183 protein-coding genes and 2 pseudogenes (1 of these 185 cut by a window edge) are annotated in these 230,686 nt (G+C 73.5%); 96 read left to right on the plus strand and 89 right to left on the minus strand.

Annotated elements, in window-relative coordinates; genetic code table 11:
- Window positions 1–453: 453 nt before the first annotated feature.
- From AL2_RS37555 to AL2_RS19495, 5 genes are all read left to right on the plus strand, one after another.
- Window positions 454–2,787, plus strand: a complete 2,334-nt coding sequence (locus AL2_RS37555) for a hypothetical protein (protein WP_157438254.1) — start codon at window positions 454–456, stop codon at window positions 2,785–2,787.
- Window positions 2,774–3,220: a hypothetical protein gene (locus tag AL2_RS19480; RefSeq protein ID WP_067635407.1), complete on the plus strand. Its 447-nt coding sequence runs from the start codon at window positions 2,774–2,776 to the stop codon at window positions 3,218–3,220. The genes AL2_RS37555 and AL2_RS19480 overlap by 14 nt, the downstream gene beginning before the upstream one ends.
- Window positions 3,220–3,741, plus strand: a complete 522-nt coding sequence (locus tag AL2_RS19485; protein ID WP_067635409.1) for a hypothetical protein — start codon at window positions 3,220–3,222, stop codon at window positions 3,739–3,741. The genes AL2_RS19480 and AL2_RS19485 overlap by 1 nt, the downstream gene beginning before the upstream one ends.
- A gap of 523 nt (window positions 3,742–4,264) precedes the next feature.
- The gene (locus AL2_RS19490) at window positions 4,265–5,146 is read left to right on the plus strand and encodes a helix-turn-helix domain-containing protein (protein ID WP_067635411.1); all 882 of its coding nucleotides are present in this window, start codon (window positions 4,265–4,267) and stop codon (window positions 5,144–5,146) included.
- Window positions 5,143–5,337 carry a DUF397 domain-containing protein gene (locus AL2_RS19495; RefSeq protein WP_067635413.1) on the plus strand — a complete coding sequence of 65 codons (195 nt, stop codon included), beginning with the start codon at window positions 5,143–5,145 and terminating at the stop codon, window positions 5,335–5,337. Before AL2_RS19490 ends, AL2_RS19495 begins: the two co-directional genes overlap by 4 nt.
- 76 nt (window positions 5,338–5,413) lie before the next feature.
- On the opposite strand, the gene AL2_RS38075 is transcribed toward AL2_RS19495, so the two are convergent.
- Window positions 5,414–5,707: a hypothetical protein gene (locus tag AL2_RS38075; protein WP_169806471.1), complete on the minus strand. Its 294-nt coding sequence runs from the start codon at window positions 5,705–5,707 to the stop codon at window positions 5,414–5,416.
- Window positions 5,708–6,127: 420 nt separating this feature from the next.
- Between AL2_RS38075 and AL2_RS19500 the strand changes: the two genes are divergently transcribed.
- A complete protein-coding gene (locus AL2_RS19500; protein ID WP_067635415.1) occupies window positions 6,128–8,197 on the plus strand; it encodes a UvrD-helicase domain-containing protein in 2,070 nt (689 codons plus the stop codon).
- Here AL2_RS19500 and AL2_RS19505 read toward each other — a convergent pair.
- Window positions 8,175–9,686 carry a serine/threonine-protein kinase gene (locus AL2_RS19505; protein WP_067635417.1) on the minus strand — a complete coding sequence of 504 codons (1,512 nt, stop codon included), beginning with the start codon at window positions 9,684–9,686 and terminating at the stop codon, window positions 8,175–8,177. The two genes, AL2_RS19500 and AL2_RS19505, sit on opposite strands and share 23 nt — an antisense overlap.
- A gap of 39 nt (window positions 9,687–9,725) precedes the next feature.
- On the minus strand, window positions 9,726–11,744 hold the full coding sequence (locus AL2_RS19510) for an N-6 DNA methylase (RefSeq protein ID WP_245666738.1): 2,019 nt from the start codon (window positions 11,742–11,744) through the stop codon (window positions 9,726–9,728).
- Between the two features lie 206 nt (window positions 11,745–11,950).
- On the opposite strand from AL2_RS19510, the gene AL2_RS19515 reads away from it, so the two are divergent.
- The 3 genes from AL2_RS19515 (at window position 11,951) to AL2_RS19525 (ending at window position 15,347) form a co-directional block, all read left to right on the plus strand.
- On the plus strand, window positions 11,951–12,817 hold the full coding sequence (locus tag AL2_RS19515) for an RNase H family protein (protein WP_067635419.1): 867 nt from the start codon (window positions 11,951–11,953) through the stop codon (window positions 12,815–12,817).
- A 151-nt stretch (window positions 12,818–12,968) separates the two neighbouring features.
- Window positions 12,969–13,475: a hypothetical protein gene (locus AL2_RS19520; RefSeq protein WP_067635421.1), complete on the plus strand. Its 507-nt coding sequence runs from the start codon at window positions 12,969–12,971 to the stop codon at window positions 13,473–13,475.
- A 12-nt stretch (window positions 13,476–13,487) separates the two neighbouring features.
- Complete coding sequence (locus tag AL2_RS19525; RefSeq protein ID WP_067635423.1) at window positions 13,488–15,347, plus strand: ATP-binding domain-containing protein; 1,860 nt, start codon at window positions 13,488–13,490, stop codon at window positions 15,345–15,347.
- 28 nt (window positions 15,348–15,375) lie between these two features.
- On the opposite strand, the gene AL2_RS19530 is transcribed toward AL2_RS19525, so the two are convergent.
- The 4 genes from AL2_RS19530 to AL2_RS19545 form a co-directional block, all read right to left on the minus strand.
- Window positions 15,376–15,711: a hypothetical protein gene (locus AL2_RS19530; protein WP_067635425.1), complete on the minus strand. Its 336-nt coding sequence runs from the start codon at window positions 15,709–15,711 to the stop codon at window positions 15,376–15,378.
- A gap of 16 nt (window positions 15,712–15,727) precedes the next feature.
- Window positions 15,728–17,437, minus strand: coding sequence for an AbeC-like domain-containing protein (locus AL2_RS19535; RefSeq protein ID WP_067635427.1), 1,710 nt, complete (start codon window positions 17,435–17,437; stop codon window positions 15,728–15,730).
- Window positions 17,438–17,886: 449 nt separating this feature from the next.
- Window positions 17,887–19,344, minus strand: coding sequence for a serine/threonine-protein kinase (locus tag AL2_RS19540; RefSeq protein ID WP_067635429.1), 1,458 nt, complete (start codon window positions 19,342–19,344; stop codon window positions 17,887–17,889).
- Between the two features lie 99 nt (window positions 19,345–19,443).
- On the minus strand, window positions 19,444–19,890 hold the full coding sequence (locus AL2_RS19545; RefSeq protein WP_174550861.1) for a limonene-1,2-epoxide hydrolase family protein: 447 nt from the start codon (window positions 19,888–19,890) through the stop codon (window positions 19,444–19,446).
- Between the two features lie 50 nt (window positions 19,891–19,940).
- On the opposite strand from AL2_RS19545, the gene AL2_RS19550 reads away from it, so the two are divergent.
- The 7 genes from AL2_RS19550 (at window position 19,941) to AL2_RS40265 (ending at window position 28,251) form a co-directional block, all read left to right on the plus strand.
- Entirely contained in the window at window positions 19,941–23,036 is a 3,096-nt protein-coding gene (locus AL2_RS19550) for an AfsR/SARP family transcriptional regulator (protein ID WP_174550862.1), read from the plus strand.
- 66 nt (window positions 23,037–23,102) lie between these two features.
- Entirely contained in the window at window positions 23,103–24,650 is a 1,548-nt protein-coding gene (locus AL2_RS19555; RefSeq protein ID WP_067635433.1) for an MFS transporter, read from the plus strand.
- Between the two features lie 76 nt (window positions 24,651–24,726).
- Window positions 24,727–25,641: an SPFH domain-containing protein gene (locus AL2_RS19560; protein ID WP_067635435.1), complete on the plus strand. Its 915-nt coding sequence runs from the start codon at window positions 24,727–24,729 to the stop codon at window positions 25,639–25,641.
- 10 nt (window positions 25,642–25,651) lie between these two features.
- Entirely contained in the window at window positions 25,652–25,903 is a 252-nt protein-coding gene (locus AL2_RS19565; protein WP_067635437.1) for a type II toxin-antitoxin system antitoxin, read from the plus strand.
- Window positions 25,904–25,905: 2 nt separating this feature from the next.
- A complete protein-coding gene (locus AL2_RS19570) occupies window positions 25,906–26,532 on the plus strand; it encodes a GOLPH3/VPS74 family protein (protein ID WP_067635439.1) in 627 nt (208 codons plus the stop codon).
- A gap of 110 nt (window positions 26,533–26,642) precedes the next feature.
- A complete protein-coding gene (locus AL2_RS19575) occupies window positions 26,643–27,332 on the plus strand; it encodes a lysophospholipid acyltransferase family protein (protein WP_083946694.1) in 690 nt (229 codons plus the stop codon).
- 70 nt (window positions 27,333–27,402) lie between these two features.
- Window positions 27,403–28,251: an ATP-binding protein gene (locus AL2_RS40265; RefSeq protein WP_376741361.1), complete on the plus strand. Its 849-nt coding sequence runs from the start codon at window positions 27,403–27,405 to the stop codon at window positions 28,249–28,251.
- Between the two features lies 1 nt (window position 28,252).
- On the opposite strand, the gene AL2_RS19585 is transcribed toward AL2_RS40265, so the two are convergent.
- On the minus strand, window positions 28,253–29,671 hold the full coding sequence (locus AL2_RS19585; RefSeq protein ID WP_245666740.1) for an MFS transporter: 1,419 nt from the start codon (window positions 29,669–29,671) through the stop codon (window positions 28,253–28,255).
- 109 nt (window positions 29,672–29,780) lie between these two features.
- Here AL2_RS19585 and AL2_RS19590 point away from each other — a divergent pair, with 109 nt between their 5' ends.
- On the plus strand, window positions 29,781–30,359 hold the full coding sequence (locus AL2_RS19590) for a TetR-like C-terminal domain-containing protein (RefSeq protein ID WP_067635441.1): 579 nt from the start codon (window positions 29,781–29,783) through the stop codon (window positions 30,357–30,359).
- Between the two features lie 4 nt (window positions 30,360–30,363).
- On the opposite strand, the gene AL2_RS19595 is transcribed toward AL2_RS19590, so the two are convergent.
- Entirely contained in the window at window positions 30,364–31,440 is a 1,077-nt protein-coding gene (locus tag AL2_RS19595; protein ID WP_067635443.1) for a mechanosensitive ion channel family protein, read from the minus strand.
- Between the two features lie 161 nt (window positions 31,441–31,601).
- On the opposite strand from AL2_RS19595, the gene AL2_RS19600 reads away from it, so the two are divergent.
- Window positions 31,602–33,242, plus strand: coding sequence for a CocE/NonD family hydrolase (locus AL2_RS19600; RefSeq protein ID WP_312032906.1), 1,641 nt, complete (start codon window positions 31,602–31,604; stop codon window positions 33,240–33,242).
- Between the two features lie 28 nt (window positions 33,243–33,270).
- Here AL2_RS19600 and AL2_RS19605 read toward each other — a convergent pair whose 3' ends face one another.
- Both AL2_RS19605 and AL2_RS19610 read right to left on the minus strand, forming a co-directional pair.
- Window positions 33,271–33,732: a peroxiredoxin gene (locus AL2_RS19605; protein ID WP_067635447.1), complete on the minus strand. Its 462-nt coding sequence runs from the start codon at window positions 33,730–33,732 to the stop codon at window positions 33,271–33,273.
- Entirely contained in the window at window positions 33,719–34,345 is a 627-nt protein-coding gene (locus tag AL2_RS19610; RefSeq protein ID WP_218003683.1) for a histone deacetylase, read from the minus strand. Before AL2_RS19610 ends, AL2_RS19605 begins: the two co-directional genes overlap by 14 nt.
- Before the next feature lie 194 nt (window positions 34,346–34,539).
- On the opposite strand from AL2_RS19610, the gene AL2_RS19615 reads away from it, so the two are divergent.
- The 3 genes from AL2_RS19615 to AL2_RS19625 all read left to right on the plus strand — a co-directional run bounded on the left by AL2_RS19615 (window position 34,540) and on the right by AL2_RS19625 (window position 39,933).
- The gene (locus tag AL2_RS19615) at window positions 34,540–35,769 is read left to right on the plus strand and encodes a glycosyltransferase (RefSeq protein ID WP_245666742.1); all 1,230 of its coding nucleotides are present in this window, start codon (window positions 34,540–34,542) and stop codon (window positions 35,767–35,769) included.
- 106 nt (window positions 35,770–35,875) lie between these two features.
- The gene (locus tag AL2_RS39790; protein WP_067635454.1) at window positions 35,876–38,824 is read left to right on the plus strand and encodes a helix-turn-helix transcriptional regulator; all 2,949 of its coding nucleotides are present in this window, start codon (window positions 35,876–35,878) and stop codon (window positions 38,822–38,824) included.
- 281 nt (window positions 38,825–39,105) lie between these two features.
- Window positions 39,106–39,933, plus strand: coding sequence for a nitroreductase/quinone reductase family protein (locus AL2_RS19625; RefSeq protein WP_067635456.1), 828 nt, complete (start codon window positions 39,106–39,108; stop codon window positions 39,931–39,933).
- Here the strand turns inward: AL2_RS19625 and AL2_RS19630 are convergent.
- Window positions 39,930–40,997, minus strand: a complete 1,068-nt coding sequence (locus tag AL2_RS19630; RefSeq protein WP_067635458.1) for an NAD(P)H-dependent amine dehydrogenase family protein — start codon at window positions 40,995–40,997, stop codon at window positions 39,930–39,932. The genes AL2_RS19625 and AL2_RS19630 overlap by 4 nt on opposite strands.
- Window positions 40,994–41,842 (minus strand): SDR family oxidoreductase, encoded by an 849-nt coding sequence (locus AL2_RS19635; protein ID WP_210748796.1) that lies wholly within the window; start codon window positions 41,840–41,842, stop codon window positions 40,994–40,996. Before AL2_RS19635 ends, AL2_RS19630 begins: the two co-directional genes overlap by 4 nt.
- 167 nt (window positions 41,843–42,009) lie before the next feature.
- Here AL2_RS19635 and lanKC point away from each other — a divergent pair, with 167 nt between their 5' ends.
- The 4 genes from lanKC to AL2_RS19650 all read left to right on the plus strand — a co-directional run bounded on the left by lanKC (window position 42,010) and on the right by AL2_RS19650 (window position 48,332).
- Entirely contained in the window at window positions 42,010–44,565 is a 2,556-nt protein-coding gene (lanKC, locus tag AL2_RS19640) for a class III lanthionine synthetase LanKC (protein ID WP_067635462.1), read from the plus strand.
- Between the two features lie 5 nt (window positions 44,566–44,570).
- A complete protein-coding gene (locus AL2_RS37565) occupies window positions 44,571–44,681 on the plus strand; it encodes a SapB/AmfS family lanthipeptide (protein ID WP_089315262.1) in 111 nt (36 codons plus the stop codon).
- 61 nt (window positions 44,682–44,742) lie between these two features.
- Window positions 44,743–46,500, plus strand: coding sequence for an ATP-binding cassette domain-containing protein (locus tag AL2_RS19645; protein ID WP_157438256.1), 1,758 nt, complete (start codon window positions 44,743–44,745; stop codon window positions 46,498–46,500).
- Window positions 46,497–48,332 carry an ATP-binding cassette domain-containing protein gene (locus tag AL2_RS19650; RefSeq protein WP_067635466.1) on the plus strand — a complete coding sequence of 612 codons (1,836 nt, stop codon included), beginning with the start codon at window positions 46,497–46,499 and terminating at the stop codon, window positions 48,330–48,332. The genes AL2_RS19645 and AL2_RS19650 overlap by 4 nt, the downstream gene beginning before the upstream one ends.
- Here the strand turns inward: AL2_RS19650 and AL2_RS36515 are convergent.
- The 3 genes and pseudogenes from AL2_RS36515 to AL2_RS19660 all read right to left on the minus strand — a co-directional run.
- Window positions 48,264–48,800, minus strand: a pseudogene (locus AL2_RS36515) (response regulator); the annotation flags it as partial. The gene AL2_RS19650 and the pseudogene AL2_RS36515 sit on opposite strands and share 69 nt — an antisense overlap.
- Before the next feature lie 255 nt (window positions 48,801–49,055).
- On the minus strand, window positions 49,056–50,009 hold the full coding sequence (locus AL2_RS19655) for an ornithine cyclodeaminase family protein (protein ID WP_067635468.1): 954 nt from the start codon (window positions 50,007–50,009) through the stop codon (window positions 49,056–49,058).
- A gap of 32 nt (window positions 50,010–50,041) precedes the next feature.
- Window positions 50,042–51,034, minus strand: a complete 993-nt coding sequence (locus tag AL2_RS19660) for an ABC transporter ATP-binding protein (protein WP_067635470.1) — start codon at window positions 51,032–51,034, stop codon at window positions 50,042–50,044.
- A gap of 353 nt (window positions 51,035–51,387) precedes the next feature.
- On the opposite strand from AL2_RS19660, the gene AL2_RS19665 reads away from it, so the two are divergent.
- On the plus strand, window positions 51,388–52,446 hold the full coding sequence (locus tag AL2_RS19665) for a S1 family peptidase (RefSeq protein ID WP_067635472.1): 1,059 nt from the start codon (window positions 51,388–51,390) through the stop codon (window positions 52,444–52,446).
- Window positions 52,447–52,586: 140 nt separating this feature from the next.
- Here the strand turns inward: AL2_RS19665 and AL2_RS19670 are convergent, their stop codons facing one another.
- The 7 genes from AL2_RS19670 to AL2_RS19700 form a co-directional block, all read right to left on the minus strand.
- Complete coding sequence (locus AL2_RS19670; protein ID WP_083946697.1) at window positions 52,587–53,318, minus strand: thioesterase II family protein; 732 nt, start codon at window positions 53,316–53,318, stop codon at window positions 52,587–52,589.
- Window positions 53,315–53,935 (minus strand): GNAT family N-acetyltransferase, encoded by a 621-nt coding sequence (locus tag AL2_RS19675; RefSeq protein WP_245666744.1) that lies wholly within the window; start codon window positions 53,933–53,935, stop codon window positions 53,315–53,317. The genes AL2_RS19670 and AL2_RS19675 overlap by 4 nt, the downstream gene beginning before the upstream one ends.
- A gap of 34 nt (window positions 53,936–53,969) precedes the next feature.
- The gene (locus AL2_RS19680; protein ID WP_067635476.1) at window positions 53,970–54,179 is read right to left on the minus strand and encodes an MbtH family protein; all 210 of its coding nucleotides are present in this window, start codon (window positions 54,177–54,179) and stop codon (window positions 53,970–53,972) included.
- A gap of 11 nt (window positions 54,180–54,190) precedes the next feature.
- The gene (locus tag AL2_RS19685; protein ID WP_067635478.1) at window positions 54,191–58,084 is read right to left on the minus strand and encodes a non-ribosomal peptide synthetase; all 3,894 of its coding nucleotides are present in this window, start codon (window positions 58,082–58,084) and stop codon (window positions 54,191–54,193) included.
- On the minus strand, window positions 58,081–65,832 hold the full coding sequence (locus AL2_RS19690) for a non-ribosomal peptide synthetase (protein ID WP_067635480.1): 7,752 nt from the start codon (window positions 65,830–65,832) through the stop codon (window positions 58,081–58,083). The genes AL2_RS19685 and AL2_RS19690 overlap by 4 nt, the downstream gene beginning before the upstream one ends.
- The gene (locus tag AL2_RS39795; RefSeq protein ID WP_067635482.1) at window positions 65,829–78,542 is read right to left on the minus strand and encodes a non-ribosomal peptide synthetase; all 12,714 of its coding nucleotides are present in this window, start codon (window positions 78,540–78,542) and stop codon (window positions 65,829–65,831) included. Before AL2_RS39795 ends, AL2_RS19690 begins: the two co-directional genes overlap by 4 nt.
- 462 nt (window positions 78,543–79,004) lie before the next feature.
- Window positions 79,005–80,555, minus strand: coding sequence for an amino acid adenylation domain-containing protein (locus AL2_RS19700; RefSeq protein ID WP_067635483.1), 1,551 nt, complete (start codon window positions 80,553–80,555; stop codon window positions 79,005–79,007).
- A gap of 237 nt (window positions 80,556–80,792) precedes the next feature.
- Between AL2_RS19700 and sbnA the strand changes: the two genes are divergently transcribed.
- A complete protein-coding gene (gene sbnA / locus AL2_RS19705) occupies window positions 80,793–81,770 on the plus strand; it encodes a 2,3-diaminopropionate biosynthesis protein SbnA (RefSeq protein WP_067635485.1) in 978 nt (325 codons plus the stop codon).
- A gap of 27 nt (window positions 81,771–81,797) precedes the next feature.
- The gene (sbnB, locus tag AL2_RS19710) at window positions 81,798–82,823 is read left to right on the plus strand and encodes a 2,3-diaminopropionate biosynthesis protein SbnB (RefSeq protein WP_067635487.1); all 1,026 of its coding nucleotides are present in this window, start codon (window positions 81,798–81,800) and stop codon (window positions 82,821–82,823) included.
- Window positions 82,824–82,990: 167 nt separating this feature from the next.
- Here sbnB and AL2_RS19715 read toward each other — a convergent pair whose 3' ends face one another.
- Window positions 82,991–84,478 (minus strand): MDR family MFS transporter, encoded by a 1,488-nt coding sequence (locus AL2_RS19715; protein ID WP_067635489.1) that lies wholly within the window; start codon window positions 84,476–84,478, stop codon window positions 82,991–82,993.
- Between the two features lie 88 nt (window positions 84,479–84,566).
- Here AL2_RS19715 and AL2_RS19720 point away from each other — a divergent pair, with 88 nt between their 5' ends.
- Window positions 84,567–85,184, plus strand: coding sequence for a TetR/AcrR family transcriptional regulator (locus AL2_RS19720; protein ID WP_067635491.1), 618 nt, complete (start codon window positions 84,567–84,569; stop codon window positions 85,182–85,184).
- Between the two features lie 3 nt (window positions 85,185–85,187).
- Here AL2_RS19720 and AL2_RS19725 read toward each other — a convergent pair whose 3' ends face one another.
- The gene (locus AL2_RS19725; RefSeq protein ID WP_245666745.1) at window positions 85,188–86,108 is read right to left on the minus strand and encodes an NADP-dependent oxidoreductase; all 921 of its coding nucleotides are present in this window, start codon (window positions 86,106–86,108) and stop codon (window positions 85,188–85,190) included.
- A 123-nt stretch (window positions 86,109–86,231) separates the two neighbouring features.
- Here AL2_RS19725 and AL2_RS19730 point away from each other — a divergent pair, with 123 nt between their 5' ends.
- Window positions 86,232–86,474, plus strand: a complete 243-nt coding sequence (locus tag AL2_RS19730; RefSeq protein ID WP_067635493.1) for a hypothetical protein — start codon at window positions 86,232–86,234, stop codon at window positions 86,472–86,474.
- A 74-nt stretch (window positions 86,475–86,548) separates the two neighbouring features.
- Window positions 86,549–87,664, plus strand: a complete 1,116-nt coding sequence (locus AL2_RS19735; RefSeq protein WP_245666746.1) for an acyl-CoA dehydrogenase family protein — start codon at window positions 86,549–86,551, stop codon at window positions 87,662–87,664.
- Here the strand turns inward: AL2_RS19735 and AL2_RS19740 are convergent.
- On the minus strand, window positions 87,639–88,049 hold the full coding sequence (locus AL2_RS19740) for a DUF2000 domain-containing protein (RefSeq protein WP_067635497.1): 411 nt from the start codon (window positions 88,047–88,049) through the stop codon (window positions 87,639–87,641). The two genes, AL2_RS19735 and AL2_RS19740, sit on opposite strands and share 26 nt — an antisense overlap.
- 63 nt (window positions 88,050–88,112) lie before the next feature.
- Between AL2_RS19740 and AL2_RS19745 the strand changes: the two genes are divergently transcribed.
- Together AL2_RS19745 and AL2_RS19750 are read left to right on the plus strand one after the other, a co-directional pair.
- A complete protein-coding gene (locus AL2_RS19745) occupies window positions 88,113–88,913 on the plus strand; it encodes an AraC family transcriptional regulator (protein ID WP_245666747.1) in 801 nt (266 codons plus the stop codon).
- A gap of 15 nt (window positions 88,914–88,928) precedes the next feature.
- Window positions 88,929–89,927, plus strand: coding sequence for an ADP-ribosylglycohydrolase family protein (locus tag AL2_RS19750; protein WP_245666748.1), 999 nt, complete (start codon window positions 88,929–88,931; stop codon window positions 89,925–89,927).
- A 5-nt stretch (window positions 89,928–89,932) separates the two neighbouring features.
- On the opposite strand, the gene AL2_RS19755 is transcribed toward AL2_RS19750, so the two are convergent.
- From AL2_RS19755 to AL2_RS19765, 3 genes are read right to left on the minus strand one after another with little or no spacing between them, the layout of a single operon-like run.
- Window positions 89,933–90,352 (minus strand): TIGR03668 family PPOX class F420-dependent oxidoreductase, encoded by a 420-nt coding sequence (locus AL2_RS19755; RefSeq protein WP_067635501.1) that lies wholly within the window; start codon window positions 90,350–90,352, stop codon window positions 89,933–89,935.
- A 19-nt stretch (window positions 90,353–90,371) separates the two neighbouring features.
- A complete protein-coding gene (locus AL2_RS19760; protein ID WP_067635502.1) occupies window positions 90,372–91,175 on the minus strand; it encodes an enoyl-CoA hydratase in 804 nt (267 codons plus the stop codon).
- Window positions 91,176–91,211: 36 nt separating this feature from the next.
- Window positions 91,212–91,856, minus strand: coding sequence for a class II aldolase/adducin family protein (locus AL2_RS19765; RefSeq protein WP_067635504.1), 645 nt, complete (start codon window positions 91,854–91,856; stop codon window positions 91,212–91,214).
- A 71-nt stretch (window positions 91,857–91,927) separates the two neighbouring features.
- Between AL2_RS19765 and AL2_RS19770 the strand changes: the two genes are divergently transcribed.
- Window positions 91,928–92,845 (plus strand): carbohydrate kinase family protein, encoded by a 918-nt coding sequence (locus AL2_RS19770; RefSeq protein WP_067635506.1) that lies wholly within the window; start codon window positions 91,928–91,930, stop codon window positions 92,843–92,845.
- Between the two features lies 1 nt (window position 92,846).
- On the opposite strand, the gene AL2_RS19775 is transcribed toward AL2_RS19770, so the two are convergent.
- Entirely contained in the window at window positions 92,847–94,397 is a 1,551-nt protein-coding gene (locus AL2_RS19775; protein ID WP_067635508.1) for an AMP-binding protein, read from the minus strand.
- Window positions 94,398–94,655: 258 nt separating this feature from the next.
- On the opposite strand from AL2_RS19775, the gene grpE reads away from it, so the two are divergent.
- The 7 genes from grpE to AL2_RS19810 all read left to right on the plus strand — a co-directional run bounded on the left by grpE (window position 94,656) and on the right by AL2_RS19810 (window position 105,895).
- Window positions 94,656–95,357, plus strand: a complete 702-nt coding sequence (grpE, locus tag AL2_RS19780) for a nucleotide exchange factor GrpE (RefSeq protein WP_067635510.1) — start codon at window positions 94,656–94,658, stop codon at window positions 95,355–95,357.
- A 7-nt stretch (window positions 95,358–95,364) separates the two neighbouring features.
- A complete protein-coding gene (locus tag AL2_RS19785; protein ID WP_067635512.1) occupies window positions 95,365–96,948 on the plus strand; it encodes an Hsp70 family protein in 1,584 nt (527 codons plus the stop codon).
- A gap of 26 nt (window positions 96,949–96,974) precedes the next feature.
- Window positions 96,975–99,608 (plus strand): SaeA-related protein, encoded by a 2,634-nt coding sequence (locus AL2_RS19790; protein WP_067635514.1) that lies wholly within the window; start codon window positions 96,975–96,977, stop codon window positions 99,606–99,608.
- On the plus strand, window positions 99,605–100,843 hold the full coding sequence (locus AL2_RS19795) for a TRAFAC clade GTPase domain-containing protein (RefSeq protein ID WP_083946699.1): 1,239 nt from the start codon (window positions 99,605–99,607) through the stop codon (window positions 100,841–100,843). Before AL2_RS19790 ends, AL2_RS19795 begins: the two co-directional genes overlap by 4 nt.
- Window positions 100,843–102,840 (plus strand): GAP1-N2 domain-containing protein, encoded by a 1,998-nt coding sequence (locus AL2_RS19800; RefSeq protein ID WP_067635518.1) that lies wholly within the window; start codon window positions 100,843–100,845, stop codon window positions 102,838–102,840. The genes AL2_RS19795 and AL2_RS19800 overlap by 1 nt, the downstream gene beginning before the upstream one ends.
- A 4-nt stretch (window positions 102,841–102,844) precedes the next feature.
- Entirely contained in the window at window positions 102,845–104,572 is a 1,728-nt protein-coding gene (locus AL2_RS19805; protein ID WP_067635520.1) for a TRAFAC clade GTPase domain-containing protein, read from the plus strand.
- An 81-nt stretch (window positions 104,573–104,653) separates the two neighbouring features.
- Window positions 104,654–105,895 carry a multidrug effflux MFS transporter gene (locus AL2_RS19810; protein WP_067635522.1) on the plus strand — a complete coding sequence of 414 codons (1,242 nt, stop codon included), beginning with the start codon at window positions 104,654–104,656 and terminating at the stop codon, window positions 105,893–105,895.
- Window positions 105,896–106,397: 502 nt separating this feature from the next.
- Here the strand turns inward: AL2_RS19810 and AL2_RS19815 are convergent.
- On the minus strand, window positions 106,398–107,009 hold the full coding sequence (locus tag AL2_RS19815; protein ID WP_245666749.1) for a TetR/AcrR family transcriptional regulator: 612 nt from the start codon (window positions 107,007–107,009) through the stop codon (window positions 106,398–106,400).
- A 111-nt stretch (window positions 107,010–107,120) separates the two neighbouring features.
- Here AL2_RS19815 and AL2_RS19820 point away from each other — a divergent pair, with 111 nt between their 5' ends.
- The 3 genes from AL2_RS19820 to AL2_RS19830 all read left to right on the plus strand — a co-directional run bounded on the left by AL2_RS19820 (window position 107,121) and on the right by AL2_RS19830 (window position 111,606).
- Window positions 107,121–108,101, plus strand: a complete 981-nt coding sequence (locus tag AL2_RS19820; protein WP_067635524.1) for a phosphotriesterase family protein — start codon at window positions 107,121–107,123, stop codon at window positions 108,099–108,101.
- A gap of 89 nt (window positions 108,102–108,190) precedes the next feature.
- Window positions 108,191–109,276 (plus strand): S1C family serine protease, encoded by a 1,086-nt coding sequence (locus AL2_RS19825; protein ID WP_245666750.1) that lies wholly within the window; start codon window positions 108,191–108,193, stop codon window positions 109,274–109,276.
- Between the two features lie 53 nt (window positions 109,277–109,329).
- The gene (locus tag AL2_RS19830; RefSeq protein WP_067635525.1) at window positions 109,330–111,606 is read left to right on the plus strand and encodes an FdhF/YdeP family oxidoreductase; all 2,277 of its coding nucleotides are present in this window, start codon (window positions 109,330–109,332) and stop codon (window positions 111,604–111,606) included.
- A 22-nt stretch (window positions 111,607–111,628) separates the two neighbouring features.
- Here the strand turns inward: AL2_RS19830 and AL2_RS19835 are convergent, their stop codons facing one another.
- Genes AL2_RS19835 through AL2_RS19845 form a run of 3 tightly spaced genes read right to left on the minus strand, consistent with a single transcriptional unit; the run spans window position 111,629 to window position 112,886 of the window.
- Complete coding sequence (locus AL2_RS19835; RefSeq protein WP_067635527.1) at window positions 111,629–111,928, minus strand: helix-turn-helix domain-containing protein; 300 nt, start codon at window positions 111,926–111,928, stop codon at window positions 111,629–111,631.
- The gene (locus AL2_RS19840; protein WP_067635529.1) at window positions 111,925–112,224 is read right to left on the minus strand and encodes a type II toxin-antitoxin system RelE/ParE family toxin; all 300 of its coding nucleotides are present in this window, start codon (window positions 112,222–112,224) and stop codon (window positions 111,925–111,927) included. The genes AL2_RS19835 and AL2_RS19840 overlap by 4 nt, the downstream gene beginning before the upstream one ends.
- Window positions 112,182–112,886 (minus strand): TetR/AcrR family transcriptional regulator, encoded by a 705-nt coding sequence (locus AL2_RS19845; protein WP_067635531.1) that lies wholly within the window; start codon window positions 112,884–112,886, stop codon window positions 112,182–112,184. The genes AL2_RS19840 and AL2_RS19845 overlap by 43 nt, the downstream gene beginning before the upstream one ends.
- 128 nt (window positions 112,887–113,014) lie before the next feature.
- On the opposite strand from AL2_RS19845, the gene AL2_RS19850 reads away from it, so the two are divergent.
- Entirely contained in the window at window positions 113,015–114,028 is a 1,014-nt protein-coding gene (locus AL2_RS19850) for an alcohol dehydrogenase catalytic domain-containing protein (RefSeq protein ID WP_067635533.1), read from the plus strand.
- Here AL2_RS19850 and AL2_RS19855 read toward each other — a convergent pair.
- Together AL2_RS19855 and AL2_RS19860 are read right to left on the minus strand one after the other, a co-directional pair.
- A complete protein-coding gene (locus AL2_RS19855) occupies window positions 114,015–115,412 on the minus strand; it encodes an amidase (protein ID WP_067635535.1) in 1,398 nt (465 codons plus the stop codon). The two genes, AL2_RS19850 and AL2_RS19855, sit on opposite strands and share 14 nt — an antisense overlap.
- 2 nt (window positions 115,413–115,414) lie before the next feature.
- Window positions 115,415–116,431 (minus strand): D-2-hydroxyacid dehydrogenase, encoded by a 1,017-nt coding sequence (locus tag AL2_RS19860; protein ID WP_174550863.1) that lies wholly within the window; start codon window positions 116,429–116,431, stop codon window positions 115,415–115,417.
- A gap of 266 nt (window positions 116,432–116,697) precedes the next feature.
- Here AL2_RS19860 and AL2_RS19865 point away from each other — a divergent pair, with 266 nt between their 5' ends.
- The 5 genes from AL2_RS19865 (at window position 116,698) to AL2_RS19885 (ending at window position 120,819) form a co-directional block, all read left to right on the plus strand.
- A complete protein-coding gene (locus AL2_RS19865; protein WP_174550865.1) occupies window positions 116,698–117,180 on the plus strand; it encodes a DUF3830 family protein in 483 nt (160 codons plus the stop codon).
- A gap of 16 nt (window positions 117,181–117,196) precedes the next feature.
- A complete protein-coding gene (locus AL2_RS19870) occupies window positions 117,197–117,958 on the plus strand; it encodes a maleate cis-trans isomerase family protein (RefSeq protein WP_067635539.1) in 762 nt (253 codons plus the stop codon).
- 35 nt (window positions 117,959–117,993) lie between these two features.
- Window positions 117,994–118,806: a maleate cis-trans isomerase family protein gene (locus tag AL2_RS19875; protein ID WP_067635541.1), complete on the plus strand. Its 813-nt coding sequence runs from the start codon at window positions 117,994–117,996 to the stop codon at window positions 118,804–118,806.
- Between the two features lie 17 nt (window positions 118,807–118,823).
- The gene (locus AL2_RS19880; protein ID WP_067635543.1) at window positions 118,824–119,489 is read left to right on the plus strand and encodes a GntR family transcriptional regulator; all 666 of its coding nucleotides are present in this window, start codon (window positions 118,824–118,826) and stop codon (window positions 119,487–119,489) included.
- A 76-nt stretch (window positions 119,490–119,565) separates the two neighbouring features.
- On the plus strand, window positions 119,566–120,819 hold the full coding sequence (locus AL2_RS19885; protein ID WP_067635545.1) for an aspartate aminotransferase family protein: 1,254 nt from the start codon (window positions 119,566–119,568) through the stop codon (window positions 120,817–120,819).
- A 54-nt stretch (window positions 120,820–120,873) separates the two neighbouring features.
- Here the strand turns inward: AL2_RS19885 and AL2_RS19890 are convergent, their stop codons facing one another.
- The 3 genes from AL2_RS19890 to AL2_RS19900 form a co-directional block, all read right to left on the minus strand.
- Entirely contained in the window at window positions 120,874–121,731 is an 858-nt protein-coding gene (locus AL2_RS19890) for an alpha/beta fold hydrolase (RefSeq protein WP_067635547.1), read from the minus strand.
- Window positions 121,732–121,979: 248 nt separating this feature from the next.
- The gene (locus AL2_RS19895; protein WP_067635549.1) at window positions 121,980–123,125 is read right to left on the minus strand and encodes a CaiB/BaiF CoA transferase family protein; all 1,146 of its coding nucleotides are present in this window, start codon (window positions 123,123–123,125) and stop codon (window positions 121,980–121,982) included.
- A gap of 75 nt (window positions 123,126–123,200) precedes the next feature.
- Window positions 123,201–124,688, minus strand: coding sequence for a hypothetical protein (locus AL2_RS19900; RefSeq protein WP_067635551.1), 1,488 nt, complete (start codon window positions 124,686–124,688; stop codon window positions 123,201–123,203).
- 349 nt (window positions 124,689–125,037) lie between these two features.
- Between AL2_RS19900 and AL2_RS19905 the strand changes: the two genes are divergently transcribed.
- Complete coding sequence (locus tag AL2_RS19905) at window positions 125,038–126,618, plus strand: serine/threonine-protein kinase (RefSeq protein WP_067635553.1); 1,581 nt, start codon at window positions 125,038–125,040, stop codon at window positions 126,616–126,618.
- A gap of 9 nt (window positions 126,619–126,627) precedes the next feature.
- Here AL2_RS19905 and AL2_RS19910 read toward each other — a convergent pair whose 3' ends face one another.
- The 3 genes from AL2_RS19910 to AL2_RS38600 all read right to left on the minus strand — a co-directional run bounded on the left by AL2_RS19910 (window position 126,628) and on the right by AL2_RS38600 (window position 129,925).
- Window positions 126,628–128,676, minus strand: coding sequence for a fibronectin type III domain-containing protein (locus AL2_RS19910; RefSeq protein WP_067635555.1), 2,049 nt, complete (start codon window positions 128,674–128,676; stop codon window positions 126,628–126,630).
- Window positions 128,677–128,795: 119 nt separating this feature from the next.
- Window positions 128,796–129,731, minus strand: coding sequence for a threonine ammonia-lyase (locus AL2_RS36520; RefSeq protein ID WP_210748409.1), 936 nt, complete (start codon window positions 129,729–129,731; stop codon window positions 128,796–128,798).
- The gene (locus AL2_RS38600) at window positions 129,728–129,925 is read right to left on the minus strand and encodes a hypothetical protein (RefSeq protein ID WP_067635557.1); all 198 of its coding nucleotides are present in this window, start codon (window positions 129,923–129,925) and stop codon (window positions 129,728–129,730) included. Before AL2_RS38600 ends, AL2_RS36520 begins: the two co-directional genes overlap by 4 nt.
- 18 nt (window positions 129,926–129,943) lie before the next feature.
- Between AL2_RS38600 and AL2_RS19925 the strand changes: the two genes are divergently transcribed.
- Window positions 129,944–130,582 carry a hypothetical protein gene (locus AL2_RS19925; RefSeq protein ID WP_067635560.1) on the plus strand — a complete coding sequence of 213 codons (639 nt, stop codon included), beginning with the start codon at window positions 129,944–129,946 and terminating at the stop codon, window positions 130,580–130,582.
- Here the strand turns inward: AL2_RS19925 and AL2_RS19930 are convergent.
- From AL2_RS19930 to AL2_RS19940, 3 genes are read right to left on the minus strand one after another with little or no spacing between them, the layout of a single operon-like run.
- Window positions 130,563–132,803 carry a transglutaminase TgpA family protein gene (locus AL2_RS19930; protein WP_157438257.1) on the minus strand — a complete coding sequence of 747 codons (2,241 nt, stop codon included), beginning with the start codon at window positions 132,801–132,803 and terminating at the stop codon, window positions 130,563–130,565. The two genes, AL2_RS19925 and AL2_RS19930, sit on opposite strands and share 20 nt — an antisense overlap.
- Entirely contained in the window at window positions 132,800–133,921 is a 1,122-nt protein-coding gene (locus AL2_RS19935) for a DUF58 domain-containing protein (protein ID WP_067635564.1), read from the minus strand. Before AL2_RS19935 ends, AL2_RS19930 begins: the two co-directional genes overlap by 4 nt.
- A gap of 14 nt (window positions 133,922–133,935) precedes the next feature.
- Entirely contained in the window at window positions 133,936–134,919 is a 984-nt protein-coding gene (locus AL2_RS19940; protein WP_245666752.1) for an AAA family ATPase, read from the minus strand.
- A 189-nt stretch (window positions 134,920–135,108) separates the two neighbouring features.
- Here AL2_RS19940 and AL2_RS19945 point away from each other — a divergent pair, with 189 nt between their 5' ends.
- The 6 genes from AL2_RS19945 to AL2_RS19970 all read left to right on the plus strand — a co-directional run bounded on the left by AL2_RS19945 (window position 135,109) and on the right by AL2_RS19970 (window position 143,269).
- Window positions 135,109–135,834 (plus strand): M50 family metallopeptidase, encoded by a 726-nt coding sequence (locus tag AL2_RS19945; protein ID WP_157438268.1) that lies wholly within the window; start codon window positions 135,109–135,111, stop codon window positions 135,832–135,834.
- A 43-nt stretch (window positions 135,835–135,877) separates the two neighbouring features.
- The gene (locus tag AL2_RS19950; RefSeq protein WP_067635566.1) at window positions 135,878–137,188 is read left to right on the plus strand and encodes an SWIM zinc finger family protein; all 1,311 of its coding nucleotides are present in this window, start codon (window positions 135,878–135,880) and stop codon (window positions 137,186–137,188) included.
- A complete protein-coding gene (locus AL2_RS19955) occupies window positions 137,185–138,702 on the plus strand; it encodes a DUF5691 domain-containing protein (protein ID WP_083946701.1) in 1,518 nt (505 codons plus the stop codon). The genes AL2_RS19950 and AL2_RS19955 overlap by 4 nt, the downstream gene beginning before the upstream one ends.
- Window positions 138,699–139,784, plus strand: a complete 1,086-nt coding sequence (locus AL2_RS19960; protein WP_067635568.1) for an ATP-binding protein — start codon at window positions 138,699–138,701, stop codon at window positions 139,782–139,784. Before AL2_RS19955 ends, AL2_RS19960 begins: the two co-directional genes overlap by 4 nt.
- Complete coding sequence (locus AL2_RS19965; protein WP_245666754.1) at window positions 139,781–142,009, plus strand: DUF5682 family protein; 2,229 nt, start codon at window positions 139,781–139,783, stop codon at window positions 142,007–142,009. Before AL2_RS19960 ends, AL2_RS19965 begins: the two co-directional genes overlap by 4 nt.
- Window positions 142,010–142,096: 87 nt before the next feature.
- Complete coding sequence (locus tag AL2_RS19970; protein WP_067635570.1) at window positions 142,097–143,269, plus strand: VWA domain-containing protein; 1,173 nt, start codon at window positions 142,097–142,099, stop codon at window positions 143,267–143,269.
- A 71-nt stretch (window positions 143,270–143,340) separates the two neighbouring features.
- On the opposite strand, the gene AL2_RS19975 is transcribed toward AL2_RS19970, so the two are convergent.
- The gene (locus AL2_RS19975) at window positions 143,341–145,089 is read right to left on the minus strand and encodes a serine/threonine-protein kinase (RefSeq protein ID WP_067635572.1); all 1,749 of its coding nucleotides are present in this window, start codon (window positions 145,087–145,089) and stop codon (window positions 143,341–143,343) included.
- Window positions 145,090–145,190: 101 nt separating this feature from the next.
- Between AL2_RS19975 and AL2_RS19980 the strand changes: the two genes are divergently transcribed.
- From AL2_RS19980 to AL2_RS19990, 3 genes are read left to right on the plus strand one after another with little or no spacing between them, the layout of a single operon-like run.
- Window positions 145,191–146,234 (plus strand): DUF6777 domain-containing protein, encoded by a 1,044-nt coding sequence (locus AL2_RS19980; protein ID WP_067635574.1) that lies wholly within the window; start codon window positions 145,191–145,193, stop codon window positions 146,232–146,234.
- A gap of 26 nt (window positions 146,235–146,260) precedes the next feature.
- Window positions 146,261–146,662: an ArsR/SmtB family transcription factor gene (locus tag AL2_RS19985; RefSeq protein WP_067635576.1), complete on the plus strand. Its 402-nt coding sequence runs from the start codon at window positions 146,261–146,263 to the stop codon at window positions 146,660–146,662.
- Window positions 146,659–147,657 carry a cation diffusion facilitator family transporter gene (locus tag AL2_RS19990; protein WP_067635578.1) on the plus strand — a complete coding sequence of 333 codons (999 nt, stop codon included), beginning with the start codon at window positions 146,659–146,661 and terminating at the stop codon, window positions 147,655–147,657. The genes AL2_RS19985 and AL2_RS19990 overlap by 4 nt, the downstream gene beginning before the upstream one ends.
- A gap of 61 nt (window positions 147,658–147,718) precedes the next feature.
- Here the strand turns inward: AL2_RS19990 and AL2_RS19995 are convergent, their stop codons facing one another.
- From AL2_RS19995 to AL2_RS40115, 5 genes and pseudogenes are all read right to left on the minus strand, one after another.
- Entirely contained in the window at window positions 147,719–149,707 is a 1,989-nt protein-coding gene (locus tag AL2_RS19995; protein ID WP_083946703.1) for a glycoside hydrolase family 44 protein, read from the minus strand.
- A 1-nt stretch (window position 149,708) separates the two neighbouring features.
- The gene (locus AL2_RS20000) at window positions 149,709–151,238 is read right to left on the minus strand and encodes a cellulase family glycosylhydrolase (RefSeq protein WP_067635580.1); all 1,530 of its coding nucleotides are present in this window, start codon (window positions 151,236–151,238) and stop codon (window positions 149,709–149,711) included.
- A 150-nt stretch (window positions 151,239–151,388) separates the two neighbouring features.
- Complete coding sequence (locus tag AL2_RS20005; RefSeq protein WP_067635582.1) at window positions 151,389–152,276, minus strand: amidohydrolase family protein; 888 nt, start codon at window positions 152,274–152,276, stop codon at window positions 151,389–151,391.
- Complete coding sequence (locus tag AL2_RS39285; protein WP_245666756.1) at window positions 152,257–152,613, minus strand: alpha/beta hydrolase; 357 nt, start codon at window positions 152,611–152,613, stop codon at window positions 152,257–152,259. Before AL2_RS39285 ends, AL2_RS20005 begins: the two co-directional genes overlap by 20 nt.
- A 23-nt stretch (window positions 152,614–152,636) precedes the next feature.
- A pseudogene (locus tag AL2_RS40115) lies at window positions 152,637–152,849 on the minus strand (alpha/beta hydrolase-fold protein); the annotation flags it as partial.
- Between the two features lie 97 nt (window positions 152,850–152,946).
- Here AL2_RS40115 and AL2_RS20015 point away from each other — a divergent pair.
- On the plus strand, window positions 152,947–153,948 hold the full coding sequence (locus AL2_RS20015) for a diacylglycerol/lipid kinase family protein (RefSeq protein WP_245666758.1): 1,002 nt from the start codon (window positions 152,947–152,949) through the stop codon (window positions 153,946–153,948).
- Window positions 153,949–153,969: 21 nt separating this feature from the next.
- On the opposite strand, the gene AL2_RS20020 is transcribed toward AL2_RS20015, so the two are convergent.
- Together AL2_RS20020 and AL2_RS20025 are read right to left on the minus strand one after the other, a co-directional pair.
- Window positions 153,970–154,533 (minus strand): PadR family transcriptional regulator, encoded by a 564-nt coding sequence (locus AL2_RS20020; RefSeq protein ID WP_067635586.1) that lies wholly within the window; start codon window positions 154,531–154,533, stop codon window positions 153,970–153,972.
- Between the two features lie 58 nt (window positions 154,534–154,591).
- Window positions 154,592–155,452 carry an aldo/keto reductase gene (locus tag AL2_RS20025; RefSeq protein ID WP_067635588.1) on the minus strand — a complete coding sequence of 287 codons (861 nt, stop codon included), beginning with the start codon at window positions 155,450–155,452 and terminating at the stop codon, window positions 154,592–154,594.
- 83 nt (window positions 155,453–155,535) lie between these two features.
- Between AL2_RS20025 and AL2_RS20030 the strand changes: the two genes are divergently transcribed.
- Entirely contained in the window at window positions 155,536–156,201 is a 666-nt protein-coding gene (locus tag AL2_RS20030; protein WP_067635874.1) for a helix-turn-helix domain-containing protein, read from the plus strand.
- A 15-nt stretch (window positions 156,202–156,216) separates the two neighbouring features.
- On the opposite strand, the gene AL2_RS20035 is transcribed toward AL2_RS20030, so the two are convergent.
- Complete coding sequence (locus AL2_RS20035) at window positions 156,217–156,492, minus strand: hypothetical protein (RefSeq protein ID WP_067635590.1); 276 nt, start codon at window positions 156,490–156,492, stop codon at window positions 156,217–156,219.
- A 301-nt stretch (window positions 156,493–156,793) separates the two neighbouring features.
- Here AL2_RS20035 and AL2_RS20040 point away from each other — a divergent pair, with 301 nt between their 5' ends.
- From AL2_RS20040 to AL2_RS20070, 7 genes are all read left to right on the plus strand, one after another.
- Complete coding sequence (locus AL2_RS20040) at window positions 156,794–158,245, plus strand: flavin-containing monooxygenase (RefSeq protein WP_067635592.1); 1,452 nt, start codon at window positions 156,794–156,796, stop codon at window positions 158,243–158,245.
- A 26-nt stretch (window positions 158,246–158,271) separates the two neighbouring features.
- Complete coding sequence (locus tag AL2_RS20045; protein WP_067635594.1) at window positions 158,272–159,039, plus strand: SDR family NAD(P)-dependent oxidoreductase; 768 nt, start codon at window positions 158,272–158,274, stop codon at window positions 159,037–159,039.
- 118 nt (window positions 159,040–159,157) lie between these two features.
- Window positions 159,158–160,144: a DMT family transporter gene (locus AL2_RS20050; RefSeq protein ID WP_067635596.1), complete on the plus strand. Its 987-nt coding sequence runs from the start codon at window positions 159,158–159,160 to the stop codon at window positions 160,142–160,144.
- Window positions 160,114–160,890 (plus strand): serine protease, encoded by a 777-nt coding sequence (locus AL2_RS20055; protein ID WP_067635598.1) that lies wholly within the window; start codon window positions 160,114–160,116, stop codon window positions 160,888–160,890. Before AL2_RS20050 ends, AL2_RS20055 begins: the two co-directional genes overlap by 31 nt.
- A 32-nt stretch (window positions 160,891–160,922) precedes the next feature.
- Window positions 160,923–161,831, plus strand: coding sequence for an NAD-dependent epimerase/dehydratase family protein (locus AL2_RS20060; RefSeq protein WP_067635600.1), 909 nt, complete (start codon window positions 160,923–160,925; stop codon window positions 161,829–161,831).
- Window positions 161,832–161,841: 10 nt separating this feature from the next.
- Complete coding sequence (locus tag AL2_RS20065) at window positions 161,842–162,162, plus strand: GroES family chaperonin (protein WP_067635602.1); 321 nt, start codon at window positions 161,842–161,844, stop codon at window positions 162,160–162,162.
- Between the two features lie 67 nt (window positions 162,163–162,229).
- Window positions 162,230–163,036, plus strand: coding sequence for a helix-turn-helix transcriptional regulator (locus AL2_RS20070; RefSeq protein ID WP_067635604.1), 807 nt, complete (start codon window positions 162,230–162,232; stop codon window positions 163,034–163,036).
- Between the two features lie 73 nt (window positions 163,037–163,109).
- On the opposite strand, the gene AL2_RS20075 is transcribed toward AL2_RS20070, so the two are convergent.
- From AL2_RS20075 to AL2_RS20090, 4 genes are all read right to left on the minus strand, one after another.
- Complete coding sequence (locus AL2_RS20075) at window positions 163,110–163,592, minus strand: hypothetical protein (protein WP_067635606.1); 483 nt, start codon at window positions 163,590–163,592, stop codon at window positions 163,110–163,112.
- A 20-nt stretch (window positions 163,593–163,612) separates the two neighbouring features.
- The gene (locus AL2_RS20080; protein ID WP_083946706.1) at window positions 163,613–165,115 is read right to left on the minus strand and encodes a multicopper oxidase domain-containing protein; all 1,503 of its coding nucleotides are present in this window, start codon (window positions 165,113–165,115) and stop codon (window positions 163,613–163,615) included.
- A 75-nt stretch (window positions 165,116–165,190) separates the two neighbouring features.
- The gene (locus AL2_RS39800) at window positions 165,191–166,273 is read right to left on the minus strand and encodes a multicopper oxidase family protein (protein ID WP_067635608.1); all 1,083 of its coding nucleotides are present in this window, start codon (window positions 166,271–166,273) and stop codon (window positions 165,191–165,193) included.
- Between the two features lie 273 nt (window positions 166,274–166,546).
- Complete coding sequence (locus tag AL2_RS20090; protein ID WP_067635878.1) at window positions 166,547–167,551, minus strand: SMP-30/gluconolactonase/LRE family protein; 1,005 nt, start codon at window positions 167,549–167,551, stop codon at window positions 166,547–166,549.
- Between the two features lie 104 nt (window positions 167,552–167,655).
- Here AL2_RS20090 and AL2_RS20095 point away from each other — a divergent pair, with 104 nt between their 5' ends.
- The 4 genes from AL2_RS20095 to AL2_RS20110 all read left to right on the plus strand — a co-directional run bounded on the left by AL2_RS20095 (window position 167,656) and on the right by AL2_RS20110 (window position 170,987).
- Window positions 167,656–168,108, plus strand: a complete 453-nt coding sequence (locus AL2_RS20095) for a MarR family winged helix-turn-helix transcriptional regulator (RefSeq protein WP_210748408.1) — start codon at window positions 167,656–167,658, stop codon at window positions 168,106–168,108.
- Window positions 168,109–168,175: 67 nt separating this feature from the next.
- Window positions 168,176–168,541: a PH domain-containing protein gene (locus AL2_RS20100; protein ID WP_067635610.1), complete on the plus strand. Its 366-nt coding sequence runs from the start codon at window positions 168,176–168,178 to the stop codon at window positions 168,539–168,541.
- A 41-nt stretch (window positions 168,542–168,582) separates the two neighbouring features.
- A complete protein-coding gene (locus AL2_RS20105; RefSeq protein ID WP_210748407.1) occupies window positions 168,583–170,043 on the plus strand; it encodes an MFS transporter in 1,461 nt (486 codons plus the stop codon).
- Entirely contained in the window at window positions 170,040–170,987 is a 948-nt protein-coding gene (locus AL2_RS20110; RefSeq protein ID WP_067635612.1) for a sigma-70 family RNA polymerase sigma factor, read from the plus strand. Before AL2_RS20105 ends, AL2_RS20110 begins: the two co-directional genes overlap by 4 nt.
- On the opposite strand, the gene AL2_RS20115 is transcribed toward AL2_RS20110, so the two are convergent.
- On the minus strand, window positions 170,977–174,000 hold the full coding sequence (locus AL2_RS20115; protein ID WP_067635614.1) for an AAA family ATPase: 3,024 nt from the start codon (window positions 173,998–174,000) through the stop codon (window positions 170,977–170,979). The genes AL2_RS20110 and AL2_RS20115 overlap by 11 nt on opposite strands.
- Window positions 174,001–174,079: 79 nt before the next feature.
- Window positions 174,080–175,207 carry an exonuclease SbcCD subunit D gene (locus AL2_RS20120; protein ID WP_067635616.1) on the minus strand — a complete coding sequence of 376 codons (1,128 nt, stop codon included), beginning with the start codon at window positions 175,205–175,207 and terminating at the stop codon, window positions 174,080–174,082.
- A 108-nt stretch (window positions 175,208–175,315) separates the two neighbouring features.
- Between AL2_RS20120 and AL2_RS38080 the strand changes: the two genes are divergently transcribed.
- From AL2_RS38080 to AL2_RS38605, 8 genes are all read left to right on the plus strand, one after another.
- Window positions 175,316–176,002: a RibD family protein gene (locus AL2_RS38080; RefSeq protein ID WP_218003685.1), complete on the plus strand. Its 687-nt coding sequence runs from the start codon at window positions 175,316–175,318 to the stop codon at window positions 176,000–176,002.
- Window positions 175,995–176,423, plus strand: coding sequence for a cytidine/deoxycytidylate deaminase family protein (locus tag AL2_RS38085; RefSeq protein ID WP_067635618.1), 429 nt, complete (start codon window positions 175,995–175,997; stop codon window positions 176,421–176,423). Before AL2_RS38080 ends, AL2_RS38085 begins: the two co-directional genes overlap by 8 nt.
- Before the next feature lie 128 nt (window positions 176,424–176,551).
- Window positions 176,552–177,994: an aldehyde dehydrogenase gene (locus AL2_RS20135; RefSeq protein WP_067635620.1), complete on the plus strand. Its 1,443-nt coding sequence runs from the start codon at window positions 176,552–176,554 to the stop codon at window positions 177,992–177,994.
- A gap of 101 nt (window positions 177,995–178,095) precedes the next feature.
- Window positions 178,096–179,307 carry a hypothetical protein gene (locus AL2_RS20140; RefSeq protein WP_067635622.1) on the plus strand — a complete coding sequence of 404 codons (1,212 nt, stop codon included), beginning with the start codon at window positions 178,096–178,098 and terminating at the stop codon, window positions 179,305–179,307.
- Window positions 179,304–179,867, plus strand: a complete 564-nt coding sequence (locus AL2_RS20145; protein ID WP_245666760.1) for a hypothetical protein — start codon at window positions 179,304–179,306, stop codon at window positions 179,865–179,867. Before AL2_RS20140 ends, AL2_RS20145 begins: the two co-directional genes overlap by 4 nt.
- Entirely contained in the window at window positions 179,864–180,508 is a 645-nt protein-coding gene (locus AL2_RS20150) for a DprA-like winged helix domain-containing protein (RefSeq protein ID WP_067635624.1), read from the plus strand. The genes AL2_RS20145 and AL2_RS20150 overlap by 4 nt, the downstream gene beginning before the upstream one ends.
- Window positions 180,505–183,633, plus strand: a complete 3,129-nt coding sequence (locus tag AL2_RS20155) for a coiled-coil domain-containing protein (protein WP_067635626.1) — start codon at window positions 180,505–180,507, stop codon at window positions 183,631–183,633. Before AL2_RS20150 ends, AL2_RS20155 begins: the two co-directional genes overlap by 4 nt.
- A 198-nt stretch (window positions 183,634–183,831) precedes the next feature.
- A complete protein-coding gene (locus AL2_RS38605; protein WP_067635628.1) occupies window positions 183,832–185,532 on the plus strand; it encodes a serine/threonine-protein kinase in 1,701 nt (566 codons plus the stop codon).
- 7 nt (window positions 185,533–185,539) lie between these two features.
- Here AL2_RS38605 and AL2_RS20165 read toward each other — a convergent pair whose 3' ends face one another.
- Genes AL2_RS20165 through AL2_RS20175 form a run of 3 tightly spaced genes read right to left on the minus strand, consistent with a single transcriptional unit; the run spans window position 185,540 to window position 189,077 of the window.
- Entirely contained in the window at window positions 185,540–186,895 is a 1,356-nt protein-coding gene (locus AL2_RS20165; RefSeq protein ID WP_067635631.1) for an MFS transporter, read from the minus strand.
- Window positions 186,892–187,737, minus strand: a complete 846-nt coding sequence (locus AL2_RS20170) for an SDR family NAD(P)-dependent oxidoreductase (RefSeq protein ID WP_067635633.1) — start codon at window positions 187,735–187,737, stop codon at window positions 186,892–186,894. The genes AL2_RS20165 and AL2_RS20170 overlap by 4 nt, the downstream gene beginning before the upstream one ends.
- Window positions 187,734–189,077: a flavin-containing monooxygenase gene (locus tag AL2_RS20175; RefSeq protein WP_067635635.1), complete on the minus strand. Its 1,344-nt coding sequence runs from the start codon at window positions 189,075–189,077 to the stop codon at window positions 187,734–187,736. The genes AL2_RS20170 and AL2_RS20175 overlap by 4 nt, the downstream gene beginning before the upstream one ends.
- Before the next feature lie 124 nt (window positions 189,078–189,201).
- Between AL2_RS20175 and AL2_RS20180 the strand changes: the two genes are divergently transcribed.
- Window positions 189,202–190,329 (plus strand): PucR family transcriptional regulator, encoded by a 1,128-nt coding sequence (locus tag AL2_RS20180; protein ID WP_067635637.1) that lies wholly within the window; start codon window positions 189,202–189,204, stop codon window positions 190,327–190,329.
- Here the strand turns inward: AL2_RS20180 and AL2_RS20185 are convergent.
- From AL2_RS20185 to AL2_RS20210, 6 genes are all read right to left on the minus strand, one after another.
- A complete protein-coding gene (locus AL2_RS20185) occupies window positions 190,326–191,147 on the minus strand; it encodes an ATP-binding cassette domain-containing protein (protein ID WP_067635639.1) in 822 nt (273 codons plus the stop codon). The two genes, AL2_RS20180 and AL2_RS20185, sit on opposite strands and share 4 nt — an antisense overlap.
- Window positions 191,144–192,205, minus strand: coding sequence for an ABC transporter permease (locus tag AL2_RS20190; RefSeq protein WP_067635641.1), 1,062 nt, complete (start codon window positions 192,203–192,205; stop codon window positions 191,144–191,146). The genes AL2_RS20185 and AL2_RS20190 overlap by 4 nt, the downstream gene beginning before the upstream one ends.
- Complete coding sequence (locus tag AL2_RS20195) at window positions 192,202–193,191, minus strand: sugar ABC transporter substrate-binding protein (RefSeq protein ID WP_245666762.1); 990 nt, start codon at window positions 193,189–193,191, stop codon at window positions 192,202–192,204. Before AL2_RS20195 ends, AL2_RS20190 begins: the two co-directional genes overlap by 4 nt.
- A gap of 112 nt (window positions 193,192–193,303) precedes the next feature.
- Window positions 193,304–194,161, minus strand: a complete 858-nt coding sequence (iolB, locus tag AL2_RS20200; RefSeq protein WP_067635645.1) for a 5-deoxy-glucuronate isomerase — start codon at window positions 194,159–194,161, stop codon at window positions 193,304–193,306.
- Entirely contained in the window at window positions 194,158–195,093 is a 936-nt protein-coding gene (iolC, locus tag AL2_RS20205) for a 5-dehydro-2-deoxygluconokinase (protein WP_067635647.1), read from the minus strand. Before iolC ends, iolB begins: the two co-directional genes overlap by 4 nt.
- Window positions 195,090–196,094 carry a Gfo/Idh/MocA family protein gene (locus AL2_RS20210; RefSeq protein WP_067635648.1) on the minus strand — a complete coding sequence of 335 codons (1,005 nt, stop codon included), beginning with the start codon at window positions 196,092–196,094 and terminating at the stop codon, window positions 195,090–195,092. The genes iolC and AL2_RS20210 overlap by 4 nt, the downstream gene beginning before the upstream one ends.
- A 168-nt stretch (window positions 196,095–196,262) precedes the next feature.
- On the opposite strand from AL2_RS20210, the gene AL2_RS36535 reads away from it, so the two are divergent.
- Complete coding sequence (locus tag AL2_RS36535) at window positions 196,263–197,774, plus strand: nitroreductase family deazaflavin-dependent oxidoreductase (protein WP_083946707.1); 1,512 nt, start codon at window positions 196,263–196,265, stop codon at window positions 197,772–197,774.
- Here the strand turns inward: AL2_RS36535 and AL2_RS20220 are convergent.
- From AL2_RS20220 to AL2_RS20230, 3 genes are all read right to left on the minus strand, one after another.
- Window positions 197,771–198,256 carry a VanZ family protein gene (locus tag AL2_RS20220; protein WP_245666764.1) on the minus strand — a complete coding sequence of 162 codons (486 nt, stop codon included), beginning with the start codon at window positions 198,254–198,256 and terminating at the stop codon, window positions 197,771–197,773. The two genes, AL2_RS36535 and AL2_RS20220, sit on opposite strands and share 4 nt — an antisense overlap.
- A gap of 122 nt (window positions 198,257–198,378) precedes the next feature.
- On the minus strand, window positions 198,379–200,778 hold the full coding sequence (lon, locus tag AL2_RS20225; protein WP_067635890.1) for an endopeptidase La: 2,400 nt from the start codon (window positions 200,776–200,778) through the stop codon (window positions 198,379–198,381).
- 136 nt (window positions 200,779–200,914) lie between these two features.
- A complete protein-coding gene (locus AL2_RS20230) occupies window positions 200,915–201,829 on the minus strand; it encodes a LysR family transcriptional regulator (RefSeq protein WP_067635651.1) in 915 nt (304 codons plus the stop codon).
- A 159-nt stretch (window positions 201,830–201,988) separates the two neighbouring features.
- Between AL2_RS20230 and AL2_RS20235 the strand changes: the two genes are divergently transcribed.
- The 3 genes from AL2_RS20235 to AL2_RS20245 all read left to right on the plus strand — a co-directional run bounded on the left by AL2_RS20235 (window position 201,989) and on the right by AL2_RS20245 (window position 204,568).
- Window positions 201,989–203,293, plus strand: coding sequence for an FAD-binding oxidoreductase (locus AL2_RS20235; RefSeq protein WP_067635653.1), 1,305 nt, complete (start codon window positions 201,989–201,991; stop codon window positions 203,291–203,293).
- 85 nt (window positions 203,294–203,378) lie between these two features.
- Complete coding sequence (locus AL2_RS20240) at window positions 203,379–204,008, plus strand: TetR/AcrR family transcriptional regulator (protein WP_067635655.1); 630 nt, start codon at window positions 203,379–203,381, stop codon at window positions 204,006–204,008.
- Entirely contained in the window at window positions 204,005–204,568 is a 564-nt protein-coding gene (locus AL2_RS20245) for an SRPBCC domain-containing protein (protein WP_067635657.1), read from the plus strand. Before AL2_RS20240 ends, AL2_RS20245 begins: the two co-directional genes overlap by 4 nt.
- 25 nt (window positions 204,569–204,593) lie before the next feature.
- On the opposite strand, the gene AL2_RS20250 is transcribed toward AL2_RS20245, so the two are convergent.
- Window positions 204,594–205,304 (minus strand): SDR family oxidoreductase, encoded by a 711-nt coding sequence (locus AL2_RS20250; protein ID WP_067635659.1) that lies wholly within the window; start codon window positions 205,302–205,304, stop codon window positions 204,594–204,596.
- A 103-nt stretch (window positions 205,305–205,407) separates the two neighbouring features.
- Between AL2_RS20250 and AL2_RS20255 the strand changes: the two genes are divergently transcribed.
- Window positions 205,408–206,238: a helix-turn-helix transcriptional regulator gene (locus AL2_RS20255; RefSeq protein WP_067635661.1), complete on the plus strand. Its 831-nt coding sequence runs from the start codon at window positions 205,408–205,410 to the stop codon at window positions 206,236–206,238.
- Window positions 206,239–206,835: 597 nt separating this feature from the next.
- Here AL2_RS20255 and AL2_RS20260 read toward each other — a convergent pair.
- The 4 genes from AL2_RS20260 to AL2_RS20275 all read right to left on the minus strand — a co-directional run bounded on the left by AL2_RS20260 (window position 206,836) and on the right by AL2_RS20275 (window position 209,857).
- Entirely contained in the window at window positions 206,836–207,759 is a 924-nt protein-coding gene (locus tag AL2_RS20260) for a bifunctional helix-turn-helix transcriptional regulator/GNAT family N-acetyltransferase (RefSeq protein WP_067635663.1), read from the minus strand.
- Window positions 207,760–207,833: 74 nt separating this feature from the next.
- The gene (locus tag AL2_RS20265) at window positions 207,834–208,163 is read right to left on the minus strand and encodes a DUF3817 domain-containing protein (protein WP_067635664.1); all 330 of its coding nucleotides are present in this window, start codon (window positions 208,161–208,163) and stop codon (window positions 207,834–207,836) included.
- A 56-nt stretch (window positions 208,164–208,219) separates the two neighbouring features.
- The gene (locus AL2_RS20270) at window positions 208,220–208,576 is read right to left on the minus strand and encodes a hypothetical protein (RefSeq protein WP_067635666.1); all 357 of its coding nucleotides are present in this window, start codon (window positions 208,574–208,576) and stop codon (window positions 208,220–208,222) included.
- Between the two features lie 63 nt (window positions 208,577–208,639).
- On the minus strand, window positions 208,640–209,857 hold the full coding sequence (locus AL2_RS20275; protein WP_083946711.1) for a citrate synthase: 1,218 nt from the start codon (window positions 209,855–209,857) through the stop codon (window positions 208,640–208,642).
- A 69-nt stretch (window positions 209,858–209,926) separates the two neighbouring features.
- Here AL2_RS20275 and AL2_RS20280 point away from each other — a divergent pair, with 69 nt between their 5' ends.
- The 3 genes from AL2_RS20280 to AL2_RS20290 all read left to right on the plus strand — a co-directional run bounded on the left by AL2_RS20280 (window position 209,927) and on the right by AL2_RS20290 (window position 212,274).
- On the plus strand, window positions 209,927–211,168 hold the full coding sequence (locus AL2_RS20280; protein WP_067635668.1) for a LeuA family protein: 1,242 nt from the start codon (window positions 209,927–209,929) through the stop codon (window positions 211,166–211,168).
- A 39-nt stretch (window positions 211,169–211,207) separates the two neighbouring features.
- Window positions 211,208–211,657: a hypothetical protein gene (locus AL2_RS20285; protein WP_067635670.1), complete on the plus strand. Its 450-nt coding sequence runs from the start codon at window positions 211,208–211,210 to the stop codon at window positions 211,655–211,657.
- A gap of 74 nt (window positions 211,658–211,731) precedes the next feature.
- The gene (locus AL2_RS20290) at window positions 211,732–212,274 is read left to right on the plus strand and encodes a methylated-DNA--[protein]-cysteine S-methyltransferase (RefSeq protein WP_067635672.1); all 543 of its coding nucleotides are present in this window, start codon (window positions 211,732–211,734) and stop codon (window positions 212,272–212,274) included.
- 51 nt (window positions 212,275–212,325) lie between these two features.
- Here AL2_RS20290 and AL2_RS20295 read toward each other — a convergent pair whose 3' ends face one another.
- From AL2_RS20295 to AL2_RS20310, 6 genes are all read right to left on the minus strand, one after another.
- A complete protein-coding gene (locus AL2_RS20295) occupies window positions 212,326–213,258 on the minus strand; it encodes an oxidoreductase (RefSeq protein ID WP_067635675.1) in 933 nt (310 codons plus the stop codon).
- A gap of 115 nt (window positions 213,259–213,373) precedes the next feature.
- Window positions 213,374–213,862, minus strand: a complete 489-nt coding sequence (locus AL2_RS20300; protein WP_067635677.1) for a glutathione peroxidase — start codon at window positions 213,860–213,862, stop codon at window positions 213,374–213,376.
- Between the two features lie 44 nt (window positions 213,863–213,906).
- The gene (locus AL2_RS38090) at window positions 213,907–214,062 is read right to left on the minus strand and encodes a hypothetical protein (protein WP_168444831.1); all 156 of its coding nucleotides are present in this window, start codon (window positions 214,060–214,062) and stop codon (window positions 213,907–213,909) included.
- A 171-nt stretch (window positions 214,063–214,233) separates the two neighbouring features.
- Window positions 214,234–214,392, minus strand: a complete 159-nt coding sequence (locus AL2_RS38095; protein ID WP_168444830.1) for a hypothetical protein — start codon at window positions 214,390–214,392, stop codon at window positions 214,234–214,236.
- Between the two features lie 85 nt (window positions 214,393–214,477).
- Window positions 214,478–214,771 carry a hypothetical protein gene (locus AL2_RS20305; protein WP_067635679.1) on the minus strand — a complete coding sequence of 98 codons (294 nt, stop codon included), beginning with the start codon at window positions 214,769–214,771 and terminating at the stop codon, window positions 214,478–214,480.
- 47 nt (window positions 214,772–214,818) lie between these two features.
- Window positions 214,819–215,925: an LCP family protein gene (locus tag AL2_RS20310; RefSeq protein WP_067635681.1), complete on the minus strand. Its 1,107-nt coding sequence runs from the start codon at window positions 215,923–215,925 to the stop codon at window positions 214,819–214,821.
- A gap of 156 nt (window positions 215,926–216,081) precedes the next feature.
- Here AL2_RS20310 and AL2_RS20315 point away from each other — a divergent pair, with 156 nt between their 5' ends.
- Window positions 216,082–218,067, plus strand: a complete 1,986-nt coding sequence (locus tag AL2_RS20315; protein WP_083946712.1) for an ABC transporter ATP-binding protein — start codon at window positions 216,082–216,084, stop codon at window positions 218,065–218,067.
- On the opposite strand, the gene AL2_RS20320 is transcribed toward AL2_RS20315, so the two are convergent.
- On the minus strand, window positions 218,064–221,618 hold the full coding sequence (locus AL2_RS20320; protein WP_067635683.1) for an AAA family ATPase: 3,555 nt from the start codon (window positions 221,616–221,618) through the stop codon (window positions 218,064–218,066). The two genes, AL2_RS20315 and AL2_RS20320, sit on opposite strands and share 4 nt — an antisense overlap.
- A gap of 184 nt (window positions 221,619–221,802) precedes the next feature.
- Between AL2_RS20320 and AL2_RS20325 the strand changes: the two genes are divergently transcribed.
- Complete coding sequence (locus tag AL2_RS20325; RefSeq protein ID WP_067635685.1) at window positions 221,803–222,141, plus strand: STAS domain-containing protein; 339 nt, start codon at window positions 221,803–221,805, stop codon at window positions 222,139–222,141.
- Between the two features lie 37 nt (window positions 222,142–222,178).
- Here the strand turns inward: AL2_RS20325 and AL2_RS20330 are convergent, their stop codons facing one another.
- The 5 genes from AL2_RS20330 to AL2_RS20350 form a co-directional block, all read right to left on the minus strand.
- Window positions 222,179–222,955 (minus strand): SGNH/GDSL hydrolase family protein, encoded by a 777-nt coding sequence (locus AL2_RS20330; protein ID WP_067635899.1) that lies wholly within the window; start codon window positions 222,953–222,955, stop codon window positions 222,179–222,181.
- 76 nt (window positions 222,956–223,031) lie between these two features.
- A complete protein-coding gene (locus tag AL2_RS20335; RefSeq protein WP_067635901.1) occupies window positions 223,032–223,631 on the minus strand; it encodes a GTP-binding protein in 600 nt (199 codons plus the stop codon).
- 40 nt (window positions 223,632–223,671) lie between these two features.
- A complete protein-coding gene (locus AL2_RS20340) occupies window positions 223,672–224,127 on the minus strand; it encodes a DUF742 domain-containing protein (RefSeq protein WP_083946714.1) in 456 nt (151 codons plus the stop codon).
- Between the two features lie 30 nt (window positions 224,128–224,157).
- A complete protein-coding gene (locus AL2_RS20345; protein WP_067635689.1) occupies window positions 224,158–224,604 on the minus strand; it encodes a roadblock/LC7 domain-containing protein in 447 nt (148 codons plus the stop codon).
- A complete protein-coding gene (locus tag AL2_RS20350) occupies window positions 224,601–227,798 on the minus strand; it encodes a sensor histidine kinase (protein ID WP_210748472.1) in 3,198 nt (1,065 codons plus the stop codon). Before AL2_RS20350 ends, AL2_RS20345 begins: the two co-directional genes overlap by 4 nt.
- A gap of 443 nt (window positions 227,799–228,241) precedes the next feature.
- Between AL2_RS20350 and AL2_RS20355 the strand changes: the two genes are divergently transcribed.
- The 3 genes in view from AL2_RS20355 to AL2_RS20365 are tightly spaced (each overlapping or abutting the next) and all read left to right on the plus strand, a layout consistent with a single transcriptional unit that may run on beyond the window.
- On the plus strand, window positions 228,242–229,231 hold the full coding sequence (locus AL2_RS20355; RefSeq protein ID WP_067635906.1) for an ABC transporter substrate-binding protein: 990 nt from the start codon (window positions 228,242–228,244) through the stop codon (window positions 229,229–229,231).
- A complete protein-coding gene (locus tag AL2_RS20360; RefSeq protein WP_067635690.1) occupies window positions 229,228–230,004 on the plus strand; it encodes an ABC transporter permease in 777 nt (258 codons plus the stop codon). The genes AL2_RS20355 and AL2_RS20360 overlap by 4 nt, the downstream gene beginning before the upstream one ends.
- On the plus strand, window positions 230,001–230,686 hold the 5' portion of the coding sequence (locus tag AL2_RS20365) for an ABC transporter permease (protein WP_067635692.1). 118 nt of this gene lie beyond the right edge of the window; only the first 686 of its 804 coding nucleotides appear in the window; its start codon is at window positions 230,001–230,003; its stop codon lies off the right edge, out of view. Before AL2_RS20360 ends, AL2_RS20365 begins: the two co-directional genes overlap by 4 nt.

The following is a 230,686-nucleotide window of genomic DNA, read 5'->3' on the forward strand; positions in this document are numbered from 1 at the left end:
CAGAGCTTGATGACATCCTGGCGCAGCCGCCGCAGGAGCCGGTCACGCGTTCAGGCGCGGCTGGTTGGACGTGGATCTCCACCGGATGCGTGGACCTACCCTGCGGCGCCGACCGGTGGGCCACTATTCCGCAATCGTTAGGGCCCGGAGCAAGAGCCGCGCGCCGTGTGCACCAGATCCTTCGCGAGCGGTATGGCGGCCGCCTCTGCTCTGAGGCCCATGCCCGTCCGGAGGTCGCCCGTCGGCCGATCAGGACCGCTCAGTGTCAGGAGGGGCGGTCAGAGATGGCGCGGCTGGGCCGGTCAACGGGCGGGGAGTGAGCCGCCTTGCCATCCGAATCGGTTGTTTCGGGATTAATGGGGCATAGTCATATCATCTAAATAGTCCCGCGCTTGAAGCCGCGTTGTTCTGTGCTGCCCAAGCAGGCGAACGAAGTCCTTGGATAGACGGGGTATGGGACAAAGATATGGAGGCAGAGGCAGTCTGCCGTCAATATCGGCACGTGCAAAGTTCAAACGTGCGCGATTACATAGGGGCCGGTGTGGCCTGAGCGTCAGCCCCGCGCGTCACGGGACACGCCCTGCGAACCATGCGACGGGCAGGTTCGCGCCCCCCGTGGAAAGGGCCGCCGGCGTGGGCGTGGAGAACAAGGGCGGTACCGACACCGGCACCGAGACCGCGGACCCCTCCACGACACGCGACCGCATCCCTGGGCCGCCGCCCGACAACCCGGGCTCCCCCGGCCAGCCGTCCCGCCTGGAAAGCCACGCCCGCGCCCGGCAGAGCCAGGAACAGAACGGGTCGCAGCAGACCGAGGCCACCGGTTGCGGCGCCCAGGCGGACGGGCGGCGCGAGGGCAAGCCCAGCTCGCCGCAGGGCGGCGGGACCGAGAAAGCGGAAGCGTCCGGCAAGCCCGAGAGCGGGCAGGCCGGGCGGCGGGACGAGGAGCCGCGCTCACGCGACAGCGGCACTCAGAGCGGGGGGCACACGGCCGGTGGTCGTGACCGTCCGCAGGGCCAGGCGTCCGAGCGGGAGGCCGACACCCGGGTCGAGCCGGCGGACAGGCCCGCGTCATCGGCGCGGCCGTACACGCTGCCGGCCGACAACCCCGGGTCGCCCGGCCAGCCGTCCCGGCTGGAGAGCCACGCCCGCGCCCGCGAGGCCCAGCAGCAGCGGAACGCGCAGAACGCCGAAGGTACCGGCGGCGGCAGCGGAGGGCAGTCGGGCGAGGCACGCGACGGCAAGCCCACCCCTCCGCAGGAGGGGAACCGGGCCGACAAGGCAGCGCCGGCAGGGCAGGCGGAGGCTGGTGCCACCGGGCGGGACACGCATGCCGAAGGGCACGGCGAACGCGAGGCCGCCGATGGTGAGGGCGTGCGCCAGGACGGGCGCCCGCCGGAGGCGCCACCCGCCGACACCCCCGCCGCGAGCGGCGGCGAGGCGTCCGGCGAGCGTGATCGGCCCGCCTCCCCGCCCTCCGGCGAGCAGGCCGGCGGCCCCGCGCCGGAGACCGGACGCCCGCAGGACCGGGAGCACTCGCCGCTCCCCGGTCAGGACAACGCCGCCGCACTCTCCGACAGCGGGACGCCGCCGGGGACCGAGCAGAACCCGCAGGGCACCGACAAGCAGGGCGCGGACGAGCAGGGCGACAGCCCGCCCCGGCCCGAACCGGCCACGGAGACCGGCGATCGGACCACCAGACCCACACCAACCCCGCCAGACAGCACGCACGGGACCCCGGAACCGTCAGACCGGGACGCCCAGCCCGTGCGGGAGACCGGGACGAATTCTCAGGCGCCGGACGGACACGCCGACAACGGCCGCACGACCCCGCCCGAGGCACCCGAGTCGGCCGAGGCCGGTGAGTCCGGCGCGGAGCAGCCCGCCCATCGGTCGCAGGACCGTCCCGGCACCGAGCAACCCGGCGAGGCCGCCACCGGCACCCTCGATCGCGGAACCACCAGCGACGCTCCCTCCGTCCCCCAGGAGGGCGAGCCCGCCCAGCCCGGCACAGAGACCCGCGAAGCCGTAGCCGGCGGCACCGCCCCCGACAGCGGAACGGACGACCAGCGCAACACCGATGATGCGCCGCCCCCGTCCGAAGAAACGGACCAGAGCGCCGGGGCACCGGAACCTCCCGGCGAATACGACGGCGACCATGGTAAGAAAGGCCAGGAGGACGGCTCCGAGCAGGACCCGGACGAGACCAATCAGACAAACCCGGAGGCCCCCGCCAATCCCATTATTTCCAACGTGTACACCGACGGCCGTGGCCAAGTCCACGTCGAACCCCGATATGGACGAGAGCACACCAGCGAGCCCGGCGCAGAAGTAGCCCGGAACCAACCGGAGACAACAGAACCCGCACAACTTCCCGACCGCGAAGACCTCGACCCGGTAGGGGCTCAGGGCGGCGAGGCCGAACGCGGCGAACTCCGCGACCCGGAGGACGATCCAGAAAGCCGCGACTATCAAGACGGCGATCCTGACAAGCCTTCGAGACGACTCGATTTGGCCCGTGAGGCTTTCGCGAAGGCCGACGACATCAAGGATTCCATAGAGAAGCTCACCGACCCGGCCCAGAAACACTTGGAACGAGTACAGCCTACCGGACAGACATGCGGCACCCGTCCAAATTTTGATCACATAAAAGCAGGAGATTCCCAACTGCAGATCGGAAATGCCGCGATCGGCATATTCACCACAGGAGTATTGATGGTGGAAACGGGGCGCATGGGCGTGAGGCTGGTCCGAAACCTACTAGGAAGGAACCATGACCGTAACTGATGAGCAGGCTGCAACGTTGCGCGCCCAACTTGCGGGGCAGGTCGACGAGCACCGGCGGCTGGCACAACAACTGGATCCCGAGCAGGCCAAACTTGGATACGCCGCCCTCGTCGCCGCAGCCTTCATCGTGGCCGTTGAGCGACGTTTCATGAAAGACGGAAAAGTCTCGGACGACACAGAGGTAATCGACTTCATCGCAAGCGCTCGCGAGCGAAGCGACGACTCAGCCGAGATCATCAATCCCGAAGTAGCAGAAACGATGATCCTTCACCTACTCGGCAGAGGATCCGTGGCTGGAATAGACGAAAATACCAAATTTGAGCACCAGATCATCCTGCTCGCCGCGCTGGTCGGCCAAGCCCAACTCAACGACTCCGAGCTCGACACTTTCATGACCGAAGCAAGGTCACTGGCCGACCAAATTCTCGCATAATGAACATCTCCGCCGTAAGGATCGGCGAAGAGAACATGCTCGCGTTACGGTCGTTCCTATTGGAAGGGCCACAGGCGTGGATCCCTCTGCAAGACGAGATGCAGAAGAACGACGAGACTGCGGCCGGGTACAACTTGCTGCTCTTCGGGGCGTTCGAGGTCGCGGTGCGGCGGAGGTTCGCGCCGACCTACACCGTTGGCCAGATCGTCCGCCTCGTCGCCGACCTGCGGGTCAGGCTCGGTGAGGACGCGAACGCGATCAACCCGATCATCGCCGAGGACATGATCCGTCGCGCCGTCGACGCTCCCCCGCTCAAGGCCGACGTGCCGGACGACCTCACGGCCACACTGAACGCCCAGGTCTGCATCCTGTTGTACCTCGTCGGCGAGGCGGACTTCGATCGGGCGGGGCTGGAGCAGTTCATCGACGAGGCCACCGCCTACACCGAGCAGTGGCTTGCCGCACGGCAAAGCGAGCAGGCCGGAGCAGACCGAGCAGCGACAGGCGACCGCTGCATCTAGCGCCTCCACCCACCCGGAGGCAGATCGGTCTCCGCATCCGGCCGCCCGCCACCAGCCTGGCTGAGGACTGCGTGACAATCGACTCGCCGGACGTCCGGCCAGTCGATCCTGCGTCTCAAGCCAACGCGTCACCTGTGTTCTGTGCCTCACTGGTGGACGCGGGCCGCTGACCGACGGCGAGGGCGACGGACAAGCCCGTTCGACCAGGGCCACCGTCCGGGCAGGCAATTGCTCACTGCTGACCGACGTACTGCCACGCGCCGCCCCAGTTCGGGGCACTGATTCGCAAATCCGACACTTGCGGATAAGCGGGATCTACAATCCGGACCTTTTGAGACAAATAGAGTGCCCGAAGGTCGCACGTTCAGAATTTGCGCGTGCGGATGCCGAGGGCATGTTCCTTTCCGGCGCGCGGATCGACTGTTTGTCCGAGCGTGACCGTACGATTACTCGATAGTGGCCGATCGTACAGAGTCAATGATCGGCACGGATCGTGTCCGATGCGATATCGGGAGGACGGCCGATGCCGAGCCCCTACGTTCGCCGCCGGCAACTGGCGGCCGAGATACGCAAACTCCGCGAGAGCCGCGGCCTCACCACCGACGGCCTGGCCCGCATCATGTTCTACAACCGCGCCAAGATCTCCCGCCTGGAGAACGCACAGGTCCGCCCGGACGTCGGCGAGATCATGAACATGCTCGACATCCTCGAAATCACCGGCAGCCAGTACGACAAGCTCCTCAAGCTCACTCGCGAGGCTGCCCACAAAGGCTGGTGGGACAAGTACGGCGTCTCCATGGGACCGCGCCAGAAGCTCGCGGCCGATCTGGAGTACAACTCCGCCACCGTCCGCAGCTACGACCAGACGGCGATGCCCGGCGCCCTTCAGTGCCGATCGTTCATCGACGGTCTCGTCAGCCTCGACGAGAGCCAGAAGACGCTCGACTATGAGCCGGACCGGATGGCCGAGGCTCGCGAGCGTCGGCAGCGCGAACTGCTCAGGCCAGGGGGGCCAGCCTACGAGATCATCCTCGACGAGTCGGTGATCCACCGGCTGGCGGTACCGGCTGAGGCGATGGCCGCCCAACTCCAGCACATGATCCAAATGGTCTCGGCGGAGGAGCGGATCACCGTTCGCGTGCTCATGCACAACGCCCGCATCCCTGGAGGCTTCCTCCCGAAGGCGTCGTTCTACCTTTACACGTTCGCAGACCCCGGCGACCAGCCGATCGCGATCGTCGATACCGTCACCACCGACCTCGTTCTTACCAAGCGCGGCGAAGTGGCACGGTATACCGGGATATATGACCGCCTCCGGGAGGCCGCTCTGTCCACGGAGGACAGCATCGCCTTCCTGACGGAGGTGGCCGACCGGCTCACCGACCAGACAGGATCGGGAACATGACCAAGCAGTTCCACGACTGGCGTAAGTCTCGCCACAGCGAACCCAACGGCCACTGCATCGAAGTGGGCCGGGCAACCGACGGCACGATCGGCGTCCGGGACACCAAGCTTCACGGCAACGGTCCGACCCTGGAACTCACCAGGGAGGAATGGCGGGTCCTTCTCCAGGAGATCCGCGCCCACGATCACTGATCCCCCCCCACCAAATATCGCGGCCTTGAGGCGAGCTCGCTCGTCTCAAGGCCGATGGCGTCTTGGGCGCCCACACTCACCTGCCGGGGTGACGCGGTCCTTCCGATCCGGTGCCGGTGGTGAGGACGTAGCTGTCATTCTCGAGCGCCGCTTCAATCGACTGGCGCTGGTGCCGGTGCAGGGTGCGGGTGCGCTTCGCATCGTCCTTGGGGTGCTCTTTGGCGCGGAAAGAAGCGAGCGCAGTACAGGTGGAGCTTCTTCTTTTCGGCCAGCTCGGCGACGGTGCCTGCGGGCTCGAAGTTCGGGTCGAGCGATCGGCTCGTTCCTCGGACAGGAGGCGGTGGACCTGTACGGATTCCAGTTGCCCCATCCGGTGCGCTCGCGCGATCGCCTGCCTGCGGGGCAGGCCGGAGGCGGGTCGCCGGTGGGCCTCGTGGGGCGATCGTCCACGCCCAGAATCGACGGGTGCGGTCGGCCAGCGGGAGCCCAGCCGCAGGACGAGCGCGGCTCCCCGCCCCGGTGGCCACGAACCGCCGCGGTCGTATGCCGCGCCCCCTCGACCGCTCACGCGCGATTAACGCGCCGACGGCTTCATTCTCGGCGCTGGTGGCGCAGGTATCGACGCCGAGGGCAAGCGGCGCTCGTCCAGCAAGTTGACGTCGGCGGGTGATTCCGTGGTTGTCCGGAGGTGGTCGGGGGTTGTACGGGGTTCAATCATCTTGGGGGGCGGGGTGCTCCTAGGATGTTCGGACCTGACGGGTCGTCAGGGCTGGTGAAAGGGCGGTGCGGGGTGGCTCAGCTTGCTATTGCGGATTCGTTCATGCCGCAGTACGCCAAGTTGGAGCCGAAGGTGCGCAAGGGCGTCGAGGCGGCGATCGCGAAGTTCGCGGAGCACACACATGCGGGGCTGCACCTGGAGAAGCTCAACAACGCCAAGGATCCGCGGATACGGACGATCCGGATCGACCAGTTCTGGCGCGGGGTGGTGCTGGCGCCGGAGACGGGGGACGTCTACTGTTTGCTGGCGGTGAAGGCCCATGATGAGGCGATCGCGTGGGCGAGGAGCAGGAAGTTCTCGGTCAACCAGGCGATCGGCGTGCTGGAGGTGCGGGACCAGGTCGCGCTTGAGGAGATGTCGCCGGCGCTGGAGAAGGTCGCGGAGAAGACGAACTTCCGGCTGCTGGGCCATGTCTTCGACAAGGATCTGGTGCGGCTCGGGGTCGATGCGGAGCTGATTCCGCTCGTCAAGCTGCTGACCGACGAGTCGCATCTGCAGGCGATGGAGAAACTGCTTCCGGACCCGCAGTTCATCGCACTGCTGGCGCTCGCTCAGGGCATGAGCGTTCAGCAGGCTTGGGAAGAGGTCGCGAAGTACCTGCCGGCCGAGGAGAAGCCGACCGCCGTTGATCCGGACGACCTGGTGACCGCGATGCGGCGGACGCCGGGGCAGGTCGTTTTCGTCAATGGGCCGGAGGAACTGCGGGACATTCTCGCGCACCCGTTCGATACGTGGCGCATCTTCCTCCATCCGACGCAGAGCCGGGTCGCGCTGCGACCGTCGTACAGCGGGCCTGTTCAGGTAACGGGCGGGGCCGGGACGGGGAAGACCGTCACGGCGCTGCATCGGGCGAAGTTCCTCGCGGGTAAAGGCGGACGTGTTCTGCTGACGACGTTCACGCGGAACCTGGCGGAGGCGCTGCAAAAGCAGATCGATCTGCTCGTGGACGATCCGGAGGTGCGCGAACGGATTCATGTGCAGCACGTGGATTCGCTGTCGTACTCGATCGTCGGACGGCACCACCGGCCCGGTATCGCCGGAGCGGATGTGAAGGACCCGCTGTGGGAGGAGGCGGCGGAGGGGACGCCGTTCTCGCCGACGTTCCTGGAGCGGGAATGGGAGCAGATCGTCCTGGCGCAGGGGTTGCAGAGCGAGGAGGAATACCTCGCCTGCACGCGGGCCGGGCGCGGGGTGCCGCTGGGGAAGACGCAGCGGGCGGTCGTGTGGCGCGCCATCGGGCATGTGGTGGACGGGCTCGCGAGAGACGGGAAGTCGACGTTCCATCAGCTCGCCAATGAGGCGGCCGAACTGGTGGACGAGCCCGAATACGACCATGTGATCGTCGATGAGGCGCAGGACATCCACACGGCGCAGTGGCGGCTGCTGCGGCGGCTCGTCGCGGAAGGCCCCGATGACCTGTTCATCGTCGGCGACCCGCATCAGCGGATCTACGACAGCCATGTTTCGCTGACGAGTCTCGGCATCAGCGTCCGGGGGCGCAGCACCAAACTGAAGATCAACTACCGGACGACGCAGGAGATCCTGGCGTGGTCCGTGCCGTTGCTCGGCCATTCGCCGGCTCAGGGGCTTGACGATTCGGCGGACACGCTGGACGGATACCGGTCGCCGATGCATGGACGGCGACCTCTGGTGAAGGCTTACCCGGATCTGGATGCGGAACTGGATGGGCTTGTCGAGCAGGTCCGTGCCTGGCTGGACGCCGACGTCGAGAAACATGCGATCGGTGTCGCGGCGCGTTATGTGTGGGTGGCGCGGAAGGCCGCCAAGCGGCTGAAGGACGAGGGCATCGCGGCGTATCAGGTGCCCAGCAAGTCACCGGGTGTTCAGGTCGGGACCATGCACCGGATGAAGGGCCTTGAGTTCCGGTGCATCGCTGTCATCGGTGCTGATGAGAATGCGCTGCCGGCGTCGAAGGCGATCACGCCGGAGGACGAGGACCCGAAGGCGCACGCGCAGGACGTCCAGAAGGAGCGGTGCCTGCTGTTCGTCGCCTCTACGCGGGCGCGCGACCATCTGTACGTGTCGTATGCGGGGTCGCCTAGCCCGTTCCTGCCTGGGTGAGGTCGTAGAGGAGGGTCTGCAGGGCGGGGATCTGCGGGTGGTCGTCGCCGTAGCGGCTCGTGAGGTCGGCCAGGAGGCCGGTGAGTTCCTTGCGGGCCTCGTCCGTGCGGCCCGCGGCGAGCTTGAGGCGGGCCACGCGTTCGCGGACGCGCAGACTCACCATGTCGTAGGGGCTGCCGGGTGAGAGGTCGTCCAAGAGTCCTTGCAGGTGGGTGAGGGCTGTGTCGGTGGCGCCGAGGTGGGCCTGGCTGGCCGCTTCCTGTTCGCGGCAGTTCAGGACGTGCGGGTCGTCCGGCCCGTAGAACTCCGACAGGGTCACGGCGGCGGCGCGGTAGGCGTGGACGGCCCGGCGGTAGTCGCCGCCCTGGTAGAGGACGTCGGCCAGGTCCAAGCGCAACCCCATGTACTCGGGGTCGTCGTCGCCGAGCGCGAGGCGAGCGGGTTCGGTCAGGTCGGAGAGGAGTTCCGCTGCCTGGGTGTAGCGGCCCGCCTCGGCCAGCTCGCCTGCTTCCGCGCGCGCTTGGACGACCTCGTCGAACGTGGGCAGTTCCACCGGTTCTTCGGGGCGGGTCGGCGGAGGCGTGCCCGTTATCCGGATTCGGCTGACGGCGGTCGAGTACAGGTGCTGCGGGGCGATCGTGTCCACGATTCCCGGCAGCGGTTCCAGGGACGAGACGAATTCCAGGAGGCGGTGGTAGACCTCGTCGGCGTCCGCTGGGCGGTCACCTGGTTGCTTGGCGAGAAGTTGCAGGACGAGGGCGTCGAGCGCGGGCGGCATGTCCGTCCGCAGAGCGCGCGGTGGGGTCGGGGCCTCGTCCTCGTGACGGCGCAGCACCTCGTAGGGGGTGTTGCCAGGGAAGACCTGGCGGCCGGTGAGCATCTCGTAGAGGACGCAGCCGAGCGAGTACAGGTCGCTCTGCGGGCTTGGGCTGCCGTACACCTGCTCCATGGCCGTGTAGCCCGGCGTGTAAGGCGCGCCAAGGCCGGTGGTGGTTCGCCGTACGTCGCCTGGCCCGAGACCCACTGCGGCACCGAAATCAAGGACCTTGACCGAGCCGTCCGGGCACAGCATCAGGTTGCTGGGCTTGAGGTCGCGATGTACCAGAGGACGTTGATGCGCGACGTTCAGCACCGCGCACACCTGGGCGGCCAGCAACGATGCCCACGAGACGGAGAGGCGCTCCTCCGCGTCCAGGACGTGGTCGACGGTCATGCCCTCGACGTACTGCATCACCAGGTAGAAGTTGCCGCCGTGGCTGCCGAAGTCGTACACGGTCGGGACGCCGGGATGCTCGAACCAGGCCGTGCTGCGCGCCTCCTGCTCGAACCGTCCGACGAGCGACTCGTCCGAGACGCGGGTGAACTTGACGGCGAGGCGGCGGTCGAGGAAGCGGTCGTAGGCCCGCCACACCTCGCCCATCCCGCCGCGCCCGATCGCCTGATCGAGCTCGTACCGCTCGCGTTCTCCGAGGAGATCGCCCCGCCTCAACGCCCACCTCCACTGGCCCGTGCAGGCAGCGTACTCGCGTCAGCGGGACGGGCGGAGGGTGCCCGCGCCCAGTCCTTCGAGGCCGAGGCGCAGGACGTCGGCCCCGAGGCGGTAGATGTCGCGGAGGGCGGCTTCCAGATCGGTGAGCTTGCGGAACGCCCTGCCGAGTTCGGCCTGCTCGTCCAGGGTGAGGCGGGGCAGCCGGGCGCGCCGGACGTCGAAGCGGGCGGACGAGGTCGAGCTGCGGAGCGCGGCGCCCTGCGCGCCGAGCAGCAGCCAGCCGGCGATGAAGTCGGGGTCGGTCCGGGACGGTTCGGCGCGCACGAGGGCCAGGCCGGGGCCCAGCACCGCGCCCGCGCCCGCACCGGCGATCACGCGCGCCACCGGGTGGCGTGCGGCGAGCGACACGGCGACGTCGCCGGCCGCGACGCGCACATGCTCATCGTCCGGCGCGGCGGTTCCCGTGGGGTCCTGGCCTGCCGCGACGTCCTCCAGGGTCAGGACGGGCACGTTTCCCTCGCCCATCCGCACCTTGGCGGGAGGACGCAGTACCTGGACCACACCCGCTTTGGCCAGCTCCCCGATCGTCGTCATGGGGACGTCACCCTGCGCGGAGGCCTGCGTGAGGGACGACAGTTCGGTGACCGCTCGCGGCAGTTCGGCGGCCCTCTTCTCCAGAACGTCGCGGGCGGCGACGAAGGAGCCTTCCGCCGTGGGCGCGCTCCGCTGCGGCAGGTAGCGGGCCGGGGTCAGGTCGACCTCGTCGTCCAGCAGGTCGATGATGCGTACGACGACGCTTGAGTCCGTCCCGCCGGTCTTGCCCTTCTCATAGCGGCGCCACGCGTTGAGGGCCGTCTTGTGGAAGTTCTCAGGGTCGGCCGACGTGTCGACCATCAGGATGTCGTCCGCAGGGGTGTCGCCAGGGGACGGACGGCGCAGAACCCACACCGCCAAAGCGACCGCCATGTTCGGCACCGCGCCCTGGGGCAGGCCGATGACGGCACGGAGCGTCCCACGGCGAAGCAGTTCGGAGCGGACACGGCGTCCGGAACGACGGTTCGCGACAGCGGGAGGCATGAGCAGAACGACATGCCCCCCTGGCTCGACATGGGCGAGACCGTGCTGGAGCCATGCCAGTTCCGATTCCATGCGCGGCGGCAGCCCGTACTCCCAGCGCGGATCGCCGGTCAGTTGCTCATAGCCCCAGCCCCTGTCGTTGAAGGGCGGGTTGGAGACGACAAGGTCGACCGTGCGTCCGGGGAAGGCGTCGGCCAGCAGCGAGTCACCGGGGCGGACCTCGGCGGGGGCGTCGCGCAGCGCGAGCTGGATCGCGGACATGCGCGCGGTCGTGTCGTCGATCTCCTGCCCGAGGAGCTGCTCGACGTCCTTGAACATCTCGTGGGCGGCCTTCAGGTACGTGCCCGTGCCACAGGCGGGGTCGAGGACGGTGCGTGCGGAGCCGCCGAGTTCGAGCATCAGCCCGACGACCGGTTCCGGCGTCAGGTACACGCGGCGGCTGTGGTGCTCCAGGTAGCGGGTGCGCAGGAACTCGAACGTGTCCGTGACGCCCAGTTCGTCCACGAGCTGGGAGAGGGCGCGGACGAGCGGGACGGAGGACGGCGGCGTGAGATCGGTGTCCGGGGCCGCGCCCCCGGGCAGCGCGCGGACCGCCTCGGGCAGGGCGCGGGCGACTTCGGGCAGGGCGCGGGCGACCTCGTCGTCCGGGGCGTCCGGCAGTCCCGTCCAGCGGCCGGGGTCGGCGCGCAGGTGGAGGAGGAACCCGCCGGCGAAGGTGAGGACGTCGGCGAGGTCCATGCCCTCGGAGGCCGCCGCGCGCAGTGTTTGCCAGACGCGTTCGCGGACGGGCGAGTCGGCCAGCTTTCCCTGTCCGCGGAGCCAGTCCTCCACCTCGGTGAGGGAGAACGTCGGGCTGACCGCCGTCCCGCCGACGGGCTGCGGGAAGTCGTCGTGGCGGCGGCGCCAGTTGCTCACGGCGGCGCGGCCCACCGCGGCCAGGCGGGCGATGTCCGCCGCGGTCACCGTCGCATCGTTCGACACCAGCACTCCCATCAGCCCACGTGCCCGATGACCTCACCCTAGCGTCTCTCACGGCGGTTGATCTGGTTCACGACGCCCCAGTCAGACATCTCGGCTCTCCGTTGAGTGCACATCCATTTTAAGGTTGATTGCATTCACAGCATCGGGTGTGGTTTGCTGTGTACAGCCGATCTGCTTCCCCCTGATCAGAGCGGAGCTGATGACCGATGCCCGTCCCGACGATGCCGCTGCGGGAGTTCGACGCCGCGCAGCACCAGGTGCCACCGAGCCTCGCCGAACGGACCCAGCGTTTACGGGCCTGCGCGACGCGGGCCGGAATGTGCGCGTGCTGCGGGGTCGCCCGCCGGCTGCTGTGGCTGTGCTTCGCCGCCGTCCGGAACGGCGACGGCCCGATCGCGGAGATGCTCGCCGCCGAGGCCGGGCACTACGTCGACACGGGAGAGCACCACCCGGGGTGCCCGCACCTGCCGCCGCGTCCGCGCGGGGGCCGGACGCCGGTGGAGGGGCGGGTCCCCGGGTGGCCCGCGGAAGGCCTCGTCGCCGCGACCGACGCGAGCTGGAAACGCGGCACCTGCGGGATCGGCTACGTCGTCAGCGACGGCCGGTGGGGCATGCGCGGCTGGACGTTCGGCCACCAGGACCCGACCGGCCCCAGCAGGGTCCTCGTCAGCGAGCTGCGCGCCGTGGGCCTGCTGCTCGACCGGGCCGGGGACGGCCCGGACCTGACGCTGCTGATCGACAGCCGGCCGGCGCTGCGCTTCCTGCGGGCCTGGCGGCGCGGCGACACCGGGCTGATGCCGGACGGCTACGACCTGCGGGACCGCCGCTCCGGGCCGCCGTCCCTCGTCCGGCTGGCGCGCCGCGTCGCCGGCCGTCCCGGGCTGGTGTTCGAGCACGTCAAAGGCCACTCCGGGCATCCGCTCAATGAGACCGCGGATTCCCTCGCGTCCATCGCCCGCCGCAATGTCGCCGAACCCTTCGACATCCGCTCCCGCGCCGAGGGCCTCGTCGAGGCGTTCCTCCGCGCGTGGCACGACACCGCGGGCCACGGCCCCGGCGAGATCGCCGCCTGAACCTCCTGGAGAACGAAATGCACCCGAACCGGTTCGACACCGGCCCCGAGGCGGCGGTATGGGCGATCGAGGAGTCCGCGTCGTTCTCTCGGCAGACCGACCCGGGAGACGTCACGGTCGCCCTCGGCAAGCGCTGAGCCGGAGCCCGGACGTGCGCGCCACCGTCATCTTCGCCGGACGCGACGAGATCGCCGGCCGCCTCCGCGACAACATCTGGGAGGCGGCGCGCGCGGTACTGGAAGGGCGCCCCGAGCGAACGGCCCGGGAGCTCCTCCTGGACGGCGGGCAGGTCCCGTTCAGCCACGTCCTGGGGCCGGCCGACACGGGCACGGCGGAGCTGGTCCGCTCGGCGGCGCGAGCCGTCCACCGGCTCGCCCGGGACGCGGACGCCGGCGACCAGGAGGCGTACATCCGGCGCTCGCCGGTGACCGCCCGCATCGTCGACGCCCTCCTCGCCGCCCTCCGCGACCGCTTCCTCCTCCTGGACGTGGGCGAACTGCACCGCGACCCGTCCGGCTGGCCGGAGTCCTGGACGTGGGAAACCCGCGACCACGCCGAGTTCCACCGCGTCCTGGGCCGCTTCTCCACTGACAGGGCCGAACACCACGGCCGCCTCTTCACCCCTCTCGTCAAGTGCATCGAAACGTCCACCCCCTGAAGGAGCCCTAGCTTGACCGATCGCAAGACCGTGCTCGCGGAGGAGCAGCGCGCGGTCGACTACGCCTACGCCTGTTACGAGGGCAGGTTCGCGGCCAACCGCGAGACCTTCCGGCCCTCCGAGGTGACGGACGCGCACGCGGGCACCGCGTTCATTCCGGACGTCGCGCCCGAGGTGCGGTTCGAGGGCGACCTCGACGGCGAGGCGCTGGTCATCGCACGCGTCGACGACATGGACGAGGACGGGCAGGCCGGCACCTGGTACATCGGGCGCCGCAACGTCCGGAACGAGTCGTACGACACCTTCGTGGTCAACTGGCAGGCGCCGCAGGCGATCGAATGGATGCTGCGGCGGCCGGACGACCCGCGCGGCATGACGCTGCGCCGCAGGCTCCGCTGCGACCGCGACCGGGTCAGGGACTTCCGGGACGAGATCAAGATCGTCCCGCCGCGCGTCACGGAACCGGCCCCCGCGCCGCCCGGCGAGGAAGCCGCGCCCCCGCAGAAGGCCGCGCCCCCGCAGAAGGCCGCTGAAGAGGCCACGGAAAAGACCGCCGCCCCGTTCGAAGGGCTGAAGGACTTCCTGCTGGAGGACCTGGAGCGGGCCCGTGACGGGCGGATGCGCGACATCGTCGAGACGATCCAGCGGGAGCAGCTCCTCCTGGTGTCGGACGAGCGCAAGGGCGTCCTCGTCGTCCAGGGCGGGCCCGGCACCGGCAAGACCGCCGTCGGGCTGCACCGCATGTCCTGGCTGCTCTACAACAAGGTCTTCAAGACGGGCGAGGTCCTGGTGGTCGGCCCGCACCCGGGCTTCCTCGGCTACGTGCGCGGCGTCCTGCCCCGGCTCGGCACACGCGACGTGACGGCGGTCGAGCTGAACCGGCTCTGGGACGCGCCGCGCGGCTCCGACCCGCGACCCGCCCGGCTGGTCAAGTCGGACGCCAGGATGGCGGAGATCGAGCTGCTCGGCCGCTCGATCTCCCCGAGGACGCCGTTCCCCCGGTCGATCCGGCCCGCCGGCCCGGACACGGTCACGATCGTGCCGGCGGCGTCCGCGCTGCGGGACGAGGCGGTCGCGCGGGCGCGGGCACTGGCCTCGCCCGGCGACGACCGCTCGGTCGCCGTGATCGTCCCGGAAGCGTGGCACGACGACGTACCGGCTCTCCGCGCCGCGCTGCCTCGCGGCGGGCGCGCCACCGTGCTCACCGCCGCCGAGGCCAAGGGCCTGGAGTTCGACCACGTCGTGCTCGTCGAACCCGCCGGGATCGCGGCGCGCACGCCCGGCGGCAACGGCCTGCTCTACGTGGCGCTCACCCGCTGCACGCGGTCCCTGGTGATCGTGCACGCCGACCCTCTCCCCCGGATGCTGCGCCCGGCGACCGACGACCCCAAGGAAGGCGATTACGTGATCGACGCACCCGCACCCGAGACGCAGGCCGATTTCGAGGCGTTCGTCGCCTTGATCGAAGCGGCGGTGCGCGAGGAGCGGCGGAGCACCGTCCACGAACGCGTCCGGCACGCCCTGATCTCCGAACTCTACGGTGCCGGTCTCCTCCCGACCGTCGACTCCCCCACCGCCGACGTCATCTGCGACGGCCCCGGCGGCAAGGCCTTGTACGAGGTGCTCGGCGAGGGCGGGAACACGTACCGGCGCATGCGCGACGCCGTCCTGCGGCTCCTGGAGATCCAGCACGCCGAGGGGGAACCGGCGGAGCACCGCTACCTGGTCCTGCCCGAGCCCCCGGCAGAACCCTGGGCGCCCGGGGTCCTGTCCGAAGCGTTCGGAATATCCGTCATCTGGCGAACCACCGACGGCTGGGCCGGTCAGGACCTCGCCAACGCACTCGGCGAACCGCCGGCCTCTATGACCTGACGCACCGGAGCCCCCGCAACCGGCGGCGTCAGGACGGGCGGAGGGCGTCCGCCAGCTGCCGGACGGCCTCCGCGATCGCCGCGACCGGTGCGACACGGTCGGCGAGGCGCCGCAGGGCGTTGTCGCGGCGTTCGGGGTCGGCGTCCTCGGCGTCCACCTCCTGGCGGACGTCGGCCAGGTCGCGAACGGCCCGGGACGCCTCCGGCAGCTCCGCCGCGTGCTCGTCGATCAGTGCGGCGACACGGTCGAGGAGGTCCCGCTCCGGGGACGCGGCAACGGTGTGCTGTTCCTGCCGCACAATGCGTCCCATGGCGACCTGGCCGCTGATCTGGGCGTCCCCGCCGATGTACATGTTGTCCGACATGTGTTCTCCCGTGGGGTCAGCTGTGGGCGGCGTGCTGCTGGACGCTGCCGTTGGAGGCGAACGCGACCTGCCCGGTCACCGTGCCGCCGTTCAGGATGAGCGAGTTGTTGATGATGGCTGCGGCCTGGGCACGGTACTCGGAGACGTCGATGTTGCGGTCGTGCTGAAGGTGGTCGAGGAGCGCCCCCATGACGCGGCGTTCCATCAGCCGCGTGTACTTGTTGACGTCGAGCATCTGGAGGAACGTCGAGAAGGCCGATCCCGCCGCCATCTCCCGGACGGAGACCCGGGCGCCGTAGTCGAAGGTGTGGAGCCGCTGCCGCCCGGCCCCCTCGCCCTGCCACAGCAGCAGCCCGGGCTGCCGGGAGGCCCCGAGCAGGCGGAACGGGGCCGCGATCGCGTCGGCGACGGCGTGGACGCCGGTCTGCCGGAACGCCTCGGCGACGACCGCGCCGAAGGTGAGGCCGGGAAGGACGTCCACGACCCTGAACCGCTTCGCGATCGGCGGCAGCGCGTTGCAGACGAACTGCGCATACAGCATGCGGCCCTGGACGGCGAGGTAGAGGAACGCCGTGACCTGCACACCCGCGTACCTGCCCGGCACCACCTGGGCCCGCATCGGGTCCGTCACGGGAACGGCCTGCGTCTGCAGGGTGATCCGCTGGTAGCAGCGGATGTCGGCCTGCGGGTTGCGGACGAGGAGGTCGACGGCCTCGGGGCTCGCCTTCGAGTAGGGCCGCCACACGTCGCGGTCGATCAGCGGGTGCCCGGCGACGTGCGGTCCGGGAACCATCGGGTCGAACGGCCGCGGGCCCTGCACGCATTCGCCTTCCGCCACGACGTGGTCGTCGACCATGAGCGCGACCGATTCGGGGCGCGGCAGCCCGTCGCGCATCGAGGACAGCTTCCGCTCGATGGCCCTGCGCAGCTCGACCGGATCGACGGGCAGGTCCGGTCTGCCCGCTTCGGCGGGACCCGCCCGGTCGAGTTCGATGTCGAGCGACCACGCCCTGGCGCGGTCGGTGAGGAGGCGCCCGGAACCGATGAAGGGGTTCTGCCGCGAGTACAGCGTGACGTTGCCGAACTGGGCCGCCCCGACCTGCTCGATCCGGTCGTCGACCGCCTGCGAGCGAACCCGCGGCGCGGGGGCCGTACTGTTCGGTCCGAGCGAGCGCAGCGCCTGCAGGGTCAGCCAGCGGTGCGCGACGGGAACGGCCAGCATGAAAAGGAACAGGAACAGCGCGCCGAGGAACCATCTGCCGGGCCCGCCGGGCATGGTCACGGCTTCGAAGTCCCCGGCGACGATCTGCTCGATTCCGAACGCTCCGGACCGGAGAAGGCCCACCGCGTTCAGGAATCCCATTCCGATGTAGAGGACGATCGGGCCGCCGACGAGGATCAGCACCGCGTTGAGCGCCGCGGGCATCGGGACGCGCGAGCGAATTGCCCCGATCGCGACGACCAGAAGGGTCAGCGCGAAAAGCACCGCCACGGTGGCGGTCCATGAGATCAGCAATCCGGCCACCAGCACGAGCGTCAGCACGGTGTCCCGTATCAGCCGCAGACGCCGCGCTTCCAGGCAGTGCGCCAGCACGGGCCGGAGGTCGAACCCGTAGGACGGGACGATGGCGCGGTGCTCTTCGTAAAGGCATTCCTTGAGGATCCGCCGCGACATGTCCTCGTCCAGATGGGCCGCGCAGCACAGATACCGCGTCGCGTCCTCCATCCGATCCCGATGCGGCATTTCGGGCGCGTGCGTGAAGTAGTCTCTCGGGCGAGCCGCCCCGTTTCCGTGCACCTTGTTCTCTCCCCCATTACCGACCCCCGGATCGTTCCAGTGAACGTCGTTTCTGGGTGCGAGAACAACCGTGTTAATACGGGTTCGCAGCACAAAAAGCCGAACGGCCGGAAACGGCCAATCTCCTGCGGTTCAGCCGCCGGGGAGGGCGGAGAGCGCGGTGACGTAGAGGTGGACGGATCGTCGGCCAGAAGGGGTGTCGACGGCACGCGCCAGCGGGGACCAAGGTGGGCGGACGGGGGTTTCGGTATCGACGCCCAGGTGTCGCCACGGCGGAGCATCAGGTGGGTCTTGCCGGGGCCGCTCAGCAAGACGCCAGCCCGGCGGTGACACCAGGGATCATGACACGGATTACTGGCGAGTTTCGGGGCGCGCCCTCAGAAGGTGCAGGCGGGGATGTCGGGGATGGGGTGGTCGCGCCAGGTCGGGGAGACGGAGGAGGCCGGGTACCAGCCCCAGCCGTCGTTCTTGTAGCGGTCGTCGCCCTGGGTGTAGAGCCAGGTCGTTCCGCTGCCTTCGGGGTTCGCGGCGCCGTCCGTCTGGCAGACGAACCAGTTGCTGGACGACTTGATGTAGCCGGTGGTGGTCCCGCCCCCCGGTTCAAGGAAGAGCGGCCCCTGCTGCGCGGTGCGGCAGGACCAGGTGTCGAACGAGCGGCCGTGCGGATCGGTCACCTGCTTGCCCTCGAAGGAGCAGTGCTGCACCGCGGGCGTCTCGCCGGCCGCCGGCGCCGAGGGGCTGGACGGGCCGACCGGGCCGGAGGGGCCGGAGTTCGACGCCAGGAGCAGGCCGGCGACCAGGGTGGCGGCCAAGCCGAGCGCGCCGATTCCCACCCAGAGCGGCCACGTCTTGCGGGTGCGCGGCGGCGCCACGGCGGGGGCGGGCGCTCCCATGCCCGGCACCCCCATGGCGGGCGCGTACGGGGCCGGGGCCGGCCGGGCGGGGACGCGCGGCAGGGGCCGGGGCATCTCGGACTGGTACTGGTCGACCATGCGGGTCGCCTGGGCGGGCAGCCATTCGCCGATCGGGGCGACCTCGCCGGACAGGCCCAGCCGCCGCAGCACCTCGGTGGGCGCGGGACGGGCGGCGGGGTCCTTCATCAGGCAGGCGGCGACGAGGTCGCGCAGTCCCGACGGCAGCTCGGACACGTCCGGCATCTCGTGGACGATCCGGTACATCAGCGTCTGGGCGGGGCCGTCGCCGAACGGGTGGACGCCGGCCGCGTGGCACAGGACCGTGCCCAGTGAGAACACGTCGGCCGGCGGGCCGGCTTCGTCGCCGCGGACGTGCTCGGGCGCCATGAAGCCGGGCGTGCCGACGGAGCCGCCCGGCACCGTCAGCGCGGTCCCCTCCAGGGCCTGCGCGATCCCGAAGTCGATGACGCGGGGCCCGTCGGACGCGAGCAGGATGTTGGACGGCTTCAGGTCGCGGTGCACCAGGCCCGCGGCGTGGATGGCCTCCAGCGCCTCGGCGAGGCCCGCGCCGAGGACGCGCAGGGAGCGCTCGGGCAGGGCGCCGTACTCGGCGACGACGGCGGCGAGGGACGGCCCCGGCACGTAGGCGGTGACGAGCCACGGCGGGTCGGCGGCCAGGTCGAGCTCGACCACCTGGGCGGTGTGGAAGCCGCCGACCCTGCGGGCGGCCTCCGCCTCGCGGGCGAAGCGGGCGCGGAACTGCGCGTCGGCGGCCAGCTCGGACCGGATGACCTTCACCGCCACCGGCCGCCCGCCCGGCGAGGAGCCGAGGAACACCTCGCCCATCCCCCCGGAGCCGAGGCGCCCGGTCAGCCGGTACCGCCCGATCGCCTGCGGATCGCCCGGACGCAGCGGTTCCATCGTCCCCCATTTTCCGGCTCCGGGGCCGGCACCGGCGGCCGCCCACCCCGTTTCGCTGGACATGGACCATACCGGTGGCGGCCGGGAGGCGGAGCGTCCTCAGCCGGCCGCCGGAGGCGTACGGCCGGGCGCCGGCCGGGGGCGGGCGCCGAGGGCGGAGACGAGGGCACCGGCGAGGCCCTTGGCGGACGCCGCCAGGAAGGTCGTCCAGTCGAAGTAGTCGCGCCACAGGGTGATGCAGTCGTCGTGCACTTCGAAGGTGCCGCAGACCCAGAACTCGGCGCGCCAGGAGCCCCGCTCCAGGACGTCGGTGCGTTCGGTGAGGACGGCCGGGCCGTTCGCGGCGATGGTGTGGATGCGGGCCTCGAAGCCGGTGCCGTAGCGGGCCATGCCGCGCAGGGCCTTCTCGACGGCGGGCAGGCCGCGGGCGGGCGGGAGCGGGACGTTCTGGTAGACGATTCCGGGCGCCGCGTAGGTCAGGGCGCGGTCGATGTCGAGGTCTTCGAGGGCGGAGAGGAAGTCGGTGACGATCTGAATCTCGGTCATGGCGCTCCTCCGAGGTCGGGAACACCACGGTAGTGCGGGAGAATCCGGGCATGCGGTTCGGCATCCTTGGAGCGGTCGAGGTTCGGCGCGGCGGCGACGTCCTGCCGGTGGGCGGGCCCACGGTGCGGGCACTGCTGGCCATGCTGCTGCTGGACGCGGGACGGGTCGTCCCCAACGAGCGGCTCATCGACGGCCTCTACGGGGAGGAGCCGCCGGCCGGGGCGGCGAACGCGCTGCAGTCGCAGGTGTCGCGGCTGCGCAGGAGCCTGGGGGACGCGGCGCTCGTCGAGGGGCTGCCCGCCGGGTACCGGCTCGGCGTCGACCGCGGCGACGTCGACGCGCACCGGTTCGAGCGGCTCGCCCGCGATGCGCGGCGGGCCGCGACCGCCGGCGAGGCCGCGCGGCTGTTCGAGGAGGCGCTCGGCCTGTGGCGCGGCGACGCGCTGGCCGATGTGAGCGCGCCCTTCGCGGCGGCGCAGGCGGCTCGGCTGGCGGAGGAGCGGGCAAGCGCCGTCGAGGGCCTCGGGGCCGCGCGGCTCCGCGCGGGCGACCCCGAGGCGGTCGTCTCCGTGCTGCGCGAGCTGGTGGACGCGCAACCGCTGCGGGAGCGGGCGCGGGCGCTGCTGATGCGGGCGCTGCACGGCGCCGGGCGGCAGGCCGAGGCGCTCGCGGTGTTCGAGGACGGCCGGCAGGTGCTGGCCGACGAGCTGGGCGCTGACCCGTCGGCGGAGCTCGCCGAGGTGCACCTGGAGATCCTGCGCGGCGAGGCGGGGCCGGAGCGGATCCGGCCGAACCTGCCCGCGCAGCTCACCAGTTTCGTCGGGCGCGAGGAGGAGCTGCGGCGCGTCGGGAAGATGCTCGCGGCCGGGCGGCTCGTCACGCTGCTCGGGCCCGGCGGCGCGGGCAAGACGCGGCTGGCGATCGAGGCGGCGGGCCGGGAGGGCGGCGAGGTCTGCTTCGTCGACCTGGCGCCCGTCGTGGCGGCCGAGGTGCCGAAGGCGCTGCTCGGCGCGCTCGGGCTGCGCCAGGGCGGCATGCGGCCCGCTCCCGGCGAGCCGTCGCCGGACGCGATGGAGCGCCTCGTCACGGCGCTGGACGGGCGGCGCATGCTGCTCATCCTGGACAACTGCGAGCATGTCGTGGCGGTCGTGGCCGGGATCACGCACCGGCTGCTGAGCGCGTGCCCGGACCTGCGGGTGCTGGCGACGAGCCGGGAGGCCCTCGCCATCACGGGCGAGGCGCTGCGGCCGCTGCCGCCGCTGGGACTGCCGCCCGAGGGCACGCCGGTCGGGGAGATGCCGGGCTATCCGGCGGTGCGGCTGTTCCTCGACCGGGCCGAGGCGGTCCGTCCCGGGTTCGCGGTGGACGACGGCAATGTCGCGCCGGTGCTGCGGATCTGCCGGGCGCTGGACGGGCTGCCGCTGGCGATCGAGCTGGCGGCGGCGCGGCTGCGGTCGCTGCCGGTCACCGAGGTCGCGGCGCGGCTGGACGACCGGTTCCGGCTGCTGTCGCGCGGGAACCGGGCGGCGGCGCCGCGCCACCAGACGCTGCGCGCGGTCGTCGAGTGGAGCTGGGACCTGCTGGACGAGGGGGAGCAGACCCTCGCCCGGCGGCTCACGGTATTCTCCGGCGGCCTCACCCTGGACGCCGCCATGGGCGTCTGCGACCTGGACGACGCCGACGAGCTGCTGATCGAGCTGGCCGACAAGTCCCTCGTGCAGAGCGACGGCGCCCGGTACCGGATGCTCGACACGGTGCGGGCGTTCTGCGCCGAGCGGCTCGCCGAGGCCGGGGAGGCCCAGAGGTTCGAGCGGGCGCACGCGGAGTACTTCGCCGACCTTGCCCGCCGCGCCGACCCGCATCTGCGCGGCGCGGAGCAGCTCGAATGGCTGGACCTGCTCGCCGCCGACCACGGGAACCTGCACGCGGCGCTGCGGTGGTCCGTCCGGTCGGACCGGGTGCTCGCGCTGCGGATGATCGCGTCGCTGTCCTGGTACTGGTGGCTGCGCGGGCGCGTGGAGGGCGCGGCGCTGGCGGCCGAACTGCTGGACGAGGTCGGCACCGACCCGCCGGAGGGCCTGGACGAGGAGTACGTCCTGTGCGTGACGAACGCGGTGTCGGGCGGGGTGACGGGTGAGCGGGCGGTCGCGTGGCTCGACCGCGCCGCGGACCTCCTGCGCCGCATCGACCGCCAGCTGCGGTATCCGGTGGCCATCGTCCTGTGGGCGCTCACCGCCGGGCCGGACCGCACCGACTACGCCGTTTTCGCCAAGCAGGTGGGGGACGACCCGTGGACGCGGGCGCTGGTCCGGATGAGCGAGGGGTTCCTCGCCCAGTTCGGCGGCGACCTGGCCGAGACGGAGGCGGCGTGCGGCGAGGCGGTGCGGGGCTTCCGCGCCTGCGGCGACCGCTGGGGCACGGCCAACTCGCTGGACCCGCTCGCCCAGGTGGCCGACTGGCGCGGCGACCGGGAACGCGCCCTCGCGCTGCTGGACGAGGCGCTGGAGCTCGTCGGCCGGCTCGGCGCGCTGGAGGACACCGCCGACCTGCTCTACCAGCGCGCCTACGTACTGATGCACGCGGGCGACCTGGACGCGGCCGGCGCCGAGTTCGAGCGCGGCATCGAGCTGGCGCGGCGCGCGGGCACTCCGGACAAGATCGCCGGCGGGTACCAGGGACGCGGTGAGGTGGCGCGCCGGCGCGGCGACCTCGCCGGGGCGCGGCGGCTGTACGAGACGGCGCTGACCGGGTACTCGTCGGAGCGGTTCATCGCCGCCGCGGTGCGCGGCTCGTCGCTGGTCGGGCTGGGGTGGCTGGACCTCGCCGACGGTGCCGCCGGACGGGCCCGGGAGCGGTTCCGCGAGGCCGTCGACATGTCGTTCGACCATCCGATCTTCATGTACCAGGTGGCCGCCGCGACCGGGCTGGCGGGCGTCGCGGTCGCGGACGGAAAGGGCGAGCGTGCCGCGCTCCTGCTCGGCGTGGGGAGGGCCCTTCGCGGCATGCCCGCCGCCGATGACCCCGACGTGGAACGCGTGGCGTCCGCCGCCCGCGCCCTGCTCGGCGACGCCGCCTATGAGGACGCGTACCGGCGGGCCGCCGCGCTCCCCCGCGACCGGGCCATCGCCCTGCTGACGGCTCGCTGACGGGGGACGGCCGCGCTGTCAGCGGACGGTGCGGGAACGGTCAGCGCGTCCCGCGACCGTTGCGGCATGAACACATCGGCCCGCAAATGGGGCACGTTCGCGATCTGCCTGCTGGTCGCGCTCGTCCCGAACGTCGACCTGACCGCGCTGAACCAGGCCATCCCGCACCTGAGCGCGGACCTGGACCCCTCGGCCACCCAGATCCTGTGGATCGCCGACGCCTACGGCTTCGCGCTCGCCGGCCTGCTGATCACGATGGGCGGGATCGGCGACCGGGTCGGGCACAAGAGGCTGCTGCTGATCGGCACGGCGGTGTTCGCCGCCGCGTCCGCCGTGACCGCGTACGCGCCGAGCGCCGAGCTGCTGATCGCGGCCCGCGCGCTGCTCGGCGTGGCGGGCGCGACGCTGATGCCGTCCTGCCTGTCGCTGATCCGCCGGGTGTTCCCGGAGCCGAAGGAGCGGACCGCGGCGATCGGCGCGTTCAGCGGCGTCGCCGGCCTCGCGGTCGGGCTCGGCCCGGTCATCGCCGGTGCGCTGCTGGACCACTTCTGGTGGGGCTCCGTCTTCATGATCAATGTGCCGATCATGGCCGCCGCGCTGGTCGCCGGCGCGATCGTGCTGCCGGAGTCGCGCAACCCCGTCCCCGGCCGGCTGGACCTGCCGAGCGTCCCGCTGTCGGTCCTCGGGGTGCTCGGGGTGGTGTACGCGATCAAGGAGGCCGCCGCGCACGGCCTGGACGAGACGCGGATCTACCTCTCCCTGGCGATCGGCCTGGCGGCGCTGGCGGCGTTCCTGGTCCGGCAGGGCCGGGCGGCCGAGCCGCTGATCGACATCAGACTGTTCCGCAGCCCCGCGTTCGCCGGCTCGATCGGCACCAACATGTTCGCGATGTTCGCCCTGGTCGCCCAGTCGCTGATCTTCTCGCTGTTCTTCCAGCTGGCGCTCGGCTGGTCGCCGCTGAAGGCGGGCCTCGCCGGGCTGCCCGGCGCCGCCGGCGCCATGATCGGCGGCGCGCTGCTCGCCCCGCCGCTGATCGGCGCGCTCGGTCGCGCCCGCGTCGTCGCGGCCGGCATGCTGATCTCGGCCGGCGGCTTCTCGGCCTACCTGCTGATCGGCCTGCACACTTCGTACTGGGTGATGCTCCCCGCGATGCTGGTGTCCGGCCTGGGGATGGGGCTGGCGATGACGGTCACCGCCGACACCGTGCTCGCGTCCGTCCCGAAGGACCGCTCCGGCGCCGCGTCCGCGATCTCCGAGACGGCGACCGAACTGGGCGGCGCGCTCGGCATGGCGGTCCTCGGCAGCGTGCTGAACGCCGTCTACCGGAACACCCTGGACCTGCCCGCGGGTCTGCCGGGCCCGGCAGCGGCCGCGGCGCGCGACTCCCTCGGCGGCGCCCTGCAGGCCGCGGCGGACCTCCCCGCGGCCCTCGCCGGCCAGGTCGGCGTCGCCGCGCGTGAGGCGTTCGTGGACGGCATGCACGCCGCCCTGGTGTGCAGCGCCGGCTTCGCCGCGCTGGTGGCCGTCTTCGCGCTGGTGACCCTCCGGAACGTCCCCAAGGTCATCGAGGAGAGCGAGGAGCCCGAGGAGCCCGACCTCGTCACCGCCCCCTGAGCACACCGGCCGCGCCCCCGGATGGCAAATGTGATATCACTTTGCTATGTTGGTGATAACCAAGGAGGAGGACGACATGGCGGACACGGGGGCCAAGGTGGAGATGCCGCGGCCGAAGATCGGGGAGCGGCCCGCACGGGACCGCGGCGGGTGGACGATGCTCGGCGTGGGCGTGCTGTGGATCGCGGTGGGCGGCGCGGGGATCGCCCTCGGCGCGCTGGCCGGCGGCGGCGCCGCCATCGCCGTGGGCGTCACGGTGGGCTCGCTGCTGGCGCTGGCCGGGCTGGTCGTCCTGGCCGGGCTGACACCGGTCGCGCCGGGCGAGGCGCGCGTGCTGCAGCTGCTCGGCCGGTACTCCGGGACGGTCCGCACCGACGGGCTGCGCTGGGTGAACCCGCTGACCGAGCGGCGCAAGGTGTCGACGCGGATCCGCAACCACGAGACCGGCCTCGCCAAGGTCAACGACCTCGACGGGAACCCGATCGAGATCTCCGCAGTGGTGGTGTGGCAGGTCTCCGACACCGCGCGGGCGGTGTTCGAGGTCGACGACTTCGTGGAGTTCGTCGCGTTCCAGACGGAGGCGGCGGTCCGGCACATCGCGGGCGCCTTCCCCTACGACGCCGCCGACCGGACGTCGCTGCGCGACAACGCCGACGAGATCACCGCGCAGCTGTCGGAGGAGCTGGCGCAGCGGGTCGCGTCCGCCGGGGTCGTGATCATCGAGTCGCGGATCACCCGGCTGGCGTACGCTCCGGAGATCGCGCAGGCGATGCTGCGCCGGCAGCAGGCGGGCGCGGTCGTGGCGGCGCGGCAGCGGATCGTGGAGGGCGCGGTCGGCATGGTGCAGCTCGCCCTCGACCGGCTGGACGAGGAGAACGTGGTCGAGCTGGACGAGGAGCGCAAGGCGGCGATGGTCAGCAACCTGCTGGTCGTGCTGTGCGCCGACCGGGACGCCCAGCCGGTGGTCAACACCGGCACCCTCTACCAGTAGCCCGGAACCAGTGGCGGAGCGGAAGAAGATCCTGCTGCGGCTCGACCCGGCCGTCCACGACGCGCTGGCCCGGTGGGCGGGGGACGAGCTGCGCAGCACCAACGCGCAGATCGAGTTCCTGCTGCGGCAGGCGCTCGCCGACGCGGGCCGGATGCCCGGGTCGGCGGGACGGATGAGAAGGCCCGGGCGCCCGCGCAGGGCGGAGCGTCCCGGGGACGGGGAAGACGGTAACGACCCGCCGGAGGGCGGGGGCGAGGACTAGCCATGGTCGAAGTTCCGGAGTCGCTGCCGGCCCGCATGTACCTGCTGGCGTACGACCTGAGGAAGCAGAGGATGACCAGGGGCGGCGTGCGGCTCGGCTACGTGCTGCGGGCCGCCGCGCTGACCGAGCTGTACCTGGACGGGCGGCTCGGCGAGGAGCGGCGCCGGCCCGTCCCGGGGACGCCGGGCGGCGATCCGTACGGCGTGCTGGCGCAGATCGCGGCCTCCCGGCCCCGGTCGTGGCAGCACTGGGTGCGCAAGGACGCCAAGGCCCTCCTCGGGACGGTCCAGGACGAACTGGTGCGGGACGGCTGGATCCGGGTGCGGGGGCGCCGGATCCTCGGGCTGTTCCCGCACCAGGAGGTCACCGTGAAGGACCCGCGGGTCGTGAAGGCGCTGTGGGGCGGGGCGTCGTCGGCGCTGCGAGGACGTCCGGTGGCGCACGTCAACAGCTACGACGCGGCGGCGGTGGCGCTGGCGGCGGCGGGCGAGCTGACGTCGGTGCTGCCCGGCTCGGACCGGCGGCGGCACAAGCGGCGGATCGAGGAGCTGACGGCGCGCAGCGGACCGGCGGCGCCCGCCGTCCGCAAGCTGATCCGGCAGCTGAACGCGGCGGCCGCGAGCGGCTGAGCCGTCCCGGCGCGCCCCCGCCATTGCGGATTCCTACAAGATCGGAGCCTCCCGGTTTGTATCGGGCGCCACCGGCGGCGGGGACGGCGGCGCCCATAGCCTTCTCGGACATGGATCCCGAACGCGTCATCTACCCGCTGATGAAATACGTCCTCCTGGGGCCGGCGATGCGCGCCGCCTTCCTTCCCCGGGTGAGCGGCCTGCGGCACGTCCCGCGGGTCGGCCCGGTGATCCTCGCCGCGAACCATCTCGCGTTCCTCGACTCGTTCGTGCTGCCGCTGATCGTGCCGCGGCGGGTCCACTTCCTCGGCAAGCACGAGTACTTCACCGGGGCGGGGGTGAAAGGCCGGGCCACGGCGACGTTCTTCCGCGGCGTCGGCGCCATCGCGGTCGACCGGTCCGGCGGGCGGGCGGCGCTGGACGCGCTCGACACCTCGGCGGCGGTGCTGGAGCGCGGCGGCGTGTTCGCGATCCACCCGGAGGGCACCCGCTCTCCCGACGGGCGGCTTTACCGGGGCCGGACCGGCGCGGCCCGGCTGGCGATGCGGACCGGCGCGCCCGTCGTCCCGGTCGCGATCCTCGGCACCGACCGGGTGCAGCCGCGGGGGCGGGCCGTCCCGAAGCCGGGGCGGATCGGGCTGCGCATCGGGCCGCCGATGGACTTCCGCGGGCGCGCCGACGGCGTTCCGCGCGGCAAGGCGGCCCGGCAGGTCACCGACGAGATCATGGAGGCGATCCAGGGACTGTCGGGGCAGGAGTACGTGGACGACTACGCCCCCCGGCCCGCGGCTCCGGAGTGACCGCCGGCCGTCCGGCCCATGTTTGAGCGTGACCGAAAGGGCACGACATATGGGGACGGACGGAGATGATGTGGAAATCAGCCTGGACCTCCAACTCCCGCGGGATTCCGCGAGCGTCCCGGCGACGAGGAGGCTTCTGGACGCGGCGCTCGCCGCACTCGGGGTCGAGGACCACATCCGGGACGACATCGAGATGATGCTCACCGAGGCGTGCACCAACGTGATCAAGCACGCCGAGCACGGTGCCGACTACACGGTCCGGGCCGTCATCCAGGACTGCCGGTGCGTCATCAAGGTGATCGACTCGGGTGCCGGGTTCGACGCCGGGCGGGTGCCCCGGCCGGAGCCGTCCGCCGAGCACGGCCGCGGCCTGCTGATCATGCGGTCGCTGGCCGACGACGTGCGGTTCCGCTCGTTCCCCGAGGACGGCGCCCTGGTGTCGCTGGAGAAGCGGCTGGCCTACGGGGAGGACAGCCTCGGCGGGCTGCTCACCGCGGACAGCAGGGTTCCGGTCGTGACCGGAACCGACCCGGAGGCGGAGGACTTCGCGGGCCGGCTGTTCGAGCTGGCGCGGTCCGGCGAGACCCGGCGGCTCGTCGACTACGTCGAGGCCGGAGTGCCGGTGAACCTGTCCAACGACCGGGGCGACACGCTGCTCATGCTCGCCGCCTACCACGGCCACCCGGAGACGGTGCGGGCCCTCGCGGCGCGCGGCGCCGACCCCGAGCGCGCGAACGACCGCGGCCAGCGGCCCCTCGCGGGCGCGGTGTTCAAGAGGGAGACGGGGGTGGTGCGGGCCCTGCTGGACGCGGGCGCCGACCCGCGGGCGGGTTCGCCGTCCGCCGCCGACACGGCGCGGATGTTCGGCAACGCCGAGTTCCTCGCCTGGTTCGACGAGGCGACTCCCCCGCCCGCCTGACTCACCGCCGCACGCGCAGGACGAGCACGGCCACCGCCAGCGCGGCGGCGGCGAACGCCGAGCCGGTCGCGAAGGCGGCGTCCATGCCGGGCACGCCGCCGTGCCCGGACGCGGCCGACCCGTAGGCGGTGACCATGGCGGCCGACCCGAGCGAGCCGCCCGACCACAGCATCGTCTGCGCCACCCCGGACGCGGCGCCGGAATGCCCCGGCTCCACGCTGGCCAGGATGGTCGCGTTCAGCGGCATGATCGTCAGCCCGCCACCCGCGCCGATCAGCAGCAGCGGGACGAGCAGCCCGGCGGCGTAGCCGTCCCCCGGCGCGAGCCGCGACAGCCACAGCAGGCCGGCGGCGAGCAGGACCGCGCCCGCGACGACGAGCGGCCGGGCGCCGGCGCGCGCCATCAGCCGCGGCGCCAGCCGGACGAGTACCAGCTGCGTCCCGACGCAGGGCAGGAACGCCGCGCCGGCGCGCAGCGGCCCGTAGTGCAGGACCTGCTGCAGGTACTGGGTGAGGAAGAAGAACGAGCCGAACATCCCGGCCGTCAGGCACAGCTGGACGAGGTAGGAGGCGGCGCGCTCGCGCCCGGTCAGCAGCCACAGCGGCATGATCGGCTGCCGGGCGCGGTGCTCGATCGCGACGAAGGCGGCCAGCAGGACGGCGGCGGACCCGGCCGCGGCGATCGCCCGCGCGTCGCCCCAGCCGTCCTCCCCGACCCGGATCAGCGCGTAGACGAGCGCGGTGAGGCCGAGCGTGGAGACGACCGCGCCGGCGAGGTCGAAGCGGCCGGGGCGGCGGGCGGTCTCGGCCAGGACGCACGGCGCGGCCAGCAGCAGGACGAGGCCGACGGGGACGTTGACGAAGAACACCCACCGCCAGGACCCGGCCTCGGTCAGCACGCCGCCGGCGAGCATGCCGGCCGCGGCGCCGGCCCCGGTCACGGCGGAGAAGACGCTGAGCGCGCGGACGCGGGCGGGGCCCTGGAAGTTCACGGCGATCAGCGCCATCGCGCTGGGCGCGGCGACGGCGGCGGCGGCGCCCTGGGCGGCGCGGGCGGCGAGCAGCCACCAGCCGGCGTCCGCGAGGCCGCCGAGCAGGGACGCGGCGGTGAACAGCGCGATCCCGGCGGTGAACGTGCGGCGGCGGCCGAACACGTCCCCGGCGCGCCCGCCGAGGAGCAGCAGGCCGCCGAACGCGAGCATGTAGGCGTTCTGGATCCAGGCGAGGCCCCCGGTCGTGAGGCCGAGCCCCAGCTTCACCTCCGGGAGCGCGATGGTGACCACGGAGGTGTCCAGGCCGATCATGAGCTGGCAGCCGACGATGACGGCGAGGATGATTCCTGGGCGATGATGGGAGGCGGCGGCTTCTCCCGGAGCGGTGGACTCCGGGGGCGCGGCCGTCCGCTCGTTGGACGAGGTCAAGGCGGGACCTTCCCGAGATTTAAGGAACGGCGACGTACACTATGTGGGGAACGTACCACCGATTCGCGCAAAAGAGAACGCTAGCGTTCACTATTTTGGGGAGCGCGTCGTGACCCCGGCCACCCGCCGCCGCGGCGGCGACCTGGAGGCGGCGATCTTCGACGCCGTGTTCGCGCAGCTGGAGACCGCCGGCTACCCCGGGCTGACCATGGAGGGCGTCGCGGCCGCCGCCCGCACCGGCAAGGCCGCCCTCTACCGGCGGTGGAAGTCCAAGGACGAGCTGATCACCGACGCGCTCAAGCACGTCCTGCCCGAGCCGCCGACCGCGCCGGACACCGGCAAGGTGCGCGAGGACCTCCTCACCATCCTCACCTGCACGCGGGACACGCTCGTGGCCTGCCGGGGCGCCGCGTTCAAGGTCCTGAAGGAGGAGACGGAGAAGGGCAAGGGCATCGTGCACGAGGTCGTCCACGACCGGCTGTCCAAGCCCGTCCGGGACCTGCTGTACGACGCGCTGGTGCGGGCCGCCGAGCGCGGCGAGATCCGGCCCGGGGCGGCGACCAGGCAGATCGCGAACGTCGGCCCGGCCGTGATCGTCTACCACAACCTCGTCGAGGGCGGCCCGCTCGACGACGCCTACGTGGCGTCGGTCGTCGACGAGGTGATGATGCCGCTCGTCCGGCCGTGACGGGCTAGAGGGCCAGCTCGTCCCGGCGCGGCACGCCGTTCGTGCGGGACGGCTCGTCCAGCGCCACGCGGTGGTGCCAGTACGGCGGCGCGATGCCCTCCTCGCGGAGCGCCCGGTGCAGCCGCTTGAGGAACTCGTGCTTGATCGCGAACTGGTCGCCGAACTCGCTGGACCGCAGGATCACGTGGAAGCCGACGGCGGCGTCGTTGAAGTCGTCGAACCGCACCAGGACGTTGCAGTCGGCCACGCCGCCCTGGACGTCCTTCATGACCTCGTGGCCGACGCGGATGAGGAGCTGCTCGACCTCGTCCAGGTCGACCTCGTAGTGCACCTTCGCGTACACCAGCACCGACATGTCCTGCGCGGGCCGGTGGTAGTTGGTGAGGATCGTGTCGGAGAACCGCTGGTTCGGGATGACCTCGATGTTGTCGGACAGCGTCCGGATGGAGGTGTTGCGCCAGTTGATGTCGACGACGTACCCCTCCTGCCCGGTGGAGAGCTTGATGTAGTCGCCGGGCTCGATCGTCTTGGACGCGAGGACGTGCACGCCCGCGAACAGGTTGGCGAGCGTGTCCTGCAGGGCCAGCGCGACCGCGAGACCCCCGACGCCCAGGGCGCCCAGCAGCGGCGTGATCGACACCCCGATGCTCTGCAGCATCACCAGGACGCCGATGCCGAGCACGATCACCCGGGTGATGTTCGCGAAGATCGTGACGTTCGCGGCGACGCCCTGCCGGGCCAGCGCGATCGAGGTCACCGACGCCGCGATCAGCCGGGCCAGCGCCAGCGAGACCACCAGGATCGTCACCGCCGTCAGCACCTTGGCGGTCACGTCCAGGGTGCCGCGCGGCAGTTCGAGGACCTTCGCCGCCGACCAGAGGCCGAGCAGCACCGCGAGCGGCATCGCCAGGTCCCGGATGAGGCGGGCGGCCAGGTCGTCCCACGTCCAGCGGGTGTCGCCCGCCCGCCGGAACAGCCGTCCGGTCGCCAGCCGCAGGAGGACGGCGATCACCAGCGCGACCGCCATCACGGCGGCGGCGACGATGACGCGCGCCCAGCTCAGGTCGCCCAGGTCACCCATAACGCGTGAAACTCTCCCTCCGCGGGGCCGTCACGGCCCGCAAGATCCCGATTTGCCGTGTTACGGCGTCCTCGATCGTAGTGAAGACCCGGAGTGCTGCGAGGGACATCACGGGTGTTGTGGCGCGGAGTTCGGCCGATCTGGCGATTACGATCGGACGGGTGGTAGCGGTGGGAATGATGCGCCGGCTGGGGGTCACGGCGCTGGGACTGCGGAACGGCCCCCACCGGGTGACGGTCGAGCGCGACCTCGCCGTCCCCGCCGCCGACGGCGTCACCCTGCTCGCCGACCGGTACGCCCCGGTGGACGTCGCCAAGGCGCCCACGGTGCTCGTCCGCTCGCCCTACGGCCGGCGCGGGCCGTTCGGGCTCATGTGCGGGCAGGCGTTCGCGTCGCACGGGTTCCAGGCCGTCGTGCAGAGCGTCCGCGGCGGCTTCGGGTCCGGCGGCGTCTTCGAGGCGCTCGACGAGCGCGAGGACGGCCTGGCCACCATCGAATGGCTGAAGTCGCAGCCGTGGTTCGGCGGCACGTTCGCCATGCACGGCCCCAGCTACCTCGGCTACGTGCAGTGGGCCGTCGCCGCCGAGGCCGGGCCCGAGCTGAAGGCCCTGTCGATGCAGGTCACCGCCTCGACGTTCCGGGACGCCGTCAACGTCGGCGGCACGTTCGCACTCGAGTCCGCGCTCATCTGGGTGGACCTGACCGCGCGGATGAAGAGCTCCCTCTCCGGCATCACGACCGGCATCATGTCGCCGCGCCGCGCCCGCCGCGCCACGCTCTCGGGGCGCCCGCTCGCCGAACTCGACCGGCTCGCGACCGGTGCGCAGCAGCGCTTCTTCCAGGAGCTGCTCGTCAACGGCCCCGACACGCCGTTCTGGGACAAGCGCGACTTCAGCCCCGCCGTGGCCGAGGTCACCGCGCCGGTGAACATGACGGGCGGCTGGTACGACATCTTCCTGCCCTGGCAGATGAAGGACTACGCGGCCCTGCGCGCCGCCGGCCGCCGCCCCTATCTGACGATCGGCCCCTGGTTCCACGCCGACCAGCACATGATGCGCGGCTCCGTCGCCGACTCGGTCCGCTGGTTCCGCGCGCACCTCCTGGACGACCCGTCCGACCTGCGCGAGAACCCCGTGCGCCTCTTCATCACCGGCGCGGGCGAGTGGCGCGAGTTCCCCGACTGGCCCGTCCCCGGCATGCGCGAGGAACGCTGGCACCTGCGGCCCGCGGGCGCCCTCTCCCCCGACGCCCCGCCCGAGTCCGACCCCGACGCCTACCGCTACGACCCGAACCACCCGACGCCGTTCCTCGGCGGCCCCACGCTGCTCGGCGAGACCCGCCCGTCCACCGACCAGAAGCGCCTGGAACGGCGCCGCGACGTCCTCACCTACACCTCCGCCGTCCTGGACGACGACGTGGAGGTCATCGGCCCCGTCACCGCCGACCTGCACATCCGCTCGAACCGGGAGCACACCGACTTCGTCGTGCGCCTCTGCGACGTCACCCCGGACGGCGAATCGCTGAACCTCTGCGAAGGCATGCGCCGCCTCGTCCCCGGCACGCCGGAACCCGACGCCGACGGCATCCGCGCCGTCTCCGTAGAGCTGTGGCCGGTCGGCCACCGCTTCCGCCGCGGCCACCGCATCCGCGTACAGGTCGCCAGCGGCGCCTACCCCCGCGTGGCGCGCAACCCCGGCACCGGCGCCCCCATGGGCACCGCCACCGAGATGCTCACCGCCGACCAGGAGGTCTTCCACGACCCGGCCCACCCCTCCACCATCAACCTCCCCATCGTCGGCTGATCCGCGGCGGGCGCGGCGGGCGCGGGCGCTAGGAGGTGGAGGCCGCCTTCCGCAGGGCCTCCAAGGCCTTGTCGGCGTGGGTGTTCATGCGGACTTCGCTCTTGATGACGGCCAGGACGCGGCGGTCGGTGCCGATGACGAAGGTCTGGCGCCTGGTGGGGAGGAGCGCCAGGCCGCGCTTGACGCCGAAGCGGGCGCGGACCTCGCCGGACGGGTCGGACAGGAGCGGGTAGCCGAAGGCGTGCTTGTCGGCGAACTCCTTCTGCCTGGCGACCGGGTCGGCGCTGACGCCGACCGGGTGGGCGCCGGCCTCGGCGAACTCGGCGACCAGGTCGCGGAAGTGGCAGGCCTCGGTGGTGCAGCCGGGCGTCAGGGCGGCGGGGTAGAAGAACAGGACCACCGGGCCCTTCTCCAGGAGGGCGGTCAGGGTGCGGGGTTCGCCCGTCTCGTCGGGCAGTTCGAAGTCGTCCACGATGTCACCGACGTTCATGGCCCGAACCTAGCAGCGTGATGATCGCCCGGGGCGTCCACGCCCCCTCGGCGCCGGGCCTGGCGGCCAGGTAGGACGCGGCGCGGCCGGCGGTCCAGCCGTGGGCCTCGCGGAGGCCGTTGCCGAGCATGGCGAGGTAGGGGGCGGTGGGCGCGTTTGGGACGGCCCGGTGCGGTGAGGTGAAGGTGAGCATGGGGTGGCCGGCCCGTTCGCCCACCCTGATGACGGTCTCGTAGCGGCCGGGGCCCAGGCGCTGGCGGCCGCGGGTCAGTGCCTCGGAGAGGTCGTGGTCGGTGCCGGTGCCGCGGCGCATCTCCTGGGAGAGGACGTCGCAGAACTGGCGGCGGGTGAGGAGGTAGGCGCGGGCGGCGGCGCGGCCCGGGAGGTCCGGGTCGTAGAAGGCCATCCCGCCGCCCCAGGTCAGGGAGGTGTGCCCGAAGTAGATGCCGCCGGGGACCGTGATCGACTGCTCGGCGCGGGCCGGGCGGGGATCGCGGCAGCCGGGGTGGCGGCGGGCGGCGCCCGGCGGGGTGCCGCCGGCGAGGTAGCAGTGGAACCTGTCGCGGAAGAGGTTAGAGCCGTACGCCACGTACCAGATCGGATCGTCGCTCACTTGGTCCAGTATTCACGCAGGTCGGGGGTGGTTTGGTAGGGCCAGGCCGGGCCGGAGGGCGTTTCGCCAGGTTTGACGGCGGGCGCTACCGGATAGGAAACTGGCCGAGCAGGTGTCTACGACGCAGATACCTCCGAGCTTCCCCTGTGTTGTCCCGGAGGACCGTCATGCATCGCTCTCTTAACATCGCTCTCGTGTCCGCCTCCGACCTCGACGGCGAACACCTGCAGTCAATCCACGTCCGGGATCTCGCTCGCTCGCTGACCCGTCCGCTCACCTCCGACGGTGAGCCGAACCAGGTCACGGTCTATGCGCGGCGTGAGGACAAGTCGGCGCGCGGCCGGGTGCGGCTCGCGCCCGGCGCCACGCTCGTGCACCTCGACGCCGGACCGGCCCGCCCACTGTCGGACGAGGAGTCGCTGCAGCACATCCGCGATTTCGCGGACGGGCTGCGCCGCCGCTGGTCCGGCGCCGGACGCCCCGACATCGTGCACGCGCACGGCTGGATCGGCGGGCTCGCCGCCTGCGCCGTCGCGCGTGAGCTGGGCATCCCGTTCGCGCAGAGCTACCACGGCGTGGCCGCGACCGAGCGCCGCGCCGGGCGCCGGGTGCACCCGCACCGCGACCGCCTGGAGAAGGCCATCGGCCGGGACGCCGACATCGTCCTCGCCGGGCACGCGGAGGAGGCCGGCCAGGTCGTGCGGATGGGCGTGCCGCGCCCGTCGGTCGCGGTCGTCCCCTACGGCGTGGACGGTGAGCACTTCGCGCAGGTCGGCCCGGCGATGCCGCACGGCGACCGGCGCCGCCTGGTGATGGTCTGCGACGACCTGGAGACGGGCGACGTCGCGACCGCGCTGCGCGCCCTCGTGCACGTCCCGGACGCCGAGCTCGCCGTCGCCGGCGGCCCGGAGCGCGAGGAACTGGAGAGCGACCAGGGCGTGCACCGGCTGCGCCTGCTCGCCAAGGAACTGCACGTCGCCGACCGGGTGATCTTCCTCGGCCGGGTCCCGCGCAAGAACCTGCCGAAGCTGCTGCGGACGGCGAGCCTCGTGCTCTGCCTCGCGCCGCACGAGCCGTGCCCGTCGGTGCCGCTGGAGGCCATGGCCTGCGGCGTGCCCGTCGTCGCGACCCCGGCCGGCGGGAACGCCGACGAGGTCCTCGACCACATCACCGGGCTGCACGTCCCGGCGGGACGGCCGGTCGTGATCGGCCGGGCGGTCCGGCAGCTGCTGGCCGAGGACACCACGCTGCACGGCTACTCGATCGCCGCCGCCGACCGCGCCCGCTCCCGCTACGCGCTGGAGCGGATCGCCGCCGAGACGCTGCGCGCCTACGTGAAGGTGCTGCCCGTCCCCGAGCCCGAGCTCGAGCCCGAGCCGGCGCCCGAGGACGAGACCGGAAAGGCCCCCGCCCTGGTCAGCTGACACCGTCCTCGACTGACACCGTCCTCGACACGGCGGGGCGCGGGCCCCGGTTCCCTCCCCGGAACCGGGGCCCGTCCACGTCCCGCCCGGTGGGATACTCGGCGGAATGAACGGGGTGCTGATCGGCCGGGGCGCGGAGCTCGCGGAGCTGACGGCCGCGCTGGAGCGGGCGGCGGCCGGCGCCGCCGGCGCCGTGCTGGTCAGCGGCGACGCCGGCGTCGGCAAATCGCACCTGGTGGCCGCGCTGACCCGGGCCGCGCGCGGCAAGGGATGCGCGGTGCTGGTCGGGCAGTGCGCGGAACTGGGCGAGAGCATGCCGTACCTGCCGCTCGCGGACGCGCTGTGGACGGCCGCGCAGGGCGGCGCGCCGGCGGCGGGCGAGGTGCGCGCCGCGCTCGACGCCCGCCCCGTGCTGCGGCGCCTGCTCCCGGACGGCGACGGCGGCCCCGGCGCGGCGTCGGAGCTGGGCCAGCAGCAGCTCTTCGGCGGGGTGCTCGGGCTGCTCGGCGAGCTGGGCCGGGACCGGCCCGTCCTGCTCGTCCTGGAGGACCTGCACTGGGCCGACCGGTCCACCCGGCATCTGCTGACGTTCCTGTGCCGCGTCCTGCAGCGCGAGCGGGTCTGCCTCGTCGGGACCTACCGGTCGGACGACCTGCATCGGCGGCATCCGCTGCGCCCGGTGGTGGCGGAGCTGCTGCGGCTGCCGAACGTGACCGGCGTCGAGGTCCCGCCGTTCGGCCCCGGCGAGACCGCCGAGTACCTGGCGGAGCTGTCGCGCGGGGCCGCGCCGGTCACGGCGGAGGTCGTGGAGCGGGTGCACCAGCGCTCGGAGGGCAACCCGTTCTACGCCGGCGAGCTGTACTCGGCCGACCCGGACCTGCGGGACGGGCCGGCGGAGCTGCCGTCCGGGCTCGCCGACCTGCTGCTGTCGCGGGTGGAGCGGCTGTCGGACGCCGGGCAGCGGGTGGTGCGGGTCGCGGCGGTGGCGGGGCGCCGCATCGACGACGAGCTGGTGCGCCGCGTGTCCGGGCTGGACGAGGCGGCGGTCGGCGAGGCGCTGCGCGAGGTGGTGTCGCACCAGCTGCTCGTCCCGTACGGGACCGGCTACACGTTCCGGCACGCGCTGCTGCGCGAGGCCGTCTACGCCGACCTGCTGCCGGGCGAGCGGACCCGGCTGCACGCCGACTTCGCCCGCCTCCTCGCGGGCCCGCCGGACGGGACGCGGGGGCCGGCGGCGGAGCTCGCGCACCACAGCCTCGCCGCGCACGACCTGCCGGCCGCGTTCGCCGCGTCGGTCGAGGCGGGCCGGGAGGCCGACCGGCTGGGCGCGCCCGCGGAGGCGTTCGAGCACTACGAGCGGGCACTGGAGCTGTGGGAGGCCGTCCCCGGGCCGGCCGAGGCCGCCGGCGTCGACCGGATGTGGCTGTCGCTGACCGCGGCGCAGGCGTCCGCGCGGGCCGGGGAGCTGCGCCGGGCCGTGCACCGGCTGCGCCGCCTGCTGGAGGTCGCCGACCCCGCCGACGCCGTCCTCGGCTCGACGATCCGCGAGCATCTCGCGGCCTTCCTCGGCGACATCGACGAGGACGCGGAGTCGCAGGCCATGGCGCGGGAGGCCGTCGCGATGCTGCCGGCCGCCCCGCCGACGGAGGAGCGCGCCCACGCCCTCGCCACCTACGCCCGGACGCTGCTGTACCGCGACGCGGACGGCGAGCTCCCCGCGCTGGCGGAGCGGGCCATCGAGGAGGCGCGCGCCGCCGGGGCCACCGGCGCCGAGTCGAGCCTGCTGGTCACGCTCGGCCTGTACCGGGAGTCGCGGGAGGCCGACACCGGCGTCGCGGAGGTGTTCGAGAAGGCCCGTGATCTGGCCGCCGCGAGCGACGAGACGTCGATGAGCGCCATGCGGGCCGCGTTCCATTACGCGCGGACGAAGTTCGACCGCGGCGACCTCGCCGGCGCGATCCGCGCCGCCGACGAGGGCGTGAAGTTCGCCCTCGACAACGGGCTCGGCTGGAGCACGTTCGGGACGGTGCTGCGCTCGCTGCGCTACCTCGTCCACTACACGACGGGGAACTGGGCGGAGGCGAACCGGCTGGCGGACGGGTTCTCGGTCCAGGTCGTCCGGCCGTACGAGGCGCAGGTGTCGGCGTACTCCCTGTTCGTCGGGGTCGCGCAGGGCTCCCCCGACGTGGAGGAGCGGCTCCGGTGGATCGAGCCGCTGTGGGGGCGGGACGCGTTCCTCAACTACGTCGCGCGGGGCCTCGCCGCCGAGCACGCCCTCTGGCAGGGCGACCCGGACACCGCGATCGAGCATGTCGGGAACGTCCTCGGCACCGTCTACCTCAACACCTCCGGAGCGATCCGCATCGCCGCGACCGGGCTGTGGGCGGAGGCCGACCGGGCCGCGCGGGCCCGCGCCGCCGGCGACGGCGCGGCGGCGCGGGCGGCGGCCGAGGCGGGCGACGAGCTGCTGCGGGTGGCGCGGACGGTCGTCGCGGTCAGCGCCGACGGGCAGCCGCGTGCCTGGCTCGGGCTCGAAGGCCTCGCGTGGCTGGCCCGCGCGGAGGCGGAGCGGCGGCGCATCGACGGCGTCCACGACGTGGACCTGTGGCGGAGGACCGCCGACCTGTTCACCTACGGCGACCCGGGCGGCGGCTTCGTCTACGAGGTGGCGCGGTCGCGGTGGCGGCTGGCGGAGGCCCTCGCCGAGAACGGCGACCGCGACGAGGCGGCGGTCCAGTGGCGCTCGGCCGCCGAGATCGCCGAGCGCCTCGGCGCGACACCGCTCCTGTCGGCCCTGCGCGACCTCGGCACCCGCGCCCGCCTCAGCCCGGCCCGCACGGCGCCCGCCTCGTCCGGCGGCCCCCTGGCCCCCCTCACCGCGCGGGAGCGGGAGGTGCTGAAGCTGGTCGCGGACGGCCGCAACAACCGGGAGATCGCCGCGGCGCTGTTCATCTCCCCGAAGACCGCGAGCGTCCACGTCTCCAACATCCTCGCCAAGCTCAACGTCACCAGCCGCACCCAGGCCGCCGCCGTCGCGCACCGCGAAGGAATATGAATCTTGCCATGGCGCGCCGGGTTCAGTAATCTCCGATTCGTGACTGCCGGGTCGGCCTCAGGCCATGAGCGAGTGAGGTTCCCGGCCTCCGAGTGAGGCCGGGGCGGGCGCGCGGCCCGCCTTTTCCACTCGCGTTCTCCCTCTTCTCTTCACGCGCGTCGCGCGACGTCATCGGGCATGCCCGAATCCTCGGCATGCCTTCCACACCCTTTTCGCAAGCCACGGCTGCACGCCATTCCCGTGGCTTATTTCGCCATGCTCGAAAACAGCTCAGGAGACAGATGGATTTCAACAGGCAGGTCATCGAGGAGTTCCGCGCGAACGGCGGGCGGGTCGGCGGCCCGTTCGAGGGCGGGCGGCTGCTCCTGCTGACCACGACCGGGGCGCGGTCGGGCGCCCGGCGCACGACGCCGCTCGGGTACCTGCCGGACGGGGACGGCCGCGTCCTCGTCATCGCGTCGGCGGGGGGCTCGCCGAAGAACCCGGCGTGGTTCCACAACCTGGTCGCGAACCCGCGCGTCACGGTGGAGAGCGGCGCCTTCGAGTACGAGGCGGACGCCGTCGTCCTGGCGGGGGCCGAGCGCGACGCCGCGTTCGCGCGGGCCGTCGGCTCCGATCCGGGGTGGGGCGAGTACGAGGCCGGGTCGGGGCGGACGCTGCCGGTCGTCGCGCTGGTTCCGGTGGTGGCCGGGCCGCCCGGTGGGCCGGAGACGCCGGGGGCCATGCTCGTCGCGGTGCACGACGCGTTCCGCGGCGAGCTGGCCCTGATCCGCAAGGAGGTCGCCGCGTCGGGGGCCGGGCTGGGGGCGCAGTTGCGCGTCAACTGCCTGACGCTGTGCCAGGGGCTCGGCAACCATCACATGGGCGAGGACCAGCAGCTGTTCCCGCTCCTGGAGCGGCACCATCCGGGACTCGCGCCGGCCCTGGCGCGGCTGCGGGACGAGCACGAGACGGTGAAGGAACTGCTGGAGGAGCTGCGCCGCGTCCTCGACGACGGTGACCCGGCGGCTCTGCTGGGCGAGGTCGAGCGGCTCACCGCCGCCGTGGAGGCGCACCTCGACCGGGAGGAGGAGCGGCTCGTGCCGCTGCTCGACGCGCTCGACCTCTAGAGGAGGCCGCGGCCGGTGATCAGCGGGAGGTCCAGCGCGGTGAGCAGGCCGGGCGGTGCTTCGACGACGGCGGGGATCGCGTTGACCAGGCGCATCGCGGTGGCCTTCAGCCCGGCGGTGTTGATGTCGCCGTCCGAGCCGAGGAGCCGCAGGTCGACGGTGTAGTCCGGCTCGCCGCTGACCTCCACCCGGTAGCAGCCGGCGCCGGCGGGCCGCGGCCAGTCGGGGGCGAGGTCGTCGCGGAGCCGGGTGACGTGCTCCAGGACGATGACGGCCTCGCCGCCGCGCATGCCCCGCAGTTCCCACCGCAGCGCGGCGGCGGTGCCCTTCCGGACCGTCCCGGCGGAGACGTCGAACGTGTCGGGGGCGGGGAGGCGGGTGTGCCGTTCGGCGATCTCGTCGAGCTCCACGTCGAGGCCGGCGGCGAGTTGCCGGACGACGCTCCCCCACGCCATCGTCAGGGCGCCGGCCCGCAGTAGCGGCGGCGTCTCGTCCAGGGGGCGGCCGAAGCCCATGAAGTCGAACAGCACCGTGCCCTGGTCGTAGGTCGCCAGGTTGATGATCTCCATGCAGCGGAGCCGGTCGACGCGCTCGCTGATGCCGGTGACCGCGAGCGGCAGCAGGTCGTTGGCGAAGCCCGGGTCGATGCCGTTGACGAAGATCGACACCCCGCCCGCGGCGGCCGCCTCCCGCACCGGGCCGACCAGCCCGGGCGGGACGCCGCCGCCGTCCGGGAACTGCAGGAACATCACGCTGCTGGACACGACGTTGACGCCCGCGCGCAGGATGCGGCACAGGTCGTCGACCGCCTCCGCCGGCCGGACGTCCGCCATCGCGGTGTAGACGACGCAGTCGGGGCGGGGCGCGAGCAGCGCGCCGGCGTCGTCCGTGGCGGTGATCCCGAGGTCGCGGCCCAGGCCGGCCAGCTCGCCCGCGTCCTTGCCGACCTTGGCGGGGGTGGACGTCCAGACTCCGGCGAGTTCGAGGTCGGGGCGCGCGTCGATGCCCGCGATGGCGTTCCGGCCGACGTTGCCTGTGCTCCAGGCGACGACGCGGTACGTCACAGGTCCTCCAGGCCGAGATCCAGGTTGGGCGTCTCGATGCCGCCGTCGACGCGCAGGAGGCTGCCGGTGACGTAGGCGGAGGCCGGCGCGGCGAGGTAGAGGACGGCGGCGGCGACGTCCTCGGGGTCGCCGACGCGGTGCAGCGGCGTCAGGCGCTCCATCTCGGTGCGCAGGTCGTCGTTGGTCATGACGACGTCCAGCGCGGACGTCGCGATGGAGCCGACGGCGATCGCGTTGACGCGGACGCGCGGGGCCAGGTCGAACGCGGCGAGCCGCGTGTAGTGGGCGAGCGCGGCCTTGGCGCTGCCGTAGGCGAGGTAGCCGCGGCCGGCGATGCGTCCCACGGCGGAGGAGATGTTGACGACGCTGCCGCCGCCCGCCTCCAGGAGATGGGGGACGGCGGCGCGGGTCAGCGCGTGCGCCGTGGCGACGTTGAACCGGAACGCCTTCTCCAGGTGCCGGGGCTTGGTGTCCATGAAGGGGGCCGGCATGGCGCCGCCCATGTTGTTCACCACGATGTCGAGGCGGCCGAGGCCCTCGACGGCGCGTCCGGCCAGTTCGGCGGCGGTGTCGGGGTCGCTGAGATCGGACGGGACGACCAGCGCCCGGCGCCCGGCGGCCTCGATCTCGGACGCGACCTTGCGGAGCTGCTCCTCCGTGCGCGCGGAGATCACCACGTCGGCGCCGGCCTGCGCGAGCGCGACCGCGGCGGCCGCGCCGAGGCCGCGGCCGGCGCCGGTCACGACCGCCACCCTGCCATCGATTCGGAACCGATCCCAGATCACCGGCGTCACCTCCGGGCCGTCGCACCGCCGCCCGCACAGCCTACGCAGAAAGTAGAACATGTTTCAATACGCGCCCCGCGCGGCAGTCCCGTGACCGCCGCACGATGACGGCCGGTAGATGTTCACGGGTCATTCGTTATTTCCGCTACTAGCCGTTTACCGGTGGTCCTGCAATTCTCTATTGCGGAGCGCGGCAACGGCGGGTCAACGCGGAAGGGAATTCGGCTGTGGACAAGGGGTATGAGCTTTACTGCCTCGCGGACGAGGCGTTCTATGACGCTCCCCCGGTCAACCGCCGCACCGATTTCGACATCGCCGGCCGCGAACTGCCGGACGGCTGGGAACAGGTATTCGGCGATGAATGGATCGTTTACGTTCCGCCGGAGCAGCGCACTCCCGCGCAGGGCTGGAAAGTGCATGTCACCGGGTGCGCGGAAAGCGCCGGGAAAATCCTTTCCGGGACGTGGGAGTACTGCGTCGGCCACGGCATCGAGTTCAAGCACCTGCGCGGCCCCGGCACGCTGCGGAGGCGGAACGCCAAGTACGCGCCGCGCGGCGCGAGCGGCAAGCTCGTCACGATCTACCCCGAGGACGAGCGCGCGCTGGAGCGGGTGCTGACCGGGCTCGGCGCGGTCCTCGACGGCCTTCCCGGCCCGTACATCCTCAGTGACCTGCGCATCGGCGGCGGTCCGCTGCACGTGCGGTACGGCGGGTTCGCCGAGCGCCGCTGCCTGGACGAGCAGGGAAGGCTCGTGCCCGCGCTGGAGAACGGCGCCGGCGAGCTCGTCCCCGACCGCCGCGATCCGGTCTTCTCCGTCCCGGCGTGGGTGAGCCTGCCGGCCTGCCTGGCACCGCACCTCGACGCGCGCGGAGCCACGACGACGACCGACCTGCCGTACCGCATCGAGAAGGCCCTGCATTTCTCCAACGGCGGCGGCGTCTACGAGGCGATCGACACCCGCAGCGGGACGAGGGTCGTCTTGAAGGAGGGACGTCCGCACGCCGGCCTGGCCGCCGACGGCGCGGACGCGGTGACCCGGCTCGAACGGGAACGCGACATTCTCCAGAAACTCGGCGGTATCGAGGGCGTCCCCGCCGCACTCGACTGGTTCGCGCTCGGCGAGCACCATTTCCTCGTCCAGGAGTTCATCGAGGGGCGCACGCTCAACACGTTCTTCGCCGAGCGCCATCCCATGCTCGATCCCGAACCTGATCCCGGGAGGACCGCGGAATACACGAAGTGGGCGCTGCGCGTCCACGAGGGGGTGGAACGCGTCGTCGCCGCGATCCACGAGCGCGGCGTGGCGTTCAACGACCTGCACATGTTCAACGTGATGGTCCGCCCGGACGACTCGGTCGCGCTGATCGACTTCGAGACGGCGGCGCCCGCGTCCGACGGCGGCCGGCAGACCCTCGCGAACCCGGCGTTCCTCGCCCCGCCGGACCGGCGCGGCACCGGCGTCGACCGCTACAGCCTGGCCTGCCTGCGGCTCGCGCTGTTCGTCCCGCTGACCACGCTGTTCGTCATCGACCGGGGCAAGGCGCGGCAGCTCGCCGACCTGATCGCCGAGAACTTCCCGGTGCCCCGGGCGTTCCTGGACGAGGCCGTCGAGCAGATAGCGCGGGACGTCCCGCCGGTGCCCGCGCCGAGGTTCGTCCCGGACGCGCCCGGCTGGGACCGCGCCAGGGAGTCCCTGTCGCGCGCCATCCTGGCGAGCGCCACGCCCGGCCGGGCCGACCGGCTGTTCCCCGGCGACGTGGAGCAGTTCTCCGGCGCGTCCCTCGGCCTCGCGCACGGCGCCGCCGGCGTCCTGTACGCGCTGGACGCCACGGGCGCCGGCCGGTTCCCCGGGCATGAGGAATGGCTGGCCGGGCAGGCCGCCGATCCCCGGCGCGGCACCGGGCTCGGCCTCTACGACGGGCTGATGGGCGCCGCCCACCTGCTGGCCCGCCTCGGTCACGAGGACGCGGCGCTCACAGCCGTCCACCACTGCCTCAACGAACGCTGGGAACGCCTCGGCGACGACCTCTACGGCGGGCTGCCCGGTTTCGCCCTCGTCCTGGAGGACCTCGCGGAGAAGACCGGTGACGCGTCCCTGCACGACGAGGCCCGCCGCGCCGCCAACCTCGTCGCGGAGCGGGCACCGGACGGGCGGAGCACACGCCCCGGCCTCATGCACGGCGGCGCCGGCGCCGCGCTGATGTTCGTCCGCGCCCACGAGCGCACCGGCGACCCGCATCTGCTCGACCTCGCCGCGGCCGCGCTGCGCCGCGACCTCGCCGCCTGCGTCACCGACGGCAACGGCGCGCTGCACGTCGACCAGGGCAGCCGCGTGCTCCCCTACCTCGGCCGGGGCAGCGTCGGCATCGGCCTCGTCCTGGACGAGTACCTCGCACACCGTCCGGACGAGGAGTTCGAGACGGCGCGCATGGCCGTCCGCATCGCCGCGATGTCGCGCTACTACGCGCAGCCGAGCCTGTTCAGCGGACGCGCCGGGATGCTCCTCTACCTGGCCCGCCACGACCGGAGCGACCCGCGCGTGGCGGGGCACGTCCGCGACCTCGCCTGGCACGCGCTCCCCTACGGCGGCGGCCTGGCGATGCCGGGCGAGCACATGTACCGGCTGTCGATGGACCTCGCGACCGGCACCGCCGGCGTGCTGCTCGCGCTCGGCGCGGCCCTCCACGACGCACCGGCCGGGCTGCCGTTCTTCGGGACGGCCCGCGAACTCCCCGCGGGGACCCCCGCGGCGGTCACCTCTATCCAGCCCGAAAGGAGGTGAAGAACATGGCGCTTCTCGACCTTCAGGGAATGGTGTCGGAGAACGGCGGTGGCGGCGGCAACAGCAGCCTCAGCCTGCTCTGCCACAGCTCGCACAGCATCACCATCTGCCTGTGACGGCCGCTGACGGCCATGGCCTCCCCGCGAGGCCATGGCCGTCATCGTCATGGAGACGATCATGACCGCAGAACCCGCGGCGGCCGGGCCGAACCGGCTGCTGCTGCGCGCCACCGGGCGCGCCCGCGGCTGGACGGCGCTCGTCGCGGCGGCCGCGCTGGCGGACGCGGCGGCGGCCGTGCTGCTGCCGCTCGCGCTGGCCCGCGCCATCGACGCCGTCCCGCCGGGCGGCTCGCCCGCGACGGCCGCGCTGTGGCCGTGCGCCGCGCTCGTCGCCGTGTCCGCGGCCGCCGAGGTGCTCGCGGAGCTGGCGGCCGGCAGCGCCACCGCGCGGGCGACGGCCTGGCTGCGGCACACCCTGGTCCGGCACCTCCTCGCGGTGGGGCCGGCCCTGCGCATCCCTCCCGGCGACGTGGCGGGACGGGCGGTGGGCGGCGCCGCCGAGGCCGGGGTGGCGCCCGCCGCCGCGCCCGAGGCCGCCGCCGGGCTGCTGCCCGCCGCGGGCGCGCTCGCCGCGCTCTGCCTCATCGACTGGCGGATCGCCGCGGCGATCGCGGTGGCGCTCCCGGCGGTGGCGCTGCTGATGCGCGCGTTCGTCCGCGACATCACCGCGTCCGCCACCCGGTACCTGAACGTCCAGGGGACGATCGCGGGCCGCCTCGCCGAGGCGCTCGGCGGCGCCCGGACGATCGCCGCCGCCGGCACCGCCGACCGCGAGACCGCCCGCATCCTGGAACCCCTCCCCGGCCTGCGGGCGGAGGGCGAGACGATGTGGCGCGTCCAGGGCGGCGTCGCCGCCCGCGGCCTGCTGGCGCTGCTCCTCCTCCAGGTTGCGGCGGTCGGCGTCGCCGGGGCGGAGCTGGCCGCGGGCCGCGTCACGCCGGGCGAGCTGGTGGCGACCGTCCAGTACGCGGGGCTCGCCGCCGGGTTCGGGCCCGTCCTGACCCAGGTGCTCCGCCTCGGCCGCGCCCGCGCCGGCGCCCGCCGCGCCGCCGAGATCCTCGCGCTGCCCGTCCCCTCCCACGGCCCGGACGCCGCCCCGCCCGGCCCGGGGCGCCTGGAGTTTCGCGGCGTCACCGCACTGGGGGTCCTGGACGGCCTGGACCTGACCGTCCCCGGCGGCCGCGCCGTCGCGGTCGTCGGCCGGTCCGGCTCCGGCACCTCCGAACTGGCCGCGCTCGCCGGCCGCCTGGCCGATCCCGACGAGGGCGAGGTCCTGCTGGACGGGACGCCGCTCCCCCGCCTCACCCGCACGGCGCTCCGCCGCGAGATCGGGTACGCCTTCGCCCGCCCCGCCCTGTTCGGCGCGACCGTCCGCGACGCGCTCGCGTTCGGCCCGGCGCGCCCGCCGGAGGCGCGCCTGGTCGAGTCCGCCCGGGCGGCCCGCGCCGACGCCTTCATCCGGCGCCTGCCCGGCGGCTACGACACCCCGCTTCGGCAAGCCCCGATGTCGGGCGGCGAACTCCAGCGCGCGGGCCTGGCCCGAGCGTTCGCGCACGCCGGCCGCGTCCTCGTCCTGGACGACGCCACGTCCAGCCTCGACACCGTCACCGAAGTGGAGATCACCGACGCCGTCCTGACCCGTTTCGCCGACCGCACCCGCCTGATCATCGCGCACCGGGCCTCCACGGCCGCCCGCACGGACCTGGTCGCCTGGCTGGAGAACGGCCGCCTCCGCGCGCTGGCCCCCCACGCGGCCCTCTGGAACGACCCCGCCTACCGGGCCGTCTTCACGGCCCCCGAGGCGAGGACCACGGCATCCGGGCCGGACCGCCGCGCCTCCGATGGCGGCGTCCCCGACGGCCGGGAGGCGGGATGAGCGGGAGGCGGGAGGCGGCGCGGGTTCTCCGGAGGACGGTCGGGGAGGCTGTCCGGGCCCGGCCCCGGGCGGTGGCGCGGGCTCTCGCGTGGTCGGTGGTGGAGGTCGCGCCTACCGCGGTGTTCGGCCGGGCCGTGGGGGAGGCTGCGGACGCGTTCCGGACGGGGCGGACGCACGGCGCGGTGGTCTGGCTCGGGGTGCTCGCGGTCTCCGCCTTCGTCGGGGCCCTGGGGAGCCGGCGGTTGTATCCGGCGCTGGCGGCGATCGTGGAGCCGTTCCGGGACGACCTCGTCCGGCGGGTCGCGGGCGGCGCGCTGTACCGGTCGCTGCGGGGGCGGCCCGACACCGGGGCGGTCGCGCGGCTCACGCATCAGGTGGAGATCGTCCGGGACACCTTCGGCGGGCTGCTCGTCGTCGCGCGCGGGTTCGTGTTCTCGGCCGGCGCGGCGCTGCTCGGGCTGCTGACGATGATGCCCGAGGTCGTCGTCCTGGTCGTGCCGCCCCTGCTGGCCGGGCTCGTGCTGTTCGGGGCGGTGTTCGGGGCCGCCGCCGTCCGGCAGCGGGCCCTGGTGGTCGGCGAGGAGGACATCGCGGAGCGGACGGCGGCGCTGGCCGAGGGCCTGCGGGACGCCGTCGCGTGCGGCGGCGAGGAGGCGCTGCGGGCGGAGCTGGGCGCGGCGGTGGAGGCGCAGGCGGCGGCAGGACGCGCGGTGGCGCGGTTCGCGGCGCTGCGGGCGGTGTCCCTGGCGGTGAGCGGGTGGCTGCCGCTGCTGCTCGTCCTCGCGGCGGCGCCGTGGCTGATGCGGCGCGGCGCCACGCCCGGCATGGTCATCGGGGCGCTGACGTACGTCCTGCACGGGCTCCAGCCCGCGCTGCGGACGCTCGTGCAGGGCATGGGCGGCAGCGGGCTGCGGCTGGCGGTGACGCTCGGCCGGATCCTGGAGACGAGCGCGCCCGACGCGCCCCGGCCGGTACGGGCGGAGCCCGTCGAAGGCGCACCGGCGGTCGAGTTGCGCGGGGTGACGTTCGGGTACGGCGCGCGGCCGGTGATCGAGGGACTCGATCTCGTGGTGCCGGACGGCGACCATCTGGCGGTGGTGGGGCCCAGCGGGATCGGGAAGTCGACGCTCGCGGCGCTCATCGCGGGCTTGGTGGAGCCCGACGAGGGCGAGGTGCTCGTGGCGGGACGGCCGGCGGGCGACCCCGGGCGGCGGGTGCTCATCCCGCAGGAGGCGTACGTGTTCAGCGGGACGCTGCACGACAACCTCGCCTACTACGCGCCCGGCGCCGAGCCCGAGGAGGTCGGGCGGGCCGTGGACGCGCTGGGCCTCGCGGGGCTCGTCCGGGATCTCGGCGGCTACGGCGCCCGGCTGGAGCCGGGCACGCTGGGCGAGGCGCGGCGGCAGCTCATCGCGCTGTGCCGCGCCTACCTGGCGCCGCAGCCGGTCGTCGTCCTCGACGAGGCCGCGTACCGGCTGGACGCGGCCGCCGAGGCACGGGCCGAGCATGCGTTCGCGCGGCGGCCGGGCACGCTGATCGTCATCGCGCACCGGATCAGCTCGGCCGTGCGGGCGCGCCGCGTCCTCGTGCTGGACGGGACGCGCCCGTACCTCGGGCGGCACGCGGACCTGCCCGCGGTCTGCCCGCTCTACCGGGACCTCATCGGGCGCTGGGAGGAGGGATCACAGCCATCCGGCCTCCTCGGCGATCCGGATGGCCTGCACCCGGTTCTGCGCGCCGATCTTTCGGTTGATGCGGGACAGGTGGTTGCGGACGGTGCCGATCGTCAGGACGAGGTCCTCGGCGATCTGCGCGGCCGAGGCGCCCCGTGAGGCGAGCGAGAGCACCTCGGCCTCCCGCTCGGTGAGCGGACTCTGCTCCGAGCCCAGTTCGGTGAAGGCCATGTCGGGGTCGATGACGCGGGCGCCGTTCGCGGCCCGGCGGATCGCGTCCACCAGGTCGCCGGGCGAGGTGTCCTTCAGGACGAGGCCGGACGCGCGCGCGGCCACCGCCCGGCGCAGGTCACCGGTCCGGCAGCGGCCCGCCATCAGGACGATGCTGCACTCGGGGACGGCTTCGCGGAGCGCGCGGGCCGCAGTGAAGCCGTCCAGTCCGGGGAGCCCGACGTCGATGAGCGCGACGTCGGGCCGCTGCCCGCGCGCGGTCCGGAGCACCTGCTCACCGGTACCGATCGCGGCGACGACGTCGATATCCTTCACCCCTTCGAGCAACGCGACCAGCCCGCCGCGGAGCAGAGGCGCCCCCTCGGCGAGAAGAATGCGAATCATATTCGTCTCCATTGGCCAGCCACCCACCGTGGCCCTGGAAGAACGTCATTACTGAACGCCATTCGCTCTCGACGGATTCACGGGGGCGATCTCATGGGTAATCCTGGGATTCGGTCGGGGTGAAATCGAGATTCCATCGGGTCACCTTGACGAGATCGACAGGTCGGCTAACTCAGAGGAGTTAACACTATTCAGGGCGTCATTGCAAAGGAGTGCATACACAGGTCCACCGACCGGTATTCCGCGAAATGGGCGATACACACCTGATCACGTCAGGAAATCGAACTCCACGCCGGCGCCGGCGGCGCGGGCCGCCCGGTAGGCCGTCCAGCTCAGCGCGAGGTCCTGCCAGGGCAGCCCGACCGGCGCGTACACGGTGACCTCGCCGCGCTTCACCCGGCCGGGCACCTGGCCGCACAGCAGGTCGCGGAGCGTCCCGGCGGCGTGCTTCACGTCGAGGCCCGCCCCGGCGAGCACGCCCATCTCGACGGCGAGCGGGACGTCGTCGACGACGACGCGGGCGCCCTCCAGCAGGTCGGCGCCCAGCTCGGCCTTGCCGGGCTCGTCCGCGCCGAGCGAGGTGAGGTGCGTGCCGCGCGCGACGTCGGCGGCGTGCAGGAGGGGGCGGCGCGCCCAGGTCGCCATGACGACGATCCCGGCGTCCCGGACGGCGGCGCGCGGGTCGGCGGCGACGGCCGCGCGCAGCCCGAGCCGGGCGCCGTGCCGTTCGGCGAAGCCGGCGGCGCGGCCCGCGTCGAGGTCGCAGACGGTGAGGCCGCGCACCTCCCGCAGTTCCGAGAGGCCCCGCAGGACCAGTTCCGCCTGCGCGCCCGCGCCGATCACCGCGACGGTTCCGGCGTCGGGGCGGGCGAGCGCGTGGGTGCCGAGCGCGGCGGCCAGGCCGGTGCGCCAGGCGGTGACGGTCGCCGAGTCCAGCTGCGCCAGCAGCTCGCCGGTGCCGAGGTCGTGCAGGCAGACGACGCCGCGCAGCGCCGGACGGCTGCCGGGGAACTTGGCGTTGACCTTGACCGTGTAGGCGGGGACCTCCGCGACCACGCCGGGCAGCAGCGCCGTGGCGGTGCCCTGGCCGGGCAGCTTCGCGATCACCCGGCGGGCGGCCGTGCCGTCGGCCGGGGCGGTGAAGCCGCGGCGCAGCGCGTCGAGGCAGGTGGCGGGATCGAGCACCGACTCAAGGTCGGAACGGGTCAAAAGGAGCGTCACGGGACCATTCTCCCGTTCCCCCCGTCCGGTGACTAGCCGGGCGGCCGGCGCCATCCCGCGACGAGCGTGTCCCAGTCGGCCAGCCAGTCGCGTCCCTGCTCGTCGACGAAGGAGCCCGGCGGCGGGGTGACCCGGTGATCGCGCAGCCACTCGCCGGGGCGCCGCATCGAGGGGCGGCGGCTGCCGTCGCTCGGCATCAGCTGCGGCGGGATCGGCGCCGGCATCGGCGGCGTCTGCGGCTCGGCTGCGGCGTCGGCGACGTCCTTCTCCTCCGCCATGCCGATCGGACCCTCGCGGCGCGCGTTGAAGAACTGGTTGACCGCCGGGTGCGTGCTGGACAGCACCATCTCGCGCGGCCCGAACATCACCAGGCCGCGGCGGAACAGCAGGCCGAGGTTGTCCGGCAGGACGCGGGCGGTGCCGATGTCGTGCGTGACGATCAGGAACGTGGCGCCGAGCTCGGCGTTCAGGTCGACGAACAGCTGGTTGAGGTAGGCGGTGCGGACGGGGTCGAGGCCGGAGTCCGGCTCGTCCGCCAGGATGATCTCGGGGTCCAGGACGAGGGCGCGGGCGAGCCCGGCGCGCTTCTTCATCCCGCCGGAGATCTCGCCGGGCAGCTTGTTCTCCGACCCGGCCAGCCCGACCATGTCCATCTTCTCCAGCACGATCCGCCGGATCTCCGACTCGCCCTTCCTGGTGTGCTCGCGCAGCGGGAAGGCGATGTTGTCGTAGATGTCCATGGAGCCGAACAGGGCGCCGTCCTGGAACAGCACGCCGAACTGGCGGCGCAGCTCATAGAGCTCGCGCTCGCCCAGCCGCGGGACGTCGCCGCCGCCGACGTAGACGTGGCCGCGGTCGGGCCGCAGCAGCCCGACGAGGTTCTTGAGGAACACCGACTTGCCGGTGCCGGACGGCCCGAGCAGCGCGGAGATCTCACCCGCCGGGATCGTGAGCGACACGTCCTCCCAGATGACCTGCCGCCCGAACGACTTCCTCAGCCCTTCCACCCGGATCTCGACGCCCATGGGCACTCCCGTGCCGGGGAACCGGGGGCGGGGGGATCCGCGTCAAAGGTCCGGTCCCCCGCCGCCTCCGACTCTACGTCGGGAACGGCGCGCCGGGGAGGCCCATGGGACGCCCGGTCCAGGAGGGCCGGTCGGGATGCTCCGGCCGCATCCCGAAACATAATCGCGTTCGGTTGGACGGGCCGGGGCCGCCGCATGCCCGGACTGACCACGCAGGGCCCCGCAGGATGCCAACGACCTCGCCCGGAATTAGTCACCTTCTGCGTCTTACGTCCGCATTGACGGTTCTTACACCATGTCCAGGACCTCCGGCGCACCACAAGGGTGCGCCAACCCCCCCGCTGGAGGCACAAGTGAAGAACCGTCAGAGGCGCGTCGGCGCCGCCGCCGTCACCACGGCGACCGTCGGCCTCGTGGCCGCCACCCTCGCGGCCGCTCCCGCCGCGTCCGCCAGCCCCGCCGCGCCGGCCGCACCGGCCGCACCCGGAACGCTGGCGAGCTCCCTTGCGAGCACGCTCGGCTCGCAGACCGCCGGCTCCTACCTCAAGGGCGGCAAGCTGGTCGTCACGGTCACCAACGCGAAGGCCGCGCAGGCCGTCCGCGCCGCGGGCGCGGTGCCGAAGACCGTCACGCGCAGCGCCACCGACCTGAAGAAGACGATGTCGGCGCTCAAGCGCGAGGCGACCGTCCCCGGCACCGCCTGGGCCGTCGACCCGGCGAGCAACCAGGTCGTCCTCACCATGGACAGCACGGTCAAGGGCGCCAAGCTCAAGAAGGTGAAGGCCGCCGCGGCCAAGCAGGGCGCGGCCGTCCGCACCGAGCGCGTGGCCGGGGCGTTCCGCCCGCTCACCCTCGGCGGCGAGGCCATCTACACCGGCGGCGCCCGCTGCTCCCTGGGCTTCAACGTCCGCAGCGGGAGCACGTACTACTTCGTGACCGCCGGGCACTGCACCAACATCGGCACGACCTGGACCGACCGCTCGGGCCGGACGCTCGGCCGGACCGTGGCCAGCAGCTTCCCCGGCAACGACTACGGCGTCGTGCAGTACACCTCGACGCCCGCCGACACACAGGGAGCCGTGCAGCTCTACAACGGCACCTACGACATCACCCGCGTCGGGAACGCCACCGTCGGGCAGACCGTGTACCGCAGCGGCAGCACCACCGGCCTGCACAGCGGCAGCGTGACCGCGCTCAACCAGACCGTGAACTACCAGGAGGGCAGCGTCAGCGGCCTGATCCGGACCACGGTCTGCGCGGAGCCGGGCGACAGCGGCGGCTCGCTCCTCGCCTCGCCGAACACCGCCATCGGGCTAACCTCCGGCGGCAGCGGCAACTGCTCCTCGGGCGGGACGACGTTCTTCCAGCCCGTCACCGAGCCGCTCTCCCGCTACGGGCTGAGCGTCTACTGATCTCGCGGCTCGACTGAGCAGACGGCACCGTGAGAGAGGCGGGCCGTCCCCACGTGAGAGGCGGGCCGCCCCCACCCGGACTCCGTGGGGGCGGCCCGTCCGCCGTGTCAGGGCCCGGCCGGGCCGCCCGGCCGGCGCGCTCAGGCGGGCACTTCGAGGGTGCGGTGGATCTCCGCGATGACGTCCGCCTGCCGGTCGGTCAGGTAGAAGTGGCCGCCCGGCAGCACCTTCAGCGCGAACCGCCCGCCGGTGGCCCGCGCCCAGCCGCGCGCCTGCTCCTGCGACACGTGCGGGTCGGCGTCCCCGATGATCGCGGTGAGCGGAACGTCCAGGCGCGTCCCGTCCCGGTGCGCGTAGTCCTCGATCAGGGCGAAGTCGTTGCGGACGTACGGGAGGACGAGCTCGCGCAGCTCCGGGTCCTGCAGCAGCTCGGCATCGGTGCCGCCGAGCCCGATCATCTCCTTGACCACGCCGTCGTCGTCCCGGTCGGAGACGCGGTCGTCGGGGCGGTCGTGCGGGGGGCGGGCGCCGGAGGCGAACACGTGCACCGGGGCGCTGCCCCGCTCCTGCAGCAGCCGCGCCACCTCGTAGGCGAGGACGGCGCCCATGCTGTGCCCGAACAGCGCGGCGGGCCGGTCCATCAGCGGCGCCATCGCCCCGGCGACGAGGCGGGCGAGCTGGTGGGCGTCGGTCACGAACGCGTCCGCCATCCGGTCGGCGCGGCCCGGGTACTGGACGGCGTGCACCTCGACGGCCGGGCTGATCTCCTTGGCCCACGGCCGGTAGAACACCGCCGACCCGCCGGCGTGCGGCAGGCAGAACAGCCGCATCGACGCCCAGGGGCGCGTCTCGGCGCAGCGGAACCAGGTCACGTGATCAACTCCTCCTCCTCGTACCGGCGGGACGCCCGGCGCGGGTCCTGCGGCAGCGGCCAGGGCGCGACCCTCGGGTCCGGGACGAGCTTCGGGGCGGTGGTCTCCGCCGCGACCTTGAAACCGCGGCGCCGGTAGTTGGCGATCGCGTTCGGATGGTCGAGACTGCTGGTGCGCAGCCACACCCGCGCCGCGGGGCCCGCGCCCGGGGCCCACAGCTCGCCGCGCTGCCAGGCGCGGCGGGTGCACTGCTCGACGAGGTAGCCGCCGTAGCCGCGGCCGACGAACGCGGGGGTGAGCCCCACGAGGTGGATCTCGGTGTTCCCGCCGGGCTGCGCCTCGATCTCGAAGAACCCCGCGATGGTGCCCTCGGCCATGGCGATCCACGTGCTCAGCTCGGAACGCTCCACCCAGGACCGCCACTGCTCGTAGGTCCACGGGAAGCGGTCCGTCCAGCAGACGCGGGAGCCGACCGTCGCGTACAGGGCGCGGCTGACGTCGGCGGACGGCAGCGCGGCCAGCGTGAACGTCATCTCGACGCCGGGCAGCGGCGCGGGACGCAGGTCGGCCGCGTCCAGCATCTCCATCTCCCACTCGGTGACCGAGGGGATCTTCACGGCGCCGTCTCCCGGGGGCGGCCCCCAGACCCCGTCAGCCACCCATCGCCTCGATGAGGCTCTTGGGCCGCATGTCCGTCCAGTTCTCGTTGATGTAGTCCAGGCACGCCTGCCTGGTGTCCTCGTCCTTGGCCACCGTCCAGCCGGCGGGGACCTCGGCGAAGGACGGCCACAGCGAGTGCTGGCCCTCGTCGTTGACGAGGACGGTGTACGTGCCGTCGGGGTCCTCGAACGGGTTGCTCATCTGTATCCCTTTCAATGACTGCTGCGCAGTTTGTCCAACTTAGCGGCGAGCACGGCGCCCATCTCCGCGGCCGGGCCCGGCTCCATGAGCAGGTGGTGGTCGACGTCGAGGGGGTAGTCCTCGATCTCGCCCTCGACGAGCGGGCCCCAGTTGGACCGGCCGGTGGGCGAGCCTTCGGTGCGGCCCTGGAGCGCGGTGAAGAACACGATGTCGCCGCGGAACCGCCCCGGCCGGTACTCCTCCGCCTGGCGGAGCCCGTTCTCGTAGTTGCGGTAGACGTTCACGAGGTCGTCCTCGCCGAGGGTGGCGAGGGCGTCGTCGCGGTCGGCGAGCACCGCCATGATCTGCGCCATGTCTGGGTTGCCGTCCGCGGCGACCATCTTCGCGTCGATGCCGATGGCCTCCAGCAGCTCGGGGAGGACCTCGCGCCGCTCCGACTCGAGGTCCTGGCCGTGGTAGGCGTCGATGAGGGCGAGGAGGCCGACGCGCTCGCCGGCGGCCTGCAGCCGGACGGCCATCTCGTAGGCGACGAGCCCGCCGAGCGACCAGCCCGCGAGGTGGTAGGGCCCGGCCGGCTGGACGGCGCGGATCTGCTCCAGGTAGTCCGCGGCCATCTCCGCGACGGACTCCGGCAGCTCGGACCGGGTGAACGCGCGGGCCTGCAGCCCGTAGATCGGCTGGTCGGGGCCGAGGTGCCGCTGGAACTGCAGGTAGCCCCACGACAGGCCGCCGGCCGGGTGGACGAAGAACACCGGCGGGCGGGTCCCCTTGGTGCGGATGGGCAGCAGCACCTCGAAGCCGAGCCGGTCCTCGGGTTCGCCGACCCTGGTCAGCGCCTCGACGGTCTGGTGGGTGAAGACGTCGCGGGGCGTCAGCTCGATGCCCGCCTGCCGGGCGCGGGTGACGAGCTTCAGCGCGGCGATGCTGTCGCCGCCGAGGTCGAAGAAGCTGACGTCGGCGCCGACGCGGTCGAGGCCGAGGACGTCCGCGACGATCCCGCAGAGCCGCTCCTCCTCGGGCGTGCGGGGGTCGCGTCCGGCGGCGGCCTCGCCGTAGTCGGGCGCGGGCAGGGCGCGCCGGTCGAGCTTGCCGTTCGGGCCGACGGGGAACGTGTCGAGCCGGACGAACGCGGCCGGCACCATGTACTCGGGCAGCCGGTCCTTGACGAACTCGCGGAGGCCGTCGATCGAGGCGGCGATGACGTAGGCGACGAGGGTCTTGACGCCGGGGGCGTCCTCCCGGGCGACGACGGCGACGTTCTGCACCGCCGGGTGGGCGGCGACGGCCGCCTCGATCTCGCCCAGCTCGATCCGGAAGCCGCGGACCTTGACCTGGAAGTCGGCGCGGTCGACGTATTCGAGGGTGCCGCCCGGCCGCCACCGGACGAGGTCGCCCGTCCGGTACATGCGGTCGCCGGGCGCGCCGAACGGGTCGGCGACGTAGCGCTCGCCGGTGAGCGAGGGGCGGCGCAGGTAGCCGCGGCCGAGCCCGGCGCCCGCGATGTACGCCTCGCCGACCACGCCGGGCGGGACGGGCCGCAGCCCCTGGTCCAGCACGTAGACGCGCATGTCGTCGATGGGGCGGCCCAGCACCGCGGACGTCTCGGACGGGTCGGCGAGCGGCGCCCGCTGCCCCGCGATGGTCGTGTACGTGGTGGCCTCGGTCGGCCCGTACACGTTGCCGACCTCGGTGTCCGGGCAGGCGGCGAGGACCTTGCGGATCGCGCTCGGCGACCCGGCCTCGCCGCCGGTCAGCACCTCGCGCAGCCGCGCGAACGCGTGCGGCCGCTCGTCCGCGACGAGGTTGAACAGCGTGGTGGTGAGGAACAGGCCGGTGAGGTCCTCGGCGGCGATGACCTCTTCGAGGGCCTCGCCGTGCAGGTGTCCGGGCGCCGCGACGACGGCGGTGCCGCCGTGCAGCAGCGGCGTCCAGATCTCGTAGATCGAGGCGTCGAACGCGTGCGGCGAGTGGACGAGGACCCGGTCGTGCGCCCCTCCCCTGAGCCTGCCGTCGGTGGCGAGGTCGACCGCGTCGCGGTGCCGCAGCATGACGCCCTTGGGCACGCCGGTCGAGCCGGAGGTGAACAGCACGCAGGCGAGCTGCTCGGGATGGCACCCGGCGTCCGGGGCGGTGTCCGGCTGCGCGTCCGTTCCGGGGTCGGCGTCCACGACGAGGATCTGCGCGGACGTGTCGAGATCGGCGACGCGGTCCCGCATCGGTGAATTGATCACGAGGACGGGCGCGTCGATTTCGGCGACCGCCCAGGCCATTCGCTCGGGCGGATAACTGTGATGAATTGGCGCGTAAGCCCCGCCCGCCTTAAGAATTGCCAGCGAGACCACGACGATGTCGGCAGATCTTTCGAGCAGAACCGCGACGGGAACGTCGCGCCCGACCCCGAGCCCGGCGAGCCGATGCGCCAGCCGGTTGGCCCGCGCGTCCAATTCGGCGTAGGTGACCGACTCCCCCGCCGCGCGGATCGCGGTGGCGCCGGGGGTTCTGGCGCACTGTTCGGCGAAACGGGCCGTGAGGGTGCCGGGACGGCGGCGCGTCGCCGGGCCCTGCCAATCCCCGAGGACCTGGGCGCGTTCGTCGTCGTCCAGGACGGCGATGCGGCCGAGGGGCAGGTCGGGGCGGTAGGCGATCGCTTCGAGGATGCGGGTGAAGCGGCGCATGAGGCGCTGCGCGTCGTCCTCGCTGTAGAGGTCGGTGCGGTGGTCGATGCGGAGGGACAGGCCGCGGCCGGGGACGGCGGCGAACGTCAGCGGGTAGTGGGACGCGTCGTAGCCGTCGACGTCGTGGAGGGTGAGGCCGCCGAGCGCGGTGCCGGCGGCGTCCGGGTCGAACGGGTAGTTCTCCAGGACGGTCATCGTGTCGAACAGCGTCCCGGTGCCGGTGAGGCGCTGGATGTCGGACAGGCCGAGGTGGTGGTGCGGCATCAGCGCGGCCTGCTCGTCCTGGAGGCGGGTGAGGGCCTCGGCGACGGTGCCGGCGGGGCGGACGCGGACGCGGATCGGCAGCGTGTTGATGAACAGCCCGATCATCTGCTCGACGCCGGCCAGCTCCGGCGGGCGGCCCGACACGGCGGCGCCGAACACCACGTCGGTGGAGCCGGTGAGGCGGCTGAGGAGCGTCCCCCAGGCGAGCTGCAGGACGGTGTTGAGGGTGACGCCCTGGGCGCGGGCGCGCGCGCTGAGCGCGGAGGTGAGCTCCTCGGTGAGGCGGGTCCGGACGCGTCCGGGGGGCGCGGCGCCGGGCTCGGGTGCGCCCGGGGCGACGAGCGTGGGTTCGTGGACGCCGTCCAGGGAGCGGCGCCAGGCGTCCTCCGCGGCGGGACGGTCCTGGGCGGCGAGCCACGCCAGGTAGTTCTTGTAGGGGGTGACACGCGGCATGCCGGTGTCGTCGCCCTTGGCGAGGTACAGCGCGAACAGCTCGGTCTGCAGTACGGGCGTGGACCAGCCGTCCAGGAGGATGTGGTGGTTGGTGAACACCATGCGGTGCAGGCCGTCCGCCAGCTTGATGAGCATGTAGCGCAGCAGCGGCGGCTTCGTCATGTCGAACGGCCGGGCGCGTTCGGCGTCGGCCAGCTCGCGGGCCGTGGCCTCGCGCTCGGTCTCCGGGAGCGCGGAGAGGTCCTCGTCCTGCCACGGCAGCCGGACCGCGCGGTGCACGACCTGGACCGGTGAGCCCTCCTTGCGCTGCCGGAACCCGGCCCGCAGGTTCGCGTGCCGGCGCAGGAGGGTGGCGGCGGCGGCCTTGAGCGCGTCCACGTCGAGGGGGCCGCGCAGGTCGAACACGATCTGCGCGGTGTAGACGTCGTGGCCGGAGTCGTAGAGGGCGTGGAAGAACAGCCCCTGCTGCAACGGGGACAGCGGGAGGATGTCCTCAAGCTGCGACTTGCTCAATCCAGCTCCCATTCGCCGTCGAGCTCGGCGGCGAGCTCGTCGATCTCGTCCTGGCTGACGTCCACCAGGGACAGGTCGGACGGGGTGAACCCTCCGACGGGCCCGTCCGCGGGACCGTCGACGACGTGCGCGACGAGGCCGCGCAGCGCCGCGTACCAGCGGCCGGCGAGGTCCTCGACGGCGGCGTCGCCGAACAGGCCCCCGGCCCACGTCCACGTCGCGGACAGCTCGGGGCCGCCGGGCAGGTCGCGGGTGTGCGCGTTGACCTCGATGGCGTGGACGAGGCCGAGCGCGCCGTCCTGGCCGGCGCCGAGGGCGTCGCTGTCGGCCTGGTCCGCCGGGCCCCAGTCGGTGGCCTCGGGCGCGGTGGAGCGGCCGAGGTAGTTGAACGCGATCTGCGGGCGGGCGGTGAGGCCCGCGCCGGCCGCGGGGTTGAGGTAGCGGAGCAGGCCGTACCCGATGCCGTTGTCGGGGATCTCGCGGAGCTGCTCCTTGACGCGCTTGAGCGCGGTGCCGGCGGCCTGCCCGCCCTCGCGGACGTCGGCGGGCTCGACCCAGCCCGCGTCCAGGCGGACGGGGTAGATGGAGGTGAACCAGCCGGCGGTGCGGGACAGGTCGACGCCGGGGACGATCTCCTCGCGGCCGTGCCCTTCGAGGTCGATGAGGACGGCCGTCTCGTCGGACGTGCCGCGTTCGCGCCGCCATTCGGCGACGGCGAGGGCGAGGCCGGTGAGCAGGACGTCGTTGACCCGTCCGTGGAACGCGGCCGGGACCTCGGTGAGGAGGGGCTCGGTCACGTCGGCGGGCAGGTCGAGGGTGAGGTGCCGCGCCGTCCCGAACGTGTCGGCGGCCGGGTCGAGCGGGCGGGCGCCGAGAACGGGGTCGGGGGTGGCGAGGACGTCCTCCCAGAGCGGCAGCTCGGCCGTGCGGGCGGGGTCGGACGCCTCGGCGGTGAGGCGCTGCGCCCACCGGCGGAACGAGGTCGGGACCGGGTCGAGCTCTCCCCCGGCCCACGCCGTGACCAGGTCGGGCAGCAGGATGCGCCAGGACACGCCGTCCACGACGAGGTGGTGGAGGGTGAGGAGGAGGCGTCCGGAGGCGGCGGGCCCGGCGTCGAACCAGACGAGCTGCGCCATCGTCCCGGCGGCCGGGTCGAGGCGGCGGCGCGCGGCCTCGCCCTCCTCGGCGAGGACGGCCCGGAGCGCTTCGGTGCCGAGGCCCGCCACGTCCACGCGGCGGACGAGGGGCGCGGCGTCGACCGTGCCGGGTTCGCCGGCCTCGAACTCCTCGCCGTGGACGCGGAGGCGGAGCATGTCGTGGTGGTCGAGGACGCTCTGGAGCGCCCTGGTCAGCTCGTCGAGGCCGGCGCCCGGCGGGACCTGGAGCAGCATCCGCTGGCTGTAGCCGCCGACGGGGCCGTCCAGCTCCTGGAACCAGCGCATGATCGGGGTCGCGGGAACGCGGCCGGTGCCCGTCCCGGGCGCCTCGGCCTCGACCCGCTCGCCCTCGCCGACCGGTGTGGCGGTCGCCGCGAGTTCCTCGACGGTCTGGTGCTGGAACACGTCGCGGGGCGTGATGACCAGGCCGGACTGGCGGGCGCGGGACACGAGCTGGATCGCGATGATCGAGTCGCCGCCGAGGTCGAAGAACCCGTCGTCGACGCCCACGCGCTCCAGGCCGAGGACCTCGGCGAACAGGCCCGCGAGGGTCTCCTCCTCGGCGGTGCGCGGCGCGCGCGACGACACCTTCGCGGCGAAGTCCGGGGCGGGCAGCGCCTTGCGGTCGAGCTTGCCGTTGGACGTGAGCGGCAGCGCGTCCAGCTCGACGACGGCCGCGGGGACCATGTAGTCGGGCAGCGACCGCCCGGCGAACCGGCGCAGGTCGGACGAGTCGGCGCCCGATCCGACGACGTAGGCGACGAGGCGGTCGTCGCGGACGATCACCGCGGCGTCGCTGACGGCTTCGTGCCTGGTCAGGACGGCCTGGATCTCGCCCAGCTCGATCCGGAAGCCGCGCAGCTGCACCTGCTGGTCGGCGCGTCCCAGGTATTCGAGGGTGCCGTCGCGGCGCCTGCGGCCGAGGTCGCCCGTCCGGTACATGCGGGTGCCCGGCTTACCGTGCGGGTCGGCGACGAACCGCTCGGCGGACAGGCCCGGACGGTTCAGGTAGCCGCGCGCCAGCCCCGCGCCCGCGACGTACAGCTCACCGGGCACGCCGGGCGGGACGGGCTGGAGGCGCCCGTCGAGGACGTAGACGCGCAGGTCGGGGATGCCGACGCCGATGATGCTGCCGGGCGCGGTGGCGGCGTGGACGCGGTCGAGCGCGATGTACGAGACGTGGACGGTCGTCTCGGTGATCCCGTACATGTTGACGAGCGTCGGGGCGTCCTCGGGGTGGCGGGAGTACCAGTCCTCCAGGCGCCCCAGGTCGAGGGCCTCGCCGCCGAACACGATGTAGCGCAACGCCAGGTCGGTGCCGGGATCGTCCCGGTCGGCGGCCATCAGCTGGTAGAACGCCGACGGGGTCTGGTTGAGGACGGTCACCCTCTCCGCGGCCAGCAGGGCGAGGAAGTCCGCAGGCGTGCGCGAGGTCAGGTACGGGACGACGACGAGACGGCCGCCGTAGAGGAGTGGCCCCCACAGCTCCCAGACGGAGAAGTCGAACGCGTAGGAGTGGAACAAGGTCCACACGTCGTCCGGGCCGAAGTCGAACCATTCCTCGGTCGAACGCAGCAGCCGCACCACGTTCTGGTGCGGAACCACCACGCCCTTGGGACGACCCGTCGAACCCGACGTGTAGATGACGTACGCGGGGTGGTCCGGGTCGATGGCGACGCCAGGGTTGGTATCCGGCTGGTCGCTCGCCTCCACGTCGTCCTGGCGAAGGGTGAGGACGGGGCGGGCGTCCTCGACCATGTACGCGATGCGGTCTTCCGGGTAGTCCGGGTCGATCGGGACGTACGCAGCACCCGCCTTCAACACGGCCAGGATCGCCACGACCAGATCGGCCGAGCGCGGCAGCGCCAGCGCCACGAACTGCTCCGGCCCGACGCCCTGCCCGATGAGCCGGTGCGCGAGACGGTTCGCCTTCGCGTTGACCTCGGCGTACGTCCACGACACGCCCTCGAACGTGACGGCGGGCGCGTCCGGACGCGCCGCCGCCTGCGCCTCGAACAGCGCCGGGATCGTCGTCCGCTCGACGTCGCCGCCCTTGCCGCCGGCCCAGCGGCGCAGCAGCGTGCGGCGCTCGCTCCGGTCGAGGATCTCGGCCGTGGTGATGGGCGCGTCCGGGTCGGCGACCAGGGCGCGGACGAGGCGCTCGAACCGGTCCGCGATGGTGACGGCCGTGTCGGCGTCGAAGAGGTCGAGGGCGTATTCGAGACCGGCCTCGATGCCGCCCGGCGCGCCGTCGTCGCCGTGCCGCTCCTCGACGTAGAGCGACAGGTCGTACTTGGCGGCGCCCGCGGTCAGCGGCTCGGCGCCGCCGGTGAGCCCGTCCAGTTCGAGCCGGGCCTCCGGGTTGTTCTGGAACGACAGGACGACCTGGAACAGCGGGTGCCGGGCCATCGACCGCGCCGGGTTGAGCACCTCGACGAGCCGCTCGAACGGAAGGTCCTGGTGCGCGTACGCGGCGAGGTCGCGGTCCTTCACCCGCGCGATCAGCTCGCGGAACGAGGGCTCCCCGGACGTGTCGGTCCGCAGGACGAGCATGTTCACGAACATGCCGACGAGGTCGTCCAGCGCCTCGTCGGTGCGGCCCGCGATGGGCGAGCCGATCGGCACGTCCGTCCCCGCGCCGAGCCGGGTCAGCAGCGCGGCGAACGCGGCCTGCATGACCATGAACAGGCTCGCGCCGTTCTCGCGGGCGAGGGCCAGCAGCCCTGTGTGCAACTCGGCGTCCAGCTCGAACGCGTGCGTCCCGCCCCGGTAGGACGCCTCCGCCGGACGCGGCCGGTCGGCCGGAAGCGCGAGCTCCTCCGGCAGGCCGGAGAGGGCGTCCCGCCAGTAGGCGATCTGCTGCGAGATCAGGCTCCCGGGGTCGTCCTCGGAGCCGAACAGCTCGCGCTGCCAGAGCGTGTAGTCGGCGTACTGGACGGGCAGCGGCGCCCACTGCGGCCGCCGCCCCTCCGCGCGGGCCGCGTAGGCGAGGATCACGTCGCGGGCGAGCGGCGCCATCGACCAGCCGTCCGCCGCGATGTGGTGCAGGACGATCATCAGGACGTGCGCGCCGTCCCCGAGCGCGAACAGCCGGGCGCGCAGCGGCGGCTCCACCGACAGGTCGAAGCCGCGCCCGACCTCGGCGGCCAGCGCCATCGGCAGCCCCGCCTCGCCGGTCTCGGTGACGTCGAGCCGGGGCCGCGCGGCGGCCGGTTCGAGGACGAGCTGCCGGGCGGTGCCCGACCCGTCCGGGAAGATCGTGCGGAGCGACTCGTGCCGCGCCACCACGTCGGCGAGGGCCTCCCGCAGCGCCTCCAGGTCGAGGGAGCCGCTGAGGCGCAGCGCGACCGGCATGTTGAACGTCGCCGACGAGCCCTCGAACCGGTTGAGGAACCAGAGCCGCTGCTGCGCGTACGACAGCGGCACCACATCGGGACGCTCGGCCCGCACCAGCGGCGGGCGCACCTCACCCGCCGCCTCCGACAGCCGTTCGGCGAGACCGGCGGGGGTCGGCGCCTCGAACAGCGCCCGGACGGGCAGCTCGGCGCCGAGCGCGGACCGGATCCTGCTGACGAGCCGGGTCGCGGTGAGCGAGTCGCCGCCGAGGTCGAAGAACCCGTCGTCCACGCCGGCCCTCGGCACCCCGAGGACCTCCGCGAACAGCCCGCAAAGGATCTCCTCCTGCGGGGTGCGCGGCGCGCGGCCGGCGGCGGCGCCGGCGTCGGGCGCGGGCAGCGCGGCCCGGTCTAGCTTGCCGTTCACCGTGAGCGGCAGCGCGTCCAGGACGGTGAACGCCGGGACCATGTAGTCGGGCAGCCGCTCGGCCGCGTACCGGCGGGCGGCCGCGACGTCGGCGTCCGGGCCCACGAGGTAGGCGGCGAGGCGCTTGTCGCCGGGCCGGTCCTCGCGGACGACCACGGCGGCCTGCGCGACGCCCGGGCACCCGGCGAGGACGTTCTCGATCTCGCCGGGCTCCACCCGGAACCCGCGGATCTTGACCTGGTCGTCGGCGCGGCCGAGGTACTCGATCGTGCCGTCCGGGAGCCACCGGGCCAGGTCGCCGGTGCGGTACATGCGGTCGCCGGGCGCGCCGAACGGGTCGGCGACGAACCGCTCGGCGGACAGGCCGGGCCGGTCGAGGTACCCGCGCGCGAGCTGCACGCCCGCGAGGTAGAGCTCGCCGGGAACGCCCACCGGGACGGGCTGGAGCGCGGTGTCGAGCACGTACGACCGGGTGTTGCGGTACGGAGCGCCGACCGACGGGTGCTCGCTGCGCGCGACGACCTGGTTCATCGTGTCGATGGTCGACTCGGTGGGCCCGTAGAAGTTGCGCGCGGTGACGCCGGGGATCGCGCGGAGTTCGGCCCACAGGTTCTCGCTGACGGCCTCGCCGCCGAGGAGCAGCTGCGCCGGCAGATGCCGCCCGTCGTCGTCCAGCAGTCCCGCTTCGCGGAGCGAGGCGAAGTGCGACGGGGTGGTGTTCACCAGGTCGATCTGCGCGCGCGCCACGTACTCGGTGTACGCCTCAACGTCGCGGCGGGTGTCGTCGTCGATGAGGTGCAGCTCGTGGCCGTACATCATCCACAGCAGGCCCATCCAGGACGTGTCGAACGAGAACGACGCCAGATGCGCGAACCGCATCCGCCGCCCGCCGGCGGCCGCGATCGCCGGGTCGATGAACGCGTCCCGATGCGCCTCGAAGTAGTTGAGCACCCCCACATGCGGGACGGCCACGCCCTTGGGCCGACCAGTCGACCCGGACGTGTAGATGACGTAGGCGGCGTTCTCCGCCCGCAGAGCGCGGACCCGCTCCCCGTCCGCCGGATCGTGCGCCGGCCGCCCGGCGGCCTCCGCCGGACCGTCGTCGCCGATGATCAGAACGGCCGGATCGTGCGGCGTACGCGCGACGACGTCCGGCCGGTCTCCGGTGGTGAGGGTGAGGGCGGGGCGGGCGTCGGCCAGCATGTAGCCGATGCGGTCGGACGGGTACTCGGGATCGATCGGGACGTACGCGGCGCCCGCCTTGAGGACGCCGAGGATCGCGACGACGATCGCGGGAGTGCGCGGAAGGACCACGGCCACGCGGTCCTCGGGGCCTATGCCCCGCGCGATCAGCTCGTGGGCCAGGCGGTTGGCGCGTTCGTTCAGCTCCGAGTACGTGAGGGCCGTGTCACCGCAGACCAGGGCCGCGTCCGAGGGCGTGCGGTCGGCCTGGGCCTCGAAGAGGGCCGGGAGGGTGCCGGCCGGGACGGGCCCGGCGGTGTCGTTCCAGCCCTCCAGCAGAACCCGCTCGTCCTCGCCCGCAAGGTCGACCGCGCCGATGAGGCGGTCGGAGTCGGCGGCGAAGGCCTCCAGGAAGCGGCGGATGCGGGCCAGGACCGCTTCGACGACCTCGTGCTCGTAGACGTCGGGGCGGTAGTGCAGGCGGAGCGACAGCCTGTCGCCGGGCGCGGCGACGAACGACAGGGGGAAGTGGGTCGCGTCGTAGGAGTCGGCGCCGGCGATGCGGACGCCGTTGAGGGAGCCGTCCATCGACGACGGGTCGAACGGGTAGTTCTCCAGCACCGTCATCGTGTCGAACAGCGCGCCGCCGTGGCCCGCCACGCGCTGGATGTCGGTGAGGCCGAGGTGGTGGTGGGCGAGGAGTTCGGTCTGCTCCTCCTGGAGGCGTTCCAGGAGGGAGCCGAGCGACTCGTCCGGCCGGTGGCGGACGCGGATCGGCAGCGTGTTGATGAACAGCCCGATCATCTGCTCGATGCCGGGCAGTTCGGGCGGCCGGCCGGAGACCGTGGCGCCGAACACCACGTCGTTCGTGCCGAGGAGGCGGCCGAGGACGAGGCCCCAGGCGCCCTGCAGGACGGTGCTGAGGGTGACCCCGTGGCGGCGGGCCGCGCGGGTGAGGCGGCGGGTGGTCTTCTCGTCGAGTTCGGTGATGGTCCGCTTCGGGGGTTCCGGGGCGCGGGCGGCGGCCTCGGGGGCGACGAGGCTGGGCTCGTCCACGCCGTCCAGGGCGCGGCGCCAGGCCTCCTCGGCGGCGGCGCGGTCCTGCCGGGCGAGCCAGGCCAGGTAGTTCTTGTACGGGGTGACGCGTGGCATCCCCGTGTCGTGGCCGCCCTGCATGTAGAGCAGGAACAGCTCGGTCGCGAGGATCGGCGTGGACCAGCCGTCCAGCAGGATGTGGTGGTTCGTGAAGATCAGCCGGAACCGCTCGGGGCCCATCCGCACGAGGACGAAGCGCAGCAGCGGCGGCGCCGTCATGTCGAAGCCGCGCGCCCGCTCCCGGGCGACGACGGCGTCGGCCTCGGCCCCCGACGCGGTGACCTCCTCCCACGGCAGCTCGACCGTGCGCGGGATCACCTGGACGGGGCGCGACAGGTCCTCGTGCCAGAACGCGGCGCGCAGGTTGGCGTGCCGGCGCAGCAGCGTCTCCGCGGCGGTGCGCAGCGCGGCGGCGTCCAGGGGGCCTTCCAGGTCGAGGACGAACTGGGCCGTGTAGACGTCCCCGGCGCCCGCGTCGAAGAGGGCGTGGAAGAAGAAACCCTGCTGCAAGGGCGACAGCGGCAGGATGTCCTCGAGGTCCCCCCGGTTCACGACTTGTGCCTCCACGCGGTCTGCAGCTTGTCGATCTCGTGCTGGTCCAGCTCGACGAGCAGGTCGGACGGGGTGAAGCCGCCCGCGTCACCGGCGGCGACGTCGGCGGCGAGGGTGCGCAGCGCGGTGAACCAGCCCTCGGCCAGGGCCCGCACGTCGGCGGGCTCCAGCAGGCCGCCCGGCCACGTCCAGGTCGCCGACAGCACGGGCCCGCCGGGCAGGTCGCGGGTGACGGCGTTGATCTCCAGGACGTGCGCCATCGGCATCGCGGGGTCCTCGCCGGCGGGGAGTTCCTCGGCGGAGAGCGTCCAGTCCCCGCCCTCGTCGCCGGACGCGACCCGGCCGAGGTAGTTGAAGGCGATCTGCGCGGGCGGGACGCCGGCCAGTTCCTCGGCGGCCTCGCCGCCGCCGTAGCGGAGCAGGCCGTAGCCGATGCCGCCGTCCGGGATCGCCCGGAGCTGCTCCTTCACCGTCTTCAGGGCGGCGCCGCCGGTCGCGTTGCCCGCGTCCAGCCGGACGGGGTGGATCGAGGTGAACCATCCGGCGGTGCGGGAGACGTCGGCGCCCGGGACGACGTCCTCGCGGCCGTGGCCTTCGAGATCGATGAGGACGCCCGTGCCGCGCCCGCCCCGGTGCCGCCGCCACTGGGCGACCGCGAGGGCGAGGCCGGTGAGCAGCACGTCGTTGACCCGTCCGTGGAACGCGGCCGGGACCTCGGTGAGGAGGGGCTCGGTCACGTCGGCGGGCAGGTCGAGGGTGACCGAGCGGGCGCGGGCCGCGACGTCGGCGCGCGGATCGAGGGGGCGCCCGGCGAGGTTCTGCGGCGGGCCGTCGACGATGTCGAGCCAGTCCTCCAGCTCGTCCTCGTCCCGCTCGGACGCGGTGAGCTTCTGCGCCCAGCGGCGGAACGACGTCGGCACCGGGTCGAGGCCTCCCCCGGCCCAGGCGGTGACGAGGTCGGGCAGCAGGATGCGCCACGACACGCCGTCCACGACCAGGTGGTGCAGGACGACGAGGAGGCGCCCCTGCTCCTGGCCCGCGTCGAACCAGACGAGCTGCGCGACCGTCCCGGCGGCCGGGTCGAGGCGGTCGCGGGCGGCGGCGGCCTGCTCGGCGATGACGGACTGGAGCTTGTCGGCGTCGAGCCCGGCGACGTCGACGCGGGTGACCAGCGCGGCCGCGTCGGACGATCCGGCCGGCCGGACGACGGGCTGCCAGCCGTCCAGGCGGAGCCGGAGGACGTCGTGGTGGTCCAGGAGGGTCTGGAACGCGGCGGTCAGCCGCTCGATGCCGAGGTCCGGCGGTGTGCGCAGCAGCATCGACTGGTGGAAGCCCCTGATCAGGGCGGCGTCGCCGTCCACCCGGTCGCGCAGCCACGCGACGATCGGGGTGACGGGGACGGGGCCGACCCCGGCGCCGGGCGCCTCGGGCTCGATCTCCTCGCCCTCGCCGACCGGCCTGGCGGTCGCCGCCAGTTCCTCGACGGTCTGGTGCTGGAACACGTCCCGGGGCGTGATGACCAGGCCGGACTGGCGGGCGCGGGACACGAGCTGGATCGCGATGATCGAGTCGCCGCCGAGGTCGAAGAACCCGTCGTCGACGCCCACCCGCTCCAGGCCGAGGACCTCGGCGAACAGGCCCGCGAGGGTCTCCTCCTCGGCGGTGCGCGGCGCGCGCGACGACACCTTCCCGGCGAAGTCCGGGGCGGGCAGCGCCTTGCGGTCGAGCTTGCCGTTGACGGTGAGCGGCAGCGCGTCCAGCTCGACGACCACGGCCGGGACCATGTAGTCGGGCAGGTCCTTGCCGGCGAACCGGCGCAGCTCGGACGAGTCGGCGCCCGATCCGACGACGTAGGCGACGAGGCGGTCGTCGCGGACGATCACGGCGGCGTCGGAGACCGCGTCGTGGCGGGCGAGGGCCGACTCGATCTCGCCCAGCTCGATCCGGAATCCGCGCAGCTGCACCTGCTGGTCGCTGCGGCCGAGGTATTCGAGGCGGCCGTCGTTCAGCCTGCGGCCGAGGTCGCCCGTCCGGTACATGCGGGCGCCGGGCTCGCCGAACGGGTCGGCGACGAACCGCTCGGCGGACAGGCCCGGACGGTTCAGGTAGCCGCGCGCCAGCCCCGCACCGGACACGTACAGCTCGCCGACGACGCCGGGCGCGACCGGCTGGAGGCGGTCGTCCAGGACGTAGAGGCGCAGGTCGGGGATGCCGACCCCGATGACGCTGCCGGGCGCGGTCGCCGCGTAGGCGCGGTCGAGTGCGATGTACGAGACGTGGACGGTCGTCTCGGTGATCCCGTACATGTTGACGAGCGTCGGGGCGTCCTCGGCGTGCCGGGAGTACCAGTCCTCCAGGCGGCCCAGGTCGAGGGCCTCGCCGCCGAACACGATGTAGCGCAACGCCAGCTCGGTGCCGGGAACGTCCCGGTCGGCGGCCATCAGCTGGTAGAACGCCGACGGGGTCTGGTTGAGGACGGTCACCCTCTCCGCGGCCAGCAGGGCGAGGAACTCCTCCGGCGAGCGCGACGTCAGGTACGGGACGACGACGAGACGGCCGCCGTAGAGCAGCGAGCCCCACAGCTCCCACACGGTGAAGTCGAACGCGTAGGAGTGGAACAAGGTCCACACGTCGTCCGGGCCGAAGTCGAACCATTCCTCGGTCGAACGCAGCAGCCGCACCACGTTCTGGTGCGGAACCACCACGCCCTTGGGACGACCCGTCGAACCCGACGTGTAGATGACGTACGCCGGGTGGTCGGGGTCGATGGCGACATCGAGGTTGGTGTCGTCATAGCCCGTGGCGTCGAGGTCGTCGGGGCCGAGGGTGAGGACGGGGCGGGCGTCCTCGACCATGTACGCGATGCGGTCTTCCGGGTAGTCCGGGTCGATCGGGACGTACGCAGCACCCGCCTTCAACACGGCCAGGATCGCCACGACCAGCTCGGCCGAGCGCGGCAGCGCCAGCGCCACGAACTGCTCCGGCCCGACGCCCCGCTCGGCGAGGCGGCGCGCCAGGCGGTTCGCCTTCACGTTGACCTCGGCGTACGTCCACGAGACGCCCTCGAACGTGACGGCGGGCGCGTCCGGACGCGCCGCCGCCTGCGCCTCGAACAGCGCCGGGATCGTGGCCCGCTCCACCGGGGCCGCGCCGGTGCCGGCCCACTCGCCGAGGATCAGCGACCGCTCCTCCGCCGACAGCACGTCGGCGGCGCCGATGGGCGCGTCCGGGTCGGCGAGCAGCGCGGACAGGTACCGCTCGAACCGCTCGACGAGCCGCCGCGCGGTGGCCGGGTCGTAGAGATCGAGCGCGTACTCCAGTTCGCCGTCGAGCCCGTCCTCCCGTTCGGTGAGGATCATCAGCAGGTCGAACCGGGACACGCCGGCGGTCAGCGGCTCCAGCTCGGCGCTGAAGCCCGGCATCTCCAGCCGCGCCTCGGGGTTGTTCTGGAACGTCAGCCCGACCTGGAACAGCGGGTGCCTGGCGAGGTGGCGCGGCGGGTTCAGCACCTCGACGAGCCGCTCGAACGGGACGTCCTGGTGCGCGTACGCGGCGAGGTCGGTCTCCTTGACCCGGCCGACCAGCTCGCGGAACGACGGGTCCCCGGACGTGTCGGTCCGGAAGACGAGCATGTTCACGAACATGCCGACGAGATCGTCCAGCGCCTCGTCGGTGCGGCCCGCGATGGGCGACCCGATCGGCACGTCCGTCCCCGCGCCGAGCCGGGTGAGCAGCGCGGCGAACGCGGCCTGGGCGACCATGAACGGGCTGGCGCCGGTCTCGCGGGCGATGTCGAGCAGCCGGGCGTGGACGCCGGCGCCGAGCCGGAACCGTTCCGTCCCGCCCCGGTAGGACGCCTCCGCCGGACGCGGCCGGTCCGCCGGGAGCCGCAGCTCCTCGGGCAGCCCGGCCAGCGCGTCCCGCCAGTGGGCGATCTGCTGCGAGATCAGGCTCCCGGGGTCGTCCTCCGACCCGAAGAGCTCCTGCTGCCAGAGCGTGTAGTCGGCGTACTGGACGGGCAGCGGCGCCCACTCCGGTGCCGCGCCCCCGGCCCGTGCCGCGTAGGCGGTGATGAAGTCGCGGGCGAGCGGCGCCATCGACCAGCCGTCGCCGCCGACGTGGTGCATGAGCAGCAGCGCGACGTGCTCGTCCGGCGCGACCCGGAACAGGTGGGTGCGCAGCGGCGGCTCGGCGGTGATGTCGAACGCGTACCCGGCGGCCATGGCGAGCCGCGTCGGCAGCTCCGCCTCGGTCGTCTCGGTGACCTCCAGCTCGGGGCGGGCGGCGGCCGGGGCGAGGACGAGCTGGCGCGGCACTCCCCCGCCGTCCGGCAGGATCGTGCGAAGCGTCTCGTGCCGCTCCACGAGGTCGCCGACGGCGGCGCGGAGCGCGGCCACGTCCAGGGGGCCGCGGATGCGCAGCGCGGTCGGCATGTTGTAGGTCGCGGACGGCCCCTCGAACCGGCTGAGGAACCAGAGCCGCTGCTGCGCGTACGACGGCGGGATCACGTCGGGGCGCTCGCGCCGCTCCAGCGCCGGACGGGCCGGGCGGGCGGAGCCGCCGCCGAGGAGGGCGGCGAGGCTCGCGACGGTCGGCGCCTCGAACAGCGCCCGGACGGGCAGCTCGACGTCCAGCGCGCGCCGGACCCGGCTGACGACCCGCATGGCGATGAGCGAGTTGCCGCCGAGCGCGAAGAAGTCGTCGTCGGCGCCGACCCGGTCCGCGCCGAGCAGCTCGGCGAAGACGGCGGCGACGGCCTCCTCCGCCTCCCCGGACGGGGCGCGGTACGCGGTCGCCGGGGCGATCGCCAGTTCCGGCTTCGGCAGCGCCTTGGCGTCGACCTTGCCGTTCGCCGTGAGCGGCATCTCGTCCAGGACGACGACGGCCGCGGGCACCATCGACTCGGGCAGGCTCTCCCGGATGTGGGCGCGCAGCTCCTCGGGGTCGAGCTCCTGGCCGGGCGCGGCGACGACGTAGGCGACGAGCCGCTTCTCCGTGGGGCCCTCGACGGCCTCGACGGCCTCGGCGACGGCGGCGCCGGGCAGGTCGAGCCCCGCGACGGTGACGGCGCCCCGCGAGGCGGCGGCGGCCTCGAGCGTCCGCCGGAACCAGCCGGCGAGCCGCTCGGCCGTGTCGCGGTCGAACAGGTCGAGCGCGTACTCCAGCGTCCCGGCGAGCGCGCCGGAGCCGTCGCGGGCGTCCTCCAGCAGGAACTCCAGGTCGAACTTCGCGACCCCGGCGTCCACCGGCTCGACGGCGACGTGCAGTCCGGGCAGCTCGACCGACGCCTCCGGGTTGTTCTGCAGCGTCAGCATGACCTGGAACAGCGGGTGCCGCGCCAGCGACCGGACCGGGTTCAGCACCTCGACGAGCCGCTCGAACGGGATGTCCTGGTGCGCGTAGGCGGCGAGGTCGGTCTCCCGGACGCGGGCGAGCAGCTCCGCGAACGACGGGTCGCCGGACGTGTCGGTCCGCAGCACGAGCGTGTTCACGAACACGCCGACGAGGTCGTCCAGGGCCTCGTCGGTGCGGCCCGCGATGGGCGACCCGATGGGGACGTCCGTCCCCGCGCCCAGGCGGGTGAGCAGCGCGGCGAGCGCCGCCTGCAGCACCATGAACACGCTGACCTGGTGGTCGCGGGCGAGCGCGCGCAGCCCGTCCGCCAGTTCCGCCGGCACCTCGAAGGGGACCTGGCCGCCCCGGTAGGACGCCCGGTCGGGGCGCGGCCGGTCGTGCGGCAGCCGGATCTGGTCGGGCAGCCCGGCGAGGGCGTCCTTCCAGTAGGCGAGCTGGCGGGCGGCGAGGCTGCCCGGGTCGCTCTCGCTGCCGAGCAGGTCGCGCTGCCAGAGCGCGTAGTCGGCGTACTGGACGTCCAGCGGCGCCCACTCGGGGGCGCCGCCGTCGCGGCGGGCCAGGTAGGCGGTGATGACGTCGCGGGCGAGCGGCGCCATCGACCAGCCGTCGCCGGCGATGTGGTGCATGACGATGAGGAGGAGGTGCTCGTCCCGGTCCGATTCTCCGCGGTCGGTCCTGTAGAGGTGGGCGCGGACGGGCAGCTCGTTCGCCAGGTCGAACCCGCGCGTGGCGTCCATGTACAGGGCGCCGTGCAGGTCGGCCGGCTCGGTGACCGTGACCTGCGGCTCGGCCTCGCCGGGGGCGAGGATCACCTGGTGCGGCTCGCCGTCCGCGTCGCCGAACAGCGTCCGCAGCGACTCGTGCCGGGCGACGACGTCGCGGAGCGCGTCGCGCATCGCGCCGTGGTCGATCGCGCCGGTGAGCCGCAGCGGGATCGGCATGTTGTAGGTGGCGGTGAGCCCTTCGAGCCGGTTCAGGAACCAGAGCCGCTCCTGCGCGTACGACACCGGCAGCGGGACGGGCCGCTCCACCGGCCGCAGCGCGGGACGGGCCGCGCCGGCGGCCGAGGCGATCCGCGCGGCGATGCCCGCGACCGTCGGGGCCTCGAACAGCGCGCGGACGGGCAGCTCCACGTTCAGCGCGGCGCGGGCGCGGGCGACGACGCGGGTCGCCTTCAGCGAGTCGCCGCCGTGGTCGAAGAACCCGTCGTCGACGCCGACCCGGTCCAGGCCGAGGACGTCGGCGAAGATGCCGCAGAGGATCTCCTCGCGGGCGTCGCGCGGGCCCCGCGCGGTGAGGTCGGCGGTGAAGTCCGGCTCGGGCAGCGCGGACCGGTCGAGCTTGCCGTTCGGGTTGAGCGGCATCGCGTCCAGCACGACGATCGCGGACGGCACCATGTAGTCCGGCAGCGTGTCCGCGACGAACGCGCGCAGCTCGGCGGGGTCGACCCGGTCGCTTCCGGGCGCGCCGACGACGTAGCCGGCGAGGACGTTGTCGCCGACCGTGTCGCGGCGCGCCACGACGACGCTCTGCGTCACCGCCGGGTGCGCGGACAGGGCGGTCTCGATCTCGCCCAGCTCGATCCGGAAGCCGCGCACCTTCACCTGGTGGTCGAGGCGGCCGAGGTACTCGATGTGGCCGGCGCGGTTCCAGCGGACGAGGTCGCCCGTCCGGTACATGCGCTCGCCCGGCCCGCCGAACGGGCAGGCGACGAACCGGTCCGCCGACAGGGCGGGGCGGCGCAGGTAGCCGCGGGCCAGGCCGTCGCCCGCGAGGTACAGCTCGCCCGGCACCCCGACCGGGACGGGGCCGAGCCGGTCGTCCAGCACGTAGGCGCGGGTGTTGGCCATCGGGCGGCCGATCGGCGCGAAACCGTCGGTGTTGCCGTCGTCGTACCAGCCGGTGACGAAGATCGTCGCCTCGGTGGGGCCGTAGATGTTGGAGATGCGGGCGTCCGGCAGCAGCGCCCGGACGTCCCGGACGAGCTGCGGCGGCAGCGCCTCCCCGCCGAGCGCCACGTCCCCGGCCTCCAGCCGGAGCCCGCCGCGCGACAGCAGTACCGACACCGCCGACGGGACGCCGCTGATCAGCGTCCCGGACCAGCCGCCGCGCTCGGCGATCTCCAGCAGGTCGCGGACGACCTCGATCTCGCCGCCGGCGGTGAGCGGCACCAGCCACTCGAACACCGACACGTCGAAGTTCAGCGACGTGGAGAACAGCACGCGCCGCATCCGGCCGGGGCCGTAGCTCGCCATCGACTCGGCGCAGAAGTCCACGACGTTCGCGTGCGAGATGACGACGCCCTTGGGGCGGCCCGTCGAACCGGACGTGTAGATGATGTACGCCGGGTTCGCGGGGCGCAGCGGCCGGACGCGCTCGGCGTCCGTGACGTCCGCCCCGGAGAGGCCGCTGAGGGAGAGCGTGTCGAGTTCGACGCGGGGCGTCCCGCCGGGCAGGCCGGCCGCCGACGTCGTGATGACGCAGGCTGGGGCGGCGTCCTCCAGCATGTAGGCGATGCGGTCGGACGGGTACGCCAGGTCGATCGGCTGGTATCCGGCGCCCGCCTTGAGGACGGCCAGCGCCGCGACCACCAGGTCGGCGTCGCGCGGGAGCGCGAGGGCGACGAAGTCCTCGGCTCCGACGCCGCGCTGGATGAGGTGGCGGGCGAGCCGGTTCGCGCGGGCGTTCAGCTCGGCGTAGCTGAGCCCGGTCCGCCCCGCGATGACGGCGGTCGCGTCCGGGGTGCGGGCGGCCTGCCGCTCGACCAGCTCCGGGACGACGGCGGGCGCGACCGGCACGCCGGTGTCGTTCCAGCGGTCGAGGAGCATGCCGCGTTCGGCGTCGTCGAGCAGGTCGACGGCGCTGAGCGGCAGGGACGGGTCGGCGGCGACCTGGGCGAGGAGCCGCTCCAGGCGGGCCGCCATCGACGCGGCGGTCTCCGGGTCGAACAGGTCGAGCGCGTACTCCAGCCGGCAGTCGATCCCGGCGGGGGCGCCGGCCGCGTCGCGCGTCTCGTCCACCAGCAGCGCGAGGTCGAAGCGGGACACTCCGGGGTCGACCGGCTCCAGCGCGACCGTCAGGCCGGGCAGCTCGACCCGCGCGGACGGGTTGTTCTGGATCGAGATCATCGCCTGGAACAGCGGGTGCCGCGCCATCGACCGCTGCGGGTTCAGCACCTCGACGAGCCGCTCGAACGGGACGTCCTGGTTCGCGAACGCGGCGAGGTCGGCCGCGCGGACCCGGCCGAGCAGCTCCGCGAACGTCGGGTCGCCGGCGGTGTCGGTGCGCAGCACGAGGGTGTTCACGAACACGCCGACCAGGTCGTGCACGGCCTCGTCGCCGCGGTTCGCGACCGGCGAGCCGATCGGCACGTCCGTCCCGGCGCCGAGGCGGGTGAACAGGCCGGCGAGCGCGGCCTGCAGCACCATGAACAGGCTGGCGCGGTGGTCGCGGCCGAGCGCGGTGAGCGCGGCGTGCAGGCCGGGCGGCAGCGTGAACGGGTGCTGGGCGCCCCGGTAGGTGGCGCGGGCCGGGCGCGGCCGGTCCGCCGGGAGCGCCAGCTCCTCGGGCAGCCCGGCGAGGGCCTCCCGCCAGTACGCGAGCTGGCGGCTGATGACGCTGCCCGGGTCGGCCTCGTCGCCGAGGACCTCGCGCTGCCAGATCGCGTAGTCGGCGTACTGGACGGGCAGCGGCGCCCACTGCGGCTCCTCGCCGGCGGCGCGGGCGGCGTAGGCGGTGATGAGGTCGGTGGCGAGGGGCTCCATCGACCAGCCGTCGCCGGCGATGTGGTGCATCACCAGCAGGAGCAGGTGGTCGTCGGCGGCGACGCGGAAGACGTGCGCGCGGACGGGCGGCTCGGCGGCCAGGTCGAACCCGCGGGTCGCGGCCTCGAACACGGCGTCCTGGAGCCCGTCCGGGCCGCACGACGTGATCTCCGGCTCGGCCCCGAATTCGCCCGGGGCGAGGACGCGCTGGTACGGCTCGCCCTCCACCTGCACGAACACGGTCCGGAGGGCCTCGTGCCGCGCCATCATGTCGTGCATCGCGTCGCGGACCGCGGCCAGGTCCAGCGACCCGGTCAGCCGCAGCGGGATCGGGATGTGGTAGGTCGCGGCCGCTTCCCCGGCTTCCAGCCCTTCGAAGTCCTGGATGAACCAGAGGCGCCGCTGCGCGTACGAGAGGGGGACGAGGCCGGGGCGCTCGGCCGGGACGAGCTTCGGCCTGGCCTCCTCCTCGGTGTCCCTGATGGAGGCGGCGAGCGCGGCGACCGTCGGGGCCTCGAACAGCGCCCGGACGGCCAGTTCCGCGTTCAGCGCGGCGCGGGCGCGGGCGACGACGCGGGTCGCCTTCAGCGAGTCGCCGCCGAGGTCGAAGAAGTTGTCGTCGATGCCGACCCGCTCCACGCCGAGCACCTCGGCGAACACCGCGCACAGCGTCTCCTCGCGGGCGTCGCGGGGCGCGCGGCCGCCGGCGGACGCGGCGAAGTCGGGCGCGGGCAGCGCGGCCCGGTCGAGCTTGCCGTTCGGGTTCAGCGGCATCTCGTCCAGGACGACGATCGCCGCCGGGACCATGTACTCGGGCAGCACGGCCGCGACGGACCGCTTCAGCTCGGCGGTGTCGACGCCTTCGGAGACGGCGTAGGCGACGAGGACGGTGTCGCCCGCGCCGTCCCGGCGGGCCACGACGACGCTCTGCGTCACCGCCGGGTGCGCGGACAGGGCGGTCTCGATCTCGCCCAGCTCGATCCGGAACCCGCGGACCTTCACCTGGTGGTCGAGGCGGCCGAGGTACTCGATCTGGCCGTGCTCGTTCCAGCGGACGAGGTCGCCCGTCCGGTACATGCGCTCGCCCGGCCCGCCGTAGGGGCAGGCGACGAAGCGGTCGGCGGTCAGCTCGGGCCGGTGCAGGTAGCCGCGGGCCAGGCCGTCGCCCGCGAGGTACAGCTCGCCGGGGACGCCCGCCGCGACGGGCTTGAGCGCCGCGTCCAGCACGTACGCGCGGGTGTTGGCGATGGGGCCGCCGATCGGGGCGTGCCCGGCGGTGTTCCCGTCGTCGGACCAGGCCGTCGCGTAGACGGTCGCCTCGGTCGGGCCGTAGATGTTGGAGATGCGGGCGCCCGGGACGAGGGCGCGCAGGTCCTGGACGAGCCTCGCCGGGAGCGCTTCGCCCGCGAGGACGATGTCGTTCGCCTCGAGGTCGAGGCGCTTCTGGGGAGACGGCCCCCCGGCCCCTCCGCCGAGAGCGCCCGCGGCACCCGTGGCGAGGAGCGCCGACATCGCGGACGGGACGCCGGAGACGAGGGTGCCGTGCCAGCCGCCGCGCTCCGCGACGTCCAGCAGGTCGCGGACGACCTCGATGTGGCCGCCGGCCGTGAGCGGCGCCAGCCACTCGAACACCGACACGTCGAAGTTGAGCGACGTGGAGAACAGGACGCGGGCGAGGCGCTCGGGCCCGAAGTCCCTCCTCGCCCACGCGCACAGGTCGGCGGCGCTGGCGTGGGAGACGACGACGCCCTTGGGACGTCCCGTCGAGCCCGACGTGTAGATGACGTAGGCCGCGTTGCCGGGGCGGAGCGGCCTGACGCGGTCGGCGTCGGCCGGGGCCGACGCCGACTCGCCGGCCAGATCGAGGGCGTCCAGGAGGACGCGCGGCGTCGTGCCCGGAATCTCGGCGCCGGACACCGTGATGACGCAGGCCGGGGACGCGTCGTCCAGCATGAACGCGATGCGGTCGGACGGGTACGCCAGGTCGACCGGCTGGTACGCGGCGCCCGCCTTCAGCACGGCGAGGGCCGCCACGATCAGGTTCTCGTCGCGCGGCAGGGCGAGCGCGACGAAGTCCTCGGCGCCGACGCCGCGGCCGATCAGGTGCCGGGCGAGGCGGTTGGCGCGCTCGTCCAGCTCCCGGTAGGTGAGCGTGGCGCCGTGGTGCGTCACGGCGGGGGCGTCCGGGGTGCGGGCCGCCTGCGCCTCGAACAGGCCGGGGACGACGGCCGGCTCGACCGGCACCGCCGTGTCGTTCCACTCGTCCAGGACGCGGGACCGCTCGGCGGCGTCCAGCAGCTCCACGTCCCGGAGCGGCGTGGACGGGTCGACGTCGCCCAGTGCCCGCAGAAACCGGACGTAACGGTCCAAGTGCGTGGAGACCTGGTCCTCGGTGTAGAGATCCGGGTGCGCCTCGAAGTCGACGCGGACGCCGTTGCCGTCGAAGTTGTCGTAGATGTTGATCGACAGGTCGTCGATCGGGCCGGTCGTGATGGCGTGCGTCCGCGCCGGCAGGCCCCCGAAGTCGAACCGGTAGTCGAACGCCATGATGTTGATGACCGGCCCGTAGAGCCGGCGGCGCTCACCGAGCAGCTTCAGGTCGCGCAGCAGGTCCTCGCGCCGGTAGTGCTGGTGGCGCAGCGCCCGCGCGCTCGCCCGCGTCACCGTGCGGACCAGCTCCTCGACCGTCATGTCCGGCCGGACGGTCACGCGCAGCGGCAGGACCGTCGACAGCATGGCCGGGGTCTCCAGGGCCGCCTGCGAGGTGCGGCCCGACACCGCGAGGCCGAGGATCACGTCCTCGGTGCCGGTCATCCGCGCCACGTACGCGGCCGTCGCGGCGATCGCGAGGCCCTGCGTGGCGGTGCGCAGCCGGCGGGCGCCCGCCGCCAGGTCCGCGGTCTCGCGCGGCGGGACGACGGTGATGAGGCTGAGGTAGTCGGAGGTCGGCTCGGCCATCTCGTCCGACAGCGACACGGCCACCGGCCTGTCGGCGAACCGCTCCGTCCAGTAGGCGCGGTCCCGCTCGAACTTCTCCGACTCCCGGTAGGACTCCTCGGCGGCGAGGACCGCCCGGTAGTCGCCCACCTCCGCCGGGACGTACTCGCCGCCGTCCGCCAGCAGCGTGTAGACCTCGGCGGCGCGGCGGCTGATGAGCAGGCCGCTGTAGGCGTCCAGGATGGTGTGGTGGGCGCGCAGGAACCACCGGTGCAGGTCCGGGGCGAGGCGCAGCAGCGCCGTGTGGAACAGCCGGTCGCCGTCCAGCGGCAGCGGCGCCGACATCCGCTCCCGCATCCACGCGCGCGAGGAGGCGTCCGGGTCGGGCTCCCCGGACAGGTCCACGAGCGGGATCGCCACGCTCGCGTCCGGGTCGAGGATCTGCCGCGGAACCCCGTCCTCCTCCGCCAGCCGCGCGTTCATCGCCGGCGACTCGTGCGCGGCCATCCGCGCCACCCGATCGAACAGCTCGTGGTCGACCGGCCCCTCGATCTCGATGTACTGCGCGATGTGAATCGGCGTTTCCGGCGCCAGTTGCTGCGCGTACCAGACGCTCTGCTGAGCGGCCGAAAGAGGAACGAACTCGGTGGACATCAAGCGGCACTTTCCCGGTCGAAGGGGGTTTCCTTTGCGCCCGTCATCGGAACCGGCACGGCGCCGACGGGCGGAAAATCAGAAAGAATGACCACAGAACTGATCGGGCTTTCCCCGTCCCCTTTCACCCCGAGTCCCTGCCGGGAACGCGACCGGCCCGCGTTATCCCGGAGTCAACGCCCTGTGGTCCCGGCAATACAGAGCGCCGTCACTTTCCGCCCCTCGACCGGAACCGCCCTCGACCCACGTTCTACTCAGGAGTAGCGGAGTCACAGTCAACCAGCCTGTCACATGCCTCGCAATCCCCTCAAAAGTAGAACTTGGCCGGTCCCGTTGCTAACAGGAGTGACAAAACGGCCGGTCGCCGCGCAGGAACCGCAGGCCCGGGACGCTCACCGGGTGACAAAGGTTGACAACCGAATCGACCCAACCCGGTCACCCAGTGTGATCACCGGTGGGTCGTCAGCGGGACGGGTACTCGTGCACGACGACCGCCGCGGCGCCCACTCCCGGGTGCCGCTGCAGGACCGCCTCGATCTCGCCCAGCTCCATCCGCACCCCGGCGATCTTGACCTGCCGGTCGACGCGCCCCAGGTACTGCAGGGTGGGCCGGTCCTCGCCGCCCGCGCCTGCCGGCAGCAGGCGCACCGCGTCGCCCGTCCGGTAGAGGCGGCCGGTGGGCGACGCCGGGTCGAACGGGTCGCGGTAGAACGCCTCGCGGGTGCGCTCGTCGTCGCCGAGGTAGCCGCGGCCGACGACGACCCCGCCGACGAACAGCTCGCCGGTCTCGCCGATGTCGCAGGCCGCCCAGGTTCCGTCGTCCTCCTCGCGCAGCGCGTAGAGCCGCGTGTTCACGATGGGAGTGCCGATCGGGAGGCGGAGAAGCTCCAGGTCACCGGCGGTCACGGTGTGGTGGGTGACGTCGTCGGAGCACTCGGTGGGGCCGTAGGCGTTGAGGAGCCGGGCGTGCGGCATCGCGTCCAGCCAGCGGCGGGACAGCTCCGCGGGCAATTCCTCGCCCGTCGCGATCATCCACCTCAGGGCGGTCAAAGAGCCGTTCCGGGGGGCCTGGGGGGTCGTCCCCCCAGAATGAGAGGAGCCGGGGGCCAGGTCGTCCAGCAGGTGCCTGACCATGGTGGGGACGAGCTCGACGACCGTGATGCCCCGCTCGTCCACGGCGCGGGCGAACGCCTCCGGGTCGTGCGCGACGCCGTCGCCGACCACGTCGACCCGGCCGCCCAGCAGCAGCGGGCACAGCATCTGCCAGATGGAGATGTCGAAGCCGAGCGGGGCGGTGAACGCGACGACGTCGGCGCCGGTCAGCTCCAGGTCGATGATCTTCGCCCAGAGGTGGTTGAGCATGCCCTGGTGCTCGACGACCGCGCCCTTGGGGCGGCCCGTCGAGCCCGAGGTGAACAGGACGTACCGGGGCTGGTCCAGGGCGTCCAGGCGGGGCCGTCCCGGCCAGGGCGCGAGACCGCCCGCCGCGGCCGCCGCGACGACGCGGCAGCCGGCCTCTTCCGCGCCCTCCAGCAGCGCGGGCGCGGTGGCGGCGTCCACGGTGACCAGCACCGACGCGCCCGCCTGGGCGAGGACGTCGTGGACGCGCCCGGCGGGCCAGGTCTCGTCCGCCGGCACGTACAGGGCGCCGATCAGCTCGATCGCGAGGAACGCGGCGATGACGGCCGCGCAGCGCTCGCCGCCGACGCCGACGACCGTGCCCGGCTCGACGCCCTCCGCCTCCAGCAGCGCGGCGACGCGGCGGGCCTCGGCGGCCAGCTCGGCATAGGACAGGGTGCGGTGCCGGTCGGCGACCGCCGGGCGGTCGCGCTCGGCGGCGAACCGCTCCACGCGCGTGATGACGGGGTCGGCGAGGTCGACGTCCCGCTCGCGGACCATCCCGTGCCGGACGGCCAGCTCCCGGGCCCGCTCCGCCTGCGCCGCCGGTACGTCCAGGGCGGGCAGGCCGGCCAGGGGGAGCAGCCGGTCCACGGCGGGTCCGCGAGCAGTCATCATTACTCTCCGTGATGTAGAACCACTCCGCTGTAACAGCAATACAAGCGGAGGCCATAGCTTATGTCCGGCGTTCGCCAGAAGCACCGCGCATTGCACCCTACCCGCCGGTAAGCAGAGGGTTGCGATGGGAAGATGCACGAAGGTACGGTGATGCTCCGCATGGCTCTGGCGTGAGGCCCGGCGGCGAACTCGGGGGAAGATGAGGGAATTGTTTCTTCATTTGAGGGTGGACGCGTGCCGATAATCACCTCGCCGCAGGATTTCAATGTCGACGACCTTTACGTCGATCTTCGGCATGTCATCGAACGGCCGCTCTACCTCAAATGCGAGGGCTTTAATTTCGCCGGCTCGGTCAAGCTGAAGGCGGCCGCCGCGATGGTGGAGGCGGCCGAACGGGAGGGCGTGCTCACCGCCGGCTCGATCATCGTCGAGTCGTCGTCCGGGAACCTCGGCATCGCGCTCAGCCTCATCGCCGCGAGCCGCGGCCTCAAGTTCGTGTGCGTCACCGACCCGCGCTGCAACCCGGCGTCGATGCGGGTCATGCGGGCGCTCGGCGCCGAGGTCCGCGTCATGTCCGACAAGGACGCCAACGGCGGCTACCTCGGCGGCCGCATCGCCTTCGTCCAGGGCCTGTGCGAGTCGGACGAGCGGTACGTGTGGCTCAACCAGTACGCCAACCGCAACAACTGGCTGGCCCACTACCGCGGGACCGCTCCATCGATCGACCGCGAGTTCCCCGACCTGGAGATCCTCTTCGTCGGAGCCGGGACGACGGGCACCCTGATGGGCTGCGCCCGCTACTTCCGCGAGCGCAAGCGGCCCGTCACGATCGTGGCGGTCGACGCGGTCGGCTCGGTCACGTTCGGCGGCATCCCGGAGCGACGGATGGTGCCGGGCCTCGGCACGAGCAGCCGGCCGGCGCTGGTGGACGAGTCGTTCATCGACGACGTGGTGCACGTCCCCGAGCCCGACACGATCCGGACCGTGCACGCGCTCGCGGCCCGCGGGTTCCTGTTCGGCGGCTCCACCGGCACCGTCGTGTCCGGCGCGTCCCGCTGGCTGGACGCCAAGTACCCCGGCGAGGACCCGGTCGCGGTCGCCATCGCCCCCGACCTCGGCGAGCGCTACCTCGACTCGATCTACGAGGAGAGCTGGGTGCGCGAGCACTTCGGCGACGTGCTCTCCGACACGGCCGGTATCCTCGGCGACTGATCATCGAGAAAAGACGGAGTTTCCACCATGACGCAGGTCCCAGCATTCGCCGTGATCTCCGGCGCCCAGGTCCACGAGGCGGTCGGCGGGCGCGAGGCGGAGGTCACCCGGATGGTCGAGGCGGCCTACCGGCTGCACGGCGAGGGGCTGACCGTCAACCCGGACTCCTACTTCCTGCGGTTCCCGGACCGCCCGTCCGACCGGATCATCGCGCTGCCGGCCTCGGTCAAGGGCGACGTCGGCGTGCACGGCATCAAGTGGATCTCCAGCTTCCCGGGCAACGTCGCGAACGGCATCCCGCGCGCGTCGGCCGTGCTGATCCTGAACGACGCGGAGACCGGCTACCCGTTCGCGTGCCTGGAGAGCTCGATCATCTCCGCGGCCCGCACCGCCGCGTCCGCCGCCCTGGCCGCCGCGACCCTCGCCGACGCCCGCGGCTCCCGTCCCCGGCGGGTCGGCTTCATCGGCGTCGGCCTCATCGCCCGCTACATCCACACGTACCTGGCGGGCAACGGCTTCACGTTCGACGAGCTGGGCGTCCACGACCTCTCGCGGGAGCACGCGGAGGGGTTCCAGGGGTACCTTGAGCGGTCGGAGAAGGGCGAGGTCACGATCCACGAGTCGGCGGAGTCGCTGATCCGCTCGTCCGACCTGATCGTCTTCGCGACCGTCGCCGGTGAGCCGCACGTCCACGACCCGGCCTGGTTCGAGCACAACCCGCTCGTGCTGCACGTGTCGCTGCGGGACCTCTCCCCCGAGATCATCCTGTCGTCCTACAACGTGGTGGACGACGTCGAGCACTGCATGAAGGCCGGCACGTCCCCGCACCTGGCCGAGCAGAAGGTCGGCAACCGCGACTTCGTGGCCGGCACCCTCTACGACGTCCTGATGGAGAAGACGGCGCCGCCCGCCGGCAAGCCGGTCGTGTTCTCCCCGTTCGGCCTGGGCGTCCTGGACCTCGCGGTGGCGAAGTACGTCTACGACCAGGTCTCGTCGTCGGGCGCGCTGCACACCGTCCCCGACTTCTTCCACGAACTGAAGCGCTACGGGTGACCCCCGGCGGCGGCGAGGGAGCAGGGCCGGCGCCTCGCTACTCGCCGACCCATCGAACGCCTCGCCGTCGACGGCGGCTGGACTGCCCAGGGGTCAGAGCCCGATGGTGCTCTTGGCGCCCACGTACGAGCCCGCGCCGGGCCACCGGGACGTCCGCGACTTCTTCCTCACCCGCCGGACCGGGTAGGGCTGCCGGGCTCCGCCGCCCGCGGGGGGCGCGGAGCCGGCCGCCGGTGCTCCGGCTCCGCGGCCGGGCGGTGGCCCGCCGGCCTCCCGGCGGGGAGGGCGATGGCGGGGACGAGCGCCGCGACCGTGATACCGATCGCCCACCAGAACGCGCTCTGGAAGGCGGTGGTCGCACCATGGTCGAGGAGCGACTGGAGGACGACGGCGACGACCGCGATACCGAACGAGGCGCCGACCTGCTGGGCGATGCGGGTGTTCATGGTGGCGTGGGGAACGTCCGCCGGCCGGGCGTCCTGGTAGGCGACGGACATCGCCGGGATCAGCACCGCCCCGATGCCCAGGCCCCGGACGAGCAGTGCGGCCCCCAGCCACCACAGGTTCGTGCCGGGTCCGGCCAGGGCGAAGGGGACGGTGGCGGCGGCGGTGAGCAGGAAGCTCGCGATCGTGACGGCGGACGCTCCGAAGCGGTCGGCCAGCCCGCCGACCGCGAAGCGGGCGGCGAGCGCCCCCACGCCCTGCGGGATCATCAGCAGCCCGGCCTCCAGCACGCCGGCGCCCCGCAGCTGCTGGTAGTACAGCGGCAGCAGGAACATGGCCGCGTACAACGCCGCACCGGCGGCGAACAGGACCGCGGAGGCACTGCCGAGCGAGCGCAGGCGCAGCAGCCGGACGTCCACGACCGGCCGGTGCTCGCCGGGACGCGCGGCCCACCCGGCGAACGCCGCCAGCAGGGCGGCCCCGGCCGACAGCGGCACCAGCACCCCGGCACGGCCGATCCCGCCGTCCCCGGACAGCTGGGAGAGGCCGAGAAGGACGCCGGTCAGGCCCGGCGCGAGCAGTGCCAGGCCGATCCAGTCCAGGCGCGCGCGTCCGGCCGCGGGCCCGGGGCGGTCGGCGGGCAGGAACCGCCACGCCAGCAGCAGCCCCGCGGCGATCAGCGGCACGTTGATGAGGAACAGCCAGCGCCAGCTCAGCCAGGTGAGGACGATCCCGCCGATCACCGGGCCGAGGATCGGGCCGAGCGCGATCGGCAGGCTGGCGGCCGCCATCAGCCGGCTGCTGACCCGCCCGCCCGCGGCCCGGACCGCGAGCGTCTGCATCAACGGGAAGATCAGTCCGGCGCCGAAGCCCTGCAGCGCCCGGAAGCCGATCAGGCTCGCGTCGTTCCACGACACCGCGCACAGCATGGAGGCGAGCACGAACAGCACCAGCGCGGCCATCCAGACCCGCTTGCCGCCCCAGCGCCGCTCGGCCCACCCGGTGACCGGGATCGCGACGGCCATCGCCAGCAGGAAGCCGGTGGTGACCCACTGGATCGTGCCGGTGGTCGAGTGCAGCTCCACCACCAGCGTGCGGATCGCCAGCGTCACCATCGTCGAGTCGAGGATCGCCGCGATCCCGCCCACGATCAGCGCCAGGAGCGCGTTCCTCACCTGCGGCGGCAGCTTCGCCTCAGTGGTGTCCGCCATCGCCCCGTCCCAACATAAGAGTGGAATCCATCTCTTACGAAGGTAGGGCGCGTTGCCAAGGAATGCAAACCTTCCTTATCCTGGAACCGTGACCGACACCGACGCCGACGCCGCGCCCGCTCGCCGGCGCCGGCGCGGGCCCGAGCTGGAGGCCGCGCTGCTGGACGCGGCCTGGGACGAGCTGGTCGAGACCGGTTTCGCGAAACTGACCATGGAGTCCGTCGCCGCCCGCGCCGGCACCGGCATCGCCGTGCTGTACCGCCGCTGGGCCAACAAGGACGACCTCGTCCTCGCCGCGCTGGAGCACTACGGCGCCACCCACCCCGTCGACGTCCCCGACACGGGAACCCTGCGCGGCGACCTGCTCGCCGCGCTGACCGGCATGGGCGAGGCCCGCGCCGCCTTCTTCGCCATCGCCGCGGCCACCGCCTTCTCGGGGCTGCTGGCCGGCACCGGGCTCACCCCCGCGCAGGTCCGCGACCGGATCATGGGCGCCCAGCCGGTCACGCGCGTCCGGACGATCTACCAGCGCGCCCACGACCGCGGCGAGATCGACCTGGAGCGGATCCCCGCCGCCGTGCTCGCCATGCCGTTCGACCTGGTGCGCCACGACCTGCTCATGGACCTCGAGCCGCTGCCGCCCGCACGCATCCGGTCGATCATCGACGAGCTCTTCCTGCCCCTCGTCCACGGCCACCGCGGCTGAGCGTCAGATCTCGATCACGACCTTGCCGGGGACGCCCGTGTGCTTGGCCTCGAACGCCGCGCGGGTCTCGGCCAGCGGGTGGACGGCGCCGACGTGGGCCCGCAGGTGGCCCGCCCCGGCCAGCTTCGCGAGTTCGGCGAGCTGGTCGCGGTCCGGCTCGACGATGAAGAAGACGGCGCGTCCGTTCGCGGGCTCGACCGGGGGCGGCGCGGTGATCGAGACGAGCGCGCCGCCCGGCTTGACCCTGCTCGCGGAGCGGGACAGCAGCTCGCCGCCGATGGTGTCGAAGATCAGGTCGACGGGCTCGACGGCGTCCTCGAATGACTGCCCTTCGAGGTCGATGAAGGCGTGCGCGCCCATCTCGGTCGCGACGCCGGCGGCGCGGGCCCGGCCGGTGGCGATGACGTGCGCGCCGGCGTGCCGGGCCAGTTGGACGGCCAGGCTGCCGGTGCCGCCTCCCCCGCCGTGGACGACGACGGTCTGCCCTGCTTCCAGGCCGCCGTGGACGAAGAGCGCCTGCCAGACGGTCAGCCCCGCGAGTGGCAGGGCCGCCCCTTCGGTGAACGTCAGCGAATCGGGCAGCCGGGCGAGGTTGCGGGCCTCCACCGCGACGTACTCGGCCGCCGCGCCGTCGCGGTGCCAGTCGGTCAGGCCGAAGACGCGGTCGCCTGCGGCGAAGCCGGACGTCCCGTAGCCGACGTCGGCGACGACGCCCGCGACATCGTGGGCCGGAACCGACGGCGTCCGGTCGCGTCCGGCCCGGTCGACCCAGGTGCCGGGCCAGTCGAGCTCGTCCGGCACGAACCCCGCCGCGTGCACCCGCACGACCACGTCCCCCGTGGCCGGACCCGGGCGCGGCGCGTCCTCCAGGACCAGGCCCTCGCTACCGCCGCGCTCGTGAATACGTATCGCTCTCATGGTCATCCACTCTCCCTGGGGTCACTCCTCCCCAAGAAGACGCGGATACCACCGGCCCTGTGACAGGTGGCGAGTCCGGCGAAGACCTCCCGGGCAGATAGAACGAGGTGAAGTGGGCACCTTTCGGTTATGGATGAGCGAGATGTCGGACGCGGGGACGTCCAGGAGCTGACGGACTTCGAACTGACCGTGTACGAGACCGTCGCGGAGATCGACAAGGAGCGCGGCGCGGCCGACTTCGAGGCGATCGGGGCGCTCGTCGAGGCGCCCGAAGAGGATCTGTGGGCCGCGCTCGGGCATCTGGTGTCGATCAACCACCTGCACTCGACCAGCGAGGGGTACGTGCTCGGCCCGCACGACTGGGCGCCCTGACCGTCCCGCTGGATGGGAACGCCGGTGAGGGGGCGGCCGGCGCGCGGCACGATGACCGGGTCAGCCTGGGACGCGTGTGGGAGGCCGCCGGAATGAAGCTCGTCGTCACCGAGGAACAGCGGGAGCTGCGGGACGCGCTGCGGCGTTTCTTCGCCGACCGGTCCCCCGCCGCCGAGGTGCGGCGGCTGATGGAGACCGCCGGAGGCTACGACGCCGCGGTGTGGGCGCAGATGGCCGGGCAGCTCGGCCTGCAGGGCCTCGCGATCGCCGAGGAGCACGGCGGCGCCGGTTTCGGGATGCGGGAGCTGGCCGTCGTCTTCGAGGAGATGGGGCGGGCCGTCGTGTGCGCCCCCTTCCTCGCGACGATCACGGCCGCGGCGGCGCTGGAGGCCGGTGAGGGCGGGCACGACCTGCTGCCCGGCATCGCGGACGGATCGGCCATCGCGACGCTGGCGGTGGCCGAGGACGGCGGGTCCTGGGATCTCGGCGACGTGGAGGCCGCGTTCGAGAACGGGGCGCTGCGGGGGAGCAAGAACTTCGTCCTGGACGGTCACATCGCCGATCTGGTCCTCGTCGCGGCCCGCAGCGAGGACGGCGTCGGGCTCTACGCCGTGGAGGACCCGTCACGGCTCGCCCGGACCCTCGTGCCGACGCTCGACCAGACGCGGAAGCTGGCGCGGATCGGGCTCGACGGCGTCCCGGCCCGGAGGGTCGGCGGCGAGGACGCCATCGGGCGGGCGCTCGACATCGCGGCCGTGGCGCTGGCGGCCGAGCAGCTCGGGGGCGCGCAGAAGACCCTGGACATGACCGTCGAGTACGCGAAGGTGCGTTACCAGTTCGGGCGTCCGATCGGGTCGTTCCAGGCGATCAAGCACCGGTGCGCCGACATGTTCGTGCTGGTGGAGTCCGCGCGGTCCGCGGTGCTGAACGCGGCGGGCGCCGCCGACGAGAGCCCGGACGAGCTGCCCGCCGCCGCCGCCCTGGCGAAGGCGTACTGCTCGGACGCCTTCTTCCACACGGCGGGCGAGGCCATCCAGCTGCACGGCGGCATCGGGTTCACGTGGGAGCACGACGCGCACCTGTACTTCAAGCGCGCCCAGGGCTCGCGGCAGCTGTTCGGCACGCCCGGCCGGCACCGGGAGCGGCTGGCCGCGCTCGCCGGCCTCACGGGTGCAGTCTCAGCCCCTTGAGGACCTTGTCCACGCCGTTCCTCGGGCCGTGGACGGCGAACCCGACCAGGGGCATCTCCGCCGCCGCGACCGCGCGGACGGTCTCGCGGTTCGCCTCGTCGTGGCCGGTCTTGAACATGTCCTCGATGTAGACGGCGATGTCCATCTCGCGGGCGAGGGCCCGGCCGTGCGCCGTCAGGATCGCTCCGGCGCCGGCCTCGTAGACCAGGACGGGCTGCCGGAACATCGCCAGGTACCGGTTTCCCGACGCGTCCTCGTACGGCTCGCCGATCACGCCGGGGACGCCGCCCGCCACGGCGCTGGAGAGGAACGCGGTCACGTTGAGCCGCTGCCACGCGGCCAGGTCGTCCCGGACCACGATCCCGATCTTGGTGTCGAATCGCATGCGGGACAGGATGCCGCGGCGGACGGCGGCCCGTCTTGAACGCTCGTGCGCCAGACTGGGGACGTGGACTGGAGCCGGTACTGGCGGTCGCCCGACCGCCCCCTGGAGGCGATGCACGCCCATTTCGAGCGGCACGTGTACCACCGGCACAGCCATGAGACGTACTCGTTCGGCGTGACCGAGGACGGCTACCAGGCGTTCCGCTGCCGGGGCGACGCCCACACGAGCGCGGCCGGGATGGTCATCGCGTTCAATCCCGACGACCCGCATGACGGCCATGCCGCCGACGAACTGGGCTTCACGTACCGGATGGTGCACATCGGACCGGAGCTGGTGTCGGGCGTGCTGGCCGACATGGCGGGGCGGCCGGCCGGGCTGCCGCTGTTCGCCTCCCCCGTCGTGAGCGACCCCGTCCTGGCACGGAACCTGCGCGGACTGCACGCGGCGCTGCTCGGGGACGCCCCGGCCCTGCGGCGGGACGAACTGCTGACCGCGACGGTCGGGGCGATGGTCGACCGGGCGGCCACGCGGCGCCCCGGCACCGGTCCGGCCGGCGGCTTCGTCGAGCGGGCCAGGCGGCGCCTGGAGGAGGCGTACCTGGACGACATCGGCGCCGCCGAACTGGCCGACGCGGCGGGGTGCAGCCGGTTCGCGCTCTACCGGGGCTTCCGGCGGGCCTACGGAATGGGGCCGAGCGACTACCAGCGCCAGCTCCGCCTGCGCGCGGCCCGGCGCCTGCTGGCCGGAGGCGGCGCGATCGGGGACGTCGCGGCCCGGACCGGGTTCGCCGACCAGAGCCATCTGACGCGCTGGTTCGTCCGCTGCTACGGCATGACGCCCGGCCGCTTCCAGCGTGCCGGTTGAGGAAGAATGCGCGCTATGAGACGGGCGAGCGGGGCGATGTTCGGGCTGGCGTACGGCGACTCCCTGGGAGCGCCGACCGAGTTCCTCACCATGAAGCAGATCCGGCGGCGCTTCGGCGACCACGGGCCGACGCGGCTCGACGGCGACCCGGCGCTGGTCACCGACGACACGCAGATGGCGATCGCGGTCGGCCTCGCGCTCCTGGACGCCCTCGCGAACCCGCCGTTCACGCCCGACCTGATCACCCCGATGTGGCGGCGGCGCTTCATCGACTGGCTCAACAGCCCCGACAACAACCGGGCGCCCGGCAACACGTGCCTGCGCGCGTGCCGGAACCTGGAGGCCGGGCAGCCCTGGGTGAAGGCGACCGTGGCGGGCTCAAAGGGCTGCGGCGCCAACATGCGGGTGGCGCCGGTCGGTCTCGCCCCCGGCCTGACGGAGGCGACGCGGGCGGGCGCGTCCCAGCTCCAGGCGGCCCTCACCCACGGACATCCGACCGGGCTCGCCGCCAGCGAGCTGACCGCGTTCGCCGTCCGGTGGCTGACCGACGGCATGGAGCCCGCCGCCCTGCCGGCCGCGCTCCGCGCCCGCTGCCACGACCAGCGCACCACCTACCACGACCGCTGGCTCGGCACCCTGTGGCAGCGGCCCGGCATGGACTCCCCGGAGACCTTCATCTCCCGCGGCTGGGACGAGTGCCTGGCCGTCCTCGACCGCCTGGACGAGGCCCTGGCTCGCGGTGACCGCTCGTCCGACCCCTGCGAGACCACCGGCGCCGGCTGGGTCGCCGAGGAGGCCCTCGCGACGGGGCTGCTGTGCTTCCTGCTCTTCCCGGACGAGCCGGTCGAGGCGATCTGGCGCGGCGCCGCCAGCTCCGGCGACTCCGACTCGATCGCGTGCCTGGCCGGCGCCTTCGCGGGCGCCCGCCTCGGCATGGACGCCTGGCCGGCCGAGTGGTCCGCCCGCATCGAGTACGCCGGGGACCTGGCGAAGATCGGCGGAGCCTGGGACTGATCCCGCTAGGAGGCCGACCAGCCCGTCCAGGTGTCGATCGTGATCGCTATGACCGGGCCCTCGGGCGGACGGCCGCGGTACTGGGCGTAGCGGCCGGTGAGGAGTCGGACGGGATCGGCCATGCGCGCCGGGTCCTCGACGATGGACGCGCGGCCGTCGACACGGACCCACCAGAGGCGGGTCCAGTCGTCCTCGTAGTGGTCGGCGAGCAGCGCCACGCGCGGGTTGGCGCGGATGTTGGCGAGGCGACGCAGGTCCCTGGTGCTCTTCGGCTTGTGGTCGACGGCCGTGTAGACGCTGCCCCGGTGGACGGCGAACGTCACGGGGACGAGGTGCGGCCGCCCGTCGTCCCCCACGGTCGCCAGGCGCACGACCGGGACGGTCGTCAGCAGGCGGCGCGCTTCGTCCGGCGAGAGTTTCGGCACCCCGTCAGCCTGCCATGGCTCAGTCCTTGAAGTCCGGGGGGCGGTGCTCCTTGCGGGCCTTGATCGCTTCCTCGAAGTTGTGCGTCGTGAGGCGGACGTAGAGCTGGGCGAGGCCCTCCTGGCCCATGTGCGCGTCCAGGCTCGCGGCGTCCAGGCTGGACCACAGCATCCGCTTCGTCAGCTCCACGCCGGGACGGCTGAACGCGGCGATCCGCTCGGCCAGGTCGTAGCAGGAGTCCAGGAGCTTGTCGCCGGGGACGACCCGGGAGAGCAGGCCGATGCGCTCCGCCTCGGTGGCGTCGACATCGCGTCCGGACAGCATCAGCTCGAAGGCGCGGGACGAGCCGATCGCGCGCGGCAGCAGGTAGCTGAGGCCCAGTTCGCTCGCGGTCAGGCCGTTGTTGATGCCGGCGGCGCGGAACAGGGCGGTCTCGGAGCCCAGCCTGATGTCGGCGGCCAGGGAGAGGCAGAGGCCGCCGCCGATCGCCGGGCCGTTGACCGCCGCGATGACCGGCTGGTGGACGCGCCGCATCGCGCGGATCACGTCGTCCAGCAGCTCCATCGAGCGCAGCGCGATGGTCGGGAGCGTCAGCCCGTCGATGCCGGGGAGGTTCCCCGGGTTCTCCAGGTCGGCGCCGGAGCAGAAGCCGCGCCCGGCGCCGGTGATGACGACGGCGCGGGTGTCGTTGTCGCGGCTCACCTCTTCGAGGGCCTCGCGGAGCGGGACCATCACGTCGAAGGCCATCGCGTTCATGCGCTCGGGCCGGTTGAGCGTGATGAGGGTGATGTGCGGGCGCGGCTTGTCGATCAGGACGAAGGGCAAAGCGGGCCTCCCGGAGTCAACCTAACAAGCGTTAGGTTACACGCGCGGGAACTCCGGGGGCGCGAGGCCGCGCTCGACCACCGCGGCCAGTTCCTCGTCCGTCAGGACGCGCGGCTCGCCGATCGTCCTGGCCCGCACGTAGACGCCGCAGAGCCATTCGAGGAGCCGCGCGTTCTCGTACGCCTCGTCCAGGTCGCGGCCGATCGCGACGCCGCCGTGGTTGGCCATCAGCGCGGCCCGCTTGCCGCCCGCCATGGCCGCCCGGACGTTCTCCGCGAGTTCGGGCGTCCCGTAGGTGGCGTACTCGGCGACCTTCACCACGCCGCCCAGCAGCAGCGTGTTGTAGTGGATCGGCGGCAGCTCGGACATGGTCGTCGCCACGACGGCGCCGTAGGTCGAGTGGGTGTGCACGATCGCCGCCGCCGGCGTCGCGTCGTAGAGCGCGAGGTGCATGGGCGTCTCGGACGACGGCGCCCGCTCGCCCTCGACGAGTTGCGAGGAGAGGTTCACGACCGGGCAGTCGGCGGGCTCCATCCGGTCGAGCATCATGCCGCCGGGCGTGACCGCGACCAGGTCGCCCAGCCGGACGCTGATGTTGCCCGACGCGCCGGTCACGAGGCCGGTCCCGGCCAGCCGGCGGCCGATGGCGCACAGCTCGTGCCGTTCATCCTTCAACAACATATGAATACCTCTCACGTTCCACGGGCTCCACCGCGTACGCTACGGCCCTGACGATCATTAAGGGGCCGGTCATGACCGTTGTCACTCTCGGCGCGCACATCCTGGACGTGCTCGCCCGTCCCATCGAGGGCATCCCGGACGGGCAGGACACCGTCGTGGTGGAGCAGATCCGGGTGACCGCCGCCGGCGCCGCCGCCGGGACCGCGGTGGCGCTCGCCAGGCTCGGCAACGACGTCATCTCCGTCGGCGCGATCGGCGACGACGACCTCGGCGACCTGCTCGTGACGATCATGACCCGGAACGGCGTGGACGTGACCGGCCTCGTCCGGCGGACGGCCGACCAGACGAGCGCGTCCATCCTGCCGATCCGGCCGGACGGCGGCCGGCCCAGCTTCCACGTCCCCGGCGCCAACCTGACGCTGACCGCGGGCGCGGTCGGTCCCGGCCTGCTCGGCGCGGCGAGCGTCGTGCACCTCGGCGGGCCCGACGTCACGTTCGGGCTGAACGACCCGGCGTTCTTCGAGATGCTCGCCGCGGCCCGCCGCACCGGCACCGTCGTCACGATGGACCTGCTGTCCAACATGCCCGACCTGCTGACCGGCGCCGCCGCCTTCCTGCCGTACGTCGACCACTTCCTGCCGAACGAGGAGCAGGCCGCGGCGATGACCGGCGAGAGCGATCCCGAGAAGGCCGCCCGCGCGCTCCTCGACTTGGGGCCGGGCACGGTGATCGTCACGCTCGGCGCGGACGGCAGCCTCGTCGCGACCGCCGGGGTCGTCCACCGGCTGCCCGTCCTGCCGGTCGAGGTGGTCGACACGACCGGGTGCGGCGACGCGTACTGCGCCGGGTTCATCACCGGGCTCGCGCACGGGCGGGACGTCCTGGAGGCGGCCCGGTGGGGCACGGCGGCGGCGGCGACCGTCGCGCAGGGGCTCGGCTCCGACGCGTGCCTCACCGATCTGGACGCCGTCCTCGCCCTGCTGGGATGAGTCAGATCTTCTCCTTCCGCCCCTCCCAGTACGGGTCGCGCAGGAGTCGCTTGTAGAGCTTGCCGGTCGGGGTCCTCGGCATCCGGTCGACGAAATCGATGGAGCGCGGCGCCTTGTAGCCGGCGAGCGACGCGCGGACGTGCCCGATCAGCTCGCGGGTGAGGGCGTCGGACGGCTCGATCCCGTCGGACGGCTCGACGGCGGCCTTCACCTGCTCGCCGAACTCCTCGTCCGGGATGCCGAACACCGCCACGTCCCGGACGGCCGGGTGGGTGATCAGCACGCCCTCGATCTCCGCCGGGTAGATGTTCACCCCGCCGCTGATGATCATGTCGATGGCGCGGTCGGCGAGGAACAGGTAGCCGTCCTCGTCCAGGTAGCCGACGTCGCCGGTGGTGAACAGGCCGTCCTCCCGGTGCACCGAGCGGGTCTTCTCCTCGTCGCCCCAGTACTCGACGTCGTCGCCGCTCGTGTAGCGGAAGTAGATCTGGCCGCGCTCGCCGGCGGCGGCGGGCTCGCCGTCCTCGCGCAGGATGCGGACCTCGGTCGTCGGCAGCGGGCGGCCGACGCTCCCGGGCTTCCTCAGCCACTCCTCCGCGGTGATGACGCTGTTCACCGACGCCTCGGTGGAGCCGTAGTACTCGTGGACGATCGGGCCGAACCAGTCGATCATCCGCCGCTTCACCTCGGGCGAGCAGGGCGCGGCGCCGTGCCAGACGACCGCGAGGCTGGAGCCGCCGAAGGCCGCGCGGGTCTCCTCGTCCAGCCGCAGCAGCCGGACGAACTGGGTGGGGACGAGGTGAACGTTCGTGATCGCGTGCTCGTCGATGAGGTGGAGCGTCTCCGCCGGGTCGAAGTCGCGCCGGATCACCACGGACCGTCCCCTGAGCAGGAACACGAGCGACCACAGCCACTGCGCCGAGTGGTAGACGGGGCCGACGAGCAGCGACCGGCCGTCCGGCGGGATCCGGAGCACCTCGGCGAACACGTCGCCGACGAGGCTCGCCGCCTCGATCGGGGCGCCGACGCCCAGCTGCTTGCGGCTCACGCCCTTCGGCCGGCCGGTGGTGCCCGAGGTGTAGAACATCGGGAAGCCCATCACCGGGTCGGCGATCTCCTCCCCCGCGCCGGTCGCGAGGAACTCCTCGTACGGGGTGAAGCCCTCGATCGCGTCGCCGAACGCGACGCGGGCGGTCAGGCCGAGGCCCTCGGACGCCTCCCGCGCGGTGCCGCCGAACGCGTCCTCGGAGAACAGCACCCGCGCGCCCGCGTCCGCCAGCACGTAGCGCAGCTCGTCGGCCGTCCAGTGCCAGTTGACCATCACGTAGCGGAGCCCGATGTGGCCGGCGGCGCACATCAGCTCGAAGTACTCGCGCCGGTTGCCGGAGTGGATCGCGATCGCGTCGCCGGTGGCCAGGCCCAGCCCGCGCAGCGCGTTCGCCAGCCGGCCGGTTCTGGCGTCCAGCTCCCGCCACGAGGTACTGCCGCGTTCGTCGGTGAGGGCGGGCTCGTCCGGCTTGGCGTCGGCGTACGGGCGGAGCAGTGCGGCCATCGGCCACCTCCTGGAACGCGGCGAGAGTCGTGGATTGCGACTCTAGGACCGGTTCACCCGAAAGGCCAGGTCAGAACGCCGGCCGCCCGGACGGGACGCCACGCCGCGTTCCGGGGGCCGACCCGTCCGCACGTGTCGTTCTGAGAAACGGAGCCGCAAGTCGGTGCTGGAATGACGGGTACGGGTCAAACTAGAGTCCAGGCAAGGTCATCATCAGGCCTGTCGTCCGCACGCCGTCCAGCATTAAGGTAACCGCACGTGTCGAGGGACGGGGAACCCCCAGTCAACGAGGACTCCGGAGCCGAGCCGGAGCCGGCCTCCGCCGGGGACGAGGCGGACGGTGCGGCGTTCCGCGCCGACGTCCGGGAGGCACTCGCCGGGCTGGCGGCGCGGCTCGGCCGCGAGCACGAGCGGGCCGCGCACCGCGAGGCCGTCATCGACCGGCTGCACGAGGAGAACCAGCGGCTGCGGCGCGGGGAGCTGCAGGGGATGCTGGAACCCGTCCGCACGGCGCTGTACCGGCTGCACGACCAGGCGCGGCGCGAGTCCGACCGGCTCGCCGCGCCCGGACCGGCCGAGCCGCCCGACCCGCGGCGGACCGCGCTGCTACTGGCGGCGTTCGCCGACGACGTCGCGGACGCGCTGGCGCGGCTCGGCGTCGAGCGCTTCACGGTCGAGGCCGGCGCGCCGTACGACGCGTCCCGGCACCGCCCCGTCGCCGTCACGCCCGTCGCCGACCCGCTGGCCGACGGCACCGTCACCGCCGTCCAGTCCGACGGGTTCGAGCAGAGCGGGAAGGTGCTGCGCAAGGCGGCGGTCAGCGTCGGGAAGCTCGACGAGAACGCGAACGGAGCGGCGGCCACGGTCAAAGCCGCCCCAAGTCGCCACGATGGGGCGGAACGTGGCGAGACGCTGAGCAGCGGACGAGCACAGAACTCAGGACTCGGGACCGACAGGTGAGAGGGACATGGCTGTCTACGGGATCGACCTCGGAACCACGTACTCCTGCATTGCCTCCATCGACGATGTAGGGCGGCCCGCGGTCCTGCGCAACCTGGAGGGCACCGACACCACGCCGTCCGTCGTCTTCTTCGAGAGCGGCGAGAACGTCGTCGTCGGCGCCACCGCGAAGGACACCGCGGTGCTGGAGCCCGACAACGTCGTCAGCCTGATCAAGCGGGACATGGGCCGGGACGTGACGCGGCCCATCCACGGGATCGACTTCACGCCGGAGGAGGTGTCGGCGTTCATCCTGCTGAAGCTCGCGACGGACGCGCGCACCACGACCGGCGAGGACGCCCGCGACGTCGTCGTCACCGTCCCGGCGTACTTCGGCGCGGCCGAACGCGACGCGACCCGCAAGGCGGGGCGGATCGCCGGGCTGAACGTCATCGACATCGTGTCCGAGCCGATCGCCGCCGCCATCACCTACGGCGTCCTGAATCCCGAGCAGGACCGGACGATCCTGGTGTACGACCTCGGCGGCGGGACGTTCGACACCACCGTGATCACGCTGCGCGAAGGCCACATCGAGGTCGTGTGCACCGACGGCGACCACGAGCTCGGCGGCGCCGACTGGGACGCGCGGCTCGTCGAGTACCTCGCCGAGCGGTTCCGGGAGGAGCATCCCGACGCGGGCGACCCGCTGGACGACAAGCAGACCGAGCAGCAGCTCCGCCGCGACGCCGAGGACGCCAAGAAGGCCCTCACGACCCGGACGGCCCACACCGTCCGGGTGATGCACGGCGGGCGGGTCGCGGCCGTCGAGGTGGCGCGGGAGAAGCTGGAGGAGCTGACCAAGGACCTCCTCGACCGCACCGTGGAGATCACCGGCCGGACGCTGTCGACCGCCGCCGAGAAGGGCGTCGACGACTACGACGACCTCGTCCTCGTCGGCGGGTCCACGAAGATGCCGGTCGTCGCGGCGCGGCTGGCGACCGAGCTGGGCCTCGCCCCCCGCCTCCAGGACCCCGACCTCGCGGTCGCGAAGGGCGCGGCGCTGTACGCGTTCGAGGAGACGTACCGGCGGCTCGTCCGGGAGGGCGCCGCCGAGCGCGCCGAGGAGATGGCGACGCGCGCCGGCCTGTCCGCCGAGCAGCAGAAGCAGATCGCCGGACGGCAGATCAAGACGGTCGCCTCGCACGCCTTCGGGATCGTCGTGGTCGACCGGGAGACCGGCGCCGAGAACGTCGCGCACCTCGTGCACGCCAACGACGAGCTTCCCGCCGCCAAGACCGAGGACTTCTTCACCGTCTACGACGACCAGACGTCCGCCGACATCCGGGTGATGGAGCAGGCCGGCGTGGTCGAGTCCGCCGACCTGATCGACAACACCGAGATCGCCACCGGGGAGATCCGCGTCCCGCCGGGCAAGAAGGCGGGCTGGCCGATCGGCGTCACGTTCGCGCTCGACTCGTCCGGGCTGCTGAACGTCACGGCCGTGGAGAAGGAGACGGGCGAGAGGCTGGAACTCAAGGTGGACGTCGGCGGCATGTCCGAGGAGGAGGTCGAGCGCTCCCGGAAGGCCCTCTCCCGGGTCCAGGTCAGCTAGCGGCCCGCCGACTCCCTGGAGGCGCCGTGGCGTTCGACGACGACTACCGGCGGGATGTGCTGGAGCCCGCGCGGGCGGCGGGCGACCAGCCTCCCGAGGACCTGCGCGCCCGCTACGCGCTGGCCGGCCCGCCCGCCGCCCCGCTGGACGGGCAGGCCGTCGCGGCGCGGGTGAAGCAGGTCCGGCAGTGCTGGCGGCGGGCCCGCGGGCAGCTGAAGTACCGCAAGCTGATCGACCGGCTGGAGGCCGAGCACCGCGAGCTGGCCCCGCTTTTCGACGCCGCCGAGCGCGGCGACCCGCGCCCGCTGGAGGCGCGGCTGCGCGGCGGCCGGGAGCGCACCGAGCGGCGCCGCGGCCAGGCCCGCGCCCGCCTCGCCGACGCCGCCGGGACGCTGCGGATGGCGGCGCCCGCCGAGGTCGAGGCCATCGCCCGCACCGGCGGCGTGACCCGCGCCGAGCTGGCGGAGCTGGCCGCCGCCGACGGCATCGAGATCCGCGAACCCGACTCGCTGCCGTCCACCGCGCCCTACCCCGCGTACCGGAAGGTGCGCGAGTCGCTGGACGTCCTCGGCAAGCGGCACCTCGCCGACTTCCTGTTCGGCCCGACCGGCCGGATCCGGGTGCTGGACGGCTTCGCGGCGCCCGGCGGCGACCATCGCCCCGATGAGCATCGCCGCGGCGAGCATCGCCTCGACGAGGCCGCCGTGGCGGCCGCCGGCGCCGAGTGGGCGCGCCGCAGCCGCGACACCAGCACCACCCACGCCGACACGATCCTCGCCGCGCTCCGCTCCGACGCCGACCCGCACGCCCTGCTGCTGTTCGACGTGGTCGACCGGCTCCGCGAGCGCCTCCGGCAGCGGGCGTCCGAGCGGGCCCTGCTCCGGCACGCCGTCGAGGACCTCGGCATCGACGAGGGCGACGCCCGCCGCCTGGTCTTCGCGATCGTCCGCGAGACGGGCCCCGGGGGCGGTCTCGCGGGCCGCCTGCGCGCCCTCCTCGACGCGGGCGATGTGTACGCGGCCGCCGAGCTCGCCGACGCCGCGAAGATCCCGCACCCGTCCCCCCGGCCGTCCTCACACGGGGAGCCGCCCGAGGAGGAGGTCCTCGCCGCCGAGGCCCGCCACCGCCTCGACACGGCCCTGCGCCTCCGCGAGACCGCCGCCGCCGAACCCGACCCGGACCGCGCGTTCCGCCTCCTCGCCGACGCCCTGCGCCTCGTCCGCGACCTCCCCGGCGCCGCCCAGCACCAGCGCCGCCTCCCGCCCCGCCCCGTCCCCGCCCTCCACGCGGACGTGGACCCCGCGGCGGTGCGGTTGTCGTGGGACGGGTCGCCCTCCACGGCGGGTGAGATCGGGTATCACGTCGTGCGGCGGGCGGGGCGGGCGCCTCGGGACGTCCGGGACGGCGAGGCCGTCGCCGGGGGCCTCGACGAGCGCCCGCCGGTGAACGTGCCCGTGTACTACGGGGTGTTCGCCGTCCGGGGGGAGGGCGTTGCGGCGCCCGCTGTGGCGGGGCCCGTCGTGGTGCGGCCCGAGCCCGCGGACGTCGCGCTGGTCGCCGGGGACGGGCAGGTCACCGGGCGGTGGCGGTGCCCGGCGGAGGCCGCGCGGGTCGTCGTGCTGCGGGACGGGCGGGCCGTGGCCACCGGACGGGACGGGTTCCGCGAGCGGGTGCCCAACGGGCGCACCCACCACTACCTGATCTGCGCCGTCTACCTGGACGAGACCGGGCGGGAGGTCGCGACGGACGGGGTGCGGGTGTCGGCCACGCCCAGTGCTCCGCCCGAGCCCGTCTACGACGTCGCGGCCGAGACCGGGCCGTCCGATCCGGGACTGGTGCGGGTGCGGTTCGACCCGCCCGGGAACGGGGCCGTGGAGCTGGTGCTGTCGGAGGGGCCGCCGCCGTGGCCGCGCAGTGCGATCGTCCCGCTGGAGGAGGTCCGGCGGGAGACGCGGCGCCTCGCGTGCACCCCGGTTCCCGGCGGGCTGGAGGTGCGGCCGGGGTCCAGCGGGTGGCTGCTCGCGGTGACGGTCGCGGAGGGCACCGCCGCCGTCGGCGCCTACCACCGGCACGTGAACCTGCCGCCGCCGCGCCGGCTGGTCGCCGAGCGGCGCGGCGCGTACGTGCACGTCGGGTTCGACTGGCCGGCGGACGTCGCCGAGGTCGATCTCGGCTACCGGGTCGGCGGTGAGCCGAGGGCCGAGACCGTGACGCGGGCGTCCTACGACACGCAGGGCGGGATCCGGCTGCCCGTGCCCGAGGACGCGGCCGTGGAGGTCTCGGTCGCGGCGGCGGGGACCGTGGGCGGCGCGCGGGTGACCGGGCCGCGGGTGACCGCCGTGGTCGCGGGGCGCACGATCGTCCGCTACGACGTGCTGCGGTCGGGGCCGCCGTGGCGGCGGTCGCTGACGATCCGGCTCACCTCGTCCCGCCCGCTGCGGGTCGCGCGGCTGTCGCTGGTGCTGCGCGCCGGGCGGGTCATGCCGCACCGCGCCGGAGACGGCGACACGCTCGGCGCGTGGGAGCAGGTGCCCGTGCCGGGCGAGCTCTCGCTGGCGGCGCCGGACGCGCCCGGACCGTACTGGCTCCGCTGCTTCGCCGACGACGACGGCGTCGAGCTGAGCGACCCGCCCGTCCGCCGGCTCCAGGTCACGCGATGACGCGGCCACTGGCCCGGGTGGGGATCCCCGGGATGCCGTCCAGGCAGGGCATCACCTGCCCGTACTGCTTCGCGCCGGTGGCGCCGCAGCGGGTGCTGTTCCGGTGCCGCGGGCAGGTGGGGCGGCGCCAGGGCTGCGCGCCGGTGCTCGACGAGGAGCTGGCCGAGTACACCGGGTCCACCGCGGGCGCCTCCTTGCCGCCGGTGTTCGCCGCGGCCGGGAGGAAGGGGCGGGCCGACTGCCCGCGGTGCGGGCTGCCGACGGGGAACCGGGCCTGTCCCGGGTGCCACAATCCGCTGCCGTCCGCCTACTGCGATTCACCCGGGCGCATCGTGGCGCTCGTGGGGGCCAAGAACGCCGGGAAGAGCACGTACATCGCGGTGCTGCTGCACGAGCTGATGAACCGGGTCGGGACGGAGCTGGACGCGTCGCTCGTGGCGTGCGACGACCGGACGATCGAGCGGTACAAGCGCGACTTCGCGCGGCCCCTGCTGGAGGAACGGCGGCTGCTGCCGACCACGGCCAGCGCCGCGACCGGTCCGCGCGAGCCGCTGGTGTACCTGCTGACGCGGACGCGGCGGGGGCGCTTCTCGCGTGCGCGCAACGAGTCGCTGGCGCTGGTGCTGTTCGACACGGCGGGCGAGGACCTGCGCAGCAGGGAGGTCACCGACCTGCACCTGCGGTACCTGGAGGCCGCCGACGCCGTCATCTTCCTCGTCGATCCGCTGGAGCTGCCCGGCGCGCGGGCGGGCGTGCGGGACGCCGTCCCGGGGCCGCGCGCCGCGGGCGAGGACCCCGACAGCGAGCCGCTGAACGTCATCGCCCGGGTGACGGAGGCGCTGCGGCAGCGGCACGGGACCCGTCCGGGCGAGCCGCTGCCGGTGCCCGTCGCGGTCGCGCTCACGAAGATCGACGTGCTGCGGCCGGGGCTGCTGGAGCAGTCGGCGCTGCACCGGTCGCGGTCCGGGCAGGGCGTCCTGGACCTGGACGACCGGGACGCGGTGGACGAGCAGGTCCGGGCGCTGCTGCACGACTGGCAGGCCGGGCAGCTCGACACCTACCTCGGCCAGCAGTACGCCGACCACGCGCTGTTCGGGCTGTCGGCGCTCGGCGGCGTCCCCGAGCGGGGACGCGTCGGCGCGGGCGGCGTCCGGCCGTACCGGGCCGAGGACCCGCTGCTGTGGCTGCTGTACCGGTTCGGGATGCTCGACGGCGTCCGCCCCGGAGGTGGCTAGTGGCCTGGCAGCTGCACTACACGTCGGCGCGGCGCGGGCCGACCGGCCGGGCCGGGTTCCAGTTCGTCGCGGAGACGCCGGGCCTGCCGGACGGGCTCCGGGCGGGCGTGACGCCGTACCTGTCGTACCGCCCGCCGCCGGACGCGCCGCTGTCCCCCGACGACTCCGAGCTGGGCCTGTTCCCGGTGTCGCTGCTGTACGACCGGGTGGACGGGCGTCCGCTGCTGCTGCGCTGCCGCTACCTCGGCCGCGACTACTCGGGGCGCTACGGCAACTTCTTCGCGCACGCGGTGGTGGCGGAGCCCGAGGAGCTGGAGGGGCTGCGGCCCGCCGAGCTGTGGCACGCCGCGCACTGGACGCAGTCGCCGGTGCCCGGCACCGTCCTCGACCCGCTGGACGAGCTGACTCCGGGCGCCGCGCTCGATCCCGAGGCCCTCGCCGCGTGGCTCGCCGGGTCCGGCCCGGACGACCCGTACGCGCTGCTCGCCCGGCTGGTCGACGCGGTCGCCGGCGTCCTGGGCAGGGGCCACGGACGCGTCGTGCTGGTCGCCGACGACGTCGAGCTCATCGCGCGCTGGATCGCGGTCGTGTCGTACTCGCTGCCGGTCGCGGCGGCGGCGCGGCTGTCGTTCGTCACCTACACCGCCGACCCGGACGGCGCCGCGCAGCGCCTCGTCGGGACCACGCCCGCGGTCTGGGCCGCCGTCCGCCACCACGCCTCGCACGCGTCCGCGTTCGACCTGCGCGAGGGCGGCGCGGACGGCCGGGCGAGCCGCTTCGCGCGGACCGTCGCGGACTGCTGGCGCGCGGCCGACTTCGGCGGCCTCGACGCCCTCGGCGAGCTGGCGCCGCCGGACGACCCCGGGCGGGAGGGCGCCGCCGCGCTGCTGGCGCTGTGCCGGGGCGACGCGGCCGTCACGGCGGAGGAGGAGCGCGCGGCGGCGGAGCTGCTGGCGCGGCACGGGTCCGGGATCCCCGAATGGGTGTGGCGCGACCTCGTGCCCGGCGTCCCGTCCATGGGGCTCGATCTGGCGCTCACCGTGCACGGGCGGGCCCCGGCCGCGCTGCGCGACGCGGTGCTGGACGGGGTGCTGGACGGGATGGCCGCCGGTCTCGCGGCGGGGCGGGCGGCGCCGCTGACGCCGGACGGCTGCGATCTGCTGTACCAGCACGCCGCGCGGCTGCGGGCCGTGCCCGGCGTCGCGGTCCCCGTGCTCACGTCCGTCGCCCGGAGGCACCGGGGGCGCCGGATCGCGGTCACGGGCGAGCTGCTGCGGCTGGACGGCGCCGACGGCGCCGACCTCGACGCGGCGCTCCGCGAGGTGTGGGAGGCGCCGCCGTCCGCCGGCGAGTGCACGGACCTCCTGGACGCGCACGGGCCGCATCCCGCGCTGGCCGTCCTGCCGTCCCGCACGTTCACGCGACTCGCCTTCCCCGGCGGCGAGCACCTCGCCGACACGGCGACGCTGCGGCTCGCCGCACGGGTCCGGGAGGTCATGCCGGACGGGCCCGCCGGACGCGACGCCGCCGTCGTCCAGGCGTACGGGACGGCGATCACCGCGAGACCGGAGGGCGCGGCACGGGCTCTGGAGGCGATCGCGGACGCGGCCGGCGCGACCCGGCAGCTCGCCGACGAGGCGTTCGTCGGCGCGGCGCGCCGGCTGGCCGGGCGGCCGCCGCGGTTCCGGGCCGAGCTGCTCGCGGCCGTGCCCGCGCCCGTCCGGGCCCGGGTCGCCGAGCGGTGGACCGCCGAGCTGGCCGGCCGGGCCCGCGCCGGCCGCGGCCCGCTGCTCGGACGCGAGATCGAGCAGCGCAACGACCTGGTCGAGGTCGTGCTCCGGCTGCGCAAGGGCGGCGTCGCCGAGCCGTCCCTGGAGGCGTGGGCGCGGGCCGCGGCCGGGCGGTGGCTGGCCGGCAAGCAGCTCGACGCGCACCTGGCGCGCAGCCCCGAGCTGCGCGCCGCGCTCCGCGACCTCCTCGCCGAAGGCGGGGGGTGAGGGCGTGCAGCCGATCATCGTGCTGCTGCTGATCGCCGTGTGGCTGGGCGCCATGTGGCTCGGGTTCATGTACGTGTTCCCCGTGCTGTTCGCCGCGACGCTGGTCGTCGCCGGGGCCGCCGCCCTCGGCGTGTACTGCCTGCACGCGTGCCGGACGCTCGCGCCGTCCAGCCTGGAGGGCCCGTCGCCGGTCGCCGCGCCGGACGTCGCCTACCGGCACTACCTGCTCGGCCAGGTGTGGCGCGACTGGTGGACGATCAGCCGCACGGTCGTCCCGCAGGTGTACCGGACGGCCCGCGGCATCGTCGTGAGGCTGACGCGGACGCTCCTCGGCGGCCCGTGGGGGTTCTTCGTCTTCCCGGTCTGGCTGGCGCTGTGCGCGGGCATCGTCGCCGCCGCCGTCCCCGCCTCGGTGTTCGTGCTGACGCTGACCGTCCTGTACGGGGTGGTCGCGGCGGCCGGGCTCGCGGTCTGGCTGGCCTGCGTGCTCGTCCTCGCGGCGGTGGAGCGCGGCTTCATGATGTACGGGCGGATCCTCCAGACCTGCCCGCACCCGTTCTGCTACGAGCGCATCGGCCTGCCTGAGTACGAATGCCCGGGATGCGGGGCGCGGCACCGGCATCTCGCGCCGGGCGCGGGTGGCGCGTTCCGGAACGTGTGCCGCTGCGGGGCGCGGCTGCCCACGACCGTCCCGCTCGGACGTTTCCGGCTCGCCGCGTACTGCCCGCACTGCGGCGGGCGGCTGCCGGAGCGGATCGGGCGCGTCCGCGTGGAGCCGCTGCCGTTCGTCGGCGGCCCGGCGGCAGGCAAGACCACGTTCATGGTCCTCGGCATACGGGCGCTGCACGCGCGGGCCCGCGCCGTGCACGGGCGGCTGGCGTTCGTCGAGCAGCGGCACGCCCAGGCGTACGCGGGCGCGATACGCGAGTTCCAGCGCGGCGGACGGCTCGCCAAGACCGGCCCGGAACTGCCCCTGGCCACCATGGTGGACGTCGAGCTTCCAGGTCGCGCGCGGCGCATCCTGTACCTGTTCGATCCCGCCGGTGAGCACTACACGGGCGCGACGGAGGTCGAGTCACTGCGCTACCTCGACCACAGTGAGGCGCTGCTGTTCATCGTGGACCCGTTCGCCCTCCCCCACCTGCGCCGCACCCTCACCGGGGACGAACGCCAGTTCATCGACCAGGCCGCCGTGTCGTCGGAGGAGGACCCGGCCGACACCCTGCAGCGGGTGCTGAACGACCTGCGGTCCCGTCCCGACCAGGGGCGGCAGAAACGGGTCGCCGTCGTCGTCACCAAGACCGACCTGCTGGTCCGCACCGAGATCGGCCGCTGCCTGGGCGCCGACGGCGACGGCGACCTCCGCGCCTGGCTGGGTCGCGTCGGCCTCGGCAACACCGTCCGCACCCTCGACCAGGTCGCCTCACAGGTGCGGTACTTCGCGTCGGGTCTGGCCACCGAGCCGGCGGACGTCGCCGAGCTGCTCGGCTGGGTGACCGGTCTCGGGCCCGCCGGGACGTCCAACGGCGACGCGCCCCTCACCGACGCGCCGCCGGAGCCGCCCGGAACGGCGCCGCTGCGCGCCCCCTGGCCGGTGCGCGGACGGGGCTCGGGCCGCGTTCCCGCCGGGTACCAGGTCGGACGCTGGGCCGTGCTGTCCGGGGTGTCGGCCCTGACCATCGCGACCGTCACCGGAGCCGTCGTCGCCGCGGCCGAGCGATTCCCGTTCTGACCCGAGGCTCGACTACGACCAGCTGGTCACTACTGTTTGCCCGTCCGATCCCGAGTACGCCCGTCAGCTTTGGAGACCCCCATGACGCAGGCGGCCGACGCGCGCGCCGGAACCTCCCCGGCCGGGCCGCAGAACCGGCGGCTCGCGCTGATCTTCCTGCTCGGCACGCTGACGGCCGTCGCACCGCTGTCGATCGACATGTACCTGCCGGCGCTGCCCGCGCTCACCGGCGACCTGTCGACGGGCGCGGTGCAGGCGCAGCTCACGCTGACGGCGTGCGTCGCGGGCCTCGCCGTCGGGCAGGCCGTGGCGGGGCCGCTGAGCGACCGGCTCGGACGGCGCCGGCCGCTGCTGGCCGGGCTCGCCGCCTACGCCGCCGCGTCGCTGCTGTGCGCCGCCGCGCCGACCGTGGAGACGCTCATCGCGCTGCGGCTGGTGCAGGGCGCCGCCGGGGCCGCCGGGATCGTGATCGCGCGGGCGATCGTCCGGGACCTGTACGACGGGGTCGCGGCGGCGAAGTTCTTCTCGGTGCTGATGCTCATCAACGGGCTGGCGCCGATTCTCGCGCCGGTGCTGGGCGGGCAGTTGCTGCGGGTCGTGCCGTGGCCGGGCGTGTTCGCCGTCCTCGCCGGAATCGGCGTGGCGCTGTTCCTGGCTTCGCTGGCGGGGCTGAGGGAGACGCTGCCGCCCGAGCGGCGCGAAACAGGCGGGCTGCGGGCGACGGCGGGAACGTTCCAGGCGCTCCTGCGCGACCGGGCGTTCGTCGGGTACGCCCTCACGATGGGCCTGGCGTTCGCGGCGCTGTTCACCTACATCTCGGGTTCGCCGTTCGTGCTGCAGGACATCTACGGGCTCTCGCCGCAGGCGTTCAGCCTCGCGTTCGGCGCCAACTCGCTCGGGCTCGTGGCCGCCGGGCAGGCCGGCGGCGCGCTCGCCGGGCGGGTGCCGCTGCGGCGGCTGCTGGCCGCCGGGCTCGCGGTCGTGGCCGCCGGCGGAATCGGGCTGCTCGCCGCGGTCCTCGCGGGCGCGGGCCTGTACGGGGTGCTGCCGGCGCTGTTCCTCGTCGCGTCCGGGCAGGGGCTGATCCTGCCGAACGCCACGGCGCTGGCGCTGTCGGGACGCCCGCCCCGGGTGGCCGGGAGCGCGTCGGCGCTGCTCGGGGTCGCGCAGTTCGCGCTGGGCGGCGCCGCCGCACCGCTCGCCGGGGTCGCGGGGCCGGACACCGCCGTCCCGATGGCGGTGTCCATCGCGGCCCTCTCCATGCTCGCGGCGGCCGTCACCGCGACCGCCACGCGCCCCGCGAAGGTTGTGTCACAGAACTGACGCGACGTACGGTCGGGATGTGATCATTCGCATCGGCATGGCCCCGGCGGCGTCCACCCTCGGGCCCGACGCGCTGACCGCGTCCGAGCCGGAGCTGCGTCGCACCGGGCGGCTCTCGGACGGATGGCTCGCCGCGTTCACCACCCCGGCCGAGGGCGAGCGCGGCCGGCTGACCGTCCAGGAGACGGCGGCGGGTGCCGGGCGCGAGATCGAGGAGGAGCACTTCGGCGCGGTCGTGCCCTACCGGCGCGGGCCGCTGCCGGCCGAGGCGGAGGCCCGGTTCGCCCGTGTGCGGCGGGTCAGCGGGCCCGCCCCCCTCAAGGACGTCGCCCCCGATCTGGACGGCCTGGAGGCGCATCTCGGGCGGCTCGTCGAGGCGGGGCTGTCGAAGTTCGTCCTGGCGCCGCTCTCACCGCCGGACGACTGGGACGCCGAACTCGCCGACGTCCGCGACGCCGCGCTGCATCTCCAGACGCGGCGCTGGTCCAGCGCTGGTCCGGCGCTAGGCCAGGGCGGCCAGGACGAAGCCGGCGACCTCGTCCGCCAGTCGCGCCGCCGGCTTCGGGCCGTCCGGGCGGTACCAGGCCGGCATCTGGTTGACCATGCCGAGCGCGACGATCGTGACGGTATCGGCGGGCGTGGCGGTGCTGAACACGCCGTCCCGCTGGCCCTGCTCGACGATGCTGCGGAACGTCACGTGGTAGCGGCGGCGGTCGGCGCGGACCGAGCGCATCCGGGCGTCGTCCAGCCGGTCCTTCTCGCGGGCGAACACCTTCGCCTCGTCGATGTGCTCCGCCGTGCTGAGGATCAGCCCGGTCAGCACCGCGTGGACGGCCTCGCGCGGCGGCAGCCCGCGCGCCAGCACGGCGCCGAGGTCGGAGAGCTGGCGGGCGATCAGCGAGTGGTAGATCTCGTAGAGGAGATCGTCCTTGGAGTCGAAGTAGTGGTAGAGCGCGCCCTTGGTGACCTCGGCCGCCTCGACGATGCCCTGCACGGACGTCCCGTCGAAGCCGCGCTCGGCGAACATCCGGAGGGCGGCGTCCAGGATGCGCCGCTCCACGGCGCTCTGCCGGACGGGCGCCGTCGACTCCGGCACCGGTACCGTGTCCGTCACCTGGGCACCTCCATGGGGAGCGGGGCATTGACGCGGGTGCGTCCGTGTCTTAGCTTGCCAGAAACCGACCGGTCGGTATGCACCGGTGGCGCGAATTTTCGAGGAGTGCCGATGCCCGCAGTAGAGACCGTCCGCGGCCCCGTCGACGTCACCGGCCTGGGACGCACGTTCATGCACGAGCACGTCTTCGTCCTCAGCACCGAGAACGTCGAGAACTACGGCCTGGGCGACTGGTGGGACGAGGAGGAGAAGGTCTCCGACGCCGTCGGCAAGCTCCGCGAGCTGGCCGGCCGCGGCATCACCACGATCGCCGACCCGACCGTGTGGGGGCTCGGCCGCTACATCCCGCGCATCCAGCGGATCGCCGAGCAGGTGCCCGAGCTCAACATCGTCGTCGCGACGGGCATCTACACCTACAACGACATCCCGTTCCAGTTCCACTTCCGGGGTCCCGGCACGATGCTGGACGAGGGCCCCGACCCGATGATCGCGCACTTCACCCGAGACCTGACCGAGGGCATCGCCGGGACCGGCGTCAAGGCCGCGTTCCTCAAGTGCGCGGTGGACGCCCCCGGCCTCACCCCGGGCGTCGAGCGGATCCTGCGGGCCGTCGCCGGGGCGCACCGGGAGACGGGCGCGCCGGTCACCGTCCACACCGAGAGCTCGATCCACGCGGGCCGGACGGTCGTGGACATCCTCGGCAAGGAGGGCGTCGACCTCGCCAAGGTCGTCATCGGGCACGCGGGCGACAGCAACGACCTCGACTACCTGATGGAGCTCGCCGACACCGGCGCGATCCTCGGCATGGACCGGTTCGGCCTCGACATCATCAACCCGACCGGGAACCGGGTCGCGACCATCGCGTCCCTGTGCGAGCGCGGATACGCCGACCGGATCGTCCTCAGCCACGACGCGAGCTGCTTCATCGACTGGTTCGGCCCCGACCCGGCGACCGTCCCGGCGATGCAGCCGAACTGGAACTACCGCCACATCAGCGACGACGTCCTGCCCGCCCTGCGCGCCGCCGGCGTCACCGGCGCCCAGCTCGACCAGATGCTGGTCGAGAACCCCAGGCGCTACTTCACCCGCTGACCCGCGCGCCCCGGCGCCTCCCCCGACATATCGGACTAATCCCGGGAGATCGGGAATCATTGGGGGAATCTGCGGGAGGAGGCACCGAGGTGAGCGAATACCCCGTGCGTCGCGGTGTCCGCGCCGCGGTACCGGTACTGCTGGGCATGCTGCCGGCCCTCCTCGTGCCCGGCTGCCGGGTGATGGAGAGCGGCGGGCCGGAGGACATCCCGCCGCCCGTCAAGACCACCGCGGCCGAGCAGGCCAAGCCGAGCGGGCGCAAGCCCGGCGTCGTCAACATCGAGACCGAGCAGGACCTGAACGGCACCCGCGCCGCCGGAACGGGCATCGTGCTGACCCGGACCGGGCTGGTACTGACCAACAACCACGTGATCAAGGGCGCCACCGCGATCAGGGGGACCGACACCGACGACCGCCGCGACTACCCCGCCGAGGTCGTCGGCTACGACCGGGCGGGCGACATCGCGGTGATCCGGCTGACCGGCGCGACCGGGCTCAAGATCGCCGCGTTCGCGTCCGCGTCCGGGGTGGGCGTCGGCGACGTGGTGACCGCGGTCGGCAACGCGGGCGGCAAGGGCGGGACGCCCGCCGTCGTCACCGGCAGGGTCACCGGGCTGGAGCAGTCCGTGACCGCCCGCGACGACAGCAGCGGCACGTCCGAGCGGCTCACCGGGCTGATCGAGACGAACGCGCCGATCAAGCCGGGCGACTCCGGCGGCCCCCTCCTCAACACCGATGGCAAGGTCATCGGCATCAACACCGCCGCGTCCGCCGGGGTGTCCACGAAGGGGACGAAGGGGAACAAGGACCACCGCGGCTACGCCATCCCGTCCGACCGGGCACTGGAGATCGCCCGCCAGATCCAGCGCGGCGAGTCGTCCTCGACCGTGCACATCGGGCCGACCGCCATGCTCGGCGTCAAGGTGCGCTCCAACGGCCGCTCCCCCGGCGCCCTCGTCGCCGAGGTCGTCCCCGGCACGCCCGCCGAGGCCGCCGGAATCCCGGTCGGCGCCGCCATCGTCGCCTTCGGCGAGGACGCGGTGGACTCGCCGTCCACGCTGACGTCGCTGATGCACGCCCGTCACCCGGGCGACAGCGTCCGCATCGAGTGGACGACCCGCCAGGGCACCCGCATGGGGACCACCCTTCGCCTGACGGAAGGCCCGCCCCAATAGAGGCGCCCGGCGTGCGAAAGTGGAAGCAGCCGCCGACACGAGGATGTGTTCCCATGACGCGCAGGGCGCCTGCCGACGATTCCAACGATTCGGGTCTCGAGGTCACGAAGCCGAAGACGTGGGCGGCGGGCGTTCCGGGGGTCACGGCGGCGCTGCGCCACTCGTACGAGCAGATGGGCGTCCGGCGGACGGCGCTGACACTGCTGCGCGTCAACCAGAAGCAGGGATTCGACTGCCCGGGCTGCGCGTGGCCCGAGGGCGACCACCGGCACGTCGCCGAGTTCTGCGAGAACGGCGCGAAGGCCGTCGCGGAAGAGGCGACGGCGCGGCGCGTCACACGGGAGTTCTTCGCCGAGCACACCGTCGCGGAGCTGGGCGGGCGGTCCGACCACTGGCTCGGGCAGCAGGGACGGCTCACCGAGCCGATGGTGAAGCGCGCCGGCTCGGAGCACTACGAGCCGATCGGGTGGGACGAGGCGTTCGGGCTGCTGGCGTCCGAGCTGAACGCGCTGGACTCACCGGACGAGGCCGTCTTCTACACCTCGGGCCGGACGAGCAACGAGGCCGCGTTCGCCTACCAGCTGTTCGCGCGCGCGTTCGGTACCAACAACATGCCGGACTGCAGCAACATGTGCCACGAGTCGTCCGGGTCCGCGCTGAGCGAGACGATCGGCATCGGCAAGGGCTCGGTCCTGCTGGACGACCTCTACAAGGCCGATCTCATCTTCGTCGTCGGCCAGAACCCGGGGACGAACCACCCGCGGATGCTGTCGGCGCTGGAGAAGGCCAAGAGGGAAGGCGCCCGGATCGTCGCCGTGAACCCCCTGCCCGAGGCAGGGCTGATGCGGTTCAAGAACCCGCAGCGCCCGTCCGGGGTGGCGGGGCAGGGCACGATGCTCGCCGACCGGTTCCTGCAGATCCGGCTGAACGGCGACCTGGCGCTGTTCCAGGCGCTCAACCGGCTGCTGCTCGAATCGGAGGCGCCGGAAGCCCTCGACCGCGAGTTCCTCGCCGCCCACGCGCACGGCTTCGAGGCGTTCGAGGAGCACGTCCGCGCGCTCGACTGGGACGACGTCCTGGAGGCGACCGGCCTGACCCGCGGCGAGATCGCGGCGACGCTCGGCGACGTCCTCGCCGCGAAACGGATCATCGTCTGCTGGGCGATGGGCCTCACCCAGCACCGCAACTCGGTGCCGACCATCCGGGAGATCGTCAACTTCCTGCTGCTGCGCGGCAACATCGGCCGTCCGGGCGCGGGCGTCTGCCCGGTGCGCGGCCACTCCAACGTGCAGGGCGACCGGACGATGGGCATCTGGGAGAGGCCGAAGCCCGCGTTCCTGGACGCGCTCGCCGCCGAGTTCGGCTTCGAGCCGCCGCGCGAGCACGGCCTGGACACCGTGGACGCGATCCGCGCCATGCGGGACGGCAAGGTCGGGGTGTTCCTCGGCATGGGCGGCAACTTCGTCCGCGCGACCCCCGACTCGGCCGTCACCGAGGCGGCCCTGCGGAACTGCCGGCTGACCGCGCAGGTCTCCACGAAGCTGAACCGCTCGCACGCGGTGACCGGCGAGCTGGCGCTGATCCTGCCGACGCTCGGCCGCACCGAGCGCGACGACCAGGACTCAGGCCCGCAGTTCGTGTCCGTCGAGGACTCGATGGGCATGGTGCACGCGTCGCGCGGCCGCCTCGCCCCCGCCTCCGGGCACCTCCTCTCGGAGGTCTCCATCGTGTGCCGCCTCGCGAAGGCCGCCCTCCCCGGCTCGGGCATCGGCTGGGACGCGATGGAGCGCGACTACGACGTGATCCGCGACCACGTCTCCCGCGTCGTCCCCGGCTTCGACGGCTACAACGCCCGCATCCGCGAGCCGGGCGGCTTCACGCTCCCCCACGCGCCCCGCGACGAACGCAGGTTCCCGACCGCGACCGGCAAGGCCAACCTGACGGTGAACGAGTTGGAGGTGCTGCGGGTCCCGGAGGGCCGGCTGCTCCTGCAGACCGTCCGCAGCCACGACCAGTACAACACCACCATCTACGGCCTCGACGACCGGTACCGGGGCGTCAAGGCGGGCCGCCGCGTCGTCTTCGTCAACCCGGCCGACCTGTCCGGCCTCGGCCTCGCCGACGGCGCGACGGTCGACCTCGTCTCCGAATGGTCGGACGGCACCGAGCGCCGCGCACCCGGCTTCCGCGTCGTCTCCTACCCGACCGCGCCCGGCTGCACCGCGGCCTACTTCCCGGAGACCAACGTCCTCGTGCCCCTCGACAGCACCGCCGAGGTGAGCAACACCCCCACGTCCAAGTCGGTGATCGTCCGGCTCGAACCGGCCTGACGGACCCGCCCGCACGAGGCGATCAGGACGCCTTGCTCATTGGCAGGAGCTGGACGTTCAGCTGCATCGCCAGAGCCGCCGCATAGCGCTCCAGCACGGGGATCGTGGGCATGGTCCCGCCCGCCTCGAACCTGGCGACGGCCGGCTGCTGGAGTCCCGCGCGCTCGGCGAGTTCCGCCTGGGTGAGACCGAGTTCCTCCCGACGCTCCCGCACCGCCCTGCCCAGCTCGTAGCGAATGCGCGTCGCCTCGTACGCCGCTCCGGCACCCGGCCGATCCATGATCTCCGCGCGCTTCTCCGTCCAGCTCTTCCTCCGGGTCATGACACCTCCTCATCGACCGCATGTCTCTCTGCGATGCACCGCTGCATGGCCCGTCGCGCCCTGGCCAACTCGCGTTGTTCGCGCATCTGCTGCTTTCGGAAGACCGTCAGCAGGATGATCCGCCGACCGGGGGCAATCCAGTAGGTGATCCGCACCTGTCCCCGCTGAAGATGAAAGCGCAACTCCCTGAGTTTGCCATCGAGCTGCCGTGTGTACGGTTCGTCGAGCAGCACTGTCCCTGCACGCTCAGCGACTAGTCGGCTGGGTCCGGGCCGGCGGCGATGCGGTCGAGCCATTCGGCGAGCATCGCCGACTCCGTGGCGGTCAGCGCCGGTGGCGGGTCCGCGGTCAGGGCGGCACGCAGGGCGACCGCGCGGGCGGCGGTCGAGGTCCCGCCGCCGGCCGGTCCGGCGTCGGCGACGGTGACCGCGGCCAGCACCGCCTCGCGGGTCCGGACCGACAGCTCGTCGTCGTCCCCGCCGGAGATGAGCGCCAGCACGACCCCGACCCCGGCGGCATGGATCATCCGGACGGCCGTCGCGACGGAGACGCGGAGCCGCCCGGCGCGGGCGGCGGCCTCGACCAGGCCGGTCAGGATGCGGTGCGCCTCCTCGGCGACGGGCGGTGTCCGGGACGTGCCGTACATCAGCGTGTAGAACGCGGGGTTCGTGCGGCCGAACTCGACGTGCAGGTCCCAGCCCTGGCGCAGGTCGTCGACCGGGTCGCCGGTGGGCGGCTGGGCGCGCTTGCTCTCCAGGTACTGCTCGAACCCGTGCGCGGCGACGGCGTCGAACAGGCCGCGCTTGTCGCCGAAGTGGTGGTAGAGGGTCGGCGCCCCGACCCCGGCGGCGCTGCACACGGCCCGCGTCGAGACGGGTTCGCCGTCCGCCTCGGTGATCAGCTTGGCGGCCGCGCGGATGATCCGGTTCCGCGTGTCGAGGTCCTTCTGAGCAGTCACAACATCGATGTTACAGAGATTTCACGAACATCGCTATGCACGATGCTGTAGCGTCACTATAGTTATCGCTATACCAACGCTATGGCGGCCGCTCCGGCCGCCGGCAGAACACGAGAGGGGATGCGCTCATGCGCAGCGCCGTTCTTTCCGCCGCGGGCAAGCCGCTGGAGATCGTCGAGCGCGAGGTGCCGCGGCCGGGCCCCGGCGAGATCCTGGTCAGGGTCACCGCGTGCGGGATGTGCTTCTCCGAGGTCAACCACCTGCGCGGCCACTACCCGTTCGGGACGTTCCCGGCCGTCCCCGGGCACGAGATCAGCGGCGTCGTCGCCGCGCTCGGCGAGGGCGTCGGCTGGCCCGAGACCGGCACCGCGGTCGGCGCCGGATGGATCCACGGGTCGTGCGGCCACTGCGACTACTGCGCGCGCGGCGACCAGATCCTGTGCACCGGTGCGCCCAAGCAGGTCACGGGCGTCAACACCGACGGCGGCTACGCCGAGTACTTCGTGGCCCGCGCCGGGTTCGTCACCCCGCTGCCGGACGGCCTCGACCCGGTGGCCGGCGCGCCGCTGATGTGCGCCGGGATCACCGCGTTCAACGGGCTCCGGCACGCCGGCGCCGCCGCCGGGTCGAAGGTCGCGGTGCTCGGCACCGGCGGCGTCGGCACGATGGTGCTGCGGTTCGCCGCCGCGATGGGCGCCCGCGTCGCCGTGGTGTCGCGGTCGCGGCGCGCCGAGGAGGAGGCGCGCGGGTTCGGCGCGGAGGAGTTCGTGGCCACCGCCGAGCAGGACCCCGCCGAGGCCCTGCGGGCCTGGGGCGGCGCGGACGTGGTGGTCAACACCGCGCCCGACACCGCCACCGGCCTCGCCGCGTTCGGCGGTCTGCGCCCGGACGGCACCCTGCTCTACCTCGGCATGGGCGCCGAGAACGTGAGCGTGCCGCCTGCCGCCCTCGTGCTGAACCGGGCGCGGGTGATGGGCGTGCCGTCCGGGTCGCCGCACGACCTGCGCGACACCCTCGGCTTCGCGGTGGCGCACGGCATCGTCCCGGAGGTCACCCCGGTCGCGCTGGACGAGGCGCCGCGCGTCCTCGCCGCGATGGACGCGGGCACCCACCGCGGCCGCGCGGTCATCACCTTCGGCTGAACCGCTTCCACGGACGGGCCCGCTCGAACGCCGCGCAGGCGGTCATGACGAGGGCGTCGGCGTGCCGGGCGCCGACCACCTGCAGCCCGATGGGCAGGCCGTCCGAGGTGAAGCCGCACGGCAGGTTCGCGGCCGGCTGCTGGGTCATGTTGAACGGGTAGGTGAACGGCGTCCAGCTCGTCCAGCGCGGGGACGGGGAGCCCTCCGGCGCCTCCCGGCCCGCCGCGAACGCGGCGATCGGCATCGTCGGGGTGAGCAGCAGGTCGTACCGCTCATGGAACAGGCCCATGCGGCGCCCCAGCTCCATCCGGCGGGCCGTGGCGGTGAGGTACTCCATGGCCGAGTACCGCGCACCCTGCTCGCAGATCTCCCGGAGGCCCGGGTCGAGCCGCGCCCGGGCCTCGGGAGACAGGTGCTCGACCACCTTGGCGGCGCCCGCGAACCACAGGACCTCGAACTCCTCGACGGGGTCGCCGCCGAACCCCGGATCGGCCTGCTCGACCTTCGCGCCCAGCTCGGTGAAGAACTCGGCCGCGGCGGCCACCGAGGCCGCGATCTCCGGGTCGACCTTCGCGAACCCGAGGTCGGGGCTGTACGCGATGCGCAGGCCGGTCAGGTCGTCGGGCCCGCCCTCGGCGAACGGGCCGTCCGGCGGCGGCAGCGCCGACCAGTCGCGGCCGTCGGGGCCGCACACCGCGTCCAGCAGCAGCGCCGCGTCCGCGACCGTGTTCGTCATCGGGCCGGTGTGCGCGAGCGTCCCGAACGGGCTCGCCGGATAGTGCGGGATGCGGCCGTACGTCGGCTTGATCGTGAAGGTGCCGGTGAACGCGGCGGGGATGCGCACCGAGCCGCCGCCGTCGGTGCCGAGGGCGAGCGGCGCCATGCCCGCCGCGACGGCCGCCGCCGCCCCGCCGGACGACCCGCCCGGCGTGCGGGACGGGTCCCACGGGTTGCGGGTGACGCCGGTGAGCGGGTTGTCGGTGACGCCCTTCCACGCGAACTCCGGCGTGGTCGTCTTGCCGGCGAACACCGCGCCCTGCTCGCGGAGCCGCGCCACGGCCGGCGAGTCCTCGTCCCAGGGGCCGGCCGGGTCGATCGTCGTGGAGCCGCGCAGGGTGGGCCAGCCGCGGGTGAGCAGGACGTCCTTGATGGAGACGGGCACCCCGTCCAGCGGGCCGAGCGGGGCGCCGCGCGCCCGGCGGTCGGCCGCCGCCCGCGCCATGTCGAGCGTGGTGTCCTCGTCGACGAGGCAGAACGCGTTGAGCTTCGGGTCGTCCCGCGCGATGCGCGCGAGGACCGCCTGGGCGGCCTCGACCGGGGAGAGCGTCCCGGCCTCGTACGCCGCCAGCAGTTCGGTCGCGGTCAGGTCGGCCGCGTCGGCCATGGCTACCCCCTCTGGTTCGTTCCGGACCCTGCCCTCGAGCCGACGTAGCCGAGCCGCTTGTCCACGACGTTGAGCAGCGGGCGGCCCGAGGTGTAACGGCCGAGGTTGTCGGTGAACAGCCGGACGAGCTCGTCCCGCCAGCCGACCACGTCGCCGGACATGTGCGGGGAGACGACGACGTTCGGCATCTCCCAGAGGGGGGAGGACGGCGGCAGCGGCTCGTCCTCGAAGACGTCCAGCGCGGCGCCCGCGATCCGGCCGTCGCGCAGCGCCTTGACGAGGTCGGGCTCGGCGACCAGCGCGCCGCGTCCCACGTTGATCAGCCGCGCGGACGGGCGCATCCGGTCCAGCGCGGCGGCGTCGATCATGCCGCGGGTCCGCGGGGTGAGCGGCGCCGCGAGCACGACGTAGTCGGCCGCGCCGAGCGCCTCGTCCAGCCGCTCCATCGGGACGACGGACCCGAGGTCGGGATCGGCGTCGCGGGCGGTGCGGCCGGCGCCGGTGACGGCGAGCCCGGCTGCGGTGAGGCGGCGGCCGATGGCGCGGCCGATCGGCCCGGTGCCGACGACGAGCGCGCGGGCGCCGGTGACGCGCTCGGTCTCGCGGTGCCGCCAGCGCCGCTCGGCCTGCAGCCGGAGGGTCGTGTGCAGATCCTTGGCGAAGGCGAGCACCAGGCCGAGGACGTACTCGGCGATCGGCTCGTCGAAGACGCCCCGCGAATTGGTGACGACCGTGTCGCCCTCGACCAGCGCGGGGAACAGCAGGCGGTCGACGCCGGCGCTCGCGATGTGCACCCAGCCCGGCCCGCCCTCGGACGGCCACGCGCCCGCGAGCGCGTCCGACAGGAAGTCCCACATGAAGACCGCGCCCGCGCCCGGAAGGGCCCCGGCCAACTCTGTCTCGCGCACGTACCGGATGCGGGCGAGACTCTCCGCCTCCGCCATCCCGCGCGGGTGGCCGTCCCCCACGAGCACCACCACGTCGGGCGGCCCACCGGCTGCGTGCTGAACAGGCTCCATCGGTGTCACTTCCGGGTGTGCGGAGTTTACGAGAAGGCAACTCGGGGAGGCATTGACACGCTAGGAAGGGATCGTAGGATTGTCAACAATCAGCGTGGTGTACTGCGGCCCCGGTTCACCGCACTGAAACGTGCTGCAAGACCGTCGCAACCGTTGCCCAAGCACAGGCCAGGACGGATCCCAGAGCGCTCTAACGGAAGAGTCCTGCGGGTGGCGACGCTCTCGCCCACCCCTGTTCACGGGGAGGTCCCAGCATGCCCAAGCTCATGACCATCACACTGGAGCGTCGTGGCGTCTCGTGCGTCGCGGAGCTGCTGGAGAAGGACGCGCCGCGGACGTGTGAGGCGGTGTGGCGGGCCCTGCCCCTCGGAGGCGACGCCTACCACGCCAAGTACGCCCGCAACGAGGTCTACACGATGGTCGAACGGTTCGCCGAGGACGAGGTCGGCCTCGAGAACCCCACCGTCACCCCCATCCCGGGCGACGTCGTCTACTTCTCCTTCCCGGGCGGGATGCTCGACCGGAAGTTCAAGGAGGAGAAGAACATCCACGCGCTGCCCGGCGTCATCGACCTCGCCATCTTCTACGGCCGCAACAACCTGCTGCTGAACGGGGACGTCGGCTGGGTTCCCGGCAACGTGTACGCGACGATCGTCGACGGGCTCGACCGGATGGCCGAGGCGTGCAACGACGTCTGGCGATCCGGCGCCGTCGGCGAGCGCCTGGTCTACGACCGCGCAGAGTCCTAGAGCGGTGGCCTCGCACATGACATTCGACCCCACGCTGGTCGTCGGCCCCGAGCTGCTCGCCCAGCACGGCATCGGGGTGGTCGCCCCGTTCGACTTCGCCCTCGACCGCGAGCTGTGGCGGTGGACGCCCGACGACGTGTCGCTGTTCATGACCCGGCTGCCCTACGTCCCGGTCCCGGTCACCGTGGAGATGGCGTCCGCGCTGTCGGACCAGTCGATCGTCCGGCAGGCGACCCGGGACGTCCTCGCGCCCGAGCCGCTCGCGGTCGCCTACGCCTGCGCGTCGGGCAGCTTCATCCGCGGCAAGGCGGGCGAGCTGGAGCTGCACCAGTCGATGATGCGGGCCGGCGCGCCGGTGTCCACGACGACGTCCGGCGCGCTGGTGGAGTCGCTGCGGCTGCTCAACGTCTCGCGCATCGCGGTCGTCACCCCGTACATCGACGCGGTCACCGAACGGCTCGTGTCGTTCCTCGGCGAGTACGGGATCGAGGTGGTGGCGTCGGTCGGGATGGGGCTGCTCAGCCACATCTGGAAGGTCGGCTACGGCGAGATCGTGTCGGCGGTGTCGACGGTGGACGGCCCCGAGGCCGAGGCCGTCTTCATCAGCTGCACGAACGTGCCGACCTACGACATCATCGCGCCGCTGGAGCAGATGATCGGCAAGCCGGTGCTGACCGCCAACCAGGTGACGATGTGCTCGGCGCTGCGCGCGATGGGCCGCTCGGCGGCCGGTCCCGGGCAGTCGCTGGTACAGCTCGCCCCGTCCACGGCGGCCTGACCGCCATGATCCGCGAAGGTAGGGTTGCCGACGACATGCGGCAGAGCACGGTGAGCGCCGGATTCCTGTACCCGGGATACAGCGCCGAGGACGACTACCCCGCCATCGAACGCGCTCTGCGGCGTTCGGGGCCGGGCGAGGTGAGCCTGCCGGTCGTGCACACGCTCATGCGCGAGGACGCGCACCGCGTCGACGCGCTGCTGGACATCGGCGGCGCCGACGTCCTCGGCGAGGGCGCGCGCGCGCTGCGCGGCATGGGCGTGCAGGCCGCGGTGTGGGCCTGCACCAGCGGGAGCTTCGTGTTCGGCTGGGACGGCGCCGCGCGGCAGGTCGCGGGCGTGCGGGAGGCGGCGGGCGTGCCCGCGTCCAGCACGTCGTTCGCGTTCGTGCACGCCGTGCGGGCCCTGGGCGTGACGAGGGTCGCGGTCGCCGCGACCTACCCGGCCGACGTGGCGGAGCGGTTCGTCGCGTTCCTCGGCCACGCCGGCATCGAGGTGGTGGCGCTGTCCTGCCGGGGCATCGTCACCGCCGCCGAGGTCGGCACCCTCGGGCGCGACGAGGTGCTCGCCTTCGTCGCGGCCAACGACCATCCGGACGCCGAGGCGGTGCTGGTGCCCGACACCGCGCTGCACACCGTGTCCTGGCTCGACGAGCTGGAGGCGCGGACCGGCAAGCCGGTGCTGACCGCCAACCAGGTGAGCGTGTGGGAGGGGCTGCGGCTCGCGTCCGGTCCCGGGGGGCTCCCGCCGCGCACCGGGCTGGGCCGGCTGTTCGCCGTGCCCGCCGCCGTCTCCGCCGTCCCCGCCGGCAGCGCCGCCGGGCAGGGACGACATACCTGGCAGCTATGACGAAAGGGGCCCGCGGCATGGGCCGATTGGGTGAGCTGGAACCTGTCCCCCGCAAGTCGACCGTCGAGATCGTCTCGGACGAGCTGCGCTCGGCGATCATGTACGGGTCGCTGGAGCCCGGCGCGCAGCTCGGCGAGGCCGACCTCGCCGCGCGCCTCGGCATCAGCCGTGGCCCGCTGCGCGAGGCGATGCAGCGGCTGGTCCAGGAGGGGCTGCTGGTCAGCGAGCCGCACCGCGGGCTCTTCGTGATCACGCTGGACGAGGGGGACGTCGAGGACGTCTACCTCGCCCGGCTCGCGATCGAGCGGGAGGCCTGCAAGCTGATCATGGCGCGGAACCGCGGTGAGGCGGTGGCCCGGCTCACCGAGGCCCTCGAAGCGCTGGTGGAGGCGGCGAAGCAGCGCGACCGGGTCGCGATGAGCGACGCCGACCAGGCGTTCCACGAGGTGCTGGTCAGCTCGTCCGGCAGCCCCCGGCTGGAGCGCATGGCGCACACCCTGCTGGTGGAGACCCGGATGTGCCTGAACGCGCTGCAGGACACCTACCCCGAGCCGTCCGACCTCGTCGAGGAGCACCGCCGGCTCGTCGACGCGATCGGCGACGGCGAGGAGGAGCGGCTGCTCGTGCTCATCGAGGAGCACATGACCGACTCCATCCGCCGGCTCGGCAGCTCCCGGAAGTAAACGAAGGACGCCCCCTGGACATCCGTTCCAGGGGGCACCTAGATTGCAGATTGTCGACAATCTACCGGAGGGACGCATGGCTACGCTCTCACCCCTGCTCAAGCAGGCCACTCCCGTCCTGGCCGAACGCGGCGAGGGCGTGTACCTCTACGACACCGCCGGCCGCCGGCACCTGGACTTCACCGCGGGCATCGGCGTCACCAACACCGGCCACTGCCACCCGCGCGTGGTGGAGGCCGCGCGGAAGCAGATCGGCACGCTCATCCACGGGCAGTACACGACGGTCATGCACGAGCCGCTGCTGCGGCTGGTCGACGCGCTCGGCGAGGTCCTGCCCGGCGGCCTGGACTCGCTGTTCTTCCTCAACAGCGGCAGCGAGGCCGTCGAGGCGTCCATCCGGCTGGCCCGGCACGCCACCGGACGGCAGAACATCGTCGTCTTCCACGGCTCGTTCCACGGCCGGACGATGGGCGCCGCCGCGCTCACCACGGCCGGCACGAAGTTCCGCGCGGGCATCGGCCCGCTGATGCCGGGCGCCGCCATCGCGCCGTTCCCGCAGGCCTACCGGTACGGCTGGTCCGAAGAGGAGGCCACCCGCTTCGCGCTGCGCGAACTGGACTACCTCCTCATCACCGCGAGCCCCGCGTCCGACACGGCCGCCTTCATCGTCGAGCCCGTGCTCGGCGAGGGCGGCTACATCCCGGCGCCGCCGGCGTTCCTGGAGGGGCTCCGGGAGCGCGCCGACCGGCACGGCATCCTGCTGATCATGGACGAGGTGCAGACCGGCTACGGCCGCACGGGCCGGTTCTGGGGCCACGAGCACTCGGCGGCGCGCCCCGACGTCCTGATCACCGCGAAGGGGCTGGCCAGCGGATTCCCGCTGTCGGCGATCGCGGCGCCGACCGCCCTCATGGAGAAGGCGTGGCCCGGCTCCCAGGGCGGCACCTACGGCGGCAACGCGGTGGCGTGCGCCGCCGCGATCGCTACGCTCCAGGTCATCCAGGACGAGGACCTCGTCGGCAACGCCGCCCGCCAGGGCGCACGCCTCAACGACGGCCTCCGCAAGGTCGCCGCCGACCACCCGGAGATCGGCGACGTGCGCGGCCTCGGCCTGATGCAGGCCAGCGAGTTCACCGCACCGGACGGCGAACCCGACCCGGCCGCCGCGCAGCGCGCGCACAAGGCCGCCGCCGAGCACGGCCTCCTGCTGCTGACCTGCGGCGCGCACGGCAACGTCGTCCGGATGATCCCGCCGCTGATCGTGACCGAGCCGCAGATCGACGACGCCCTCGCCCGCTGGTCGCAGTCCGTCACCGACGCGGTCGGCTGACCGCGCCGAAGCGGCACCCGGCGGCGGGGAGGCCGCCGGGCGCCGCCGCACGCGTCAGCCGAGCGGCTTGGCGCAGTCGATGGGCCAGTACGGGCCCCAGATGTCGAGCGAGTTCAGCACGAACTTGATCGCCACCGGGTCGAAGGCCATGCCGACGTGGGCGTTGGTGTCGTCCGCGCACTTGTCCTGCAGCAGGACGTTCTGCGCGTTCGAGCCGTTGAGGAACGCCGAGGTGTAGGGCGTGACGACCTCGTCGTACTTGGTGGCGAGGACGATGTAGGTCGGGCCGGGCACCGTGTCGCCGCCCGCGTTGAGGTTCTTCAGGAAGTCGGAGTCGGTGATCTGCTGGCCCGCCGCCGGCGCGGCCTTCACGACCGCCTGCGTGATGCCGAGCAGGCTGCCGAGCTGGACGAGCCCGGCCAGGCTCGTGCCGTGGTTGGACGGGACGAGCCCGACGAGCTTGTTGACCTTCGCGGCCCCGCCCAGGAACTTCATGTAGTACCGGGGCATCATGCCGCCCTGCGAGTGCCCGACCATGTCGACCTTGGACGCCTTGGTCGAGGCGAGCACCTTGTCGACGAACGCCGACAGTTCCCCGGCCGACGCCGGAATGTCATAGATTCCTTGGATGGGGCCGTCCTCCGGGCCGCCGTAATTGAGGGCGTAGACGCAGTATCCGGCCTTCTTCAGCGCCGGGGAGAGTTTCTGCCAGTTGAACGCCATGTTCTCGAACGTCCCGTGCACGAGCACGACCGGACGGGGATGCCAGAACGACGGCTTGCAATTCCAGTCGTTCGCGCCGTCCGGGCTGGTCTCGGCGTGCGCGGCGGGCGCGACCAGGCCCGTCATGCCGACGGCGGCGGCAGCCGCCGCGGCGGTGACCGCCCAGGTCCGGAGTCGTCTGAAACGCATGTGCATCTCCCTCGTGAGGGCACGCCGGAAAGAGGCCGCGGCCCGCGCGAATTCAGCCGGGCCCGGCCGCTCATCGGCGTGATGATCGGGGGTGGAGTTCCCACAACGTACGGCCGCTTTCCGGCGCGGTCTTGTGGGACGACCGCCGGTTACCCGGGAGAAATTGTCAGCCGACTCACAATCGGATCAGCCCGCATACCGCTCGGCCTGCGGCGATTCGCCGCAGGCCGGGTGGACGGGTGGACGGGTCAGGCCTGCGCCACGGCGCCTTCCTTGAGAAGGGTCTCGGTGTCGTCGAAGCCGAGGTCGTCCAAGATGGCGCGGGTCTGGCCGCCGGGGAGGGCGGGGACGCCGTCGGTCTCGGTGCCGGTGCGGGAGAAGCGGGGCGCCGGGGCGGGCTGGCGGTGGCCGGCGAGGTCGGGGAAGACGTCGCGGGACGTGTTGAACGGGTGTTCGGCCGCCTCGGTCATCGAGAGGACCGGGGCCACGCAGGCGTCGCTGGGGACGAAGATCTCCGTCCACTCGTCGCGTGTCTTCGTCCTGAAGACGGCGGCGAAGCGCTCGCGCAGGGCCGGCCAGCCGGCCCTGTCGTGCTGGTGCGGGAGGTCCTCGCCGTCCAGGCCGGCGAGGCGGAGGAACTCGGCGTAGAACTGGGACTCGATGGCGCCGACCGCCATGTGCTTCCCGTCGGAGGTCTCGTAGACGTCGTACCAGGGGGCGCCGGTGTCGAGCATGTTGACGCCGCGGCGGTCCTCCCAGAGGCCGCCCGCCATGAACGCGTGGATGAAGGTCGACAGGTGGGCGGTGCCGTCCACGATGGCGGCGTCGACGACCTGGCCGCGCCCGCTCGTCTTCGCTTCGAGGAGGGCGGACAGGACGCCGACGATCAGGTACATGCTGCCGCCGGCGAAGTCGCCGAGGAGGTTCATCGGGACCTGCGGCGGGCCGTCCGCGCGGCCGATGGCGTGCAGGGCGCCGGTGACGGCGATGTAGCCGACGTCGTGGCCGGCGGTGTGCGAGAGCGGCCCCTCCTGGCCCCAGCCGGTCATCCGGCCGTAGACGAGCCTCGGGTTGCGGGCGAGGCAGTCGTCCGGGCCGATGCCGAGGCGCTCGGTGACGCCGGGCCGGAACCCTTCGAGCAGGACGTCGGACTTCGCGGCGAGGCGGAGCACGACCTCGCGGCCCCGCTCGCTCTTCAGGTCGATGGCGATCGACCGCTTGCCGCGGTTGGTGAAGTCGGTGCCGCCGGTGGTCTCGCCGTCCCGGACGGCGGAGGCGCGGTCGACGCGGATCACGTCGGCGCCGAGGTCGGCCAGCAGCATCGCGGCGAACGGCCCGGGACCGATCCCGGCCAGCTCGATCACCCGTACTCCGGACAGCGGCCCCTTGCCCATCTGCGACTCCCTGAATCTTGTTCGGTCCCCCAAGTGTGCACCATTCGGGTAAGCGCGCGCTGACTCGGGTTCCGCTCAGCGGGCGGTGAGGGCGACCGGGGTCTTCGGGGTGCCGGTGGCGATGAGCAGGCGCTTGCGCGTCGTCGAGCGGCGGACGCCGTCGGCGTGCGGGACCAGACCGCGGCCGGCGGCGGCCAGGTAGTACCAGCGGTCCGACGGGGCCCGCCACCAGGTGCCGCTGACCGGGCGGTCGGCGTCGCAGGCGCCCGTGGGCCGTGTCTGCGCGCCGAGCAGCGTCGCCTGGCCGGTGCTCCCGCCGGCGGCGTAGCCGAGCCGGGTGCACACCCAGTCGGCGGGCCCGCCGCCGTGCGGCAGCCTCCCGGACCAGAAGTCGAACGCCAGCGCGTCGGACACCGGGCGGGACGGGCTGGGCAGCGCGCAGGCCAGCCGGTTCCAGGTGCTGCGGCCCTCCCGGCCGAGGCGCTCCGGCGGCCGGGCCGGGCGGGGCCGCCAGGCGGGCGAGTGGTAGGTGAGGACGGCTGCGCGCGGGCCGCCGAGGTCGCCGACCGTCCGGGAGCCGAGGTGGAACAGCGGGCCGCGCCCGCAGCCGGTGTCCGCGCGGGCCGGGGCGGTCACGCCGCCGGACGCGGCCAGCCGCTCCCCGGTGAGGGTCTCGGGCCGCGCGTCCCAGGGGGCGAGGAGGTACCGTCCGCCGCCGAGGGCGATCGGGGCGGACGGGCCGGTGCCGGCGGGGACGACGTCCAGCCGGCCGGGCGTGTAGCGGGCCAGCCGGTCGCCGCGCCGCATGACGGCGACGGGCCTGCCGTCGAGGCGGCCCGCGTACAGGAGCTGGGCGGTGCCGCCCTCGGCGCGCCGGCCGCCGGGCGCGCCCGCCCAGGCGCCGGCGGCCCGCCGGACGAACGCCCGGTCGCCGGCGAGGTCGCCGCGCGCGGGCCAGGCGTCCAGGGTGCGGGCGCCGCGCGTCCAGGCGTCCGGGGCCGCGGACACCAGGCGCGGCGCGTGCGCGGACGCCCGCCGGGGGTCGCCGTGCTCGGTCGCGACGAGCGCGCCGACGAGCCCCGCGGTGAGGATGGCGGCGGCCGCGAGCGGCAGCACCGACCGGTTGCGGACGGGGCGCAGCGACTCCGGCTCGAACCGGTGGGAGCCGCGCGGCGCGGGCACCCGGACGGCCTCGGCGGCGCGGATCGCCGACCACGGGTCGCGCACGCCCAGCTCGATCAGCTGGTCGCGGACCCGGTACTGGGGCAGCCCCTCGACGTGCCGGAGCACATAGGCGGCGCGGACGTGCGGCGCGAGCCTGGACAGCGTCGCGGTGAGCGCGGGGTCGGGCAGCCGCGCGGGCAGCGCGCGCAGCCAGGGGCCGAGGCCGATCTGGAGGCGGCGGGAGGGGCGCAGGGCCCGGCGCAGCACGCGGGTGCGCCAGCGGGCGTGCCCGGCGGCGGAGCGGTCCCGGGCGCCGCGCGCGGTGCCGTCCACGATCCGGCGGGCGATCGCCAGCCGGTAGACGCGCTTGCCCCTGCCCGGCAGAACGAAATACGCCATTCGGACAAGGTCCCCATAAGCCGATTTTGTCGGCGGCGTTTCCGTCTCCGGTTGCGTCATGACATCTTCCGTCACGGCGGGCCACTCCCTCTGGGCCGTTCCTTCGTCGCGGAACCCGAGGCTAGGGCGCGGCGGGCGGCCGGCGGCGCGGAATTGGCACAACGATTAATCAACCGGATGGAAATGTCATCTCATTTCCAGACGGGTACGCGGCCCGGCGCGTGTTCGCCGGAGGAGCCGCGCCTGATTCGTCCCCGTACTACGCTGGTGGCCCCCGCCGCGACCCGGACGAGACGAGCGACGAAGAGGGACCCCCGACCCATGACCCCCCACCGATGAGCCCGCGCCCATGAGCGAGGACGTCCCCGGCTACCGGGTGCTGGAGCAGGTCGGCGAGGGCGGCTTCAGCGTCGTCTACCGCGCGCACCAGGAGCGGCTCGACCGGATGGTCGCGCTGAAGGTCCTGTCGGTCGGCGCGGTGGACGCCGCGGCGATGCGCCGCTTCCAGCGCGAATGCAAGATCACCGGGCGCCTCTCCGGGCATCCGAACATCGTGACCGTGCTGGACACCGGCACCACGCGCTTCGGCCGGCCCTACATCGCGATGGAGTACTTCGAGCACGGCGCGCTCACCGACCGGCTCGCGAAGGAGGGGCCGCTGCCGGTGGCGGACGTCCTGCGCATCGGGGTGAAGATGGCGGGCGCGCTCGCCGCCACCCACGAGACCGACGTCCTGCACCGGGACGTGAAGCCGCAGAACGTGCTGCTGTCGCGGTACGGGGAGCCGGCGCTCGCCGACTTCGGCATCGCCCGCCTGGTCGACTCCTTCGACGCCACGCACACCCAGGCGTTCACCCCGCACCACGCGGCGCCCGAGGTGCTGGAGGGCCGGCCGCCCGGCGTCGGCGCCGACATCTACTCGCTCGGCTCCACGCTGTACCAGCTGCTGGCCGGGCAGCCCGCGTTCAAGGGCCCGCCCGGCGAGGGCATCGCGCTGCTGATGCTGCGGATCCTGCACGAGGCGCCGCCGCCGATCCCCCGGCCGGACGTCCCGCCGCAGGTCGCCGACGTCATCGGGCGCGCGATGGCCAAGAGCCCCGAGCAGCGCCACGCGACCGCGGTGGAGTTCGCGCAGGCGCTGCAGCGGACGCAGGCCGGGCTGGGGCTGCCGGTCACGGACGTGGCCCACAGCGCCGCCGCCCTCCGGCCCGGCCCGGCGCCCGGCCTGCCGGGGCCGCCGCTCGTCCCGGAGTGGGCGCCCACCGCGAGCGACACCAACGCGGGCGGCCCGCGCGCGAGCGGCTCCCACGGCAGGACCGGCCCGACCGCCCCGCACACAGGCCCGACCCCGCACACAGACCCGACCGCGCCGCACACGGGCCCGCCCCCGGCCCTCCCCGGCGGGCCGCAGGACGGGCCGCAGGACGGGCCGCGCCGCGGGCTGATCGTCGCGGCCGCCGTCGCGCTGGTGGGCGGCCTGGCGCTAGGCGTCGGGGCCCTCGCGCTGGCCGGCCGGGGAGGCGCGGAGGGCGGGCGGCAGTCCGCGGACCCGTCGCCGTCCCAGACCGTCCCGCAGGCCGGGGCGGGGCAGGAGCCCGTGACGGCCGCGCAGCTCGCGGCGGCGCGCCCGCGCCGGGTCGCCGCCCGGTGGGCCGGCAAGGCGGCCGCACTCGGCTGGACGCTGCCGCCCGCCGCGCGGGAGCTGCCGCTGCTCGTCCAGCGGCAGCCCGCCGGGTCGCAGCCGATCGTGACGGTCCCGGCCGGGTCGCGCTCGGCGACCCTGCCGGGGCTGCGGCCGAAGACCGCCTACTGCTTCAAGGTCGGCGCGGTGCTGCGCCTCAACCAGGGCCGGGCACCGGACGTGGCGTGGTCGGCGCCCGCCTGCCTGCGCGCGGGCAAGGACAAGCCCGCCAAACCGAAGCACCGCTGACCGGCGGCTCTACTTGCACTTCCAGACGGGCGGGCCCGCGACGCTCTTCCAGTCGCCTGGCGTGTTGACCAGGTAGCCGAGGAGGTAGCCGGTCTTTCCCTGCCAGGTGACCTTGGCGTACATGTCACCCGCGAGGTTGGAGTCTCTCGGGTGGGTGTAGTACACGCCCTTCTCCTGGCACAGGACGGTGATCATCTCGCCGTTGTTGTCGTGCATGGTGGCGACGAGCGCGCCGTTCCTGCCGTCGGGCGTGGCCCGGATGTAGGCGTCGGAGTTGCCGTTGCGCTCCACCGGGTACCTGGTCGCGGGGCCGGTCAGCGTGGTGTCGAGGGTCGCGGCCGCACCGGTGCCGGCGTCGTTGGCGGCCGTGAGCGTGAAGGTGTAGCCGCCGTTCGTGTACACGTTGGCGAGTGTCGCGGACGTGCTCGGCCCCGTGATCGCGCCGCTGACCGGGCCGTCGTGGGCGAGCCGGTAGGCGACCGATCCCGCGCCCGCCGGCGGCGTCCACGACACCTTGGCGCCGGACGGCGTCGCCTGCGCCGCGAGGCCGGTGGGCGCGCCCGGTGTCACGCACGGCCGGACGGGGTCGCTCGCCGCCGACGCCTGCTCGCGGGTCCGGCCGCGGGCGTCCCTGTAGCGGACGGCGACGCGGAACCTGTACTCGCGCCCGCACTCACCGCCGCCGACGGTGAACGTGAAGGGGCCCGCGCCCGGCCGGATCGCGGACGGGCTCGCCGTCATGCCGGACGGGACGTCCTTCAGCACGTACCCGAGGACGCCCTCGCCCTGCGAGGGCTGGAAGTCGACCCGCATCGTGCCCGAGCCGGGCGTGACGGAGATGTTGGACGGTGCGCCGGGCGGTCCGCCGGGGGCCGGCGGCTCCAGCGGCCGGGACGGCGGCCGCGCCGTCCGGGGAGGCGGCGGGGCGTCCCCGCCGCCGGGCAGCGGGATGGGCCGCCGGCTCCGGCCGCCCGGCACCCGGTCCTTGTACTTGTCGACGCCCTTCCCCGCGCCCTGCCGGTCGATCACGACGGCGCGCGGGCCGGACGGGTCGTTCGCCCAGAGCATCCCGTCGCGGACGAAGACGTCCAGCCTGGCGGGGCGCCCGGTCACCGGGACCGGCTTCTCGAACCGGTTGCTCGCCGAGTCGTACACGATGAGCGCCCCGGCGGTCTCGTCCGGGATGTAGACCTTCGCGCCGAGCATCTGCGGCGGCCGGTAGCGGTGCTCGGGCATCGCGAGCCGCGTGCTGGAGTACCGGCCGGTGTCGGTGTCGACGGTGACCAGCGACCCGGTGCCCGGTGCCAGCAGCGGGACCGTCTTGCCGTCGGTGGCGGCGGGGGCGAGCACGCCGCCGCGCCCCGCCTGCGTGACGGTCGTCGGCAGGCGCACGGTGAGCTTCGCCCCGGACGGCTTGACGACGGTCGCGGTCGCGGCGGTGGAGTTGGTGACGACCGGGTCGCCGGCCGCCATGGTGAGCGCGAGGCCGTCGCCCGGCTCGCCGACGCGGACGGGCGGCCGGAGGCGGCCGCCGGAGAACGCCGCGACCTCCCCGTTGCGCGCCACCGGCACCCAGAGCGCGCCGCGCGCGTCGATGCCGGCCTGCCCGAGGACCGGCGGCAGCGTCGCCGCCGCGCCGACCGGGGTCAGGCCGACCGGGTCGATCTCCTGGACGGCGCCCTTGACCGAGTCGACCGTGTACGCCCTCCCGGCCCCGGCGAGGACCTGGATGCCCTTGCCGAGCGGGCGGCTCGTCCCGATGTCCAGCTGGGACGGGTCGAGCCGGCTGACGACGCCGGTGTCCAGGTCGATGATCAGCACGGTGCCGCCGTCCTGGACGACCTTGATGTTGTGGCCGCGCATCTGCGGGATCACGCCGGTCCTGCCGTCGACCTTGCCGGCCGGCCCGTTGACGTGCACGACGAGGCCCTTGCCGGCGGCGGTCAGCCAGGCGCCGACGTCGGCGAGCCGGTACTTGGCGCTCGCGACGCCCACCCCGTAGACGGCGGCGGCGATCACTAGCACGCCGACGAGCCCGACCGCGACCTGCCCCGTCAACCGGTCACGTCGGAACAAAGACCCCAGAAACGCCAGACGCACGCGCGTTCACCTGCCCCGTTTCGCACCGGAAACCGTAGTGGCTCCCGCCGCAGGCTCGCCCGGGTTTCCCGGATAGATCACTTTTCGCTTATTGCGGCGACATAGGTGGAGACGGTGATGTTGCGGCCCGAGACGACCACCACGGGGCGTCCGGTGATCTCGACCTGACCCGCGAGGACGGCCGCGACGCCCGCGGCGCCCGCGCCCTCGGCGACGAGGCCGTGCTCCCGGAAGAGCCACCGCAGCGCCGTCCGGATCCGGTCATCGGTCACCGAGGTCAGCTCGGCGGTGTCCCCGATCACCGCGGGGGTCACGCAGCCGGGTTCCAGGTTGCCGGGCAGGCCGTCGGCGAACGTCTCGCCGACGTCGACCCCGACGACCCGCCCGGCCGCCACCGAGGCCGACACGCCGCGCGACACCGCCGACTCGACGCCGACGACCCGCACGTCCCCGCGTTCGCGCGCCCAGAGGCAGAGACCGGCGAGCAGCCCGCCGCCGCCGACCGGCGCGATCACGGTGAGCGGGCCGTCCGCCTGCCGGTCGAGCTCGCGGCCGATGGTGCCCTGCCCGGCGATGACGGCCGGGTCGTTGTAGGGCGAGACGTAATGGCCCGGGAGGGTCATCGCGTGCGCCTCGGCCTCGTCGTAGGTCAGGCCGTGCCGGACGAGCCGCACCGGGTACGCGCCGATCTTGTCGACCTTGACCTGGGACGCCCGCGTCGACACGACCACGGTCACGTCCGCGCCGGACTTCGCGGCGGCGTACCCCATGCCGAGCCCGTGGTTGCCCGCGCTCGCCGTGACGGCCGGCACGCCGTCCGGCAGCGCCGCGACGGCCGCGAGCGCGCCGCGCACCTTGAACGCGCCGGTCGGCTGGCACGTCTCCAGCTTCAGCAGCGCGCCGGGCGCCAGCCCGGACGGGACGAGCGGCGTGGGGCCGAGCTCGGCGGACACGGCCCGCCAGGCGCGCTCCAGGTCGTCCGGGCCGGGCGCGCGGACGGCCCGCACCGTCACGGCCGCTCTCCGGGCGCGTCGCCGAGCCGCTCGTGCAGGCGGTCCCGTATCTCGTCGGGCGTGTAGGCGCGGCGGCGCCGCTCGGAGCGCACGATCACGGCACCGGTCGCGGCCACGCCGACGAACCCGGCGATGCCCAGGATCTTCCACGGGCCCGGCGTCTTCCACCGGCCGCGGGTCTTCAGCCATCGCATGCGGCTACCGTAGCGATCATGCCGGGTACGAGCATCTCCCTCGACGAGGCCGCCGAGCTGACCCGCACCGGGGACGTGTGGCTGTTCCGCGGCCGGACGGTCGCCGACCGCGCGATCCAGATGACGACGAACAGCCCCGTCAACCACGTCGGCATGGCGGTGGTCCTCGACGACCTGCCGCCGCTGATGTGGCATGCCGAGCTGGGCCGCTCGCTGCGCGACATGTGGACGGGCGGGCACCACCGCGGCGCGCAACTGCACGACCTGCGCGACGCCGTCCTCGCCTGGGGCAACCGGTACGGGCAGCGGGCATGGCTGCGGCAGCTCGATCCGCCGCCCTCCCCCGCGATGGAGGACGCGGCGCTGCGCACGGTGGCCCGGCTGGACGGCACCCCGTTCCCGTCCACGTCGAAGCTGGCGACGCGGTGGCTGCGGGGCAGGGTGCCCATCCGGCGTCCGGCCGAGCGGGCCATGGATCTGGAGACGGCGTTCTGCGCGGAGATCGTCGCGGTGACGTACCAGGCGATGGGGCTGCTGCCGAAGGGCCGCCGCCCGAACTGGTTCGACCCCGGCCGGTTCTGGAGCGGCGACGACCTGGAGCTGGAGACGGGCGCCGTGCTGGGCGGCGAGATCTCGGTCAGCGTGCCGGTGCCTTGACGGCCGGTGCCTTGACGGCCGGTGCCTTGACCGCCGGTGCCTTGACCGCCGGTGTCCTGACCGCGCGGCGTCTCAGGGATCTCGGATGGAGGCGGCGGCGGAGCCGGCGGAGGCGGCCGGCCTCGGCGGTGACGAGCCGTCCCAGCTCGTCGGCGTGGTGCCAGGCCCGGTCGGCGTCGCGCGGGTCCGGGCGGGACGCGGCGAAGCGGCTGCGGTTGACCAGGTCGGCGAGCGGATCCAGGTGGCCGCGGGCGGCGTCGCCGATGCGGGACGCGCCGAAATGCGCGACCTCGTGCGCGGTCAGCGTCCGGGCCGTGGACAGGCCGACGTCCGCGAGGTGGTCGAGCGCCTGGTGCCAGGCTCCGGTGATGCGGGCGGCGGGCGTGCCCGTCCGGCGCCGTCGTCGGCGCAAGGCGGGGGCGAGGAGAACGGCGCACAGGTAGCCGACGACGAGCGCGCCCAGGCCGATTGAGGTGAACACCCACCACGGCGTGGGCGAACCGTCGGCGGGGGCCGGTTTCCGCGCCTCCTGCCGCGTCGTCTTGGCCGGTCCCTGGTCGCGCTGCTGGGAGGCTGCGCTCTTCTGCGCCTGCTCCAGCTTCTGCTCGGTCTCCCCTGCGGCGACGCCCTGGTTGTTCTTGGACGGGCGTGCGCTGTCCGGGAGCGGGTTGAAGCGGATCCAGCCGAGGCGGTCGAACTTGATCTCGGGCCACACCATCACGTCCCCGGAACGGACCTGGACGGTGCCGCCCACGCGCTGCCCGCCCTCGAACCCCACGACGACGCGGGACGGGAGCCCGAGCGTCCGGGCGAGCAGGGCGTAGGCGGTGGCGAAGTGCTCGGGCGTGCCGCGCCTGCCCTGGCCGAGGAAGTAGTCGATCTGCCGGTAGCCGTGCCCGGGCGGCGCGGTCACGTCGTACTTGGCGTAGACCTTGAGGTAGTCGGCGAGCATCGCGGCCTTCTGGAGGGGCGTCCGCGCGCCCGGGGTCGCCGCCTGCGCGAACCGGCGGAACTCCGCGACCTGCACGGGCGGTCTCGTCGCGCCCGGCCCCCACGGGAGCCGCCGCGCGGCCTTCGCCTCGGCGTCGGTGGCGACGCCCGCGCCGGCCAGGTCGTCCGCCGTCCACTCGGGCACGGCGGAGTCGACGCGGTAGGTCTGGCCCGCGCGGAGGGGCCGCGCGGCGGCGAGGGCGCCGCTGCCGGGATCGACGAGGACGGGGAGCCCGTCCACCTGCCGGGGCCGGTCGGGCGCCGGGACCCACACGCCGGTCAGCTCGCGGATCGTCACGCGCTGGGCGATCTCATGGCTCCGGTCCGGCTTCGGCCCCTCGGGCACGCGGCTCCCAGTCGGCACGAACCGGGCGGTGGACGACCAGGTCACGCCGTCGAACTCGGCCAGGACGGCGAGCCGCTCGGCCGCGGTCCCGCCCGGGCCCACGGTGAACATGACCTGGCCGGGGCTCAGCAGCCAGCCTCCGACGCGGTCGAGCGGGCTGACCCCGTCGCGCTGCTGCGGCGCCGGCGCCCGCACCTGCTCGCGCGGGTCGTAGGGCGCGGCGCTGACGGGCACGAAGGGGCCCGCGGCGAACGCCAGCGCCCCGAGGACGGCGGCGGCCGGCACCCCCGCCGCGAGCGGTCTCCAGGCGACCCCCGCGTCGGGGCCGTCGGCGCGGACGAGGACGAGCACGGCGATGAGCACGGCCGTCGCCGCGGCGAGCGGCATGTTCGATCCGGGGCCGTCCACGCCGAGCAGCAGCGCCACCGCCCACACGCCGAGCGCCGGGACGGCCGGGGCCGCGCGCAGCGGCGTCCGGAGGGCGAGTTCGGCGGACGCGAACGCCGCGAGCCACACCACCACGCTGACCAGGACGAGGAACTCCGGCTCGGCGGGCGCGGGCAGCAGCGTGGTCAGGATCGCCTTCCACGAGCTGAGCACGCCCTCACGCAGCGTCTGCGGCAGCGTCCCGGCGCCGAGGGCGGGGCGGAGGACGGTGACCGACACCGTCCCGGCCCAGGCGAGCACGGTCAGCACGAGCGAGATCCACAGCGGCCACGGCCCCTTCCTGCGCGGGCCCGACAGCAGCCCGGCCACCGCCGTCGGGACGGCCGCCGCGACGGCGGCGACCGGGATGACGGGCCCGAGCCCGAAGACGCGCTGGAAGGACAGGCCGGCGACGGCGGCCAGGCAGGCCGTCACGGCGAGCGAGGCGTACCGGGTCATCGAGCCCGCCGCCACGACTCCGCCAGCCCGTCCAGGTCTCCGACGTCGATCACCTGGACGCCGGGCGGCGCGGACGCCGCCCCGGCCGGCCTGACGCGCAGCACCACCACCCGGTCGAACCGGGCCCGCACGGACGTGATCGGCCCCATCTCGGCATCGCCGGTCGTGACGACGACGAGGGAGCCGCCCGCGCGCACGCTCCGCACCGCGTCCACGGCCGGCCGCCGTCCCTCGTCCGTCCCGACCGAGGTGAGCGCGTCGAGCAGGGTCTCCAGGTCGCCGGGGCCGCCGCGGGTGGCGGCCAGCGGGCCGCCGCCGGTGAGCAACCGGACCGGGAAGCCGGCCGACGCCGCCCCGGCGGCCACGGACGCCGCCGCGTCCACGGCCAGCTCGAAGGCGCCGGGTTCCGGCCACGCCGCCGCCCGCGCCTCCAGCACGACGGTCGTCGTCGGGAGGCTCGCGTCCACGAGGCGGCGGACCATCAGCGTCCCGGTGCGGGCCGACGACTTCCAGTGGATGTGGCGCAGCTCGTCCCCGATCACGTACTCGCGGAGCGCGTGGAACGTCGCCGTCCCCGCCGGCGACCGGTCGCTCGTCGGCCCCTCCAGGTGGTGGGCGCGGCCGGACGGCAGCACCGGCAGCCGCACCGTCCGCGGCCGGACGAGCAGCACCCGCGGCTCGCCGTACTCCCGGACCCGGCGGGCCAGCCGCAGCGGATCGGCCCGCACGAGCCGCAGCGGGCCCACCGGGATCTCCCCGCGCCGCCCGGTCGGCAGCGTGTACGTCACGGTGCGCCTGCCTCCCGGGCGCAGGCGCGGGATGGCGACCGCCACGTCCGCGGACCCGGCCGCGTCCCGCGCGCTGAGCCCCCGGACCGCGCGCCCCCGGTTGGCCACGTGCAGGACGCCGACGGCCGGTTCCCCGCGCTCGACCTTCGCCGGCGCGATCTCCCGGCCGACGTCCAGCCGCGGCTTCGGCAGCGTCCACAGCAGCGCGCCCGCGACCGCCGCGAGCCCGGCCACCGCGAGCGCCGCGGGCTCCGGGTAGCCGAGCCACCAGCCGGCCGCGTAGAGCGGCACCGAGACGGCGGCCGTCCCCCATCCGAGCGGCGTCAGCACGTCACGCCCGCCGCTCAGACACCGGCGGCCTGCGGGGTCGGCACGTTCCGCAGGACGTCGCCGACCACGTCGGCGCCGGTCCGTCCGCGCAGCTCGGCCTCCGGCGTCACGAGCAGCCGGTGCGCGATCACCGGCACGGCGAGCGCCTTCACGTCCTCGGGGACGAGGTAGGAGCGCCCGGCCGCCGCGGCCCGCACCCGCGCCGCGCGCAGCAGCGCGATCCCGGCCCGGGGGCTCGCGCCGAGCCGCAGCTCGGGATGCTCGCGGGTGGCCGCGACGACCCGCACCAGGTAGTCGTGCAGCGGCCCCGCGACGTGCAGCCGCTGCGCGAACTCGATCGCGCGGGCGAGGTCCTCCCCGCCGAGCACCGGCGGCAGCCGGTCGAGCGCCGCGCCGGTCGGCCCGCCCGCGAGCAGCGCCACCTCGGCCTGGTGGTCGGGATAGCCCATCGAGATCCGCATGAGGAACCGGTCGAGCTGCGCCTCCGGCAGCGGATACGTGCCGTCCATGTCCACCGGGTTCTGGGTGGCGATCACCATGAACGGGCGCGGCACCGGGTGCGGGACGCCCTCCACCGTCACCCGGCGCTCCTCCATGACCTCCAGCAGCGCCGACTGCGTCTTCGGCGAGCCCCGGTTGATCTCGTCGGCGACCGCGAGATTGGCGAAGATCGGGCCGGGATGGAACTCGAACGCGTTCGTCCCCTGGTTGAAGATCGAGACGCCGGTGATGTCGCTCGGCAGCAGGTCGGGGGTGAACTGGATCCGCGTCCACTTCGCCTCCACGGACGCCGCCATCGCCCGCGCCAGCGTGGTCTTCCCCACGCCGGGGACGTCCTCGACGAGCAGGTGCCCCTCCGCGAGCAGGCAGATCAGCGCCAGCTCGATCCTGTCCCGCTTGCCGCGCACGATCCGCTCGACGTTCTCCGCCAGTGCCGCGAACAGCCGCGCGAACCGCCCGGCGAGCGCCTCCGCGTCCATCGCCGCGTTCTCGGTCATCCGCCCGGACCCCCGTCCACCTGCCGACGCGAAGGCACACTAACGGCAAAACGGGTGGGAGACTGCAAGATCCCCGAACATCGCCCGGATCCAGGACGAACCGAACGCGAACGTTATCCCCGGCGTCCTACTGTTGGGCATCGCGACGACGACTCCGAGGTGGACGTGGAAGACGTAAGCATCGCCGACATGTGGAACCGCTTGACGGGTTCGCAGCCGGACCCGCCGCTCTGGCTGGTCGGCCTCGTCGGTCTCATCGCGCTCGGCTCGGTGCTGCACGGCCCCACCTGGCGGATCGCCCGCAACACCGTCACGATCGCGCACGAGGGCGGGCACGCGCTGATCGCGCTGCTGACCGGCCGCAAGCTGGACGGCATCAAACTGCACTCCGACACGTCCGGGGTGACGGTGTCGCGCGGCAAGCCGCACGGCCCCGGCATGATCTTCACGGCGCTGGCCGGGTACATCACGCCGCCGCTGCTCGGCCTGCTCTTCGCGCTGCTCCTCGCCGCGGGCCGCATCACGCTGATGCTGTGGTTCTCCCTCGCGCTGCTCGCGGCGATGCTCGTGATGATCCGCAACGCCTACGGCGCGCTCTCGGTGATCGCCACCGGCGCGATCATCTTCGCGGTGTCCTGGCTGGGCAGCGCCGTCGTCCAGGCCGGGTTCGCCTACCTCGCCGCCTGGTTCCTGCTGCTCGCCGCGACCCGCCCGGTGATCGAGCTGCAGCGGATGCGCACCCGGCACATGGCGCCGAGCTCCGACGCCGACCAGCTCGCCCACCTCACCGGCGTCCCCGGCCTCGCCTGGGTCGGCCTGTTCGCCGCCACGGCCCTGCTGGCCCTCCTCGCCGGCGGCGCCCTTCTCGTCCCCGACTTCTCCGTCCCCGCCCTCCCCACCCCGCCGGGCTTCTGACCGGGTGCTCGCAATGTCGTAGGGCGCCGATAGTTTCGGCTGTGTGAGCGATCGATGGGCTCGGGAGCAGGTGCTCGGGCTGGCGCCCGACGCGGCGGCCGCGAAGGCCGCCGGCGGGGTCGCCAAGCCGGGGAAGTGGGGCGGCACCGGGTGCGACGACGAGGCCGTCTGGGGTGAGTGCCAGGGCAGCGGCAGGTCGGTGTACCGGACGTGCGCCGATCTGACCGAGCCCGCGTTCCGGTGCACGTGTCCCAGCCGGAAGTTCCCTTGCAAGCACGCCCTTGGGCTGCTTCTCCTCTGGTCGGACGGGGCGGTGGACGGCGGGCCCCGGCCCGGGTGGGCCGCCGAGTGGGTCGAGGAGCGGCGGGCGCGGGCCGATCGGGCGGCGGAGCGGCGGGCGTCTTCGGCGGGCCCGGCGGGAGGCAGGGCCCGTGATCCGAAGACCGTGGAGCGGCGGGAGCAGCGGGTCGGGGACGGGCTCGCCGAGCTCGACCAGTGGCTGCGCGACCAGGTCGCGCACGGGCTGGCGCAGGCGGAGAAGGCGCCCTACCGGCTGTGGGACGACGCGGCGCGGCGGCTCGTCGACGCGCAGGCGGGCGCGCTCGCCGGGCAGGTGCGGGGGCTCGCCGCGATCCCGCGCCGGCCCGGGTGGCCGGGCCGGCTGCTGGAGGAGTACGCGCTGCTGCGGCTGCTCGTCCGGGCTCATCAGCGGCGGGACGAGCTGCCGGAGGCGTTGCGCGACACCGTCCGGTCGCGGGTGGGGTTCACCGTGCCGCAGGAGGAGGTCCTGTCGGGCGGGGAGCGCGTCCGGGACCTGTGGTGGGTGATCGGTTCGCGTGACACCGCGCAGGACCTGCTGACCACGCGGCGGGTGTGGCTGCGGGGGCGGCGGACGGGGCGTCCGGCGCTGGTGCTGTCCTTCGCGGCGCCGGGGACGTCGCTGGACGCGTCGTTGCTGGTGGGCACGGAGATCGATGCCGAGCTGGCGTTCTATCCGGGGTCGCAGCCGTTGCGGGCGCTGGTCGCCGACCGGTACGGAGCCGCCCAGCCGGGCACACCGGACGGGACGTCCGTCCAGGAGTTCCTGGACGGGCACGCGGCGGCGCTGGCGCGTGATCCCTGGCTGGATCGCTGGCCGGCGACGCTGGTGAACGTCCGGCTGGCGCGGGCGGAGGGGGGCGGCCTCTCCGTGGTCGACGAGGCCGCAGACGCGCTGCCGCTCCGGACGGGCGATCCGTGGCGGCTGCTCGCGCTGTCGGGAGGAGGTCCGGTCACACTGTCCGGGGAGTGGAGCCCGCGCGGCCTGCGCCCGCTGGCGGCCTGGCATGGCGACGAGGGGACGGTGGTCCTGTGAGCGCGTGGAAGGAGCATGTCAGCGCCGCGCTGCTCGGCACCGAGCGGCGGGATCCGCCCGCCCTGCCGGAGGCCCCCGGCGAGACCGGCGACCGGGCGGGGCGGCTGCTCGACCAGGCGGCGCTGCTGGCCGTCCGGCGGCGGGCGGGGCTGATGCCGCCGGACGCGGCGCCCGAGCCGGTGGCGCTCGCCCCGGTCGAGGACGCGCCGGTGGTGCCGCGGGCGGCGGCGGCGCGGCTGCGGCGGATCTTGAGCGGGGAGCAGATCCGGGTGCTGCCCGAGTGGCTGGACGCGGCGGCGGAGCGCGGGTTCCGGGTGCCCGCGCAGGCGCTGCCCGACCTGCTGGAACGCGGTCGCGGCGACCGGATGCTGCGGGCGTCGATCGCGCGGGCGTCCGGGCGGCGCGGCGTGTGGCTGGCCCTGCAGAACACCGACTGGGCGTATCTGGTCGGCTCCGGCGACGATCCGGGCGGCGGCCCCGAGGTGTGGGAGACCGGGACGCGCAACCGGCGAGTGGCCTACCTGACCAGGCTGCGGAACACCGACCCCGAGCGCGCGCGGGCGCTGCTGCGGGAGACGTGGGGCAAGGAGTCCGCGCCCGACCGTGCCGCCTTCATCGCGACGTTCGAGCATGGGCTGTCGCAGGACGACGAGGAGTTCCTCGAGGCGGCCCTGGAGGATCGGGGGAAGGACGTCCGGCAGCTGGCGTCCGATCTGCTCGCCCGCATGCCCGGCTCCGCCTACGGGGCGCGGATGGCGGCGCGCGCCCGCGGCTGCCTGGCGCCGGAGATCCGCACCGTGCGGGGGCGGCGGCAGACGTGGATCAAGGTGGATCCGCCGCACGCCCACGATGAGGAGATGGCCCGTGACGGCATCCCCTTCCACCCCAGCGGGTCGTTCGCGCCGCGCGGCGGGGGCGGGCCGGTGGGGACGCGCGCGGCGTGGCTGCGCGAGATCCTCGCCCGCACCCCCCTGTCCGCCTGGACGGAGCTTTTCGCGCTGCCGCCCATGGAGATCGTCTGTCTCCCGGTGTCGGAGTCGGACGGGCGGGACGTCCACATCGGGTGGGCCAAGGCCGCGCTCGCGCAGCGCGACGGCGTGTGGGCGCGGGCGCTGCTCAAGGGCGGCGTCATGGTGGACGAGCCGGAGGCGCTCGCCGACCTGCTGTCCGTCCTGCCCGGGGGCGAGCGCGACGCGGCGGCGGCCGACCTGATCCGCTGGGTGGAGGGGCAGCCGGATCTGCTGCGCGTCCTCGAACGGGTCCCCGGGCCGTGGACGGGGCCGCTCGCGGCGGCGGTGGTCGCGACGCTGACCGTGTCCGCCGAACGTCCCACGCGGCGCGACGAGCACCTGATCACCCAGCTGTGCCGGCTCGCCGACCAGCGGCTGGACCCGGCCGCCGCGTCCCGCCTCGACCCGGTGACCGGGCCGGGCGACGCCGCGCCGCGCGCCGTCACCGAGCTGATCGCCACCCTGCGCTTCCGCGCTGACATGCTGAAGGAGCTGACCCCTTGACCGAGAACGCGGTACTGCGTCCGCACGCCGAGCAGGAGTACGCGGGCGAGCTGGCGCGGCTGGCCGAGCACGACGACCGGTCCCGGCCGCCCGGCTGGCGGCTGTCGCCGTGGGCCGTCACCACGTACCTGCTCGGCGGCGAACTGCCGGACGGGACGGCGATCAGCCCGAAGTACGTCGGCCCGCGCCGGCTGATGGAGGTCGCGGTGGCGACCCTCGCGACCGACCGGGCGCTGCTGCTGCTCGGCGTCCCCGGGACGGCGAAGACATGGGTGTCGGAACATCTCGCCGCCGCCGTCAGCGGCGACTCGACGCTGCTCGTGCAGGGGACGGCGGGCACGGCGGAGGAGGCCATCCGCTACGGGTGGAACTACGCGCGGCTGCTCGCGGAGGGACCGTCGGAGAAGGCGCTGGTGGAGAGCCCGCTCATGCGGGCGATGCGGCGCGGCCAGGTCGCCCGCATCGAGGAGCTGACCCGGATGCCGTCCGACGTCCAGGACACGCTCATCACGGTGCTGTCGGAGAAGACGCTGCCGGTCCCCGAGCTGAACACCGAGGTCCAGGCGCGGAAGGGCTTCACGGTCATCGCGACCGCGAACGACCGCGACCGGGGCGTCAACGAGCTGTCCAGCGCGCTGCGCCGCCGGTTCAACACGGTCGTGCTGCCGCTGCCGGAGACCGCCGAGGACGAGGTCGGCATCGTCGCCCGCCGCGTCGACCAGATCGGCGCGGGGCTCGAGCTGCCGGAGTCCCCGGCGGGGCTGGAGGAGATCCGCCGCGTCGTCACGGTGTTCCGCGAGCTGCGCTCCGGCGCCACCGCCGACGGGCGCACGAAGCTGAAGTCGCCGAGCGGGACGCTCAGCACCGCCGAGGCCATCTCGGTGATCACCAGCGGGCTGGCGCTCGCCGCGCACTTCGGCGACGGGGTGCTGCGCGCCGCCGACGTCGCGGGCGGCATCGTCGGCGCCGTCGTGCAGGACCCGGTGTCCGACCGCGTCGTGTGGCAGGAGTACCTGGAGGCCGTCGTCCGCGACCGCCCGGAGTGGCGCGACTTCTACCGCGCCTGCCGGGAGGTGTCTTGAGCCACGTCGAGGTCTACGGGATCCGCCACCACGGGCCCGGCTCGGCGCGGGCGCTGCGCGGCGCCCTGGAGGAGTTCAAGCCGGACGCGGTGCTGATCGAGGGCCCGCCCGACGCCGACCCGATCGTGGAGCTCGCCGGCGACGCCGGGATGGTGCCGCCGGTCGCGCTGCTCGCCTACTCCCCCGCCCCGGACCCTGCCTCCGGGGAGGGCGGCCGCAAGGCCGCGTTCTGGCCGTTCGCCGAGTTCAGCCCGGAATGGCAGGCGATCCGGTACGGGCTGGCCGCCGGCGTCCCGGTCCGGTTCTGCGACCTGCCGGCGGCGAACCAGCTCGTCCCCTCCGCGGAGGAGCCGCCGGACGAGGGGATCCGGCTGGACCCGCTGGGCTGGCTGGCGAAGGCCGCCGGCTACGACGACGCCGAACGCTGGTGGGACGACGTGGTCGAGCACCGCGGCGGCGGCCCGTCCCCGTTCCCGGCGATCGCGGAGGCCATGACGGAGCTGCGGACGCAACTAGCGGAGGAGGCCCCCACCGGCCACCGGCAGCGGGAGGAGCAGCGCGAGGCCCACATGCGGCGGACGCTGCGCCGCACGCTCAAGGAGGGCCACGAGCGGGTCGCGGTCGTCTGCGGCGCGTGGCACGTGCCCGCCCTGCGGGCCAAGGTTCCGGCGGCCCACGACGACCGGACGCTGCGCGGGCTGCCGAGGACCAAGGTCGCCATGACGTGGGTCCCGTGGACGCACGGCCGCCTCGCGGGGCACTCCGGCTACGGCGCGGGCGTCCGCTCCCCCGGCTGGTACCACCACCTGTTCGCGGCCCGGGACCGTCCGATCGAGCGCTGGCTGACGGCCGCCGCCCGCGTCCTGCGCGACGAGGACCTGCACGTCTCGTCCGCGCACGTCATCGAGGCGGTCCGGCTCGCCGAGGCCCTCGCCGCGCTGCGCGGGCGCCCCCTCGCCGGGCTGGACGAGGTGACCGAGGCGACCCGGGCGGTGCTGTGCGAGGGCGCCGACCTGCCCGTCGAGCTGATCCAGAAACGCATGGTCGTCGGCGAGCGGCTCGGCGCCGTCCCCGAGCGAACCCCCATGGTGCCGCTCCAGCGCGACCTCCAGGCCGAGCAGCGCCGCCTGCGGCTCAAGCCGTCCGCGCTCGACAAGGAACACGACCTGGACCTGCGCAAACCCACCGACTTGGAACGTAGCCGCCTCCTGCACCGCCTCCGGCTCCTGGACGTCGACTGGGGCGTCCCCGCCGACACCGGTCGCTCCAAGGGCACGTTCCGCGAGACCTGGACGCTCACCTGGCGCCCCGAGTTCGACGTCGAGCTGATCGAGGCCAGCGCGTGGGGGACCACCGTCCGCGGCGCGGCGACGGCCCGCGCCGAAGCCCTCGCCGCCCACGCCGCCGCGCTCGCCGACCTGACGTCCGTGGCCGAACGCTGCCTCCTCGCCGACCTCGGCGACGCGCTCCCCGCGGTCATGCGCGCCCTGGCCGACCGCGCCGCCGTCGACACCGACGTCGCGCAACTGATGTCGGCGATGCCCGCCCTCGTCCGCGCCCTCCGCTACGGCGACGTCCGCGGCACCTCCACCGGCCCGCTCCGCACGGTCGTCGACGGCCTGGTCGTGCGCGTCTGCGTCGGCCTCCCGCCCGCGGTCACCGGCCTGGACGACGACGCCGCGCGCGAGTTCCTCGCCCACGTCGACGCCGTCCACGGCGCCCTCTCCCTGCTCGCCGACGACGACCACCTCGAACGCTGGCGCAGCACCCTGGAGAACCTCCTCACCCGCCCGGACGCCCTGCACGGCCTCATCGAGGGCCGCCTCACCCGCCTCCTCCTCGACGCCGGCCGGCTCGGCGACGTCCCCGCGCGGATGGCGCGCGCGGTCTCCGCCGGCGCCGCCCCGGACCGCGCCGCCGCCTGGGTCGAGGGCTTCCTGTCGGGCGGCGCACTGCTCCTCCTGCACGACGAGCCCCTCCTCCGCCTCGTCGACGCCTGGATCGCGGGCCTGCCCGCCGGCTCCTTCACCGACGTCCTGCCCCTCCTCCGCCGCACCTTCGGCGCCTACCCGGCCGCCGAGCGCCGCGCCATCGGCGACCGGCTCCGCCGCCCCGCCTCCCCCCGCGAGGGCCCGCCGCCCGCACCGGACGAGGACCTCGACGAGACCCGCGCGGCTCCCGCCGCGGCCACCGCCCTCCAGATCCTCGGCTGGCCGACCTCATGACCATGATCCCCACGCGCGGCACCACCGGAAGGCGGCCGGACGAGCGGCCTGCGGGACGGGTCGGGCGGATGAACGAGAGGAGCCGGTGTGGACGGTGACGGTGTGGACGATCGGCTGCGTCGGTGGCGGCTCGTGCTCGGAGGTGAGCGCGCCGACGGGACCGGGGTGTCGCTCACCGGGGACGACGTCCGGATGGACGGGGCCCTGGAGAAGCTCTACGGCGGCGGCTCCGGCGAGGGGCGGTCGCGGCCGGGGCGGCGCAGTGCCGGTCTCGGGGACTCGGCGCCCTCGGTGGCGCGGTGGCTCGGCGACATCCGCGAGTACTTCCCGTCCAGCGTCGTGCAGGTGATGCAGAAGGACGCGATCGAGCGGCTCGACCTCACCCGGCTGCTGCTCGAACCCGAGATGCTGGACGCCGTCGAACCCGACGTGCACCTCGTGGGGACGCTGCTGTCGCTGAACCGCGTGATGCCGGACCGGGCCCGCGAGTCGGCGCGGGCGGTGGTGCGCAAGGTCGTCCGCGATCTGGAGCGGCGGCTCGCGCAGAAGACGCGGTCGGCGGTCGGCGGGGCGCTCGACCGGTCGGCGCGGGTGCTGCGCCCCAGGCGGCTCGCCGACGTCGACTGGGAGCGGACGATCCGCGCGAACCTGCGGCACTACCTGCCCGAGCACGGCACCCTCGTCCCGGAGCGGCTGATCGGGTACGGGCGGCGGCAGCAGGCCGTCAAGCGGGACGTGGTCCTTGCCATCGACCAGAGCGGGTCGATGGCGGCGTCGGTGGTGTACGCGAGCGTGTTCGGGGCGGTGCTCGCCTCGATGCGGTCGCTGCGGACCTCGCTGGTCGTGTTCGACACCAGCGTCGTCGACCTCACCGACCAGCTCCACGACCCGGTCGAGGTGCTGTTCGGCACGCAGCTCGGCGGCGGCACCGACATCAACCGCGCCATCGCCTACTGCCAGGGCCTGGTGACCCGTCCCAACGACACGATCATGGTGCTGATCAGCGACCTCTACGAAGGCGGCATCCGCGACGAGATGCTGCGCCGGGTGGGGGCCCTCACGGCCGCGGGCGCGCAGGCGGTGGTGCTGCTCGCCCTGTCGGACGAGGGCGCGCCCGCCTACGACCACGACAACGCGGCGGCGCTGGCCGCGATGGGCGTCCCCGCGTTCGCGTGCACGCCGGACGCGTTCCCCGAGCTGATGGCCGCCGCGATCGAGCGCCGCGACCTCAAGGAGTGGTCCGAGCGGCGCACGCCATGACCGGGACGAACCCCGCACCAACACGACGACGAGGACGGTGACGACGGCGTGCCCTCCGAGCGGGGGACGCCTCAGCGGGACGAGCGGGACAGGCCCCTGGCCAGCAGGACCACCACGACGGCGGTGACGGCGGCGTGCCCGGCCAGCGCGCCCGCCTGAACCTCCACGAGCGCGCCCCAGGCGCCCCACATGGCGACGCGGACGACGCGCGCGGCCATCACCGTCCACGCGGCGGTGCGCGAGCCGCGCCACGCGAGGATCACCGCGACCAGCGTGACTACGGCGACGATGGCGAACGAGGACGCCACCACGGGCAGCGCGTCCCCGCGATGCCCCTCGGACAGGGACGGCCGCGCGATCAGGATCGCAAGAGCGGCGACGTCCAAGGCGGCGAGAAACCCGGCGAGGAGCAGCCCGCTGACGACGGCGGGCCCCCGCCGCAACCGTCCCGCACCCGCCGGACCCCACGACGCCGCACCGGCCGGTTGCGGGGTCTGGCCGGAACCGCCGGGCCCGCTCCAGCCGCGATCCGGCGGCGCGCTCGACTCGGTCGCCGGGCCGGAGCCGGGCACCGCTCCGGAATCGGGTGGCCCGCCCGGGTAGGGCACCGTGCCCGGATCTCGCCCCGCACCGGGGGTGAACGCCGCCTCGGGCGTCCGGCTCGCGCCCCAGGCGTGCTCCGGCGGCACGCTCGGATCGAACGCCGTACCGGCATCGGATCCAGCGGCCGGACTGGGCCGCGTGCCGGGAGCCTCGCCCGCGCCAGGATCGGACCCCGCGCCAGGATCGGACCCCGTGCCCGGATGGGGCGGCGTGGCGCGGACGGGTGCCCGGTCAAGGGCCGCGCCCGCGTTCCAGGCGCGGTCCGGCGGCGCGCTCGGGTCGGACGGCGTGCCGGGAGCGGATCCCGTACCCGAGCCGGGGTAGGGGGCCGCGCCGGTGTAGGGCGCTGTGCGGAGGTCTTGGGGCGTGGCGGGGTGCGGGGCGGTGAGGGTTCGGGGGGTGCGGTGGCCCAGCAGCCAGAGGAGGACTTCCTCGGAGGTGGGGCGGGCCGCCGGGTCCTTGGCCAGGCAGGCGGCGGCCACCTCGGCCAGCTGGGGTGGGAGGGGACGGAGGTCCGGGGTCTCGTGCATGATCTTGTACATGACGGCGGGGAGCGGGCCGCCGGCGAACGGGTCGCGGCCGGTGGCGGCGAACAGCAGGGTGCCCGCCCAGGCGAACAGGTCGGCGGCGGGGCCGGCCCGGCCGGCGAACTGCTCGGGCGCCATGTAGGCGGGGGTGCCGACGACCTGGCTGGTCAAGGTCGTGCCGGCGTCGAACGCGCGGGCGATGCCAAAGTCGATCACGCGCGGGCCGTCCGGCCCCATGAGGACGTTCTGCGGCTTGAAGTCGCGGTGCGCGACGTTCGCGCGGTGGATCGCGGAGAGGGCCGTCACCGAACTGATCGCCAGGCGGTCCAGGTCGGCGCCGGTCCGGGGGCCCTCCTCCTGGACGAGGGCGCGGAGGGAGGGGCCCGGGACGTACTCGCTGACGATGTAGGGGCGGTCGCCGGCCATGTCGGCGGCGAGCATCTGGGCCGTGCAGAACCCGGCGACGCGCTGGAGCAGGGCGAGCTCGCGGACGAAGCGCTCGCGCGCGTTGGCGTCGCCCAGCAGCTGGGCGTGGAGGAGTTTGACCGCGACGCGCGCCGGGCCGGGGCCGGGGCCGGCGGGGCGGCCGAGGTAGACCATGCCCTGGCCGCCGGTGCCGAGGCGGCCGAGCAGCTCCCAGTCGCCGAGCCGGGTCGGATCGGCGGCGTCGAGGGGAGCCGGGCCCGCCATTTCGCACCCCCGTGAAAAACTCGGCATTCCGCCGCGCACAAAACCGCTCCGTGCGGCATCAAAGAGTATAGGTTCGGCGAGCCCGGAGCGGGAGTAGACGCATGCTAGAGATCCATTCGCCAATTGCCCGGCACCGGGCCGTCGCGGGGGCGGTCGCGGTACTGGCGCTGACGGCGGGCACGCTGGCCGGCTGCGGGGACGCGGGCGCGACCATCACCCGGCTGACCGTGGGGTCGCCGGGGCCCGACCCGTACACGCTCATGGCGAACACCGACAAGATGGACGTCAAGGAGCGGCCCCAGGCCGGCGGGACGAAGGACGGCGACTCGCCCGGCCTCTACGGCGGGACGCGGCAGGCGTCGACCTGCGACCAACAGAAGATCATCGCTTTCCTGCAGGCCAATCCGGACAAGGCGCGGGCGTGGGCCGGCGTCCAGGGCATCCCGGTGAGCGACATCCCGCGCTACGTGTCGCGGCTGACGCCGGTGCTGCTGCGCACCGACACGCTGGTGACGAACCACGGCTACCGCGACGGGAGGGCGACGAGCGCGCCCGCCGTCCTGCAGGCCGGAATGGGCGTTCTGGTCAATGGTTACGGTGTGCCCGTGGTGAAGTGCAATTGCGGTAATCCGCTGACCCGGCCGGAGAAAAAGATCTCCCCCGGGAACGCGTCCTACACTGGCCGGTCCTGGCCGGGATTCGAGCAGCGGAATGTGACGAAGATCCAGCCGCGGGATTCCCGGAAGGGCACGATCGTCACGTTCGTCCTCGTCGATCCGGGGGCGACGATGGGGTTCGAGCGCCCCCGCGCGACCGAGGGCGAGTCGGACGGGCCGCCGGCCGCGCTGCCGCCCACGGAGACGGACGTCACCGCGGACGACTCGCCGTCGCCGTCGGACTCCGGCCTGGACTCGCCCGGCGTGGAGTCGCCGGCGCCGGAGTCGCCGGGCCTGGAGTCTCCCGCGAGCCCGGGAGCCGAGTCGCCGGGCGCGGAGTCCCCCGATCCCGGAACCTCGCCCCAGTCACCGGGCGTGACGGACGGCGACCCGGGTACGGGCACCGGCGGGATGGCGCCGCCGGAGGAGGAGCCGCGGACCCCGATCTCGCTGCCGCCGTCCGAGGAGCCGGCCCCGGCGATCTCCTGAGCCGGTCGTACGCTACATTTGCTCATATGAGCAGTCAGTCAGATGTCGCGCCGGCCGGCGCGCCCGCCGAGGCGTGCGCCGTCCGGGTGGTCGATCCCGCGAAGGTCGCCATCGTCTCCGCCGCCATGCCGGGCGCGGAGACCATCGCGGAGCTGGCGCAGGTGTTCGGGCTGCTGTCCGACCCCGGGCGGCTGCGGGTGATCACCGCGCTGCTCGAAGGGGGCGAGATGTGCGTGTGCGACATCGCCGCGTCGTGCGGGCACTCGGAGTCGGCGGTCTCGCACGCGCTGCGGCTGCTGCGCGCCAACCGCGTCGTCCGGGTCCGCCGGGCCGGCCGGATGGCCTACTACCGGCTGGACGACTCGCACGTCCGGATGCTGCTCGACCTCGCCCTCACGCACGTCGGCCACGGAGAGGAGGGCACGTGAGCGCGGACGGCCACGGCGCAGGGCACGGGCACGGGCACGGGATCTCGGCGGGGGCCGACCGGCGGCTGCTCGCCGGCGCGCTGGCGCTGATCCTCGCCTTCATGGCCGGCGAGGTGGTCGTCGGGCTGATCTCCGGGTCGCTGGCGCTGATCTCCGACGCGGCGCACATGATGACCGACGCGTTCGCGATCGCGCTGGCGCTGGTCGCGATGCGCATCGCCGCGCGCCCGCCGAAGGGCGGCTACACGTTCGGCCTGCGCCGCGCCGAGATCCTCTCCGCGCAGCTGAACGGGCTGACGCTGATCCTGCTCGCGGCGTACTTCGTCTACGAGGGCGTCCGCCGGCTGATCGACCCGCCGCCCGTCGAGGGCCAGTTCGTGTTCTGGACGGCCCTCGCCGGCATCGCCGTCAACGTCGCGGCGACCTACCTGATCAGCAGGGCCGACCGGAGCAGCCTCAACGTCGAGGGCGCGTTCCAGCACATCCTCAACGACCTGTTCGCGTTCATCGCGACCGCGGTCGCGGGCCTCGTCGTCTGGACGACCGGCCTGTCCCGCGCGGACGCGGTCGCCTCGCTGGTGGTGGCGGCGCTGATGGTGAAGGCCGGGTACGGGCTGCTGCGGGACGCGGGGCGGGTGCTCATGGAGGCGGCGCCGGCGGGCCTCGACCCGTCCGAGCTGGGTTCCCGGCTCGCCCGCCGCCCGTGCGTGGAGGAGGTCCACGACCTGCACGTGTGGGAGGTCGGCTCCGGCTATCCTGCGCTGTCGGCGCACGTGCTCGTGGACACGCAGGGCGACTGCCACGCCGTCCGCCGCGATCTCCAGGAGCTGCTGCGCGACGCGTACGGGATCACGCACACGACGCTGGAGGTCGACCACGTGGACGAGCCGTCGGAAGGCTCGCACGTCCACTGCGAGGACGCGCACGGCCCCCGCCATGTGGCGGAGGCCGGTGAGCCCCACGATCACGCGGGCAGCTCCCCCTGCGACCACTGACCTCTCGCGCGTGTGGTGGGTCGCCCCGATCAAGGAGGGGCGGCCCACCGCACGTCGCCTGTCAGGTCTTGCAGGGGGCGCCGTTCAGGGTGAAGGCGGACGGGGACGGGTTCGTTCCGCCGCTCGACCCGTTGAAGCCGATCGTGATCGAGCCTCCGGGCGGGAGAGCGCGGTTCCAGTCCAGGTTGCGGGCGGTGACGTGCGCGCCGTCCTGCGCCCAGGCCGCGCTCCAGCCGTGGGTGACGCGCTGGTCGGCGGCGAAGGCGAAGCCCAGCGTCCAGCCGGAGACGGGCGAGGTGCCGGTGTTGGCGACCGTGACCTGGGCGGTGAACCCGCTCCCCCACTGGCTCTGGACCGTGTAGCCGACCTTGCACACCGGCGCGGCCGGCCCGTCGTCCGCCGGGATCTCGACCAGCGTGATCGAGGACGCGGGGAACGTCGAGGTGAACCCGTCCGGGCCGACGGCCACGTCCGGCGCCTTGGCGATCGACGCCAGGTCGGCGCCGCTGTACCGGTAGACGTGCCCGGCGGCGGAGCCCGACCGGCCGGCGATCGAGACCGTGCTGGTCAGGTCGTCGGTGAGCGACTTGTTCACGATCATCAGCGTGAGCGCCCGGTCGGACGAGCGCCGCGCCGCGTACACGGCGAGCTTCTCCTGATCGGCGCTCGTCGCGCTGACGGACGTGTCACCGAACTTCGCCCCGGCACCGTCGTAGTCCAGGTACATGCGGAAGGCGTACGCGCCGGGGTCGGATGCGCTCGGCGGCGACCACAGCGTGGCGAGATCGAGCCCCTCACGCCCGAAGATGCCGAGGACGTCCGCCTGGGCGACCGCGCCGTTGATGTGGTTGAGCGCACCCCAGTTGTACTCGGTGATCGCGAGCTTGGTGCCGGGGTAGTTCTCGTCCACCAGCTGCCGCATGCGCGGGATGTACTGGATCGGCTGGTTGATCCAGCTCTCGTCCGTGTACGTGGGGTCCCAGAGCTGCCGGGTGGAGCGCAGCCGGAGCTCCTGCGTCGCGGCGTCGCCGGCCTCGCCGAACGCCACCCCGCTCTGCTGCGGGTACAGGTGCTCGTCGAAGTAGTCGAGGACGCGGGTGCCGTGCTCCTGCTCGTACGCCCGCATCTGCTGGAGGTACCAGGCGGCGAAGGGCGTGCCGCCGTGCGCGGCCCGGTCCGGCGGGTCGGACCAGCAGTCGCCGCCCTCGGCGTCGCACGTCTGCTTGTCCAGGCCCGACATCGTCAGCGACTGGAAGCCCCAGCCGACCGGGCCGAGCGTCTTGGCGCCCGGGTCGGCGGCCTTCACGGCGGACGCGATCGCGTACGTCTGGTCGCGCATCTCGTCGTAGCCCGCGCCCTTCGGGTGGACGTCCCGGTGGGTCGCGTGCCAGAGATCGGGCTCGTTGTCCAGGTTGTAGAACTGGACGCCACCGTCCGCGGCCTTGCCGTACTTGCCGGTCAGGTGCGCCAGCCAGTCGGTGACGTACTCGGGCCCGGCGGGCACGCTGGTGTCGGCCGGGTCGTTGCCGGTGACGTTCGTGCCGTCCGGCTTGACGCCGTTGCCGCAGTCCGGGCGCCACTCGGTGTCGGCCTTCTCCTGCGGGCCGTACTTCTCGATGCCGAAGCCGCACGTGTAGTCGCGGCCCTTCGGCGTCCAGCCGATCAGCGGGACGGTCAGGATCGTGCCGGTGCCGGTCCGGCGGTCCTGCTCGGTGAACTGGTCGGTCTCGGACCCGTCCGGGAGCGCGTCCGGGTCGGGGGCCGGGCCCGGCACGTTCTCGAAGTACCAGTCCGAGCCCCGGTTCGTCTCGTCGTACAGGTAGTTGTAGCGGGTGGTCGCGTTGCCGCCCCACCGCCGGACGGGGAGCCGCAGCTCCTTGGCGAGGTCCTCGCCGGCGAAGTTCATCCCGTAGATGTACGGGCTGATCGCGTGCCGGGACGCGGACGGGTCGACGCTCAGCGCCGGTCCCTCCGCCGCCTGCGCCGCGGGGGTCGCCCACGGCAGCAGCGCGGCGGCGAGGACCGCGGCGAGCAGTGCTCCGCGGGCCATGTCAGGCCTCGCAGGGCTGGTCGTCGAGGTCGAACCCGGCAGGGGCGCCGGACGGCGAGCCGGTCGCCTGGAACCCGATCGTCTGCGACGCGCCGGGCGCGATGGCGCCGTTCCAGGCCATGCTCTTCGCGGTCACGTCGGCGCCGGACTGCGACCAGGTCGCGCTCCAGCCCTGGGTGACCTTCTGGTCGCCGGGGAAGGCGAACCCGAGCGTCCAGCCGTCCAGCGCCTCCGAGCCGCTGTTGGTGATGGTGACCTGCGCGGTGAAGCCGCCCTGCCAGCTGTTCTGCACCGTGTAGACGACCTTGCAGGAGACGCCCGGGGTGCCCGGGTCGCCGCCGCCCGGGTCGCCGTCGCCGGGGTCGCCGCCGCCGGCGTCGAAGGCGCCGAGCAGGTACGGGTCGAGGTAGGCCTGCTTCGCGGTGTTGACGGTCGTCCAGTCGCCGTTCAGGATGCCGCCGGTGTCACCGGAGTTGGGGTTCCACGACCAGAACGTGAAGGAGATCCCGCTCGCCCCCTTGCCGAGGTAGGCCATCAGCGTCCGCAGCCAGGCCTGGTCGCGCGGGTCGGTCAGGGTCGTCCCGAACTCGCCGAGCAGGACGGGGGCCACGTTGTTCTTGTAGAGGTAGCCCCAGTTCTTGTCCCAGATCGCGGCGAGGTTGTCCGGGAAGCTCGGGTCGTCGAACCACGGCTGCGGGTACACGGACGTGGCGTAGTCGTGCGCCGAGTAGACGAGCCGGTTCGCGACATTCAGCCGCACCGGGTACTGCGCCGCGCCCTGCAGGTTGCCGCCCCACCAGTAGTTGTCGCCGTCGTGGTCGTTGACGCCCTCGACGATGATCAGCCAGTTGGAGTTGACGGCGAGGATCGCGTTGCCGGCCCGTTCGGCGGCGAGCCGCCAGTCCGTCGCCTGGACGCCGCAGCCCCAGCAGGCCGGGGAGTGCGGCTCGTTGTGCAGGTCGGCGCCGATGACGGTGGTGTTGCCCGCGTAGTGCCGGGCGAGCATCTCCCAGTCGGAGATCCAGCGCGATTCGGGGTAGGCGTCGGTGTACCAGAGCGCCGACTGGCCGCCCGCGTCGGGGCGGTGCCGGTCGAGGACGACCTTGAGCCCGATCTGCCCCGCGTAGGCGATGACCTTGTCGAGGATCTGGAGCCCGCTCAGGCCCTGCAGGTCGGGGTTCTTGGAGTAGTCGATGCTGTTCGGCGCGCTGCCGGAGTCGAACAGCTGGTTGGTGTACGGGAGCCTGAGCGTGTTGTACTTCAGGCCCTTCATCTGGTCGAGCATGTCCTTGTAGCCGCGCGTCCATAGGCCGTGCGGGGAGTAGTTGGACGTCTCGGCGCCGAACCAGTTGATGCCCGTCATCCGCACCGGCTGCCCGTTCGAGTCGACCAGCTGGCGGCCGTCGGTGTGCCAGTACCCGGTGCCGGCCGCCGCGTGCGCCCGGGGCGGCGCGGCGGGGACGAACACCAGCGCCAGCAGCGCCGCCATGATGATCAGAAGGATGCGCCTTGTTCCGTATGACCCGGTCATGAGTCGTTTCTCCAATTGCGGGGACCTCGTTCGACGGTGTGGGAGCGCTCCCAAAGTCGCGAGTGCCGCAGGTGCTGTCAAGAAGCGGGATCGGGTCCCGTTATGACCAGCCGTCCGGCGTGAAAATCCATGAAACGGGCGGCCCGCCCCTTATGACAGCCCGAACAGCTTGGCGGCACCGTGCCAGCAGACGGTCCGGAGCCAGTCGTCGCCCAGGTCGAGCGCGGCCAGCGACTCCAGCTGGTGCGCGTACTCGTAGGGGATGTTCGGGAAGTCGGTGCCGAGCAGGATCCGCCCCTCCAGGCCCAGCTCACGGAGCCGGGGCAGCAGCGCGTCCGGGAACGCGGCCAGGCTGGCGAACCTCGTGAAGACCATCGTCGTGTCCAGGTGGACGCGCTCGTAGGCGTCGGCCAGGGCGAAGAACCCCTCGAACTCCGGGGCGCCCAGGTGCGCGACGATCGTCGTCAGCCGCGGATGGCGGGCGAGGACCTCCCCGTACGGGCCCGGACCGGTGTAGCCGTTCGCGACCGGGCCCGAACCGGCGTGGACGAGCGCGGGCACCCCGGCCTCGGCGAGCATCCCCCACACCGCGTCCAGTTCCTTGACGCGCGGGTCGAACCCGCCGACCTGGAGGTGGACCTTGAAGACGCGGGCGCCGGCGTCCAGGGCGCGGGCGACGTACTCCGCCACGCCCGGCTCGGGGAAGAACGTGGCGGTCGGTACGCATTCGGGAACCCTGGCGGCGAACTGCGCGCTCCACTCGTTCAGCGACTCGGCCATGCCGGGGCGGTGCGGGTAGGACAGCGACGTGAACGCGCGGACGCCGAGCCCGCGCAGGAACGCGAGCCGCTCCTCCTCCGAGTCCCGGTACCGGATGGGCCACTCGGTGCCGATCAGCGGGCCGGCCTCGTCGAAGTACCCCCAGACCGCGCTCATCAGCCGCGGCGGCATGAAGTGGACGTGGACGTCGATGATGCCCGGCAGCCCGAGCGCCTGCCAGAACGGGGGAACGGCTGCATCAGAACGAGGTTCGGCCACGCTCCGACCCTAACCGCCCGTCAGGTGATCTCGGCCAGCAGGGCGGGCAGCGCCGCGCGCAGCTCACGCCGCAGTAGGGCGAGGTGTGGGTGCCCCGGTAGAAGTGCGTCGTGACCGGGATGCCGAGCCTTCCCAGCTTGCCGGCGAACTCCCGGGACACCGTGCAGGCCAGGGTCTCCAGCACGTCCGCCGCCGCGCCCGCGTCGTAGGGGCCGGGGGTGCCGTCGCCGGAGCTGACGTGCAGGCGGACGCCGGCGAGCCGGCCGGCCAGGTCGTAGGGGTTGTGCTGCCGCCACACGACGCGCTGCTCGTCGGGTCGGCGACGTCGAGCCCGCACGGGTCGCGGTGCAGGGTGTGCACGGGCCCGCTGAACGAGGCCGCCGCCCGGAAGAGGCCGCGGTGCCGGGCCGCGTACGCCAGCGCGCCGAGGCCGCCCGTCGAACTGCCGGCGACGGCGCGGTCCGGGCCGGCGCGGTATCCGCGTTCCAGAATCTGCCGGAGTTCGGCGAGATGGAACGTCTCCCACTTCGGCGCGCCGCCGCCGCCGCGATTCCACCAGTCGGTCGGCGCCATGTTTCAACGCTCTGTAATCGGTTTATAAAATGTCGGGCCGGGATTCCGGTTCACGTTCCTTGTAGGGTGACGCGGACGAGGAGGGCGACCGGTCGAGATGCGGAGCGTCGAGATGCGGAGCAAGGCGGAACTGGAGTCGGCCATCGCGGGCGGCGGGCGCGCGGTGCTGGTGATCAACTCCAGGTCCCGGCGGGGCCGCCGGCTCTACGGCACGGCCCGCCGGCTGCTGCGCGAGTCGGGGCTGGAGTTCCTGCACGTCTTCCCGGTCACCGATCCGACCCGGCTGCGCGAGCTGTTCACCGACGTCCTCACCCTGGAGCCCGACCTCGTGGTCGTCGGCGGCGGCGACGGGACGGTCGCCGAGGCCGTCGGGCATCTGGCGCACCGCGACATCGCGCTCGGCGTGCTCCCGCTCGGCACCACCAACAACTTCGCCCGCAGCCTGGAACTGCCGCTCGACCTGCCCGGCGCGATCCGCACCCTCGCCGTCGGCGGCCCCGACGGCGGCAAGGTCGCGGACGTGGACGTCGGCTGGTTCGAGTCGACCGGCGACCCGCAGGGCGAGGGGCCGGGCGCCGACCGCGAGCACATCTTCGCGAACATGGTGAGCCTCGGGCTGTCGGTCCAGGTCGCCGAGAACGTCCCGCACACGCTGAAGCGGTTCGTGGGGCGTCCCGCGTACGCGCTCACGGCGGCGGGGCTGCTGCCCCGGCACGACGCGTTCACCGCCCGCATCACGATCGGCGGCGAGACGCACGAGGTCGCGACGCACCAGCTGAACATCGCGAACGGCGCGCACCACAGCGGCCAGCGGATCGCCCGCGACGCCAGCCCCGACGACCGGCTGCTCGCCGTCTACCGGCTGGGCGACGAGCGGCGGCTGCGGCTGGCGTCGGCGACGGCCCGGCACGTCCTCACCGGGCAGTGGCGGTCGCTGGCCGACGACGCGTTCCTCACCACCGCGCAGGTCGAGATCGAGACCGACCCGCCGATGCGGGTGGACGTGGACGGCGAGATCCGCGGCCGCACGCCCGTCTCGATCAAGCTGCGCGGCAACGCGCTGCGGGTGATCGTCCCGCGCTCGTTCTCCGACACCTGACGGCCGGGCCCGGCGGGGCGGCTAGCCCGGCGCGGCCTCGCCGGCCATGACGTAGGCGCCGGACTCCAGCCGCTCGATCAGCCCCCGCGTCCACCGCGTGGCGGACTCGGCGGAGTGCACCCAGTAGCCGAGCAGTTCGCGGAGATGGTCGGACGGGTCCTGCTCGTCCAGGTGCGGGGCGACCGACGCACGCCACCCGGCCAGCCCGTCCAGCCGCTTGCGCAGCAGCTCGACCGCCTCGGCGCGCGGCAGCTCGGTGAGGAAGCCGAGCCCGGCCGTCAGCATCTCCGGATGCCGGATGTCGACGGTGGCGAGGGCGCAGCGCAGCAACCGCAGGAACTCCTCCCGCCCGGCGCCGGTGATCTCGTAGTCGGTGTGCGGCGGCCCGGCCTCGCTCTCCTCCACCTCGTGGGCGAGCAGCAGGCCCTCCTTGGCGAGCTGCCTCAGCGCGTGGTAGATCGAGCCCGGGTTCACGTGGGCCCACTCGTCCGAGCCCCACGACATCAGCTCGCGCCGCACCTCGTACCCGTGCGCCCGCCCGAACCGCCGCACCCCGCCGAGCACCAGCAGCCGCGTCGTCGACATGGTCTCCCCCTGTACGCAAAAACCTGTCCAGGGTAGACGGTCCGGGCGGATGCGGGGACTAGCTCCGCAAGGCGGCGAGATCTTCGCTCGTCAGTGCCAGGCCGGCGGCGGCCAGGTTCTCCTCCAGATGGTCCGGGGACCCGGTGCCGGGGATCGCCAGCATCACGGGCGAGAGGGCGAGCAGGCCCGCGAGGAGCACCTGCGGGACGGTCGCGCCGTGCCGCGCGGCGACGGCGTTGACGCGGACGTCGTCGGGGATGCCGAACCCGCCGAGCGGGAAGTACGGCACGTAGGCGATGTGCTCGCGCTCGCAGATCTCCAGGAGTTCGGTGTCCCTGGGCTGGGTGATGTCGAAGCGGTTCTGGACGGCGGTGACGGGCGCGATCCCCCGCGCCTCGGCGAGCTGCGCCGCGCTGATGTGGCTCAGCCCGAGATGCCGGATGAGGCCCTCCTCGCGGAGACCGGCCAGGACCTCGAAACGCTCCCCGATAGGCTCGTCCGCCGGGTCCTCCAGGCCGCCCGGCCGCAGGTACACGAGGTCGAGGTGGTCGCGTCCCAGCTCGCGCAGGTTCCGCTCCACCTCGGCGCGCAGCCCGGACGCGGGGATCTGCCCGGACGGGATCGGGTCGCCCGGCCCCCGGTACGGCCCGACCTTCGTGGCGATGACCAGGCCGGACGGGTAGGGGCTCAGCGCCGCGCGGATCATCTCGTTCGCCGCCGGCCCGTCCTGGTGGTAGTAGAACGCGGCGGTGTCGATGTGGTCGACGCCCAGCTCGACGGCCCGGCGCAGGATCTTCAGCCCGGTGCCGCGGTCGTTCGCCGGGCCGTGGAGGGTGCTCACGGGCAGCCGCATCGCGCCGAAGCCCATCCGGCCGACGCGCAGGTCCCCGCCGATGTCGAAGGTGCTCTCTGTCGTCATGCGCTCCACGGTGCTGCGCGGCGGCGCGGGGGGCGAACGGCTGGCAGCTTGCTGCCACCGTTCACGTGGCAGACTCGATGGCGATGAGCGTTGATGTGGACCGGAACGTGGTGCTGCGCGGCGAGACGGAGCTGATCGAGCGCGCCGGGCGGCTGTTCCTCGCGTGCGAGGAGTTCGCCTGCGCCGCCACCGACATGAACACGTGGGCGCTGCCCGGCTCCCGGGAGCGGATCGTCGCGCAGCGGCACGCCATGGGGGTCGCGCCCGACGTCCGCAAGCTCTACAGCCCGGCGGCGCTCGCGGACGAGGAGTCCGAGCGGCATCTGGTCGAGCTGGACCGGGCCGGGGTGCGGGTGCGGATCTGCCCGGCCCCGCTCCCGCACGAGACGATCATCGTGGACCGGCGGGTCGCGATCCTCGCGGGCCCGGCACAGGGCGGGGTGCGCGAGTACACGGTCGTCCGGTCGCCGAGCGTGGTGCGCGGCGTCGTCTCGCTGTACCGGGCGACCTGGGAGACGGCGGTCGAGCTGGCCGACTACCGCCGCGACCGGCCGCCCGCGCTGTCGGAGGAGAGCCGGCACATCCTGCGGCTGCTCGGCGGCGGGCTGAAGGACGAGGCGGCGGCGCGGCGGCTCGGCCTGTCGCTGCGCACCTACCGACGCCGCGTCGCGGAGATCCTCACGCTGCTGGACGCCGACTCCCGTTTCCAGGCCGGCCTCCGCGCCCACGAGTTCGGCCTGATCGGCTAGCGGTCCTCGGGTCCGTCAGGCGCCTCGCTTGATCCGCGCCAGCACGGTCTCGTCGCTGATCCTGTGGTCGGCGGCGAGCGTCGCGCGCACCTGCCTCACCAGGGACTTCAGCTCCCTGATCTCGGCGGCGAACGGGACCTTGAGCGCGCCCGGGACGGTGCGCAGCGGCCGGCCGTCCGCGCCGGTGAAGGTGAGCCGGACGGTCATCGGGTCCTCGATGACGAGCACCGCCTGGTAGGCGCCGATGTCGCGGGCGAGCGAGCCGTCCCGGCCGAGGCCGTGCGCGGGCACGCCGCGCTCCACGAGCTGCGCGGGCGTGATGCCGCGGCGGGCCGCCGCGGCCTCGACGGGCCGCGTTGAGCGCGTCCAGATGCGCCCGCAGGTCGTCGGACATAGAGGTGATCTTTACAGAAGCCACCGACGGTTCCGGGCGTTTCCGGTGATCATCACCTGATCCGGGCCAGGATCGCAGAGCACGGCGGGACGCCGGCGGAGGGCACCGACGGAAACCGGGCGGTGGGGGCATCTGTTCAGTGACCTCATGGTCACCTAGGCTCGGTGGGTACCGAGTAGAACGAGGTTCGGGACTGCCATGACGCACAGCGTGGTGATCATCGGAAGCGGGTTCGGCGGGATCGGGATGGCGATCCGGCTCCGGGAGGCCGGCGTCCGCGATCTGGTGATCCTGGAGAAGGCCGAGGGGCTCGGCGGCACCTGGCGGGACAACACCTATCCGGGCGCGGCGTGCGACGTCCCGTCCCACCTGTACTCGTTCTCGTTCGAGCGCAAGACGGACTGGACGCGCCGCTTCCCGCCGCAGGCCGAGATCCTCGACTACCTGTGGCACTGCGCCCGCAAGTACGGGGTGCTGGAGAAGATCCGGTTCGGTACCGAGGTCACCGAGGCCCGCTTCGACGAGGACGCCGCGATCTGGCGGATCTCCACGACGGACGGCGACCTGGAGGCGCGGGTGCTGGTCTCGGCGTGCGGGCAGCTGAACCGGCCCGTCCTGCCGGAGATCGAAGGACGCGACTCCTTCGCCGGGACGAGCTTCCACTCCGCCCGCTGGGACCACGGCGCCGACCTGCGCGGCAAGCGGGTCGCGGTGATCGGGACGGGCGCGAGCGCGATCCAGTTCGTCCCGGAGGTCGCGAAGGAGGCGGCGGAACTGCGGCTGTTCCAGCGATCCGCGCCGTACGTGATCGACAAGCCGGACCGGGTGTACCGGACGTGGCAGCAGGCCGTCATGGCGAAGACGCCCGGGTTGTGGGAGCTGAACCGCGTCTACACCTACCTCGCGTACGAGGCGCGGGCGCTGGGGTTCATCAAGTACCCGAAGCTGATGGCGATGCTGGAGAAGCGGTTCAAGGACACGCTGAGGGACGGCGTCGAGGACCCGGTGCTGCGGGATGCCCTCATCCCCGGCTACCCGATGGGCTGCAAGCGGATCCTGATCTCCAGCGACTACTATCCGGCGCTCGCCCGGCCCAACGTCGACCTCGTCACCGACCCGATCGAGCGGATCACGCCGTCCGGGGTCGAGACGGCGAACCGCGCGTACGACGTGGACGTCATCGTGTACGGGACGGGGTTCCGGTCCACCGAGTTCCTCTCCCCCATGAAGATCGTCGGGCGGGACGGCCGGGAGCTGAACGAGGCGTGGCGGGACGGCGCGCAGGCGCATCTCGGCATCACGGTCAGCGGCTTCCCGAACCTGTTCCTGCTGTACGGCCCGTACACCAACCTCGGGCACAACTCGATCATCTACATGCTGGAGTCGCAGATCCGGTACGTCCTCGGCTGCGTGGAGGCGCTCCGCGGCGCCGGCCTCGCCTGGATCGACGTCAAGCCGGACGTGCAGGACGCTTTCACCCGGGAGATGCGCGAGCGGATGCGCACGACCGTGTGGGAGGCGGGCTGCCAGAGCTGGTACATGACCGCCGACGGCACGGTCGTCAACAACTGGCCGGGGTTCACCTTCGCCTACCGCCGCGCGACGCGCCGTCCCGACCCGCGGCACTTCACCGTCCGGGGCGCGGCTTAGGCACCGGGCCGCTTAGGCTCGAAGGCATGCCGACCGCCTTCATCACCGGCGCGACCGCGGGCCTCGGCGCCGCGTTCGCCCGCCGCCTCGCCTCCGACGGGTTCGACCTGGTCCTGCTCGCCCGCGACGCCGAACGCCTGGACCGGACCGCCGCGGAGCTGCGCGGCCGGTACGCCGTCCACGCCGAGGCGCTGCCCGCCGACCTGTCCGCCGAGGAGGGTCTGGCGGCTGCCGAGGAGCGCGTCCGCAAGGACGTCGACCTGCTGGTCAACAACGCCGGGTTCGGCAACAAGGGCGTGTTCCTGGACGTCCCCGTGTCGGACGAGCTGACCATGCTGAAGGTGCACTGCGAGGCCGTCCTGCGGCTCACGCACGCCGCCCTGCCGGGGATGCTGGAGCGCGGCCGGGGCGCGGTGGTCAACGTCTCGTCGATGGCGGCGTTCGCGACGCGCGGCACCTACGGGGCGTCCAAGGCGTGGGTGGTGAGCTTCAGCCGGGGCATCGCGGCCGACCTCCGGCAGCGGTCGCGCGGCGGCGTCCGGGTGATGGCGCTCTGTCCCGGTTTCGTGCACACCGAATTCCACGAGCGCGCACAGATGGACATGTCAGGTCTGCCCGACTTCATGTGGCTGGACAAGGACGACGTCGTGGACACCGCGCTCCGCGATCTGCGCCGCGGCGTCGAGGTCAGCATCCCGGGCGCGCAGTACAAGGCGCTCGCCGCCGCCGCCCGGTTCGTCCCACGCGGACTGGTCACGCGCCTTTCGTCCACCACCGGCCGCGGATACGACTGATTTCCAGGTAAGCGGTCACTTGCAACGGGAACGCCGACGGGGCAGGCTGAGAGCAAGGTCGATTCGATGGCGCGCCGAACGACATGCCCCGTCCCCGTCCACCGAGAGGCTCCTCCCGATGGGTTCCGACCTGGGTTATGCCGCCCTCGCACTGATCGCGACCACCGTCTACTACATCGCCTTCATCGTCTTCCGCGCCTCCGCGCGCCGCATGGAGCCGCTGCGCGGCAGCCGCCCGTTCCGTGTCGCCCGGCTCATGCTGACCGACCCGCTGTGGCTCGGCGGCGGGCTGCTGCTGTTCCTCGGCCTCGGCTACGAGGTCGTGGCGTTCTCCGCGATGCCGCTCGCCGTCGCCCAGCCGATCTTCGCCGTGGCCCTGGTGCTGCTCGTCGCCTACGCGGTGCGGTTCCTCGGCGAGCGGCTCAGCGTCCGGGAGTGGACGAGCGTCGCGCTGTTCGTCCTCGCCACGATGCTGATCGGGCTGTCGGCCACCGAGGAGGGCGACCTGCACGCCGACGCCACGCTGGCGGGCACCCTCGCACGGCCCTGGATGATGATCGCCATCTGCACCCCCGCGGTGCTCATCGCGGCGCTGGTGTGGCTGGTCGGAGACCGCCGCGCGACCGGCCGGCACGCCCGCAAGCTGGCCGGCGTCGCCTACGGGATCGGCGCCGGGGCGTGCGCCGGGCTCGCCGAGGCCGGCGTCCGCGGCATCTCGATCGTCTACCAGGAGACCGGCAGCGTCCAGGCGGTGCTGCAGTCCGCCTACCCGTACCTGACGATCGGCCTCGCCGCGATCGCGCTCGGGCAGCTGCAGGTCGCGCTGCAGCGCTGCCGGGTCGCGATCGTCGCGGTCGTGCTCACCGTCATCGGCCGGTCCTACCTGCTCCTCGCCAGCAGTGTCCTGTTCGGCGAGGACTGGCCGCGCGACGCGGGCCCGTTCCTGTTGCGGGCGGGCGGCTTCATCCTGGCGCTGCTCGCGCTCGTGCTGTTCCCCCGGCACGAGGAGCGGGCGCCGGAACCGGCCGTCCGGAACAGCGTGCACCCGGCCTTCGATGCTCGTACATTGCCGAGATGGCCCTCCACTCCCGCCGGCCCCTCCTGACGGCCGCGCTCGGCGCCGCCCTCGCGCTGACCGGCACCGCCGCGGCGCTGCCGCTGGCGCCCGCCCCCGCGTCCGCCATCGTGGGCGGCGCCCCGGCGTCGTCGGCGGCGTACCCGTGGCTGGCCGCGGTGGGGTCGCCGATCTTCTTCGTCCGGCCGTCCGGGCAGTTCTGCGGCGGCGCGCTGATCAAACCGGACCAGGTGCTCACGGCGGGGCACTGCGTGTCGCTGTTCCGCTCGGTGCCGGGCCTGCTCACGGCCACTTTCGGCCGGGACGACCTGACCGGCGGGGGCGGCGAGACGGTCGCGGTGACGTCGCTGCGCATCCATCCCGAGTACCGGGAGACCTCGTTCAAGGACGAGACCGTCCTGCACCACGACGTCGCCGTCCTCACGCTCGCGCGGCCCGTGAACCGGCCCCTCGCCACGCTCGGGCAGCCCGGCTCCGCCCGGACGGGGAAGATCCTCGGCTGGGGCTTCACGTCCCAGAACGACCTGCTCAACACGCGGCTGCGGGCGGCGGACGTCCCGCTGCGGGGCGACGCGGCGTGCCGGGAGGCCTACGGCGACTCGTTCGATCCGTCCGACATGCTCTGCGCCGGATCGGACCGGGCCGACACGTGCCAGTTCGACAGCGGCGGGCCGCTGATCGTCCGCGGCCGGGTCGCCGCGCTGACCTCCTGGGGCTACGGCTGCGCCGAACCCGGCTACCCCGGCGTCTACGCGAGGCTCCGCTCCCTGCCTTGAACCGGGCGACGCCGCGGCTCGATGCTGGCCGCATGCGCATACTGGTGACGGGGGCGGCGGGATACATCGGGTACGCGGTCGGGCGGCGGCTGGTCGCGGCCGGGCACGAGGTCGACGGGCTGGTGCGGCGGGACGCCGAACTGCCGGGCGGCGTCCGCGCCGTGCGCGGTGATCTGCTCGTCCCGGACGGGCTGCCGCGCGGGCCGTACGACGGGGTGTGCCATCTCGCTGCGCTCACCCGCGTCCGCGAATCGTTCGAGCGGCCGCTGCGGTACTTCGCGGCGAACGTCCAGGGCACGGTGAACCTGCTGGAGGCCGTGGCCGCGGACCGGATCGTGTTCGGGTCCACGGCCGCCGTGTACGGGACGCCGGAGCGGCAGCCGATCCCCGAGACCGCGGCCACCGCGCCCGCCAGCCCGTACGGGGCGTCGAAGCTGGCCGCCGAGCAGGCCGTCCGGTACCACGCCCGGACGGGCGCCGCCGGCGCGGTCGTGCTGCGCACGTTCAACGTCGCCGGATCGGTGGACGGCCGGATCGACCCCGACGAGACCCGGCTGATCCCGAAGGCACTCGCCGTGGCCGCCGGGCGCGCCCCGCACATCGACATCAACGGCGACGGGCTCGCCGTCCGCGAGTACCTGCACGTCGACGACCTCGCCGCCGCCTACGTGCGGGCGCTGGAGGCCGTCCGGCCCGGCGAGGACCGCGTCTACAACGTCGGCAGCGGCATCGGCACGGCCGTCCACGAGGTCGTCGCCGCCGTCGGGAGGGCGACCCGCCGGCCGGTGCCCGCCCGCCGCCGCCCGGCGCGGCCGGAGGCGCCGGTGCTGGTCTGCGACGCCACCGCGATCCGCGCCGAGCTCGGCTGGCGGCCCGAGCGCTCCGCGCTGCCGGAGATCATCGCGGGCTCGTGGGACGCCCTGACCCGCGCGGACGGCTAAACTCGCCGGCGTGTCCGAGCCCAAGTTCGAAGTCCAGATGCTGCACGACCGGGTCATGATCAAGGTCGAGAAGGACAGCGGCGAGCGCCGCAGCACCGGCGGGATCGTGATCCCCGCGACCGTGGAGCAGGAGAACCGCCTGGTCTGGGGCGAGGTCTGCGGGGTCGGCCACCACGTGCGGACCGTCAAGCCCGGCGACCGCGTGCTGTTCCACCCGGGCGACCAGTACGAGGTCGAGATCCAGGGCGAGGACTACCTGGTCATGCGCGAACGAGACCTGCACGCCATCGCCAGCGAGCGTCCCGAGCACGGCACCGGCCTCTACCTCTGACCGCGCCGCCCGATCGTGCGCCGTCGGCACGTGATTTTCACTAGTTGATATGCATAAACTCGGAGGCATGGACGACCGCGAGTGGGTGGACGCGGAGCCGTCGGTGGCCGAGGCGGGACTCGGCGGCAGCCGCGCACGGGTCCTGCAGGTGATCCGCGAGGCGGGCGCGGCTCCGCTGGGCGTGCGCGATATCGCCGAGCGGGCCGGGCTGCACCCCAACACGACCCGCTTCCATCTCGACGGGCTGGCCGAGGCCGGCCTGGTGGAACGGGTGGCCGAGGACCGCGACCGGCCCGGCCGCCCGCGCATGATGTACCGGGCGGAGGCCGTGGACGGCCGGCACAGCTACCGGCTGCTCGCCGAGATGCTGGCGAGCCTGGTCTCCGGTCTGCTCCCCGATCCGGAGCGGGCCGCGCTGGAGGCGGGCCGCGCCTGGGGCCGCCATCTCGCCGACGCGCCCGCGCCGTTCCAGCGTCTCGGCCCGGCCGAGGCCCTGAAACGCCTCAACCGGATGATGGCCGGCATCGGGTTCAGTCCCGAGTTCGAACACGACACCGACCATGCGGACCCGGACGAGATCCGCATCCGGGTGCGCAACTGCCCCTTCGGCACGGTCGCCGAGCAGCATGCGGACGTGGTGTGCAGGCTGCACCTCGGCCTGATCCAGGGCGCGCTCGCCGAAATGGACGTGCCGCTGGTGGCGGATCGGCTCGATCCGCTGGTGGAGCCGCACCTCTGCCTTGCGTACCTGCGCCGCGCCGCCGAGACGGACGGCGAGGCCGATCAGCCGGACGACAAGGCGGATCAGACGGACGGCGAGGCCGCCTCGGCGGACGGCGGGACCGATCAGACGGACGGCGAGGCCGGGGGCTGACGGTCCGGACGCGCGGAAGGCCCGCGGGCCCCCTTTCGGGCGTCCGCGAGCCAACGGCCGGGCCGGGCGGCGTTCAGCCGCTCCGCTCCGCCGATTCCTCCGCGGCCGCCCCGGAACGCTCCGCCCCGGAACGCTCCGGCTTGGGACGCGAGCGGCGCAGGGCGAGCAGGATCCCGCCGACCAGCGCCAGTTCGGCGACGCCGCTCAGCACGTCGAGGACGCCGACCGCCTCCGCCTCGCCCGACTCCGGGCCGAAGGGCAGTCCGGCGGTGCGGCTCACCACCCACAGGGCGAGGACGCCGAGGTTGACGGCGAGCCCGGACAGCAGCAGCGGCCGCTCCTTCCCGGTGTAGGCGAGCACGGCCCAGACGAGCTGGAACATGCCGACGGCGCTGAAGAAGACGCCGTACGCCCACCATTCGTTCACGTGCTCCGGCACGACGGCGTAGTGGATGAACGCGGCGAGGACCGAGCCGATCGCCGCGACGCGCCTGGCCGTGGGCACGGCCGAGAACGCCGGGGCGGCCGTCGTGCCGCTGCTCTCGATGGTTGTCATGGTCACCTCCTGAGGGTGGATCAGCCGACCTGGAAGACGCCGACGCCGCCGGCGGCCATGTTCTGCATCTTGTGGCCGAGGAACGGGTAGGTGCCGGCGTCGGGGAGGGTGAACTCGACGAAGCCGCCCTGCGTGGGCTGCAGGTCGAGGACCTGCGCGCCGCCCTTGTCGGCGTTGTCCTTGCGCACCCTGTAGGCGCCGTCCTTCCAGACCGTGTCGAAGATCGTCCCGACGACATGGAAGGCGATGTTCTCGTTGGGGCCGCCGTCGTCCACCCACACGCGGACCCGGTCCCCGGGCTTCACCTTGATCGGGGCGTGGACGTACTGGTTGTGGTAGCCGTTGAAGACGACCGCGTCGTACTCGCCGGCCAGCATCTTCTTCATGTCGCCGGGCTTGCCCTGCGGCCCGAGGTACAGCTCGGACTGCACGAGCACCAGCTCCTTGTCGACCTTGTCGAGCTTCGGCGGGTCGATGATCACGGCGCCGTGCATGCCGTTGCCCATGTGGTAGATCATCGGGTCGGAGCCGCAGTGGTAGGTGAAGATGCCGGCGAACTGCGCCTTGAACTCGTAGACGAGCGTCTCCCCGGGCTTGATCGTCCTCATCTGGACGTTCGGCGCGACCTTCGAGGCGTGGAAGTCGACGGAGTGCCCCATCGAGCCCTTGTTGACGAGCTTGATCCGGAAGGTGTCGCCGACGTTGCCGCGCAGTGTGGGGCCGGGCGCGGTGCCGTTGTAGGTCCACCGGGTCTGCTTCACACCGGGGGCGACCTCGGTCTCCTGCTCGGTGACGGTGAAGGTGACCTCGTGGACGTCCTTGCCGTCGTTGGCGGGCGCCGTCGGGTCGTGCGGCTTCCACCCGGCGGCGGGCTTGGCGGCCGGGTCGATCTTGGCGTTCGCGGAGTCGCCGGTGGCGCCGGCCCCGGTCGCGGCCGCGTCGGTGCCGCCCGCGGCGGCCGTCGAGGCGCTCTCGCCGCCGGTCACGGTGACCTCGACGAGCATGCCGGCCTCCTTGTGGCCGGGGATGACGCACCACGCCTGGGTGGACTGGGTCAGCACGCCCCAGTGCTGCGTCTCGGACTTGCCGGGCTGGAGCTGGTTGCTCGTCTTGCCCAGCAGGCTCAGGGTGTGCGCCTGGCTGCCCTTGTTGACGACGTTCACGGTGACGTCGGCGCCGGCCGGGACGGTGACCTTGTTCGGCTTGATGTACATGTCGCCCTCTTCGAAGTCGAGGGTGACCTTCTTGCCCTTCCCGGGAAGGGCTGCGCCGCCGCCTGCGGAGGCGGCCGGGGCGGCGTCGGCCGCCGAGGCCAGCGTGCCGTTCTCGTGGCCGGGCGACGCGCTGACCATGAGCAGCCCGACGATCAGGCCGAGGGCGAGCGCCGCGCTGATGGCGGGCAGGAACCCGTTCAGGGCCGCGACCCAGCGGCCGCGGGCGGTGCGGGCGGTGCGGGCGGTGCGGGCGGTGCGGCCGGACGGTCTGTCCGGTGCCGGGTGATCCGGCGGGGGTGTGATGGGCATTGCCTTACTCCAGATTGCGAAATGGGGGGTATGGGCGGTCGTACGGGCCGCGCGCGGCGGCCGCGCTCGCCTCGGTCAGCTGATCTGCATCTCCATGACCAGGCCGAACATGCCCTGGGGGCCTTCGGCGTGGGGGAAGATGTGGCAGTGCCAGATCCACTTGCCCGGCTGATCGGCGTGGATCAGGACGGTGTAGCGCTCGCCCGGCGCGACGTTGATCGTGTCGGCCTTGTAGGTCTGCTCCAGGGGGAACCCGTCCTTGGCGATGATCACCTGGTCCACACCGTGGAGGTGCATCGGGTGGGCCATGGTGCCCGCGTTGACGTAGGTGACCTGCACCCAGTCGCCCAGCTTGGCCTTCAGCGGCTTGGTGGCGGGGAACCCCTTGCCGTTGAGCGTCATCCCGATGACGCCGGAGTCCTGGATCTGGATGATCTGCTTCTGCGCCACCTTCTCCTTGTTCGGAGTGGGCATGTCACCGAACTGGATCGCGCCCCACAGCCCGCTGCTCACCTGCTTCACACCGTCGTAGTGGGAGTGGTACCAGGTGTCCTGGATCCGGGTCACCGGGAACTCGTAGGCGAACGACTTGCCCGGCTTGATCGAGTCCTGGGTGACGTTGGGGACGCCGTCCATCTTGTTGGGCAGCTGGATGCCGTGCCAGTGGACGCTGGTCGGCTCGGGCAGCTCGTTCTTGACCACGATGCGGACCTTGTCGCCGACGTTCGCGCGGATCGTCGGGCCGGGCACCATGCCGTTGAAGCCCCAGGCGTCCACGACCTTGCCGGGCTCCACTTCCCACTTCACGGGCGCGGCCGTCATGTGGAACTCCTTGGTGCCGTCAGCCAGCACCTTGGGGACGAGGTCCTGCCCGCCCTGGCCCTTGGTCGCCGCGGGGAAGCTCTTGTCCCGCTTCGCCATGGCGTCGTCCATGGCCTTCCAGCCGTCCGCACCGCCGCCGGACGCGTCGTGCGATGTTCCGCCGTTCTCCGCGGCGAGCGGCTGCGCGGCCCCGGCCGGCTCCGCCGCCTGTGAGGACTCCGCCGCGTGCGATGCCTCGGCCGCGCCGCTGCCGCGTGGAATCGTCCACAGCGACACGGTCAGCGCGAGCGCGAACGCGATCGCCGCGACCAGCGCCCTCGATCTTGCTCCATCCATCCTGCCGACCCCTTCCGGGTCTTAATTTTCACGAGAGCATTAGGTTTAATTGCTCAACCCGGTCCAGGTCCATAGGCGGGAGGTGTGAAGCACCGCACAACATCGACTGTCCGCATAACCTTGCTGGTCAGAGAAGTGCGGGGCCGAGAGGCGGGGGACGCGCGCCGGCACTGCGACCCCCGCCTGCACGGCCATATTTTGACCAATTACACTAGTTTTTTTGCCGCATCGCTGGGCGAGGTGTCCCCCGCCGGCGCGTGCATCTTCGGCGTCTCAGACTCCGCGGACGGCGGCGATGGTGAAGGGGATCTCGGGGGTGCCGGCGCCGAGCGGGCCGCCCTTGTCGAACTGGGAGCGCACCACGTAGAGGGTTCCGTGGCGGCGGACGAGCGTCGTCGGAACCTGCAGGGACGCGTCCTTGAGGGTGCGCTCCAGGCTGGCCCCGGTCCCGCCGGACGTGATGCGCCAGCGGTTGATGACGTTGTCGACGTTGTGGGCCGTCCAGAGCCGCCCGTGCTGGAGTTCGAGCCCGTCGGCGTTGTGCATGTCGCCTCCCTCCAGGGCGACTTCGCGGATGGCGCCGGTCGCGAGGTCGAGGCGGTACAGGTCTCCGCCGAGCATGTCGCCGGTCAGCAGGTAGCGGCCCGCGGGGTCGGCGACGATCCCGTTGAGGGTGAAGTCTCCGGGACGGTGCGGTTCGAGGACGTCGTCCAGGTCGAAGGCCACCGCGAGTGTCGCGCGTCCGCCGAGGGCTTCGGCCAGGTCGCGCGGTGTGACGCGGTAGACGACGGAACGGGCGCTGTCGGTCAGGTAGGCGCTTCCGCCCGGGGCGATGGCGAGGTCGTTGACGAACCGGCCGCCGCCGCCGGGGACGGTGAACCGCGCCAGGAGGCGGCGGGTCCGCGTGTCGTACACCGATACCCCGGACGTGGAGTCGGCCACCCACAGCCGTCCGGCCCGGTCGACCTTGAGGCCGTTGGCGGTGTGCCGGCCGTCCGCGCCGGCCGGGAGGAACACCTCGGCCACGCGGCGGCCCGGCCGCATCCGGTACACGGTGCCGTCCTCGAAGGATCCGGCGTAGAGCGCGTCGCCGCGGGGGTCCGCGGCGACGCCCTCGGGGTACACGCGGTCGCCCGGCAGGACGTAGGCCGTGGAGATCGGCGCCCGGTGGGCGACCTCGCGGGCGGCGGCGGGCGGTGCCATGGCGGCGGACGCCGGGAGGACCGCCACCGCGAGGGCCGCGCCCACGGCCGCGGCGGAGCGCTGGAAGGGGGACATGAACGTCTCCATTCGTGGTAGATCATTAGAACGCGTACATACGATAGTTAGAGTTCTAATGCTCGTCAACGGTCTTCCGTTCGGCGGCTGGATACGATGCGGGCATGACCTCGATGCCCGTCCCGGAGCGGATCGGCTCCCACCTCAAGCGCGCCGAGCAGGCGCTCAGCGGAGCCAAGCAGGCGGCGCTGAAGACGAGCGGGCTCACCGTGCCGCAGTACTCCGCCCTGCTCCGGCTCGCCGAGAACCCCGGCATGTCGGCCGCCGCGCTCGCGCGCGCGTGCGCCGTCACCCCGCCGACGATGAACACCGTCCTGAAGAACCTCCAGGAAGGCGGGCTGATCGAGCGGACGCCGCACGAGTGGCACCGCAACGTCCTGGAGACCCGGCTCACCGCCGCGGGCGAGAAGGCGCTCGCCGACGCCGACGCCCGCGCGGTCAAGCTCGAACGGGGGCTCGCCGCCGAGTTCGACGAGGCCGAGCGGGAGACGCTGATCGCGTTGCTCGGCCGGTGCGTCGGCTTCCTCGAAGCGGCCCGGTCCCCGCGCCGCGGCTGAGACACTCCGTACGGAACGGGACGGACCGCGCGTCCGTCGAACGGCACACCGAACACCGGAGGGACCGATGGGCGACGAGATCGACCACGACAGGTCTAGCCAGCTCAAGCAGATCGAGAGCGGGCTGATCCCCGGCGAGCAGATCATCGCCGTCTACGACGCGGTCGGGGCGGGCACCGGGTTCGTCGGCCTCACCGACCGGCGCGTGATCATCCAGGACAAGAGCTTCGCCGGCAAGAAGTACGCGATCACCAGCGTGCCCTACTCCAAGATCACGTCGGTGAGCGTGGTCAGCAACAAGTCGTGGGCCGGGTCCTACTTCTCCACCGGCTCGATCGCGATCAACGTGGGCACGCACACCTACGAGATCGAGTTCCGCGGCAGCGACAAGAGCCACCACGTCCACAACGTGATCCTCCAGTACATCTCGTGACGCCCGGCCGATGAGTTCCGGCCTCCCGCCCGGTAGTACCCGTGAGGGCCGTCCGCCCTCACCGCTACTCGACGGCCGGGAGGCCACATGCGCAGGATTTCCACCGAGGGCCGGGTGCTCGCGCTGACATCGGCGGCAGCGCTGATGATCTTGCTCGACATGCTCGTGGTGACGACCGCCCTCGACACGATACACGCACGGGTCTCGGCGCCTCGATCGAGACCCTCGAATGGACCGTCAACGCCTTCACGCTCACCTTCGCCGTCCTGCTGATGCCGGCGTCGGCGCTCGGCGACCGCCACGGGCGCCGCCGCGTCCTCGGCGCCGGGCTCGCGGTGTTCACGGCCGCGTCGGCGGCGTGCGCGCTCGCGCCGGGCGTCGGCACGCTGATCGCGGCGCGGGCGGTGCAGGGCGCCGGCGCCGCGATGGTCCTGCCGCACGCGATGGCGCTGCTCAGCGCGGCCTACCCGGCGGAGCGGCGCGCCCGCGCCCTCGGGGTCTTCAGCGGGGTGACCGGGCTCGCCACGCTCTGCGGGCCGCTCGTCGGCGGCGCGATCACCGAGGGCCTCAGCTGGCAGTGGATCTTCTGGCTGAACGTCCCGCTCGGCCCGGTGCTGATCCTGCTCGTCCGCGCGTTCGTGCCGGAGAGCCGGGGCGCCGCGCGGCGGGCGGACCCCGGCGGCGCCGTCCTCGTGGCGGGCGCGGCGCTCGGCCTCGTGTGGGGGCTCGTCCGCGGGAACGCCGCCGGCTGGGCCGCCCCCGAGGTCGCCGGCGCGCTCGCCGCCGGGGCCGTGCTGACCGTCGCGTTCGTGCTGTGGGAGCGGCGCGCCGCCGAACCGATGCTGCCGATGCGCTACTTCCGGGTGCCCGCCTTCGCCGCCGGGAACGCGGCCGGGTTCCTGCTCTACGCCGCGATCTTCGGCGCGGCGTTCTTCTTCGCGCAGTTCCTGCAGGTCGGGCTCGGCCACGGCCCGCTCGGCACCGGGCTGCGGCTCGTGCCCTGGACCGTCACCCTGTTCGTCGTCGCGCCGCTCGCGGGCGCGCTCGTCGCCCGGTTCGGGGAGCGTCCGCTGCTCACCGGCGGGCTGCTGCTGGAGGCGGCCGCGTTCGGGTGGATCGCGCTGATCGCGGCGCCGGGCCTGGACTACGCCGCGCTCGTCCCGCCGCTGGTGCTCGCCGGGGTCGGGGTGTCGCTCGCCATGCCGGCGGCGCAGAACGCGGTCATCGGGTCGGTGCCCGCGATCGGCGTCGCGGCCGGCACGTTCAACACGCTGCGCCAGCTCGGCGGGACGTTCGGGATCGCGGTGTCCGCCGCGGTGTTCGCCGCGTCCGGCGGGTACGCCTCGCCGCGCGCCTTCACCGACGGGTTCGCGCCCGCCGTCGGCGTGCTCGGCGCGATCGCGCTCGCCGCCGCGCTCGCCGGGCTCGGCACGTCCGGCCGCCGCGCCCCCGTCTCCGCCGGTTCCGCGGCACCCGTCCCGTCGGAGATGATCCGGTCATGACGACGGCCGACGAGTTCGCGGGCCGCACCGACCCGTACCGGCGGGAGCTGCTGGCCCACTGCTACCGGATGCTCGGCTCCGTCCACGACGCCGAGGACGCGGTGCAGGAGACGCTGCTGCGGGCGTGGCGGTCCCGCGGCACGTTCGACGAGCGGCGCGGGCCGCTGCGCGGCTGGCTGTACCGGATCGCGACGAACGCGTGCCTGGACGCGCTCGCCCTGTCGGCGCGGCGCCCGCTGCCGTCGTCGCTCGGGCAGCCGAGCGACGCCCCGGAGGGTCCGCTCGACCCGCCGGCGGACCGGAACGCGTGGCTGCAGCCGTGGCCGGACGCCCTGGACCCGGCCGCCATCGCCGTCTCCCGCGACAGCGTGCGGCTCGCGTTCGTCGCCGCGCTGCAGCTGCTGCCGCCGCGGCAGCGGGCGGTGCTGATCCTGCGGGACGTGCTGGCGTGGCGGGCCGCGGAGGTCGCCGAGGCGCTCGGCACGTCCACGGCGGCGGTGAACAGCATCCTGCAGCGGGCGCGGGCACGGCTGGCGGAGGCCGACACCGGACGGGTCGTCGAGCCCGCGGAGCCGGACGCCCGGCGGCTCCTGGACCGCTACGTCAGCGCGTTCGAGAACGCCGACGTCGCCACGATCACCGCGCTGCTGCGCGACGACGCGATCCTGGAGATGCCGCCGCGGCCGACCTGGTTCCGGGGACGGCTCGACGTCAGCCGTTTCCTGGCCCGCATCTTCGCGACCCGCTGCGGGGCGGACACGTGGCGGCTCGTCCCGACGGCGGCGAACGAACAGCCCGCCGCCGCCGTGTACCTGGACGGGCGCCCGCACTCCATCCAGGTGCTGACCGTCTCCGGACCGTCGATCGCCCGGATCGTGGCGTTCCAGGACCCGGCGCTGTTCGAGGCGTTCGGGCTGGCCGCGGAGGCGCCGGTCAGACGATGATCCGCGCGGTGGAGCCGGCGCGGTCCTTGGTGACGCGGAGCTGCGCGGGGATGCGGGCGCGCAGCTCCGCGACATGGCTGACGATGCCGACCGCCCGGCCGCCGTCGCGCAGGCCGTCCAGGACGTCCATGACCTCGTCGAGCGTCTCCTCGTCGAGGGTGCCGAAGCCCTCGTCGACGAACAGCGTGCCGATCTCGGTGCCGCCGGCCTCGGCGGTGACGACATCGGCGAGGCCGAGCGCCAGGGACAGCGAGGTGATGAACGACTCGCCGCCCGAGAGGGTGACCGGGTCGCGGGTCAGGCCCGTCCAGGCGTCGGCGACGCGGAGGCCGAGGCCGCCCGCGCCCTTCGTGCGGTCGCCGGCCGCCTTCCCGGTGGTGTGGACGAGGGCGTAGCGGCCCCCGGACATGCGGGACAGGCGCTCGTTCGCGGCGGCGACGACCTGTTCGAGGCGGGCGGCGAGAACGTACGCCGACAGCGACATGGCGTGCCGGTTCGCGGGGTGCTTGCCGGACGCCAGCCCGGCGAGCCGCTCGGCGACCTCGTGGCGTTCGGCGGCGGGCCGCCATTCGGCGACGGCGCCGGTGAGCTGCCCGCGCAGTTCGGCGAGGCGGTCGCAGCGGTACCCGGCGCGGTCGGCGGCACTCGCCGCCTCCGTGTGCGCCGCCTCGGCCGCCCGCACGGCCGCTTCGAGGGCGGGCAGGTCGGGGGCGAGCGCGTCGGCGGCCTCGATGAGCGCCGGGTCCCTGAGCAGGGCGCGGACCTGGGCCTCCTGGTCGTCCCACTGCCGGATCCGGTCGCGGAGGCCGCCCTGGTCCTCGTCGGGCAGCGCGGCCTCGAGGACCTCGTCGGGCGTCCCGAACCCCTGCTCCTCGGCCTCCCGCCTCGCCCTCGCGCGGGCGGCGGACAGCTCCTCGTCGGCGCGGCCGGAGGCGCGCGACGCCTCGACGGCCTCGCCCAGCGCGTCGGCCTCGCGGGTGAGGCGGGCGATGCGCGCCTCCAGGGTCGGGTCGTCGCCGCGCGCCTTGTCGAGGTCGGCGGTGAGGCGCGCCTGCTCGGCGGCCAGTTCCCTGCCCTGCGCGCGGTTCTCGGTGAGCAGCCGGGACACCCGGTCGTGCTCGTCCCGGGCCTGGTCGAGTTCCTGTTCGTGCCGGTGGAGCACGGTCTCCAGCCGCTCGGCCTCCGCCGCCCGCGCCATGGCGGCGTCGAGCGCCTCCTGGGCCTCGGCGAGTTCCGCGGCGAGGACGGCGGCGGGCGCGTCCCCGGCCGTCTCCGCCAGCTGGTCGCGTTCGGACCGCCGCGACTCCACCTCGCCGGTCTGCTTCTCCCGCCGCTCCTGCGCCTGCTCGTAGGCGGCCTGGGCGCGGTCGACCTCGTCCTCGGTCGGGACGACGGCGAGCGAGGCGACGGGCGCGGGATGCTCGGTGGAACCGCAGACCCGGCACGGCTCACCGTCCGCCAGCTCCGCGGCGAGGACGGCGGCCATGCCGTCCAGTCGCGCCTGCCGGAGCTCCTGGGCGCGGTCGCGGGCCTCCTGCGCGGCGTCGACCGCGGCGCGCTGCGCCTCCTCGGCGGCGGTGAGCAGGCTTTCGACCTGGTCGCGGCGGTGCGCGGCGTCGAGCCTGCGCCGGACGTCCCGGACGGCGGCCTCGGCCCCGTTGAGGCCCGCCGCCGCGATCCTGGTCTCGTCCAGCTCGGCCCGGACGGCGGCCACGATGCCGGGAAGCTCCGCCAGCGCGGCGGCGGCCCGCGCCTCCTGCGGCTCCCGGCGGCGCAGCTCGGCGGCCAGCGTCTCCCGCTGCCGCTCGATGTCGCGGAGCCGGGCGGCCGTGGCGCGCCCGCCCTCCAGCGCGGCGGCCTCGTCGCGGCGGTCGCGCTCCGCCTTGGCGAGGACGTCCTCCGGCGCCTTCGGCGGCAGCAGCGCGGCGACCTCGGCCCGGGTCTCCTCCGCCCAGCGGCGCGCCTGCACCGCGCGGCCGTGCCGGTCACCGACGTCCTTCACCAGCGGGACGACCCGGGCGGCGCGGGCCGCGGCGTCGAGCCGCGACGCCATCCGCGACTTCTCCTCCGCGTGCCCGGCCAGGGCGTCGCGTCGGGCGACGGCCTCGGCGTGGCTCTGCTGCCGCCCGGCGAGCGCCCTTCCCTCGTCGAGGGCCTCGCGGGCCGCGTGCAGCGTCGCCGTGACGCCCGCCCGCAGCTCCTCGGCGGCCGCGCGGATGTCGGCGTGCCCGGCGGCCAGCTCGGCCGCCCACGCGGGCAGCGCCTCGACCTCGGCGAAGGGCTCCACGGCCGGTTCCGCGCGGCGCGGCTGCGGGACGGCCGGGCGCTCGCCGCGCGGCGACGCGGCGCCCGTCGCCTCCGCGATCCGGTCGGCGATCGACACCGCCGCGGAGCTCAGCTCGGCGGCGGCCCGCCCGGTCGCGGCGCGCCGGTCGGCCAGCCACTTCTCGACCTGCGTGAACACCTCGGCCGCGAACAGCCGCTCCAGGACCTTGCGGCGCTCGTCCGCGCCGGCGCGCAGGAACCCGGCGAACTCCCCCTGCGGCAGCAGCGCCACCTGGCAGAACTGGACGGCGTTCATCCCGAGCATCCGCGACACCAGGTCGCCCGCCTCGTCCAGCCGCGTGGTGAGCCCCGTCCACGCGCCGTGCTCGAACTCCTCCAGGACGACCTTGGCGTGCTCGGTCGTCGTCCCGGACCCGCGCAGCTTCGGCCGCTCCCACGCGGGCGACCGCGTGATCCGCAGCCGGCGGCCCCGGATCGTCGTCTCCAGCACCACGCGCGGCCCGGCGCCGGGCGGCGCGTGGTCGCTGCGCAGCCCCTTCACCGCGTTGCGCACGCCGGGCACCTGCCCGTAGAGGGCGAAGCACACCGCGTCCAGGATGCTCGTCTTGCCCGCCCCCGTCCGCCCCTGGATGAGGAAGAGCCCGGCGCCGGACAGGGCGTCGAAGTCGATCACCTCGGTGCCGGAGAAGGGCCCGAACGCCGCGACCTCCAGCCGATGCAGCCTCATCCGGCCCGCCTCGCTCCCGGCCCGGCCACGGCGGCGCCCGCCCGGGGAGCCCGGCCCTCGGCCGGGGCGCGGTGGGCGGTCACGCGAGGGCCTCCTTCTGGCGGCAGGCCTCGAACGCCTCGCGGAGGAGGGCGCGCTCGGCGTCGGTCGCGGGGCCGTCGGTGACCTCCGCGACGAAGTCGCCGGCGACGTCGAGGGCGGAGCGTTCGCGGACGCGTTCGGACCAGGTGCGGGTGCCGTCCGTCCCGCCGCCCTCGGGGTCGAAGCCGAGGACGAGCGTGTGCGGGAAGCGGCGGCGGAGCCGTTCCATCGCGGCGGACGGGCGGCGCGCGTCGGTCAGCGTCACCTGCAGCCAGCGGTCTTCGAGGGCGTCGTGGGACGGGTCGGCGAGCAGGTCGTCGATGCGGCCGCGCAGCCGGGCGAGGCGGCGCGGGACGGGCGCCGGCACGAACTCGCCCGCGACGCCGTCCGCCGTGAGATCGATCAGCCAGGAGCCCTTGACGTGCTTCTCCTCGGAGAACGAGTAGGCGAGCGGCGAACCCGAGTAGCGGACGCGGTCGGTGATGCGCCAGGCGCCGTGCAGATGCCCGAGCGCCGCGTAGCCGACGCCGTCGAACACCGACGCCGACACCTGCGACGACCCGCCGACCGAGATGTCGCGCTCGCTCTCGCTGGACTCGCCGCCCGTCACGAACGCGTGCGCCAGCACGACCGAGCGCTCCCTGCGGCCCGCGGCGTCCTCCCGGACGCGGCGCATGGCCTCGGTCAGCGCGGCGGCGTGGCTCCGCTCGTCCAGGTCCCAGGGGTGCCGGACGAGTTCGGGCTCCAGGTACGGGATGCCGTAGATCGCGGCGTCGCCGACGACGACGGGCCGCCCCACGGTCGCGAAGTCGGTGCGGACGTGCACACCCGCCTTGTCCATCAGCGCGGACCCGAACCCGAGCCGGCGCGCCGAGTCGTGGTTGCCGGCGATGAGCACCACCCGGGCGCGTTCGGCGAGCCGTGCGAGGGCCTCGTCGCACAGCTTCACGGCGTCGACGGCGGGCAGCGCCCGGTCGTAGACGTCCCCGGAGACGAGCACGCACTCGACCCGCTCCGCCGCGACCGTCTCGACCAGGTGGTCGACGAACGCCGCCTGCGCGGCCAGCAGGTCCTCGCGGTGGAACGATCTGCCGAGATGCCAGTCGGAGGTGTGCAGGATTCGCATGTCGCAGCAACCATAGGCACCCCCTCCGACACATCCTGCGCAGAAACGCCGAGCCGCCCCAAAGGATCTTCGACCGCCGCATCCCGGCGGCTCCCGTAGGGTTGCGTCGTGAGTGATCGTCCCTACGTGCTGCTGAGCTGCGCGATGTCCGCCGACGGCTATATCGACGACGCGGGCCCCGAGCGGCTGCGGCTGTCCAGCGCGGCGGACTTCGACAGGGTCGACGCGGTGCGCGCGGGATGCGACGCGATCCTCGTCGGCGCCGGAACCGTGCGGGCCGACGACCCGAAGCTGCTGATCCGCTCCACCGCGCGCCGGGAGCACCGCGCCGCGCGGGGGCTGCCCGCCGACCTGACCAAGGTCACGCTGACCTGGAGCGGCGACCTGGACCCGGCCGCCCGGTTCTTCACGACGGGCGAGGCGCCGAAGCTGGTCTACGCCCCGTCCGCCGCGGCCGCGGAGCTGGCGCCGCGCCTGGACGGCCTGGCCGAGGTGGTGGACGCGGGCGACCCGCTCGGCCTCCCGGCCGTCCTGGGCGATCTGGCGGCGCGGGGCGTCCGCCGGCTGATGGTCGAGGGGGGCGGCGGCGTGCACACCCTCTTCCTGACGTCCGGGCTGGTGGACGAACTGCAGCTCGTGATCGCGCCGTTCTTCATCGGCGACCCGTCCGCGCCGCGTTTCGTCCGCTCCGGGGTGTTCCCGCAGTCCCCGGACCATCCGATGCGCCTGGAGGACGCCACCCGGATCGGCGACCTGGCGCTGCTGCGGTACCGCATCGGAGCGGCGCGTGGATGATCACGGCTGGCTGGAGCTGGCCTGCGATCTCGCGGAACTGTGCCCGCCGTCCGGCACCGCCTTCTCCGTCGGCGCGGTGATCGTCGGGCCGGACGGCCGGGAGGTGGCGCGCGGATTCTCCCGCGAGAAGGACCCGCTCGACCACGCCGAGGAGGCGGCCCTGGCCAAGACCGCCGGGGATCTGGCCGGCGCGACGATCTACACGTCCCTGGAGCCCTGCGGGCACCGGGCGTCCCGCCCGCGCCCCTGCGCCGAACTGATCATCGCCGCGGGCCTGCGGCGGGTCGTGTTCGCCTGGCGGGAACCGGCCCTCTTCGCGGCCGGCGTGGGCGCGGAACTCCTGGAAGCCGCCGGAGTGGAGCTCCTGGAGGTGCCCGAGCTGGCCTCCCGGGCCCGCACTCCGAACGCCCACCTCCGCTAGGACGCGGCGGCGAGATGAGACGCGAGTCTCATTGCTCTTGCCAACGCCCCGGGACCTCATGCGATGCTGTGCCCAAGCAAGCATTCGGTTACCCGAACTCGCCCCGTCGGGCAGGGAGGCACAGCACCATGCGCGAGCACGATCGGCTGTTCATCGGCGGCGAGTGGGCCGCCCCGGCCGGCACCGGCACGATCGACGTCATCTCCCCGCACACCGAGGAGGTCATCGGGCGGGTGCCGGAGGGCACCGAGGGCGACATCGACGCGGCGGTGGCAGCGGCGCGGCGCGCGTTCGACGAGGGCCCCTGGCCCCGGATGACGCCCGCCGAGCGCGCCGAGATCGTCGGGCGCCTCTCGGCGATCTACGCGGAGCGGCAGCAGGAGATGGCCGACCTCTGCACCGCCGAGATGGGCTCGCCCATCATGTTCTCGGTGTTCGGGCAGGCCGCCATCCCGCAGATGGTCCTGCAGTACTACGTGGACCTCGCCGCCACCTACACGTGGGAGGAGGAGCGGCAGGGCATGCTGGGGCCGGTCACGGTCACCCAGGAGCCGGTCGGCGTCGTCGCGGCGATCGTCCCGTGGAACGTCCCGCAGTTCACGCTGATGCTGAAGCTCGCGCCCGCGCTCATCGCCGGCTGCACGGTGGTGGCGAAGCCGTCCCCCGAGACGCCCCTCGACACCTTCCTGCTCGCCGAGTGGATCCGCGAGGCCGGCATCCCCGAAGGGGTCGTCAACTTCGTCCCGGCCGGGCGCGAGGTCGGCGCCTACCTCGTCGCGCACCCCGACGTCGACAAGGTGTCGTTCACCGGCTCCACCGCCGCCGGACGCAAGATCGGCGCGGTCTGCGGCGAGCAGCTGAAGCGCGTCACCCTGGAGCTCGGCGGCAAGTCGGCCGCGATCATCCTGGACGACGCGGACCTGGCGTCCACCATCGAGGGCTTCAAGCTGGCGTCGCTGATGAACAACGGCGAGGCGTGCGCCGCGCAGACCCGCATCCTCGCGTCCCGCCGCCGCTACGACGAGGTCGCCGACGCCCTCGCCGCCATGGTCGGCGGCCTCAACGTGGGCGACCCCGCCGACTACGCCACCGAGATCGGCCCGCTCGTCGCCAAGCGGCAGCAGGAGCGCGTGGAGAACTACATCCGCATCGGCCAGGACGAGGGCGCCAAGCTGATCACCGGCGGCCTCGACCGGCCGCACGACCGCGGCTGGTACGTGGCCCCGACCGTGTTCGGCGGCGTCGGCAACGACATGCGCATCGCCCGCGAGGAGATCTTCGGCCCGGTGCTCGTCCTCATCCCCTACGAGGACGAGGCCGACGCCGTCAAGATCGCCAACGACAGCGACTACGGCCTCGGCGGCTCGGTCTGGACGTCCGACGTCGACCACGGCGTCGACGTCGCCCGCCGCATCCGCACCGGCAGCTGCGGCGTCAACATGTACACCCTCGACCCGAACACCCCGTTCGGCGGGTACAAGAACAGCGGCATGGGCCGCGAGCTGGGCCCCGAGGGGATGCGCGCCTACCTGGAGCACAAGTCCATCCCCCACCCCGCCCCGTCCGCCTGAGCCGGGTCCCGCGCATCCGCACCGCGCGGATGCGCGGGCCGGCCACGGCGGGGGCGCCTCGATTCTGCGTTGGGGGCGCGGGGGTCGTACCGTAGTGCGCCGTGTCCCCCAGCTCCGAGAACGCCGCCGCCAGCCTGGACGATGTCCTGGTCGGCGAGGCGGTGCTGGGCGTCTACCGGCAGATGTTCGCGGCGCTGGCGCGCGACAGCGGCGCCGTAGTCGACGATCCGGAACTGGTGGACGTCGCCGAGACGCTGCTCGCGGCGTTCGCCGACGCGGGCGAGGACGGGCTGAGCCGCGAGCAGATGCGGTACGTGTGCCGGCGCTACCCGCCTGAGGTGTTCGAGAACCGGCTGCGGGTGCTGAAGGGGCTCGGCGCGGTCCGGGAGGTGTTCCCGAAGCCGAACCAGCTGCGGTACCGGGCGTCGTTCACCAGTGTCGTCGGGCTGATGTTCGTCCGCCGGATGATGCTGGACGGCGGCCAGAGCGAGATGCACCGGCTGCTGGCGCTGGAGCAGCTCAACGCGGCCGACCCGCGCATGACGCCGGAGCAGGCGCGGGACGGCGCGGACGGGCTCGCGCGCGCGTTCCGGCTCTGGAGCGTCGAGCTGGTCACGCTGACGAACGGGACGATCGAGGAGCTGCGGGAGCAGGCGCCGAAGCTGTGGGGGACGGAGGAGATCCTGCTGCGCGCCGAGCGGCTGCACGGCGCGATCCTGCGGCGGTGGCCGCAGCTCGACCGGACCTGCACCGACCTGCGCGCCGCGATCTACGCCTACGGTGACGCGTCCCGCCGCGCCGCCGCCCGCCTGTCGGACTCGGCGGGCACGACCCGGAACCTGACGCTGCTGCCGCCCGAGACGTGGCGCACGTTCACGCGTACCGCGTCCCGCGAGGACCTCGCGGCCGTCCTGGACGGGTTCGTGTTCGACGCGGCGGCCCCGTGGCACGAGCCGTCGGCGGTGGTGACGGCCGTGGAGGACGGCCCGCGCGCCACACCGCCCCGCCCCGCGCCGCCCCGCCCCTCGGTGCCCGACTCGGGCCTTTCCGGCGACACCGGGTCGGACACGGCGGCGAAGGAACGGCTCCGCGACATCGCCGAGCAGGTCCTCCGGGGGCGGGACCGGGCCGCGGTCGAGGACGTCCTCGCGCCGGACTGGGCGGCGGCCCGCCGCGTGCTCGCCGACCTCTCCTCGGTGCATCTGCATCCCGAACTCCCCTACCGGCTGGTCTGGTCGGACGGCCTGGACGTGCGCCCCGAGGGCTCCCCGACGTGGGTGACCCCGGGCTGGTTCGAGAGGACGGGCCCGTGACCGCCGACCCGCAGGGGGCCGCCGCCGGGCACCGGGGTGTGGACCCGCGCGTGCTGGCCCGCGCCCGCGCCCGGCTGCTGGGCGGGCCGTCGCTGCCGGCTTCCGGCCCCGTCCCGCCGGGCACGGTCGCCGCGACGGACGGCGACCGGGTGTGGCTGCTCCCCGCGTGGCCGGACGGGGCGACGCCCGCGCTGCTGGAGGAGTACGAGACCGCCCCCATGCCGCTGGACCGCGCGGGCCAGGCCCGCCGCGTCCTCGCCGCCGCGCTGCGCTGCTGCTGGACGCGCCTGGACGACGCCCCCTGGCCGGGCGTCCCCGCCACGGTCGCGGACGTCCTGGAGGTCTACGCGAACATGTCGCGCGGCGACACCGGCCTGGCCCGCCGCTGGGCCACCGGAGAACTGCGCCGCCTGCGCGACACCGGCTGGCTGCTCCTGGACGAGGCCGCCGGCGCCGTCCGCCCCGGCCCCCGCGTGGCCCTGTGGCCGGAGGCTTCGCTGGCGTCCCTCCGCGACCTCCTCCACCGCCTTCCCCGGCCCGGTGGGGAGGGCGCGGGGTGAGCGAGCTGTTCGAGCCGTTGCTGCGGTCCTACGACGAGCGGCGGCGGGCCGAGCTGGTGGCGGCCTACATGGCCGTCGAGCATGCGGCGGAGCCGGTGCCGGAGGTGCGGTTCGCGGCGTTGCGGGAGCCCGCGCTGCGCAGGACGGTCGAGGAGATGCTCGCGCTCAGCGGGCGGACGCTCGTCCGGTCGCAGCAGACGCGCTGGATCTCCGGTTACCGGGACGACGTCGCGAGCGAGCTGGCCGCCGACCCCGCGTGCGTGCCGCCCGTGCGGGAGCGGGCCGTGCTGACGCTGGTGCTCGTTCATTCGGTGGCGATCCCCAGGGCCGCGGGGCTGCTCGAAGACGACACGTGGGTGTCGCCGCACCCGACGCCGGTGGACGAGCTGCGCCGCCGCACGCAGTTGCCGGTCGGGGAGCTGGAGGCGTCGCTGCGGCGGCTGCGGCTGGCGGGGCTGGTCTCGCAGGTGAAGGCGGGCCCGGACGACGCCGGAGGGTTCGTGCCGGGGCCGCAGTTCCACCGGCTGACCGACGCCGCGCGCAGGCGGCTGCAGGAGGAGCTGATCCTGTCCGCCGGACCGGACTCGCCGCTCGCCGCGGCGATCCGGGCCAGGCGGAGGGGACGGGGGGAGAGCACATGACGGCCGTCACCGAACCGATGCTGACCGCGCGCGACACCGAGAACGTCGTCGGCGACCGGACGCTCGTGGCCGTGCAGGCGGTGAACATCTCGCGGCTGTCGACGCATCCGGTGCCGACCGTCCCCGGGACGCTGATCGTGGTGGCCGGGCAGGGTCCGAAGGACTCCAACGGCGCGGGCAAGTCGTCGTTCATCGCGGCGATCACGGCGCTGCTCGGGGACGAGCAGTGGCGGTTCGCGTCGGGTGCGCGGGCGGTCGCGGAGCTGCTGTTCAACGCGGAGCTGGCGGCGCAGGGCGACAGCCAGTGGGCGAGCGCCGGCCACGGGTACATCGTCGGCGTCTTCGACCACGCGGAGCCGGTGGGGGGCGGCCCCGAGGGGGAGAGCACGGCCCTCACCGTGTGGCTGCGGGTGAACGTGGACGCGCCGCACCTGGAGATCCGGTGGCGGCAGGGCGTGTACCTGGCGTCGGCGCCGTCCGAGGCCGACCGGGTGGCGCTCGCCGACCGGCTGTGGGCGAGCCTCCCCCGCAGCGCGGGGCGCCGGGATCTCGTCGCGAAGGACCTGGGCCGCGTCCTGTACGGGGGGCGGGTCAGGTGCGTGTCGTTCCTGTCCACGTCGGTGCGGTCGAAGGTCGCGACGAACCTGCTGTCGCAGCCGCTGAACGAGATCGGCCCCGAGCGCATCTTCAGCGCGATCGCGGCGCTGACCGGCCTCGACCGGGAGCTGGAGGCGGAGCGCACGTCCCGCGCCGAGGAGCACCGGGAGCGCGCCAAGGCGGCGGAGGCGACCGAGCGGCTCGCCGGGTGGGAGCGGGAGGCGGCGGGCCTGCTGGCGACGTTCGACCGGCACGACCGCGCACGGGACGAGGTGGCGGCGGCGCTGCGGCACTGGCGGACGTGGCAGGCCCGCCTGCTGGTGGACGCGGCGGAGGCCGACGCCGCGCACGCCGCCGAGCAGGAGCGGCTGCGCCGGGAGAGCGACGAGCTGGCGCAGGCGGCGAAGGCGGCGGAGCGGGAGATCGAGCAGCTCACCGGCGGTGCGCTGGACGAGCGGCTGCGGGAGGCGCAGGCCGCGCTCGCGGAGCTGAAGGGGCAGGCCGGCAAGCTCGGCGCCGACAAGGCCGTCGCCCGCAACCGCCTGGACGAGCTGCGCCGGCGGATGTCGGCGCTGGAGGAGCGGGGGCGTGAGTCCGACGGGCGCGACGGGACCACCGCCCGAGCCGAGCTGAAGGAGGCCGAGGCGCGCCGCGACGAGGCGCAGCAGGAGTACGGGATGGCCAAGGGCGCCGTCGCGCGCGCGGAGCGGTCCCTGGCGGAGGCCGAGGCGGGCGAGGGCAGCGCACCGGAGCAGATCCGCGCGCTGTCCGCCCAGGGCATCGCGGCGGTGGGCCTGCTGGACGCGGTGGAGCTGGCCGAGGACGTCCGGGAGCGCTGGGAGGCCGCCCTCTGGCCCTACCGGGAGGCCGTCGTCGTCGCGGCGGACGACCTCGGCGAAGCCGTCGGGGCCCTCACCGGCATGCCCGGTTCCATGATCGTCCCGGCGGGCGGGGACGGCCTGCCGGAGGGGGTGCGCTGCGATCTCGCGCTCGGGCGGTTCTTCGCCGCCCTCGACGGCGACGGCATCGGCACCGGCATCGGGGACGGCACCGGCACGGTCGTCGTCGGCGGCTTCGCGGAGCCCGTCACCGGACGCGTCGCCCGCGTCCAGGCGGCCCGCACCGCGCTGGAGGCCGCGCGGGAGGCACTCGGCGACGCGCGGCAGGCGACGTCCGACGCCGCCGCCGACGTGGCCCTCGCCGGGCGCAGGCTCGGCGGCGCCCGCGCGGCGGAGGAGCTGGACGAGGTCCGCGAGCGCATGGCGGAGCTGCGCGAGGGACTGGCGGAGCTGGCGGGCGGCGAGTCCCGCCTCGGCCCGCGGCTCGGGTCGGCGGAGCAGGCTCTGCGGCGGCTCCAGGCGAAGGCCGACACCCGCGCGCTGGAGATCGACCGGCTGCGCGGCCGCAGGGACGCGCACGAGAAGGAGCGCGACAGGATCCGCCGGGCGTCGTCGGAGCTGGCCGGCAAGCGGGCCGCGCTCGGCCTGGACGACCTGGAGAAGGACTGGGGCGGCTCCCGCGAGGGCGCCGCCGAGTGGCTGTCCGGGCTGAACGACGACGAGGCCACCTGGACGCCCGCCGAGTGGTGGCACACCGCCGAGAAGCACCTGTCGGAGGCGCTGCGCCGCGTCTTCCCCGACGGCCCGTCCGACGAGGACATGCCGGAGGAGGTCCGGTTCCTGCTGCGCGAGCGCGCCGGGGGCGAGGGCCGCCGCAGCGACCGCGAGCAGTCCACGTTCGCCCGCCTCGCGCAGGCCCTCGAAGGGCATCTGCGCAGGCAGGAGGACTACGAGAAGCACCAGCGGCGGCAGATCGAGGTGCAGCTGTCGGGGCGCCGCGCCGACCTGGAGAAGGCGCAGAAGGGCGCGACCGAGGCGGCGGGCGCCGCCGAGGCGCACCGGACCGCGCTGACCGCCGCGATCCGCGCCCGCCTGCAGCGGGTCGCGGAGGAGTTCGAGAAGCTGGACGTGGCGTACGGCGGCTACGGCGCGACCCTCGAATTCCCGACGCCCGAGCAGCCGGGCGACCCGGAGCAGGAGTGGCGCTGGCGGGTCACGCCGAAGTGGCGCCGCTCGGACGGGCAGCGGTACGTCCCCTACAACCGGCGCGCCAACACCGCGCTGATGGACGAGAAGGCCGTCAAGCTCGTCTGCGCGGCCGCGCTCGCCAGCACCGGCGGCGGGAAGGCGGGGGCGGGCCAGGGGGCCGGCAGCCGGCTCGTCCTCGTCCTGGACGAGCTGGGCCGCAACCTCGGCAAGGAGCACCGCAAGGAGGCCGTCGCGCTCTTCCGCAAGATCGGCGAGACGCACGGCATCACGGTCATCGGCGCCCTGCAGGACGACATGGAGCCGTACGCGATCGACGCCTGCGGCCAGTACGTGAAGCTGCGCCGCTCGTCCGACACCATGCCGTACAACGAGCCCCCGGTCGTCATCGGCTACGACGACCACGAGCCCCGCGTCCGCATGCTGGCGGACCAGATGACCGCCGCCCGCCCCGACCCGGAGCGATCCGGAGATCCCGATTGAACGGCCGGAACCGGACGTGCCGGGCGTCAGGGCGTCCCGTCTCAGCAGCCGGGTGGGATAAAAGCGGATGAATCAGGGCGGGTGATGCGGCACGATGCGCGTCATGCGCGCCGATGATCTGCTCGCCGAGATCGAGCCCCTGTCGCATCCCGCGCGTCACATTGCTGGATCGTTCAGGACGAGACCGAGGGGTGGCCGGTGACGCAGTGGCGGGTATCGGAGTTCGACGAGGTGCGCGAGCTCGGCCGCGGGGCGCAGGGACGGGTGGCGCTGGCCCGGCACGCCGGGTCCGGCACCCCCGTCGCGATCAAGTATCTGCCCGCCGGCGCCGATCCCGGGGCCAAGGACGCCTTCCGCAACGAGGCCCGGATGCTCGGCCGGGTCGACGACCCGCACGTCGCGCGGCTCTACCGGCTGGTGGAGCACGAGGACGGCGCGGCGCTGATCATGGAGGCGGTCGAGGGAGTCTCGCTGAAGACGGTCCTGGCCGAGCACGGCGCCCTCGGCCCCGAGGCGGCGCTGCTGGTGCTGAAGGGATCACTGCGCGGACTGGCCGCCGCGCACGCCGCCGGGGTCGTCCACCGCGACTACAAGCCCGCCAACGTCGTGGTCCGCGCGGACGGCCTCAGCAAGCTCGTCGACTTCGGCATCGCCGTCTGGACCGGCGAGGGCGGCAGATCGGGCACGCCCGTCTACATGGCGCCCGAGCAGTGGCGCGGCGAGCCCGCCACACCGGCCACCGACGTCTACGCCGCGACCTGCGTCTTCTACGAGTGCGTCACCGGTGAGCGGCCCTACCGCGCGGAGGATCAGCTCGCGCTGATGGGGTTGCACGCCACCGCGCCGATCCCGGCGGAGAACGTCCCGGAGCCGCTGCGCGCGCTCGTCCTCCAGGGGATGTCCAAGGAAGCCGCATACCGCCCGCCGAGCGCGGCGCACTTCGTCGGCGAGCTCGACCGCGTCGCCGTCCAGGCGTACGGCCCCGACTGGGAGCAGCGCGCCGTGCGCGCCCTGGCCGTCGCGGCGGCCGCGTTCGCGGCGCTGTTCCCGCTGGCCGCCGCCGGCCTGGTCCCCGCCGGAGCGGGCGCCGCGGGCGCGGCGGGCGGCGCCGGGGCCGGTGCGGCGGGCGCGGGCGCGGCGGGGGCCGGCGGCGCCGCGGGCTCGGGCGGCGCGGGGGCGGGCTCGGGCGGGGTGCTGTCCGCGGTCGGCGGCAAGGCGGGCCTGGCGATCGCGGGCGCCGCCGTCGCCGGCACCGCCGCGGCCGGCGTCGGCGTCTACACCGCGACCCGCCCCGACCACGCCGCCGTCGAGGCCGCTCCGTCGCCGTCCGGGCAGCGGATGTCGTTCGGCGGGCTGACGCTCACGGTGCCGGCGGCGTGGCGGCGCACCGAACTGAAGGACCTGCCCGGCGATCCCCAGGGCGACTACTGGGTCGGCACGCCCGGCGCGTGCTCCCCGCAGACGCTGAGTGCGACCCCGCCCGAGGGGCGCGACGCCAAGGTCTACCGGAACAACTGCCCCGGGTTCCTGGTGATCGGCGAGCCGTGGCGCAATGACGGGACGACCGGCTGGTCCGGCTTCGCCACCACCGGCCCCTGGGGGGCGGAGACCGAGGCGTTCCGCGCCTGCCCGCGCCGGGGCGACCTCAACGGCATCGGCGTCCAAGCCGACCGGGAGAAGCCCGCCCGCACCGCCACCGCCGCGGTCGGGACGCGGCGGGCGCAGTACCGCGAATGGCGCTTGAGCTGCGTCTTCATGACCGGCCCCAGGCAGTTCCAGCCCGCCGGCGCCGGCTATGTCCAGCGGTACTGGTACCTGGCGAACCCCAGGCTCCTCATCCTGGACGAGTGGAACACGCCGGGCCTCGACAAGATCCTCGCGAAGGCGGCGTGGACCTGATGGACGGCTACCCGGCCGACGCGTGCGCGCGGTCGAGGGAGAAGCGGGTCTGGAAGGCCACGGCCACCGCCATCAGCGCGGCCGGGACGACGGTGACGCCGATGAGGATCGCCAGCACCGCCGAGTCCGACTGGGCGATGGCGTGGCCGTCGGTGGTGGAGACGAAGCCGCCGATGGCGAGGGCGGCGGAGTACACGTACGGGCCGATGGCCGTGCCGGTCGCGTCGGTCGCCGTCCACACTCCGGTGTAGGCGCCGGCGCGGGCCGTGCCGCGCGACTCGGCGGCGGCGACCACGTCCGGGACGAGGGAGAACGAGAAGAGCTGGAGGCCGGCGAAGGCGGCGCCCAGCACGGCGATCACCGCGACGGTCGCGGGCAGGCCCATCGCGTCGCCGGGCCACAGGGCGAGCGGGCCGAGGACGAACGCGCCCTGGCACAGCAGCAGAGCGCGCTGCTTGCCGGTCCGCTGCGACACCTTGCTCCAGATCGGCCCGGCGATCGCGGCGGGCACGAGGAAGGCGCCCATGAGCACCGCCGTGAAGCCCTCGTCGTCCAGCATGTACTCGGTGTAGAAGGGCACCGCGGCGAGGAACAGGTGCACCGTGACGCTCGTGAACAGGTAGGACAGCACCAGCGTCCGGAACTCGCGGTCCCGCCACGCGATCCGGACGTCGGCGAGGGCGGAGTGGCCGTGCCCGTCCGGGATCCGGAAACCGCACCGGTCGGTGAGCCGCCGGACGAAGACCACGGCGACCACGCCGGTGACGACGAGCGCGCCGGCGAGCAGGACCGCCATCCGCGCGTAGGCGCCGCGCTCCCCCGACGACACCAGCGCCGGGGCCGCGACCCCCGCGCCGAGCAGCCCCACGGTGAGCAGCAGCATCCGGTACATGAACACGCGGGTGCGCTCGTGGTAGCCGATCCGCAGATCGGACGGCGTCGTCAGGTACGGCACCTGGAAGCACGCGTACAGGACGTTCCCGGCGATGTAGAAGCCGCCGACCCACAGCGCCGCCGACCAGCCGGAGACGCCGGACGGCACCGAGAACAGGCCGATCCAGGCGAGCGCCAGCAGCAGGCCCCAGCGCAGCATGCCGCGGCGGTGCCCGGCGCGGCGCGCCTGCCGGTCCGACAGCGTCCCGAACAGCGGATGCGCGACCGCGTCGATGATCTTCGGCAGCAGCAGCGTGAGCCCGGCCAGGACGGGCGACACGCCGAGCGTGTGCGTCATGAAGTACAGGAGCAGGAGGCCCGGGACGGTGACCCACACGCCCATCCCGAGCGAACCGGCGGCGTACCCGGTGAGGTCGAAGGCGCGGGGCCGGGCCTCGGTGCCGGGCCGCGTCGACTCGGCGGTGCTCACGAGCGGCCCGCGTGCCGGCGCACGACGCGGGCGGCCAGTTCGGCGCCCTCGAACGCGCCCGAGCGGACCCGTTCGGAGAACGTGCGGGCGACGATCCGGTCGGTCAGCGCGGGCAGGTGCCGGGCGAGGAAGAACTCGACGGCGCCGCGCCGGGTCGTCGTCACGTCCCGGCGGGGACGGCGGGACAGCGCGGCCGACAGCACCGCGTCCACGACGCCGTCCAGCGGCTCGTAGACGCTCACGCCCTCAAGGGAGAGGCCCGCCGCAGCGGTCGAGTCGTGGATCGGGCTCCGCACCGCCGACGGGTACACGCACGTCACGCCGACGTGGGTGCCGATCTCCATGCGGAGGGCGTCGGCATACGCGACGAGTGCCCGCTTGGACGCACCGTAGGCGGCGGCCAGGGGGAGCTGCATGACGGCCATGCGGGACGACAGCATGATGACCCGTCCCCGCGACTCGACCAGGGCGTCCACGCACACCGACGTCACCCGCCAGGCGCCGAGCAGGTTGATGTCGAGCTGGCGGCGCACCTCCTCGCCGGGCGGGAGCTCGGCCGGGGCGGGGCCGCCGATCCCGGCGTTGTTGATCAGCAGGTCGAGGCCGCCGAGCCGCTCGACCGCCGCCGCGACGGCGGCGGGGACGGCGTCGTCGCCGGTGATGTCGCACGCGATGACCTCGATCGGGTCGTCCGGGCGGGGCGCGACGTCGAGGCCGATGACGCTGGCGCCGAGGCCGGTCAGCCGGGCGCCGATCGCGCGGCCGAACGTGCCGGACGCGCCGGTGACGATGACCCGCATGCCGCGCGGGTCCCGGCCGCCGGCCGGACGGGATGTGCTCATGCGGGGGTCTCCTCGCGGTGCGTCGGGGTGAACGGCCGGGCGGCGCCCCGCGCGAGCCGGGCGCGGCCCGCCTTCGCCTCGCGGGGCAGCTCGGCCACGTACTGGTCGAAGTCGACGCGCATCATGGGGCGCCGGTCGCCCCACCGCGCGGTCGCGGCGCGCAGGGCGCGGGCGACGGCCCGCCGCTGCTCCGCCGGGGACGGCAGGGCATAGGCACCGGAGAAGTAGGCCGCCGCCAGCTTGGCCTGCGCCTCCACGATCGGCAGCGCCGCGCCCGTCGACTGCATCAGCCCGACGAAGGCGAGGCTCGGGTCGTCCAGGTGGAAGACGCGCTTGTAGAGCGGGAGCCGCTCGGGGTCGCCGCCCACGAGGGCGCGCGGCAGGAACGGGATGCTCACCCGGTAGCCGGTCGCCCAGACGACGAGGTCGACGGGGTCGGCGGTGCCGCCGGTGAACACGACCCTGTCCCCGTCGAAGCGTTCGATGCCGGGCCGCGCCGCGACCTCACCGTGGGTCAGGCGGTGCAGGATCGTGTCGCTGATCGTGGGGTGGTTCTGGAACAGGCCGCCCGCCGGCGCAGGCAGGCCGTAGTCCTGCGGGCGGCCGACGGCGAGCCGCAGCATCGTCTCGGCGACGCGCTGCCTGATCCGCCACGGCAGCGCGGCGAGGGCGCCGCCGGTCGCGTCGGCCGGCCGCCCGAACAGGTACTTCGGGACGATGTGGACGCCGCGCCGCGCCGACAGCAGCACCGGGCCGCGCGCGACGTGGGAGGCGTCCACGGCGATGTCCATGGCCGAGTTTCCCATGCCGACGACGAGGACGCGCTTGCCGCGGAACACCTCGGCGTCGCGGTAGCCGTGCGCATGCATCTGCGCGCCGGCGAACTCGCCGGGCGGCGCGGGGTCGGGCCATCGGGGGTCCCAGTTGTGGCCGTTGGCGACCACGACGGCGTCATACCGTCCGACGTCGCCGGACTCGGTGGCCACCGCCCACGCACCGGCCCGGTCCACCGACGCGACAGGGCTGTCGAAGCGGATGTGCGGGACGAGGCCGAAGCGCTCCGCGTAGTCGGCCAGGTAACCGCCGATCATGTCGGCGGACGGGTAGTCGGGCCAGTGCCGGGGCATCGGGAAGTCGGCGAACTCGGTGCGGCCCCTGCTGGTGTTGAGGTGCAGGGACGCGTAGGCCGGCGACAGGCCGCTCCCCCGCGCCCACAGCCCGCCGGGACGGTCGCCCCGCTCGTAGAGCACGACCTCCACGCCCGCGTCGCGCAGGGCCTTGCCGGCGGCGAGACCGGCCGGTCCGGCGCCGATCACGGCGACTCGGCGGGCAGAGGTCATGAGGCGCTCCCGGAGACGGCGTCGGCTTGTGGTGGACTCCAACACTAAAGACGGCCACCGGCCGCGAACATGGAGGACGGCACGCGTTTGGCGGCCGAGGGTGTGGCGCACCACAATCGGAGCCATGGACCAGAGCGACACCGACTGGACGCCGGTGATGGACCTCATCGAGCGGATCTCCGGCGAGGAGGACCTGCTGCCGTCCGTGGTCGCCGGGGTGACCTCGCTGGTGCGGGAGGTCTCCGTCCTGCCGCCCGCCGACATCGCCGGGCACACCCGCGCGCTGCTCGCCGCGGCGACCCGCGCGATCGCGGCGCGGCGCGGGCCGACCGAGGGAGAGCTGGCGTTCGTCGCGGAACTCGGCGTGACCCGCGCCCGGCAGGGCGTGCCCGTCGAGGCGGTGCTGAGCGCCATCCATGTCGCCGAGCGCGCGATCTGGTCGCGGGCCCGGGAGGTCGCCGCGGCCGAGGGCATCGGGGCCGGGCTGCTGCTGGACGCGCGGGAGCTGTACGACGACTGGGCCGAGGCCGTCCGGACCCGGCTGATCCAGGCGCACCGCGAGGCGCACCGGGAGGCGCGGGCGGGAGCCGGGCCGGGACGGGGGGAACGGGACGCGGCGCTCCTGCGGCGCCTGCTCGACGGCGGCTCGGCCGCCGCGCTCGCCGCCGCCGAGGCGGGCCTCCCGGCGGGCGGCGCGCTGTGGGTGCTGGCCGCCCGCCCGTCCGGCGCCGACCGGGAGCGCCCGCCGCCCGCCCGGCCGCCGGCGCTGTCCGCGCTGCTGGACGGCCTGCTGTTCGCGGTGACGGCCCGCCGTCCGGTGTCGCCCGGCGGCGCGGCGGCGGGGCTCGCGGGGCCGGCCGAGGCGGAGAACCTGGCCGCCGCGCGCCGGCTCGCCGTGTCCGCGCTGGCCGCCGCCGAGGCGACCGGGCGGACCGGCGTGGTGCACGTCGCCGAGGTGGCCGTCGTCGCGGCGGCGGCCGACCGCACCGACCTCACCTCGATCCTGCTCGACCGGCACCGGCGGGCCCGCGCGGAGCTCGGCGCGAACACCGGGCCGGTCGCCCGCGCGGTGTGCGCCTGGCTGGAGGAGGGGCGCGACGTCACCGCGGCCGCCGGACGCCTGTTCGTGCACCCCAACACGGTGCGGAACAGGGTCCAGCGGTGCGCCGAGGTCACCGGCATCGACGCGTCCGACACGTTCGGCGGCGTCAACGCCTGGTGGCTCTGCCGCGCCTGGCTCGAACCCTCCTAGCCGTCGGACGGGGTCGCCGCGGCGTCCAGTTCGTGGGCGAGTTCCTCCAGCTCGCTGCCGCCCGCCATGAGGCCGGTCAGCTCCTCCCGGGTGATCTCGTCCTTGGTGCGGTAGCCGATGCTCTGGCCCCGGTTGAGGATGAGGAAGCGGTCGCCGACCGGGTAGGCGTGGTGCGGGTTGTGGGTGATGAAGACGACCGCGAGGCCCCGCTCCCGCGCCTGGACGACGTAGCGCAGCACCACCCCGGCCTGCTTCACGCCGAGGGCGGCCGTGGGCTCGTCCAGGACGAGGGCCTTGGCGCCGAAGTAGACGGCGCGGGCGATCGCCACGCACTGGCGCTCGCCGCCCGAGAGCGTCCCGATGGGCTGGTCGACGTCCCGCAGGTCGATGCCCATCGCGGCCATCTCGCCCTGGGTGGTCTTCCGCATGAAGTCGATGTCCATGCGGCCGAAGCCCTTGCGCTTCTCCGAGCCGAGGAAGAAGTTCCGCCAGACCGGCATCAGCGGGACGACCGCGAGGTCCTGGTAGACGGTCGCGATGCCCCGGTCGAGCGCCTCGCGGGGCGAGTCGAAGGCGACCTCCTCGCCGTTGACCTCGTACGTGCCGGTGTCGTGCCGGTGCAGGCCCGCGACCACCTTGATGAGGGTGGACTTGCCCGCCCCGTTGTCGCCCAGCACGCACGTGACCTCGCCGGCGGACGCCTCCAGGTCCACGTCCCGCAGGGCGATGATGGCGCCGTAGTTCTTGCCGACGCCGGTCAGCTTGATCAGCGGCGCGCGGCCTGCATCCGGCTTGGCGTCCGGCTTGGCGTCCGTCATGACGACCGCTCCACTCTGCGCCGCACGATCAGGTTCACCACGGTCGCGATCAGCAGCATCGCGCCGAGGAAGAACCGGAACCAGTCGGGGTTCCACTCCGCGTACACGATGCCCTTGTTCGTCATGCCGAAGATGAACGCGCCGATCGCCGCGCCGATCGCCGACCCGTAGCCGCCGGTCAGCAGGCAGCCGCCGATGACCGCGCAGATGATGTACAGGAACTCGTTGCCGACGCCCTCGCCCGACTGGATGGTCGCGAACGCGAACACCAGGTGCATGCCGGAGAACCAGGCGCAGAACGCGACGCCCATGAACAGGCCGATCTTCACGCGCGCGACGGGGACGCCGACCGCGCGGGCGCTGTCGGCGGAGCCGCCCGCCGCGAAGATCCAGTTGCCGGCGCGGGTGCGCAGCAGGAGCCAGGTGGCGATCGCCGTGAACAGCAGCCACCAGAACACCGTGATCTTCACGTTGACGCCGAGGACGTCGACGTCGGACGCGAAGATGGCGCGGGCGGCGCCGAAGCCGTCCATGTCGCGGACGGAGTCGCTCGCGACGTTGCCGGTGAGCGCCTTCGTCACGCCGAGGTTGAGCCCGGCGAGCATGAAGAACGTGGCGAGCGTGATGATGAAGCTCGGCAGCTTCGTCTTGACGTAGAGGATGCCGTTGACCATGCCGAGCGCCAGCGTCAGGACGAGCGAGACCGCCACGCCCACCCACACGTTCACCGTGAACTGGTAGGCGGTGAGCGCGGCGATCAGCGCCGACGACGTGACCATCACCCCGGCGGACAGGTCGAACTCGCCGCCGATCATCAGCAGCGACACGCCGACCGCCATGATCCCGAACGTGGAACTGGCGTACAGCACGGTCGAGAACGACCCGGCGCGCAGGAACGCGTTCGCGACGATCGAGAAGAACACGAACAGCGCGACCGCGCCGAGCAGCGCGCCCAGCTCCGGGCGGCCCAGCAGCCGCCGCAGCGGCGACTGCCGGGCCAGGCGCTCGTCGGAGCCGGGACCGGCCGGCGGGGGCGGCTCGGCCACGGCTCGCGTCATCGCGTCCCCCGGTTCGCGAACGCCTCCAGCCCACCCGCGTTGGCCTTGGTGACGATCGCCGGGCCGGTCAGCACCGGGCGCCCGCCGCCGAGCACGTTGCCGTTGTTCTTCAGCAGCCACAGCTGGTCGACCGCCTCGTAGCCCTGCAGGTAGGGCTGCTGGTCGACGGCGAACTCGATCGTGCCCGCCTTGAGCGAGGCGATGAGGTCCTTGTTCAGGTCGAACGTGCCGATCTTGGCCTTGCTGCCGGTCTCCTTCACCGAGTCGACGGCGGTCGCGGCGAACGGGGCGCCGAGCGTCAGGATCCCGTCGATGCTCTTGTCCGACTGGAGCTTGGCCGTGATGGACGACTTGACGTCCGGCATGTTCGTGCCCTGGACGAACAGGTTCTCCAGGTCGCCGCCGAACGTCTTCTTCGCGCCCGCGCAGCGGGCCTCAAGACCGACGTTGCCCTGCTCGTGGACGACGCACAGCGCCTTCTTCGCGCCGATCTTCCCGAGTTCGGTGCCGGCCGCCTCGCCGGCGATGGACTCGTCCTGCCCGAAGTGCGCCATCGCGCCGAGCTTCGCCGAGTCCTCCGCGCCGGAGTTGATCGACACGACCGGGATCTTCGCGGCGGTCGCCCGGGCCAGGACGTCCTTCATGGCGTCCGGCTTGGCGAGCGTGACGATGATCCCGTCGACCTTCTTGTCGATCGCGGCCTGGACGAGCTGGGCCTGCTTGCCGCCGTCCGGGTCCGCCGAGTACAGGAACTCGACGTTGTCCTTGGCGGCGGCGGCCTTGGCGCCCTTCTGCACGATGTCCCAGAACGTGTCGCCGGCGCCCGAGTGGGTCACCATCGCGATCTTCAGCCGGGGGCCGGCGCCCTCGGGAGCCTCCTCGGACTTCTTCCCGCCCGAGCTGCTGCAGGCGCTCAGCGCCAGCAGCCCCGCGGCGGCCAGCACCGCGAGGCCCCTGGACGACCCGCGCATGAAAACGCCTCTCATCGACTGCTCTCCATTTCTCCCCTGATGGTCGTTCTGAGGAGTTGACCATAGATGGTGGTGGTCTGGGGTCCCATGCCGCTCACAATTCGGCAGCGGCCGCGGCCGCGGCGCGTCAAGGGCGTCCGCCGGCCGAGGTCAGCGGAAGGCGCGGATCGATCTCCTGACCCGCCCAGGTGCCGCGGATCCACGCGTGCGCCGGGTCGTCGCAGATGCGCCAGGCCCGCTCCGGGGACGGCCCGGCCATCACGTTCAGGTAGTAGAGGTCGTGGCCCGGCGGCGCCATCGACGGGCCGTGCCAGCCGTGCGGGATCAGGACGGCGTCGCCGCTGCGGACCTCCGCGAGCACGTCGACCGGGCGTCCGGGCGAGCCGTAGACGCGCTGGTAGCCCATGCCGTCCCGGGCGACCTCGAAGTAGTAGATCTCCTCCAGCACCGATTCGCCGGGCCGGTCCTCGTCGTGCTTGTGCGGCGGGAAGGACGACCAGCAGCCGCCGGGCGTGAGCACCTCGCAGGCGATCAGCTTCTCGGCGAACGGAAACCCCTCGGGCGTGCCGAAGTTGTTGACCTGGCGGCTCGCCGCGCCCGCGCCGCGCAGCTCCACGGGCACCTTCTCGGCGGGCCCGTAGCGGGGCTCCCGGCGGCTCTCGCAGCGGGCTCCGGCCAGCGCGAACCGGCCGCGTCCCCGCACGGTGACCTGCGCGTCGCGCGGGACGTAGGCGAAGTCGCCGACCCGGCTGAACACGTCGTCGCGGCCCTCCAGTTCGAACCGGGAGCCGTCGCACTCGACGACGCACGACCCGGCCAGCGGCAGCACGATCGTCTCGGACCCGCCGGTGCCGAAGGTGTGCTCGCCACCGCCCGGCAGGTCGAGGACGCGCAGCGACGCATGCGCCCAGCCGGCCGATTCGGGCGTGACGACGAGCCCGTAGGGGCCTTCCGCGGCGGTGCCGGCGGGCAGGTGGTACCTCATCCGGCCTCCTTGAGGAGTGCTTCGACCTCGTCCTGCGCGGGCATCGCGTCGGAGCAGGCGATGCGGGACGCGACGATCGCCCCGGCGGCGCCCGCGAACTCGATGAGGCGCCGCAGGTCCCAGCCGGCGAGGAGGCCGTGGCAGACGGCGCCGCCGAACGCGTCGCCCGCGCCGAGCCCGTTCACGACGTCCACCTCGACCGGCGGAACCCGCACCGTCTCGCGCTGCGTCGCGGCCAGGACGCCGTCAGGGCCCATCTTCACGATGGCGAGTTCCGGGCCGCGTTCGAGGATCGCGCGGGCGGCGGCCTGCGGCTCCCTCTCCCCCACCGCGACCTCGCATTCGTCCAGGTTGCCCACTGCGACCTTGGCCTGTTCCAGTGCGAGGCCGGCCCAGTGCGGTGCCTCTGCCGGCTCGCCCCAGAGCATCGGCCTGTAGTCGAGGTCGATGATGGTCTGCCCCGGGTGTTCGGTCAGCGCTTGCAGGGTCGCCTCACGGCTGGGCTCCTGGGAGAGGCCCGTGACGGTGGCCCAGACGATGCGGGCCTCACGGATCGCTTCCAGGTCGAGCTCATGGGGACGGATCTCGAGATCGGGCGCCTTGGGGTAGCGGTAGAAGTACAGCGGGAAGTCGTCCGGCGGGAAGATCTCGCAGAAGGCCAGCGGTGTCGGAAGGCCGGGGACGGCCGTGACGTACCGGTCGTCCACGTCGTACCCCTGGAGCGCCTTGTGGACGAACCGCCCGAAGGGGTCGTCGCCAGTGCGGGTGATGACGGCGGCACGACGGCCGTACCTGGCGGCCGCCACGGCGACGTTGGTGGGACTGCCGCCGAGGTACTTGCCGAACGAGTCGACATCCTCCAGCGGGACGCCGACCTGGTCCGGGTAGACGTCGACGCTCACCCGTCCCATCGTGATGAGGTCGAAGCTCATCGCCGTACCTCGTCGGCGCCGACGATCCGGCCCTCGCGCATGGACAGCTCGCACGCCTCGGCCAGGTAGAACGCCTCCAGGGCGTCCTCGGGCGGGCAGGGGTTGGCGCGGAGACCCGCCACCACGTCCACGAACGCCCGGATCTCCGCGTCGTAGGCGTCGGAGAAGCGCTCCATGAAGCCGCTGTAGGCGTGTTCCGGCTCGGCGCCCCGTTCGGGCAGCGGGGTCGCGGGCGTCCGGTCGTCCATGCCGGTGACGACGCTGTCCTTGGAGCCGAACAGCTCCAGCCGCGCGTCGTAGCCGGCGGCGTTGTAGCGGGTGGCGGAGACGACGCCGAGCGTCCCGTCGTCCAGGACGAGCAGCGCGGACCCGGTGTCGATGTCGCCGCACTCGCGGAAGAAGTCCTCGCCCCGGTTGGCGCCGGAGGCCATCACGCGGACGATCTCGCGCCCGGTGACGAACCGGATGAGGTCCAGATCGTGGATGACGCAGTCGCGGAAGAGCCCGCCGGACGTCGGGACGTAGTCGGCGGGCGGCGGCGACGGGTCGAAGCTGCAGGACCGGACGGTGTGCAGCCAGCCGAGCCGCCCGGACGCGAGCGCCTCGCGGGCCGCCGCGTTCCCCGCGTCGAACCGGCGCTGGAAGCCGACCTGCACCGGGACGTCGGCGGCGGCTGCCGACTCCACTGTTTGGAACGTTCCATCCAGGTCCGAGGCGAGCGGCTTCTCGCAGAAGACGGGAATGCGCGCGGCGACGCCCTGCTCCACCAGGGTCGCGTGCGCGTCGGTGGCCGCCGCGACGACCAGCCCGTCCAGGCCGGCGCCGAAGAGTCCGGCGACGGCGTCGAGTGCCCGCGCCCGGGACGGGAGGCGGGCGGCGAGATCACGCGCGCGGGCGGCGTCCGCGTCGGCGATGACCAGGTCGTCCACCTCGGGCAGTGCGCAGAGAGCGGCGGCGTGGCGCGCACCGATGCGCCCCGCGCCGGCCAGTCCGATCCTCATCGATCCCCTCCCGGTCGGCGGTCAGGTGAGGCCCCGAGTGTGCTGGACCGTTCCAGAGGCGTCAATGACGAGCCGTCCGCCTTCCGGTGATCCAGGTGTCCGAAATTGCGGCGGCCACACCGGGCCCGGCCTGTCGCCCCGCCGGGACCAAGCGCTAGTTTTGCCCCTATGCGGATCTTCGTCACCGGCGCCTCGGGGTTCGTCGGGTCCCACACCGTCCGCGCCCTCGTGGCCGCCGGGCACCGCCCGCGCGCCCTGGTCCGCGACCCGGGCAAGGCCGCCAGGGTCCTCCGCGCGGTCGGCGTCGCGGCCGGGGACGTCGAACTCGTCACCGGCGACATGCTGGACGCGGACACCGTCGCCGCGGCACTCGCCGGCTGCGACGCCGCCGTCCACACCGCCGCCGCGATCGACGTGACCGGCGGCGACCGCGATCTGGTCGAGGTGAACGTCCGGGGCACCCGCAACGTGGTCGGCGGTGCCGTCGCCCAGGGCCTCGCGCCGGTGATCCACGTGTCGACGGTCGCGGTGTTCGTCCCGCCGTCCGGCCCGGTCATCACCGCCGCCGACGCCCTGGCGAGCCCCCGCACCGACTACGGGAAGTCGAAGCTGGCGGCCGAGCGCTACGTGCGCGGCCTCCAGGCGGACGGCGCGCCGGTCACGATCATCTACCCGGGCGGCGTGTGCGGGCCGGACCAGCCCGTACTGGACGCCCTGATGGAGGGGCTCGCCGCCGCGCTCGGCAAGGTGTGGCCCCTGCCGGGCGGCGGTGTTTCGGTCATCGACGTCCGCGACCTCGGCGAGGCGCTGGCACGTTCCGTGGAGGCCCGCCAGGGCCCGAGCCGCTGGGTGCTCGGCGGCCACTACCTGACCTGGCCGGAGTACGCCGACCTGTGCGACCGCCTCACCGGCGTGAAGTGCCGCCGTATCCGCGTCCCGTCCCGCGTCATGCTGGGGCTGGGGTCGGCCTTGGACGCGGCCAAGCGCGTCCGCCGCTTCAACTACCCGCTCACCCGCGACGCCGCCGAATTCATGGTCACGCTGGTGCCGACCGACGACCGCCCCATCCTGGACGCGCTCGACCTCACGCTGCGTCCCGTCGAGGAGACCGTCGCCGACGGGCTCCGGTGGCTGGCCCGCAGCGGCCACCTGGACCCGCGCCGGGCCGGACGGCTCGCCACCGAGGAGAAACCGATGCCGACTCTCATCCAGCGCACCTTCGGGCCCGTCTTCCAGCGGGTCTCGGGCGCCGAATGGTTCTCCAAGGTGGGGCCCAAGGTCGTCCCGCCGATCGACCGGACGCTCCACCGGGCCAGCGGCGGCCGGTTCATGCTGGGCCAGCTCCTCGTCCCGAGCCTCGTCCTCACCACGACCGGCGCCGTGAGCGGCCTCCGCCGGCAGACGCCGCTCGCCTGCCTGCCCGACCCGGCCGGCGGCTGGTACGTCGTCGGCTCCAACTTCGGCCGCGAGAAGCACCCCGCCTGGACCGGCAACCTCATCAAGAACCCGGACGCCGAGGTCAGCTTCCAGGGCCGCACGACCCCGGTCACCGCCGACCTCCTGGACGACGCGGAACGCAAGGAGATCTGGCCCCGCCTGACCGCCGTCTGGCCCGTCTACGACCAGTACGTGGAACGCGCCCACCGCGAACTGAGAGTCTTCCGCCTCACCCCGCGCTAACCCCCGCGGAGCGTCTTGGACAGGCGGCGGCCCAGGAGGACGTAGGCGATCACCACTCCGGCGACGTTGAGGATGACGTCGTCCACGTCGAAGGCGCGGCCCATGACCAGGAGGCCCTGGACCGTCTCGATGGCCAGGGACAGCATGCCGGTCACGAGGGCCAGTCTTATGGGGCCCCGCAGGGTCGTCCAGACCAGGGGCAGGAGGACGCCGAGGGGTGCCAGGAGCGCCAGGTTGCCGCCTATCTGGAGGAATGCCTCCTTGGTGGGGCGGTCCAGGTAGAAGCGCAGCGAGCGGCCCGGATCGGTGTTGCCGCCCGCCTGGCCGTTGTCGCGGACCGGCGTCAGCGTGAGCCTGAACGCGAAATAGAAGAAGACGCCGAGGAGGCCCAGCGCGATCAGCACGACGACGACGCGCAACACGACGAGGTACCACGGGACCCGCTCACCCGGCGCCGCGGGCTGCCACATCTCCACCAACACCCGGCTCGTCGTCCCCGGCCGGGGACGGACTATGTGCGCGACCTGTTCCGGCTTGTCCGTAATGCGGCATGCGAACGCCCGCGCCGGGCGGCGCGGGCGTTCGCCCAGGGTTTCGCTCGGGGTCAGGCCGCCACCGCGGTGGCGGTCGCCGGCTCCAGGGCCAGGTCCAGCACCTCGCGGACGTCGCTGACGGTGAAGACCGTCATGTTCTCCAGCACCTCGGCCGGGACGTCCTCGAGGTCGGGCTCGTTGCGCTTCGGCACGATCGCGGTGGTGATGCCGAGCCGGGACGCGGCCAGCAGCTTCTGCTTCAGGCCGCCGATCGGCAGCACCCGCCCGGTCAGCGACACCTCGCCGGTCATCGCCACGTCCGCGCGGACCGGCCGTCCCGACAGCAGCGAGGCCAGGGCCGTCGTCATCGTGATACCGGCGCTCGGGCCGTCCTTCGGGATCGCGCCGGCGGGCACGTGGACGTGCACACCGCGGTCCTTCAGGTCGCCGACCGGAAGCTCCAGCTCCGCGCCGCGCGAGCGCAGGTAGGACAGCGCGATCCGGGCCGACTCCTTCATGACGTCGCCGAGCTGCCCGGTGAGCGTCACGCCGGTGTCGCCGGTCTCCTTGTCGGCCAGCGACGCCTCGATGTAGAGCACGTCGCCGCCCGCGCCGGTGACCGCGAGGCCCGTCGCCACGCCCGGCACGCCGGTGCGGCGCTCGCCCCGGCTCAGCTCGACCTCCGGGGTGAACCGGGGCCGGCCCAGGTAGTCCTTCAGGTCGGCCGCGCCGATCGAGACCGGCAGCGTCACCTTCTCCAACGCCACGTTCGCGGCGACCTTGCGCAGGACCCGCGCGATCGAGCGGTCCAGGGACCGGACGCCCGCCTCGCGGGTGTACTCGGCCGCCAGCAGCCGCAGCGCGTCGTCGCCGAAGCCTACCTCGGACGCCTCCAGCCCGGCCTTGTCGAGCTGGCGCGGCAGCAGGTGGTCGCGGGCGATGGTGACCTTCTCGTGCTCGGTGTAGCCGTCCAGCTCCACCAGCTCCATCCGGTCGAGCAGCGGCCCGGGGATGGCCTCCACCACGTTCGCGGTGGCGAGGAACAGCACGTCGCTCAGGTCGAGCTCCACCTCCAGGTAGTGGTCCCGGAAGGTGTGGTTCTGCTCGGGGTCGAGGACCTCCAGCAGCGCCGCGGTCGGGTCGCCCCGGTAGTCGGCGCCGACCTTGTCGACCTCGTCCAGCAGGACGACGGGGTTCATCGAGCCCGCCTCCCGGATGGCGCGGACGATGCGCCCCGGAAGCGCGCCCACGTACGTGCGGCGGTGGCCCCGGATCTCGGCCTCGTCCCGGACGCCGCCCAGGGCGACGCGCACGAACTCGCGCCCCATGGCCCGCGCGACCGACTCGCCCAGCGAGGTCTTGCCCACGCCGGGAGGACCGGTCAGCGCCAGCACGGCGCCGCTCCTGCGTCCGCCCACCACGCCCAGGCCGCGGTCCTCACGCCGCTTGCGCACGGCCAGGTACTCGACGATGCGCTCCTTCACGTCGTCCAGCCCGGCGTGGTCGGCGTCCAGGATCTCCCTGGCGCCCGCGATGTCGTAGGCGTCCTCGGTGCGCTCGTTCCACGGGATGTCGAGGACGGTGTCGAGCCAGGTGCGGATCCAGCCGCCCTCCGGCGAGGCGTCGGACGACCGCTCCAGCTTGTCGACCTCCTTCAGCGCCGCCTCGCGCACCTTCTCGGGGAGGTTCGCGGCCTCGATCCGGGCCCGGTAGTCGTCCTCCTCGTCGGCGGGGTCGCCGTTCAGCTCGGCCAGCTCCTTGCGGATGGCCTCCTGCTGCTGCCGCAGCAGGAACTCCCGCTGCGTCTTCTCCATGCCCTCCTGGACGTCCTTGCGGATGGTCTCCGCCACGTCCAGCTCGGCGAGGTGGTCCCGCGTCCACCCGATCAGCAGCTCCAGCCGCTCGACCACGTCGACGGTCTCCAGGACCTCGATCTTCTGCTCGTCCGTCAGGTACGGCGCGTACCCGGCATTGTCGGCCAGCGTCGACGCGTCGTCGATCTGCTGCACCACGTCCACGACCTGCCAGGCGCCGCGCTTCTGCAGGATGGCGCTGACCAGGCCCTTGTACTCCTTGGCCAGCTCCTCGGCCCGCCCGGACACCGGCGGCGCCTCGACCACGGTCCCCTCGACCCACAGCGCCGCGCCCGGCCCGGTCGTCCCGGTCCCGATCCGCACCCGCGACACACCGCGGACGACCGCGCCCGGCTCACCGCCGGGCAGCCGCCCCTCCTGCTCGATCACACCGAGCGTGCCGACATCCGCGTACCGCCCGTTGAGCCGGGGCACCAGCAGCACCCGCGGCTTGCCCGCCGACCGGATGCCCGGCCCCTTGGACTGGGCCACCGCCCGCGCGGCCTCGATGGCCGCCCGGACCTCCCCGTTCTCGGACAGGTCCAGGGGAACCACCATGCCGGGCAGAACGACCCCGTCTTCCAGGGGCAGCACCGGCAGCGTCAGGGTTTCGCTCATGCTCAGCTCCAAGTCCGTCGGCGACCCAACCTCAAGTTGAGTCATACACACTCAAGAAAACGGAGCAACTTTTTGTTTCCGCAGCAACGTTCGCTCTCAGCGATCACACCGGGGGACCTGTCTTTCAGCGCGCTGTTCATTGGGCGGGAGCTGTGCCTGACGGGTCGTTGACCAGGTCGTAGGTGGCCTCGGCGAAGGCGATGACGCGTGCTGTGGCGTTGTCGGCCCGCCACAGCAGGCCCCATCGCAGGGGCGGGGCGTCGGCGAAGGGCACGTAGGCGACGTCGGGACGGGCGTAGTAGCGCCTGGCCTGGGCCCCGACCGGGAAGACGCCGCGGCCTGCGCCGATGAGGGTGAGCATCTCGTTGAAGGTGGAGGCCGAGGGGCCCGGGGCGATCGGTCGTCCGGACGGTGTGGCGCGGGGGGTGCGGTCGCGGCGGAGGGACTCGGGCAGCGTGTCGGGAAGCTGGAGCAGAGGAGTCCGCGCGAGGTCTTCCAGGCGGACGGACGAGCGGCGCGCGAACGGGTGCCCGACCGGTACGGCGAGCATGCGCGCCTCCGACACCAGGACCGGACCGGTGGCGATGCCGGGTTCGTCGATGGGGAAGGTGCCCAGGGCGAGATCGACCTCGCCGCCGCGCAGCCACGGCATCAGGTCGGTCATCTGGGCTTCGCGGAGCTGGACGTCGCAGTCGGGGTGGCGCCGGCCGAACAGCTCGGCGGCCCCGGCCAGCAGCTGCCCGCCCGCGGCGCCGACGAACGCGACCCGCAGGGTGCCGGTCACACCGCGGCCTGCGGCGACGGCCTCCTCGAAGGCATCGGTGATCTGATCCCAGGCGGGGCGCAGCCGCTCGTGCAGCCGCCGTCCCGCCGCCGTCGGCTCCACCCGGCGGCTGGTTCGGTCGAACAGCGGCACCCCGACGCGGCGCTCCAGTTTGGCGATCGTCTGGCTGATCCGGGCGGTCGACACGTGCAGCCGCTCGGCGGTGCGGCCGAAGTGGAGTTCCTCGGCGAGGGTGAGCAGCGCCTCGATCTCATACCGCTCCAGCACATCTCCCCCTCATCGTTAAGCCCGGCTTGACGATCGTTGCACAGCGGCGCGTTGATCCGCCATGGGCTCCGGCCCAGAGTGGAACCGCTCGACGACCACTCTGACCTGCCGCACGGGAGGCTTCGGCTGATCCCTCCGGCTCCGAACCCTAGGAAGACGATGAACGAGCTGAACACCCTGCGGTCCGCCGTCGAGGGACGGGTGTGGCTGCCCGGCGACCCCGGTTTCGACGCCGTCCGCCGTCCCTGGAACCTGGCCGTCGAGCAGCCGGCCGCGGCCGTGGTCGAGGCCGCCGATGCCGACGATGCCGCCGCGCTGGTCCGGTTCGCCCGCACCGAGGGGCTGGGCATCGCGACCCAGCCCAGCGGGCACGGCGCCACCGGCCGCACCGACGGCGCCGTCCTGCTCCGCACCGCCCGGCTCGACGCGGTGGAGATCGACGCCGCCGCCCGCCGCGCCCGCATCGGCGCGGGCGTGCCGTCCGGACGGTTGCAGGCCGCCGCCGCGCCCCACGGACTGACGGGGCTGCCCGGCAGCTCCCCGATCGTCAGCGTCGCCGGCGTCGCCCTCGGCGGCGGGCTGAGCTGGTTCGGCCGCGCCCACGGCTGGGTCGCCGACAGCGTGACCGCGTTCGACGTCGTCGACGCCCGCGGACGGCGCCGGCACATCACCGCCGGCACCGACCCCGACCTGTTCTGGGCGCTGCGCGGCGGAGGCGGCGACTTCGCCGTCGTCACCGCCCTCGAACTCGCCCTGCATCCCGCCCCCCGCCTGTACGGCGGCCGGATGCTGTGGGCGGCCGAGCACGCCCCCGAGGTGATGGACGCCTACCGGCAGATCACCGCCGCGGCCCCCGACGAGCTGACCGTCTGGCTGGATCTGCTGCACTTCCCCGGAACCGGCCCCATGGTCGCCATCGACGCCGCCCACCTCGGCGACGCCGCGCAGGCACGCGATCTGCTGGCCCCGCTGAACCGCCTGCCCCGGCCGCTGTCCGACTCCAGAGGGACCATGGCGGTCTCCGAACTCGGCACGATCACCGCCGAACCCACCGAGCCCGGCCCCGGCCTCTCGCGCGCCGAACTGCTCACCGACCTGGACGACACCGCCGCCAAGGCACTGCTCGCCGAACCCATCGCCCCGCTGCTGAGCGTCCAGATCCGGCATCTGGGCGGCGCGTTCACCCGCCCCACCGATACCCCGCACGGCCCGCTGACCGAGCCCTACGCCCTCTATATGTTCGGCATCCCCACCGACCCCGCGACGGCCCGCGCCGTCGCCGCCGGGCAACGCGCCCTCGCCGACGCCCTCCCCGTCAGCGGCCGCAAACCCCTCACCTTCCTCAATCCCGCGGAGACCGCGGCCGACGCCTTCGCCGCCGCCGCGCTCGACCGCCTGCGCCGCATCAAGCACCACCACGATCCGCACGACACCTTCCGCAGCAACGTCCCGGTGGAAGGCTGAGGCGTTCTTTTCGATACGCACGTTGCGTTATTTCGGCCGGGCGAGTACGGTCGAATTACGAAACGTGCGTATCGAAAGGAGAATCGTGCCCCCTCCAGCACGCCGTGGCAGGCCCCGCGACGCCGGTGCCGACGAGCAGATACTGCGGGCCGCCGAAGAGGAGCTGCTGGCCAACGGCTACGCGGCCTTCACGGTGGACAGGGTCGCCAGGTCGGCGGCCGTCGCCAAGACCACGCTGTACCGGCGCTGGCCCACCAAGGACCACCTCGCCATCGCCGTGATCGCCCGCATGCAGGACGAGGTTCCCGTGCCCGACACCGGGGACCTGCGGGCCGACCTCGTCGACTACCTGGAGCAGATCGCGCTGGGGCTCAACCGGACGCGACTGGCCGGGCCCGGCCACGCCCCGGACGACCCCTCGTCCGGGCTCGTCGGCGAGCTGGTCGCGGCGGCCGCGCGGCATCCCGACATCGGGGCCCTGGTCCGCGCGGTCTTCGAGCAGCGCAACGCACTGGTCATCGGGCTGGTCGACCGGGCCCGCCGGCGCGGCGACCTGCGCCCGGACACCGATCCGGAGCTGCTGTTCGACCAGCTCGCCGGCGCCCTGTACTACCGGCTGCTCATCACCGGCCGCCCCATCGGCCGCGTTTACGCCGAACACCTCGTCGACGCCGCACTCTCCGGCGTCCTCGCCGCGAAGGAGAAGCGGACATGACCACTACAGCCGCCGCCCCCGTCCCTGCCCGGACGCACCGCCCGAGGCGCCGCCGCCTGCTGATCGCGCTCGGGATCATCGCCGTCCTGCTGGCGGGCTACGCGACCTGGACCAACGTGCGTCCCTTCACCCTGCGCGCCTCGATCGAGATCGACGCCACGCCCGAGCAGGTGTGGACGGTCCTGAGCGACCTGCCCGCCTATCCCCAGTGGAACCCGTTCATCGTCTCCTCCAGCGGCCGGCTGGAGAAGGGGGCGACCCTGCGCAACGTCATGCGCGACTCCGGCGGGGACACCACCTTCACCCCGACCGTGCTGGAGGCCGCCCCCGGCCGGGAGCTCCGCTGGATCGGCAAGATCGGCCCCGGCGGCATCTTCGACGGCGAGCACCGCTTCCTGATCGAGCCGATCACCCCCGGCCGTGTCAGGCTCACCCAGAGCGAGCGGTTCACCGGTGTCCTGATCCCCTTCTTCCAGAACCAGCTGACCGACCGCACCCTCCCGCAGTTCCAGGCGATGAACAAGGCCCTCGCCCAACGCGTCAGCGCAACCCGCCCCTAGCGTCCCGGGTGAAGCGCGGCGCAGGTCAGGCCAGGCGGTGACCGCCGTCCACGTGCAGGACCGTTCCGGTGATGAAGCCGTTGTTCATCACCGACGTGAACGCCTGGGCGATGTCCTGCGGGGTGCCGATGCGGCGGGCGGGGAGGCGGGCGGCCAGGTCGGTGAAGGCGGCGTGCTTGTCCATGGCGAGCTGCTCCCAGATGGGGGTGTCGACCCAGCCGGGTGAGATGACGTTCACGCGCACCGGGGCCAGCTCGATCGCCAGGCCGTAGGCCAGGGACGCCAGGGCGCCGTTCGCCGCGGCCACGATCGTGTTCGAGCCGTTCGGACGGTAGGCGTTGATGCCCGAGGTGTAGGTGATCGACCCGGTCACGCGGCCCGCGCCGTGCTTGGCGACCAGCCAGGCGCCCAGCAGTTTGGTGTCCACGAACGATCGGGCGGTCTCCGTGGCGACGTCGGTGGTGGGGCCGTACGCTCCGGTCGCGTCCGCCGCGGTGATCGCCACATGGTCCACTTTCTCGACGCGGGCGAACAGTTCGGCCACGTCCTCCTCGCGGCCGATGTCGGCGCGCATCGTGCTGAGTTTTCCCGGGTCGGGCCGGAGGTCGGCTCGGGCGGCGGCGAGGCGGGCCTCGGAACGGCCCACGATGGTCACGTCTCGGCCTTCGGTGAGCAGGGTCCGGGCGAGGGCCAGGCCCATGCCGGAGGCGCCTCCGATGATCATTGCGTCGGTCATGCGGCGAGTCTGCGCCGGTGCTCCCGGGGCGCGGAAGGCCGTGGGACACCTGGGTGTGACACGGCCACCCGGAGGCGGGACGCCCGGTGGCAGACTCGACGGTATGAACGCGATGGCGGAGTTCCTGCGGGTCCGGCGGGGGCGGATCGGGCCGGCCGACGTCGGGCTGCCCATCGGGCCGCGCCCCCGGCGCAATCCCGGGCTGCGCCGCGAGGAGCTGGCCGCGCTGGCCGGGGTGAGCGTGGACTACTACACCCGGATCGAGCAGGGCCGCGAGACCGCGCCCAGCGACTCGGTGCTGGACGCCCTGGCCCGCGCGCTGCGCCTCACCGACGACGAGCACGCCCACCTGCTCGGCCTCGCCGACCGGGTCGCGGGGCGGACGCCGCGCCGCCGCACCGCCGGGCCGCGGCCCGCCCGTCCGGGGCTGCTGCTGATGCTCGACTCGCTGCGGCCGAGCCCCGCGTACGTGCTCAGCGAGGTCAACGACCTGCTGGCCGCCAACGCCGAGGGGCTGGCGCTGATGAGCGGACTCGGCGACTGGCCGCCCGGGCAGCGCAACGTGATCCGCTACACCTTCCTGCACCCGGCCGCGCGGACGGTCTTCGCCGACTGGGACCGGGTCGCCCGCAACAGCGTCGCGCATCTGCACACGGCCGAGCTGACCGCCGCCGAGCCCGCCGCGGCGCTGGTCGCCGAGCTGTCGGCTGCGAGCGGCGAGTTCGCCGAGCTGTGGCGCCGGCACGAGGTGCTGGTCAAGCGCGCCGGGGAGACCACGTTCCGGCATCCGGTGATCGGCACGCTGACGCTGGCCAGCGAGATCCTCGGCGTCGCGGGCGACGGCCAGCGGATGCTGGTCTACCAGGCCGAGCCCGGCACGGCCGAACACGATGCCCTGGTGCTGCTGGCGATGGCCGCCGAAGAGGTCGGCTGAGAGGTCGGCCGAAAGGTCGGCTGAGCCGCGCGCGGGCAATGCGGGGGCAAAGTCCGCAAGGTGATCTTGATTCTTTGCGCGGAGCGCGTTTACGTGCGCATGACGTGCGGGTACTTAACGCAACGAGATCGTGACACACGGTGAACGAGAGGCCCTCGGGGCGGCAAAGTCCCAGGTCGAGAGCGAGGAGGATGCCGATGCCGCGCACCGAGCGTGAAAACCGGCCGGCCCTCGCGCCCCTCTCCCCACGCGGCCCGGTCCGTACGGCCGAGGGCGTTCGCGGCCCCCTCCCCCGCCACCCGTCCCCCAGCGGGTGCGGCGGCGCGCGGCGACACACCTCGGGTCCTCGGCCGTACCGGACCGGCCCGCTCCCAGGCTCACGGGCGCCGCACGGCGCCCTCCCTCCGCCGCCGGGTGGAGTCACGCCCGCCCGGCCGGACCAGGAGGGAGGTGGGAATCAGCCCCCAGACGAACCGGCGCCGAGCCGGTAGTGCACAGGCGGCCGGAACTCCGTCCGACCCCCGTCCCGGCCGCCGACGCAGTAAGGGATCGCTGCGGAACCGGGCCCGTGGAGGCAGGATGCCCCCCGGGCCCGGTTCACAGCTTCCTGCGCCACACCTGCCCGTGGACGACGTCCCCGAAGCGCTCCACGGGCGGCTCCTCGTCCTCCAGGACGAACCCGGCCCGCTCGTAGAGGCGGTGCGCCGGACGCTGGAGCGCCGTCGTCCACAGCATGATCTCGGCGTAGCCGGCTCCGGCGGCGAAGCGGACGCAGGCGTCGACGAGCGCGGCCCCGACTCCCAGGCCGCGGGCGTCGGGCTCGACGTGCAGGAGCCGCAGCTGCGCGACGTCCTCCGCGCGCTTGACACAGAACACCCCGCCCACCCGGACGCCGTCCGACTCGGCGATCCACGCGTTCTCCCGCGCGGGATCGTGGTCGCGCACGTAGTCGGCGACGACCGAGGCGACCAGCGCCTCATAGGTGCGGTCCCAGCCGCATTCGACGTCATAGAGGGCGCCGTTGCGCTCGACCACCCAGCCGAGGTCGCCCGGACGCAGCGGGCGCAGGGCGAAGCCGTCCGGGCGGGGACGGTCGCCGAGGATGCCCTGGACGGTGCGCATCGCGGCGAGCAGCCGGCCGCGGTCGGCGGCGGGCAGGCCGTCCAGCAGCCCGCGGATCTCGGCGGCGGTCCGCTCGTCCAGCATGGCGAACACCTCGCGGCCCCGGGGCGTCAGCCGGGCGATCTGGCGGCGGGCGTCGCCGGCGGCGCGCTCGCGCACGAGCAGCCCGTCGGCCTCGAAGCGGGCCAGCATCCGGCTGAGGTAGCCGGCGTCGAGGTCGAGCGCCCGGCGCAGGGCGAGGACCTCGGCGTCCTCCCGCTGCGCCAGCTCGAAGATCACCCGCGCCTCGGTCAGGGAGTAGGGCGACCGGACGAGCCCCTCGCCGAGCACTCCCATGACGCCGGTGTAGAAGCGGTTGAACGCGCGGACCGTGCCGATGTCCTCGGCGGTCACCTCCATGCCGCGACCTCCCAACGTTTGACTGAGTCAAACGTATGCGAAGGGAGGGGCCGGGCACCAGTCCCGGAGGTGGATCAGACGCTCGCTTCCGCCCCGGCCTTCGCGGCCGGCAGCTCGCGCGCCTCGCGGACGATCTTGCGCTCGACGATGAAGGTCATCAGCGGCACCACGCCGCCGAGCACGATCCACACCATCCTGCTGAGCGGCCAGCCGGTGCGCCGCCACAGGTCGAACGCCAGCGCCACGTAGACCATGTAGAAGAGGCCGTGGATCGGCGACACGATGGCCACCATCTCCGGCATGTCGGTCGGCCCGTACTTGAGGACCATCCCGATCGTCAGCAGCACCAGCAGCGTGCCGACGATCAGCGCCAGGATCCGGTACCTGGTGACCGCGCCTTCCACAGGAGCACACCTTTCGTTCAGCGGGCCGGACGCGCCAGGGCGGGGCCGCGCAGGGGTCAGCGGCGTCCGCGGCTCTCGGAGCTGAGCCGGGCGAGGTAGCGGTTGTAGGCCGCGAGGGCGGGGTCCTCTTCCTCGTGCTGCTTGATGATCTCCCGCTTGACCTTGGCCTCGGCGGGCTCCTCCAGCACCTTGGGCGCCGGCTCGACGCCGGCCCGCTCGTCCCGGATCATCTTGACCCACATCACGATCACGAAGATCGCGAAGATCGGCCACTCGAACGTGTAGGCCCAGCTGCGGTCGTTGCCGGACTGGGCGCGGTCGAACTGCCACCAGCCGAAGCCGATGAACGCGCCGCACAGCACGATCGCGAGCGCGTGCAGCCCGAGCCAGCCTGGGGTGAGGAACCGTCGCACGCCACCGAGCCTACCCCCGGTTCCGCACGGTGCCGCCCCGACCCCGTGCCGGGGGTTCCGTGCTCAGGCGGGGGGCGGGCCCACGTAGACGGCGCGGGGACGCAGCGGACTGCGCCGGCCGTACTCCTCCAGCGCGTGCGCGAGCCAGCCGGCGGTGCGCGCGACGGCGAAGACCGCCTCCCCGGCTCCGGGCACGAGACCGGCGACCGCGCCCAGCGCGGCCAGCGCGAAGTCGACATTGGGCGCGGGCAGGCGGCGGCGCTCGGCCTCGGCCAGGACGGCCTCGGCGGCGGCGAGCCGCTCGTGGCCGGGCGCGGCGGAGCGGACGAGGTCCATCAGCAGGGCGAAGCGCCCGTCGCCCTGCTTGTAGACACCGTGGCCGAAGCCGGGGATGCGCTCGCCGGCGCGCAGCCGCTCCTCGATCACCCGGGACGCCTCCGCCCGGCCGGCGACCCCGGCGATCAGCCGTTCCGCACCGTAGGACGCGCCGCCGTGCAGGGGGCCGCTGAGCACGCCGAGCCCGGCCGCGACGACCGCGTACGGGTCGGCGCGCACGGACGCGGCGACCCGCGCGGCGACCGTGGACGCGGCCAGCTCGTGGTCGGCCAGCAGGATCATGGCGGCCTCGAAGGCCCGCAGCAGGCCGCCGCCGGGCTCGGGCGCCCGCGGGCACAGCCGGTTCCAGAGCCGCTCGGCGATCCCGTCCGCCGCGGGCCGCCCGGCGGCCGGCGGCAGCGCCTCGACGAGCCCGGAGATCAGGGTCCGCCCGGTCTCGGTGACGCCCTCGGGGTCGAGGTGGTGGCGCAGCGGGTCGGTGGCGGCGAGCGCCGCGACGATCACCTGGAGCCGGTCGAGCGGGAGGAGGCCGCCGGGCAGGCCGGACTGGGCGGCGACGGCCGCCGCGACGCCGTCCTCCCGGGGCCGCCAGGGCCCGGTGCTCGCCTCGCCGCCCGTCCAGAGCCAGGCGGCGGCGTCCTCGAACGTGCGGGTCTCCGCCATGCCCAGGACGTCGCGGCCCCGGTAGAACGGGCGGTCGGCGCCGAGCGCGGTGATCGCCGACTCGATCGCCAGCTCTCCCGGGCCGGGCGGGCGGCGCGGCTTTCCGCGCCGGGCCAGCTCCTCGACCTGCGCGGCGTCGAAAAGGCTGCGGCGCCCGTCCGGGGCGTGCCTGCGGCGCAGCACGCCCCGGCTCACGTACGCGTACAGCGTGGCGGGCTTCACACCGAGCCTCTCGGCGGCGGCCTTCGCATCGATCCACCCGCTGACCTGCTCGTTCTCCACGATCCCTGCCTCTGAACATTGATTATCATCAATATTGATACATGTAGACGACGGTGTCAATCTGTGGGCATGCCTCAGATTCACTTCCTGGACGTCACCAACCGCGACGGCGTCCAGACGGCCCGGACCGGGCTGTCCAAGTTCGGCAAGACGATGGTCAACTTCTACCTGGGACGGCTCGGCGCGGCGCAGTCGGAGATCGGCTTCCCGTTCCTGTTCCACGAGGTGCCCTACGTGCGGGCGCAGATCGCGCTGGCGGAGGCGGGCGCGTTCGGCGGCCTGCGGCTGTCCGGGTGGTGCCGGGGCGTCGCGCAGGACGTGGAGAAGGCCGTCGCCGTGCGGGCGGGCGGGACCGGCCTGGCGCACTACAACCTGTCGATCTCGACGTCCGACTACATGATCGCGAACAAGTTCCGGGGCCGGCTGGACCGGGACGCGATCATCCGCGAGATGGTCGCGGCCGTCCGCGCTGCCAAGGCGGGCGGGGCCCTGACCGTCGGGGTCAACGCCGAGGACGGCTCCCGCACCGACGACGGCTTCCTCAAGGAGTTCGCCCTGGCCGCGAAGGAGGCCGGCGCCGACCGCGTCCGGTACTGCGACACCATCGGGGGCGACACCCCGGACCGGATCAGGGAGCGCTTCGCCAAACTGGCGTCCGCTGTAGGGATGCCGGTCGAGACCCACTGCCACAACGACCTCGGCTTGGCCGTGGCCAACTCCATCAGCGGCGCGCTAGGCGACCTGGAGGCGGGCCAGGACGCGTGGATCAACACGTGCGTGAACGGCATCGGCGAGCGGTCGGGCAACGCCGACCTGCTGTCCACCATCCTCGCGTTCCGGCACGGGTTCGGGTTGGAGGAGCGCGGGATCGAGATCGGCGACCCGATCGATCTGTCGTGGGCGCGGCGGTTCGCGCTGTGGGCGAGCTACGCGTTCGGCCAGCCGCTCCCCTACAACCAGGTCGGCGTGGGACGGAACGCGTTCGCGCACGAGTCCGGCATCCACGCGGACGGCGCCCTCAAGGACCACGGCAACTACGAGCTGTACGACGAGCAGACCCTCGGCCCGTTCCCGGACGACTGGCACACCCGTCCCGGACGGGTCGTCCTCACCGGCGAGTACGGCGGCAAGGCCGGATTCAGGCACGTCATGGACGGACTCGGCATCGAGCCAGTGGACGAGGACCTCGCGTTCAAGCTCGTCCAGCTGTGCAACGCCCAGACGAGCAGCCCGCTGACCGACGACGAACTCCGCCTGATCGGCACCTACCCGCGCGAACTGGCCCTGCTGTTCCCGGGCCAGATCAGCTGATCGCGCGATTTGTCCGAGGCGGACTCTACGTTCTCGGGCATGGCGAGCAGCACAACGGCGGCCGGGGCCGCGCAGTCGTACACGTACACACGGCCCTCCGGGCTGGACACACGGCCCTCCGGGCTGGACACACGGCCCTCCGGGCTGGACGCGGGGCCGTCCGGGCCGGGCGCGGCCCTCGGCAGGCTCGTCGCGCTGGGCCGCGTCCCGCTGTCCCGCACCCTCAAGGCGCTCACGTCCGCCGCCGACGCGGGCGCGCACGCCGGCGTGTGGACGATCCTCGCCGCCGCCCTCCCGCACGTCCTCCCCGAGCCGGGCGGACGCGCCCCGGCCGGGCTCCCGTCCATGATCACCCTGGCCGCCCGCCTGGCCGAGATCACCGGCGCCAGGGGCGCCATCCCGGACGTCGCGGACGTGGCGGCGCGCGGCGGCTCCAGCCGCCTGGTCAAGGAATCCGCCCGCCTCCACCGCACCCTGACCGCAACCTGACCACGCGTACCGGTGTTGACGGAGATGCCGGTCCCGCATGGGACGCTGAACACACCGGGAAGGAGCGCCGCACGATGACCGAGACCCTCGCGTTCGGCACGGTCGACACCGTGCTCGGCCGCCTGCTCGTCGCGGAGACCGAGACGGGAGTCGTCTCGCTGGACTTCCGCGACACCCCGGGCGCCCGCGCCCGCACCGCCAAGGCCGCCGGCCTGCCCGTCGTGGACGCCCCCGGCCGCCTGGCCCCCGTCCTCTCGGCGCTGCGCGACTACTTCGCGGGCGACCTGAAGAGCTTCGAGATCCCGATCGACTGGCGCCTCACGTCCGACGCCCAGCGGCAGGTCCTCACGACGCTGTACGAGTCCGTCCCGTACGGGGCGGTCCTCACCTACGGCCAGCTGGGCGACCGCAGCGGAACCGGCGTCCACGCCCAGGTCGTCGGCCAGATCATGGGCGGCAACCCGATCCCGCTGATCGTCCCCTGCCACCGCGTCGTCGCGTCGAACGGCCTGGGCGGCTACAGCGGCGGCTCCGGCGTCGAGATCAAACGCTGGCTCCTCACCCTGGAGGGCTCGATCCCCGCGACCCTCGACTGGGACATCACCCGGGCCCCGTGAACTCACCCGCGGGCGGCCGGCGGACCCGCGGGCCGGCGGGCGCCGGGGGCGTCACCGCCTCGACGATCGTCCAGGCGATCCGGGGGCTGAGCCGGGCGCGTAGCCGATGCCCGTGAGGGCTTCGGAGACCTCCCAGAGGCGCTCGCCCTCGCGGTTCGCCCGCGGGGGCGTGGGCACCTTGGCGGGGGCGCCGCGGTACTGGAGCAGCCGGGGGCCGTAGCAGGCGCCGCCCTCGACGTCCGCCGTCGCGGCGTAGAGGGACGGCAGCGCGCCCGCGGCGGCGGACTGGGCCATCACCGCGTTGCCGATGCCCGCGGCCCTCTCCATGAGCGAGCTGCCCTGCATCTTCGGGCCGGCCTGCTGGAGGTTCGTCGCGGCGTAGCCGGGGTGAGCGGCGACGCTGGTCAGTTCGGGGACGCGCCGGTCCAGCTCCTTGGCGAAGACGAGGTTCGCGAGCTTGGCCTGGCTGTAGGCGGCCCACTTGCGGTACCGGCGCTCGCCCTGCAGGTCGTCGAAGTCCAGCCGGCCCGTCCAGGCGAAACCGGAGGTCACGGTGACGACGCGGGCGGACCCGGCGCGCAGCGCGGGCAGCAGCAGGCCGGTGAGCGCGAAGTGGCCGAGATGGTTGGTGCCGAACTGCATCTCGAACCCGTCGGCGGTGGTGCGGTGCGGGATGGCCATGACGCCCGCGTTGTTGACGAGGATGCCGAGGGGGTCGTCGCCGAACCGGGCCGCGAACGTCCGGACGGACGACAGGTCGGCGAGGTCCAGCGAGCCGAGCGTGAGATCGGCGCCCGGCGCGGCGGCCTTCATCCGGTCGAAGGCGGCCTGGCCGCGTTCGGCGCTGCGGCAGGCCAGCACGACGGACGCGCCGTGCCGCGCGAGCTGCAGGGCGGTGTGGTAGCCGATGCCGCTGTTGGCCCCGGTGACGATCGCCCGCCGGCCGCCGAGGTCGGGGATGTCGTTCGCCGTCCAGCCGCGCATGGGAACCTCCACGTCCTGTCGGACCTCACAAGCTAGACGGGCCATCGAATAGAGCGCAACGCACTCCGCTGTGGCGCGATTCACATCCGCGCCGCAGCGGAGGGCGCGGCCGCGCTCAGGCGGGGAGGTTCTTCTCGATGGCGGCGACGACGTCGGCGGACTCCGGTTCGGCCTGCGGCGCGAACCGGGCCGCGACCGCGCCGTCCGGGCCGATCAGGAACTTCTCGAAGTTCCACCGGATGTCGCCGGTGTACCCCTCGGCGTCCGGGACGCCGACGAGGTCCTGGTAGAGCGGGTGCCGCCCGTCGCCGTTGACCTCGACCTTCTCGGTCATCGGGAACGTGACGCCGTACGTCGCCGAGCAGAACTCGGCGATCTCGTCGCCGGTGCCGGGCTCCTGGCCCATGAACTGGTTGCAGGGAACGCCGAGGACGGTGAAGCCGCGTTCCGCGTACCGCTCCTGCAGCCGCTCCAGACCGGAGTACTGCGGGGTGAGGCCGCACTTGGACGCGACGTTGACGACGAGCACGGCGGTGCCCCGGTACTGCGCGAGGTCCGCGGAGCCGCCCCGCAGACCCTCGATCTCTACATCGAAGACAGACATGAGGCCGATCCTAGGAGATCACTCCTCCGATCGGCCCCTGCCGGTCACTTGCCCAAGGCGTTCACGAAGGCGGCGAGCTGGTTGCCCGCCTGGCCAAGCTGGTCGAACGCGTTGTTCACCACTCCTGCCGCGTCCGTCGGTGAGCTCAGCAAGTAGAAGATGACGAACGCGATCGCCACATAGCGGAGGTTCTTCTTCATCCGTACGCCGTCCCTGGTTCGTAGCGCGCGACACAATTGACCCGATCCAATTGTGCCCAGCCGCGTCTGCCCGCAAAGCGCGATTTTACTGTGACGCGCGCGCCACCGCTTGGTGCCCCGGACGCGAAGAAGCCCCGCACCGCCGGGGGTACGGGGCCTGGGAGCCGTCCGTCAGTTCGGGATCGCGCTCATGAACTGCGACAACGACTCCGCCGCGTTGCCGAGCCCGCTCAGGGCGTTGTTGACCAGACTCGCCGCCCCCTCGGGCCTGCTGATGACGTACCACGCCACGAAGGCCATGGCGGCGATCTTCATATGCTTCTTGTTCACTTCAACCACCCTCTGCGGTCGCTTGCCTACGCAGAGTGTTTCCCAGGGGCGGCCGAACAGAGATCAAGGCCGGGCAAAGAGAAGGTCAAGTCCGGTTGGAATGCTCCGTGATGTACCCGATGTACATGGGCCTTAGCGCGTCCCCCACCTCGCCCTCCCCCGCGTGCGTGAACTCCTCCAGCAGCGACAGGCCGTGGAAGAGGTCGAACTCCGCGCGGTCCACCTCCCCGGCGGCCGCAGCGGCGGCGGGGATCGCGCGCAGCAGCTCCCACAGGAAGCCGACGTCCCGCCGCTCCCTGGCGAGGCCCATCGCGCGCTCGTACAGCTCCTTGGACGACAGCTCGTCCAGCTTCGCGGCGTCCGGCGTCACATCCGACATGGTCCGACTGTAGCCGCGGCGCCCGTCACCTCACCTGGTGATGACGGTCACTTGGTGATGACGTCCGGCGGGAGCGGCTGGTCCTGCTTGAGCGCGCCGAAGAGCTTGGACGCCTTGGCCCTGTCCCACGTGATGTAGGAGCCGGCCGCCGCCGAGCTGCCGCTGCCGCCGATCGGGACGGTCGTCGTCACACCCCCGCCGCCGCTCACGCCCTTCATCGCCCACATCATGCGGACCAGGTCGTACAGGTGGTCGTTCTCGTCCACCAGGAAGTTGCTGGTGGCGTTCATCGCCAGCGGGACGCTGCGGAACGGGTTGAACATCGTCCCGGGGCTCGTCGCCTTCTTCATCAGCGCGGCGAAGAACTGGCGCTGGTGCTCCACGCGTTCGAGGTCGGCGCGGGCGAACGCACGGGTCCGCACGTAGCCGAGCGCCTGGCCGCCGTTCAGCGTCTGGCAGCCGGCCTTGAGGTTGAGCCCCGCCTTCGGGTCCTTGATGTCGTCCTTGACGCAGATGTCCACGCCGCCGACGGCGTCCACCACGCCCACGAAGCCGCCGAAGCCGATCTCGGCGTAGTGGTCGATGTGGATGCCGGTGGCCTTCTCCACGGTCTGCACGAGCAGCTTGGGGCCGCCGAACGAGAACGCCGCGTTCAGCTTGTTCGACCCGTGCCCCTGGATCGGGACGTAGGAGTCGCGCGGCAGGCTGATGAGGGACGTCCCTCCGGACCCGTAGTGCAGCAGCATCATCGAGTCGGTGCGGCGGCCGCCCGCGAATCCGGTCGCGAGCCGCTTCTGGTCGGCCTTCGTCAGGCCCTCCCGGCTGTCGGACCCGACGATCAGCCAGTTCGTCCCCGGGGTGTCGGCGACCCGGCCGGGATAGTCCACCAGGACCGACTCCCGCTTCAGCCGCGAGTCCAGGTAGAAGTAGCCGCCCACGATGATCAGCAGCAGCACGACCGCGATGGCGCCGAGCACCCGCGGCCAGCGCCGCCGCCGGCGGCGCCGGACCGGCGCCCCGCCGCGCGGGCCGCCCTGGTCGTGCCGCGCCCCGGCGAGCTGGTCCCCCGCGTACGGGTCGTCGTACGGGTCGTAGCGGTCCCCGTACGAGTCCCGCCCGTAGGCGGCGTGCTGATGCGCCCGGCCGTCGTTCATGGATAGACCTTAGACAACCCGGAGGGTGCCGCGCGTCCATCCCGCGCATGATTGTCGCCCAGAACAAATCACCGCGCTATGTGACACATGAAGCGGACACCGTCCCCCTTACGTCGCACACTGCCCCTGGCGGGGAGTACGCAGGGAGGGTGGCGCATGGGTGGACGACGGCGTTCTTCGAGGTGGACACGCCGCCGTGGCGGCGGCAGGCGGCAGGCGGAGGGCTCCGCCGGGCCCGAGCTTCCGGAGCTGTCCGCGCACCGATGGCACGAGAAGGACAGGGAACTGGCCGAGACGGGGCTCGGCACCGTCGCGCGGCGGCTGCCGGCGGTGATCGCGCAGGCCGCCGGGCTGGCCTGGCGGGCGAGCCGGGTCGACACGATCGCGACGATCTCCCTCAATCTCGTCGCGGGGGTCTTCACGGCGTTCTGGCTGCTGGCGACGACCGGCGTGCTCACCGCGCTGTTCAGCGCGGCGCCGACGCCGTCCCGGGTCCGGGACGCGCTGCCGTCGCTGGCGGTGGTCGCGGGCGCGGTGGCGCTGCGGGCCGCGCTGCAGGCGTGCGCGGGCTGGTCCCAGTCGCGGCTGAACCCGCAGGTGCAGCGGCTCGCCGAGCTGCGGCTGTACGAGGCGACGACCGCCGTGCACCTGGCCGCGCTCGACGACTCCGACTTCCTGGACGAGCTGCAGCGCGCGCAGACCCGGGGCATGATGTCGGCGCCGCGGGTCGTCCAGCAGGCCGTGGACGTCCTCACCGGCATGGTGGGGATGGCTGCGGCGGCGGGCACCCTGGGCGTGCTGCATCCGCTGCTCCTGCCGCTGCTCCTGCTGACCGCCGTACCGGAGGGGTGGGCGTCCGTCCGCAGCGCCCGGATGCAGTACCTGACGATGCTCTCGCTGGTCGAGGTCGCGCGCCGGAAGTGGATCCTGTCGGACCTGATGGTCGAGCGGGAGCACGCCGCGGAGGTGCGCTCGTTCACCATGCGGACGTTCCTGCTGGACCAGTACGACCGGTCGGCCGCCCACCAGCGGAGCGTCGAGCTGGACCTGGCGCGCCGCCAGACGCTCGCGCGGGTCACCGGCGACATGCTGAAGGGCGTCGCGACCGCGCTCGTCTACATCGCGCTGGGGATCATGCTGTGGAAGGGGGCGGTGCCGCTGGCGGTCGCGGGCACGGCGGTGCTGGCGATCCGCTCCGGCCAGTCGTCCCTGGCGAACCTGGTGTTCGCGGTCAACCAATGCTACGAGGAAGGGCTCTACTTCGGGGACTACCTCGGCTTCTGCGACGCCGCCGAGGAGCGCATCCCGCACCGCGTCCTCGCACCGGCCGGGGAGCAGCTGCCCGATGACTTCTCCCGCATCCGGGTGCGCGACGTCGTGTTCACCTACCCGGGTGCGGACGCGCCGTCCCTCCGCGGCGTCTCGCTGGACCTGCGCAAGGGCGAGGTGGTCGCGCTCGTCGGCGAGAACGGCTCCGGCAAGACGACCCTCGCCAAGATCATGGCGGGCCTGTACGACCCGGACTCCGGCGAGGTGCGCTGGGACGACGTGCCGCTGGCCGCCGTCCCGCCGCAGGACGTGTGGGAGCGCATCGCCGTCATCGCGCAGCAGTACACGCACTGGCCGATGACCGCGCGGCAGAACATCACGATGGGGCGCGGGCGCGACCACGCCGAGGGCGAGGACGAGGACCCGGCGATGCTCGCCGCCTCGCGCGGCTCGGGCGCCGACGAGGTCGTCGCCGAACTCGCGCGGGGCTACGGGACGCTGCTGGACCGCCGGTTCAAGGGCGGCGCCGACCTGTCCGGCGGCCAGTGGCAGCGCCTCGCGGTGGCGCGCGGCTTCTTCCGGGACGCGCCGCTGCTCATCTGCGACGAGCCGACCGCGGCACTGGACGCGCGCGCCGAGCACCAGCTGTTCGAGCGGATCCGCACGCACGCCGACGGCCGCACCGTGCTGCTGATCACGCACCGGCTCGCGAGCGTCCGCTACGCCGACCGGATCTACGTGCTGGAGCGCGGCGAGGTGATCGAGGAGGGCGACCACGCGGCGCTGATGGCCCGCGGCGGCCTCTACGCGGACCTGTACTCCCTGCAGGCCGCCGCGTACGGCGCCGACGGCCCGCAGGCGCAGGCCGGCTAGATGTAGAGGCCGTAGACGGCGTCGTCGTCGCGGGGCGGCGTGTCGGGGAGGTCCTCGGGGCGCAGCGTCCCGACCTCCGCCGCGCCGACGTCGCGGCCCGCGTCGTCCTTGGCGGTGATGCGCTGCGCCTGCCGGGAGATCGCCGCCTCCAGCAGGTTGCGGACGAGCCGGGCGTTGCCGAACGAGGCGCCGCGCGGGTGCGCGGCGACACGGCCGCGCAGCGCGTCCAGCACGCCGGGCGCGAGCGCGAACCCGGCCTCCGCCGCCATGTACTCGAAGATCGTGACGAGCTCGTCGTCGGTGTAGTCGGGGAACCGCAGCCGCTTCGGGAACCGGGACGTCAGCCCCGGGTTCGCCTCCATGAACCGGTCCATCTCGGCGCCGTAGCCGGCGACGATGACGACCAGGTCGCCGCGGTGCTCCTCCATCAGCCGCAGCAGCTCGGCGATCGCCTCGTGGCCGAAGTCGCGCCGGTCGCCGCCCGCGGACGACAGCGCGTACGCCTCGTCCACGAACAGGACGCCGCCGAGGGCGCGCTCGACCGCGCCCCGCACCCGCGGCGCGGTCTGCCCGACGAACTCGGCGACGAGGTCGGCGCGGGTGACCTCCACCAGGTGCCCGGACGACAGCAGGCCCAGCCGGGCGAACACGGCCGCGATCAGCCGCGCGATCGTCGTCTTGGCCGTGCCCGGGTTGCCCATGAACACCATGTGCCGGGCCGGGGGCGCCGGGGACACCTTGGCGTCGCGCCGCAGCTGCTCGGCGCGGACCTCGGCGACCAGCGCGGCCACCTCCCGCTTGATGTCGGCCAGCCCGATCAGCCGCTCCACCTCGGCGAGCGGGTCGCCGGGCACGTCGTCGCGGCCCCGGGTGAGGGTGTCGGGCACGTCCTCCAGCAGGATCACGTCGAGGGACTCGGTCTCGTCCACGATCCCGTCGGCGAGGACGCGGCGGCCCTGCATGGCCACGGCGCGGTCGAGCAGGTTCGTCATGATGCGGACGTTGCCCAGCCCGCGTTCGCGCGGCGCGGCCTCGACCAGCGCGCGGACCTTGTCCAGCACGCCGGGGGCCAGCTCGAACCCCGAGTCGGCGGCCTTGGCCCCGAACACCCGCACCAGCTCGTCGTCGGTGAGGTCGGGGAACCGGATCGTCCGGGGGAAGAACTCGGCCAGGTCGGGATGCGCCTTCAGCAGCCCGTTCATCTCCGCGTGCGGGCCGGTGAGCACGACGACGAGGTCCTCGGTGTGCGCCTGGACGCTGGTCAGCAGGACGTCCAGTACCTCCCGGCCGCGCGCGGCGTCCGCCGACACCGACACCAGGGCGTGCGCGTCGCGCACCAGCAGGACGCCGCCGTGCGCCTGCTCCACCGCGCGCCGCACCCGCAGCACGCTCTCGCTGGCGTACTCACCGAGCAGGTCGGCGCGCTCCACCTCGACCAGATGGCCGGACGACAGCACGCCGAGGTCGGCGTAGACCCGGCCGAGGATCCGCGCGATCTTGCCCTTGCCCGTGCCGGTGTTGCCGGTGAAGACCAGATGCCGGCGGCGCGTCCGCGCCGTCATGCCCGCCTCCCGGCGCAGCCGCGCGGCCTTGGCCTCGGCGATCAGGGCGTCGACCTCGCGCTTCACGGAGCCGATGCCGATGCAGGCGGCCAGCTCGGCGAGCGGGTCGCTGTCGGCGGGACGGCCCGCGATGAGGCGCTGCGGCAGGTCCGCGTCGGTGACCTCGAGGGCGTCGCCCCCTCGCGCGCGGGCGGCGGCGACGGCCTGGCCCGCCATGTGCTCGGCGAGCCGGGCGCCGCGCAGGTTGAGCAGCGGCGGGGTGCGGCGCAGCATCCCGCCGGCCGCCGCCGCGACCTCCGGGCCGACCCGCGCGCCGCGCCGGACGGCGGCGAGGGCGAACAGCTCGGCGAAGTCGTCCTCGGCGAAGTCGCGGGTGCGGGCGACGTCGAACGCCCGGACCAGCGCCGGGTTGGCGTCGAACAGCCGCCGGTCGCCGCCGGGCCGGCACAGCGCGACGACGTTGAGGGACGGCGCGCGGGCCATGAGGCGCCGCAGCTCCTCCACGGCGGCGGCCCCGCAGCGCTCGCCGGCGGCGAGCTTCTCCAGGTCGTCCACGACGAGGAGCATCCGCCCCTCCAGGCAGTCGCGGACGCGGGCCTGCAGCCACAGGACGGCGTCGCTCACGCCCAGCGACGCGAACACCTGGTCGGAGATCCAGTGCGCCTCCCGTACCGCGCCGCCCTTCGCCAGCAGCTCCTCCGCGATCTCGGCGGCGGTGCCCTTCCCGGTGCCCTCCGGGCCGGCGATGAGCAGCCGGACGGCCCGCTCCCCCGCCAGCCGCGCGGCCACCGCGTCCCGCAGCGCGCGGGACAGCTCCGGCTGCCCGACGAGCCCCGGATCCGGCACCGCGGCCCGCCCGGGACGCTCCTCCGCCGCCTCCCCGTCCCGCCGGCCGGCCTCGAACTTCAGTGTGTTGAGGACCCGCTTGGCGGTGAACAGCCGCCGCAGGTCGGCCTGGAACGGGCGCACCGGCACGCGGCACTTCGGGCTGGCGGCCGCCTCGGGCAGGCCCTGCACCGAGCCGGTGATGCGCACGGCCATGTCCAGCCAGGCACGGGCGGCGTCCGCCTCCCCCGCGACCAGGGCGCGCGCCAGCCACGCGCGGACGCCGTGCTGCCACGCCTCGACGGAGAACCCCTCGCGCACCGCGCGGAACCGCTCCTCCACGTTCTCGTAACGCGCCGTCCCCAGCACGACCGCCAGCTCGGCCGGGACGACCGGCGCGTCCGCCGCCAGCAGAAGCCGGGCGAGCGCGACATCGGGCTCGTCCCCGTCGGCGACGGCCCCGGACAGCCGCTCGTGCGCCGCGTCCAGGCCCTCGCAGGCCCACCCGAGGTACCCGACCGGCCCCGACAGCTCCGGCAGGACGGCCAGCTCCTCCTCGGTCAGCCCCGCGGCCCAGGCGTCCTCCAGCCGTCCGTTCGGGACGGACATGTCCACCTCGCGCAGCGCCGGATCCGCCGCGCGCCGGTCGAACAGCCCGATCAGCGCCTGCCGGCGCCGCTCCACCGGCGCCAGACCCTCGAAGACGTCCAGGCCCGCCCGCGCCAGCTCGAACATCACCGCGCGCCGCTCGGGGTCGTCGCCCGCCGGCTCGGGCAGCCACAGACCGGGCGGGCGCCACCGCCCGCCCTGCGTGAACCACGCCCCCTGGTCCCGCACCGCCGACTCCGGCGTCGCCAGGAAGTCCGACAGCAGCTCGTAGTCGACGTCGCCGCGCGACCCGCCGCGGACCGCCGACGCGCCCAGCAGGAACGTCAGCAGCGACCACTGCTCGGCGCCCGCCGCGCTGGTGCGGTCCCCGTAGAAGTCGCTGAGCCGCCGGGTCAGCACGACCGCCCGCTCATCGGTGTTGTAGGCGACCGCGCGCTCGCGGATCTCCTCGTACAGACCGTCCGGCACCCGCCACGGACCGTGCGCGTACACGTCCAGCACGGGCTCCTCGGTGAGCAGCACTTCGAGATGGTCCGGCAGCCGGGGGGCACTCACTGGGTCCGTCTCCTACGCAGCGGAGGGGCGTACACGTCCGACAGCACCCTATGACCCGGCAGGATCGGGCACACCCCCGTCGCGGCGGGTTGGCAGGCGGCCCATCGTCGGCGATAGTTGTCACATGGAAAGCATCCCCGGACGGCCCTCCGGGGATGCTGTGCTCACAAGAGGGGATCCCCCCGTGCCACCTTTGACAGTGACCACGCGGCCGGACGGCGGGCGGACCGTCGTACGGCTGTGCGGAGAACTCGATATCGCCTGCTCGGAAGACCTGCGCAGGGACCTCAACGAGGCGCGCCGCGAACACGGCGAGCACCTCGTCCTCGACCTCGCCGAACTGGAGTTCATGGACTCCAACGGCCTGTCCGTCATCGTCGCCTGCTACAAGGCCACGACCGCTGCCGGCGGCAGCCTCACCCTCGCCGGCCCCCGCCCCATCGTCCGCCGGGCACTGGAGATCACGGGCCTCCACCGCCGCATCCCGGTGACCACCACCCTCCAGGAAGCCCTGACGCCCTAGTCACATCCCGCTGGTCGCATCCCGCCAGCCCCCCGGTTCAGCACAGGGGCGTAGCCGTTGGACGCTTCGGGGGGCGGCCGTCACCGGAGGAGCGGCCGGTGGCCCGGCGGCCTATCCAGGGGACGAGGTAGGTACGGGCCCAGCGGACGTCCTCGCGGCGCATGGTGAGCCAGTCGGCGCGGTCGAGGGGCGGCCAGGGCTCGCGCCAGTCGCCCTCGACGGGGACGCCGACGACGCCGGCGACGAGGAGGGCCATGCGGCGGTGGCCCTCCGGGGACAGGTGGAGGCGGTCCTCGTGCCAGGCGCGGGGGTCGTTGAAGGCGCGCAGCGGCCACAGGTCCACGACGTCGCAGCCGCGGCGGTCGGCGATCGCGCGCAGGTGCATGTTGTACGTCGCCGCCTTGCCGCGGATGCGGGAGCCGGAGCGCAGGCCGCGGGTGTCGAAGCCGGTGAAGACGACCACCCGGGCGCCGGTGCCGCGCAGCCGCCGGACCGCGTCGTCGAACACGACCGCGAGCGCGTCCGGGTCGGCGCCCGGGCGGATCATGTCGTTGCCGCCCGCGCACAGCGTGACGAGGTCGGGCGCGAGGTCGACGGCGCACGGCACCTGGTCGTCCACGACCTGCCGGACGAGCTTGCCGCGCACGGCCAGGTTGGCGTAGCGCAGGCCGGGGTTCCCCGCGGCGATGTGCTCGGCGAGCCGGTCCGCCCAGCCGCGGAACGTGTCGTCCGCACCCGGGTAGGGGTCGTTGAGGCCCTCGGTGAAGCTGTCGCCGAGGGCTACGTACGTCCGGATCTGCTCCACTTCGCGCATCGCGACCCCCAACACGGATTCATGGTCAATCACGAGGATTAATCATGCATCGTGCACACGACCTACGCGACCGTAGCTACGTCCAGCTCGGCGAGGTGGAGCCGGGCTGCTGCGCGGGCGTGGCGGCGTGCGCACCGCCCGCGTGCACCGACATCGCGTGCTTGACCAGCGTGATCAGCACCTGCTTAGTGGACTCGCGGCTGCGCGCGTCGCACTGGACGATCGGCACGTGCGCGCTGATCGACAGGGCGTCGCGGATGTCCTCCACGGCGTACTGGAACTCGCCGTGGAACCCGTTGACGCCCACCACGAACGGCAGGCCGAGCTCCTCGAAGTAGTCCACCGCGGCGAAGCAGTCCTCCAGCCGGCGGGTGTCGACCAGCACCACGGCGCCGATCGCGCCGCGCACCAGGTCGTCCCACATGAACCAGAACCGGTGCTGCCCGGGCGTGCCGAACAGGTACAGGATCAGCTCGCTGTCGAGCGACACGCGCCCGAAGTCCATCGCGACCGTGGTGGTCGTCTTGTCCGGCACGGCCGACAGGTCGTCCACGTCGGCGCTCGCCGCCGTCATCACCGCCTCGGTGGTGAGCGGCATGATCTCCGAGACGGAGCCGACGAAGGTGGTCTTCCCGACGCCGAAGCCGCCGCCGACGACGATCTTGACCGAGGTCAGCTCGGCCTCTCCGCCGCGCGGCCCGGGGGCCGGGACCTGGTCAGAGCTTCCGAAGGCCACTGAGCACCCTTTCTAGCAAGCGGAGGTCCGGCTGTCCGCCGGCGGTGGTGGGGGACTGCGACTGGTGCAGGCGCAGCAGTCCCTCGACGGCCATGTCGGCGACGAGCACGCGCGCCACGCCGAGCGGCAGGCGCAGCAGCGCCGACACCTCGGCCACCGAGCGGGCGGACCGGCACAGGTCCATGATCGCCCGGTACTCCGGGGTCAGCACGGCCACGTCCCGCGGCGGGTACGGCGCCGCGGTGACCAGCGCCTCGATCGCCAGGTCATAGCGCGGCTTGGTGCGTCCGCCGGTCACCGCGTAGGGGCGCACCAGCGAACTGGCCTCGCTCTCCTCGCGTTCGGGCGGCCGCCCCTGCGCCGGGACCCGACTCTGGTCACCGGACCAGCGTCCGGAACCGCCCGGACCGCCTCCGTAGTGACTGCCTCGATCCATGTCGCCGACCTCCGTCAGAGTCAGTCACTGTCAATAGCGGGCGGGGCCGGCGCCCATCTCGGTCACCGGCGGCCCCGAGTACGGAGGCTGCTCCTGGGCGCGCAGCGCGGGGGTCAGCACCCGGCCCACCCGCTCCACCAGCAGCGTCATCTCGTACGCGACCAGCCCGAGATCGCAGTCGGGCGCCGCCAGCACCGCGAACACCGACCCGTTCGTGATGGACATGACGAACAGCAGCCCGCGGTCCATCTCCACGACGGTCTGGTTCACGCCGCCCGCGTCGAAGATCTTCGCCGCACCCTGGGTCAGGCTCATCAGCCCCGAGGCGATCGCCGAGAGCTGGTCCGCCCGCTCCGGCGGAAAGCCCGACGAGTACGCCATCGGCAGGCCGTCCGAGGAGACCACGACGGCGTGCGCGACCTTAGCGACACGGTCGGCGAAGTTCGTCACCAACCAGTTGAGATCCTGCCCGCTCACCGGGTGCCTCCTGTCTCGCCGTCACCCTGTGACGGCGCCTCACCTGACGTGCCTCCGCCGCGAGCCTCGTTGCGCCCGCGGTGGACGCCGCGCTGCAGGCTCGCGAATCGGTTGCGTACAAAGTCGGCCGAATGGCCGTGGTCCTGCTGACCGGGCACCTGCTGCTCCTGCGGCTGTTGTCCCTGCACAGACTGCCCTTGACCGGGCCCGCTCGGCAATGGCCTGCCCGGTGGCGACCCCGCCGGCGGCTGCGCCGCCGCGCCCGCGGCGGCGCCCGTCGCGGGCCGGCCGACCGCGCCGGGAACGCGGTTCTTGCCGGGCACCCGCTTGGGCAGCCCCACCTCCGTGCGGGACGTCGCCACCGGCTGGCGAGCGGCCTCGGCGGCGCGGAACCCCGCGTCGGCGGGCGACTCCCAACCCTTCACCGGATCCTCCCCGGATGTACTGCCGGACCTGCGTTGGAACCATTCGGACTGCATGGCGTCGAAGATGGGCGAGCGCTCGGGCACCCGGGACGGCGCCTTGGGCTCGGGCCGCACGGGCGGCGGCGGAGCCGCGGCCCGCATCGCCGGCTCGGGGGCGGGCGGATCCGGGCGGACGTACCGCTCCGCCGCGGCCGGCGGCGCGGGGTCGGCGTAGCCGTCGGAGTAGGCGTCCACCGGCGCCGGGCCGGCGTCGCCGACCGGGAGCGGCCCGGTCTCCCACGGGATCTGCCGCGCGGCGCCGGGCTCCGGCACCATCGGCTGCGCCTCCGGGACGACGGACTGCGGTCCGGTGCGGCCGCCCGGCCGGTAGATGCCGTTGCTCCCGGTGGAGCCGTGCTCGGCGGGCTCCTGCGGACGCTCGCCGCGCGGCTGGAACAGCCCGTTCGGCGCGCCGTCGTCGGCCGGCCGGCCCGGCAGGTGCGCGCCCGGCTCGCGGATCGGCAGCTCGCCCGGCCGGCGCGGCGGCGGCCCGTCGCCCGGCTGGTAGGGGTCGTCCGCGGGGCGGCGGCGCTCCCGCGGCGGGCGCCGCTCGATGGGCGGGACGGCCTGCTGCGGGCCGGTGCCGGAGTACCCGCCGACCGGGATCGGCCCCGTCTCGTTGATGACCGGCTGGGCGTCGGTGCCGCCGCGGACCGGCCGCAGCGGACCGGTGCCGCCGACCATGGGGTGCGAGCCGGTGCCGCCGCCCGCGGGGGCGCCCATCGGCGGCCCGGCGGGGCCGTAGCCGTCCTGCCGGAACGCCGGCTCGGCGGCCGTCGTGGTGAGTGCGGCGAGCTGGCCGTGCGAGCCGGACTCGCGCGGCCCGAGGCCGCGGCTGCCGAAGCTGGACTCGCCGGGGGTGACCACGGCGTCCGGCAGCACCACGAACGCGGTGAGGCCGCCGCCCTGCGCGGCGCGCAGCTCGACGCGGATGCCGTGCCGGACGGCCAGCCGGCCGACCACGAACAGGCCCATGCGGCGGGCCGCGGAGAAGTCGATGACGGGCGGGTTCGCGAGCCGCCAGTTGGCCTGCTCCAGCTCCTCGGGCGACATGCCCACGCCGTTGTCGGTGATCTGCAGCATGCAGCCGCCGCCGCTGAGCATCTGCCCGGAGACGGTGACCTTGGTGTGCTCGGAGGAGAACGTGGTGGCGTTCTCCACCAGCTCGGCCAGCAGGTGGACGAGGTCGTTGACGACGGGCCCGGCGACCGCCATGTCGCCTTGAACCCGCAGCGCGACCCGCTCGTACTGCTCAACCTCGGACAGCGACGCGCGGACGACGTCGATGAGCGGGACGGGCTTGTTCCAGCGCCGCACCTGCTCCTGGCCGCCGAGGACGAGGAGGTTCTCCGAGTTGCGCCGCATGCGGGTGGCCAGGTGGTCCAGCCGGAACAGGTTCGCGAGCTGCTCCTCGTCGCGCTCGCTCTGCTCCAGCTCCTCGATCAGGCGCAGCTGGCGCTCGATGAGCGACTGGCTGCGCCGGGAGAGGTTGACGAACATCGCGTTGATGTTGCCGCGCAGGACGGCCTCGTCGGCCGCCAGCCGGACCGCCTCGCGGTGGACCTCGTCGAAGGCCCGCGCGACCTGGCCGATCTCGTCCGTGGAGTCGATGTCGATCGGCTCCACCTCGATGCCGCCGGCCGCGGCCTCCGGGTCTCGCAGCCGGTCGACCAGGCCGGGCAGCCGGGTGCTGGCGACGTCGAGCGCGCCGGACTGCAGCCGGCGCAGCGGCCGCACCAGAGAGCGGGCCACGACGATGACGGTCGCCAGCACGATCGCGAGGACGAGGAACAGCAGGATCCCGTCCCGGATCGCGGCCGCCTGCGCGTCGGACTCGGCGTCGTGCGCGGAGACGGCGAGGTCGGCGGCGATGCTCTGCTCCACCGCGCGGAGCTTGTCGACACGCGCACCGGAGTCCGACGTCCAGCTGCGCGCGACCTTCACGCCGAGCCGGGCCTTCAGCTGCGGGGACTCGTCGGCGATGGCGAGCGTGCGCAGCCGGGTGAACTCGGCGCGGTCCAGCTCGGGGCCGGTGACGGTGTCCTCGAACAGCTGCAGCTGGGCCGGGGTGGCGGAGCTGCGGAACGCGTCGGTGCTGGTGTTCAGGTCGGCGCGGGCGTCGTCGACGGAGTCGCGGTCGATCGGCTCGAACCGGCCCTCCCAGAGCGCGGCGGACACGAGCGCCCGCTCGCGGGACGCGGCGTCCTTGGCGTTCGCGAGGTCGGCGAGGGCCAGTGCGGTCTGCGCCAGCTCGGGCGTCGGCGCGTCCTGGGAGACCAGCAGATGGAAGCTCGTGAAATCGTCGATGAACTCGCTGTACTTGTCGATGATCGGGCCGGGCGCGAGGCGCGAGGCCAGCTGGCGCAGCGACGGGAGCTCGGTGACGCGGTTCACGACGTTGCCGAGCTGGAGCTTCAGCACGGGCGAGTCGGACCGGACGCCCGCGGCGGCGTCGCGCACCTTGCGCGCCGCGGAGTCCACCGATTCCTGGCGGGATTTGAGGGCTTCGGCGCTGACGGCGCGCGAACCGCCGGCCGCCCTTTCCGCCATCGCGTCGCGCTCGTTTTCGACCTCGTGCGCGAGCGCGGTCAACTGATTACCGAGAGTAGCCAGTTGACCTGTCTGCGCATAGGCGTCGGCGTTGTCCATCGACACCGATACGCGGTAGCCCGCGAGCAGCGCGGCCACGATCGTGGGCACCGCGATGAGGGCGAACAGACGCGTGCGCACGCGCCAGTTGCGCAGCTTGAACCGGCCTCCCAGAGAGCCTCTCTTCGGGGCGTCTTCCCTGGCAGGCGGGGCTGGCTGGGGGGACTGCGAGGCCGGCTCGGCCCCTTCGGCTTTCCGCACTGCCCTCCGCTACCTCTCCATGGATCGACCGCTCGCGGCGCACAGTGACCTGAACGAGATTCGGGTCGCGTCACCTCCCCGCACGACTGCGGGCAAGCGCCGAACATTGCAACACAGAGCCACCATCATGGCCAACCCGAATGATCACACAGGTCTGGACTTGTGATGCAGAGGATACGAATGTCACTGCCTGTTGACGTGTGTTCACGTTTATGCATGTAAAGCTCGCATCTCGCCCATGGCGCCTCTGCGGTGCGCTACGCTCCCCGCTCGTTGAAAGATCAGCTTTCAGCCAGCTTCCCCCCGCAAATGGAGCGTTGTTCATGTCTGCTTCCCACCGCCGCGCGACCGTCAGTGGCGCCCTCGCCATCGCGGTAGCGCTCACGGCGGTCGCCTGTGGCGACTCCGATGACAAGAAGTCCGCGAACGGACTGGAGAAGTCTCAGATCACCCTCGGCACCATGACCGTGGCCGACACCGCGCCGATCCAGCTCGCGATCAGCAAGGGCCTGTTCAAGGCCGAGGGCCTCACCGTGAAGACGCAGGTCATCCCCGGTGGCGCGGCCGGCATCCCGCTGCTGAAGAGCGGCCGGCTGGACTTCAGCTTCGGCAACTACGTCTCCCTGCTCACCGCCGCGACGAAGGACCCCGGCTTCAAGCCGCAGATCGTCGCCGAGGGCTTCCAGAGCGCGTCCAAGACGCACACGGTGATGGTGCGCAAGGACTCCCCGTACCACACGATCAAGGACCTGGCCGGCAAGAAGATCGCCGTCAACACCAAGCGCAACATCAGCACGCTGCTGGTCCGCGCCGCCGCCAAGCCGGAGGGCCTGGACTTCGACGAGGACAAGAACTTCGTCGAGGTGCCCCCGCCCGCCATGGAGCAGGCCCTGAAGTCCAAGAGCGTTGAAGCCGTCCAGGCGATCGAGCCGTTCGGCACCCAGATGCAGGAGCGCATGGGCGCCCGCATGGTCGCCGACCTGTCCAGCGGCCCCACCGCCGACTTCCCGATCGCCGGCTACGCCGCCACGGAGAAGTTCGTCAAGGACCACCCGAAGACGGTCGCCGCCTTCCAGCGCGCGCTGACCAAGGCGCAGGGCCAGTGCGCCGACCGCAAGGTCGTCCAGGACATCCTGCCCACCTACGCCAAGGGCATCGACGCCAAGGTCGCGTCCACGATGAGCTACGGGACGTACCCGACCTCGCTGAACGCCACCCGCCTGCAGCGCGTCGCCGACGTCATGCAGCAGTTCGGCTACGTGGACAAGCGCATCGACGTCAAGCAGTACATCGCCGCGCCGTCGTCTTCATGAATCTTCGCCGTATCGCTTTCGGCGCCGCCGGGGCTGCCGGGGTGGTCGCCGTCCTCGAGGCCGTGAGCCGTGCGGGCCTCGTCGACGCGACCGCCCTGCCCCCGGCGTCGGTCGTTCTCCGGGAGGCCGGCAAACTGGCCGCCGACCAGGAGTTCCTCACCGACGTCGGGGCGACCCTCAAGGCGTGGTTCGGCGGGCTCGCGCTGTCGGTGCTCGTGGCGGTACCGCTGGGCGTCCTGCTCGGCTCGGTGCCGTTCCTCGGCACCGCGGCGCGGGCCCTGGTCGAACTGCTCCGCCCCATCCCGTCGGTCGCGCTGATCCCGCTCGCCATCATCCTGTTCTCCAGTCCCACGCAGATGAAGATGTCCTTGATCTTCTATGCCTGCCTGTGGCCGATCCTCATCAACACCCTGTACGCGCTCCGGGACGTCGACCCGGTGGCCAAGGAGAGCCTGCGCAGCTTCGGGTTCGGGACGCCGGCGGTGCTCTGGCGGGTCTCGCTGCCGAGCGCCGCGCCGTTCATCGCCACCGGCGTCCGCATCGCCGCCTCCGTCGCCCTCATCGTCGTGATCAGCACCGAGCTGATCGCCGGCGGGTTCAACGGAGTCGGGATCTACCTCAGCGACACCCAGTCCGGCGGCGGCCAGACCGACCTCATGCTGGCGGGCGCCGTGTGGGCCGGGGCCCTCGGGCTGCTGGCCAACCTCGTGCTGCTCGGGCTGGAGCGCGTGGCGTTCCGGTGGCAGAGCGCCCAGGCGGAGGGGGCCTCATGAGAGTCCTGAAGGGACTGCGCGCCTTCGCGGAGCGCGCGTGGCTGGTCGCCGCCGCGCTCATCCTGTGGGAGCTCGTCACCCGCGCGGTGAAGGAGACCTACTTCCCGCCCCCGACCACGATCGTCAAGACGCTGCACGAGCAGTGGTTCTCCGGCCCGGCGTCGCAGCTCTTCCTCACCGACGGCGCGGTGGACGACTTCTCCAGCAGCCTGGCGCACCTGTTCATCGGCTGGGCCGCCGCCGGCGCGGCCGGCGTCGTGATCGGCGCGTCCATCGGCCGGTCGCGGACGCTGAACGACCTGCTCGACCCGGTGCTGCAGTTCCTGCGCGCCGTGCCGCCGCCGACCCTGGTGCCGTTCTTCATCATGGTGTTCCAGCTCGGCGCGACCATGCAGATCGTCACGATCGCGTTCGGCGTGGTGTGGCCCGTGCTGCTCAACACCGCCGACGGCGTCCGCGCCGTGGACCCGCTGCAGCTGGAGACGGCCCGCGTGTTCGGCGTCGGGCCGCTGCGCAGGCTGCTGACGATCATCCTCCCGGCCGCGGCCCCGAAGATCTTCGCCGGGCTGCGGGTGGCGCTGTCGTTCGCCCTGATCCTGATGGTCATCTCCGAGCTGTTCGGCAGCACGTCGGGCATCGGCTCCGAGCTCATCGACGCGCAGCGCACCTTCGAGCTGCCGCG

This window comes from Actinomadura latina NBRC 106108, assembly GCF_001552195.1.
Classification (GTDB): Bacteria; Actinomycetota; Actinomycetes; order Streptosporangiales; family Streptosporangiaceae; genus Spirillospora; species Spirillospora latina.

What these genes read in the sequence shown, in the direction of transcription:
- AL2_RS37555 (WP_157438254.1), top strand. Translation starts at nt 454, where the DNA reads ATGGGACAAAGATATGGAGGCAGAGGCAGTCTGCCGTCAATATCGGCA.
- AL2_RS19480 (WP_067635407.1), top strand. Translation starts at nt 2,774, where the DNA reads ATGACCGTAACTGATGAGCAGGCTGCAACGTTGCGCGCCCAACTTGCG.
- AL2_RS19485 (WP_067635409.1), top strand. Translation starts at nt 3,220, where the DNA reads ATGAACATCTCCGCCGTAAGGATCGGCGAAGAGAACATGCTCGCGTTA.
- AL2_RS19490 (WP_067635411.1), top strand. Translation starts at nt 4,265, where the DNA reads ATGCCGAGCCCCTACGTTCGCCGCCGGCAACTGGCGGCCGAGATACGC.
- AL2_RS19495 (WP_067635413.1), top strand. Translation starts at nt 5,143, where the DNA reads ATGACCAAGCAGTTCCACGACTGGCGTAAGTCTCGCCACAGCGAACCC.
- AL2_RS38075 (WP_169806471.1), bottom strand. Translation starts at nt 5,707, where the DNA reads ATGGGGCAACTGGAATCCGTACAGGTCCACCGCCTCCTGTCCGAGGAA.
- AL2_RS19515 (WP_067635419.1), top strand. Translation starts at nt 11,951, where the DNA reads ATGCCCGTCCCGACGATGCCGCTGCGGGAGTTCGACGCCGCGCAGCAC.
- AL2_RS19530 (WP_067635425.1), bottom strand. Translation starts at nt 15,711, where the DNA reads ATGTCGGACAACATGTACATCGGCGGGGACGCCCAGATCAGCGGCCAG.
- AL2_RS19535 (WP_067635427.1), bottom strand. Translation starts at nt 17,437, where the DNA reads ATGGAGGACGCGACGCGGTATCTGTGCTGCGCGGCCCATCTGGACGAG.
- AL2_RS19540 (WP_067635429.1), bottom strand. Translation starts at nt 19,344, where the DNA reads ATGGAACCGCTGCGTCCGGGCGATCCGCAGGCGATCGGGCGGTACCGG.
- AL2_RS19545 (WP_174550861.1), bottom strand. Translation starts at nt 19,890, where the DNA reads ATGACCGAGATTCAGATCGTCACCGACTTCCTCTCCGCCCTCGAAGAC.
- AL2_RS19550 (WP_174550862.1), top strand. Translation starts at nt 19,941, where the DNA reads ATGCGGTTCGGCATCCTTGGAGCGGTCGAGGTTCGGCGCGGCGGCGAC.
- AL2_RS19555 (WP_067635433.1), top strand. Translation starts at nt 23,103, where the DNA reads ATGAACACATCGGCCCGCAAATGGGGCACGTTCGCGATCTGCCTGCTG.
- AL2_RS19560 (WP_067635435.1), top strand. Translation starts at nt 24,727, where the DNA reads ATGGCGGACACGGGGGCCAAGGTGGAGATGCCGCGGCCGAAGATCGGG.
- AL2_RS19570 (WP_067635439.1), top strand. Translation starts at nt 25,906, where the DNA reads ATGGTCGAAGTTCCGGAGTCGCTGCCGGCCCGCATGTACCTGCTGGCG.
- AL2_RS19575 (WP_083946694.1), top strand. Translation starts at nt 26,643, where the DNA reads ATGGATCCCGAACGCGTCATCTACCCGCTGATGAAATACGTCCTCCTG.
- AL2_RS19595 (WP_067635443.1), bottom strand. Translation starts at nt 31,440, where the DNA reads ATGGGTGACCTGGGCGACCTGAGCTGGGCGCGCGTCATCGTCGCCGCC.
- AL2_RS19605 (WP_067635447.1), bottom strand. Translation starts at nt 33,732, where the DNA reads ATGAACGTCGGTGACATCGTGGACGACTTCGAACTGCCCGACGAGACG.
- AL2_RS39790 (WP_067635454.1), top strand. Translation starts at nt 35,876, where the DNA reads ATGAACGGGGTGCTGATCGGCCGGGGCGCGGAGCTCGCGGAGCTGACG.
- AL2_RS19625 (WP_067635456.1), top strand. Translation starts at nt 39,106, where the DNA reads ATGGATTTCAACAGGCAGGTCATCGAGGAGTTCCGCGCGAACGGCGGG.
- AL2_RS19635 (WP_210748796.1), bottom strand. Translation starts at nt 41,842, where the DNA reads ATGTTCTACTTTCTGCGTAGGCTGTGCGGGCGGCGGTGCGACGGCCCG.
- AL2_RS37565 (WP_089315262.1), top strand. Translation starts at nt 44,571, where the DNA reads ATGGCGCTTCTCGACCTTCAGGGAATGGTGTCGGAGAACGGCGGTGGC.
- AL2_RS19645 (WP_157438256.1), top strand. Translation starts at nt 44,743, where the DNA reads ATGACCGCAGAACCCGCGGCGGCCGGGCCGAACCGGCTGCTGCTGCGC.
- AL2_RS19650 (WP_067635466.1), top strand. Translation starts at nt 46,497, where the DNA reads ATGAGCGGGAGGCGGGAGGCGGCGCGGGTTCTCCGGAGGACGGTCGGG.
- AL2_RS19660 (WP_067635470.1), bottom strand. Translation starts at nt 51,034, where the DNA reads ATGGGCGTCGAGATCCGGGTGGAAGGGCTGAGGAAGTCGTTCGGGCGG.
- AL2_RS19680 (WP_067635476.1), bottom strand. Translation starts at nt 54,179, where the DNA reads ATGAGCAACCCGTTCGAGGACCCCGACGGCACGTACACCGTCCTCGTC.
- AL2_RS39795 (WP_067635482.1), bottom strand. Translation starts at nt 78,542, where the DNA reads ATGTCCACCGAGTTCGTTCCTCTTTCGGCCGCTCAGCAGAGCGTCTGG.
- AL2_RS19700 (WP_067635483.1), bottom strand. Translation starts at nt 80,555, where the DNA reads ATGACTGCTCGCGGACCCGCCGTGGACCGGCTGCTCCCCCTGGCCGGC.
- sbnB (WP_067635487.1), top strand. Translation starts at nt 81,798, where the DNA reads ATGACGCAGGTCCCAGCATTCGCCGTGATCTCCGGCGCCCAGGTCCAC.
- AL2_RS19715 (WP_067635489.1), bottom strand. Translation starts at nt 84,478, where the DNA reads ATGGCGGACACCACTGAGGCGAAGCTGCCGCCGCAGGTGAGGAACGCG.
- AL2_RS19725 (WP_245666745.1), bottom strand. Translation starts at nt 86,108, where the DNA reads ATGACCATGAGAGCGATACGTATTCACGAGCGCGGCGGTAGCGAGGGC.
- AL2_RS19730 (WP_067635493.1), top strand. Translation starts at nt 86,232, where the DNA reads ATGGATGAGCGAGATGTCGGACGCGGGGACGTCCAGGAGCTGACGGAC.
- AL2_RS19740 (WP_067635497.1), bottom strand. Translation starts at nt 88,049, where the DNA reads ATGCGATTCGACACCAAGATCGGGATCGTGGTCCGGGACGACCTGGCC.
- AL2_RS19750 (WP_245666748.1), top strand. Translation starts at nt 88,929, where the DNA reads ATGAGACGGGCGAGCGGGGCGATGTTCGGGCTGGCGTACGGCGACTCC.
- AL2_RS19765 (WP_067635504.1), bottom strand. Translation starts at nt 91,856, where the DNA reads ATGTTGTTGAAGGATGAACGGCACGAGCTGTGCGCCATCGGCCGCCGG.
- AL2_RS19770 (WP_067635506.1), top strand. Translation starts at nt 91,928, where the DNA reads ATGACCGTTGTCACTCTCGGCGCGCACATCCTGGACGTGCTCGCCCGT.
- AL2_RS19775 (WP_067635508.1), bottom strand. Translation starts at nt 94,397, where the DNA reads ATGGCCGCACTGCTCCGCCCGTACGCCGACGCCAAGCCGGACGAGCCC.
- AL2_RS19785 (WP_067635512.1), top strand. Translation starts at nt 95,365, where the DNA reads ATGGCTGTCTACGGGATCGACCTCGGAACCACGTACTCCTGCATTGCC.
- AL2_RS19795 (WP_083946699.1), top strand. Translation starts at nt 99,605, where the DNA reads ATGACGCGGCCACTGGCCCGGGTGGGGATCCCCGGGATGCCGTCCAGG.
- AL2_RS19810 (WP_067635522.1), top strand. Translation starts at nt 104,654, where the DNA reads ATGACGCAGGCGGCCGACGCGCGCGCCGGAACCTCCCCGGCCGGGCCG.
- AL2_RS19820 (WP_067635524.1), top strand. Translation starts at nt 107,121, where the DNA reads ATGCCCGCAGTAGAGACCGTCCGCGGCCCCGTCGACGTCACCGGCCTG.
- AL2_RS19830 (WP_067635525.1), top strand. Translation starts at nt 109,330, where the DNA reads ATGACGCGCAGGGCGCCTGCCGACGATTCCAACGATTCGGGTCTCGAG.
- AL2_RS19835 (WP_067635527.1), bottom strand. Translation starts at nt 111,928, where the DNA reads ATGACCCGGAGGAAGAGCTGGACGGAGAAGCGCGCGGAGATCATGGAT.
- AL2_RS19840 (WP_067635529.1), bottom strand. Translation starts at nt 112,224, where the DNA reads ATGGCTCGACCGCATCGCCGCCGGCCCGGACCCAGCCGACTAGTCGCT.
- AL2_RS19850 (WP_067635533.1), top strand. Translation starts at nt 113,015, where the DNA reads ATGCGCAGCGCCGTTCTTTCCGCCGCGGGCAAGCCGCTGGAGATCGTC.
- AL2_RS19855 (WP_067635535.1), bottom strand. Translation starts at nt 115,412, where the DNA reads ATGGCCGACGCGGCCGACCTGACCGCGACCGAACTGCTGGCGGCGTAC.
- AL2_RS19860 (WP_174550863.1), bottom strand. Translation starts at nt 116,431, where the DNA reads ATGGAGCCTGTTCAGCACGCAGCCGGTGGGCCGCCCGACGTGGTGGTG.
- AL2_RS19865 (WP_174550865.1), top strand. Translation starts at nt 116,698, where the DNA reads ATGACCATCACACTGGAGCGTCGTGGCGTCTCGTGCGTCGCGGAGCTG.
- AL2_RS19870 (WP_067635539.1), top strand. Translation starts at nt 117,197, where the DNA reads ATGACATTCGACCCCACGCTGGTCGTCGGCCCCGAGCTGCTCGCCCAG.
- AL2_RS19875 (WP_067635541.1), top strand. Translation starts at nt 117,994, where the DNA reads ATGCGGCAGAGCACGGTGAGCGCCGGATTCCTGTACCCGGGATACAGC.
- AL2_RS19880 (WP_067635543.1), top strand. Translation starts at nt 118,824, where the DNA reads ATGGGCCGATTGGGTGAGCTGGAACCTGTCCCCCGCAAGTCGACCGTC.
- AL2_RS19885 (WP_067635545.1), top strand. Translation starts at nt 119,566, where the DNA reads ATGGCTACGCTCTCACCCCTGCTCAAGCAGGCCACTCCCGTCCTGGCC.
- AL2_RS19890 (WP_067635547.1), bottom strand. Translation starts at nt 121,731, where the DNA reads ATGCGTTTCAGACGACTCCGGACCTGGGCGGTCACCGCCGCGGCGGCT.
- AL2_RS19895 (WP_067635549.1), bottom strand. Translation starts at nt 123,125, where the DNA reads ATGGGCAAGGGGCCGCTGTCCGGAGTACGGGTGATCGAGCTGGCCGGG.
- AL2_RS19900 (WP_067635551.1), bottom strand. Translation starts at nt 124,688, where the DNA reads ATGGCGTATTTCGTTCTGCCGGGCAGGGGCAAGCGCGTCTACCGGCTG.
- AL2_RS19905 (WP_067635553.1), top strand. Translation starts at nt 125,038, where the DNA reads ATGAGCGAGGACGTCCCCGGCTACCGGGTGCTGGAGCAGGTCGGCGAG.
- AL2_RS38600 (WP_067635557.1), bottom strand. Translation starts at nt 129,925, where the DNA reads ATGCGATGGCTGAAGACCCGCGGCCGGTGGAAGACGCCGGGCCCGTGG.
- AL2_RS19925 (WP_067635560.1), top strand. Translation starts at nt 129,944, where the DNA reads ATGCCGGGTACGAGCATCTCCCTCGACGAGGCCGCCGAGCTGACCCGC.
- AL2_RS19930 (WP_157438257.1), bottom strand. Translation starts at nt 132,803, where the DNA reads ATGACCCGGTACGCCTCGCTCGCCGTGACGGCCTGCCTGGCCGCCGTC.
- AL2_RS19940 (WP_245666752.1), bottom strand. Translation starts at nt 134,919, where the DNA reads ATGACCGAGAACGCGGCGATGGACGCGGAGGCGCTCGCCGGGCGGTTC.
- AL2_RS19945 (WP_157438268.1), top strand. Translation starts at nt 135,109, where the DNA reads ATGTGGAACCGCTTGACGGGTTCGCAGCCGGACCCGCCGCTCTGGCTG.
- AL2_RS19975 (WP_067635572.1), bottom strand. Translation starts at nt 145,089, where the DNA reads ATGGCGGGCCCGGCTCCCCTCGACGCCGCCGATCCGACCCGGCTCGGC.
- AL2_RS19980 (WP_067635574.1), top strand. Translation starts at nt 145,191, where the DNA reads ATGCTAGAGATCCATTCGCCAATTGCCCGGCACCGGGCCGTCGCGGGG.
- AL2_RS19985 (WP_067635576.1), top strand. Translation starts at nt 146,261, where the DNA reads ATGAGCAGTCAGTCAGATGTCGCGCCGGCCGGCGCGCCCGCCGAGGCG.
- AL2_RS19995 (WP_083946703.1), bottom strand. Translation starts at nt 149,707, where the DNA reads ATGGCCCGCGGAGCACTGCTCGCCGCGGTCCTCGCCGCCGCGCTGCTG.
- AL2_RS20000 (WP_067635580.1), bottom strand. Translation starts at nt 151,238, where the DNA reads ATGACCGGGTCATACGGAACAAGGCGCATCCTTCTGATCATCATGGCG.
- AL2_RS20015 (WP_245666758.1), top strand. Translation starts at nt 152,947, where the DNA reads ATGCGGAGCGTCGAGATGCGGAGCAAGGCGGAACTGGAGTCGGCCATC.
- AL2_RS20020 (WP_067635586.1), bottom strand. Translation starts at nt 154,533, where the DNA reads ATGTCGACGACGCGGCTGCTGGTGCTCGGCGGGGTGCGGCGGTTCGGG.
- AL2_RS20025 (WP_067635588.1), bottom strand. Translation starts at nt 155,452, where the DNA reads ATGACGACAGAGAGCACCTTCGACATCGGCGGGGACCTGCGCGTCGGC.
- AL2_RS20030 (WP_067635874.1), top strand. Translation starts at nt 155,536, where the DNA reads ATGAGCGTTGATGTGGACCGGAACGTGGTGCTGCGCGGCGAGACGGAG.
- AL2_RS20040 (WP_067635592.1), top strand. Translation starts at nt 156,794, where the DNA reads ATGACGCACAGCGTGGTGATCATCGGAAGCGGGTTCGGCGGGATCGGG.
- AL2_RS20045 (WP_067635594.1), top strand. Translation starts at nt 158,272, where the DNA reads ATGCCGACCGCCTTCATCACCGGCGCGACCGCGGGCCTCGGCGCCGCG.
- AL2_RS20050 (WP_067635596.1), top strand. Translation starts at nt 159,158, where the DNA reads ATGGGTTCCGACCTGGGTTATGCCGCCCTCGCACTGATCGCGACCACC.
- AL2_RS20055 (WP_067635598.1), top strand. Translation starts at nt 160,114, where the DNA reads ATGGCCCTCCACTCCCGCCGGCCCCTCCTGACGGCCGCGCTCGGCGCC.
- AL2_RS20060 (WP_067635600.1), top strand. Translation starts at nt 160,923, where the DNA reads ATGCGCATACTGGTGACGGGGGCGGCGGGATACATCGGGTACGCGGTC.
- AL2_RS20070 (WP_067635604.1), top strand. Translation starts at nt 162,230, where the DNA reads ATGGACGACCGCGAGTGGGTGGACGCGGAGCCGTCGGTGGCCGAGGCG.
- AL2_RS20075 (WP_067635606.1), bottom strand. Translation starts at nt 163,592, where the DNA reads ATGACAACCATCGAGAGCAGCGGCACGACGGCCGCCCCGGCGTTCTCG.
- AL2_RS20080 (WP_083946706.1), bottom strand. Translation starts at nt 165,115, where the DNA reads ATGCCCATCACACCCCCGCCGGATCACCCGGCACCGGACAGACCGTCC.
- AL2_RS39800 (WP_067635608.1), bottom strand. Translation starts at nt 166,273, where the DNA reads ATGGATGGAGCAAGATCGAGGGCGCTGGTCGCGGCGATCGCGTTCGCG.
- AL2_RS20090 (WP_067635878.1), bottom strand. Translation starts at nt 167,551, where the DNA reads ATGTCCCCCTTCCAGCGCTCCGCCGCGGCCGTGGGCGCGGCCCTCGCG.
- AL2_RS20095 (WP_210748408.1), top strand. Translation starts at nt 167,656, where the DNA reads ATGACCTCGATGCCCGTCCCGGAGCGGATCGGCTCCCACCTCAAGCGC.
- AL2_RS20100 (WP_067635610.1), top strand. Translation starts at nt 168,176, where the DNA reads ATGGGCGACGAGATCGACCACGACAGGTCTAGCCAGCTCAAGCAGATC.
- AL2_RS20110 (WP_067635612.1), top strand. Translation starts at nt 170,040, where the DNA reads ATGACGACGGCCGACGAGTTCGCGGGCCGCACCGACCCGTACCGGCGG.
- AL2_RS20115 (WP_067635614.1), bottom strand. Translation starts at nt 174,000, where the DNA reads ATGAGGCTGCATCGGCTGGAGGTCGCGGCGTTCGGGCCCTTCTCCGGC.
- AL2_RS20120 (WP_067635616.1), bottom strand. Translation starts at nt 175,207, where the DNA reads ATGCGAATCCTGCACACCTCCGACTGGCATCTCGGCAGATCGTTCCAC.
- AL2_RS20135 (WP_067635620.1), top strand. Translation starts at nt 176,552, where the DNA reads ATGCGCGAGCACGATCGGCTGTTCATCGGCGGCGAGTGGGCCGCCCCG.
- AL2_RS20155 (WP_067635626.1), top strand. Translation starts at nt 180,505, where the DNA reads ATGACGGCCGTCACCGAACCGATGCTGACCGCGCGCGACACCGAGAAC.
- AL2_RS20170 (WP_067635633.1), bottom strand. Translation starts at nt 187,737, where the DNA reads ATGAGCACATCCCGTCCGGCCGGCGGCCGGGACCCGCGCGGCATGCGG.
- AL2_RS20175 (WP_067635635.1), bottom strand. Translation starts at nt 189,077, where the DNA reads ATGACCTCTGCCCGCCGAGTCGCCGTGATCGGCGCCGGACCGGCCGGT.
- AL2_RS20180 (WP_067635637.1), top strand. Translation starts at nt 189,202, where the DNA reads ATGGACCAGAGCGACACCGACTGGACGCCGGTGATGGACCTCATCGAG.
- AL2_RS20185 (WP_067635639.1), bottom strand. Translation starts at nt 191,147, where the DNA reads ATGACGGACGCCAAGCCGGACGCCAAGCCGGATGCAGGCCGCGCGCCG.
- AL2_RS20190 (WP_067635641.1), bottom strand. Translation starts at nt 192,205, where the DNA reads ATGACGCGAGCCGTGGCCGAGCCGCCCCCGCCGGCCGGTCCCGGCTCC.
- AL2_RS20195 (WP_245666762.1), bottom strand. Translation starts at nt 193,191, where the DNA reads ATGAGAGGCGTTTTCATGCGCGGGTCGTCCAGGGGCCTCGCGGTGCTG.
- iolB (WP_067635645.1), bottom strand. Translation starts at nt 194,161, where the DNA reads ATGAGGTACCACCTGCCCGCCGGCACCGCCGCGGAAGGCCCCTACGGG.
- iolC (WP_067635647.1), bottom strand. Translation starts at nt 195,093, where the DNA reads ATGAGCTTCGACCTCATCACGATGGGACGGGTGAGCGTCGACGTCTAC.
- AL2_RS20210 (WP_067635648.1), bottom strand. Translation starts at nt 196,094, where the DNA reads ATGAGGATCGGACTGGCCGGCGCGGGGCGCATCGGTGCGCGCCACGCC.
- AL2_RS36535 (WP_083946707.1), top strand. Translation starts at nt 196,263, where the DNA reads ATGCGGATCTTCGTCACCGGCGCCTCGGGGTTCGTCGGGTCCCACACC.
- lon (WP_067635890.1), bottom strand. Translation starts at nt 200,778, where the DNA reads ATGAGCGAAACCCTGACGCTGCCGGTGCTGCCCCTGGAAGACGGGGTC.
- AL2_RS20235 (WP_067635653.1), top strand. Translation starts at nt 201,989, where the DNA reads ATGAACGAGCTGAACACCCTGCGGTCCGCCGTCGAGGGACGGGTGTGG.
- AL2_RS20245 (WP_067635657.1), top strand. Translation starts at nt 204,005, where the DNA reads ATGACCACTACAGCCGCCGCCCCCGTCCCTGCCCGGACGCACCGCCCG.
- AL2_RS20250 (WP_067635659.1), bottom strand. Translation starts at nt 205,304, where the DNA reads ATGACCGACGCAATGATCATCGGAGGCGCCTCCGGCATGGGCCTGGCC.
- AL2_RS20255 (WP_067635661.1), top strand. Translation starts at nt 205,408, where the DNA reads ATGAACGCGATGGCGGAGTTCCTGCGGGTCCGGCGGGGGCGGATCGGG.
- AL2_RS20260 (WP_067635663.1), bottom strand. Translation starts at nt 207,759, where the DNA reads ATGGAGGTGACCGCCGAGGACATCGGCACGGTCCGCGCGTTCAACCGC.
- AL2_RS20280 (WP_067635668.1), top strand. Translation starts at nt 209,927, where the DNA reads ATGCCTCAGATTCACTTCCTGGACGTCACCAACCGCGACGGCGTCCAG.
- AL2_RS20285 (WP_067635670.1), top strand. Translation starts at nt 211,208, where the DNA reads ATGGCGAGCAGCACAACGGCGGCCGGGGCCGCGCAGTCGTACACGTAC.
- AL2_RS20290 (WP_067635672.1), top strand. Translation starts at nt 211,732, where the DNA reads ATGACCGAGACCCTCGCGTTCGGCACGGTCGACACCGTGCTCGGCCGC.
- AL2_RS20295 (WP_067635675.1), bottom strand. Translation starts at nt 213,258, where the DNA reads ATGCGCGGCTGGACGGCGAACGACATCCCCGACCTCGGCGGCCGGCGG.
- AL2_RS20300 (WP_067635677.1), bottom strand. Translation starts at nt 213,862, where the DNA reads ATGTCTGTCTTCGATGTAGAGATCGAGGGTCTGCGGGGCGGCTCCGCG.
- AL2_RS38090 (WP_168444831.1), bottom strand. Translation starts at nt 214,062, where the DNA reads ATGAAGAAGAACCTCCGCTATGTGGCGATCGCGTTCGTCATCTTCTAC.
- AL2_RS20305 (WP_067635679.1), bottom strand. Translation starts at nt 214,771, where the DNA reads ATGTCGGATGTGACGCCGGACGCCGCGAAGCTGGACGAGCTGTCGTCC.
- AL2_RS20310 (WP_067635681.1), bottom strand. Translation starts at nt 215,925, where the DNA reads ATGAACGACGGCCGGGCGCATCAGCACGCCGCCTACGGGCGGGACTCG.
- AL2_RS20315 (WP_083946712.1), top strand. Translation starts at nt 216,082, where the DNA reads ATGGGTGGACGACGGCGTTCTTCGAGGTGGACACGCCGCCGTGGCGGC.
- AL2_RS20330 (WP_067635899.1), bottom strand. Translation starts at nt 222,955, where the DNA reads ATGCGCGAAGTGGAGCAGATCCGGACGTACGTAGCCCTCGGCGACAGC.
- AL2_RS20340 (WP_083946714.1), bottom strand. Translation starts at nt 224,127, where the DNA reads ATGGATCGAGGCAGTCACTACGGAGGCGGTCCGGGCGGTTCCGGACGC.
- AL2_RS20355 (WP_067635906.1), top strand. Translation starts at nt 228,242, where the DNA reads ATGTCTGCTTCCCACCGCCGCGCGACCGTCAGTGGCGCCCTCGCCATC.
- AL2_RS20360 (WP_067635690.1), top strand. Translation starts at nt 229,228, where the DNA reads ATGAATCTTCGCCGTATCGCTTTCGGCGCCGCCGGGGCTGCCGGGGTG.